A 223,719-nucleotide genomic window follows, 5' to 3' on the forward strand; every position below is an offset into this window, starting at 1 on the left:
GCCCAGCGCATGGCCGGCCTGCTCTTCTGAGGCGCTGGGCACCCCGGAAAAAAGGCCCCCACGCTACCCTTGCTGCGCAAGGTCCGCTGCCCCCCAAGGGGGCCGCTTTTTGCCTTGGGGCGGCCCGGCGGCAAAAAAAGGCCCCCACGCTGCCCTTGCTGCGCAAGGTCCGCTGCCCACCAGGGGGGCGCTTTATGCCTTGGGGCGGCCAGGCGGCAAAAAAAGGGCCTCACTCGGAGGCCCTTGTCGTCACTGGAAGCCCAGCGTATGCGGCAACCAGGTGAACAGCGCGGGGATGAAGGTCAGCAGGCACAGCACCACGAAGTGGGCCAACAGGAACAGCGGCATCTCGCGCGTGAGATCGGTGATGGACACGCGCGTGGCCACCGAGGTCACGAACAGCAGCCCGCCCACGGGCGGCGTGATCATGCCCAGCGTCAGGTTCACGATCACCACCATGGCGAAGTGCGTGGGATCGATGCCCAGGCTGAACGCAATGGGCGCCAGGATGGGCACCAGGATCATCACGCCGGGCAGCGGCTCCATGAAGATGCCGAACACCAGCAGCAGGATGTTCACCGCGATCAGGAACAGGGTGGGCGACAGCTGCCAGCTCACGATCAGCTCGGACAGGTACTGCGGAATGCCCTCCACCGTCAGCACCCAGGCAAAGGCCGCCGAAGTCGCCATTACCAGCAGCACCGAGGCCGTCAGCATGGCCGAGCGCGCCGCAATGCCCGGCAGCGCCGACCACTGCAGCGTGCGGTACACCCACTTGCCGCAGACCAGGGCGTAGAACACGGCCACCACCGAAGCCTCGGTGGGCGTGAAGATGCCGAAGCGGATGCCCACCACGATGAGCACGATCAGCATCAGCGCGGGAATCGCCTTGAAGCTGTTGATCCACATCGTGCGGCCGTCAGGGCGCGGCTCGGTGGAGCGGTAGTCGCGCTTCTTGCACACCCACCAGTTCACGGCGGCCATGGCCAGCGCGATCAGGATGCCGGGGATGAAGCCGGCCATGAACAGCCCCCCCACCGACACGTTCTCATCCTGCAGCGCGTAGATGATCATGCTCACCGACGGCGGAATGATGGGCCCCACGATGGCCGTGCTGGCCGTCAGCGCCGCCGCGTAGGAGCGCGCGTAGCCGGCCTTGTCCATCATCTTGACCATCATCGAGCCGGGGCCGGCCGCATCGGCCAGGGCCGAGCCCGAAATGCCCGAGAACAGCGTCAGCGACAGCACATTGGCATAGCCCAGGCCGCCGCGCAGATGGCCCACGAACTGCGCTGCAAAGCGCAGCAGCACATGCGTGAGCGCGCCGCCCGACATCAGCTCGGCCGCCAGGATGAAGAAGGGCACGGCCATCAGCGGAAAGCTGTCTATGCCCGTGAACATCTCCTTGAACACGATGAGCTGCGGATAGCGGCCCCCCACGAAGACGGCCAGCGCGGCGGAGATCGCCAGCGCGAAGGCCACCGGAAAGCCCAGCGTGAGCAGGACGATGATGGCGATGAAAAGCGTGATACCCATGATGTGTCTGCCTGGTGGATCAGATCGATGCGGCTGCGTCGGCATCCATCTCATCCGACTCCGCGAACGAGCCGTCTGCGATATACCCGCGCGCAATGAACAGCAGATGCACCAGCATCAGCACGAAGCCCACGGGCATGGCCGCGTAGACGAAGGAGATCGGAATGTCCGTGGCCGCCGTGGTCTGGAAGCGCGTGGCCCAGACGTACTGCGACGAGGCCACCGCCATCACCGCGCAGAACAGGCCCACGCCCAGCACCACAAGGCGGCGTAGCCACTGCGCCTTGCGCGTGCCCACCGAGCGGTGCAGGTTGTCGATGGCCACATGGCCACCGAAGCGCAGCACCAGGCCCGCGCCCAGGAAGGTGACCCAGATCATCATGTGCCGGGCCACTTCCTCGGCCCAGACAATGGAGTCGCCCGTGGTGTAGCGCAGCACCACATTGGCAAACACGATGCAGGCCATGGCCAGCAGCAGCACGATCAGCAGCCAGCGGTTGCAGGCCACAAGGGCGCGTTCGATTCGGTTGAGCATAGGAGTGGGCGAGGGCAGGAGGGCAGGGGCAAAAAGCCGCAAGAGCCGCGATAGCGGCAAGGGCCGGGCTGCCGTCGGAGGTCAGATCATCGGCGCGGGCGCCGTGCGGGGCCACAGGTGTTGCCCGCAGCGGGGCGCCCTGCATTGCGGGCCGCAGCCCGCAATGCGTCAGGGGACTACTTGGCGTTGGCGATGGTGTCCAGCGTCTTCTGGCCGAACTTCTTCGCGTATTCCTTGTAGGCCGGCTCCAGTGCCGTGCGGAAGGCGGCCTGGTCCACCTTCTCCACCACCTGCATGCCGTGGCTCTTGGCTTCTTCCACGCCCTTCTTCTCCACCGTGTCCACGAACACGCGCGAAGCGATGGCGCCCGACTTGGCGCCCTGCGTGAAGGCCGCCTTCTGGCTGTCGTTCAGCGTGCCCCAGAACGAGGGCGACACCAGCAGGGCCATGGGCGCGTACACGTGGGCCGTCAGCGTCAGGTGCTTTTGCACCTGCCACAGCTTGGCCGAGGCCAGCACCGAGATCGGGTTCTCCTGGCCGTCGATCGTGCCCTGCTGCAGCGCACCGATCACTTCGGGCCAGGACATGGGCGTGGGCGATGCGCCCAGCGTGCGGAAGGCCGTGATGTGCACGGGGTTCTCGGTCACGCGGATCTTCAGGCCCTTGAGATCGGCCACGCCGTTGACGGCGTGCTTGTTGTTGGACAGGTGGCGAAAGCCCTGCTCGCCCCAGGCCAGCGCGACCAGGCCGCGCTTGCTGAACTTGGCCAGCAGCTCCTGGCCGAAGGCGCCGTCCAGCACGGCGCGCGCATGCTGCGTGTCGCGGAACAGGAAGGGAATGTCCACCACGCCCACATCGGGCACGAAGTTGCTGATGGCGCCCGTGGAGACGATGGCCGCCTCCACCGTGCCCAGCTGCAGGCCCTCGATCAGCTCGCGTTCGCCGCCCAGGGCGGACGCGGGGAACTGCTTGAACTTGTAGGCGCCGTTCGTGCCCTTTTCCACCGCATCGGCCCAGGCCTGGGCAGCCGCGCCGTAGTGCGAATTCACGGCCAGGGCGTAGCCCACCTTGACCTCCTTGGTCTGGGCCAGTACGGCGCCAGCCGAAGCAGCCGCCATGGCGGCCACGCAGGTCGAAAGAAGGGTGCGGCGGATCATTTGCATAGCGGCAGTCTCACTTGTTGTGTGTTGAAAAATGGCCCCCACGCTCCCCTTGCAGGGCAAGGTCCGCGGTCCCCCGCAGGGGGCCGCTTTTCATCCTGGGGCGGCCCGGCGATGAAAAAAAGAGCCCCTGGATTGTAGTGACCACTCCCCTTGTGGCGACCACGTACAAAGCGCTCGTCATGTGCGTTGATGTACATCTGATTTGGCGATGTCGTGGGCAGCGACCGGCATATCAACCAATGGACAGACGCACCGGCTTTCCCACGCGGCTCAACATTTCAACCAGGGCGTCAATGGTGAACTTTGCAGTCTTTCTATTCACCACATCCGAGATGCGCGGGCGGGACACCATCAGGATCTCTGCCGCGTCTGACTGCTTCAGGTGATGCTGTGCAATCCATTGCGCCAGCTCCGCCATCAGCTGCTCCTTGAGAAGATGGGTGTCGTTGATCTGCTGGCGCGATGCAGCTTGCAGCTTCAATGCCTCGTCTTCAGGAAAGCCCAGCTCCAGAAAGAGGTTTGCCTTCGCCTTGGTCACATGGCGGATTTCTGTATCGATCTTCATTTGTTGGCCTTTCTCATGTGGACCACGGCACGGTAGCGCGCCGATGCGATGTCCTTGTCGTGCCGGCTTGTAACCTGTGATTTCTTCTGGAAGCAGTGCAATACATAGACCGCTTCCTCGAACTTGGCCACATACATCACCCGGAACGCTCCGCTGGCGTCCCTCACGCGGATCTCCCGTGTCCCGGCGCCCACGTCGTCGAAGGGTTTCCAGTCCTCCGGTTCCTGGCCTGCCTGAACCTTGCTCAACTGAAAGCCCGCATCTCGCCTGGGGCCTGCGGGAAAGTCCCGCAGATCGTCGTATGAGGATCCGACCCAGCGGATGTCTTTGTCCTGCTCCATGGAAGATCCTTGTATAAAATTTTATACAGGCATGCCGAAGGCGTAAAGCGGCTGTATGGCCTTTCGAGTGCGTGCATCAAAGCAAAAACGCCCGAGGCGCAGGCATCGGGCGTTTTGCGTCATGGCAGGGGTGCCGTCTTCGTGCGCACGGCTCAGCGTGCCCCGATCCGCTCGAACTCGTTTTCCACCGCCGCATGCGCCTTCAGGATGCTTTGCGAAGGCGCAGGGCCCATGCGGCTGACGACCACCGTGGCCAGCCAGGCCAGGATGAAGCCGGGGATGATCTCGTACAGGCCCAGCCAGCCGAACTGCTTCCACACCAGCACCGTCACGGCGCCGGTGATGATGCCGGCCAGCGCGCCGCCGCGCGTCATGCGGCTCCAGAACAGCGACAGGATGATCACCGGGCCGAAGGCGGCGCCGAAGCCGGCCCAGGCGTAGCTGACCATGCCCAGCACCTTGGAGTCGGGGTTGCTGGCGATGGCGATGGCGATCAAGGCCACCAGCAGCACCATGGCACGGCCGATCCAGACCAGTTCGATCTGGCTGGCGTTCTTGCGCAGGAAGGTGCGGTAGATGTCTTCGGTCAGCGCGCTGGAGCACACCAGCAGCTGGCACGACAGCGTGCTCATCACGGCCGCCAGGATGGCTGCCAGCAGCGCGCCCGAGATCCAGGGGTTGAACAGCTGCTTGGTGATCTCCATGAACACTGTCTCGGCATTGGCGTTCACGGCGGCCGCGCCAGCGGGGTTGGCCGCGAAGTAGGGGATGCCGATGAAGCCCACGGCCACGGCGCCGGCCAGGCACAGGATCATCCAGGTCATGCTGATGCGGCGGGCCGAGGGAATGGTCTGCACCGACGATGCCGCCATGAAGCGCACCAGGATGTGCGGCTGGCCGAAGTAGCCCAGGCCCCAGGCCAGCAGCGAGACCACGCCCACGAAGCTGGCGCCACGGAACAGGTCGAACTTCTCTGCCGCCACGATGGCGTGCAGGTCCTGGCCCGGCTGCAGATGGCCCTGCACGGCCAGCCAGGCGATCACGGGCGCCAGGATCAGGGCCGTGATCATCAACGATGCCTGGATGGTGTCCGTCCAGCTCACAGCGAGGAAGCCGCCGATGAACACATAGGCGATGGTGCACAGCGCGCCCACCCACAGGGCCGTGCTGTAGGGCATGCCGAACATGTTCTCGAACAGGCGCGCGCCCGCCACCACGCCCGAGGCGCAGTACAGCGTGAAGAACACCAGGATCACCACGGCCGTCACGATGCGCAGCACGCTGGAGTGGTCCTCGAAACGGTTGGCCAGGTAGTCGGGCAGCGTCAGCGCATTGCCGGCGCGCTCGGTGTACAGGCGCAGCCGCGCCGCCACCAGGCGCCAGTTCAGGTAGGCGCCCAGGATCAGGCCGATGGCGATCCAGCCTTCCGACAGGCCGGACAGGTAGATGGCTCCGGGCAGGCCCATCAGCAGCCAGCCGCTCATGTCCGAGGCACCGGCCGACAGCGCCGTCACGAAGCTGCCCAGGCTGCGGCCGCCCAGGATGTAGTCGGAAAGATTCTTGGTGCTGAAGTAGCCGATGGCGCCGATGCCGAGCATGGCGACCAGGTAGATGGCGAACATGATCGCCGTCGGGTCGTTCCAGTTGAATTGCATTGAAGTGTCCTGCGTTGGTCGTGTTTTTTCGGGTGGTGCGGGGCGCTTGCCAGGGGCCGGTTGTGCCGGCCCCGGCGGTTCAAGCCATGGTCATCAGTTGAGCGTTTCCGCCTGCGGCAGCGGTATTGGTGCTGATGGATTGCTCGTGGAACAGCGCGGCCAGGTCATAGCCGCGGCCCGCGTGCAGCTCGTCGCTGTTGCGGCTTTCCACGCGCACCAGGGCGCCGTCGCGCGCGGCGACCTGGGCGCAGACCTGCAGCAGGGCGTCGCCATCGCCCTCGAACAGCAAGGCCGCCATGGGCGCTGCCGAATCGCCCAGGGAGTCGGCGCTGGCGCTGTGCAGCCATGGCACACCGGCATCGCCCGCAGCGGCGCGCAGCGCCTGCCAGGTGGCGGCGCAGCCGCTGTCGGCGCCTGTTCCGTTGTCGGGCAGCACCGCATGGCAGGCATTGCCGCTGGCCAGGGCCGCTGCCACCTGGGCCACCAGGCCCAGCGGCGTGCGCGGCAGTGCCCAGACGGGTCCGCGCGGCAGCAGGCGGTAGCGGTTGGATTCGCCCGTGGGGCCGGGCAGCGGCATGGCCGCGTCCAGGCGCGATGCGGAGGCTGCCGCATCGCAGGCGGCCAGGGCCTGCACCTGCTCGTCGGCGGACATGGCATCCGGCGGCGCCTTGGACAGCGTCTCGCGCAGCAGGCCCAGCAGCTGCAGCGGCGCCTGGACGGGCGACTCCGCCCGTGCGAAGACCGACAGCGCCGCGCTGGCAGGCCCCTGCACCAAGCGGTGCAGATACAGCGGGCCGCCGGCCTTGGGGCCCGTGCCCGACAGGCCCATGCCGCCAAAGGGCTGCACGCCCACCATGGCGCCGATCACATTGCGGTTCACATAGATGTTGCCCGCATGCACGCGCTGGGTGAGGTGGGCAATGGTCTCGTCGATGCGGCTGTGCACGCCGAAGGTCAGGCCGTAGCCGGTGGCGTTGATGCCATCGACCAGCGCGTCCAGCTGCTCGCGCCTGAAGCGGATCACGTGCAGCACGGGGCCGAAGACCTCGCGCTGCAGGCGCTCCGTGCTGTCGATCTCGATGAGGGCGGGTGCCACATAGTGGCCGTTGAGCACGCCGTCCTTGCGCTCCACGCGGGTGACCTTCTGGCCCGCTGCGGCCATCTGCTCTATGTGCTCCTCGATCTGGCGGCGTGCCGCGTCGTCGATCACGGGGCCCACATCGGTGCTCAGGCGGTCGGGGTTGCCCAGCGTCCACTCCTGCAGCGCATCGCGCAGCATGGTCAGCGTGCGGTCGGCCACCTCTTCCTGCAGGCACAGCAGACGCAGGGCAGAGCAGCGCTGGCCGGCCGAATCGAAGGCCGAGGCCAGCACATCGGCCACCACCTGCTCGGCCAGGGCCGAGGAGTCCACCACCATGGCGTTCTGGCCGCCGGTCTCGGCAACCAGCGCAATGGGGCGGCCTGCGGGCGACAGGCGGCGCGACAGCTGGCGCGCAATCAGGCGTGACACCTCGGTGGAGCCCGTGAACATCACGCCGGCCACCAGCGGATGCGCCACCAGGGCGGCGCCCACGGTCTCGCCCGCACCGGGCACCAGCTGCAGCGCATCGCGTGGCACGCCGGCCTCGTGCAGCAGGGCCACCATGGCGGCGGCCGTCAGCGGGGTCTGCTCGGCGGGCTTGGCCAGCACGGTATTGCCGGCAGCCAGGGCTGCGGCCACCTGTCCGCAGAAGATGGCCAGCGGAAAATTCCAGGGGCTGATGGCCAGCACCACGCCCAGCGGGCGCTGCGTGGCGTTGTCGAAATGCGCAGCCACCTGGGCGCCGTAATAGCGCAGGAAGTCCACCGCCTCGCGGATCTCGGCCACCGCGTTGGGCAGGGTCTTGCCGGCCTCTCGCATGATCAGGCCCATCAGCGGCTGGCTGCGCTGCTCCAGCAGATCGGCGGCGCGGGCCAGCGCATCGGCGCGGGCGGCGGCAGGCGTGCCGGCCCAGATCGGCGCGGCCTGGGCGGCGCGGGTGGCGCAGGCCTCGGCCTCCGCAGCGGTGGCCTCGCGCACCCAGCCCACGATGTCGGACAGCTCGGCCGGATTGCGCATGGCCTGCCAGCCCTCGGTACGCGCCGGGTCGGCAGGCAGGTCGGCCTCTGCGGGCGCGGCCAGATAGGTCTGGCGCGTGCTGTGCAGCAGTGCGGCGGCCAATGAGGCCAGCTGCTGCTCGTGCGCCAGATTCAGGCCCTGGGAATTGGCGCGGGCCTGCGCGTCTTTCTCGCCCTGCCGTGCAAACAGGTCGGCCGGCAGTGCAATGCGCGGGTGCGGCGCACCCAGCCGGCCTTCAACGCGGGCGATCTTCATCACCTCGTCCACCGGGTCGGCCACCAGCTCGGAGACCGGCACGGAGGCGTCACCGATGCGGTTCACGAACGAGGTGTTGGCACCGTTTTCCAGCAGGCGGCGCACCAGATAGGCCAGCAGCGTCTCATGGCTGCCCACGGGCGCATAGATGCGGCAGGGGCGGGCCAGCTTGCCTTCGGAGGCCGGGCCCGTCACCTGTGCGTACAGCGGCTCGCCCATGCCGTGCAGGCACTGGAACTCGTACTGGCCGCTGTAGTAGCTGCCGCCCACAGCCTGGGCCATGTGGTAGATGCTGGCCAGCGTCTGCGCGTTGTGCGTGGCGAACTGGGGGTAGACGGCGTCGGGCGCATCCAGCAGCTTGCGCGCGCAGGCCAGGTAGCTCACGTCCGTATAGACCTTGCGCGTATAGACGGGGTAACCGGCCTGGCCGCCTTCCTGGGCGCGCTTGATCTCGCTGTCCCAATAGGCGCCCTTGACCAGCCGCACCATCAGGCGGCGGCGGCTGCGGCGGGCCAGGTCCACCAGGTGGTCCAGCACCTGCGGGCAGCGCTTTTGATAGGCCTGCACCACGAAGCCTATGCCGTTCCAGCCCTTGAGCGAGGGCGCCGCGCACAGCGACTCCAGCAGGTCCAGCGACAGCTCCAGCCGGTCGGCCTCTTCGGCGTCGATGTTCATGCCGATGTCGTACTGCTTGGCCATCTCGGCCAGCCGCAGCACGCGCGGCAGCAGCTCGGCCATCACACGCTCGTACTGCGCGCGGCTGTAGCGCGGGTGCAGGGCCGACAGCTTGATGGAGATGCCCGGCCCCTCGAAGATGCCGCGCCCGTTGGACGCCGCGCCGATCGCGTGGATGGCCTGCTCGTAGGCCTGCAGGTAGCGCTGCGCATCCGCCTCGGTGGCGGCCGCCTCGCCCAGCATGTCGTAGCTGTAGCGAAAGCCCTGCTTTTCATAGGCGCGGCTGTTGGCCAGCGCCTCGGCGATGTCCTGGCCCGTCACGAACTGCTCGCCCATCAGCTTCATGGCGCGGTGCACGCCCTGGCGGATCAGGGGCTCGCCGCCCTTGCCGATCACGCGCGTCAGCGCCGAAGACAGGTTCTTCTCGCTGCTGGTGGATGTGAGCTTGCCCGTCAGCACCAGGCCCCAGGCCGCCGCGTTCACGAACAGCGAGGGCGAGCGGCCCACATGGGCGCGCCAGTCGCCCTTGCTGATCTTGTCGCGGATCAGCGCATCGCGCGTGGCGCGGTCGGGAATGCGCAGCAGCGCCTCGGCCAGGCACATCAGCGCCACGCCTTCCTGGCTGGACAGCGAGAACTCCTGCACCAGCGCCGCCACGCCGCTGCCGGCCGGAGCATCGCGCAGGCCCTGTACCAGCCGGGTCGCCAGCTCGCGCACCCTGTCGGCCTGCTGGGCATCCTGGGCGCGTGCCAGCGGCAGCAGCACGGGCAGGCACTCGGGCTCGGGCCGGTGCCAGGCGGCCGTGATCGCGGCGCGCAGCGGCGTCTGCGGCAGGATGGATTGGGCGAATTCCAGAAAGGGTTGCACCTCTTGGCTGGCGTTGGGTTGCGCCTCTTCGATCGCGACATCGCCAGGGCTGTCGCCTGCGCCTGCAAGCCGGATGGTGGTTGCGCCGCGCTCCAGCGCATCGACGTACTGGACGACGGCCTGCTTGATCAGCCAGTGCGGTGTGCGACCCATCTGCTGGGCTGCGACGCGGATGCGCTCGCGCAAGGCGTCGTCGACTTTGATGCCTACGGTGGTGGACATAATGGATTGGAAAGGGAAAGTGGTTTTTCGATGACTGGGGTGCAACCGGATTCGGCGTGATTTCACATGGGTTGCACCTTTTTTGATAGGGGGTAAACCCTTTGTGTTTGCCCAGGTAGGCTGGGTCCCGTGGAGCCCGTCCAGGCGGGCCGCTCTCACGGCCTCTCGGGTCTTCCCCCGGATGGCTCCAGCGCCTGCGCTTACTGATAGTGGATGGTGAACTCTGCGGAAGCATTGGCGCTGCCGGGTACAACCCGTTCTTCCGTTTGAACGTAGCGCCCCTGCAGCGGAATCGAGAACGCCGTCTGCCCTTGCGGAACGTCGCCAGCCAACCATCGGCTGGTGCCGTCCGCCTCTGAGCCGAACCGCACCGGCTTGCCGTTGCTGAGGATTTGCGCGGCAATGCCGCGTGCCGTGGAGGTCCTGTTCAGCGTGAGGTTGGAGGACGTGTTGTTGCGGTCGGTCACATCGGTCAGCGTCACGTACACCTGCGTTGCGGTTCCTGTATCGCCACCCGAGCAGTCCAGCTGAATGCTCTGTTCCTCGCTGCTGGCGCTGGTGGCTCCCACGCCACCGGACGACCTCATGAGCACGGCGCCCATGTCGAACCTTATTTCTTTCATCCTGACCTTGCAGGTAGGAACGCGGGGACGAATGACGACCGGGGCCGCGAAACGAAAATCGACCAGCAATTGTCCGGCCGCATCATTGGCGCGGGATTGAGCGAAAGAGCCAGATAAGATTCCACCGCTGGTGATGGGACCCATTTTGATTAATTCGATATCATAATAAAAGCTCGCTTCATTCCAATTGCCACTTGTCTTTGGAACTGTTGAGTAGACCAAAAAAGGGAACGGAATTGTGAAGGCGCTTAATTTTAACTTGATGTTCTTGATGGTTCCAGGGGCTGCATAGAGACCATTTTCATGAGGGCCGATGCCTGTGAGGTAGTCTTCTATTCCAGGAACACATTCAAACTGTGGTTTCTTGGATTCTGGGATTTTATTGGTAAGTTTCAACGGACCGCTGTATTTGTAGATGGTGCTTCCAATGTTGTAGTCACCAGGCGCGAATTCGGGAACTGTCATGCCGGAGAGCTCGGCCGTAAAGTACGGCAAGCCGTCGCTGGTGTTCAATTTGCACAAGGCCCATGTTGAAGGGGTAGTCAAGGCCCAAGTCAATGGAATAAATGAACTTTTGAGGATGCGAAGTGCATTTTTCACGGAGTTTCCTTTCGAGCATCAGGTAAGGGCTGCCCAATGCACCCATGAACGTTGGTTCCCCAAAAGCTCAGAAGTACCAGACCGTGCTACTGATAGCTCATCGTGAATGTGGCAGCGCCATTGGCCTTGCCCGGCGTCACCTGGGCGGCGGTCTTCAGATAGCGAGCCTTCAAGGGAATATCCAGTTTGCCTTGCCCAAATACGGCGCTGCCTGCAAACCACTGGTTGGTATTGCCCGCGGCTGCGGAGTTCTGGCCGAATTTCAATGGAGTATCGAGCCTGGTGATCTGGATGGCTACGCCTGTTGCGTTGGATGCCTGGGACGCCGTTGCGCTGTTGCCCCCAGCGCGATTCAGCGAAATATTGAAGGCTTGTTCGTTGGCTGTGGTGCCCACGGGCGTGGAAGACGGAAAGAACACATTCCCCAAAGGAAGATTTATGGTGGAGGCGGATACGCGGCAGGTGGGCACCTGAGGGATGATTTGTACTGGTGTGATTGTTTGAAAATCGATCAAGAGTTGGCCAGAATTGCTGCCGGCACGGTATTGCAATATTGAACCGCTCAATTTTTCAATCTGCTGCGTGCCGCTGGCGCGTAAATGGGCGCTATCGAAAAGCTTGTCGGTTGCCGCACCATGTGGTGTTTCCTGGGCGAGCGCGAACCCTCTTTTGGGAAGAGGGCTCACCTCAGGTTCAGGTCTTGTCCGCCGCCTTCAAGGCGCTGATCTTCAGGCTGGGCTGCAGGATGGCCAGCGGACGGTCAGCCCGCAAGGTTTGCTGCGGCGGCTTGTGCTTGCCGGTGCCTGCGTCGTGCCCTGCCGCTACGGGAGTTCTGCCCGCGTTGCCGATGACTGGTGCAGTGGTGGGCAAGGCGCTGATCTTGACGCTCATGCGCAGGCCGTCCAGGTCGCGCTCCAGCTTCAGTGCCTGCTGGCTGCCGCTCGGCTGTGTGGCACGAGCGGGCAGCACTGCCGCCGCAGTGACTGCCGGGGCGCTGGCGACTGCCGTGGCCGGTGCCGTTGCTGCCATGCGTTCCTGGGTGATGCCGGCCAGAGCCACAGCCGACGCAGCGTTGGAGGCCGGGGCGCCTGCCACGGCTGTCTTGGCATTGGTGGTTGCGGTTGAGGTTGCCGCGGTCTTGCCCGGCTTGGCAGATGCCACGTCGGTGGCCGCAGGCAGCAGCTTGTTGCTGGCCACGCAGGGCAGTTCCAGGCTTTGCGGCGGCTGGTGGGTGGTGCTGCGCTTTCTTTCAGGCAGGGTATAGGAGAGGTTGCAGCCCACCATGCCGGTGTCGGTCTTCCACTGCACCTGCAGCTCGCCCTGGTCTGATAGCCCGCGCGCCAGCAGCTTGCCGGCCTGGCCGATCACGCCCAACTCCTTGCCGTCCATGTCCAGCACGCTGGCGCCAAAGGGCACAGGCATGTTGCCGGCCTGCCGCGCGCGGATCACGGCCGAGCGGCCGTAGGCCGTCTTGAAGACCAACAGCGGCACGGCACCGGCCAGCGGCGCGACGTGCTGGCTGGTTTCCTTGAGCTCAACGTCGGTGGAAAGGCCCTTGGGATCAATGGAGACCTCGTTCATCGAGAACGGTGTGAGGTAGGGCACGACGGCATAGCCCCGGCTGTCCACCTTCACTCCGGGCGCGTTGTTGATGCGCGCGCCCTCCGCGTTCTTGGCCTCCACGATGGCAAAGGTGTCAGACACCGATTGCGACAGCGTCACGCCGCCCGGGTGGGCCACGATGGCGCCACGCGCGCCTACCGAGAACTGCTGGTAGCCGCTGCTGGCGCTGACGCTGCCGCTGAGTTCGGTCTGCGATGCGCGGTAGGTGGCGTTGGCGCTGGCACTGGTGCTGCTGCCATTCATTCCACCGGTGTTGTGGTTGGCGCTGAGGCCGTAGGAGATGGCGTTGTCGTCGCCCAGCAGACCGGACAGGTTGGCCTGGGCCTGCACGCGGCCGCGCGAGTCGCGGTTGGTATTGGTGGAAAGCATCATGCCGCGCTCCATGCTGAGCGGAATCGACAGGCCCACGTGCAGGAACGTGTTGGACTGTCCCCAGGCATCACGCTGGCGCGCCGCAGAGAGGTTGTAGGAGATGTTGCGGAACGAGTTGCTGTAGCCAATGGCGTAGTCGACGTTGGAGCCCTGTCGGTTCCAGTACTTGGCAGTGGACGCCGTGAGGCTGAGGTTGCCTCCCCCAGGCCCGAACTGCTGTCCCATGACCAGGGAGGCGCGGTTGCGCGGCCGGTACAGGTCCGTGGAGGGCCGTAGCAGATTGGCCTGATCCCGTGCGCGCATGGCGTCGTTGAGGCCGAAGAATCCGTTGGTGGAGTAGCGATAGGCGGCAATGGCCACGTGGGTGCCGGTCTGGGCAAAGGATTTTGCGTAGCTGGCCCGCAGGCTCTGCCCGGAAAAGGAACCGTCGTGGGGGATGCTGGTGGAGGCGTGCGTGATGTCTGCACCGAAGGCGCCCCAGGGCGTGGTGAGCGCTGCGCCAATCATGGGCGAGATATGGCCCTTGGCCAGGGACACGCCGCCGTAGCCTGTCAGCATATTGGTGAAGCCGTGCTGCCACGTGGCCTGGGAGAACATGGGCGAGGTGTTGGGCAGGTGGCGCACCACGCCCGCAGTGAGGCTGTATCGGTTCTGCCCTTCACGCAGCGACAGCGGCACGGCCGCGTAGGGAACGGAGAAGCTGCGCACGGCGCCATTGGCCTCGGTGATGCTGACTTGCAGGTCACCACCGTAGCCCGTGGGATAGAGGTCGTTGATGACGAAGGCGCCGGGCGCCACCGTGGTTTCGTAGAGCTTGATGCCGTTCTGCGTGATGGTGACTCGGGCATTGGTGTTGGCCACGCCGCGCACCACGGGCGCGTAGCCGCGCTGGGAGTCGGGCAGCATGCGGTCATCACTGTTCAAGCGTATGCCGCGAAACGAGGTGGAGTCCATCAGGTCGCCACCCGTGTAGGTGTCGCCCAGTATGAGCTGGGAAGACCAGTCGGCAATGTCGCGCTGTGCGTAGGTGGAGATGTTCTGGTAGTTGCCCCGTCCAGTGTCCGCCCAGCTGAAGGAGCCGTTGTGCCGGAAATGCCAGCGGTCGATGTTGACGCCGCCGTTCAGGCCCAGGTAGCTCTGCGTGGTGTTTTCTGCGTTGCTGGAGCGCCCGTGGTAGGTGTTGAACTGGTAGCCGAGCAGGCCGACAGGCACGCCGGCGCTCCATTGGTCGGGACTGACATAGCCGCGCACCGAACGGCGTAGCGAGGCCTGGGGCACGCTCAGGTCCAGTCGCTGCTTGCCGAAGTCGAAACTGGTCAAGGCGCCCGCAACGATCTGGTCCAGACGGTTGCAGCCACCGTCGGCCGCCAGCTTCAAGGCGGCCTCGGGCGGCAGGCGTGAGAGGTCGATGCCCACCTTCTCCAGCAGGGCCTTGTCCAGGCAGGGCAGCGCGTCCTGTGAGCCGGACTGGGCCTTGAACTGCACTTCGCGGCGGCCAACCCAGTTGCCGTTGATGTAGATGTCGGGGCTGTAGTTGCCGGGCGTGACCACGTTGGCGCGCGAGTAGCGCGAGACGTCAATGGTCTGCTTGCCGGTGTTCAGAAAGCTGGGGTCGAAGTCGACGGCAGCCGGCGTGGGCTGCCACTGGCCGGTGGACGTGGAGGTCGTGACTTCCTTGACCTGCTGCCCCTGCTGGGCCTCGGACTGCCAGCACACCAGCACGGAGAGCAGCAGCGCATGGCCGGGCTTCAGTTGGAAATATCCGGCAGGGCCTTGGCCTGGCCCCGGCATTGTTCCTTTTCCTTGCCTTGTATGCCGGCTTTTGATTCCCTTTTCTGAATCTGGAAAGACTGGCCTGATCATTTGCTTATCTCCTAATGCTGTGCGCCCGATGCAAAGCGAACGGCCAAGGCCGATGTGCCAGTCCCGGTAAAGAGACCGATGCCGTTTCGCCGGGTATTAACGCTGGGTATCGGTGTGCTGGCCGGGCTGAAAATGCAGTGGCACTAGATAATCAGGCCGGAAAGGACGGGGGATTCGCGTGGCTTTGCTCGCATTGCCCTGTTTATTGGGCGGAATTTCCGATTCTGGCTTCGTGGTTGAGACTGGCGCCCCAATCATTGATGCTGCTGAACATCACCGTGGCACCTGCCGCGCCAGCCATATTGACACCCGCAGGTTCCTTGATTGGAAAGGTGGCCACCTGGCCGGGAAGAACGGGCCCGACGCCTGCCTCGAAGGATTTGCCGCCGAGTTGCACTTCAACGCCAGCCACATTGACCACAAAGGCGCTGGGATTGCGTGCTTTCAATACAGGCTGGTTTTTGGCGTCAACGTCTACCGACCATTGAAGCTGGGCAGGAGCTTCCTGGGCATTGCCGGGCAGGTTGCTGGGTCGGTACATGAGCTTGACACGGGTGCGAAAGGCGAACTGGAGATTGTTGGAGTCGCCTTCCATTTCCGCCTTGGGCGGGACGTCCAGCACGTTGAGCCAGAACAGGGATTCCTTGTCGGCAGGCAGTGCTTCGCCCGAATAGATGATGCGCAACGTCTGGCTCTTGCCCGCCTCGATGCGCATGATGGTGGGCGTGATGACGAAGGGAACGTCGATGTTCTCAGGCGATTCCTGGTTGTTGCCCTTGTCCAGCCAGGTCTGCACCAGGGCAGGTTTGCTGCCTTCGTTGGTGAGCTGGATGGTGGCTTCCTTCTCGCCACTGGGGAAGATGATGCGCGTGCCCGTCAATGTCACGCTGGCCTGTGCCGCCGTTCCAAGAAGAAGGGACAACAGGATGGCAGCAAGCCCATATGAACGTTTGATCGTCAGCATCGGAGAACTCTCTGGGTTTTGAGCGAAAGAATGGGGTCGGGCCCATGTCACGAAAGCAGAAGACACGGCATATCGACCACCGCAAGGCGGCCGATATGCCTGAAAGTCAGTGATTACTGATAGACCAGCGAGTAGGTCACCGAGGTGTCGGTACGGCCTGCGGTCACGGGGCCGGTGGCCACGTATTCGGAGGCGAAACGCATGATGGCCCGGCCATTGCCACCGACCTTGTTGTCGATGTCCACAAAGCGCGATTGGGCGGAACCGATCTTCAGGCGCTCGTTGTTGCTGGGATCCACGATGGCGATCTGGACACCGGAGGCCACGGCGGGCGCACCAGTACCGCTGGCCGCTGCGGGCTTGAGCATGCCGGTGACCAGGTCCACGTTGGGGCCGGCTTCGAAGAACACGGCGACCTTGGAGACGGGCGCTGTGGAGGTGGCGGTGGCCAACTCACAGCCGCTGAGTTCCAGCGAGAACGCCTGGCGGCCGACCGTGGCACCCACGGTGGCCAGCTGGTTGTTCGCCACGTTGGGCAGCTTCACGCCGTCCTTGGCGGCGCCGGCGACCGTGGTGTCCACCTTGCAGGTGGTGGTGACCACCTCGCCCGTGAAGTTGATGGTGCCGTCTGCTGCTTGAGCGGTGTTCATGGCCATCATGACCAGGCCGGCAACCGATGTCAGCAATGCGATCTTTTTCATGGGTATTCCCTCGAGTTGAAGAGATAAATGAAATTCCAGCAGCGATGAATGCGCTGATGGAATAGGAGAGTGTGTGAATGGTTGAGTGGTTAATAAATCATCAGTGTTCCATGTTCACCTCATCAATCCAATGGTTGGTAACTGTCAGCATGGTCAATGATTTGCAGGGGTTGCGATCATGCTGGAATAGGTGGTGGCGCTGACATGGAGAAATTGTTCGGATGAGGGAGCGTTGGCGAGGGATGGGCGAGGTTTGTTTCTCTGGCATGTTTGAAATTGAATTGCTCAAAGACACCAGTGCCCAATGGCGCGGACGGGGTTCAGGAGAGAATATGTCAAAGAAAAAGGCGAAAAAACCTGTTCTTTGGGTATGTGATGGATTCTAGGTGTGCGCCGCCGTTATATGAAATAGGGCGCATTCTGATTATTTGAGCCTGAATCTAGGAATAGTCCTAGATTTGCTCTGTCGAATGGGGGAAAGAGGGTGCGCAGCCCGCCTGCGCCGGGCGGTTGCCTGTGCTGAGGGTGATGGTGTCTGCGGAGGGGGCGCGGGTCCCGCAGATCGGGAGGGGTGGTCGAGGGCGAAGGCCTGCAAGGGCAGCACCGGCCCTCGGCCCTGTGGATCAGGGGCGCTGGGACAGCAAATACTGCGCCATTTCGGCAAAGCCGTCGCCGCGCTCGGCCTGCGTGACATGGCGAGGCAGGTGCTTGAGCTGGGGCACGAAGCGCGCGATGTTGGCCACGCCCAGGCTGTGGGGCATGTGCTCGAACATCAGCTGGTCGTTGGTGGAGTCGCCGATGTAGATCCAGCGGTCCAGCGTGGCGTCGAGGTCGATGTCGAACAGGGTGCGCAGGATCCATCGCGCGCCTTCGAGCTTGTTGTGCGCGCCAAACCAGCCGTTGATGTGGATGGAGCTGACGGTGGCGTTCATGCCCGCCGCCTTCATGATGGTCACGCACCGGTCAATGTCCTGCTGGGGCATCTGCGTGAATTCGCTATGGTCCACGGCAATGTCGCATTCGCGGCCCGCCGAGTCGGTGGCGCGCAGCGCGCCGGGCACGGTGGCCTCGATCTCGGCCAGCACCTGCTGCATGCGCGCGTAGTTTGCAGTGCGTGTGGCCTCGTCCTGCTGGTAGAGCTTGTCCAGCCCGCCCTGCGCATTGCGCCGCAGTGCCACGGCGCCGTTCTCGGCCACGATGGCATCCACGGGCCAGGCCTGGGCAAACGGCTCGCTCCAGCCTACGGGCCTGCCCGTGATCGGCACCACGCGCAGGCCGGACTGCTTGAGCCGGGCGATGGCATCGACGACATGGTCCGGCACCACGCCCTCGGTGGTCAGGGTGTCGTCGATGTCGGTGAGGATGCCGAGCGGCGATGCGGGAGGTGTCCAGAGGGACAGCGGCTGGAGGGTTGTAGGCACGGTCGTCAAAATGCAGAAAGCCGCCCGGGGCGGCTTGTAGAAGGGCAGCGTTTGCGCGCACGGACCGTGCGCGCAAGGGCTCCATCCTACTGCCTGGCGAACTCGACGATGGCCTTGTAGAACTTGTCGGAGCCGTCCTTGGGGTTGTCTGGGGACAGCTCCATGCGGTTGACGCCGTGTTCGGCCGCGCCCAGGCGGGCGGGAATCAGCGAGAAGTAGTAGGGACTGATGAAGGTTGCGCCGTTGTCATAGTGCGACTGCATGGCTTTCAGGTGCGCTCCTTCGCGCTTCCACTGCTGCGGGTTGAACTCTGGGACGCCGTAACTGGTGATGCCAATTTGCCTTATGTAGTTGCGCATCCACTCGCTGTTGGTGGTGCCGCCATACATGTTCACGCCGGTTCGCCAGGGTGTATCGCCACCGATCGTCTTGTCGGAGGCAAGCAATTGCGGGTTCCAGGACGAGTTCACATTCGCCACGATCTGATGCGAGTAGATTTTTTCAGCCGGCAGCCCTGCATCTACGGCCTTTTGGTGGAAGGCTTTCAGAAGACCGTACACCTGCGATTCACGGTAGGTGTTCCAGTCCTGCGCCAACGGGTTGTAGTAGAGGTCTTGCGGTCCGGCCGGCATGTCCAGCCAGGTGCGCACTCCGCGCAGCGTTGAGATCCGCTGCATCCATCCCAGTCGCTTGGGCGGCTGTGCCGATACCTTGCTCTGGTCGCGCGGAACGACCATGAACTCCACATTGGCCAGCAAGTACCGTCGTTCATGGGTTGCGGCAACGACCTGTGCTATGTGCTTTCCTGGCGGCAGGTCTCGGTAGTCCAAGTCATGCCGAAAGCCTGTGTTGGGGTCGGTGATCGCATCCACGGCACGGTAGACATCCAGCCTGCCCAGCCCGCGGGCAACAGGTGCGACGAATTTGCCATCCACGTACAGATCCAGCTTTTTCACGGCCTGCTCAGGGTCCCACAGCCAGCCTGCAATCGGCAGCGTGCCACCTGCGAAGGCGTCATAGTGCTCGCCAAAGGAGCTCAGGCGCTCCTTGCGAATGTCCTTGGATGGGGCTGGGACGGCATCAAACGAAGGATAGTCCAGTCCGGTCTGCTTTTTCAGCTGTCCCACATCCTTGTACTTGGACTGCAACCAGCGCCGAAAGCCTGCAACGGAATCCGGACTGTAGTCTGTGACCTGGATGGATTGGTAGGCGCCCATGCCGTTCTGGAAGTCAGGGAACATGTGGTGCAGTTCGCCCGGCAGCGTGTAGGCGACGATGCGCTTTTGCACCGCATCGGGAAGCGCTCGGATTCTCTTTGCAACGTACTCCAGCGCCTTGAAACGGTACAGGTTGACGGCAATGGCGGGGTCATCCGACAGCGTGTACGGCATGATCCGATAGCCGAAATAGCGAAGCTCCAATCGTTTGCCATCACGCAACTGCATCAGGTTGCGAGGATCTTGGGCAAGGTCGACGACGATGGGGCCCGTGGAGTCGAAGTGATCTGCCATGAGATAGACCACAACCGGTCGCTCCACCTTGCGGATGACATTCAAAAAGCTTTCCACACGGGATGCGTCGATCTCCCAGCCTTGAGGGGTATGCCCATACAGCGTCAGCAGGGGCAGGGTGATGGTGTAGCCCACTTGGACGGAGCCTTGAGGTCCACCCGGCTCCAGCTTGTTCAGCAATTGCTCGATGGCTGGAGCACCATCAAGGCCTCTCGTGCGGCAGAAATTGAACAATTCCTCGAGCGTTCTCAACTTCGCATTGCCAGCAGCCTCATCGCAGATGAACCATCCTTCGATGCTGGGAGCGAGGATAAGCGGCGACCGAGAAGGTGAGGCCGCTTGCGATCCGCTGGCAGAGGCGGTACATGCAAGTGCAAGCACCGCCAAGGAAAGACGAAGATGTTTTTGCATTGGACTGTGCGACGGGGTGGCGTACTGGATACGTTGATCGTTACGTATCAATTGGCCGAGTCTTCCAGAGAAAGGCTGACAGGCTCGGAGGGAACACTGTCGACGTCATAGTGCAGAAAGGCGATCAGGCACTGGATACCGATGATGATGGGCAGGGCCGCAAGCATGACGGTGCCGCTGGTCGCGGGATGGCTGCCGCTCCCAATCCAATGCCAGAGACCGAAGAGTGTGCCCAACAAGACAAGCAGCGTACCGCTCAGGCTGTATATCGTGCCTATATTGAAGTCGCGCACCAGATAGTTGTAGACGTAGCGCCGCCATAGGCGCGAAGCATGCTTGCGCAGGAACTCAGGCAGCACCTTGCCGATCTTGAGGTTGGATTCTTCATCCGCGTAGACAGAATCCATGGGCACATCCTTGACTACGGCGCGCACCGTGTTCAAGCGAAACAGCATGTCGGTCTCGAAGAAGTAGCGGTTCTCCAGCTTGTCCAGTGGCAACTCGGCCAGCACGCAGGTGCGCACGGCGGTGTAGCCGTTGGTGGGGTCCATCACGTTCCAGTAGCCGCAGCTGAGCTTGGTCATGAAGGACAGAACCGCATTGCCGAACAGGCGCACAGGCGGCATATCCTGCACGGACTCCGGCCGGTAGAAACGGTTGCCCTTGGTGTAGTCGGCCTGTTTGCGCAGCAGTGGCCGCACGAACAGCGGCAGCAATGAAGGGTCCATCTGGCCGTCGCCGTCAATCTTGACCACGATCTCCATGCCGTCGGCAATGGCTGCCTTGTAGGCTGTTACGATGGCTCCGCCGACGCCCCGGTTCTCTGGGTTGTAGAGCACACGTACGCGCGGGTCGGTGTTGTGTTCCTCAATGAAGCGTCCGCTGCCGGCGGGGCAGGCATCGTCCACGGCATAGATGGCCTCGACCTCGGGGCCGATGGCATGGATGACACCGAGCACATGTTGGGTGACCTTGTAGCAGGGGATGGCGACGGCTATGCGCATTGTCATTGGTAGTTGCTCTCTGTTGTCTCAGGGGGAAGGCTGCCGCTCCAGTCCGCGTGCTTCGGCAAGCTGAATATCTTTGAGTTGCCAAGCGGTATGTGTCGTTTGAGGGCCTCAAGGCCGGGCACTCATCTTATGTGTGGAGCCCGACAGGGCTGCTTGGTGCCCGGGTCTTATTTCCCGCCGGTAAAGCCCTTGCCATGATGGGTTTCTCCACCCAGCGGTACCAGCACATGCTGATCAGAACGATTACCACGGGCAGAGCAAGCATGAAAGTAAGCAACTCGGCGGGCGAGTTGATCTGGTATTTGAGGCGTAGCCTGCCGCTGACATCCAGCAAAAATGTATGTAGCAGATAAAGGCTGTAGGAGGCATCTCCCACGCGGACGAGCCACGAGGGCGGAGTCAAGCGTGTCTGCTCCAGCGACAGCGCCAGCACCACCACTGAGATGCCCATGACTCCGAAGCTGGTCGCGCGCATGATTTCCACGCGGTCGAAATAGGGCGAGGTCATGCCCAGTGCGAGGCTGGCACAGGCCAGGCTCACGCACATGGGAATCCATAGATGGCTGCGGCTGAAGCGCTGGCCTTGGCTGTAAATATGGGAGATCAGTGCACCGGCGAGAAATTCCAGGCCCAGTCCCGTCAGCAGATAACGCAGGGGCTGCTGGCCGACGAAAACGCTGGGGCGATCTGCAATCAGCCAACCGGCATTCCAAATAGTCAGCATCACCAAGGCGCAAACAATGCCTTTGAGCTGATGGTGCTGCGGCAGCAGCGTTATGAGTGCGATCCACAGATAAAAGTAGATCTCCATCGTCAGCGACCATGCGGGAGGAAGCCAGTTGTCCCAGATATTGGGATAAAGAAGCAGGATGCTGAACACCATCTTCTTCACATTGGGAAGACTCTCGTTGTAGATGAAAATGGTTGTCAATGCGATTAGTATCAGGACTGGCCAATAACCAAGATAGATACGGAGAAGACGTTTTTTGACAAAAACCCAGAGCCCCTCTGATGCGACTGTCCGACGTGATGATCGATAGACAACAAATCCACTGAGGGCAAAAAATATGTCTACGCCTGAGAATCCCCATTTCATGACTCCTGTCGCGGATTTAAGAGCGGGGGCAAGTTCCCAATGTGGACTCATGTGAAAAAATAGCACCATGAGTGCTGCAATTCCCCGTAATGCTTGTATCCAACTCAAGTCTTTTGTCATTTATCTTGCTGGTTCTTTGAAGTCAAAAGTCATTCAAATGTATGGAGAGCTTTTGGCGTAAGTGTCAATAAATTTTTGGAAAGTAGTCGGATGTTTTTATGGTGTGGATGCTGCTGTGGAATGGTTTTTTTATTTCGAATAGCTAGCAATTTAAAGAGAGGCAAGGGCAACGCCAGCTAGGATCAGCAGGCCGCCGGCAAACGTCTTCCAGTGCAAAGGCTCGCCTAATATGAGCCAGGCAAGCAAGGGAACAATCAGGAATGCCAATCCCATAAATGGATAGGCTAGGTGAAGTGGGACATTCTTGAGTATCCATACCCACCCTATGGTGGTCAGGCCGTAAAGAATCAGTGAAGCAATGAGCCAGCTGTTTAGCACCAAAGCTTGCCACGTCATGGGATCGGTAAAGGCTGCTGCAGCCTTCTTGAAGAGAATCTGGCCCAAGCTGATACACAGTACGCATAGCAAGGTGAGTGCAATGGTGAACTTAGACATTGTCCTGTGATGAGGTCTGTAGGAGAGGAAGCAGCACCAAGGGAGCTGTGAAGAAGGCTAAGAGATATCGATACTCTCCCGCAATGGAGAATATGAATACAGCTGCCAACTGTATTGTATAGGTGGCCGCAACTACGCCATCCCCCAGATTTCTGTTCTTGATGAAGCGATAGCTTGCCATGAAAATCAAGATTAACCCAACCCAGGGCGCCCAGAATATTCCACGGTGATTCATGGAGAATTCAAAATAATCGAGCAGAGGTTTGTCTGTGACCCATTGATGGATGTTGGGCTTGGAAATGGATTTTGTTTGTGGAAGTATGATCTTGTTGTAGGTGGGCCCAGGAAACCCGCCATTGGCAAGAGCCGAATAAAGGAAGATATTGACCCGACTTGCTGCAAAAGCAGGGAAGTTATGCCAGAGGTTGTATTTGAAAAACTCGCGAACAATGGTTCGCCGATCCTTTTTGGAAAGCGAGAGCAGGGCAGGGCCTTGTGGGAAAAATACCAGAGGATCCCAATAGTAGTGATCGTAGAATTCTTGAATGTGCTCGATGGAGCTGCCCAGCGAGGTCAGCGCCTCAAGGGTCTTGGGCGTGATGCGTGGTTGATTGTGTTCCCAGAGGCCCATAGGGCGGTGCTCAAGAAAACCAACGGTTTCGTAAAGTGCCACAGGAAAAATGGTTCCTATGCTGTAGTTGCTCTTGAAGCTGATATGCCCGTAAAGCATGACGGTACACCATGGTATGACGATTGCTAAGAGCCGCAGACGCTGGGGGCGTGCTAGCACCCAGCCGAGCACGAGCAGAGGGATGAAGTTGATAATTCCATTGGGCCTGGAGAAGATGGCAAATGGAATGGTAAGAAGGAAAATGAAGGCCGACCAAGAATCGATCTGACGTCGTCGTATGCACCTCCAGGCTTCGAACAGCATGCCACTCAATGTGACCGCATAGACTCCATCTGAGTACATGCTACTGGCATAGAAGACGACGCTCGGGGCCAGAGCGACGAAGAAAAGGCAGTAGGCGAAGCTTTTGTACAGCTGCCGTTCCAGCATCCAGAAGAGGATGCGCGCGCAGATAATCGCGCATATGAGAAGCTGGACGCCTATGGGTACCTCAGTTCGTCCAGTGGTGCCATAGAAAAGAAGATTGTACATGTACCAGAAAACAGGTTTTCCGGATTCAAATTTCCGCTGTGTATCCACCTGCAGCATGATAGCCAGGCTATCTTGGCCAAGAATGCCTGGCCAACAGGCTACTAGCCATGCCAGATAAATGATTGCAATTAGCAGAAATATGCCTGAGAATCGCAAAAAAGAATGGCGTTGGGTAATCATTGTGTTCATGACTTGCGAGGCTTGAATTTTAGCGCTTGTTTCTCAATGATATGCCAACTGGCATATGCCATCGCGACTGTTATCGCCATGGATAAAGCCATTGTGCCCAGAAATCCCGAGGCAGGCCAGGTGTAAAGAATTACGGTCTGCTGTATGGGGAATGCGAAAAGGTATATGCCGTAGGATGGATCACCCCAGCGACCGGCTTGAGAGATGACGGGCGAGACAAGATTGCCAATGAAGATGACGAGAAAAGGAAGGCCGAGAAGCATTGCCGTGTGCTTCCAGTCCACGTACCAAAAGGCGATGAATCCAGTTCCAATTATGAAAAACCAGAGCAGGGGACTCCGTTGCCAGTACGGCTGCAGCGCGCACAGTGCTACGCCGGCTAGAAAGAAAGCGCTGAGCTCCCTGCCATAATTCAGGGCCCCAGTGATATCAGGGTTACTTTTTTTGAAATACCAGGCCATGAATATAGCAATGGCCGCCAAGAGAATAGTTTTTCGCTTGAGCAAGCCCAGGGCTCCTGCGGTGCCTAGAACGATATAGCAGCGCACTTCATACGGAATAGTCCATAGGGATCCATTCACGCCCAGAGCATAGGGGTTGCGTTCGAAGACCCCCGGCAGCACGTAGTGAATTTTCATCCACAGGGTAGCAAGGTAGGCTGACGTGGCACCATGCTGCAGATACTCCCGGGCGGGAAGCGTCGTCACCCATGTACCAAGCCCATAGGCCACGAAAATTACCACGAAAGTCAGTGCTGGCCATATACGCAAGAAACGCCGCAGTCCAAAGCGGAACACATTGGGGTCTCTTTGCCAACTGGTCATGACCAGATAGCCGCTGATGATGAAAAAGATGGTGACCGCCAACCCGCCAAGGCTGTACAGGCCAAAAAACGACGGCTCCATCTGCCCGGTCAGCGCATAGTGATGGCTGACCAGGACCATGGAGGCTGCAACGATACGGATGAAGTCGAAGTTGTTGCCCGGGTGCGTGGCGGATGTGGATGCCATGGTGTTGTCGTTATGTGTTGGCCTGCAACGCCAACCCCGCATGCTCGCGCAGCGGATGGAAATGGATCTTCGGAAACCGCTCCTGCGCCAGCCGCACGTCATACGGCGACGTGCACAGATAGGCCAGCGTGTCGGCCGCATCACGCGCCATGCGCAGCGGGTAGGCGTTCTCGAATTCGCGCAGTTCGCCCGGCGTGTCGGCCGTGATCCAGCGGGCGGCCGTGTACTGGCAGCCTTCCAGACGGATGTCGCAGTCGTATTCGGTGTTCAGGCGGTGCTGCACCACTTCGAACTGCAGCTGGCCCACGGCGCCCAGCAGCATGTTGCCGCCGGCTTCGGGTTTGAAGACCTGGATGGCGCCTTCCTCGCCCAGCTGCATCAGGCCCTGCTGCAGCTGTTTGGTGCGCAGCGGGTTCTTGAGCACCACGGTCATGAACATTTCAGGGGCGAAGAAGGGCAGGCCCGTGAATTGCAGGCTCGCGCCGTCGGTGATGGTGTCGCCCAACTGCACGCCACCATGCGTGGTGAAGCCGATGATGTCGCCCGCATAGGCTTCTTCGACGGCTTCGCGGCGCTGGCTCATGAAGGTCACGACCGAGGTGGGACGCAGTTCCTTGGCGGTGCGCTGGACCTTCATCTTCATGCCGGGCGTGTACTTGCCCGAGGCCACGCGCACGAAGGCGATGCGGTCACGGTGGTTGGCATCCATGTTGGCCTGGACCTTGAAGACCACGCCGGAGAAGCCTTCGTCCTCGGGGTGGATGATCTTTTCCACAGGCTGCTTGTTGACCAGCAGCGAGCTTTTGCGGGGGCCGGGCGGGGGCGACATGTCGACCACGGCATCCAGCACTTCCATGACACCGAAGTTGTTCACGCCCGAGCCGAAGAAGACCGGCGTGAGCTTGCCGGCCAGGAAGGCCTCATGGTCCCAGGGGGCCGAGGCGCCCTGGGCCAGTTCCATGCTGTCGAGCGCGTCGTCAAAGGCCTGCCCGAAGCGCGCGCGCAGCTTGTCGGCCTCGGCCAGGGGGATGGCCTCGAAGTCCTGGGGGCGGCGTTCGCTGCCGGGCTGGAACACCGTCATGGTCTGGGTGAGCAGGTTGATGATGCCGCCGAACTGCTTGCCCTGGCCCACGGGCCAGGTGACGGGGCAGCAGGGCATGCCCAGCTCGCGTTCGACTTCGTCGAGGATGTCCAGCGGATCGCGCACTTCGCGGTCCATCTTGTTGACGAAAGTGATGATGGGGGTGTCGCGCTGGCGGCAGACCTCGATCAGGCGGCGGGTCTGCGATTCCACGCCGTTGGCGGCGTCGATGACCATCAGCGCCGAGTCCACGGCCGTGAGCACGCGGTAGGTGTCTTCCGAGAAGTCCTTGTGGCCCGGGGTGTCGAGCAGATTGACCACATGGTCGCGGTAGCTCATCTGCATGACCGAGCTGGCCACCGAGATGCCGCGCTGCTTTTCGATTTCCATCCAGTCGGAGGTGGCGTGGCGGCTGGCCTTGCGGCCCTTGACGGCGCCCGCGATCTGGATCGCGCCCGAGAACAGCAGCAGCTTCTCGGTCAGCGTGGTCTTGCCCGCGTCGGGGTGGGAAATGATGGCAAAAGTCCGGCGGCGCCGGGTTTCAGAGGCGTATGACACAGTATTGAAAGCGCAGAGGCAGGGCGGTGCCTGCCAGGAAAGGGAGACGTAATGTCTGTCGCGGGCGGCCATTGGGGTATGGAGCCAAGCGAGGCCGCAAATGGCCGCCATTCTACTTTCGCACCGGGAATATCGGCGAACAGGGATGTAAGTCGTGTCCCTGGTTTCTTGATGCCGTCTTGATACGGCACGTCGCAATCTCAATCCGCTTTTGACAGCCCCGGCCCTAGAGTTTTCCCCATCGCAACAACAGGTGCCGCCATGCGGCGCCGATGCGGGAGAAATCCCTATGACCCTGACCGAAATCACCGGATGGCTGGGCGCCCTGGGCGCCCTGGCTGTGTTTGTCTACCTCGGATACGCATTGCTGCGGCCCGAACAGTTCTGAGGTGGCGCAGATGCAAGACCTGATCTTTATCGCCCTGAGCCTGGGCTGCTTCGGGGGCCTGCTGGCCTTCGTGGCGGCGCTGGGCCGGATTTGACTGCCTGAAAGGAGACCTCCATGTGGTTGACCTGGATGGAATATGCACTGGTGCTGCTGCTGATGACGGCGCTGGCCGTGCCCATGGGGCAGTGGCTGGCACGCTGCTTCACGAGTGAGCACCATGCCTGGATCGAGCGGCTGAGCTTTCGCGCCCTGGGCGTGAACCCGGCCGAGCGCATGGGCTGGCAGCGCTACGGGCTGGCGCTGCTGCTGTCCAACGGCGCCATGCTGCTGCTGGGCTATGCGCTGCTGCGCCTGCAGGGCTGGATGCCGCTCAATGCGCTGAGCAATGCGGCGCAGACACCGGACCTGGCCTTCAACACGGCCGTGTCCTTTGTGACCAATACCAACTGGCAGGCGTATTCGGGCGAGAGCAGCCTGTCCAACGCCACGCAGATGGTGGCCATCACCTTCATGATGTTCGCTGGCGCGACCACGGGCGTGGTCGCCGCGGCGGGTGTCATCCGCGGCCTGGCGCGCTCCAGTGCCTCGGACCTGGGCAACTACTGGGTGGACTATGTGCGCATGCTCTGGCGCGTGATGCTGCCGCTGAGCTTTGTGGTGGCCCTGGTCTATGTGTGGCAGGGTGTGCCTCAGACGCTGGATGGCCAGGTCTGGGCGACGACGCTGGAAGGCGCTCGCCAGCAGATTCTTCTCGGCCCCGTGGCCAGCCTGGAGAGCATCAAGCACATCGGCACCAACGGTGGCGGCTTCTTCGGCATGAATGCGGCCCATCCGTTCGAGAACCCCACGCCGCTGACCAACGCATTCCACATCCTGGGCATGCTGCTGATCCCGTCGGCGCTGACCTATGCGCTTGGCTCCATGCTGCTGCGCCGTCGCCAGGGCTGGGTGCTGTTCGGCGCCTGCCTGGTGATGTTCGTTGGCTTTCTGGCGCTGGTGTTCACGGCCGAGCAGGCCGGCAATCCGCTGCTCACGGCCGCAGGTGCCGACCAGCAGATCAGCGCCACCCAGCCGGGCGGCAACATGGAGGGCAAGGAGCTGCGCTTCGGCATCGCCGATACGGCGCTGTTCGTGACCACGACCACGGCCGCGACCACGGGCTCGGTCAATGCCATGCATGACTCGCTGACGCCCCTGGGCGGGCTGGTACCGCTGGCGCAGATGATGCTCAACTGTGTGTTCGGCGGCGACGGCGTGGGCCTGATCAACCTGCTGCAGTACGCCATCCTCACGGTCTTCCTGGCCGGCATGATGATCGGCCGCACGCCCGAGTTCCTGGGCAAGAAGATCGAGGCGCGCGAGATCAAGCTGGTGATGCTGGCCGTGATGGCGCACCCGATCTCCATCCTGGGCTTCACGGCGTTGGCTGCGGTCTGGCCCGACACCATGGCCAGTCTGACCAACCGGGGGCCGCACGGCTTCTCGGAGGTGCTCTATGCCTATGCCTCGGGCACGGCCAACAACGGTTCGGCCTTTGCGGGCCTGAATGCGAACACGCCGTTCTTCAACACCACCATCGGCCTGGCCATGCTGGCTGGCCGCTATCTGACACTGCTGCCCATGCTGGCCCTGGCCGGCAGCCTGGCGGCCAAGCCCACCGTGCCTGCGGGGCCGGGCACCTTCCCGACGGCCACGCCGCTGTTCATGGGCTTGCTGGTCTTCGTGGTGGTAGTGGTCGGTGGACTGACCTTCCTGCCTTCGCTGGCCCTGGGCCCTGTGGTCGAGCAACTGCAGATGCTGTCAGGACAGGTCTATCCCTGAACACCCCTGAGCCCGTTTTTTTCCTGGCCGCCTGCTGTGCCTGACACAGCAGCGCGGCGGAGGTTTCCGAAATGCAAGTTCAAACACACACTTCCGGCCCGTTGCCGGTGCTGCGCACCGATGCGCAGGTTCCATCCCAGACCGATGCCGGCGGGCTGCGCTCGCTGTTCGGCCCCAGCCTGCGGTCGGCGCTGTTCGTCGCCGTGGTCACGGGCCTGGCGTATCCGCTGGTCACCACGCTCGTGGCCCAGGCCGCGTTTCCCAAGGCCGCCAATGGCAGCCTGATCACGCGCCAGGGCTCGGTCGTGGGCTCGGCCCTGATCGGGCAGGAGTTCGCTTCGCCCCGTTATTTCCAGGGTCGGCCCAGCGCCACCACGGCGCCGGATCCCGACAAGGCCGATGCCACGGTGGCCGCGCCCTACAACGCCGCGCTGTCGGCTGCCACCAACCAGGGGTCGACCCACGCGGCGCTCAAGGAGTCCGTGGCGGCGCGCGTGGCGGCCTACCGCGAACTCAATGGTCTTGCGGCAGATGCCGCTGTGCCTGTGGATGCCGTGACGGCCTCGGCCTCCGGCCTGGATCCGCACATCTCTGTGGCCAATGCCGAGCTGCAGCTGCCGCGCGTGGCACGCGAGCGCCAGCTGCCTGTGGCCAAGGTCCAGGAACTGCTGCGCCAGCAGATGCAGCCGCGCGTTCTGGGCCTGCTGGGTGAGCCGCGCGTGAACGTGCTGCAGTTGAATCTGGCGCTGGACGATCTCTCGGCCGCGACGCTGCAGCCTGCGGCAGCCAATGCCGCCAAGGAGTAAGCCATGTCGCGCAAAACTGCTTTGTCCCTGTTCGATCCTTCGCTGGTGCGCCAGGCGCTGGGTGACTCCATCCGCAAGCTGGCACCGAGCGCGCAATGGCGCAACCCGGTGATGTTCGTGGTCTATCTGGGCGCCATCTTCACCAGCCTGCTCTGGGCCCAGGCCCTGGCGGGCGAGGGCGAGGCGCCTGCGGGCTTCATCCTGGCCATTGCGCTGTGGCTGTGGTTCACCGTGCTGTTCGCCAATTTTGCGGAGGCGCTGGCCGAGGGGCGCAGCCGCGCCCAGGCCGCGAGCCTGCGCAGCATGAAGCGCAGCACGGTCGCCAAGAAGCTGGAGCAGGCCAGCTACCAAAGCCGCTGGCATCCCGTGGGTGCGGAAGAACTGCGCTCGGGCATGTGGGTGCTGGTCGAGGCCGGCGACACCATACCGCTGGACGGCACGGTGATCGAGGGCGTGGCCTCGGTGGACGAAAGCGCCATCACCGGCGAATCGGCCCCCGTGATCCGCGAGGCCGGCGGCGACTTCTCTTCGGTCACCGGCGGCACGCGCGTGCTGTCGGACTGGCTGGTGGTGCAGATCACCGTGAACCCCGGCGAGTCCTTCCTGGACCGCATGATCTCCATGGTGGAGTCGGCCCGCCGCCACAAGACGCCCAACGAACTGGCGCTGACCATCTTGCTGGTCGGACTGACGCTGCTGTTCCTGCTGGTCATCGTCACGCTGCGGCCCTATTCGGCCTTTGCGGTGGAGCTGACGGGCAGCGGGCAGGTCGTGGGACTGACGGTGCTGGTCGCCCTGCTGGTGTGCCTGATCCCGACCACCATCGGCGGCCTGCTGTCGGCCATTGGCGTGGCAGGCATGAGCCGCATGATGCAGGCCAACGTGATCGCCACTTCGGGCCGCGCCGTGGAGGCGGCCGGCGACGTGGACGTGCTGCTGCTGGACAAGACCGGCACCATCACGCTGGGCAACCGCCAGGCCAGCGAATTCCTGCCCGCTCCCGGCGTGACGGCCGCGCAGCTGGTCGATGCGGCGCAGCTGGCATCACTGGCCGACGAGACACCCGAGGGCCGCAGCGTGGTCGTGCTGGCCAAGGAAATGCATGGCCTGCGCGAGCGTGACCTGGCAACCCTGCATGCCGTCTTCGTGCCCTTCACGGCCCAGACGCGCATGAGCGGCGTGGACATGCCGCAGCCCGACGGCGGCACGCGCAGCCTGCGCAAGGGCGCGGCCGACGCCGTGCGCCGCCACGTCGAAGCCATGGGCGGCAAGTTCCCGCCCGCCATGCTCAAGGTGGTGGAGGATGTCTCGCGGCGCGGCAGCACGCCGCTGGTGGTGGCCGATGGCGCCCGCGTGCTGGGCGTGATCGAGCTCAAGGACGTGGTCAAGCACGGCATACGCGAACGCTTTGCCGAGCTGCGCCGCATGGGCATCAAGACCGTGATGATCACGGGCGACAATCCGCTCACGGCCGCCGCCATTGCGGCCGAGGCCGGCGTGGACGACTACCTTGCCGAAGCCACGCCCGAGGACAAGCTGCGCCTGATCCGCGAACACCAGGCCGCAGGCCGGCTGGTGGCCATGACCGGCGACGGCACCAATGACGCACCCGCCCTGGCCCAGGCCGACGTGGCCGTGGCCATGAACAGCGGCACCCAGGCGGCCAAGGAAGCCGGCAACATGGTGGACCTGGACAGCAACCCGACCAAGCTCATCGAGGTCGTGGAGACCGGCAAGCAGATGCTGATGACGCGCGGCGCGCTGACCACCTTCAGCGTGGCCAACGACGTGGCCAAGTACTTCGCCATCATCCCGGCCGCCTTCGTGGGCACGTATCCGCAGCTGTCGGCGCTCAATGTCATGGGACTGGCCAGCCCGGGCTCGGCCATCCTGAGCGCCGTGATCTTCAACGCGCTGATCATCATCGTCCTGATACCGCTGGCCTTGCGTGGCGTGCCCTACCACGCCATCGGCGCCTCGGCCCTGCTGCGGCGCAACCTGCTGGTCTACGGGCTGGGGGGCCTGGTCGTCCCCTTCATCGGCATCAAGCTGATCGACATGCTGCTGGTGGCTTTCGGCCTGGCCTGATCTTTGGCGGCAAGCCTGCCCGCCCGGGCAGGCACCGCCTTGCTTTCTCTGTACAAAAACCAAGATGAAATCCGCTTCTTCCATGACGGCCGCTTGTGCCGTCCCCCGCTTCTTCCCCCGTGCCTCACTGGCTGCACTGCTGTCGCTGGCGGCTGCGTCCTGCCATGCCCAGGCCGAAACCTCTCCCGTCAACGCTGCCAGTGCCGATGCCCAGCAATCGCCCGCACCCGCCTACGCGCTCACCGGCAGCGTGGCGCTGCTCAGCGACTACCGTTTCCGTGGCATCTCGCAAAGCTGGATGGGGCCGGCGCTGCAAGGCGGGCTGGAGCTGTCGCTGCCGCGCGGCGCCTACCTGGGCGTGTCCGGCTCCAGCGTGTCGCGCCACAGCTATCTGGACGGCCGCGCGCTGGAGCTGGACCTGTACGGCGGCTGGCGCACCGAGCTGCTGCCGGGCTGGACGGGCGACATCGGCCTGCTGCACTACAACTACCCCGGCGCGCGCGTGCCCCGCGGGGATGGCAGCGGCGGCGTGCGCTACGACACCACCGAGGCCTATCTGGGCGTCACCCACGGCGGCTTCAGCGCCAAATGGTCGCTGGCGCTGACGCCTTACTTCGGCCTGCGCGACAGCACGGCGGCCACGGCCTTTGCCGAGGCACTTCCCGGCAGCGGCAGCTCACGCGGCAGCAGCTATCTGGACCTGAACTACCAGCATCCGTTGGGCGACTGGGCGGTGCTGGGCCTGCATGCCGGCCACACGCAGGTGCGCAACTACAGCGAACTGTCGTACGCCGACTGGCGCGTCTCGCTGGCCCGCAGCTGGGGGCCATGGACGGCCACGCTGGCCTGGGCCGGCACCTCGGCCGACACGCGCTACTACCGCGCGGCCAATGCGGCAGGCCAGATGCAAAGCCTGGGCCGCAGCGGCTGGGTGCTGTCGCTGTCGGCAGCGTTCTAGTGTGGGGGCACGCTCTGGTGCTAGGCTGAGAACCATGCCCATTTCGTCCTCTGCCGAGCCGGCGCCGCCCGGTCTGCCGCGCCCCGATCCCGACGCCCTGGTCGCGCGCCTGCGCCATGAGCGGGCGCAGGAGGGGCGGGGCAAGCTGCGCATCTACTTCGGATCGAATGCAGGCGTGGGCAAGACCTACGCCATGCTGGCCGCCGCCCAGCGCGAACGCCAGGGGGGCCGCGAGGTTCTGGTGGGACTCGTGGAAACCCATGGCCGCAAGGAAACGGCGCAGCAGCTGCATGGCCTGGAGCAACTGCCGCTGCGCGAGCTGCCGCACCAGGGACGGACGCTGCGCGAGTTCGACCTGGATGCGGCGCTCGCGCGGCGTCCGCGCGTGCTGCTGCTCGATGAACTGGCGCACAGCAATGCGCCAGGCTCACGCCATCCCAAGCGCTGGCAGGACGTGCAGGAGCTGCTGGACGCAGGCATCGATGTCTGGACCACGATCAACGTGCAGCACCTGGAAAGCCTGAACGACGTGGTGGGCGGCATCGTCGGCATCACGGTGCGCGAGACCGTGCCCGACCAGATCTTCGACGATGCCGACGAGGTCATCGTCGTCGACATCTCGCCCGACGAGCTGCTGCGCCGCTTGAAGGACGGCAAGGTCTACATGATGGAGCAGGCCGAGCGGGCCTCGCGCAACTTCTTCAGGCGCGGCAACCTGCTGGCGCTGCGCGAGCTGGCACTGCGCCGCACGGCCGACCGCGTGGACGAGGACATGCGCGACTACCGGCGCGAGCGCTCCATAGGCACGGTCTGGCCTGCGCGTGAGCGCCTGCTGGTGGCCGTGGCAGGGCACGCGGGCGACGACGCCCTGGTGCGCCAGGTGGCGCGCATGGCACGCCGGCTGGATGCTGGCTGGATGGTGGTGTACGTGGACGCGCCCCAGCGCCAGCACCGCCCACGCAGCGTGCAGGCCGCCGTGCTCAAGACCCTGGCCCTGGCCGCGCGCCTGGGGGCCGAGACGGCCACGCTGCCGGGCGCCGATGTGGCCGAGGCCCTGGTTGCCTTCGCGCGCGAGCGCAACGCCAGCCGCCTGGTGCTGGCCCAGCCGCCGCGCCCGGCATGGTCGCCCTGGCGCTGGTGGGGCCGCAGCCTGCCCGACCGCATCGTCCAGCTGCATCCCGACATCGACGTGCTGGTGCTCTCCGGGGGCTCCAGCGCGGCCCGGACCGAGGCCGCGCCTGCCGCACCGCTGCGGCGCAGGCCGCTGCCCTGGAAGGGCTATGCCGGCGTGACCCTGGCCTGCTTGACCGCCACGGTGCTGGCCGAGCAGCTGCTGCGCATCTTCGACCCGGCCAACGTGGTGATGCTGTTCCTGCTCATCGTCGTGCTGTCTTCGTTGCGCTGGGGGCGTGGCCCGGGCGCCTGGGCGGCGCTGCTGTCGGTACTGTGCTTCGACTTTTTCTTCGTGCCCCCGCGCGGATCCTTCCATGTCAACGACACGCAGTACCTGTTCACCTTCGTGCTGATGCTGGGCGTGGCCCTGGTCTGCGGCCAGCTCATGGCGCGGCTGCGCCACGAGGCGCGCGTGGCGGCCGAGCGCGAGCGGCGCGCGGGCGCCCTGGCGCGGCTGGCGCGCGACCTTTCGGGCGCGCTCACGCAGGAGCAGGTGGTGGAGATTGCGCTGAGCACGGTCTCGGGCGTGTTCGACGCCCAGGCCGGGCTGCTGTTGCCCGATGCCGACGAGCGCCTGCGCCCCGCCGGCGGCGGCTCCTGCCCCATGGACGACAGCATTGCGCGCTGGGCCATGGACCACGGCCAGCAGGCCGGCCAGGGCACGGACACGCTGCCGGCCGCGCCGGCCCGCTACGTGCCGCTGGCGGCGCCCGTGCGCATGCGGGGCGTACTGGTGCTGCAGCTGCGTGCGCCCCAGCGCCTGGAGGTGCCCGAGGAGCAGCGCCTGCTGGAGGCCTGTGCCAGCCAGGTGGCGCTGGCGCTGGAGCGTCAGCACTTCGTGGCCGTGGCCCAGCAGACCCAGATCGCCATGGAGGGCGAGCGCATGCGCAACACCTTGCTGTCGGCCGTCTCGCACGACCTGCGCACGCCGCTGACCACCATCCTGGGCGCGGCCGAGGCCGCGCAGCGCCATGTGCCGCCGGGCGGCGCAGCCGACATGCTGGAGCAGGTCCGCATCCAGGCCCAGGCCATGCAGCGACTGGTGGAGAACCTGCTGGACATGGCGCGCCTGCAGCAAGGCGGCGTGCACCTGCAGCGCGAATGGCTGCCGCTGGATGAAGTGGTCGGCAGCGCGCTGCGCCAGATGCGCGCGCGCCTGCACGAGCATCCCGTGAGTACCGACGTGCCCGCCAGCCTGCCGCTGCTGCAGCTCGATGCCGTGCTCATGGAGCGCGTGCTGGTCAACCTGCTGGACAACGCCGCCAAGTACACGCCGGCCGGCACGCCGCTGACCATCCACGCACGCGAACAGGACGGCGAGGTGCTTGTGGCCGTGCAGGATGGCGGGCCCGGCCTGCCGCCACACCTGCCCGTGGAGACGCTGTTCGAGCCCTTCACGCGCGGCACGGCCGAGTCCACCGTCTCGGGCATAGGCCTGGGGCTGGCGCTGGTGCGCAGCATTGTCGAGGCCCATGGCGGGCGCATCGAGGCCGCTGCCGCGCGCCCAGGCCCCGGCACCGTGTTCACGCTGCGCTTTCCGGTGCCGGAGCAGCCATTGCTCGATTAGAGTCTTGCGCCATGAGCACGCCCACCAACCGCATCCTGATGATCGAGGACGACCCCGGCATCCGCCGCTTCGTGCGCCTGGTGCTGGAGGACGAGGGCTGGCAGGTCTTCGAGGCTGACAGCGCGCGCCGGGGCCTGATCGAGGCGGCGAGCCGCCAGCCCGATCTGGTCATCCTCGACCTGGGCCTGCCGGATGCCGACGGCAAGCAGGTTCTCACCGAGCTGCGCGGATGGTCCTCCGTGCCCGTGCTCGTGCTCTCCGCGCGCGAGCGCGAGGACGAGAAGGTGGCCGCCCTGGACGCCGGCGCAGACGATTACCTGGTCAAGCCTTTCGGTGTGCCCGAGCTGCTGGCCCGGCTGCGCGTGATGCTGCGCCGCCGCCAGCAACTGGGGGCCGCAGGCGGCGCAGTTGCATCCAGCCAGGTGCACTTCGGCCAGGTGCAGGTGGACCTGGCCACGTACGAGGTGCGGCGTGCGGGCCAGCCGGTGCACCTCACGCCCATCGAATTCCGCCTGCTGGCGGCGCTGATCGCCGCCCAGGGCCGTGTGATGACCCACCGCCAGCTGCTGCTGCAGGTCTGGGGACCCGAATACCTGGGCCGTGCCCATTACCTGCGCGTGCACATGGCCAATCTGCGCCAGAAGATCGAGGACGAGCCGGCCCAGCCGCGCCACCTGGTGACCGAGCTGCAGGTGGGCTACCGGCTTGTGGGGCTGGGCGGTGAGGCATCCCCGGGATCGGTATAATCAGCGCCTCTCCGAGGAGCGTTGCAGCAGGCCCATTCACCAGATGCGGTCTGCGAGGCTCGGAGTCATACCTGCAACGACGCTCGCCCACGCTTTCTGTGCGGTGAGCTTTTTTTCGTCTCCCGCAGAACGTGGTTTTTCATTCATCTTTTGGAGAAAACCATGAACGCTGCTGTTCGTCCCGTTTCCGCCGACACGGCCATCGCTGACATTTCCCTCGCCGCCTGGGGCCGCAAGGAAATCCTGATCGCCGAAACCGAAATGCCCGGCCTGATGGCCACGCGCGAGGAATTCGCCGCGGCACAGCCCCTCAAGGGCGCGCGCATCGCCGGCTCGCTGCACATGACCATCCAGACGGCCGTGCTGATCGAGACGCTCAAGGCCCTGGGCGCCGACGTGCGCTGGGCCTCGTGCAACATTTTCTCGACGCAGGACCATGCCGCCGCCGCCATCGCCGCCACGGGCACGCCCGTGTTCGCCATCAAGGGTGAATCGCTGGCCGACTACTGGGACTACACCCACCGCATCTTTGAATTCGGCGCCGCCGGTACCGAAGGCGAAGGCCCCAACATGATCCTGGACGACGGCGGCGATGCCACCATGCTGCTGCACCTGGGCATGCGCGCCGAAAAGGACCTGTCCGTGCTGGACAACCCCGCCTCCGAGGAAGAGAAGATCGCCTTCGCCGCCATCCGCGCCAAGCTGGCCCAGGACCCCACCTGGTATACGCGCAAGAGCGCCCACATCATCGGCGTGACCGAAGAGACCACCACCGGCGTGCACCGCCTCAACGAGATGTCGGCCAAGGGCACGCTGAAGTTCCGCGCCATCAACGTCAACGACTCCGTCACCAAGAGCAAGTTCGACAACCTCTACGGCTGCCGCGAATCGCTGGTGGACGGCATCAAGCGCGCCACCGACGTGATGATCGCCGGCAAGGTCGCCGTGGTGGCCGGCTACGGCGACGTGGGCAAGGGCTGCGCCCAGGCGCTGCGCGCGCTGTCGGCCCAGGTCTGGGTCACCGAGATCGATCCCATCAACGCCCTGCAGGCCGCCATGGAAGGCTACAAGGTCGTGACCATGGAGTGGGCGGCAGACAAGGCCGACATCTTCGTGACCACTACCGGCAACCGCGACATCATCCGCCACGAGCACATGGTGGCCATGAAGAACGAAGCCATCGTCTGCAACATCGGCCACTTCGACAACGAGATCGACGTCGCCTCCATCGAGCAGTACCAGTGGGAAGAGATCAAGCCCCAGGTGGACCACATCACCTTCCCTGACGGCAAGAAGATCATCCTGCTGGCCAAGGGCCGCCTGGTGAACCTGGGCTGCGCCACCGGCCACCCCAGCTTCGTGATGAGCGCCTCGTTCGCCAACCAGACCATCGCCCAGATCGAGCTGTTCACCAAGCCCGATGCCTACGAGGTCGGCAAGGTCTACGTGCTGCCCAAGATCCTGGACGAGAAGGTTGCCCGCCTGCACCTGAAGAAGGTCGGCGCCATGCTGACCGAGCTGACGGACGGCCAGGCTGCCTATATCGGCGTGAGCAAGCAGGGTCCCTATAAGCCCGAAACTTATAGGTATTAAGCACCCCCTGAGGCGCTGACGCGCCTTCCCCCTCTCTACCCGCTTCGCGGGGGAGGGGGACGACGCCCTCGCTGCGGGGCGGCCCTTGCTTGGCGTCCCTGAGTTGGGTCGCGCCGGTTTCGGGCATTAGTCAACTGAGATTTCCTGGAGCGACGCTATGCGCGCAGATGTATTTTTGGTGGAAGCCGGCCATGCGGCCACGCGCTCGCAGGCGCAGCGGCTGATTGCGGGTGGCGTGCAGTGGCGCATGACGCCGTTGACGCCGTGGAAGAAGGTCGCCAAGAACGGTGACGAGATTCCCGCAGGTGCCGAGCTGCAGTTGCTGGACGGGGCCGAGGCCCGGTTCATCTCGCGCGGCGGGCTGAAGCTGGAAGGCGCGCTGGCGGCCACCAAGCTGTCGGTGGACGGCCTGCGCTGCCTGGACGTGGGCCAGAGCACGGGCGGTTTCACCGACTGCCTGCTGCAGGCAGGCGCCGCCCAGGTCATCGGCGTGGACGTGGGCCATGGCCAGCTGCATGACCGGCTGCGCTCGGATGCGCGCGTGATCTGCGTCGAAGGCGTCAATGCCCGCGCGGTGACGGCCGAGGGCTTGCAGGAGGCCTGCGAGGAAGTGCTGTCCGAACGCTGGGAGGAAGATCCCGACGACAACGACACCCAGCCCGTGGCGCCCTATGCCTGGATGCGCAACGGCGGCGTGGTTGACGAAGACTACGACGACAGCGACGACGCCAAGGAAAACGAGATCGAGGCCTTCAAGGCCGAGCGCGCGGCCAAGGGCAAGGCGCGCGATGAGGGCACGGTGGCCACGCAGCGCCGCCGCCGCGCCGAGTTTGCCGACGTGGACATCACGCCGCAGTTCGACTTCGTCACGGGCGATCTGTCCTTCATCTCTCTGACCCTGGTGCTGCCGGCCGTCACGCGCCTGCTCAAGCCGCATGGCCAGCTGCTGATGCTGGTCAAGCCGCAGTTCGAGCTGCAGCCGGGCCAGGTCGGCAAGGGCGGCATCGTGCGCGATGCGGCCCTGTTCACCGAGGTGGAGCAGCGCATCCGCACCTGCCTGGGCGAGCTGGGCTTGGAGGTCAAGGGCTGGATGGAGTCGGCCATCGAAGGCGGCGACGGCAACCGCGAATTCTTCGTGCATGCCCAGCAGGCGGCCGTGGTGAAGGAGCCAGAGCAGCCTGAAACGCAGGACGACGACGAGCCCCGCTCGGCCGTGAAGGCCGCTCCTAAGCCGGCCGCGCCTAAGCGCGTGTCCCGCACCGTGCTGCGCGAGCAGCGCAACGAGCGTGTGATCGACACCAGTACCGAGTTCGGCGTGCCCGGTCCGGGCCGCGCCAAGCTGCGCAAACGCAACGAATGAAACACTGAGCAGCGAGTCTTACATGAGCTTTCCGATCAGCTTCGAGTTCTTCCCGACCAAGACGCCCGAGGGCGCGACCAAGCATGTGCAGGTGCGCAAGAACCTCTATGCGCGCAAGCCCCAGTTCTGCTCCGTCACCTATGGCGCGGGCGGCTCCACGCAGACGGGCACCTTCGCCATGGTGCGTGACATCCAGAACGAAGGCGTCAGCGCGGCATCGCATTTCTCCTGCGTGGGCGCCACGCACGACAAGGTGCGCGCCGAACTGCAGGAGCTGAAGGCCATGGGCGTGCGCCGCATCGTCGCGCTGCGCGGCGACCTGCCCAGCGGCTATGGCCTGGGTGGCGAATTCCAGTACGCCAGCGATCTCGTGGAATTCATCCGCCGCGAGTTCGGCGACTGGTTCCACATCGAGGTGGCTGCCTACCCGGAGGTCCATCCGCAGGCGAAATCCCCACAGTCCGATCTGGATGCGTTTGCGGCTAAAGTGCGCGCTGGCGCGGATTCCGCGATCACCCAATATTTCTACAATGCCGACGCCTACTGCCGTTTCGTTGATGCGGCGCGCGGCATGGGGCTTGATGCACCGGTTGTTCCCGGCATCATGCCCATCACCAGCTCTACGCAGCTGATGCGCTTCTCGGACGCCTGCGGCGCCGAGATCCCGCGCTGGATCCGCCTGCGTCTGCAGGCTTACGGAGATGACACGGCGTCCATTCGCGCCTTCGGCCTTGATGTCGTGTCCCGTCTATGCGAGCAGTTGCGCAGCCAGGGCGCTCCCGGGCTGCACTTCTATACGATGAACCAGAGCGTCGCCACGCTGGAAATCTGCGATCGATTGGGCCTTTGAGCGCGCAGCCACTGCGCCGGCCCCGGGCGACCCTCTAGAACTTGGGAACGGTCAGGCGTTCCCTGGAGGTTTTTGCCCATGGATCGTGGTTTTCGACGCCTGCACTGGCGCTGGCTGGCCATGTGCGCCATCACCGCCACCCTGGCCGGCTGCGCGCCGGCTCCCGTGGCACAAAGCGATGCCGAGTCCGGCGCCCTGACCGCAGGTGCGGCGGCAATGGATGAAGGCCAGACGCCAGCGGCCGTGCCCTCGGCCGGCAAGCGCGGTGGCCGCACATCGCGGGCCGCGCAGCCGGCCAGCAAATCCCCGGATGCCAAGCCCTCCGAGTCGGCCTCGCCCGAAGGCAGTGCCGAGGCGCCCTCCAATCCCGACTTCGCCCTCGTGCCCTCGCGCGACAGCGACCAGCAAGGCCTGGCCTCCTGGTATGGCCCGGGCCTGCATGGCCGGCTGACCGCCAGCGGCGAGCGTTTCGACAAGGAAGAATTGACGGCCGCGCACCGCAGCTTTGCCTTCGGCAGCCGCGTCTGCGTGCGCAGCGCCGCCACGGGCAAGACAGTGGTGGTGCGCATCAACGACCGCGGGCCGTTTGCGCCTGGCCGCGTGATCGATCTGAGCCAGGCCGCAGCGCAGGAGCTGGGCATGGTCGGCCTGGGCATCAAGCCCGTGGAGCTGTGGCAGCTCGACGATGGTGAGCAGGAATGCCCCGAAACCCTGGTCACGGCCAGGAAGGCCAAGTCCATCGAGAAGACGCAGCAGGCCAAGGCACAGGCACAGACAACACAGGCACGGACCCGGGTTCAGGCCAAGGCGCCGGTGCGTCCGCGTGTCCAGGCCAAGGCGCCTGCCCCCAGGCCCAATGCACGCACGGCCGTGGCCAGCCGTGCCGTCCCTGCCGCCAAGCCGGTGGCGAAGGCTGCGGCGCCCGCCGCTGCCTCGTCCACCGCAGTGGCCTCTGCGGCCTCGAACGCGCGCTGAACGGGCTCAGCCGCCGGATTCGAGCGTGAAGGCCGCGTTCTCGTCCTGACCGAGCAGCTTGACCAGCTGCGGCATGGCCGGCTTGAGCTGTTCCTTGAGATTGAACGGTGGATTGATCAGGAACATGCCGCTGGCCGGCAGGCCGCCGCGCTCCGAGGTCTTGTTGCTCTTGACCGTGAGCTCCACATGCAGCCAGCTCCTGCCGGCCTTGGTGGTCATGGTCTTCAGGCGGCGCGGCAGATCGTGCGCCTCGGGGCGCGGGATGATCGGATACCAGAACGCATACGTGCCTGTGGCAAAGCGCTTGAGGCTGTCGGACGCCATGTCCAGCACCTTGGCGTAGTCGCTCTTGAGCTCGTAGCTGGGGTCGCACAGCACCAGGGCTCGGCGCGACGGCGGCGGCAGGAATTTCTTGATGCCCTCGAAGCCGTCCTCGTGCAGCACGGCCACCTGGCGGCCGGCTTCGAGCTGGGCAATGTTGCCGGCCAGCGAGCGCATGTCGGTGGGATGCAGCTCGAAGACCTTGAGCTTGTCGCGCTCCTGCACGCGCAGCAGGGACTGGATGATGAACGGCGAGCCTGGGTAGTTGCGCAGCTGCGCGCCCTGGTTGAAGGAGCGCACCGTGGCCAGGTAGGCCTGCAGCACCGGGGCCAGCTCGGCCTCCTTGGCCTGGGCCAGGCGCAGTATGCCGTCTGCGGCCTCGCCGCTCTTGTTGGCATAGTCGCCATCCAGACGGTACAGGCCGGCGCCGGCGTGCGTGTCCAGCACCGTGAGGGCGGCCTCCTTCTGGAGGAGGTATTGCAGGGTGGCGATCAGCACGGTGTGCTTGAGCACATCGGCATGGTTGCCTGCATGGAAGGCGTGGCGGTAACTGAACATAGGCGTGATGGTAACCAGCCGCGCTGGCGGGTGGACACCCATGGCGGCTGCAAGGTTGCCCGGCGCTGGCGCCTCGCGGCGAGGGCTGCCGGGGACTTGCGGATCGGGGGGATGGTGCGGTTGCGCCAGTTTTGTATAATGGCGGGCTTCGCAGCGATTTTATGGGTCCCGCGGCGAAGTTTACATCCCCGCCTAAGAGGCTTCCTTTTTGAAGAAGCACCGACCGCGGAAAAGGGCCCGCCAAACCTTTCTTGAAAGAGAAAACTCATGTCTACATTCAGCGCAAAGCCCGCTGAGGTGCAACACGAGTGGTTTGTGATTGACGCCACCGATAAGGTGCTCGGACGTGTCGCCAGCGAAGTGGCACTCCGTCTGCGCGGCAAGCACAAGGCCATTTACACACCTCACGTTGACACCGGCGACTTCATCGTCATCATCAACGCCTCCAAGCTCAAGGTCACCGGCACCAAGAACCTGGACAAGGTGTACTACCGCCACTCTGGTTTCCCCGGCGGCATCACTGCCACCAACTTCCGCGACATGCAGGCCAAGTTCCCCGGCCGCGCTCTGGAAAAGGCCGTCAAGGGCATGCTGCCCAAGGGTCCCCTGGGCTACGCAATGATCAAGAAGCTCAAGGTGTACGGCGGTGCTGAGCATCCCCACACCGCCCAGCAGCCCAAGGCTCTGGAAATCTAAGGAGACCTAGATGATTGGTGATTGGAACAATGGCACCGGCCGTCGCAAATCCAGCGTCGCACGCGTGTTCCTGAAGAAGGGCTCCGGCAAGATTACCGTGAATGGCAAGGACATTCAGGAATACTTCGGCCGCGAAACCTCGATCATGATCGCAAAGCAGCCCCTGGCTCTGACGAGCAACCTGGAAGCTTTCGACATTCAAGTGAACGTCCACGGTGGTGGTGAATCCGGCCAGGCCGGCGCTACCCGCCACGGCATCACCCGCGCCCTGATCGACTATGACGCAGCGCTCAAGCCCGTCCTGAGCCAAGCCGGCTTCGTGACGCGTGACGCTCGTGAAGTCGAACGTAAGAAGGTCGGCCTGCGCTCCGCACGCCGCGCCAAGCAGTTCTCCAAGCGTTAATCCGCTGGCACTGCAGGAAAGTCCCCCGGGGCTTTCCCCAGAAAAAAACCGCCTTTGCCGGCGGTTTTTTTCTGGGCGATGCAAACCTTTCTCGTTCAGTGGGCAATGCCCCCACTTGCACTGTCGTCAAGCCGGCAGCCCCGGGAATTCCCGAGCCCTTTGCTGTACCATTCGGGCCAATTGAGAACTTCGGAGTATCCCCATGAGCGCCGTCGCAGAAATCACCGAAACCACCACCGCCGAAATGCCCACCCCGATCGTCTTCACCGACAGCGCAGCTGCCAAGGTGGCCGATCTGATCGCCGAGGAAGGCAACCCTGACCTGAAGCTGCGCGTGTTCGTGCAAGGTGGCGGCTGCTCGGGCTTCCAGTACGGCTTCACGTTCGACGAGATCACCAACGACGACGACACGACCATGACCAAGAATGGCGTGTCGCTGCTGATCGACGCCATGAGCTACCAGTACCTGGTGGGTGCCGAGATCGACTACAAGGAAGACCTGCAGGGCGCGCAGTTCGTGATCAAGAACCCCAACGCCTCCACCACCTGCGGCTGCGGATCGAGCTTCTCGGTGTAAGCCTTGTCGGCCGCGCTGCAGTGAAGCCCGCAGCAGCCCGCCGCACAACACGCCACCAACCGCCGCGCAGCAATGCGCAGGCGGTTTTTTAACGCCTGCGCCCTTCCTGCCTTGCCATGATTCCTGAAGACAAAAGCGCTTCCGCCTCCTCCACATCCTCCTCGCGTTCGGTGCTGCTATGGCTTGTGGCCATCGGCTTTTTCATGCAGACGCTGGACGGCACCATCGTCAATACCGCGCTGCCCACCATGGCCGAGGCCCTGGGCGAGAGCCCGCTGCGCATGCAGTCCGTCATCGTCGCCTATTCGCTGACCATGGCCATGCTGATCCCGGCATCGGGCTGGATGGCCGACCGCTTCGGCACGCGGCGCGTCTACCTGTGGGCGATTGCGCTGTTCGTGCTGGGATCGGTGCTGTGCGCGATTGCTCCCAACCTGCAACTGATGGTGGCCGCACGCGTGCTGCAGGGCATGGGCGGTGCGCTGCTCATGCCCGTGGGCCGGCTGGCCGTGCTGCGCGCCTTCCCGCGCGAGCAGTTCCTCAAGGCCATGAGCTTCGTGGCCATTCCCGGCCTGGTCGGGCCGCTGATCGGCCCCACGCTGGGAGGCTGGATGGTGGAGTACGTGAGCTGGCACTGGATCTTCCTGGTCAACGTGCCCGTGGGCCTGATCGGCCTGGCCGCTACCCTGCGCTTCATGCCCGTGGGCGACCGCTTCGCCGTCAAGCGCTTCGACGGCGTGGGCTATGCGCTGCTGGCCTTCGGCATGGTGGCCGTGTCGCTGGCGCTGGACAGCATGTCGGGCAAGGGCATCCACGGCGCCATGGTCTTCGTGCTGCTGATCTTCGGCCTGGCCAGCCTGGCCGCCTACTGGCTGCATGCGCTGCGCCGGCCCGACCCGCTGTTCGCCCCCGAGCTGTTCGCCGTGCGCAGCCTGCGCGTGGGCCTGCTGGGCAATCTGTTCTCGCGCCTGGGCAGCTCCTGCATGCCCTTCCTGATCCCGCTGGTGCTGCAGGTCTGCCTGGGCTTTTCGCCGCTGCAGGCCGGCATGATGATGCTGCCCACGGTGCTGGCCAGCATGGCCATGAAGCGCCAGACCACCACGCTGATCCAGCGCATCGGCTACCGCCGCGTGCTCATGGGCAACACCCTGGTGCTGTCGCTGATGATCGCCAGCTTCGGCACGGTCTCCACGGCGCTGCCGCTGTGGGTGGTCATCGTCCAGCTGCTGATCTTCGGCGCCACCAACTCCATGCAGTTCACGGCCATGAACACCGTCACGCTCAAGGACCTGGATGCCGGCAACGCCAGCAGCGGCAACAGCCTGCTGTCCATGGTGCAGATGCTGGCCATGGGCATGGGCGTGGCCGCCGCAGGTGCGGTGCTGGCCGGTTTCAGCGAATGGTTCGGCGGCGATACGCCGCAGCACACCCTCAATGCCTTCCGCGCCACCTTCGTCTGCATGGGCGCGGTGACGCTGGCCTCGACCATGATCTTCTCGCAGCTCGGCGACGATGAGGATGTGCGGCCCAAGCCTTTGGAGCCGGCCGAGCACGAGTGAGGGCTGTGCATAGCTTTTGAACCCTGAACCGCTGCAATCCGCACTTTTGTTGCGGGTTTACCCTTGTTTTTGGCAAGGATATATGGCAGCCCGCATAGGAAATATCGAGGCCGTCTTATGCGTTTGGGCGGGGCTGGACTTAATCTCGGGTACATCCGCAGGACTTACGCAAGCAAGAACGCAAACACGCCATCGCCACAGGGCCAGCGGCTTTCTTCCTCGGAATTTGCGTAAGTCGTGATCCGAACAGTCCACGCACCAGCAGTTGCCCCCACGAGCATGAGCCAGAGCCCCAGTTCCCAACCCATCCGCTTCTATCACCGCGGCCAGATCGTCGAGGTACAGGGGCCGCATCCCACGCGCTCGGTGCTCGACTGGCTGCGCGGCGACGCGCGCTGCACCGGTACCAAGGAGGGCTGCAACGAAGGTGACTGCGGCGCCTGCACCGTGGTCATCGCCGAGCTGGCCGAAGACGGCGCGCCCGACGCCGTGGGCGGCCTGCAGCTGCAGACGGTCAATGCCTGCATCCAGTTCCTGCCCACGCTGCACGGCAAGGCGCTGTTCACGGTGGAGGACGTCAAGGGCCAGTGCGCCGGCAAGCAGGGCTGTGCCACGGGCAAGCCCGCAGGCGGTGCCGAACTGCACCCCGTGCAGCAGGCGCTGGTGGACTGTCACGGCTCGCAGTGCGGCTTTTGCACGCCGGGCTTCGTGATGTCGCTGTGGTCGGCCTATGAGCACCACCAGCAGGCCGGCACGCGTCCCTCGCGCCAGCAGCTGGCCGACGAGCTGTCGGGCAATCTGTGCCGCTGCACGGGCTACCGTCCCATCCTGGATGCAGGCCAGCGCATGTTCGACCTGCCCGCCACGCGCATGGCCACCGACCCCGTGGTGCAGGCACTGCAGGGCCTGCGCGCGCAGGATGCCGGCTTGGACTACACCGCGCCCAACACTGCCCAGGGCGGCCGTGTGGACAGCTTCCACGCTCCGCGCACGCTGGATGAGCTGGGCGCCGTTTGCGAGGCCAAGCCCCGCGCGCGCCTGCTGGCAGGCTCCACCGATGTGGGGCTGTGGGTGACCAAGCAGTTCCGCGACCTGGGCGACATCGTCTATGTGGGCGACGTGGCCGAGATGAAGCGCGTCGAGGAACGTCGCGGCGCGGGCAGCCTGGACGGCGGCGAGCTGTACATCGGCGCCGGTGCCTCGCTGGAATCGGCCTGGTCGGCGCTGTCGCAGCGCTTCGAGGGGCTGACCGATGTCTGGCTGCGCTTTGCCTCCGTGCCCATCCGCCATGCGGGCACCATGGGCGGCAACGTGGCCAATGGCTCGCCCATTGGGGACTCGCCGCCCGTGCTGATGGCGCTGGACGCGCAGATCGAGCTGCGCAAGGGGGCACGCGTGCGCCGCATGCCGCTGCATGACTTCTATCTGGACTACATGAAGAACCAGCTGGAGCCGGGCGAGTTCGTGCAGGCATTGGCCGTGCCGCTGGACGCTGCACGGCGCCAGACCCGTGCCTACAAGATCAGCAAGCGCTTTGACTGCGACATCTCGGCGCTGTGCGCGGGGCTGGCCATCGAGCTCGATGGCGAGGTGGTGAAGTCCGCCCGCCTGGCCTTTGGCGGCATGGCTGCCGTGGTCAAGCGTGCGGCCCTGGCGGAGGCGGCCATCGTGGGCCAGCCCTGGGACCAGGCCGCAGTGAAGGCCGCCCAGGCCGCGCTGGCCCAGGACTTCAAGCCCATGTCCGACATGCGCGCCAGCGCCGACTACCGGCTCAGGGTGGCGCAGAACCTGCTGCAGCGCCTGTGGCTGGAGACACGTGCGCAGCAGCCGCTGCCGCTGCAGGCCACCAGCGTCTGGAGCGTGATGCCCCACGCAGTGCACCAAGGAGCCTGAAATGAACCGCCCCATCGACCCTTCCCTGCTGCACTCGTCCGAGGCCTTTGCGCATTACCTTAAGAACACCGCCTTCCGCGTGGACGAGCGTGCCGAGGCCGGCGCCCACATCCAGGGCCAGCGCGTGGGCATCAGCCGCCCGCATGAATCGGCCCATCTGCATGTGGCCGGCGAGGCCGCCTACATCGATGACCTGCCCGAGCTGGACGGCACGCTGCACTGTGCGCTGGGCCTGTCGCCCGTGGCCAATGGCCGGCTCAATGCGCTCAGGCTGGATGCCATCCGCGCCATGCCCGGCGTGGTGGCCGTGCTCACGGGCGAGGACATTCCCTGCGTCAACGACTGCGGCTCCATCATCCACGACGACCCCATCCTGTGCAGCGGCGAGATCCGCTACCTGGGCCAGCCGCTGTTCGCCGTGATCGCCGAAAGCCGCGAGGCGGCGCGCCTGGCTGCGGCCCAGGCCAAGGCGGCGGCCGACATCACGGCCGAGCCGCCCGTGCTCACGCCCCAGCAGGCGCATGAGCTGGGCCAGTACGTGCTGCCGCCCATGCACCTGGCGCGCAGCACGAATGAAGGCGGCTCGCGCCGCGCCATGGACGAGGCGCCGCACCGCCTGAAGTCCTCGTTCTACGTGGGCGGCCAGGAGCAGTTCTACCTGGAAGGCCAGATCAGCTACGCCATCCCCAAGGAGGACGGCGCCGTCCACCTGTACTGCTCCACCCAGCACCCCAGCGAGATGCAGCACCTGGTGGCGCATGCGCTGGGCGTGGCCTCGCACGCCGTGCATGTGGAGTGCCGCCGCATGGGCGGCGGCTTCGGCGGCAAGGAGTCGCAGTCGGCCCTGTTCGCCTGCGTGGCCTCGGTGGCCGCGACGCGGCTGCGCCGCCCCGTCAAGCTGCGCCTGGACCGCGATGACGACTTCATGATCACGGGCCGCCGCCACTGCTTCTGGTACGAGTACGAGGTGGGCTACGACGACGAGGGCCGCATCCTCGGCGCCGAGATCTCCATGGTCTCGCGCGCCGGCCACTCGGCCGACCTGTCCGGCCCCGTGATGACGCGCGCGCTGTGCCACTTCGACAACACGTACTGGCTGCCCGATGTGTCCATGCACGGCTACTCCGGCAAGACCAATACGCAGAGCAATACGGCGTTCCGCGGCTTCGGCGGCCCGCAGGGCGCGATCGCCATCGAGAACATCATGGAGACGGTGGCGCGCGAGCTGGGGCGCGACGCGCTCGATGTGCGCCGCGTCAACTTCTACGGCAAGACCGAGCGCAACGTCACGCCCTACAGCCAGGTCGTGACCGACAACATCATCCACGAGCTGGTGGCCGAGCTGGAGACCTGCAGCGACTACCGCGCGCGCCGCGATGCCATCGCCGAGTTCAACGCGGCCAGCCCCGTGCTCAAGCGCGGCCTGTCGCTGACGCCGCTCAAGTTCGGCATCTCCTTCAACGTCAAGCACTTCAACCAGGCCGGCGCCCTGGTCCATGTCTACAACGACGGCTCCATCCTCGTGAACCACGGCGGCACCGAGATGGGCCAGGGCCTGAACACCAAGGTGGCCCAGGTCGTGGCGCACGAGCTGGGCGTGGGCTTCGGTCGCGTGCGCGTCACGGCCACCGACACCACCAAGGTGGCCAACACCTCGGCCACGGCGGCATCGACGGGGGCCGACCTCAACGGCAAGGCCGCGCAGGACGCGGCGCGCCAGATCCGCGAGCGCCTGGCCGCCTGCGCCGCAGAGCGCCATGGCGGCCGCGCGGAGGACGTGCGCTTCGCCAACGACCAGGTCCACGTCAACGGCAAGGTGCTGGATTTCAAGGCCGTGGTGGGCGAGGCCTACATCGAGCGCGTGCAGCTGTGGTCCGACGGCTTCTATGCCACGCCCGGCCTCTCGTGGAACAAGGACACCATGCAGGGCCGGCCCTTCTTCTACTACGCCTACGGTGCCGCCGTGAGCGAGGTGGTGGTGGACACGCTGACCGGCGAGTTCAAGCTGCTGCGCGCCGACGTGCTGCACGATGTGGGCCGCTCGCTGAACCCCGCCGTGGACGTGGGCCAGGTCGAGGGCGCCTTCATCCAGGGCATGGGCTGGCTGACCACGGAGGAGCTGGTCTGGCATCCGCAAAGCGGCAAGCTCACCACGCACGCCCCGAGCACCTACAAGATCCCGACGGCCAACGACTGCCCGCCCGTGTTCAACGTGCGGCTGTTCGAGGGCGACAACTTCGAGGACTCCATCCACCGTAGCAAGGCCGTGGGCGAGCCGCCGCTGCTGCTGCCGTTCTCGGTGTTCTTCGCCATCCGCGATGCCGTCTCGGCCGCGGGCGGGCACCGCAGCAACCCGCCGCTGCAATCGCCGGCCACGCCGGAATCCATCCTGCGCGCCATCGAGGCCGTGCAGGCCGCCGGGAGCTGAGCGGACCGGCGCTGCCGCCCCCTCATTCCTTGAATCCGCGCGCAGCGATGCGCGCAACCAGGTCCATGGCCGCCCGGCAGGGTGCCATGCCTTGTGCCGGCCTGGACAGCCGGTGCTCAACCCTGGGCGCTTTCACAACCGTTGCGCCCCGCATGCGAAAACAACACGGAGACAATGCGATGAACTGGATGGAACGGGTGTTCAAGCTCAGTGAGCACGGCACCAATGTAAGAACCGAGCTGGTCGCGGGCCTGACGACCTTTCTGACGATGGCCTACATCATCTTCGTCAATCCCTCGATCCTGGGGGATGCGGGGATGCCCAAGGGGGCCGTCTTCGTGGCCACCTGCCTGATCGCGGCGCTGGGCACGACCATCATGGCGCTGTACGCCAACTATCCCATCGCGCTGGCGCCGGGCATGGGCCTGAACGCCTATTTCGCCTACGTGGTGGTGCTGCACATGGGCTTCACCTGGCAGGCCGCGCTGGGCGCGGTCTTCGTCTCGGGCTGCCTGTTCCTGCTGGTGACGCTGTTCGGCCTGCGGGAGCTGATCATCAAGGGCATACCGCAGTCCATACGCATAGCGATCACCGTGGGCATCGGCCTGTTCCTGGCGCTGATCGCGCTCAAGAGCGCGGGCATCGTCGCCGCATCGCCGGCCACCTTCGTGACCCTGGGCGACCTGCACAAGCCCGAAGTCATCCTGGCCTCGCTGGGCTTTCTGATCATCGTGGTGCTGGACCGCCTGAAGGTGCCGGGCGCCATCCTGATCGGTATCGTCGTGGTCACCGTGGCCTCGTTCTTCTTCGCGGGCAACGAGTTCCACGGCGTGTTCTCGGCGCCGCCCTCCATTGCACCCACCTTCCTGCAGCTGGACATCAAGTCCGCGCTGACCGGCGGCATCCTCAACGTGGTGCTGGTGTTCTTCCTGGTCGAGCTGTTCGATGCCACGGGCACGCTGATGGGCGTGGCCAAGCGCGCGGGCCTGCTGGTGCCCAGCCGCATGGGACGATTCAACCGTTCGCTGCTGGCCGACAGCGGCGCCATCTTCGCGGGCTCGCTGCTGGGCACCTCCAGCACCACGGCCTACGTGGAAAGCGCGGCCGGTGTGCAGGCTGGCGGCCGCACGGGCCTGACGGCGCTGACCGTGGCCGCGCTCTTCCTGTGCTGCCTGTTCCTGTCGCCCCTGGCCGGCGTGGTGCCCGGCTACGCCACGGCGCCCGCGCTGTTCTTCGTGGCCTGCCTGATGCTCAAGGAGCTGACCGAGATCGAATGGGGCGAGACCACCGAGGCCATCCCCGCCGCCGTCACGGCCCTGCTCATGCCCTTCACCTACTCGGTGGCCAATGGCCTGGCCTTCGGTTTCATCACCTATGCCGTGCTCAAGCTGTTCACGGGCCGTTCCAAGGAAGTGCACTGGATGGTGTGGCTGATCGGCGGCGTCTTCCTCTTCAAGTTCGTCTATATAGGCGGATAGCACCCCCTGAGGCGCTTGCGCGCCTTCCCCCGTATGCACGGCGCCCTCTCTCGCTTCGCGGGAGGGGGACGACGCCCTCGCCGCGAGGCGGCTCTTGCTCGGCGTCCCTGCTTTTGGGCCGCGCCAGTTTCATAGGCTTTGGGCTCAGGCAAGATGTTTGGTGGGCCCATGCTTGGCGGATGCCTTGCACGGTTTTTTTATGCGGGGTGGATGGCGCCCAGGATGCGCGGGCCGCGTGCGCCTGTGACGGCCGGCAGGTTGCCGGGCAGGCCCAGCAGGGCCTGGCGCGCCAGCCAGGCGAAGGCGGCGGCCTCCACCTGCTGCGGCGGCAGGCCGCGCGCGGCCGTGGTGTCCACGGCCACGCCGGGCAGCAGGGCGGCGATGCGCTGCATCAGCTGCGTGTTGAAGGCGCCTCCGCCGCAGACCAGCAGCTCGCCGCCGCCACGCCCGAAGCGCTGCACGGCACTGGCGCAGGCCCGGGCCGTGAATTCGGTGAGCGTGGCCTGCACGTCGGCGGGGCGGGCATCGGCGGCGCTGGTTGCACTGGCGGACAGATGGCCGGCCAGCCAGTCCGCGTGGAACAGGTCGCGCCCCGTGCTCTTGGGTGGCGGCTGCTGCAGGAAAGGCTCGGCCAGCAGGCGGTCGAGCAGGGCGGGCAGCACCTGGCCCGTGGCCGCCCACTGGCCGCCGTCGTCATAGGGCTGGCCCGTGTGCGTCTGGCACCAGCCGTCCATCAGCGCATTGCCGGGGCCGCAGTCGAAGCCCAGCACCGTGCCATCGCCCGCCAGCACGCTGAGATTGGCAATGCCGCCGATGTTGAGCACCAGTACCGTCTCGCCGGGCCGGCCGAACACGCCCTGGTGGAAGGCGGGCACCAGTGGCGCACCCTGGCCGCCAGCGGCCACGTCGCGGCTGCGCAGGTCGGCCACCACGGCAACGCCGCTGAGCTCGGCCAGCAGGGCCGGGCTGTTGAGCTGCAGCGTGTAGCCCGTGCCGTCGAACATCTGCGGCCGGTGGCGCACGGTCTGGCCGTGGGCGCCGATGGCTGCGATCTGGCCGGGCGCCAGGCCCGTGGCCTGCAGCAGTTCCCGCACCACCTCGGCATAGCTGCGCGCCAGCGCATTGGCCGCCAGCGCCGCGCGGTGCAGCTCGTCGCGGCCCTCGGGGGTGTTCAGGGCCAGCAGCTCGGCGCGCAGCGCGGCATCAAAGCCCCGGCTGGCATGCCACAGCACCTGCGTGCCTTCGGCAAAGTCCACGAGAACGCCGTCCACCCCGTCGAGCGAGGTGCCGGACATCAGGCCGATGCAGTAGCGGTGGGCGATGGGGGAGGGGGCTGGCTGGTTCATGCCGGCAATGGTAGCCCTGCGGGACCCCGGGGCTGGCGATCACAAAAGGATGCGCCTGAAACAACAAAGGCTGCCAGGGCAGCCTTTGCGTGATCGCAGCGATGGTTCAGCGTTCGCTGGCCAAGGCCAGCGCCTCGTTCGATGCCTGCAGCTCGATGCGCATCTGCGCGGCCATCTTGTCGAAGGCGGCGCGGCCGGCCTTGGAGACGGGGCGGGCGGCATCGGTGGCCTGGACGATGGTCATGGGGTCGCGGTGCTCGCCATTGACGCGGAACTCGAAGTGCAGGTGCGGGCCCGTGGCCCAGCCCGTGGAGCCCACGTTGCCGATGATGTCGCCCTGTTCCACGCGCTGGCCGCGCGTGACGCCGATGTGGCTCAGGTGGGCATAGACCGTGGTGTGGTTGTTGGCGTGGTCCACGAAGATCACGTTGCCGTAGCCGTTCTGCACTCCCGCGAAGGAGACGGTGCCGTCGCCCACGGTGCGTACCTTGGTGCCCGTGGGCGCCGCGAAGTCCGTTCCCAGGTGGGCTCGCCAGGTCTTGTGGATGGGGTGCATGCGCATGGCAAAGCCGCTGCTGATGCGCGAGAACTCCACGGGCGAGGTCAGGTAGGCCTGGCGGCGGCTCTTGCCGTCCATGGTGTAGTAGTCGCCCTTGGCCTTGCCTTCGTCCTGGAACCACAGGGCCTGCACGACCTTGCCGTTGTTGTGGAACTCGGCGCTGAGCACGCGGCCCGCGCGCAGCGGCTCGCCATCGGCTTCCAGCGATTCGTAGACCACCGAGAAGCGGTCGCCCTTGCGCAGGCCGCGGCGGAAGTCCACGTCGCCCTGGAAGATGTCGGCCATCTGCATGGCCACGGCGTCGGGAATGGAGGCCGCATCGGTGGCGGCGAACAGCGAGCTGCGGATGATGCCGCCGGCCAGGCGCGGCGAGGCGGTCAGCTTGCCCGTCTCGATGCGTGTGCTCAGTTCATTGTTCTTGCGCTCGACCACGAGGCGGCGGAAGCTGCCGTCCTCGTCGGGTGCCCAGCGCACGGTCAGCAGGGACAGCTGGTGGTCGGGCGTGGTCTCGGCCGTCACCAGGCGGCCGGCGCGGCCCAGCACATGCTGGCGCACCTGGTCGTTGCCGCGCATGAAGGCGGCGGCGGCCGGATCGGCCACGCCCAGGCGCTGCAGCAGGGTTTCGGCCGTGTCGCTGCCACGCGTGTATTCGGAACGGTACAGGGACATGCCCTGCACACTGTCGGTCAGCTCGGCCAGGGTCTGGCCTTCTGCCAGCGATTCCACGGGCGTGGAGAGCATGCGCACCGGCAGGTCGGCCGGATCGGGTCCCAGGTTGGCCACGGCGAAGGCGCCGCCGCCGCCCGTGAGCAAGATGGCTGCCAGTGCTGCGGTGACACGCTGGGGGTGTTGCTGGATCACGGAGGTCAGCCGCGCAACAAGAGCACCGCTGGCATGGTTCAAGCCATATTTCACAACATCAGATCCTTGGGTTGCGCGCATCCGGCCTGGGGGCCGGACAGCATCGCAGCGGCGGGATACGCTCTCCAGACGGGCAACAAGTCCGCGCTCTGTGGTGCGGAAAGGCGGGCGTCTAGAATTCGCCGCAGCGGGAAAATCCCCGGAGTATACCGACGCGGTCCTACGCGGCCTGGCGAAAAACCCTTATGAATCAATCTGCTGTTACAACATACCCGGTCACTGAAGGTGTAGGCCAAGCGCTTGAAATCACCCTGCGCGGCGTGGATGAACTGCTGCCCCAGGCCGACTGGGTGCAGAAACTGGCCCGCTCCGAGGCCACGGGCGTGCCGCTGCGCATCAAGCTGGGCCTGGATCCGACGGCGCCCGACATCCACCTGGGCCACACCGTGGTGCTCAACAAGATGCGCCAGCTGCAGGACCTGGGCCACCAGGTGATCTTCCTGATCGGCGATTTCACCACCCTGATCGGCGACCCTTCGGGCCGCAACAGCACGCGCCCGCCGCTGACGGCCGAGCAGATCAAGGTCAACGCCGAGACCTACTACACCCAGGCCGCCAAGGTGCTGGACCCGGCGCGCACCGAGGTGCGCTACAACAGCGAGTGGTGCGACAAGCTGGGCGCGCGCGGCATGATCGAGCTGTCGGCCAAGTACACGGTGGCCCGCATGATGGAGCGCAACGACTTCCACCAGCGCTTCACCGAGGGCAGCTCCATCAGCCTGCATGAATTCCTCTACCCGCTGCTGCAGGGCTATGACTCGGTGGCGCTGCGCGCCGACCTGGAAATGGGCGGCACGGACCAGAAGTTCAACCTGCTCATGGGCCGCCACCTGCAGCAGGAATACGGGCAGGACACGCAGTGCGTGCTCACCATGCCGCTGCTGGTGGGCCTGGACGGCGAGCACAAGATGTCCAAGTCCAAGAACAACTACATCGGCATCACCGAGGACGCCAACACCATGTTCGCCAAGGTGCTGAGCATCTCGGACACGCTGATGTGGAACTGGTACACCCTGCTGTCGTTCAAGAGCCTGGCCGAGATCGCCGCGCTCAAGGCCGAGGTGGAAGGCGGGCGCAATCCCAAGGACGCCAAGGTGCTGCTGGCCAAGGAGATCACGGCGCGCTTTCACAGCGCGGCGCTGGCCGATGCGGCCGAGCAGGATTTCAACAACCGCAGCAAGGGCGGCATTCCCGACCAGATCGACGAGGTCAGCCTGTCGGGCGCGCCGCTGGGCATCGGTGCCCTGCTCAAGCAGGCCAACCTGGCGCCCTCGACCAGCGAGGCCAACCGCCTGATCGACGGCGGCGGCGTGCGCGTGGATGGCTCGGCCATCAGCGACCGGGGCCTCAAGCTCGAAGCCGGCACTTATGTGGTGCAAGTGGGCAAGCGCAAGTTTGCGCGCGTGACGCTGGGCTGATGCCCGCGCCGGGCCATGCGCCCGGCTGCACAGGAATGAAGGACGCCGGCATGCCCGCGTCCTTTTTTCATCGCCGGGCCGCCCCAAGATGAAAACGGCCCCCTCGGGGAGCGTGGGGGGGCATTTTTCAAGCCGGGGGCGATTCGACGGTTTCGCGCGTGACCTCGGCCTGCTCCTGCAGCCACCGGCAGAAGGCGGCCACCTCGGGACGCGCGGCGCTGCGCGGGCCCACGATCAGCCAGTAGGCCAGCGGCGATTCCAGCCGGTGCGCGGGCAGCACCTCGACCAGGTCGCCAGCCGCCAGCGCATCGGCCACCAGCGGCAGGCGTGCAATGGCCAGGCCCTGGCCGGCCAGGGCGGCCTGCACGATCTGGTGGGCGTAGTTGAAGTACAGCCAGCGCGGCGGCTGCAGCTGGTCGCAGCCCTGCACGCCGAACCAGCGCTGCCAGCCCAGCCACTCCAGCTGGGGCATGCGGTGGGCGTCGCCGGTCTCGATCAGCGTGTAGCGGGCCGCGTCGGCCGGTGTCCTGAGCGGCGGGCCGCCGGCCAGCAGGCGCGGGCTGGCCACCACGGCCAGCTGCTCGCCGAACAGGCGCTGCGCCTGGGGCCAGCCGTCGCCCGCGCGGCCGTAGCGCAGTGCCAGGTCCACGTCGGTGGTGTCCAGGTCCATCACGGTGTCGCTGGTGTCGATGCGGATGTCGATATCGGGCCAGGCGCGCTGGAAGGACTCCAGGCGCGGGATCAGCCACATGGCGGCAAAGCTGGCCCAGGTGGTGATGGCCACGCTCTTGCGGCCCACGGTCTGGCGGATCTGGCGCACCGAGGCGTCGATCTGCTCCAGCGCGGGCGCCACCGAGCGCAGCAGCTGGGCGCCGGCCCCGGTCAGCTCCACGGCGCGCGTGTGGCGCAGGAACAGCGGCACGCCGACTTCATCCTCCAGCGACTGGATCTGGCGGCTCACGGCCGACTGCGTCAGCGACAGCTCGTCGGCGGCCGCGCGGAAATTCAGGTGCCGGGCCACGGCCAGGAAGGCACGCAGATGGCCGGCTCCGATGGCGCGTGTGCGCAGCAGGGGAACGGGTGCAGTGGTGGCATGGGGCATGGCGCCGCCAGCATACGTCAATCGTGTGACCGGCCGCAGCCCTTGGCGGGCAGATAATCGGCGGCGTTGCCGGCACAGGTTCTGGCGTTTTGGATGAATCACCTATGACAGCACCTCTGGATCTCGTCATCATGGCCGCGGGCAAGGGCACGCGCATGAAAAGCCGCCTGCCCAAAGTCCTTCAGCGCCTGGCGGGGCGCCCGCTGCTGGGCCATGTGCTGTCCACGGCGGCGCAGCTGGATGCGCGCTCGGCCGTGGTGGTCACGGGCCACGGCGCGGACCAGGTGGAGCCCGCCATGGCGGCGGCCTGCCAGGGCGGCTCCATGGCGCTGAAGTTCGTGCGCCAGGAGCCGCAGCTGGGCACGGGCCATGCGGTGCAGCAGGCCGTGCCTGCGCTGGCGGGCGACGGCATGGTCATCGTGCTCTCGGGCGATGTGCCGCTGACGCAGGCCGACACACTGCGCGCCCTGGTCGATGCGGCCGATGGCCAGCGGCTGGCGCTGCTGACCGTGCGCCTGCCCGATCCCACGGGCTACGGCCGCATCGTGCGCGGCGAAGACGGCACGGTGCAGCGCATCGTCGAGCAAAAGGATGCCAATGACGCCCAGCGCGCCATCCAGGAAATCTACAGCGGCATCATGGCCGTGCCGGCCCGCCACCTGGCCGGCTGGCTGGCCCGCCTGACCAATGACAACGCCCAGGGCGAGTACTACCTGACCGACGTGGTCGCCATGGCCGTGGCCGACGGCGTGCCCGTGGTCGCGCACTGCATTGCCGACCCCGTGCAGGTGGCCGGCGTCAACAGCCCGCTGCAGCTGGCCGAGCTGGAGCGCGCCCACCAGGGCGCCCAGGCCCGCACGCTGATGGAGCAGGGCGTGCGCCTGGCCGACCCCGCGCGCTTTGACCTGCGCGATGACCCGCGCACCGGCCGCGCGGCACGCCTGGTCTGCGGGCAGGATGTGGAGATCGACGTGGGCTGCATCTTCAGCGGCCATGTGGAGATTGGCGAAGGCGCGCGCATCGGCGCCTATTGCAGCATTGCCAACGCCACGATTGCGGCGGGCGCCGTCATCCATCCGTACACGCATGTCGATGGCGAGAAGGCCGGCGTCAGCGTGGGCGAGGGCGCCCTGGTGGGCCCGTTTGCGCGCCTGCGCCCCGGGGCGCAGCTGGGCCGCGAAGTGCACATCGGCAACTTCGTCGAGGTCAAGAACTCCGTGCTGGCCGATGGCGCCAAGGCCAACCACCTGGCCTACCTGGGCGATGCCACGGTGGGCGAGCGCGTCAACTACGGCGCCGGCTCCATCACGGCCAACTACGACGGCGTGAACAAGCACCGCACGGTGATCGAGGCCGACGTGCAAATCGGCAGCAACTGCGTGCTGGTGGCGCCCGTCACCATTGGCGCGGGCGGCACGGTGGGCGGCGGCTCCACGGTCACCAAGAGCACCGAGCCTGGCGTGCTCACGGTATCGCGGGGCAGGCAGGTGAGCATCACCAGCTGGAAGCGCCCGGTCAAACTGCCCAAGTCCTGAGACTTCCGAGACACGTGGGCTCGAGGGCCCGCATCGCCGGCGGGTCCCGTACGGGGCAAGCCGATTTTCCGAATCTCCTGACCCTGTCCATGCCATGACGGAACCTTTCGCCCACCCTCCGCCTGACCCTGCCGCCGACCTGCAAGGCCCGCCCCGCACGCTGCAGGACGCGCTGGAGCGCCTGGCCCAGCGCGAGCAGGAGCTGCAGGCCCTGCGCGCCGCGCAGCAGGAATGGCTGCACGCGGTGTCGCACGACCTGCGCGCGCCGCTGCGCCATGTGCTGTCCTTCGGCCCCCTGGTGGACGAGCTGCTGTCGCAGGCCGCGCCTTCGCCGCAGGAACTGCAGGAGGCACGCGGCTTCCTGCAGACCATGGACCAGTCCGCCCGACGCATGGGCGGCATGCTCGACGGCCTGCTGGCCCTGGCGCGCGCCGCCCGCACGCCCATGCAGTGGCAGCCCATTGCCTTGCAGGAACTGCTGGAGCAGGCGCGCACGGCGGTGCTGGCGCAGCCGCGCTGGGCGGCCTGCGGCGCGGCGGCGCGGCTGCAATGGAGCCTTCCGCAGCAAAGTCCCGCCGTGCGTGCCGACGCGGCCCTGCTGCGCCAGGTGCTGGAGGCGCTGCTGGACAACGCCGTTAAGTTCACCCAGCCCGTGGCCCAGCCGCGCATTGCCATCGATGTGGAGCGCCATGCCGACGGCGGCATCACGCTCAGCGTGACGGACAACGGCGTGGGGTTCGACCCCTCGCGTGCGGGCGCGCTGTTCGGCATCTTCCAGCGCATGCACCGTGAGTCGGAGTTTCCGGGCCTGGGCACGGGCCTGGCCCTGGTGCGCGGCGTCATGCGCCGCCACGGCGGCGAGGCCTCCATCCGCGCCACGCCGGCGGGCGGCTGCAGCGTATGCCTGAACTGGCCCGGCGGCGAAGTGCGGCGCACGGATCGCGGGCTCTGAGTCTGCCTGCCGCTGGCGCCAGCCCTCAGATCAGCGTGTCGTCCGGCTCGGGCTGGTGTGCCTGGCGCGAGGCCTCGCTGCCCGCGTCCGTGCCCGACCTGGTGGGCGCGCTGCCGGCCATCAGCGGCGCAGCAGGTATCACCTGGTCGCGCCCGGCGTCCTTGGCGCTGTAGAGCGCGCTGTCGGCCGCATTGATCCAGTCCTTGACCGACAGAAAGCTGGGGTCCGCCGCCGCCACGCCAATGCTGGCGCTGACGCGCAGATGCGGGTGCTCGCGCACGCGCAGCTGGCTCAGCTGGTTGCGTATGCGCAGGGCCACCGCATAGGCATCGTCCAGATGGGTGTGCATGCACAGCACGGCGAATTCATCGCCTCCGTAGCGGCCGGCCGCGTCATGCGATCGCAGGCAGTGCCGGATGGTCAGGCCGATGGCCTGCAGCACCTCGTCACCCACGGTGTGCCCAAAGCTGTCGTTGATGCGCTTGAAGTGGTCTATGTCCACGATCAGCAGGCAGGCCGAGGTCTGCGTCTGCCGGTAGTCGCGCAGCGCGGCGCGCGCCTTCTGCCACCAGTAGTCGCGGCTGTACAGCGTGGTCAGGGGGTCGATGCGGCTGAGCACCTGCAGCTTCACGTTCTGTCGTGCCAGCTTGCGCACCAGCTGGCGCGTGGACCAGCTGGAGAACACGCTGTGCAGCAGGAGCAGGGGCAGCATGCTCAGCTGCACTGCCAGGCTGGCCTCCCACTCGGGCGCGGGCCGCAGCAGCAGGGCCCCCGCGGCGGCGGCCAGGAAGGTGGCGAACAGCGATTGCAGCCAGCCATCGCGCGTGGCCGTGTGGTTGCGGTCTGCAATGCTGATGGCCAGCAGCGCAATGCTGGGCAATGCACAGAAATGCATGACGGGAATCCAGCTGCCGATGATCAGCGCATCTATCTTCAGATTGGCGTGTTCGGCGCGGTGGCTGTCACGGCTGTGGCGGGCGTGGAGAAAGGCGATGTGCGGCCAGACCAGGGCGCTCACCAGCACAAAGCCCCAGACAGCCGTGCTGGCGCCCAGCTCGGTCATGGTCGTGCCCACGACGAGGCCACCCAAAGCCATGCTGGAGACGCGCAAGGGATAGGTGCGGCGATGGATGCGCTGGCGCAAGGACATGGCGGTGCGAGCCGAGTGCGCGCCGATTGCCTAGCGCGTCAGAAAGTGTTGTTGCATCAATTTGTATCATTGTCCCCGTGCGTGCGCAACGCCTTAAAGTCCAACGTTGCCCAAAGTTGGCGTTCGGGACACATTGCAGGCTTGCTGTCCTACGCAGTCCCGCCGCCGCGCAGTTTCCTGATGCGCACAATTACTCGCAAAATCAAGCGTCCTGGCCTCATTGGGCGCCTGTTCCGGGATTTGCCGGCGGCAGCGGCATGGCGGTGGAGAACTTGGCGCGCCTGACGCTGAAAAAACTCTTGACATTGCGCACGTTGGCGTCGCCCGTGAATAGCGCCCGGCTCAACTCCAGGTAGGCCGGCATGTCGGGCGCGGCCACCACGAGGATGAAATCAGGCCCCGCCGATACGCGCCAGCACTGCTGCACGGCGTCCAGCGCCACGGCGCGGCGCTCGAATCCGTCCAGCGCGTCACTGTCCTGGCGGTCCAGCGAGACCTCCACAATGGCCTGCAGCCCATGGCCCAGGGCGGCGGCCAGGCGTTCGGGCTGCAGGATGGCCACCTGCCGCTCGATCAGCCCGGACTCCTGCAGCCGCCGCACGCGGCGCAGGCAGGTGGGCGGCGACAGCTGCAGCAGCGCGGCCAGGGCCTGGTTGCTGCGGCTGCAGTCTTCTTGCAGCAGCTGCAGCAACTGCAGGTCGGTAGCGTCCAGCTGAATGGAATTTTGGTTCATTTTGTTATTTATATTGAAATAATATTTCTTGAATGCCTGATGATGAAATATTAGTTCAATAGATAAGGAAATCTGGAGAGAAATTTCTTTTCAACCTGCGTAGCATCCGTCGTCATCTCGAAACAAGGAGCTTGTCCATGTGTGGCATCGTCGCAGCGGTTTCCTTCCGCGATATCGTCCCCGTTCTCGTCCAGGGCCTGCAGCGCCTGGAATATCGCGGCTATGACTCCTGCGGCGTGGCCGTGCAGGCGCTGGACGCACAGGGCGTGCACAGCCAGGGCCTGCGGCGCGCCCGCTCCACGGCGCGCGTGGCCGAACTCATGGACCAGGTGCAACAGGACAAGGTCATCGGCCACACCGGCATTGCCCACACGCGCTGGGCCACGCATGGCGAGCCGGCGGTGCGCAACGCCCATCCGCATTTCAGCCACGGCCCTGGCGTCTCGCCCGTGGCCGACACCGACCAGCCGGCCCGCGTGGCCCTGGTGCACAACGGCATCATCGAAAACTACGAAGCCCTGCGCGCCGAGCTGCAGTCCAAGGGCTATGTCTTCGCCAGCCAGACGGACACCGAGGTCATCGCCCACCTGGTGGACAGCCTCTACGGCGGCGACCTGTTCGAGGCCGTGCAGGCCGCCACGCAGCGCCTGCATGGCGCCTTTGCCATCGCCGTCATGCACAAGGACGAACCGCAGCGCGTGGTGGGCTCGCGCGCCGGCTCGCCGCTGATCCTGGGCGTGGGCCAGGACGGTGCCGAACACTTCCTGGCCAGCGACGCCATGGCCCTGGCCGGCGTGACCGACCAGATCGTCTACCTGGAAGAGGGCGACATCGTGGACCTGCAGCCTGGCCGCTACTGGCTGGTGGGCAAGGGCGGCGAGCGGCTGGCGCCCGAGCAGCGCCCCGTGCGCACCGTGCACGCCCACAGCGGCGCGGCCGAGCTGGGTCCCTACCGCCACTACATGCAAAAGGAAATCTTCGAGCAGCCGCGCGCCATTGCCGACACGCTGGAAGGCGTGCAGGCCATCGTGCCCGAGCTGTTCGACGGCGTGGCCTCGGACGGCAAGGCCGGCACTTCGGCCTGGCGCGTGTTCAAGGAGATCGACCGCGTGCTCATCCTGGCCTGCGGCACCAGCTACTACAGCGGCTGCACTGCCAAGTACTGGATCGAGTCGCTGGCCGGCCTGCCCTGCAGCGTGGAAGTGGCCAGCGAATACCGCTACCGCACCAGCGTTCCCCATCCCAAGACCCTGGTCGTCACCATCAGCCAGTCGGGCGAGACCGCCGACACCCTGGCCGCGCTGCGCCATGCCCAGAACCTGGGCATGAAGCACACGCTGACCGTCTGCAACGTGGCCACCAGCGCCATGGTGCGCGAATGCGAGCTGGCCTACATCACGCGCGCCGGCGTGGAGATCGGCGTGGCCTCCACCAAGGCCTTCACCACCCAGCTGGCAGGCCTGTTCCTGCTGACCCTGGCCCTGGCCCAGTCGCAAGGGCGGCTGAGCGAGGAAAAGGAGCAGCAATACCTGGCCGCCATGCGCCACCTGCCCGTGGCCCTGCAATCCGTGCTGGCGCTGGAGCCCCAGGTCATCAGCTGGTCCGAGGACTTCGCCAAGCGCGAGAACGCGCTCTTCCTGGGCCGTGGCATCCACTACCCGATTGCGCTGGAAGGCGCGCTCAAGCTCAAGGAAATCAGCTACATCCACGCCGAGGCCTATCCGGCCGGCGAGCTCAAGCACGGCCCGCTGGCCCTGGTGGACAGCGCCATGCCCGTGGTCACGGTGGCGCCCAATGACGAGCTGCTGGAAAAGCTCAAGAGCAACATGCAGGAAGTGCGTGCGCGCGGCGGCGTGCTCTATGTGCTGGCCGATGCCAAGACCAACATCGAAAGCAGCGAAGGCATGCACGTCATCCGCATGCCCGAGAACTACGGCGCGCTCAGCCCCATCCTGCACGTGGTCCCGCTGCAGCTGCTGGCCTACCACACGGCCTGCGCACGCGGCACCGATGTGGACAAGCCGCGCAACCTGGCCAAGAGCGTGACGGTGGAGTGAGGCGGGGGCCGGGGTAGGGCGCAGGCCGTGGCCTGCCCTGGTCCTTCGTTGCCCCCTGTGCGAAATGTCCGTCGGACACCCGGCGGCTGGCCTACCTGCGGTGTCGCAACATGGGGCTGCGCACGCTCTGGCCGGTCCTACGGCTGAGCCGCATGTCCGGGCCCACACTGGTTACCAGCGCAGTGCATATCTGCGCTGCAGTCGGGCGCTTCGTTTGACGCGCCTCTTTGACCACCATGTGAAGGAGATACCCATGGCTCAGCAAAACGACCAGCAACAGCAGCAAAACAACCCGCAGCAGCAGAACCCGAACCAGCAAAACCCGGGACAGCAGCAGCAGGACAACCCCCAGCACAAGCAGCCTGGCCAGAACCAGCCAGGCCAGCAGCAGCCCAATCAGCCCCGCTGACAGGCTGGGCGGCGTTCCGTTTGACGTGAGGATGGAACCATGAAACAGCTTCTTCCCACGAGAGGCCCGCAGCATCCGGCCTATGTTCCCATGCAGATGGGGCAACCCATCACGGACAGGAACTACAGCCAGATGCAGTGCAAGGCGAACGTCCGCCAACAAGGGCAGCCTTTGCGCCAGCCACAGCAACGCTGATTGATCGCAGCCAGCGCTGGTGCAGCGCTCCCTGGAACCGGCCGCCTTCGGGCGGCTTTTCCGTGTCGAGGGCCTGCCCTGGCCGGGGCCGCCGGAGATCTCCCCGCACAATGACGCCTTTCCAGCATCAACCTCCAAGGATTTCAACGATGACACTGCAGCGCCCCTGCTTCGTTTTGCCGACCCTGGTGCTCGCCCTGGGATTGTCGGGGTGTGCCGCGCCGCCTTCCAGCGGGCAGCTCGAGAAGGAGGAAGCGGAGCAGGCGAAGACGCTGTGGGTGATCAGCGAGGCCTTGAAGGCCAACATGGCCGTGGTGCTGGTGGCTGACCTGACGCCGCACAAGTCGCTGGCCGACGCCGAAGGCATGTCCAAATGGACCTCGAACGTGCTGTGGACCCACCAGGACAGGCCGGAGATCGTGTTCGGCCGCAAGTTCCAGAACAACGCGCTGCAGCGCGATCCCAAGACCACCTACCTCTTCAAGGCCTTCGAGGTCCATGTCCTGCCCCCCGGCAAGTACCTGCTGACGGGCGGCGATGACTACTGGCTCAATGCCCGGCTCGACCAGCTGGGGGCCAAGGCGGGCGCTGCGGGCGCAGGCCGCGGCGCCAGCGGCACGGTGTCCCTGGCGCCCGAGACCTACCGAGAGTTCTATACCGAGATGAACTGGAAGGAGGCCACCACGCACACGCAGACCCGCACCGAGAAGTACTGCACCACGGTGCACCGTGCCTCGGGCCATTGCGTGGCCTGGGGCGAGCGGCAGGTCACGGACAGTACGCCGGGCATGGGTGCGGGCTATTACCAGGACACGGACTCGCGCGACATCCCCGCGCTCAAGGTCCAGGTGCGCGTGCCGCCCCGGCAGGCCCTGGCCAGTTTCACGCTGGAAGGCGGGCAGCTGGTGCTGAGCCAGCGCTCGTATCTGAAGACGCCCAGCTACCAGTTCCGCCAGGCGGGCTGCCGCAAGGTGGCGGCCGAGAAGGTCGAATGCCCGCTGGAGGACTTCACCGTCCACACGCTGCCGGTGCCCATGGAATTCACGCGCACCTATCTGGCCTCCCGCGCCAACCTGACCTCTGACCAGGAAAAACTCATGGCGCGGCTGGTGCCCATGCAGGTCACCACCCTGGGCCGCCAGGGCGCCGTCGATCCGATCTGGGGCACGCCGATCTCGCTGCGCAAGGGGCCTTGAGGTCCGGGCGCAGCCGATGGCCGATGGCCGATGGTCGTTGATCGGCTGCGTCGGGTGGCTGCCCTTTCCGTGCCTGGCCGATTGTTGGCGGGCTGCGGCGACCGGTGCCTGCCTATGGGGTCACCAGGTGTGCGCGTAGCTGATCTTCAGCACCGTGCCGGCCGCTGGCAGGCGGCTGGTGTTGTTGTTGCTGCGCAGCAGCTGGCTGTAGAGCGGGAAGTACTGGCGGTTGAACAGGTTTTCCACGCCCAGGGACACACGGTTCTTGGGGTCGATCTTCCACTGGCTGATCAGGTCCACCGTGGTGTAGCCCCGTGTGTCATAGCGGCCGAAGCCGGTCTTGCCGTCCAGGCGGTAGTCCTTGGAGGCATAGGCGGTGGCCTGGAGGCGGTGGCTCCAGCGCGTGTCGGGCCGGTACTCCACATAGGCGGTGAGCTTGAGCGGAGGGATGCGAAAGCCCGTCATGTCCTGGTAGCCGCTGGCGGCCTGGGGCAGCTCGCGGCCCTTCATCCAGGTGAAGCTGCCGCCCACGCTCCAGTGGTCGTCGTCGCTGAAGTAGTCCAGGCCGCCTTCGATGCCATGGATCTTCTCGCGGGTGCGCAGCAGGGTCAGGCCATTGTTGAAGCTCTGCACGGCGCCCAGGTTGGAGCGCGACTGGAAGACGCCGAGGTTGGCCATCACGTTGGAGAACTTGCCGCGCCAGCCCATTTCATAGGTGTTGGTCTTGACCGCCTGCAGGTTGGAGTTGCCCAGGTTGAAGGCCGGCGTGGCATTGCGCACCACCACACCGATGTCCGGCAGCTCGAAGCCCTGGCTGTACGAGGCATAGAGCTCCTGGCCGGGGACCGGCGTGAAGACCGTGCCCAGGTTGTAGGTCCAGGCGTTGTACCTGACGGTGCCGCCGTTCACGGACTGGGGGCTGGGGGCGCGTGACTGCGACAGCGGCGTGAAGTCATTGAAGCTGGCCTGGGCGCGGTCGTAGCGCAGGCCGCCTTCCGCCGACCATTGCGCATTGAACCGGTGCTGCAGCTGGGCGAAGGCGCCAATGCTGCGTGTGGTGACGGGCGGCATGTAGATCAGCTGTCCCGTCTTGTGAAAGACCAGGCCGCCGCTGGCGTCATAGGCCCGGGGATCGAAGATGTCGATGGGCATGTCGGTGCGCTCCTGGTTGAAGTCCGCACCCCAGATCAGCAGGCTCTTCTTGCCGGCGCCCAGCGGCGTCTTCAGGGTCAGGCGCCCGCCAAAGACCTCGGAGTTCTGCATGGACTGGTCGACATTGGCGCCCCGCACCGGCACGGCGCGTGCGTCGAAGGGCGCAAACCGCGTGAAGAAGTCCCGGTAGTAGAGCTGGGCGGCCAGCGTGCTGCCTGCGATGTCCCGGTTCTCGTAGTCCAGGCCCAGCATGGTGTTCTTGATCTGGTTCTGGTCGGCCAGCACCAGGCCCTTGATGGGGCGGGCCGCCGCCGTTCCGGCCGGCAGCCGCGCCACCGACGGGTCGGAGGCGTAGTCCGTGTCCTGGGCCGCGTTGTAGTGGCTGGCGGTCAATTGCAGGCGCTGGTCGGCATCGAGCTTGAAGCCGATCTTGGCCGAGGCGTTGTAGATGTTGGAGTCGAACAGGTCGCCCTGGCTGGGCTCGGGTGCAATGCGGTTGCCCCTGGCGTCGAAGGCGCCGCCCATGTGCCTGGCGCCCAGGCTCACCGAATAGTCGACCACCTCGCCACCGCCGGACAGGTAGTGCTGCACCTCGCCGCCCAGTCCTGCGCCGCGCAGGCGGGACAGCGGGGCCGAGCCGGTGACGATGGTCTCGGCCCGCGTCTCGCCCGAGGGCCGCTTGGTGCGGATGGAGACAATGCCGCCCGCCGCACCGCTGCCGTAGATGGCGCTGCTGCCGCGCAGCACCTCGATCTGCTCGATGTCGGCCGGGTTGATGTTGGCCAGGTTCCTGGACGAGTCGCGGTTGGTGTTCAGCGGAACGCCGTCCACCAGCACCAGCATGTTGCGGCCGCGCAGCGTCTGGCCGTAGTCGGTGATGGTGTGGCTGGAGTCCGCCATGCCGGGGACCACCTTGCTGAGCATGGTGGCCAGGCTGTCCGAGCCCTGGCGCAGCTGCTCCACCTCCTGGCCTTCCAGAATCGTGACCTGCCGCGAGGGCGCGACCAGGTTGTTCTGCGTGCGTGCGGTCACCGTGATGGCGGCAAGCTCCGTGGCCTGTGCCGCGGTTGGGGCTGAGGGTGAGGGCACGGCCGCTGCGGCAGACGGCGCCTGGAGGGCCGCCGCAGGCAGCTTCTCCAGCGCGTAGTTGCCCGCACCCACGCGGCGCGCTGTCCAGCCTGACGTGTTCAGCAGCTGCGCAAAGCCGTCTTCCACGGAGAACGTGCCGGACAGGCCGCGTGTCTCCATGCCGACGAGCTGCTGCAGGTCCATGCCCAGGTTCACGCCTGCCTGCGCGGCAAAGGCCATCAGCGCCGGGCCCAGCGGACCCGGCTGGATCTGGTAGCTCCTGGCAGCGGCGCTGGCGGCCGGCTCGGCCGCCTGGACTGGCAGCGCGTGCAGCAGCAGCGAGGTGCTGACGGCCAGGGCCGCCAAGGCGGTGGCGCGCAGGCTGGCGCGTGGTCCGGCGGTGGAAGAAGGGGAGTGCATGGTGTTCTGTCCTCTGGGCTGTCGATGAAAGTGGTCTTCGCAAGCCTTGACAGGCGAGAGCGAAAAACCGGACAGCCACGGCAGAAAAAAAACGGATCAGCGCCGCGCCACCGTCACCCAGTACCGGCTGCGCTCGTGCACGCGCACCGGCAGGGTCTGGGCCAGCAGGGCCAGGATGCGGTCGGTGTCATGCAGCTGGTAGGTGCCGGAGACGCGCAGGTCGGCGACATCGTCGTCGCACCGCACAAGGCCTTCGCGGTAGCGCGACAGCTCGGCCAGGAAGTCCTGCAGCCGCAGGTTCTCGGCATAGAGCACGCCCAGCGTCCAGGCCGAGTCCCGCGGCGCCACCGGGCGGGTGGCGCTGGCGCCTTGTCCATCGAATTGCAGTTGCTCGCCCGCATGCACCACCACGGCCGTGGCCGATGCTGCCGGCGTGACGCGCACCGCGCCCTCCAGCACGGCCAGCGTCGTGCCACGCTCCAGCTTGCGCACGATGAAGCGCGTGCCCAGGGCCTGCATCTGGCCGTCGTCTGTCTGCACCATGAAAGGCTGGGAGGCGTAGGGCGCCGCATGCGCGGTCTCGACCAGGATTTCCCCGGCATGCTGGCGGATGCGCCGCGCCGTGCCATCCATGCGCACGCTGATGGCCGAGGCCGTGTTCAGCTGCACGCGGCTGCCATCGGCCAGCGTGACCGCGCGGCGCTCGCCCCTGGCCGTGCGGTAGTCGGCCGTCCAGTCCTGCCAGGGCAGATGGCGCCAGGCCAGCCAGCCCAGCGCAGGCGTGGCCAGGGCCAGCACGGCCGAGCGCAGCAACTGGCGCCGTGCCGCCGAGGGGCGCGCGCGGTTGAGCGTGGCCATGCCGACGGCGGCGGGCACGGTGTTGAAGCGGCCCTTGAGCTGCTCGGCGCATTGCCAGATCTGTTCATGCCGGCTGCTCTGGCTGCGCCAGCGCGCCAGTTCGGCCTGCTCGGCCGCGCTGAAGTCCGAGGCGTGCCTGCGGGCCAGCCAGCGGGCGGCCTCGTCCAGGATGCGTGCGTCTGCGGCCTGCATGCTCAGCGCTCCAGCATCACCAGCAGGCATTGCCGAAAGCCCTGGGCCATGTAGCGCGTCACGGTGCGCACGCTCAGCTGCATCCGGTCGGCAATGTCCTCGTAGGACAGGCCTTCCAGCTGGGACATGAGAAAGGCCGTGCGCACCCTGGCGGGCAGGGCGTCCAGCAGCGCATCGAGCTCCTGCAGCGTCTCCAGCAGGATGGCCCGCGCCTCCACGGACGGCACGGTGGCCTGGGGCAGGAGGTGCAGGGAGGCCAGGTAGGCCTGCTCCAGCGAGCGGCGTTCGAGGTGATTGACCAGCAGCCGCCGGGCCACTGTCGTCAGATAGGCCCGAGGCTCCCGGATGTCCTCGATGGCCTGCGTCCTGGCGCTGACCCAGATGCGCGTGAACGTGTCCTGGGCCAGGTCGGCCGCATCGCAGCGGTTGCCCAGCCTGCGTTGCAGCCACGCGACCAGCCAAGGGTTGTGCTGCGCGTACATGCTGCCCAGAGCCTGGCTGGCGCCACTGTCGGTGGATGGATGCACGTGCCGGGCCTTTCCTCTTGTGCGTCAAGAAACTGCCGGCATTTTATCCAGTTGATATGAATTCTCATTTGCATTGGGATCGGTGCGATCCCGCGCACCGGATCAGCCCGCCGCCGCCAGCCCGTCGAAGGTCGTGCTGGTCACCCAGTCGATGATCTGCGCGTGCGTGTACTGGCCCGACTCCTTGAGCAGGGCCACCACCGGATCGCAGGCCCGCGCGAACAGCGTGTAGAGCACCAGTTCGGCCGGCAGCGTGGCCTGCATCTGGCCGCTGGTCTGGGCCTCGGTGATCCAGATGCTCAGGCGGTTGCTCAGCGCGATCAGCCGGTCCATGTAGTCGTCGTTGGATTGCAGCGAGGCGCTGAGGTTGGAGTTCTGCGCGGGCAGGGAGGGCATCTCGCCTTCCAGCTGGGTCTGCATGGCCCAGCGCGTCACGGCCTTGAGCTGGTCCAGCGGGAGCGTGGGCGTGCCGGCCTCGGCCGCCAGGCTGGCTTCGTCGCGCAGGCCGTCCACGAAGGCCAGGGCGCGGTCCAGCACGCCCACCATGGCGGCCCCTGCCAGTTCTTCCTTGGAGGTGAACAGCTTGTACAGGCTGGCCTTGGCCATGCCGGCCTCGGCCGCCACCTCGTCCACCGTCATGGCGTCGTAGCCCTTGGTGGCCAGCAGCCGGTTGACGGCCGCCACGATGGCCTGCTCGCGCACGCGCTGTATCTGTTCTTTGATGGAGGAGCGGCTTGTCATAGCCATATTTTAGACCCGACAGGTCATATCCGATACCAAATAGTGCAAAGCGGATACGTTTGGTATATAGTTTGAACTCATCAGTTCACAGTTTGATCTTCATGGTCTGACTGATCGATTCAACCAGGAAGGACGCTCCCATGCATCGCATTGCAGTCATCGGGTCGGGGATTGCGGGGCTGGCCGCAGCACGGCGGCTGGCCGGCGCGCCGGGCGGGCATGGCGTGACCCTGCTGGAGGCAGGCAGCCATTTCGGCGGCCATGCCAACACGGTCGATCTGGCGCTGGGCGGCGTGAGCCAGGGGGTGGACACGGGCTTTCTGGTGTTCAACCACCGCACCTATCCGCTGCTGACCCGTTTGTTCGAAGAGCTGCAGGTGCCCACGGCGGAGGCCGAGATGTCGTTTTCCGTGCAGGTGCCGCAGGCCGGCGGCCGGGCGGGCCTGGAGTGGAGCGGCAGTTCGCTGGGCGGTGTGTTCGCCCAGCGCAGCAATCTGCTGCGGCCCCGTTTCCTGAAGATGCTGGCCGAGATCCTGCGCTTCAACCGCCTGACCACGCGCATCGCCGAGGAAGGCGATGAAGCGCGGCTGCGCAGCTGCATCGAAGATTTCCTGGACGACCACGGCTTCGGGCCGGCCTTTCGCCAGGACTATCTGCTGCCCATGATGGGCTGCATCTGGTCCTGCCCCACCGACCAGATGCTGCGCTTTCCCGTGGCCACGCTGATCCGCTTTTGCCACAACCACGGCCTGATCCAGGTCACGGACCGGCCGCAGTGGCGCACCGTGCGCGGTGGTTCGCGCCAGTATGTGCGGCGCATGGTGGCCGCGCTGCAAAAGGATGGCCACCACGAGGTCCGGCTGAACGCGCCCGTGCTGGGCCTGCGCCGCGCCGCGCACGGCGTGCTGCTGCAGATGGCGCACGGCACGGAGCGGTTCGACGCCGTGGTGCTGGCCTGCCACAGCGACCAGGCCCTGCGCCTGCTGGGCTCCGATGCCACGCCGCTCGAGCGCAGCGTGCTGGGCGCCATCCGCTACCAGCCCAACCAGGCCGTGCTGCACACCGATGCCGGCGTGCTGCCGCGCCGCCCGGCGGCCTGGGCCGCCTGGAACTACGAACGCGCCGCCGATCCCGGAAAAGACCGGGCCGGCGTCTGCCTGCACTACCTGCTCAACCGCCTGCAGCCCCTGCCGTGGCAGCAGCCCGTGATGGTGTCGCTGAACCCGGTGCGCCCCATCGATGACAGCCAGGTCCACGCGCGCATCGAGTACAGCCACCCGGTGTTCGACCTGGCCGCCATCGAGGCCCAGGGCCGGGTGGATGCCCTGCAAGGCCAGCGCAGGACCTGGTTCTGCGGCGCATGGTGCGGCTACGGCTTCCACGAGGACGGCCTGCGCTCGGGCCTGGTCGCGGCCGACGGCCTGCTGCATGCCCTGCCGACCTTGCCCGTCCTGCCCGCCAGCGCGGCCTTCGAGGGGGTTGCATGACGGCCCGGCCGCTCATCGGCTTCGGCCATGTCTGGCACCGCCGCCTGCGGCCGGTGGAGCATGCCTTCCGCTACCCGGGCTATTTCCTCATGCTGCCCATGCGCAGCCTGCGCACGCAGCCGGACGCCGCGCTCAGGCGCAACCGCCGTGGCTGGCTGAGCTTCCATGACGGCGACCACGGCGAGGGCGGCTGCGACGCACTGGCCTGGTTCGAGCAGCTGCTGCACAGCGAAGGCATAGCCGACGCCGATGGCGAAGTCTGGCTGCACACCTTTCCGCGCGTGCTGGGCTACGTGTTCAAGCCCGTGAGCTTTTGGTATGCGCACCGCGCCGACGGGTCGCTGGCCGCCGTGCTGGCCGAGGTCAACAACACCTTTGGCGAGCGCCATGCCTATCTGCTGGCGGGGCCGGACCTGGCCTGGGGCCGGGAGCAGGTGGCGCGCAAGCAATTCCACGTCTCGCCGTTCTGCGAGGTGCGCGGCGAGTACCGCTTCCGCTTCGAACGCAGCGAAGACCGCACCCTGGCGCGCGTGGACCTGCATGACGAGGACGGCCCGCTGCTGCAGACCAGCGTGGGCGGCGTGCTGCAGGCGCTGGATGCCGCCGCCGTGCGCCGCGCCTTCTTCGGCACCCCTTTGATGACGCTGGGCGTGGTCGCCCGCATCCACTGGCACGCGCTGCGCCTTTGGGCCAAGCGCGTGCCTTTCCATGGCAAACCCTCCGCGCCCAAGCGCTTCGTCACAAGATGAACACTACCGCCGCCCCCCTGCTGAGCCCCACCGCCGCAGCGCCGCGCCGCACGCCTGCGCGGGCACGCCGTGTGCTGAACCTGCTCGAACGTCTGCCCCACGGGCAGCTGGACCTGGAGCAGCCCGATGGCCGCCTGCTGCACCTGCCCCGTCCGCCGTCGGGGGCTGCCGACGCGCATTGCGTGCTGCACGACTGGCGGGCGCTGGAGCGCACCCTGAAATCGGGCGACATCGGCCTGGCCGAGGGCTATATCGCCGGAGAATGGGACAGCCCCGACCTGGCCGCCCTGCTGCGCCTGTGCATGGCCAACCGCGACCATGTGCAAAGCCTGGTCTACGGCAGCTGGTGGGGCCGGCTGGGCTACCGCCTGCGCCACCTGCTGCAGCGCAATACGCGGGCCGGCAGCGCCAGGAACATCCATGCCCACTACGACCTGGGCAACGATTTCTACCGCCTGTGGCTGGACCCCGGCATGAGCTACAGCGCCGCCTGGTTCCAGGGGCGCACGGGTGAATCGCTGCGCCACGCCGACCTGCAGGACGCCCAGCAGGCCAAGCTCAGGCGCACGCTGGACGAGGTGCGGCTGCAGCCCGGCCAGCGCCTGCTGGAGATCGGCTGCGGCTGGGGCGGGCTGGCCGAGGCGGCGGCGCAGGAGTTCGGCGCCCGGGTCACGGGCGTGACGCTGTCGCGCGAGCAACTGGCCTGGGGACAGCAGCGCATGCGGCAGGCCGGCCTGGCCGACGCCGTGGAGCTGCGCTACCAGGACTACCGCGACCTGCCCGCGCGCCATGCGGGCGAGCCCTTCGACGCCATCGTCTCCATCGAGATGTTCGAGGCCGTGGGCCGCGAGTACTGGCGCAGCTACTTCCAGACGTTGCGCGACTGCCTCAAGCCCGGGGGCCTGGCCTGCATACAGACCATCACGCTGCGCGAGGACCTGTTCGCGCGCTATCTGCGCTCCACCGACTTCATCCAGCAGTACATCTTCCCGGGCGGGCTGCTGCCCAGCATTCCTGCCTTCGAGCAGGAGGCACGGCGCGCCGGCCTGGTGGTGGAGCGCCGCATGGCCTTCGGCCGCGACTATGCGGAGACGCTGCGGCGCTGGCGCCAGGCCTTCGATCACCACCTCGACGCCGTGCGGGCCCAGGGCTTTGACGAACGCTTCGTGCGCATCTGGACCTTCTATCTCGCCTACTGCGAGGCGGCCTTCGACACCGGCAACACCGATGTCGTCCAGTTCACGCTGCGCAGGCCCCTGCCATGAAATCGCCACCACGTCACATGCCGCGCCGCCAGGCGCTGGCCTGGGGCGCCGCCTGCGCCCTTGTCCCTTCACTGATCGCCATGCCCAACGAACTCCACGCCAAGACTCCGACTGCCGACCTTCCGGCCGAACTGCGCAGCGCCCTGCCGGCCGCGCGCCTGGTGGGCACGGGCGTGCTGCGCTTTTTCGGCCTGCGCGTGTACGAGGCACGGCTGTGGGCCGCACCGGGCTTTGTGCCCGAAGACTACGCCCGCCACCCGTTCGCGCTGGAGCTGGTCTATGACCGCAAGCTCGAAGGCGCGGCCATCGCCGAGCGTTCCATCGCCGAAATGCGCAGGGTCGACGGCTTCACCGAGGAGCAGTCCCGCCAATGGCTGGCGCTGATGAAGCAGGCATTTCCCGATGTGGCGGCCCAGGACCGGCTGCTGGGCCTGAACGACGGCCAGGGCGAGGTGCGCTTCTTCCACAACGGCCGCCAGACTGCACAGCTGCGCGATGCCGACTATGCGCGCCTGTTCTTCGGCATCTGGCTCGCGCCCCAGACCTCGGCACCTGCCATGCGCAGCTCGCTGCTGGGCCAATCCTGAGCGCCCGGGACCACGCCATGGCCTCGCACCCTGCCGCCGCCCCCTTGCTGCCCTGGCGCACAGGGCTGGCCTATGGCGGCCTGGCCGCGCCGCTGGCGTTCGTGTCCCTGCCGCTGTATGTGAACCTGCCCTACCACTACGCCAGCGTGGCCGGTGCGCCGCTGGCGGGGCTGGGCGCGGTGCTGCTGGCCACGCGTGCCTTCGATGCCCTGGTGGACCCCGCCATCGGCCGCCAGGCCGACCGGCTGCTGCGCCGGGGCATGCGGCCAGCGTGGTGGGCGGCTGCACTGGCCAGCCTGCTGATGGTCCTGGGCTTCTGGGCGCTGTGGCATCCGCCGCGCGGTGCCCAGGCCGCCATGCTGGGCTGGCTGGCCTGCAGCCTGCTGGTGTGCACGCTGGCCTACAGCTTCGTCACCATCGTCCACCAGGCCTGGGGCACGCGCTGGGGCGGGCAGCCCGCCTGGCGGGCCCGCGTCACGGCCTGGCGCGAGGGCGCTACGCTGGGCGGTGTGCTGCTGGCCAGCGTGTTGCCGGCCTGGCTGGGCTTGGACGCCACCAGCGCCGTGCTGGCGCTGGGCCTGGCGCTGGGGCTGGTGGGGCTGTACCGGCTCAAGGCTCCGGTGACGCTGCCGCAGCAGGCCACGGCGGACACCTCTCGGATCTCACCATGGGCGGATGCCGGCTTTCGCCGGCTGCTGGCCGTCTTCATGGTCAACGGCGTGGCCGCGGCCATTCCGGCCACCTTGCTGCCCTTCTTCGTGGCCGACAGATTGCAGGTGCCCGGGATGCAGCCCCTGCTGCTGCTGTGCTTTTTTGGCGCGGCGGCCCTGGGCCTGCCGCTGTGGGTGAAGGCCGTCTCGCGCTGGGGCCTGGCGCCCAGCTGGCGCGCGGGCATGCTGGCCAGCGTGCTGGCCTTCGGCTTCACGCCCTGGCTGGGCACGGGTGACGGCCTGGCCTTCGCCGTGATCTGCCTGGCCAGCGGGCTGGCCCTGGGCGCGGACCTGGCCCTGCCGGGCGCACTGCTCACGGGCGTGATCCACGAGTCCGGCCAGGGCGGCCAGGGCGAGGGCCGCTACCTGGGGTGGTGGACCTGCGCCACCAAGCTCAACCTGGCCCTGGCCGCGGGCCTGGCCCTGCCCCTGCTGTCCGTTGCGGGCTACCGCAGCGGCAGCACCGATCCGGCCGGCCTGCAGACCCTGGCCTGGGCCTATGGCGGGCTGCCCTGCCTGCTCAAACTGGCGGCGGCCGGGCTGCTCTGGCGCGCCGAGCGACTGCATTCTTCCTGGAGGCACACATGAGCCACATCACCCACTGCGCTTCGTTTTCACCACTGCGGCGCGCCTGCCTGGGGGCGGCATTGGCGCTGTCTCTGGCGGGCTGCGCCGGTCCTTCCGTGCAGGACTACGCCAAGGAGCAGCCGACGCTGGACCTGCGCCAGTACTTCAACGGGCCGCTGACGGCCCACGGCATGTTCACGGACCGCTCGGGCAAGGTGGTCAAGCGATTCACCGTGCGCATGACGGGCCGCTGGAATGGCGACGAGGGCACGCTCGATGAGCACTTCGTCTACAGCGACGGCAGCACGCAGCAGCGCATCTGGCATATCCGCCACCTGGGCGAGGGCCGCTACAGCGGCCGGGCCGACGACGTGGTGGGCGAGGCCCAGGGCCAGAGCGCGGGCAATGCCATCCGCTGGAGCTATGTGCTGGCCCTGCCCGTGGACGGAAGGGTCTGGAACGTCAGCATGGACGACTGGATGTACCTGATGGACGGGCGCACCCTGCTCAACCGCACGGCCATGAGCAAGCTCGGCCTGCACCTGGGCGACGTGACGCTGGCCATCATCAAGGAGTGATGGCCATGCCACTGTTATCCCGCCGGCTGAACCCGCCGCTGCGCGACTGGAAGGGCCGCTCGGCATGGCTTCTGGGCGCCTCCTCGGGCATAGGGCGCGCCACGGCCGAAGCGCTGCACGGCCAGGGCGCGCGCGTGATTGTCTCTGCGCGGCATGGCGGTGCGCTGCAGGATTTCGTGCGCGGCCGCGAAGGCTGCCTGGCCCTGCCGCTGGACGTGACCGATGCCCAGGCCGTGGCACAGGCAGCCCGTGCCGTGCGGGCCCATGTGGGCAGGGCGCCCGACCTGGTGGTGTACTGTGCCGGCCACTACCGGCCCCAGCGCGCCACCGAGTTCGACCTGGCCGAGATGCAGCGCCACCTGGCCGTGAACTATGGCGGCGCGCTGCACCTGCTCGATGCGGTGCTGCCCATGCTGCTGGAGGCCGGCCAGGGGCATCTGGCCCTGGTCGGCTCGGTGGCAGGCTATCGCGGGCTGCCCATGTCCCTGGCCTACGGTCCTACCAAGGCGGCGCTCAACAACCTGGCAGAAAACCTCTACCTGGACCTGCACGGCCCGGGCCTGGGCGTGTCCATCATCAACCCCGGCTTTGTCGATACGCCGCTGACGGCGCAAAACAGCTTCAGCATGCCGGCCCTGATCGGTGCCGACGAGGCCGCCCGGCACATGCTGCAGGGCTGGGCACAGGGGCGCTTCGAGATGAATTTTCCGCGCCGCTTCACACGCTGGGTGCGGCTGCTGCGCTGCCTGCCCGATGCCTGGTATTTCTCGGCGGTTCGCCGCATCACAGGAGCCTGAAACCGATGAGCACTGCCCTCGGCGATCCCCGACTGGACCGGCTGGCCCAGGCCTATGAGGCGCTGCGCCGCGACAACCTGCCGGCGCTGCTGGCCCTCTATGCGGAACAGGCCCGGTTCAAGGACCCGTTCAACGATGTGCGCGGCCACGCAGCGATACAGCGCGTGTTCGCCCACATGTTCGAGCAACTGGACCGGCCCCGCTTCGCCGTCAGCCAGGGCGCGGTGCAGGGGGACAGCGGCTTTTTGCTGTGGGAGCTGGGCTTTGTCAGGGCATCGGGCCAGCCCATGCACATCTGCGGCACCAGCTACCTGGAGTTCGATGCGCAGGGACTGGTGGCAGTGCACCGCGACTTCTGGGACCCGGTGGAGGAAATCTTCGCCAAGGTGCCCGTGCTGGGCGCCGTGGCCAGGGCGCTGCAGAACAAGCTCAGGGCTCCGCAGTAAGCAGCCTGGCCAATTGCGCCAGGGCGCCGTCCAGGTCGTCCAGGCCTGGGGCGCCCAGGCAGATGCGCAGCCCGCTGGCATGGTCGTGCGGCTCCACCATCAGCGAGCCCGGATCGGTCAGCGTCACGCCCAGCGCCGCTGCGGCCGACACCAGGCGGTCGGCGGCCTCGCGCTCCATGGGCAGCCAGGCGTTGTAGGCCTCGGGGTGCAGCACCAGGCGGCTGTCGCCCAGGTGTGGGGCAAGGTGCGATGCGGCCAGCCGCACGCGCCGCTGTGCCTCATGGCGCAGGTCGGCCTGCAGGGAGGCGACCACGCCCTGGGACAGCCATTCATCGACCACGGCGCATGACAGGGCCGAAGGCGCCATGGACAGCTCCTGCAGCGTCGCCAGCGCGGCGCCGCACAGCGCTGGCGGCAGCACCAGCGTGCCCACCTGCAGCCCCGGGCCCAGCGACTTGGACAGCCCGTTCACATGCAGGGTGATCTCGGGCGCCAGGGTCGCCAGGTGCGCAAGGCGCGCGTGATCGGGCAAGCAGGCGGCGTACACGCCGTCTTCGATGATCCAGGCGCCTGCGTTCCGGCAGATATCCACGATCGCCCGCCTGCGCTCCGCGCCCATGGTGGCCGTGGTCGGGTTGTGCAGCGTGGGGGTGAGGTAGAGCACCTTGCCTTCGGCGGCGGGAATGCCGTCCAGCGCCTCGGCCAGCGCCTGCGGCAGCAGGCCCTGCGCGTCCATGGCCAGGCCCTGCAGGGCGCAGCCCTTGCGCCGGGCCAGGGCAATGGCACCGGGGTAGGTGATGCGCTCGGTCAGCAGCCGGCCCCGGGGCTGGCAGACCAGGTCCAGGGCCAGGGACAGCGCCTGGCGTGCGCTGCTGGTCAGCACCATGTGGCCGGGTTCCACGTTCAGGCCCAGCGTCTGCAGCCAGCGCGCGAGCACGCGGCGATGCTCCGCATGTCCGCCCGGCGGCGCGTAGGAATTGAAGTGATCGGCATCGATGCGGCGCGCAATCGCGGTCAGCGTGCGCGCCAGCAGGCGTTCGCTGATGGCGGCCGGCGGCGCGTTGGAGGACAGGTCGATGGCCTCGCCGCCCTGCGTCCGCCGGGCGGCCACGAAGGTGCCCCGGCCCTTGACGCTGCGCGTCAGCCCCCGGCGCTCCAGCAGCGCATAGGCCCTGGTCACCGAGCCCAGGCCGATCTGCAGCCTGTCGGCCAGGTCTCTGTGGGCGGGAAGGCGGTCGCCGCCGGCCAGCCGGCCTTCGACGATGTCGTCGGCCAGGGCGCGCGCCAGCCGCTCGGCGGCACTGGCTTCAATGCGCGCAAGACGGGGTGTCCAGGGGGAGGGCAGGAGCATGGTCGGGGCAAGGAAAAAAAGAGTGTGCCGTGACACTATTTCATTTCTCGATAGTGTAACGTTCACCCCATGTTCAGCCACATCACCGTCGGCGCCCGTGATCTCGAGCGGGCCGGCCGCTTCTATGACGCGGTGCTTTCCCCGCTGGGACTGCAGCGCCGCGCCGTCCAGCCCGATGGCGGGCCGGCCGCGCTGTGCTGGGTGGCGCCGCAGGCTTCCTTGCCGCGCTTTTATGTCTACAGCCCCTTCAACGGCGAGCCGGCCACGGCGGGCAACGGCAGCATGGCGGCCTTTCTGGCGCCATCGCCCGAGGCGGTGGATGCGGCCCATGCCGCCGGGCTGGCCCGGGGCGGCAGCGACGAAGGCCCGCCCGGCCCGCGACCGCATTACGGCGATGGCTACTACGGTGCCTACCTGCGCGATCCCGACGGCAACAAGGTCCATGTGGTGCATCGCGCCGATGTGCGGCCGTAGCGCAGATCGGGACCGCCGCCCGTTTCCCCTTCTTTTCCTTCCCATGCAACAAGGACTGTCTTCATGAGCATTGCCGTTCATATGGTCGACGTTTTCGCCAGCGGCCCGCTGTCCGGCAATCCGCTGGCCGTGATCACCGGTGGGCAGGCGCTGACCACCGCACAGATGCAGCAGCTGACACGCTGGTTCAACCTCTCCGAAACCGCGTTCCTGCTTCCGCCCACGCAGGCGCAGGCCGACTACCGCGTGAGGATTTTCACGCTGGACCGGGAGATGCCTTTTGCCGGCCATCCCACGCTGGGCAGCTGCCATGCCTGGCTGTCCCAGCGCGGTGCGCCCAGGAACGCAGGCCACATCGTCCAGGAGTGCGGGGCGGGCCTGGTGCAGATACGGCAGGAGCATGGGCGGCTGGCATTCGCCGCGCCGCCCATGCTGCGCTTTGGCGCGCCCACCGCCGACGAGCTGGATGCCGCGCTGCGCATGCTGGGCATCACCGCCGAAGAGGTGCAGGCCGCCTCGTGGATAGACAACGGCCCCGGCTGGCTGGGCATCCGCCTGGCCTCGGCCGAGCAGGTGCTGGCGCTGAACCCGGCCCGGCAGTGGCCCACGCGCATGGACGTGGGCGTGGTGGGGCCCTATGCCAGGGGTGTCGGCGGTGCCAGCCCTGCCGCCTGCGAGGTGCGCGCCTTTTTCTCCGATCACCAGGGCGCCATCGTCGAAGACCCCGTCACCGGCAGCCTCAACGCCTCGCTGGCGCAGTGGCTGTTTGCGACGGGGGTGATGGACAGCGACTACGTTGCCGCCCAGGGCCGCTGCCTGGGCCGTGACGGCCGCATCTTCCTGACCCGTGACGGCACGGGCCAGGTCTGGGTGGGCGGCACGGCGCGCACCCATGTCGAAGGCGCACTGAGCGGCCTTTGATCCACACCGAAGGAACCCACGAATGACAGCGATCCAGGAGAGCCTGCGCGCTCCCGTCTCATCGGCCAGGGCCAACCTGAAAATGCTGGTGCGCTACAAGGCCTGGGCCAACGGCCTGACCTTCAAGAGCGTGATGGAGCTGCCCGAAGGCGAGGCCTTGAAGCAGCGCCCCACGAGCTTCGGCAACATGGTGCGCACGCTGAACCACGTCCTTGTGGTGGAGGACATCTTCAGGCACCACCTGCAGGGCCGCAAACATGGCTACACCATGCGCAACACCGACCACACGCCCACGCTGCAGGCGCTGTGGGAATCCGTGCAGGCAATGGACCGCTGGTATGTGGAGTTCGTCGACGCATGCCCGGACGAGGAACTGGCGAAGGTCGTGCACTTCGAGTTCGTGGGCGGCGGGCAGGGTGCCATGACGCGCGAGCAGATCGTGCTGCACGTGGTGAACCACGGCAGCTACCACCGTGGCTTTGTCAGCGACATGATGTACCAGGTGCCCTTCGTGCCGCCGGCCAACGACCTGCCGGTGTTCCTCAGGGACTGCTACCGCGTGGACGAGCCGGCCTGCGGTTGAGGCAGGGCCAGGGCCTGCTGCGCCAGGGCGCCCTGGCGCACGGGCAGCGCAGGCGGCGCGTCGCCGGGCAGGGCCCATCCCTGGCGCAGCGCACCGGCAAAGCCGTCGGCCACGCGCGAGTAGGCGCGGCCGCTGGTCATCACCCGGGGCCGGGCCGACCAGGCGATGCGGGCGCCGCCGGCCGCCAGGCGGTCCACCAGGTCCTGGTCCTCGCCGCAGGTGCGTGCGTCGAACCCGCCGGCCTGGCGGTAGTGCCAGGCCGAGATGCCCAGGTTGGCACCATGCACGTGGCGGTGGCCGTCGCGGTCCGTGTAGGTGGTCTCGAAGTGCCGCCGCGCCGTGTCCGCCTGGACGCCGTGGGCCGACCAGTCGGCCACCTGCACCGTGCCGCAGACCACGTCGGACTGAAGCGCCAGCTGGTCGGCCAGCCAGCTCGGCGAGACTGTGGTGTCGGCGTCCGTGAAGGCCAGCCAGCGGGCGCCCAGCAGCAGCAGGTACTCCGACCCCAGGGCCCGCGCCTTGCCCACGTTGCGCGCGGCAATGGACAACGGGATGGCGGGCCAGCGGCGCACGGCCGATTCGGTGGCGTCCTGGCAGCTGTCCAGCACCACCACGACGGCCACGGTCTCGCCTTGCAGGTCGGCATGGGCGGCCGCGCAAAACACGCTGTCCAGGCAGCGGCCTATGAAGTCTTCCTCGTCATGGGCTGGGATGCACACGCCGATCATCTGTCCGTCCTTTCAGGGGTTTTCTGCCAGATGTCCAGCTGGAAATCCGGTTCGCTGTGGCTCAGCAGCAAGTGCAGCTGCGCATGGGCCGACACGCTGTCATGCAGGGCGCGGGTGCTCTGCAGGTGATCGTGCGCCCCATGCCGCCAGTGGCACATGAGCCAGTGGCCGCCGCCCTGCAGCGAGGCCAGGCACTGGCGGTTGAAATGCGCCAGTGCCGCGTCGTCGAAGTAGTAGGCAAGCTCCGAGACCACGATGAGATCGAAGCCTTGCTGCGGCACCTGGGGCACCTGTGGCCATTGCCAGGGCAGGGGCAGGGCCTGCAGGTCCAGGCGGGCGCGGTCCTGCGGCGCAATCCGCTGCCGGCACAGATCCACGGCCCTGTCCGAGAAATCGACGGCGCACAGCCGGTCGCAGCGCTGCAGCAGGCGCTGCGTGGCCTCGCCATTGCCGCAGCCGGGCTCGAAGCCGTGGGCATAGCGCTCGCGCGGCAGGGCGGCCAGCAGCAGGTCGCGCTTGCGCCGTTCGTACCAGCGTGATGCGACCTGCCAGGGGTCGGGGTCGGCCTGGTACATCTGCTCGAAGTGCTGCCGGGCGCCGTTCATAGAAACACCACTTCAAACGGACGCAGCAGGCGCTGCGTGGCCCAGGACGGCAGGATGGCGTCGCGGCCCGTGGACGGGTCCGGCAGCAGCTGGCTGCGAAAGCACGACAGGGCCTGGCGCTTGAGCGCCAGCTCCTGCGGCGCCAGCGCAATGGCGGCGGCACGGTGCCAGGGCACGCGCGCGTCGCCGGGCTCGGCCCAGTGCCAGGCCCAGATCGGCAGCTCGAAGAGCCGGCAGCCCGCGTGCCGGGCTGCCGTGGCGCAGGCCTGGCCCGTGGCCTCGTGGTCCGGGTGCCCGTCTTCGCGCCAGGTGCACAGCAGCGCATCCGAGGGCTGCAGCAACGGCTCCAGCCGTTGCAGCAACTGCGCTGCATGCTCGGCGATATGGCCGTCGGGCAGGCCCAGCCGCAGCACCTGCGCCTGCGGCGCAAGCAGGGCCAGGGCCTGGGTGCTCTCCTGCACGCGCTCGCGCACCAGACGCTGCGGCGGCCACAGCGTCGAGTCGGGGTGGCTGGCTCCGCCATCGGTCACGGAGACGATGAGGCAGGGCATGCCCCGCTCGGCACAGCGGCGCAGCAGGCCGGCGCAGCCCAGGATCTCGTCATCGGGGTGCGGCGCGACGATGACGGCGCGGCGCCGGCCGTCCAGCAGATCGTCCATGGATACCTGCGCTGGCCGGCGCTGCGCAAACCAGGCCTGCCAGCGCGATTCCGGCGTGCCCCGGCCCTCGATGAGGCGCGGCTTCACAGCATCCATGCCGCGCCTCCCGGTGCCTGCGAGGCCTGTGCCTTGTCGGCCAGCAGGCGGCCCAGCGCGGCCTGGTCGCGCTCGGCATGGCTTTGGCGGATGAAGACGGGCAGGTCGGCCATCAGCTGCGCCAGGCCCCTGTTCTTGCACAGCGGGCCCGGTCCGATGGCGCGCGGCACGCGCCGCAGCACCTCTTCGGCGGCGGCTTCCACAGCCAGGCGGGCGCGGTTCACGGCCAGCAGGCAGGGGTCCGAGGGCGTGGCATCGATGCGGGCTGCAGCGTCGCGCAGCAGGCCGGCCGCGCCGGCCAGGGCCACGTCCAGCGCGCCCAGGTGGGCCTGGCGGTGCGGGTCCTCGCCTTGACCGACGGCCTGCTGCAGATGGCTGGCGATGCGCGCTGCCGCGCCATGCCAGCAGGCAGCAACGCCCGCGCCGCCATGGTGAAAGCCGGGGCGGCCCAGGTACTGGCCCGGTTCACCGACCAGCACGCCGGTGGCGCCGTCGAAGTGCACGTCGGCGCTGGCGCTGGCGGCCATGCCCACGGCCTGCCAGTGGCTGTCGTCCCTGCGGATGCCGGGCTGGTCCATGGTGACGGCGATCAGGCAGCGCCGGCCGTCGGCCAGCCAGCCGCTGACCAGGGCACGGTCCACCGCGCGCGCGCCCGAACACCAGGGCTTGTGGCCGGACAGCTGCACGGCCATGCCGGCATGTGCCGCAGCATGGGGGGCCGTGGGCGTGGCCTGCACGCGCTCGCCCGGCGGCTCGGCGCACCAGACGGCCCAGCGCAGGCCTTCGGTGGCCAGGTCGGCCTGCAGCTCGGACAGGATGGCCAGGGCATCGGTATGGCCTTCATAGAGCTTGGCCAGGCTCAGGCTGTGGGCGGCCACCTCGGCCAGTGCGCGCCAGCGCTGCAGCGTGTGGCCATGGCCCGGCAGCGGCAGGCGGTCGGCGCCCTGCGCCACCAGCAGGGCCAACTGGTCCGCTGGCGACAGGTCCGTGTGGCCGCGCAAGGCCTGCGCCAGCGTGTCGCTGCATGTCCACGCATGGGCGTGCTCGTTGTCGTGCTGGGCCATCGCCGCTTGCCTTCCTTTTGTGTGTCGTGCGCAGCCCGGGAAATGGGGGTGGGGCCGGGCGATGCCATGGTGCCGGGAGGATGAACGCGGCGCCGCAGGAGCAGGAAGGCATTACCTGTCGGAGACCACCGACCGGCAGGCGTCCCGTTCCACGCCGTCGGCAGGGCAGGCGGCCAGCTCCAGGCGCAGCGGTGCCTGCTCCTGCCTGATCGAGGGAACGGGGATGCCGAAGGCTTCCCTTTCCCTGTGCTCCAGCGGCCTGGCCTCTTTCAAGGCAGACAGAAAGGCCTTGCGCCACCAGTGCACGTCCTGCTCGGCGATGCGCTGCAGCAGCCGCTGGTGCCGCTGGCGCCTTTCCTGCAGGGGCATCTGCAGGGCCTGCTGCACCACGGCGGCCGTGCCGTGCACGTCGTAGGGATTGACCAGCAGCGCCTCCTGCAGCTGCTCGGCCGCGCCGGCAAACCGCGACAGCACCAGCACGCCCGGGTCGGCCGGGTCCTGGGCCGCCACATATTCCTTGGCCACGAGGTTCATGCCGTCGCGCAGCGGCGTGACCAGGCCCACGGCCGCCGCGCGGCACAGGCCCGGAATGCCATCGCGCGGCAGGGTCTGGTGGATGTAGCGCACGGGCATCCAGTCCAGCTCGCCGTAGTCGCCGTTGACGGCGCCGCACAGCGATTCAAGCTCCCGCCGTATGTCGGCATACGCGTCCAGGCCCTCGCGCGTGGGCGAGCCGATCTGGATCAGCGTGGCGCGCCGGCGCTGCTCGGGATGGCGGGCCAGCAGCTCCCGAAAGGCACGCAGGCGCTGCGGCAGGCCCTTGGAGTAGTCCAGCCGGTCTATGCCCAGCAGCAGGCGACGCTGTGCGTACTCGTGCTTCATGCGCTCGTACATGTCCCGCGAGGCGCCGCCCTGTGCAAGCGCCATGAAACCATCCACATCGATGCCTATGGGGAAGGCGCGGCAGACCAGGCGCTGCCCATGGGCACGCAAGGCGCCATCGCCCAGCGACTGGCCCCCGGCCTCGTCGCAGACATAGCGCTCGAAATGCTGCACGTCCTGGCGGGTCTGCAGGCCCACAAGGTCGTAGGCAAACAGGCAGCGCATCAGCCATGCATGCTCGGGAATGGCCGCCAGCAGGGTCGGCGGGGGCAATGGGATGTGCAGGAAAAAGCCGATGCGCTGGCGGCAGCCCAGGGCGCGCAGCTCGGCCGCCAGCGGGATCAGGTGGTAGTCATGCACCCAGAGGATGTCGTCCTGCGCCAGCAGGGGCAGCAGCCTGCGCGCAAGCAGCTGGTTCACGCGGCGGTAGCCGGCCGCATGGCCCGTGTCGAAGCTCGCCAGGTCCAGCCGTCCGTGAAAGACGGGCCACAGCACGCCGTTGCTGTAGCCCGCGTAGTAGCTGTCATGGTCCGCGCGGTCCAGGTCCACCGTGGCCAGCGTGACGTTGCCTGCCTGGGTGCGGTGCACATGGCCGGCCGGCGCGGCCTGGGCACCGTCGTCGGTGACGGCCCCGCTCCAGCCGAACCACAGGCCGCCCGTCTGCCGCAGCGCATCGCCCATGGCCACGGCAAGGCCCCCGGCCGCGGCCCTGCGCGGATCGGCCACGCGGTTGGAGATCACCACCAGCCGGCTCATGGCAGCACCTCCGCGCAGGGCTGCGCAGCCAGGTGCATGCATGCGGACTTCAGCCAGGCATGCGCGGCCTGCGGGCTGCCCAGCCGGTGGCGGGCCCTGCTTGCGCCTTCGCCCACCTTGATCGCCATGCCGCCGTGTGCCTGCACCACGGCAAAGCCGCTCTCGTCCGTGACATCGTCACCGGCAAAAACCGGGGTGCGGCCGGCGAACGGCGCTTCGCGCAGGAAGGCCGCAATGGCGTGGCCCTTGTCCACGCCTGCGGGCCTGACCTCCAGCACGCATTTGCCGTGCAGCAGCTCCAGACCGGGCTGGTGCCGCAGTGCGCGGACCAACATGTCCAGGCACAGCGCCGCCAGCTCTGGCGCACGCCGGTAGTGCAGTGCGACCGAGGAGCGCTTGCGCTCCACCAGCAGGCGCGGATGATCGGCCGCCAAGGCATTGCACATCTGCAGCACGGTCTCTGGCATGGCCGATGCCTGCATGTGCAGGCGGCCTGCGGCATCCCGCCGCTGCAGGCCGTGCTCGCAGGCGGCGGGCAGATGCAGCGGCGCCAGAAAGCGGTCCAGCATCTCGACCTGCCGACCCGTGACGATGGCCAGCGCACCGCCCAACAGACCCTGCAGCCTGGTCAGCATGGGGATCAGGCCGGGGTCTGGCGCAATGGCGTCCGGGGTCTCGGCCAGCGGCACGAGCGTGCCGTCGAAGTCGAGGAACAGGGCGGATCTGCAGGTGGGGAATGGGGGTGTTTCCATGGAGGCGCCAGGGTATGGGTTGCCGGTTTCGTGGATCGACATCAGGAAAGCGTCTGCTGCCATGGCCTGCTCACCGCTCGGCCTTGATGGAGCCGCGGATGTTGGTGATGGCCAGGCAGAACTGCAGGCTCACCAGCGCCCAGGCCGCCGTGGACCAGCCCCACAGCGCCCACAGCGCATTGCTGAGCATCAGGACCCAGAAGCCCAGGTTGCGCCTTTGCGCAGAACGCGAGCCCACACACCAGGCGCCGGCGATGGAGGCCAGAAAGGCAGGCCACTGGAGCCAGTCGGGAATGTCGGGCATGGGGTTGCTCCTGTATGAAGTGAAGCGCGGGCACCTCAGTTGCCGGGCCGTGCCGGGTCGTCTTCGTCGATGGAGTGGCATTCCTTGCAGGCTCCGCTTTCGTGCGCGCGGGCGGCCAGATTGACGTGGAAGGCCGCCCCTTGCTGCAACTGCTCCCCGTCCAGAGCCCTTCGATGCCGGTCATGCGGTTGCTGGCGATCTTGTTGGCTGCCAGCAGCTCGTTGCGCTTCAGGTGCAAGCTTCAGGTGCAATCAAGGCTGCTTGCGCACCATCTTCTTGCGCCGTTCGGCATCCAGGCCCGGCGTCTGGCGCATGTCGGTATCGACCTGGCCGGAGGCGAGGTCGTCATGGGCCTGGCGCATCACCGGATCGGGCGCATCGCTGGTAGCGTCCAGGCTCTGGTCGCGCTCGTGCGGAAGGCGCAGGCCCTGTTCGGATGCGTCGGATGCATCGGATTCACCGGGCGCATGGGGCGCCTTGCCGACCTGTCCGGGCAGCTTGGTCTGGCCATCGCCCGACGGCTTCGCCTGTGTGGGTGCAGAGGACTTGGATGCGGATGGGGTCTTGTCTTTCATGGCGTCTTCCTTTCATTCGCGGGCCTGCGCAGGCGGCGCTTGGGCCATGGTCTCTTGGCCCTTTCGCAGCCGCCGTGGGACCACGCCGAAAGCGCAGGAACGAAAAGATGCCTCGCGCAAGAACGCCGTTCTCAGGCACGCCGATTGCCCTGTGCCGGGGTGCGAAAAATGGCCACAGGCCACTGGCGCGATGTCCGCAAGGCCCGGTCGCCGCGTTCCTACGGCACATGGCCGCAAGCGCGCACGCCGGCGGCGCGCCAAGGCGATCACGATAGACATCACTTTCAACTGCCAAGGAGCACATTCCATGACGCAATCGAATCCCGCAAACCGTGACCCGCTGTCCGACGCGCCCGGCGCACATCCCGTGGGCACCGGCATAGGCGCTGCAGGCGGTGCCGTGACCGGCGCTGCATTCGGCGCAATGGGCGGCCCCATCGGTGCTGCCGTGGGCGGTGTGGCCGGTGCCGTGGTCGGCGGGCTGGCCGGCAAGGGCGCGGCCGAAGCCGTCAATCCCACGGTCGAGGACGCCTACTGGCGCGACGCCTACCAGAACGAGCCCTACTACGTGGCAGGCCGCAGCTACGAGGAATACCGCCCCGCCTACGAGCTGGGCTGGAACGCGGCCGCCACGCGCCGCGATGCCGATTTCGATGCCTTCGACGCCGAATGGGAGCGCGAATGGACCACGCGCCGTGGCGCCAGCCATCTGGACTGGGACCAGGCCCGGCCCGCAGCGCGCGCAGCCTGGGAGCGCGCAGGCGTTCGCGATGTCCGTGATGAAACGGGGACCATCGTGGCACCGGCCTACACCGGCGACATCGACAACGACGATGTGGCCGACGTGCTCAACGACCTGCTCGAATCCTGCCGCGATGGCGAGTACGGCTTTCGCACCTCGGCCGAGAACGCCGACTCGCCGGACCTCAAGACCCTGTTCCTGCGCCATAGCGCCGAGTGCGGCGCCGCCGCGCTGGAGCTGGAGGCCGAGATCCGCAAGCTGGGCCGCGAGCCCGCATCGGGCGGCACGGTGGCCGGCGCGCTGCACCGGGGCTGGGTGTCGGTGAAGACGGCGCTGACCTCGCAGGACGACAAGGCCGTGCTGGAGGAGTGCGAGCGCGGCGAGGATTCCGCCGTGGCCCAGTACCGCAAGGCGCTCAAGCAGCCGCTGCCTCCGGCCATCCGCGTGATGGTGGAGCGCCAGGCCCAGGGCGCGCAGCGCAACCACGACGAAGTGCGCGATCTGCGCGACCGCATGCGCGCGGCCTCCTGACCCGGCACAGCATGCCTGGGGGTTGCTAGCCGCCTACGCCGTACGGCGCAAAGCGGCTGGCGTTCTCATCCACATGCAGCGCCTTTCCCACATAGGGAAAGGCGCGCTGCGTGCACTGGTCACGCTCGCAGACCTTGCAGCCCATGCCGATGGGCGTGGCCGATTCCGGATCGCCCAGGTCCAGCCCCTTGGCATAGACCAGGCGCGCGGCATGGCGTATGTCGCAGCCCAGGCCGATGGAGAAGGTCTTGCGCGGCGAACCATAGCCGCGCTGACCGTGCGAGACCGAGCGTGCAATCCACAGGTAGCGCCGCCCGTCGGGCATGCTGGCGAGCTGGCGCAGCACCTGGTCGGGCTGGCCGAAGGCCTCGTACACCGTCCACAGCGGGCAGGTGCCGCCGGTGCGGCTGAAGTGGAAATGCGTGGCCGACTGGCGCTTGGAGATATTGCCCGCGCGGTCCACGCGCACAAAGAAGAAGGGCACGCCGGGCGCGCCGGGCCGCTGCAGCGTGCTCAGCCGGTGGCAGACGGTTTCAAAGCCCACGCCAAAGCGCTGGCCCAGCAGGTCGATGTCATAGCGCAGCTGCTCGGCCGATTCCAGGAACAGGTCGTAGGGCAGCAGCAGCGCGCCCGCAAAGTAGTTGGCCAGGCCCACGCGGGCGAGCTTGCTTGAGGCCGGGTCGCCCTGGAAGGCGGCGGTGGCGATCAGCCGGTCCAGCGTGTCGCCCATCTCCAGCAAGGCCAGCTGCGTGCCCAGCTGGAAGGCCTGTTGCGCAGGCTCCAGCGCCGAGGACAGCCACAGCGAGCGCGTGGCCGGGTCGAACCGGCGCTGGCTTTGCCGGGAGTCTTCCAGGCGATGCACCTGCACGCCGTGGCGCTGCTGCAGCCGCCGGACCAGCCAGTCCGCCAGATGGCCCGGGTCCGCAAGCGCCTCGCCGGCCAGGGCCTGGGCCGCGCGGTCCACTTCATCGAAGTAGTTCTGGTGCGCAAAGAAGAAATCGCGCACGGCCTCGAACGGCATGGTGCGCGCCACCGGCATGTCCGAGCGGTCATCGCCCAGCCTGAGCGACATGCTCTCGATGCGCTCCAGGGCTTCCAGATGGCGGCGGTGCAGCGCCATCACCGCACGTCCCAGGGCGGGCATCTGCGCGGCGACTTCCTGCAGCTCGGGCAGGGCAATGGATTCGGGCGCCTCGGCAAGGGCCTCGCGCAGGCCGGCGACCAGGCGCGCTTCCTCGTCCTCCGAGAACTGCTGGATATCGACGCCCAGCGCGCGGTTGAGCTTGAGCAGCACCGACACCGTCAGCGGCCGCTGGTTCTGCTCCAGCTGGTTCAGGTAGCTGGGCGACAGGCCCAGCGCGTGGGCCAGGGCGATCTGGGACAGGCCGTGCTCCGCGCGCAGTTTGCGCAGCTTGACGCCCATGAACGTCTTCTTCATGGCTGTTTCCTCGGGTGGCAGTTATTCGCAGAATTTGCAAATTCGCGGACTTCGTTTCGCAAGAATTCGCCTTTTCAGCACTATGGCAGGGGCGCTATTTTGCGTAAATTGCGAAACATGACAACACCCACCGGAACCGCCGAGCTGCATGAACTGGTATTGCCCGCGCTGGCCAACCACCACGGCACGCTGTTCGCGGGCCAGGGCCTGCAGCTCATGGCCAAGGCGGCCTTTCTCGCTGCGCGCAGCCTGGCACAGCGCGAGGTCGTGATGGCCGCCGTCACCGGCGTGGACTTCCTGGCGCCCGTGCCCGTGGGCCACGAGATCGTCCTGCGCGGCTGGGTCAGCCGCGTGGGGCGCAGCTCCATGACGGTCTGCGTCACCGCGTCGGCCCAGGCTCCGGGCATTGCCTGCGAGGACGTGCTCAAGGGCCTGTTCGAGATGGTGGCTGTCGACCACAACGGCCTTCCTGCGGCCATTGCCCATTCCTATCTGAACCAGGAGACCCTTCCATGAGTACCACGACCATCGACGCGCCATCTGCGTCCGCATTCAAGCCCAAGAAATCCGTCGCGCTGTCGGGCGTGACCGCCGGCAACACCGCGCTGTGCACCGTGGGCCGCTCGGGCAACGACCTGCACTATCGCGGCTACGACATCCTGGACATTGCCGAGGTCTGCGAGTTCGAGGAGATCGCCCATCTGCTGGTGCACGGCAAGCTGCCCACGCGCCCCGAACTGCAGGCCTACAAGACCAAATTGCAGGCGCTGCGCGGCCTGCCGGCCAGCGTCAGGCAGGCGCTGGAGCAGCTGCCTGCCGGCGCCCATCCGATGGACGTGATGCGCACCGGCGTCTCGGCCCTGGGCTGCGTGCTGCCGGAAAAGGACGACCACAACCTGGCGGGTGCCCGCGACATTGCCGACCGGCTCATGGCCAGCCTGGGCTCCATGCTGCTGTACTGGTACCACTGGAGCAATTCGGGCCGGCGCATCGAGGTGGAGACCGACGACGACTCCATCGGCGGCCACTTCCTGCATCTGCTGCACGGCCACCGGCCGTCCGAAGGCTGGGTGCGCGCCATGCACACCTCGCTCAACCTCTATGCAGAGCATGAGTTCAACGCCTCCACCTTCACGGCGCGCGTGATCGCGGGCACGGGCAGCGATATGTATTCCTCCATCGCGGGCGCCATCGGCGCGCTGCGCGGGCCTAAGCATGGCGGCGCCAACGAGGTGGCCTTCGAGATCCAGAAGCGCTACGACACGCCCGACGAGGCCGAGGCCGACATCCGCCGCCGCGTCGATGCCAAGGAAGTGGTGATCGGCTTCGGCCACCCGGTCTACACCGTCAGCGACCCGCGCAACGTGGTCATCAAGGGCGTGGCCAAGCGCCTGTCCGACGAGGCCGGAACCACCCGCATGTACGACATTGCCGACCGGCTGGAATCGGTGATGTGGGAGGTCAAGAAGATGTTCCCCAACCTGGACTGGTTCAGCGCCGTCAGCTACCACATGATGGGCGTGCCCACGGCCATGTTCACGCCGCTGTTCGTGATCGCGCGCACCAGCGGCTGGGCCGCGCACGTGATCGAGCAGCGCCAGGACAACAAGATCATCCGCCCCAGCGCCAACTACACGGGGCCGGATGACCAGACGTTCGTGCCCCTCGATGCGCGCGCCTGAGCCGCCGCTGTCCTGAACCTGGCGGGCGGGCTGCAGGCCTGCCCGCATTGCATCCGCCCCATGAACCACACCCACAAGAAACCCCTGCCCGGCACCACGGTGCACTACATCGATGCCCGCGCCGCCGTCGATGCGCTCTCGCCCGGCGCCTGGGCACGCCTGCCCTACACCGCCCGCGTCCACGCCGAGAACCTCGTGCGCCGCGCCGATCCCGCGCAGCTGCACGGCTACCTGCTGCAGCTCATCGAGCGCCGGCGTGACATCGACTTTCCCTGGTACCCCGTGCGCGTGGTCTGCCATGACATCCTGGGCCAGACCGCCCTGGTGGACCTGGCCGGCCTGCGCGACGCCATCGCGGCCGAAGGCGGCGACCCGGCCCAGGTCAACCCCGTCGTGCCCGTGCAGCTCATCGTGGACCACTCGCTGGCCGTGGAGTGCGGCGGCTTCGATCCCGATGCCTTCGTGAAGAACCGCGCCATCGAGGACCGCCGCAACGAGGACCGCTTCCACTTCATCGAGTGGACAAAAAAAGCCTTTGCCAACGTGGACGTGATCCCCGCAGGGAACGGGATCATGCACCAGATCAATCTGGAGAAGATGTCCCCCGTGGTGACAGTGCAGGATGGCCTGGCCTTCCCGGACACCTGTGTCGGCACCGACTCGCACACGCCCCATGTCGATGCCCTGGGCGTGATCGCCGTGGGCGTGGGCGGCCTTGAGGCCGAGAACGTCATGCTGGGCCGCGCCTCCTGGATGCGCATGCCCGAGATCGTGGGCGTGCGCCTCACGGGTCGGCGCCAGGGCGGCATCACCGCCACCGACATCGTGCTGGCCCTGACCGAATTCCTGCGCCAGCAAAAGGTGGTGGGCGCCTATGTGGAATTCTTTGGCGAGGGCGCCGACAGCCTGAGCATCGGCGACCGCGCCACCATCTCCAACATGTGCCCCGAATACGGCGCCACGGCGGCCATGTTCTCCATTGACGATCAGACCCTGGCCTACCTGCGCCTGACCGGCCGCGACGAGGCCCAGGTGCGCCTGGTCGAGGCCTATGCGCGCACCGCAGGTTTCTGGAGCGACAGCCTGGCCGATGCCCAGTACGAGCGCGTGCTGCAGTTCGACCTGTCCACCGTGGTGCGCAACATGGCCGGCCCCTCGAATCCGCACCGGCGCCTGCCCACCTCGGCCCTGGCCGAGCGCGGCATTGCCGATGCGGCCAAGCTGCAGGCCGCCCGCGCCCAGGAGGCGCAAGGCCTGATGCCCGATGGGGCCGTCATCATCGCGGCCATCACCAGCTGCACCAACACCAGCAACCCGCGCAATGTCATCGCCGCCGCCTTGCTGGCGCGCAATGCCAATCGCCTGGGTCTCACGCGCAAGCCCTGGGTCAAATCCTCGCTGGCGCCGGGCTCCAAGGCCGTGGAGCTGTACCTGAAGGAGGCCGGCCTGCTCACCGAGCTGGAGCAACTGGGCTTTGGCATCGTCGCCTTTGCCTGCACCACCTGCAACGGCATGAGCGGCGCGCTGGACCCCAGGATCCAGCAGGAAATCGTCGAGCGCGACCTCTACGCCACGGCCGTGCTCTCGGGCAACCGCAACTTCGACGGGCGCATCCATCCGTATGCCAAACAGGCCTTCCTGGCCTCGCCGCCGCTGGTCGTGGCCTATGCGCTGGCGGGCACCATCCGCTTCGACATAGAGCAGGACGTGCTGGCCGTGGTGGACGGCCGCGAGATCCGCCTCAAGGACCTGTGGCCCACCGACGAGGAGATCGACGCCATCGTCGAGCAAGCGGTCAAACCTGCGCAATTCCGCGCCGTCTACGAACCCATGTTCGCCATCCGCAAGGACGATGGCGACAAGGCACGGCCCCAGTACGACTGGCGCCCCCAGTCCACCTACATCCGCCGCCCGCCCTACTGGGATACCGAAGGCGTGGGCGCGCTGGCGGCCTTCCCGCGCACGCTGCGCAACATGCGGCCGCTGGCCCTGCTGCCCGACAACATCACCACCGACCACCTGTCGCCCTCCAACGCCATCCTGGCCGACAGCGCGGCGGGCGAATACCTGGCGCGCATGGGCCTGCCCGAGGAGGACTTCAACTCCTACGCCACCCACCGCGGCGACCACCTCACCGCCATGCGGGCCACCTTCGCCAACCCGCAGCTGGTCAATGAAATGGCCGTCATCGACGGCGTGCAGCACAAGGGATCGCTGGCGCGCATCGAGCCCGAAGGCCGCGTGGTGCGCATGTGGGAGGCCATGGAAACCTACCTGAACCGCCGCCAGCCGCTGATCATCATCGCGGGCGCCGACTACGGCCAGGGCAGCTCGCGCGACTGGGCGGCCAAGGGAGTGCGGCTGGCCGGAGTCGAGGCCGTGGTGGCCGAAGGCTTCGAGCGCATCCACCGCACCAACCTCATCGGCATGGGCGTGCTGCCGCTGCAGTTCCTGCCGGGCACCGACCGCAAGACCCTGGCCCTGGACGGCACGGAGGTCTATGGCGTGGAAGGCGAGCGCACGCCGGGCACCCAACTCACGCTGGTGGTCGAGCGCAGAAACGGCCAGACGCTGCGCGTGCCCGTGACCTGCCGGCTGGACACGGCCGAGGAGGTATCGGTCTACGAGGCGGGCGGCGTGCTGCAGCGCTTCGCGCAGGACTTCCTGGCGCAGGCTCAGGCAGCCTGAGCAGGGCGCGTGCCGGCGGCCAGCGGCTGGCGCGCCAGCTCGATGAAGGCCTGCAGATAGTCGGTCTGCAGGTCCGCCACGCGCGCACCCAGGAAGATCTGCTTGGCAATGCCCTGGGCGCCCAGGCGCACGGGAACCACGTCCAGCTTGCCCGCGTACTCCTGCACCAGCCAGCGCGGCAGGGCCGCCACGCCCCGGCCGCTGGCCACCATCTGCATCATGATGTCCGTGGTCTCTATGGCCTTCTGGCGGCGCGGCGTGATGCCGGCCGGCATGAGGAACTGGTTGTAGATGTCCAGCCGGTCCATGGGCACGGGATAGGTGATCAGCACCTCGGGCGCGAGCTGGGCGGCCTCCACGAAATCGGCCCCTGCCAGCGCATGCGCGCTGGAGACCACCAGCACCTGCTCGTAGTCGAACACAGGCACGAACTCCAGGCCCGCCTTGAACAGCGGATCGGGCGTGACCAGCAGGTCGATCTCGTAGCCGAACAGCGCGCCGATGCCGCCGAACTGGAATTTCTGCTTCACATCCACATCCACATCGGGCCAGCTCGCCAGATAGGGCGCGACGATCTTGAGCAGCCACTGGTAGCAGGGATGGCACTCCATGCCGATGCGCAGCGCGCCGCGCTCGCCCTGGGCGAACTGGCGCAGCCGCTCCTCGGCCAGGTCCAGCTGGGGCAGCACGCGCTGGGCCACGGCCAGCAGGTACTGGCCGGCCTGCGTCAGGCGCAGGCTGCGGCCTTCGCGCAGCCAGATGTCCGTGCCCAGCTGCTGCTCCAGCTTCTTCATGCTGTGGCTCAGCGCCGACTGCGTCACGCACAGCACGCCGGCCGCCGCCGTCAGCGAGCCTTGTTTTTCGACTTCACGGACGATGGCGAGGTGGGTGCGTTCGAGCATATTGGTGAGAAAAATTCATGGATTTTTGAACTAGAAAAATTCTAGTTCATTGATGTGGATCCATTCCATGGCTGCCTTCATCGATTGAAAGCAGTGCATGACCATCATTCATCACCTCGGTTTCCCCCATCGGCGCCCGGCGTGCTACGCAGCCGGTGCGCCGGGCTGCAGGGCGCCGTGCAGGAAGGACTGCTCCATCACGGCCGCCACGCTGGCCCGCGCAACACGGCCGCGCCGCTCCGCATCCAGCAGCCCCACGACCATGGACAGCCACAGCTCGGTCATGGCCGCAGCCGTGATGTCGATGCGGAACACGCCGGCCTGCTGGCCGCGCAGGAAAAAGGCATCCATGGCCGCCACCCATTCGCTCTCTATCTGGCCGACCACCGAGATGTCGGAGCGCCAGAAATACATCAGGAACAGCAGCAGCGTCTGGTGGTCCTGGCAGTGGGCGGTGAGGCGGCGCAGCGCCTCCAGCGGCGCGTGGCGCTCCAGCTCGGCCGCGCGCATGGCGCGCGACAGGGTGTCGGCCGCATGCCCGATGAGCCGGTCGATGAGCTGGTCGCGCGTGGGGCAGAAGCGGTAGAGCGTGGCCTTGCTGATGCCGATGGCGCGTGCCAGCTCCTGCAGATTGGCCTTGGGATCGTCCAGCAGCGCCAGTGCCAGTGCGCCCAGCAGCTTGCCTTCGTCCTCTTGCTTGGTGCTCGTCATCGCTTGTCATGCCTCCTTGGAAAGTGCGGGGATTTTATCTGTTGATGTTTTAAAGTATCAAATGAATCTATGTTGACTCATTTGATTCTGATATGTACCATCGCGGCCTTCGTATCGAACTCAATCAGGTTGTGAACATGAGCATGCGTCTGAACAAGCGACGTGGCCTGCCGCTGGCGGCCCTGGTGCTGGCCGCCCTGGCAGCGGGCTGCGGCCGCAACGAGGCTCCGGCCGCAGCGGGTGACGCGCTGCCCGTGGTGCAGGCCGTCACCGTGCAGCCCGCGCCTCTGGCCCTGTCCAGCGAGCTGCCGGGCCGTATCGAGCCCGTGCGCGTGGCCGAGGTGCGTGCGCGGGTGGCCGGCATCGTGCTGCGCCGCCATTTCGAGGAAGGCGCCGACGTCCGGGCCGGCCAGGTGCTGTTCCAGATCGACCCGGCGCCCCTGCGCGCCGCCCTGTCCCGCGCCCAGGGCCAGCTGGCCAGCGCCGAGGCGGCCCTGATCGAAGCGCGTGCCGTGGTCGGCCGCAACGCGCCGCTGGTGGCGCAGGAGGCAGTCAGCCGCCAGGACTTCGAAGCCATGCAGGCCCGCCTGCAGGCGGCCCAGGCCGCGCGGCAGTCCGCCCAGGCCGAGGTGCAGGCGGCCGCGCTGAACCTGGAATACGCCACGGTCAGGGCGCCTATCGCGGGCCGCATCGGCCGTGCACTGGTCACCGAGGGCGCCCTGGTGGGCCAGGGCGAGGCCACGCCCATGGCGCTGGTCCAGCAGCTCGACCCGGTCTATGCCGACTTCCAGCAGCCCGTGGCCGAAGCCCAGCGCCTGCGCGCGGCCCTGGCCGAGGGCCGCCTGGCACAGACGGAGGGCAAGGACGGCATGCCGGTCTCCCTGAAGGTGGACGGCACGGGCCTGCAGCGCACGGGGAGGCTGCTGTTCTCGGATGTGACGGTGGACCGCGGCACGGGCCAGATGGCGCTGCGCGGGCGCTTCGACAACCGCGACGGCATGCTGCTGCCCGGCATGTATGTGCGCGTGACCGTGGGCCAGGGCGTGGACCCTGCCGCCATCCTGGTGCCGCAGCGGGCCGTGCAGCGCAGCACCGACGGGCAGGCCCACGTGCTGGTGGTGGATGGCCAGGACACGCTGCAGATGCGCCCCGTGCAGACTGCGGCCATGCATGGCGCGCAGTGGCAGATCAGCGCAGGCCTCAAGGGCGGCGAGCGCGTGGTGGTGGGCCGCATGGCGGGCCTGCAGCCCGGGGCGCGGGTTCAGGTCACGGCCCTTTCCGATGCCGCGGCCTCCCCTACGGCGGGGCTGTCCGGCACCTTCAGCGCCTCCGGCAGCTCCGCCACGTCCAGCGACTGAGCCGGCGCCTGCCCAAGGAATAGACCATGTCCAAGTTCTTCATCAACCGCCCCAACTTCGCCTGGGTGGTGGCCATCTTCATCATGCTCGCCGGGCTGCTGGCCATACCGGCGCTGCCTGTCTCCCAGTTTCCCAACGTGGCGCCGCCGCAGATCTCGATCACCGCCAACTACCCGGGCGCCTCCGCCACCACGGTGATGGAGTCGGTGACCAGCGTCATCGAGGAGGAGCTCAACGGCACCAAGGGGCTGCTGTACTTCGACTCCTCCAGCGGCTCCACGGGCTTGGCCGAGATCACGGCCACCTTCGCCCCGGGCACCGAGCCCGCGCTGGCCCAGGTGGAGGTGCAAAACCGCATCAAGAAGGCCGAGGCGCGCCTGCCCGCGTCCGTGATGCAGATGGGCCTGCAGGTCGAGCAGGCCAGCGCCAACTTCCTGATGATCTACTCGCTGACCTACAAGGACGGCAGCGGCAGCGGCAGCGAGGTGGCCCTGTCCGACTACGCCGTGCGCAACATCAACAACGAGATCCGCCGCGTGCCCGGCGTGGGCAAGGTGCAGTTCTTCGCGGCCGATGTGGCCATGCGCGTCTGGGTCGATCCGGGCAAGCTGCTGGGCTACGGCCTGTCGGTGGCGGACGTGAACGCGGCCATCGCCGCCCAGAACGCGCAGGTGCCGGCCGGCAGCTTTGGCGCCTCGCCCGCAGGGCCCGGCCAGGAGCTGAGCGCCACCATTGCCGTCAAGGGCACGCTGGCCTCGCCCGAGGAGTTCGGCCAGATCGTGCTGCGTGCCAGGGCCGATGGCTCGGCCGTGCGCCTGGCCGATGTGGCGCGGCTGGAGGTCGGCCAGCTGGACTACAGCTTTTCCTCGCGCGAGGACGGCCGCCAGGGCGTGGCCGCCGCCGTGCAGCTGGCGCCCGGGGCCAACGCCATGCAGACGGCCAAGGCCGTCAAGGCGCGCCTGGCCGAGCTGTCGCAGAACTTCCCTGCCGGCATCCAGTACGCCGTGCCCTATGACACCTCGCGCTTCGTGGAAGTGGCCATCGGCAAGGTCATCCAGACCCTGGTGGAGGCCGTGGCGCTGGTGTTCCTGGTGATGTGGCTGTTCCTGCAGAACCTGCGCTACACGCTGATTCCCACCATCGTCGTGCCCGTGTGCCTGGCCGGCACCCTGGGCGTGATGTATGCGCTGGGCTTTTCGGTGAACATGATGACCATGTTCGGCATGGTGCTGGCCATCGGCATCCTGGTGGACGACGCCATCGTGGTGGTGGAGAACGTGGAGCGCCTCATGGCCGAGGAGGGGCTGTCGCCGCTGGCCGCCACGGTCAAGGCCATGCAGCAGGTCTCGGGCGCCATCGTCGGCATCACCCTGGTGCTGGTGGCGGTGTTCCTGCCGCTGGCCTTCATGAGCGGCTCGGTGGGCGTGATCTACCGGCAGTTCTCGCTGTCGCTGGCCGTGTCCATCCTGTTCCTCGGGCCTGCTGGCGCTGACCTTCACGCCGGCGCTGTGCGCCACGCTGCTCAAGCCCGTTGCCAAGGGCCACCACGCCGAGCGCAAGGGCTTCTTCGGCTGGTTCAACCGCCGCTTCGCGGCCCTGACCGAGCGCTTCGACCTGCTCAACCAGCGGCTGGTGCGCCGCGCCGGGCGCTGCATGCTGGTGTATGCCGCCATCGTGGCCGGGCTGGGCGTGGCGTACACGCGCATGCCCGAATCCTTCGTGCCCTACGAGGACATGGGCTACTACATCGTCGGCGTGCAACTGCCGCCGGGCGCCACCACGGAGCGCACCAAGGCCATGGTCAAGGACATGGAGGACTACATCCAGAGCCGCCCCGCCACGGCCCAGGCCGAGTTCCTGATGGGCTACAGCTTCTCGGGCATGGGGCAGAACGCGGCCCTGGCCTTCGTCACGCTCAAGGACTGGTCGGTGCGCGGCGCCGGGCAGGCGTCGTGGGACGAGGTGCAGGCCTTCAACCAGCGCTTTGCCAGCCTGTCCGACGGCACCGTCATGGCCGTGGACCCGCCGCCCATCGACGGCCTGGGCAACTCCGGCGGCTTTGCGCTGCGCCTGCAGGACCGCGCCAGCCTGGGCCGCGAGGCGCTGATCGCCGCGCGCGACCAGCTGCTGGCCAAGGCCAATGCCTCGCCCATCATTGCCTACGCCATGATGGAAAACCTGGAGGATGCGCCCCAGCTGCGGCTGGACATCGACCGGCGCAAGGCGCAGGCCCAGGGCGTGGATTTCAGCGCCATCAACACGGCCCTGTCCACCGCCTACGGCTCGGCCGTGATCAACGAGTTCCCCAACGCGGGCCGCCTGCAGCGCGTGGTGGTGCAGGCCGATGCCCAGGCCCGCGCGCGGCCCGAGGACATCCTGCGCCTGCACGTGCCCAACGCCGGCGGGCAGCAGGTGCCGCTGTCGGCCTTTGCGTCGGTGCGCTGGGAAAGCGGGCCGGTGCAGATCTCGCGCTACAACGGCTATCCGGCCTTCCGCATCTCGGGCGACGCCAGGCCCGGCCACACCACGGGCGAGGCCATGGCCGAGCTGGAACGCATCATGGCCGAGATGCCGCGCGGCATAGGCTACGAGTGGACGGCCCTGTCCTTCCAGGAGAAAGCCGCCGGTGCCCAGGCGCCCAAGCTGTTCGCGCTGGCCATCGTGGTGGTGTTCCTGCTGCTGGTGGCCCTGTACGAGAGCTGGAGCATTCCCGCCGCCGTGATGCTGATCGTGCCCATCGGCGCGCTGGGATCGGTGCTTGCCACCTCGGCCGTGGGCCTGTCCAACGACGTGTACTTCAAGGTGGGCCTGATCACCATCATCGGCCTGGCGGCCAAGAACGCCATCCTGATCGTGGAGTTCGCCAGGGACCTGCATGCGCAGGGGCACAGCCTGGCGCAGGCCGCGCTGCAGGCGGCGCGGCTGCGCTTTCGGCCCATCGTCATGACCTCGCTGGCCTTCATCCTGGGCGTGGTGCCGCTGGCGCTGGCCTCGGGCGCGGGCGCCTCCAGCCAGGCCGCCATCGGCTTTGGCGTGATCGGCGGCATGCTGTCGGCCACGCTGCTGGGGGTGGTCTTCGTTCCCGTCTTCTTCGTCTGGGTGCTGTCCCTGTTCCGGCGCAAGGCGCCGGCCGGCACCCCGCCTGCCCTGCAGGCCCCGGCAACCCCCATCGAGTAAGCGCCATGTCCATGCACTTCTTCCCACGCGCCCTGTGTGCGCTGGCCGCCAGCCTGGTGCTGGCGGGCTGCTCCCTCGCCCCGGTCCACCAGCGTCCGCAGGCGCCCATTCCCACGCAATGGCCGCAGCAGGATGCGGCGCCCGTGCTGTCCTCGTCGGCGGCCACGCTGGACTGGAACAGCTTCATCGCCGACCGCCAGCTGCGCCAGCTGGTGGACCTGGCCCAGGCCCACAACCGCGACCTGCGCCAGACCCTGCTCAACGTGGAGGCGGCACGCGCTCTGTACCAGGTGCAGCGCGCCGACCGCCTGCCCGGCGTGGGCCTGCAGGGCGGCGGCACGCGCCAGCGCCTGCCGGGCGACATGAATGCCACGGGCCAGCCGCAGGTGCAGGGCAGCTGGCAGGCCGGCCTGGGGCTGGCCGCCTTCGAGCTGGACCTGTTCGGCCGCGTGCGCAATCTGTCCGAAGCCGCCCTGGGCGAGTACCTGGCCACCGAAGAGGCCGCGCGCGCGGCCCGCATCAGCCTGGGCGCCGAGGTGGTGCAGGCCTACCTGTCCCGCGACGGGGCCCTGCGCCGCCTGCAACTGGCGCAGCGCACGCTGCAAAGCCGTGAATCCTCGCTGCGCCTGACCGCGCAGCGGCGCCAGGCGGGCACGGCCACCGCCCTGGATCACCAGGATGCCCTGGGCCTGGCCGCCCAGGCCCGCGCCGACGTGGAGCGCAGCGAACGCGAACTGCGCCAGGCCGGCAACGCCCTGCTGCTGCTGACGGGCGTGGAGGATCTGGGGCCGTACCTGTCCGCAGGGTCTGCACAGTCGGCAAAGTCGCCCGACGTGCCCATGCTGCTGCAGGATCTGTCGGCCGGCACGCCTTCCGAACTGCTCATCCACCGCCCGGACATCCAGGCGGCCGAGCACCGGCTGCGCGCGCGCAGCGCGGACATTGGTGCGGCGCGCGCGGCCTTCTTCCCGCGCATCTCGCTCACCGGCTTCCTGGGATCGTCCAGCGCCGATCTGTCCGACCTGTTCCGCTCGGGCCAGCGCGCCTGGTCGTTCACTCCCCAGGTCACGCTGCCCCTCTTCGACGGGGGGCGCAACCGCGCCAACCTCGACCTGGCCGTGCTGCGCAAGGACATGGCCGTGGCAGCCTACGAGCAGGCCATCCAGACCGCCTTCCGCGAAGTGGCCGACGCCCTGGCCGCCACCGACACGCTGCGCCGCGAGGAAGCCGCGCGCCTGGCGCTGCGCGACAGCAGCCGCGAAAGCCTGCGGCTGGCGCAGGCCCGTTACCAGGCGGGGGTGGACGACCATCTGCGCTACCTGGACGCACAGCGCAACGCCTTCGCCAATGAAAGTGCCTACATCGATACCGTGACCCAGCGGCAGTTGGCGCTGGCCCAGCTGTTCCGCGTGCTGGGCGGCAGCTGGACGGCGCCGCCGCCACCACCACCGCAGTCCCAGCCTGTGGTGGCCGTCCAGCAGCCCTGAGCACCGAGCAGCCCTGGGCCCCGGCTACGCCGCCTCCACCCGCGCGTTGTAGGCCGCCAGGGTCCGCTGCCAGGCGGGCCGGGCCAGGCATCTGTCGCGGTAGGCCACCACGGCGGGGCAGGGCGCGGTCAGCGTGCTGTCCGGGATGCAGGCGAGCACATGCGCCATCAGGATGTCGGCCACCGTGAATTCGTCGGTGGCAATGAAGCGGCGCCCGTCCAGCCAGCGCTCCAGGTTGCCCAGCATGCGATGCGCCCAGCTCACCAGGAATTCGCGGTGCTTGCCGCAGCTTCTATCGGCCGTCCAGTCCAGCACCATCAGGCTGAGCAGCGGCGGCTCCACCGTGTTCATGGCTGCAAAGCACCAGCGCAGCACCTGGGCCTCGCCGTTTGCATTGGAGGGCATCAGCCGGCCGCACTTCCTGGCCAGATGCAGCACGATGGCGGCCGACTCCGAAATCACCTGCCCGTCATCGTCCAGCGCCGGAATCTGCTCGAAGGGGCTGAGCCGGCGGTAGGCCTCGGTGTTCAGGTCGTGCGCGGGATGGTCCATGCCCGCGATCTCGAAGGGCAGCTGCATCTCTTCGAGTGCCCACAGCACGCGCAGATCGCGCGTGCGGCCGCGTGCGCCGGCATTGACCCTGGAAAAACCGTAGAGCTTGAGCATGGTGGCGTTCTCCGCAGTGGTGATCCTGCCGGCCATGCTACTCGTGGCTGCCGAGGTGTGGGCATCACCTGGCGTCCCGTGCACGGCAGCGCGTTCACAGCGCCCCGAACACCTCGGGCAGGGCCGCATCGCGCGGCATGCCGCCATAGCTCTTGGTTCCGCCCTGGCTGTCGATCACCACGATGCCCGGCGTGCCACGGAAGCCCAGGGACATCATCAGCTTGCGGTGGGCCTCCAGCGTCTTGCGCACGTCGGGGCTGACGCTGAAGGCGGGCGCTATGCCGCCCTGGGCGGACTTCTTCTCGTGCTCCATCAGTGCGGCCGCGCGGTCCGGGGCCTGCAGGATGGCGGCGGCCTTGGCCGGGCTGTCGTCCCGGATCACGCCCACCAGGATGTGGCGCAGCTGCACCTTGCCTGCGTCCACCCAGGGACGCGCGGCCTCCCAGAACTTGTGGCAGTACTTGCAGTTGGGGTCGGTGAAGGTATAGATCACGCGCGGCGCATCGGCCTTGCCATCGGGCACCCAGGTGGAGGCCTCCAGCTGCGCCTGCACGGTGTCGCCCGCCGGCTTGGCGGCCTGGACCTGGGCCTGTGGCGCCTGGGCCGTGGCAGGGCCTTCTGCGGCCGTGGCCCATCCCGCCGCCAGAAAGAGGCTGGCAGCCATGCCTGCAAAAAGGACGGTGCGTTGAAGATGCATGGGAACTCCTTGAAACGGTTGAATAGGGGGCAGCGGGTTTCGCAGGGTGGCTAGTCTATTGCCCGCACGTCCTGCCCGCCGCATCCCCCTGGCCGACCGTCAGAACGAGCCACGCAGCGTCAGCATCACATTGCGCGGATCGCCGTAGTGACTGCTGTTGAGCAGATTGCCCACGGAGACGTAGTAGGTCTTGTCGAACATGTTGTTGAAGTTCAGCGACGCTTCCCACTGGCGGTTGATGCGATAGCGCACATAGCTGCTCCAGACCGCGCGGCCGGGCACATGCACGGCCACGGCGCCGACTTGGCGGTAGTTGGAGCTTTGGGCATTGACGCCGCCACCTATGGTGAAGGCATTCCACTCACCGGGCAGCTGGTAGGTGGTCCAGGCGCGCAGCAGGTGGCGCGGCGTGTAGGTGTTGAAGCTCTTGCCCTGGTTGTTCAGGTCCTGGGCGTACTTGTTGCTGTTGTAGGTGTAGCCCGTGAACAGCTTCCAGCCGCGCGCCAGCTCGCCGCTGACCTCGGCATCCAGCCCCTGGCTGGTGACCTTGCCGGTGTCGGTGTAGCAGTAGTAGCCGTCGCGGCAGGTGGGGCTGGTGCTCAGGTCCTCCTGGGCGCGGTGGTTCTGGTTCACGCGGTACAGCGCAAGCGACGTGTTCAGCCTGCCGTCCATCAGCTCGCCCTTGATGCCGACCTCGTAGGTGTCGCCCATGATGGGCTTGAGGTTCTCGCCGGCCGCGTTCAGCAGCGTCTGGGGCTTGAAGATGCTGGCGTAGCTGGCATAGGCGTTCCACTGCGGATTGATGGCGTAGATGGCGCCCGCGAACGGCATGAACCGGGTATTGCCCTGATGGGTGCTGTTGAAGCTGGGCACGCCGGTGCTGCGCAGGTAGGTGTCCCAGTCGCTCTTGTAGTTGCTCAGCCGTCCGCCCACCACCAGCTTGAGCGGATCGCTGACCTGCAGGCGCAGCGCGCCGTAGACGCCGGCCTGCTGCACCATGGCCCTGCGTTGTTCGTTGAACACGGCTGCCAGGGCGGCATCGCTGGGTTCGGGAATGTGGGCGTTGGGCGCCGTCACATCGATGGGGTTGGCCGCCGTCAATGCGTTGTAGGTGGGGTTGGCGTGCGAGCGGCTGTAGGTGGCGCCCAGCACCAGCTCGTGCTGGCGGCCGAAGGCATCGATGTCGCCGGTCACGTGGGCATCCAGGCCGGAGGCGTTCATGCGCGCCTGGGTCATGGCCGCGATGTTGCCCCCCAGCATGGTGGAGGGATTGACCGCGCGCAGCGAGGCCGCGTACTTCATGTCCAGCTCCTCGCGCACGTGGATGGCCGAGACCTTGGCGCGCCAGCGGTCGTTGAACTGGTGAGACAGGTCTGCGTACAAGGCCTTGTTGCTGTTGTCCTGGCGGTTCCAGTCGGCGCCCAGGAAGGTGGAGCGCGGCAGGCCGATGTCGGCGCCCGTGGAGTAGCGCGGCAGGCCCGAGATGAAGGGCCGGCCCTTCATGCTCTCGATGCTGGCGCCCACGCTGACCTGCGTGTCGGCCGACAGCCGGTAGTCCAGCGTGCCGTACAGCGTGGTGTTCTTGCTGTTCACGTAGTCGATGAAGGAGTGCTCGTCCTGTCGGTCCAGCACGGCGCGGCCGCGCAGCGTGCCGTCCTGGTTGAGGGAGCCGCTGGCATCGATCTGCGCGCCATAGCGGTCCCAGGAGCCGGCCTTGGCCATGACGCTGACGCCTGGCTCGGTCAGGGGGCGCTTGCGCACCAGGTTGACGGCGCCGCTGGGGTCGCCGCCGCCCTGCACCAGGCCCGTGGCGCCGCGCAGCACTTCCACGCGGTCATAGATGACCGAGCTGCCTGCGTAGTTGCTGGCGCGGCCGTACAGGCGCTCCACGGGAATGCCGTCGTACTGCATGCCCGTCACGTCCAGGCCGCGCGAATAGATGTACTTGCCGCCCTGCGGGCTTTGCAGCAGCGTGATGCCCGTGGTGCTGGCCAGGGCCTCGTAGACCGAGGTGATGTTCTGCTCCCTCATCAACTGGTCGGTGACCACGCTGACGGATTGGGGCGTGTCCTTGAGCGCCTGCTCGCTCTTGCCGATGCTCACGGCCCGCGCCGCATAGGCGCCCGTGCCTTCGGTGGCCGTGCTGCGCAGGGCCTGCGCGGTCACGTGGACCTCGCCCAGCGTCAGCGCGCCGGCCGCGGGCCGGGGTGCGGGCTTGAGCGTGAAGCCGCCGCTGCGCTCCGTGGCCACGGCCATGCCCGAGCCGCCCAGCAGCTGCTCCAGCGCCTGGCGTGGCGTGAACCGGCCCTTGACGGCCTGGGCGCTGCGCCCGGCCAGATCGGCCTCGTCGAACAGCACCTGCTGCCCGGACTGCTTGCCGAACGCACCCAGCGCCGTGGCCAGCGGCTGGGCCGCAATGTCGAACGGCAACTGCTGCGCACGCGCCTCCTGTGCCGGTACCTGCGCTTGCGATGGAACAGGCAGCGCCATCGCTGCCACCGCGCCGGCCACCAGCAGCGCCATGGCGCCCTGGCGTGCCGTGCACATCTGTGCTCCCGCCTGGTCGTGGCGCGTCTGCGCCGTCAGTCCCTGGCCCCCCAGGGCCCCTCTCAGTTGTCTTGCACGCTTCACGTTTGAATCCTGCGTCATGTCTGCACGGCGCCCATGCGCCCCCATCGCACCGTGCGCGCAGGCCCGGGCCCTTGCCCGGCATACCCACCAGTCCATGCCGGCCCGGCCACCAGGCCCAGCCCGCCGGTCTGCGCGCGCGGCGCACCGCGTTTGCGGCCGTTGGCTGGGGGGCGAAGTCCTGCTTCGGCCCTGCTGGCTGGCAGCCGAGGGAGTGCCGGAAAAATCCGGTCCCTATCTGTTCAAGACGAGGTTTTGGCGAAGACCACGAACCTGTGTTGCCGTGGTTGTTTGAAACAATTTGTAAACAGAGTGGTTTCGCCGGTCGGCTCAGCGCCTGGCAATCAGCCAGCCGCCCGAGGCCTGCCTGCGCACGCGCACGGGAATCAGGTCCGGCAGCAGCTCGATGAAGGGCTCGGGCGAGGCCGTGGAGAAAAAAGCCGAGACCGGCAGGCTGCCCAGCTCCTCGGAAGCCAGTACCACGGGCTGGCCCAGGTAGCGCGACAGCTCCCGGGCCACCTCGTCCAGCGGCGTGCGCCTGAACCGCAGCTGCCCGGTGCGCCAGTCGCCCACCGTGTCCGCAGGCGCGGCCACCGTGTCATGGCCGCCCGTCACGGGGTCGATGGACACGCCGCTTGCCGGGCCCAGCAGCATCACCGGCCCGTCTGCGGCATCGCGGTCGGCGCGCACCTCGACCTTGCCGCGCAGCACCTTCACCACCAGGCGCGGCGGCGCAGCCCGCACGTTGAAGGCCGTGCCCACCACCTTCACGCGGCTGCGGCCCGAGTCCACGGTGAAGGGCCGCGATGCATCCGGCGCCACCTCGAAGAAGGCCTCGCCGCTGTCCAGCACCACCTCGCGGCGGCGCGGGTAGTAGCGCACCTGCAGCGTGCTGCTGAAATTCACAGTCACATGGCTGCCATCGGGCATGTCCACCTCGCGCGTTTCGCCCGGCCCGGTCGCCATCTGCAGCGTGTAGCGCGCCGTGTTGTCCCAGGCATGCCAGCCGCCCACCAGCAGGGCGCAGCACAGGGCAACGCCTGCCGTGGCGAAGGCGGCCCGCCAGCGGCCAGGCCAGGTCTGCATGGCAGACGGCGCTGTGCGCCGACGCGCAGGCTCATGGGCCGGCGGGCGCTGTGCCTTTACCTGCTTCTGTGCCTGTGCCTGTGCCTGTGCCTGCACGCGCTCCTGCTGCAGCTGGCCGAACAGCTGGCGCGTGCGGCCCATGCTGTCGAAGATCTCGCGGTGAAAGGGGTCCGCCTGCAGCCAGGCGTCCAGCGCGCGCTCGTCCGCGCCCGTCCAGCCCGCCGTCTGGCGGCGCGTGAACCACTGGGCGGCGGCTTCGTGCAGGTCCACCAGCGTGTCTGGCGCCATTCCTGGGGGCGGTGTCTTGTTCATGGCGTGGGGCCGCGTCCTGGGGCGTGTTCGGAAGGGGCTGCGGCATTGGTGCGCAGGCGCTGCATCTGTTCCAGGCTCCCGTATTGCAACCGCAGTTCGCAGTAGGCGTAGGCCCGGCTCACATGCCTGGACACCATGCGCAGCGAGATGTCCATGCGCTGCGCCACTTCCTCCTGCGTGAATCCTTCCATGATGTGCAGCGTGAAGGCCTCGCGCTGGCGCTCGGGCAGCTCGCCCAGCGCATCGTCCAGGCGGGCCAGGTACTGGCAGTTCTGGGCCTGGCGCACGGGGTCATGGCTGTCATCGGCCGCCAGGCCCTGCAGTTCATCACCGCAGTTGTCGGCCGACACCGTGGCCAGGGCCTGGGCCCCGCCCTGCCGGCGCCACTGGTCCACGGCGAGATTGCTGGCGGCGCGGCTCAGGTAGGCCTGCTCCTTGCCCTCTTCGGGCAGGCGGCCCGAGGCCGCCATCTGCGTGAACACCTGCTGGGCCGTGTCCTCGGCCTGCGCGCGGCTGCCCAGGCGCCCCTGCAGCAGCCGCACCAGCGGCTGGCGCCAGCGCGCATACAGCGCGGCCAGTGCGGAGGGTGGTGCCATGCCGCCCTGCGTGGCGAAGGGGTCCCGTTTCACGGCCGCCGCCCCGCATCAGGCAGCCATGGCGCGGCCACCCGGGGCAGGGCGCGGGCGGCGGTCAGGCAGGCGGTGGTCGGGGAGGGCAGGGGCACGGCGCGCGGCAGCTTGCCAGCGGTCCGGAGCGGCTGCCGGGCCTGGGCTGGCTGAAAACAGCGGCGATTGTACTGAGATTGATTCTCATTGGCGCGGGTGCGGGGGCGCTTTACATGGGTGGGACGGCACCGTGCCGTGGCTCCGGCTCCAGAACCACGGCGTCCAGCCCGCTGTCCTGGAACCAGCAGCCATCCTGCGCAACCACTTCATGCGGCCCGCGCAGTTGAGGCCCCCGTGCATGCAGGCGTACCCGGGCGGTATGGCCGGTGGCCCAGGGCATGTCCTGGCCGAAGGGAACGATCAGCAGGGCTCGCGGGGACAGGTGCCCGGCTTGCAGGCTGCCTGGCGCAGTGGTCAGCCCCTGAAGGGATTGGCGCGCCTGGACCTCCACCCCAACCACCCATGCCCAAAGAATGCTGGGCGCGCTCCTGGCCCAGACATGCAACTGCAGCAGCGCGCTGCCGCCGTTCTCAAGCGCGTGGGTACAGACCTGCACGCTGGCCGGCGCAGCGCTCCAGCCCGGCAGCCATTGCTGCAGGACATGCGCCATCTGGCGGGCATCCGGCTGCGCAGGCAGGCCGGGCGGCAGTTGCATGGACCGCCATGGCCGCTGCGCCAAAACAGCGGCGCACCGCTGCGCACACCACCAGGCGCCATGGGGATCGGCCTGCGCACAGGCGTCGGAGACCATGGGCAGCCGCGCCCAGCGCACCCTGCCCGTGGAGCCGCGTGCCTGGTAGTACCAGAACGAGTGGAAGCGCAGGCCGGGGATGAAGTGATGGGACACGGTCTTGTACATGTTTCCTCGCTCATTCAGAGCCTGTGCCGCCGGAGTGCCCAAGCTCTGGCCAGAGCAGTTGCCAGTCATCCGGCCGCAATTCGCGGCGTGTTACGGCACCTCTTGTCAGCGCTTCTATACGGGGGCAGTGCTTCACAGGAACCTGGCGTCCACCGGCCATCCATTGCCAGACGGCGGCCTTGGAGACTCCCAAGGCGAGGCCAAGGGCGCTTAGCGAGCCCAGGATGGTGGCCGCTTTTTCAACTGGATGCTTCATGCCCAAAGACTAGCATTTCTAGCCTAAAAGTAAAGTATTTATAGACTCGCAAGGCTAGAAAATCTTTACGATTCCTAGCGATGAAACTCAAGGATTGGATCAAGGCCGCGCGCCTGCACCAGAAATGGACGCAAGAGGAACTTGGCGAGGCCATTGGACGGAGCAAAGCCAATGTCGGCCATTGGGAAAATGGCGTGCATGAACCCAAGTTCGACCAGCTTGTTGCCATAGCCAGTGCAACAGGCTTCCCGCCCCCGGCTCTGCGGTTGCCCTCGGGCAAGGCCGAAAATCGCAAAGGCATGCGGCAGTACCCCGTCCTTTCGCATACCCAGGCTGCAGCCCTTGCCGAGGTCGGTGCACTTCCCGAACTCACTGAAAGCATTGAATTCGGCAAGGACGATGCGTCCGCCAGGGCCTTCTTCTTGGAGCTGGAGGGAAATGCCATGTCGCCCGAATTCCGCGAAGGTGACCGCGTGCTGATTGATCCCCAGGCCAGTCCTCAGCCTGGTGACTTTGTGGTTGCCAGTAGCGGAAAGCGGCAGGTGCTGCTCAGAAAGTACCGTGTGCGAGAGGTCGATGAAAAAGGCGTTGCGGTTTTCGAACTAGTGCCTCTCAACGAGGACCATGCCTTACTGTGTAGCGACAAGAATCGGCTTGTCCTGATCGGCACCATGATCGGACTCTGGCGCAGGTTTCCGAGACCACCAAGCAATTTGTAGGATTGCCGCATGAAAGCCTGGACCACCGAGCAAGAGGCGGCGAACCTCAAGCGCCTGCTCTCTACTGTGAAAAGCAAGGCCGAGTTCGCAGAGAAGGCCGGCATTCCTGGCGGCTCCTCCATGGTCTCCCAGCACCAGAGCGGCAACCGGCCCATCAGCCTGGAGGCGGGCATTGCGTATGCCAAGGGCTTGAAGGTTTCGCTTTTCGAAATCAGTCCCAGGCTGGTGAAGATGGTTTCCGATTTGCCGGCCCTGCTTCCAGATGGGGACACGCCCGGCACCAATCTGCCCGAGTTTCCCAAAGGATTGCGGCAATATCCCGTTCTCTCGCATGCCCAGGCTGCAGCCCTGGCAGATGACGGCGCATTCCCCGAGTCCGCTGAAACCCTGGACATCGAATTCGGCAAGGACAACGCATCGCCCGGTGCGTTTTTTCTTGCGCTGGAGGGCGATGCCATGTCGCCCGAATTGCGCGAGGGCGACCGTGTGCTGATCGATCCGCAGGCCAGCCCCCGGCCCGGCGACCATGTGCTGGCCAGGAATGGCAAGCGGCAGGTGCTGCTCAGAAAGTACCGCGTGCGCGGTGTGGGAGAGGACGGCATCGAGGTCTTTGATCTGGTACCGCTCAACGAAGACCATGCCGTGCTGCGCAGCGACAGGAACCGACTGGTTCTGCTGGGCACGGTGATCGAACACCGGCGCCGGCTGCGGGGGCGCTGACGGCAGGGCGGCAGGCCGCTGGCGCGGAGTTTTTGGGTATCAGGGCGCGGCGGCAGTCTCGCCCTGGCCCTCGGACTGGCGGTCAGAGCCCGGGCTGGCCTGGCTGCCATCGGGCAGCGTGACGGTCTTGGCCTGCCCGTGTGCAGTCAAGGGGTTGCCGGTAGGCGCAGGCCGCTGCGGCCAGCCCATGGCCAGGGCCACCGTGCAGCACAGGGCCGTCAGCGCCGGGCGCGGCAGCAGGTGCGGCCAGCGCCGTCCCCAGCCCTGGCCGCAGCCCTTGTCCCTTTCAGGGCAGGGGCGTTGTGCTGCAGGAAGGCCCCGGTCCAGGTGATGCAGGTGGCCCAGGTGGCGCAAGGCTGCCTCGTGCGCCGTGCTGGCTTGCAGCCATTGCGTGAATTCGGCTTCCTCGGCAGCGGTCAGGCCTTGTTGCCGGCGCATGTGCCAGTCGGCCGCAGCCACGTCGATGGGGTTGCGCCCGCGAAGGAACTCTTCCAGTTCGCGCACCTGCGCAGCCTTGTCCAGGGGCGCGGTGCAGGAGCGGTGGCGGCGCATGCGTGCGGCTTGCCGGCTTCAGAAGCTGGTCCAGTCCTGCGATTCGGCGGACGGCTTGGCCGCAGCCAGGCGTGCAGGGCTTGCAGGGCTTGCAGGGCGCGCGCCAGCTGCGGGTCGTGCCGGTGCCGGCCTGGCCGGCGCCAGCGCAGATGCCGTGGCCGCGCGCGTGGGCACGGACGCCGGCAGCGGCGCCTGCAAACGCGGCTGTTGCGCCGCGCGACCCTGGTCGCCCAGGCGGAAGATGGCCACGGCCTGCACCAGGCGCTGGGCCTGGGACTTGAGGCTGGAGGCCGCCGCCGCGCTTTCTTCCACCAGCGAGGCGTTTTGCTGCGTGACCTGGTCCATCTGGCTCATGGCCTGTCCGACCTGGGCCACGCCGGCGCTTTGCTCGTCGCTGGCATTGCTGATCTCGCCCATGAGGTCGGTCACGCGCTGTATGGATTGCAGCACCTCGGCCATGGTGGCGCCGGCCTGGTCGGCCAGCTCCGCGCCCTGGCTGACGCGCGTGGCGCTGTCAGTGATGAGCTGCTTGATCTCGCGGGCGGCCTGCGCGCTGCGCTGGGCCAGGGTGCGGACCTCGGCGGCCACCACGGCAAAGCCCTTGCCCTGTTCACCGGCGCGAGCGGCTTCGACGGCGGCATTGAGGGCGAGGATGTTGGTCTGGAAGGCGATGGAGTCGATCACGCCCACGATGTCGCCGATCTGGCGCGAGCTGGCATGGATGTCCTGCATGGCGCCGACGACTTCCTGCACCACGGTGCCGCCCTTGACCGCCACCTGGCTGGCGCCGAGCGCGAGCTGGTTGACCTGGCGCGCGTTGTCCGCGTTCTGCTGCACGGTGGAGGACAGCTCGTCCATGGAGGCCGCCGTCTGCTGCAGCGCGCTGGCCTGCTGCTCGGTGCGGCGGCTCAGGTCGGCATTGCCCTTGGCGATCTGCTCGCTGGCCACGGCCACGCTGTCGGCGTTGTTGCGCACGTCGCTGACCACGCTGGCCAGGCTCTGGTGCATGGCGTTGAGCGAGGCCTGCACGCTGCCGGCGGGCGCTTCGCTGCGCAGCAGTCCGGGGTCGAGGTTGCCGTCGGCGATCTGGCGGGCGACCTCGCCCAGCTGGGCCGGCTCGGCGCCCAGCGCGCGTGTCAGGCCGCGTGCGATCAGCCGGCCCATGAGCAGGGCCAGCACGAAGGCGACCGCGCTCATGCCGATCTGCATGTTGCGTTGCTGCACATAGGACTGCGTGGCCTGCGCCACCATGTCCTGGGCGTGCTGGCGCGTGAGCCGGCTGTACTCGTCGGTGGCCGCGATCAGCTGGGCCAGCAGCGGCCGGCACTCGCTGTTCATCTTGGCAATGGCCTCGTCCCGTTGCTGGCGCAGCGCCAGCGCGACGATGTCCAGCGCCACCGGGCCGTAGCGCTGCTCTATCTGGTCGATGCGGGCGACCAGGGCGCGTGCCTCCTCACCCACCCCGGGCGCGGCCACCAGGGCCTTGAGCTGGTCCAGCCGGGTCTTGACCTCGGCATGGGCGGCGTACACGGCCGCTTTTTCCAGCTCCAGGTCGGCTGGCGTGTTCACCAGCACCAGGTTGCGCGCCGCGATGGCACGGCTGTCCACGGCTGCGCGCACCTGTTCGGCCAGTTGGGCACGGGCGTTCACGCCATCGACGAACCGGGTCAGGTTGCGGTTGGCATCGTCCAGCGCCTGCAGAGCGGATACGGAAACCAGCGCGACCAGCAGAGCCAGGGCGGTGAAGGCGGCGTAGAGCTTGGTCTTAACGGTCCAGGTGCGGAGATTCATGGCGCTTTCCAAGTAGATGGTGCAAGTATCAGTTTTTATCAAAGAATAAGTGATTAATTTGATAAAAGCCCTTTGAAAATTGTTAAATTTCCATGAGAAGTGACAAATTCAGACGAGGCATCGGTTCAGCGTCACCGCTGCGCTTCCCATGCAGGCTGGATCAACAAAGCCCGCATTTCTTGAACGCCTGCGGGTGCTGCCCCTGCGGGACAGGCTGCGTCGGCGCTACAGTCGGTCCCCATCCCATGCATACCCCTCCCCACATACAAGGCTGGTGCCCCGGCGCCTGGCAGCCCATGGCCTCCGGCGATGGGCTGGTGGTGCGCGTGCGCCCGCCGCTGGGGCGCCTGACGGTGGTCCAGGCGCGGCGCCTGGCGCGCCTGGCCCTGGTGCATGGCAGTGGCGTGCTGGAGCTGTCCAGCCGCGCCAATGTGCAGCTGCGCGGCATTGCACCCGGTCGGCACGCCGCCGTGCTGCGCGCCCTGGCGGCCGTGGGCCTGCTGGACGCCGACGCGGGCCGCGAGCGCCGCCGCAACCTGGTGATCGACCCGCTGTGCCGGCCGCAGGAGGCTGTCCATGCGCTGGGCCAGGCCCTGCAGCAGGCACTGGATGCGGCCGATGACCTGGTGGGCCTGCCCGCCAAGTTCGGCTGGTCGGTGGAAGGCGCGCCGGGCCGGCTGGCCGGCGTGTCCGCCGATATCCGCCTGCAGCGCACCTCCACCGGCTGGCAGGTGCAGCCTGACGGACGCAACCACGCGCTGGCCGTGGCCGATGCAGGCCAGGCCGTGGCCGCAGGCCTGGCGTTGGCGCGCTGGTTTGCCGGTCAGGCCGTCCTTCGCCGCGCCCAGGGCTTGCGGCCCGGGCGCATGGCCGCAGTGGCGGCGCAACTGCAGCCGCCCCCCGGACTGGACTGGGTGGAGACAGAAACCCCGGCCTACGGCGAAGGACCGGCGCCCGGTGCCGTGCCCGGCGTGGGCTGGCTGCTGGGCGCGCCGCTGGGCCGCTTGCCGGCCGTGGCGCTGGCGCGGCTGCTGCGCGCCTTGCCTGAGCAGGCCTTTTTGCGTGTGACACCCTGGCGCATGCTGCTGGTGGAAGACGCCGGAGCCGGCGCGGCGCTGCCCCGCTGGTGGGCGGCTGCAGGGCTGGACAGCGCCGCTGACTGGATCACCCACGCCCATGACCCGCGCCTGCGCGTATCCGCCTGTACCGGCGCGCCGGGCTGCACCCAGGCCCTGGGTCCCACGCAGACATTGGCGCTGGAGCTGGCGCCGCAGGTGCCCCACGGCGCGCACCTGCATGTGACCGGATGCGCCAAGGGCTGCGCGCGGCAGGCGCCGGCCACCGTGGTGCTGCGTGCCGAAGGTGAAGACGAGGGCGAAGGCCCTTTCTATTCCGTAGTGCGCCATGGCCGTGCCGGGGATAGGGCGCAGGAGCAGCGGACCCTGGCCTCGGTGCGAGACAATCCGGGATTGCTGTTTTCAAAAGAATAATGCTGCACCGCTACGAAACCGATGGCGCCGAGATCTACCGGCAGTCCTTTGCCACCATCCGCCGCGAGGCGGCGCTGGAACGCTTCACGCCTGTCGAGGAACGCGTGGTGGTGCGCATGATCCACGCCGCTGGCTTGGTGGAGCTGGCCCCGCACGTGGCCTTCTCGCCCGGCATGGCCGAGGCCGCCGCACAGGCCCTGCAAAACGGCGCGCCCGTGCTGTGCGACGTGCGCATGGTCAGCGAGGGCATCACGCGCTCGCGCCTGCCCGCCGCCAACCCCATCATCTGCACGCTGCAGGACGAGCGCGTGCCCGCGCTGGCCCGTGACATGGGCAACACGCGCAGCGCCGCCGCGCTGGAGCTGTGGCGCCCGCACCTGGCCGGGGCCGTGGTGGCCATCGGCAATGCGCCCACGGCCCTGTTCCACCTGCTCAACATGCTGCAGGACCCGGCCTGCCCCCGGCCGGCCGCCATCATCGGCTGCCCCGTGGGCTTTGTGGGCGCCATGGAATCCAAGCAGGCGCTGATGCAGGACCTGCCCGTGCCCTGCATGGCCGTGCACGGCCGTCTGGGCGGCTCGGCCATCACCGTGGCCGCCATCAATGCACTGGCCAGCCATGTCGAGTAGGCAGCCGCGTCCCGGCCAGGGCGGGCCCGGCATTGTCTGCGTGGGCCTGGGCCCGGGCGACCCCGAACTCATGAGCGTCAAGGCCGACCGCCTGGTGCGCGGCGCGCGCCAGGTGGCGTTCTTCCGCAAGAAGGGCCGGCCCGGCAAGGCCCGCCAGCTGGTGGACGGCCTGCTGGCCCAAGGCGCTGCCGAGCACGCCATGGAGTACCCGGTGACCACCGAGCTGCCTGTGGACAGCCCCGCCTATGTGGACCTGCTGGCGCGCTTCTACGACGACTGGTGCCTGCGCCTGGAAGCGCTGGCGCAGACCGGGCAGGTGGTGGTGCTGTGCGAGGGCGACCCCTTCCTCTACGGCTCCTTCATGCATCTCTACACCCGGCTGCGCGAACGCGGCCAGGTGCCGCTGGACGTGGTGCCCGGCATCCCCGGCATGGTGGGCTGCTGGCACGCCACGGGCGAGCCCATCACCTGGGGCGACGACGTGCTCAGCGTGATGACCGGCACCCTGTCCGAAGACGAGCTGGTGCGCCGCATGCAGTCCGCCGAGGCCCTGGTCGTCATGAAGGTCGGCCGCAACCTGCCGCGCATCCGCCGCGCCCTGCAGCGCACCGGCCGGCTGGACGCCGCCTGGCTGGTACAGAACGGCACCACGGACAGCGAGCAGGTCGCGCGCCTGGGCGATGTGTCCGACGACGCCTGCCCCTATTTCGCCATCGTGCTCGTGCACGGCCAGGGCCGCCGCCCGGAGGCCGCATGGTGAGCGCCGGCCGCCTGACGGTGGTGGGGCTGGGCCCGGGCGCACTGGACCAGATCACGCCCGAAGCCGCAGCCGCTTTGCACGCGGCCGACGATGTGGTCGGCTACCTGCCCTATGTGTCCCGCGCGCAGGCCCTGCTGGCGCAGGCGGGTCAGGGCCAGGCCGTGGCCTGGCATGCCTCGGACAACCGTGTGGAGCTGGAGCGCGCGCGCCAGGCGCTGGCGCTGGCCGCGCAGGGGCGGCAGGTGGTCGTGGTGTCCTCGGGCGACCCGGGCGTGTTCGCCATGGCGTCGGCCGTTTTCGAGGCCATGGAATCGGCCGATGCGGCGCAGGCCGCCGCCTGGCAGGCGCTCGATATCCAGGTGCTGCCCGGCATCACCGCCATGCTGGCCGCCGCCGCGCGGGCCGGCGCGCCGCTGGGCCATGACTTTTGCTGCATCAATCTCTCGGACAACCTCAAGCCCTGGCCGGTGATCGCGCGGCGCGTGGAACTGGCGGCCCAGGCCGACTTCGCCATGGCCTTCTACAACCCGCGCTCCAAGAGCCGGCCCGAAGGCTTTGTGCGCCTGCTGCAGCTGCTGCGCACCCGCTGCGAGCCGCAGCGCCTGCTGGTGTTCGCGCGCGCCGTGTCCACGCCCGAGGAACACTTGCACGTATGCACGCTGGCCGAGGCCACGCCCGAGATGGCCGACATGCGCACCGTGGTCCTGGTGGGCAACAGCGCCACGCGCCGCGTGGGCCGCTGGGTCTACACGCCACGCCACTACGGCATGGATGGCGGCGCGGACGGTGCTGCCGGCGCCGTCGGCGCTGTCGGCAGCACGCCATGAGCAATCCAGTGCAGCACCGCAGCCACCGACCCGGTGCGCTGGCGCTGCGGCAGCGCCGGGCGCTGCACCATCACCACGGGCAGGCCCAGGGCGCGTGCGGCATCGAGCTTGCCGCGCGTGGCCTCGCCGCCTGCGTTCTTGGCCACCAGCCATTCGATGCCGTGCGTGCGCAGCAAGGCCTCGTCATCGTCCGCGCTGAAAGGCCCGCGCCCCAGAACCACCGTGGTGTGGGGCAGGGGCAGGCTGCCGGGCTCGGGCGCATCGACCAGGCGCAGCAGATAGTGGTGCTGCGGCTGGCCCGCAAAGGCCGCAAGCTGCTTGCGGCCCACGGCCAGAAACACCCGGGCGGCTGCCTGGGGCAGGGCGGCAGCGGCGGCTTGCATGTCGGGCACGTCGATCCAGGCGTCGCCGGCACTGGCCTGCCAGGGCTCGCGCTCCAGCGCCAGCAGCGGCGTGCCGGTGGCGGCGCAGGCCTCGCAGGCATTGCGGCTCATCTGCGCGGCGAACGGATGGGTGGCATCGACCACATGGCTGATGGCCTGCCCGCGCAGGAATTGCGCCAGGCCCTGGGCACCGCCAAAGCCTCCCACGCGCGTGGGCAGGGGCTGGGCCACGGGCGACTGCGTGACGCCCGCATACGAGAACACGGCGGCAATGCCGGCGCGGTACAGGGCCTGGGCCAGCTGGCTGGCGCCGCTGGTGCCGCCCAGCAGGAGAACATGGGGCATGACTGATCCCTGGTTGACATTGGTGGGCCTGAACGAAGACGGCCTGGACGGCCTCTCGCCCGCCGCGCTGCGCGCGCTGGACGCGGCCGAGACCGTTTTTGGCGGGCCGCGCCACCTGGCGCTGGCCGGTGCCGGCGAGCGTGGACGGCCTTGGCCCGTGCCCTTTGACGTGGCGCCCGTGCTGGCTTGCCGTGGCCGGCCCACGGTGGTGCTGGCGTCGGGCGATCCGTTCTGGTTCGGGGCGGGCGGCAGCCTGGCGGCGCATCTGGCGCCGCAGGAGTGGCGCTGCCACGCCCAACCTTCGACATTTTCGCTGCTGGCGTCCCGCCTGGGCTGGAAGCTGGAAGACACGGTCTGCCTGGGCCTGCACGCCGGCCACGTGGAGCAGCTGCTGCCGCACCTGTCGCCAGGCCGCCAGTCGCTGGTGCTGCTGCGCGATGGCGCCGCCGTGGCCGCACTGGCGGACTGGCTGGTGCAGGAAGGCTGGGGCGACAGCCGCCTGGAGGTCATGGAATCCGTGGGCGGCCCGCGCGAGCGCCGCCGCGCATGGCGCGCCGCCGAAGCCGCCCAGGCCCTGGCCGCCGACCCTGCCTGCGCGCCCGTGGCCGTGGCCGTGCTCGCCCAGGGCGGCGCGGCCCTGCCGCTGGTGCCGGGCCGGCCCAATCACTGGTACGCCAACGACGGCCAGATCACCAAGGCCCCGGCCCGCGCGCTGACCCTGGCGGCTCTTGCGCCGCGCCACGGCGAATGCCTGTGGGATGTGGGCGGCGGCTCGGGCTCGGTGGCCGTGGAGTGGTGCCTGGCCGGTGGCTCGGCCATCAGCCTGGAGCAGCATGCGGCGCGTGCGGACAACATCCGCCTCAACGCCCGGCGCTTCGGACTGCAGGCGCGCCTGCGCGTGGTGCAGGGCGTGGCGCCCGAGGCGCTGGCCGAACTGCAGGCGCTGACCCGGCCCCAGGCCGTGTTCGTGGGCGGGGGCTTTGACGCCGAATTGTTCGATCGCCTGCAGGCCCTCATGCCCGCAGGCTGCCGCCTGGTGGTCAATGCCGTGACGCTGGAGACCGAGGCCCTGCTGGTGCAACTGCAGGCCCAGCACGGCGGCCAGCTGCTGCGGCTGGAGATCTCCAGCGCCGAGCCGCTGGGCCGCATGCGCAGCTGGAAGGCTGCGCGGCCGCTGGTGCAGTGGAGCTGGCAGCGGTGAACCCGGACCAAGCCATCCCCCACCGCTGCGGCGTGCTGGGCCTGGGCCTGCACACGGACGCACTGCCCGATGCGCTGCAGGCGCTGTGGCAGCGGGCCCAGGCGCACCTGCTGCAGCAAGCCTGCGCGCCGCAGCCCGTCTGCGCCGTGGCCGTGCTGGACACCAAGGCCGGCCATCCGGCGCTGGAGGCCTGGATGTCGGCGGTCGTGCCCTCGGCCGTCCTGGTCCGTGTGCCGTCCGCGCAATTGCCGGGCCAGCCGGTGGTCACCCAATCGCCGCGCATGCTGGCGCGCTACGGCACCGGCAGCGTGGCCGAGGCGGCGGCGTTGGCCGCCGCAGGCCCGCACTCCGCCCTGAGCGTGACCCGTCTGGTGGCGGACGACGGCAGCGCCACCCTGGCCCTGGCCGTGGGCCAGGGCGGACCTCTGAACTGTTGCCTGGCCCACGCCAGCCAGGCCAAGAAACAAGGAGCAACGGCATGACCGTGCATTTCATCGGCGCCGGCCCCGGCGCCGCCGACCTGATCACCGTGCGCGGGCGCGACCTCATGGCAGCCTGCCCGGTCTGCCTGTATGCGGGCTCGCTCATTCCCTCGGAACTGCTGGCGCACTGCCCGCCGGGCGCGCGCATCGTCAACACCGCATCCATGAGCCTGGACGATATCGTGGCCGAGATCCAGGCCGCCGAGGCGCGTGGCGAAGACGTGGCGCGCCTGCACTCGGGCGACCTGTCCGTGTGGTCGGCCATGGGCGAGCAGCTGCGCCGCCTGCGCGAGGCCGGCATTGCCTACACCGTCACGCCCGGCGTGCCCTCGTTCGCGGCCGCCGCCGCCACGCTGGGCGCGGAGCTGACCCTGCCCGGCCTGTGCCAGTCCGTGGTGCTGACGCGCACCTCTGGCCGCGCCACGGCCATGCCCGAGGGTGAGAACCTGGCCGCCTTCGCGGCCACGGGCGCCGTGCTGGCCATCCATCTGTCCATCCATGTGGCCGCCAAGGTGCAGTCCGAGCTGCTGCCGCACTACGGCGCCGACTGCCCCGTGGCCATCGTCTGGCGTGCCAGCTGGCCTGACGAAACCGTGGTGCGCACCACGGTGGGCAGCCTGGCCGAGGCCGTGGCCACCCACATGGAGCGCACGGCCCTGATCCTGGTGGGCCGCAGCCTGCAGGCCGAGGACTTCGGCGAAAGCCGCCTCTACGCGGCCGACTACGACCGCCGCTACCGCCCGCTGGGCGCCGAGCCGCGCTTTCCCGCCACCGATGTGCGCGGCGGCGCCGCGCTGGATACCGCGAGGGATACCTTGAGGGACACCGGGAGCGACACCGTGATCGACGTGCCCCTCGGGAACCCCGTCCCATGAGCGCGGCCCTGCCGCCCGTGGCGCTGAGCTTGATCGGCATCGGCACGGGCAACCCCGACCACCTCACGCGCGAAGCCCAGGCCGCCATGCAGGCCGCCGACCTGATCCTGCTGCCGCACAAGGGCGAGGACAAGGCCGAACTCGCCGCCCTGCGCCGCGACCTGTGCGATGCCGTGCTCACTGCGCCCGGCCCGCGCATCGAAGGCTTCGACATGCCCGTGCGCCGCAGCGTGGGCGACGACTACCTGGCCCAGGTCGATGAATGGCATGCGGCCATCACGCGCTGCTGGCAGGCGGCCATCACCCGGTCCCTGGACGAGGGGCTGCAGCCGCGCACCCCCGGCCAGCCCTTGCAGGTCGCCCTGCTGGTCTGGGGGGACCCGGCGCTGTACGACAGCACGCTGCGCATCGCGGCGCGCATGCAGCCGGCGCCGCACAGCGTGCGCGTGGTGGCGGGCATCAGCTCCATGCAGGTGCTGTGCGCCGCGCATGCGATTGCGCTCAACGGCATAGGCCAGCCCTTCGTGGTGACCACGGGCCGCCAGCTGCGCGAGCAGGGCTGGCCGCCCGGCGTGGACACGGCCGTGGTCATGCTGGACGGGCAATGCAGCTTCACCGAGCTGCCCTCCCACGGCCTGCACATCTGGTGGGGTGCCTACCTGGGCATGGACCGCCAGATGCTGGACAGCGGCCCGCTGGCCGAGGCCGCCCCGCGCATCGCGCAGGCCCGAGCCGCAGCGCGCGAGCGGCATGGCTGGATCATGGACATCTACCTGCTGCGGCGCGGGGACTGAGGCCGAGGCTGCTGCCGACGCCGGCCCTCTAGCTGCACACCCCCTTCATCAAGGAATCCCGCCATGCAGATGGACAACATCCCCTTCAACACCACCGACTGGGCCGCCGTGGCGCCCACCGAGCATTCGGCCGAGGCCGGCCAGGCGTTCTGGCGCACGCAGAACTTCGGCAACATCCGCGTGCGCACGGTGGAGTACACGCCCGGCTATGTCTCCGACCACTGGTGCACCAAGGGCCATGTGCTGCTGTGCCTGGAAGGGGAGCTGGAGACCGAACTGGCGGACGGCCGCCGCTTCACGCTGACGCCCGGCATGAGCTACCAGGTGGCGGACAACGCCGAGCCGCACCGCTCGCGCTCGCCCAAGGGCGCCAGGCTCTTCGTGGTGGACTGAACCTGCAGGCACGATCGGCACGGCAGCGCGCTGCAGGTCTGCGACAGGTTCGCGCCGGCGCGGGCGAGAGCTGCGCAAACGTGCCGTCATTGAGTGGCGTACGGCACGGGTTGCCAGGGTGCCCATGCCGGGGGGTGGAATGCCTGACGGACGGCTCTCCAGGTACACAGTCATCGGCCATCAACTCAGCGGCGAAGTAGGCATTGCCGATGGCGACAGCCCTTGTGGCCGGGCTTGTGCACAATGAAGAGCTTTCGCCCAGCCTCTTCACGCGATGCAGCAAGAACCCGACTTCCTCCACAACCTGAACCAGGAATTCCGGGACGGCAGGCGCTGGCTGGACCGCACCATCGTGCTGGCCTATGCCGCCGCCGCCGGGCTGTGCGTGGTGGCCTTCACGCTGATGGCGGACGCGGGCTTCGAATTCTTCGAGAGCATCTACCACTGGCAGGGCGGCTGGGCCGTGCTGCTGTGGATGCCTGCCGTCACGGCGGGCGCCGTGTGGCTCACGCGGCGCTGGGCGCCGGGTGCGGCGGGATCGGGCATTCCGCAGGTGATCGCCACGCTGGACCCGGCGCTGGACTCCACGCAGCGCGGGCGCTTCGTGTCGCTGTGGCTGTCCTTCGCCAAGATGGCGCTGGCCAGCGCAGGCTTTGCGGCGGGGCTGTCCATCGGGCGCGAGGGGCCGTCGGTGCAGGTGGCCGCCGGTGTCATGCACCATGCGCGGCGCTGGTTCGGCCCTCATTCGGGTATCAGCCACCATGCGCTGCTGGTGGCCGGCGGCGCGGCCGGCATTGCGGCGGCCTTCAACGCGCCGCTGGCCGGCGTGGTCTTCGCCATCGAGGAGCTGTCGCGCAAGCTGGAGTCGCGCTCCAGCGGCCTGATCATCGCGGCCATCGTGCTGGCCGGCCTGATGGGCGTGTCGGCCTTCGGCAACCTCAGCTATTTCGGGCGCATCCAGGTGCCCCACCTGACCTGGGACGCGCTGCTGCCGGGCCTGTGCGTGACCCTGGCCTGCGGCGTGCTGGGAGGCCTGTTCGCCAAGCTGCTGGCCGCCTCGCTGACCCGCGCGCCCGAGCGGCTCAACCAGCTGCGCGCGCGCTTTCCCATCCGCTTCGCGGCGGCGGTCGCGCTGGTGATCGCCGTCATCGGCATGGTCACGGGCGGCGCCACCTTCGGCGCGGGCTCGGAAGCCGTCAAGCACATGCTGGCGGGCCAGGCCGACGTGCCTTCGTTCTACGTCACCCTGAAGTTCATCGCCACCTGGCTGTCGGCCTGGGTGGGCGTGCCGGGCGGCATCTTCGCGCCGTCGCTGTCCATTGGCGCGGGCGTGGGCCACAACGTGGCCGGCCTCATGGGCGCAGACATCGCGCCCGCCCTCATCGCCATGGGCATGGCCGCCTTCCTGGCCGCCGTGACGCAGGCGCCGCTGACGGCCTTCATCATCGTGATGGAGATGGTGGACGGCCACTCCATGGTGCTCAGCCTCATGGCCGCTGCCATGCTGGCCAGCCTGGTCTCGCGCATGCTGGCCCGGCCGCTGTACGAGACGCTGGCCCAGCACATGCTGAGCATGGTGGTCGCACCTGCTCCTGCTCCTGCTCCTGCGTCGGCACCCGCACCGGTGCCCGAGCAGGCCTCTCCCCCGAAGGACCAGGACAAGCCCGCAGGCGCCTGAAGCGGGCGCGCTTGGCTGACAGCCAATGGCGAATGCCGATGGCCTGGGTGTGCTGCACGCCACGCCATGCTCCCTTCCTGAGTCCGGACGCAAACCCAAGGAAAGGAACGCGCCATGTGGGAGGAAGTGGCCAACACCCTGGTCGAGGAATTTTCCAGCCTGCCCGATGCGGCCGAGGTCACGCGCGTCATGGTGCGCCTGCTGCTGGCGGCGCTGCTGGGCGGCATCGTCGGCTACGAGCGCGAGCACAAGGGCAAGGCCGCAGGCCTGCGCACCCACATGCTGGTGGCCATGGGCGCGGCGCTGTTCGTGCTGGTGCCCGAGCGCGGCGGCATGGACATTGCCGACATGAGCCGCGTGATCCAGGGCGTGGTGGCCGGCGTGGGCTTCCTGGGCGCGGGCGCCATCATCAAGCGCCACTCAGAGGAACAGGTGCAGGGCCTGACCACGGCCGCCGGCATCTGGATGACGGCCGCCATCGGCGTGGCCTGCGGCCTGGGGCGCGAAGCCATCGCGCTGCTGGCCACGCTGCTGGCCATCGTCATCCTCGTGATGCTGCCGCACGTGGTCAGTGCGCCGCCGCCGCACGATGACGCGGAGCCGGACACCAAGCCGCGCGAGACCTGAGGGCGGGCTGCGGCTCAGGCGTGCGGCTGTGAGTCGGGTGGCGGGGACTTCGCCTGTGCCAGCAAACTGTCCCAATCGCCAGGAGGGTGCCCGTTGGCGAGCATTTTTCGGAACACCCTGTAGGCATCGTCGCTGCCCTCATAGGCTCGCTTGGTGTCCTCATCGTTGACCCAGGCGAACACGATGATTTTGCTGGGGGCGTGAAAGCGGAAGAACAGGCGGTACTGCTGGAAGAACCTGGCCCGAAACCAGTGCTTGTGCTCCTCGCCCAGGGTATGGCCCTGGCGGTAGTCTGGCCGCGTCGGATCCTGCGGGATGACATCGAATGCCAGCTTGCGGATCGCCGCCAATCGCTTGGTCGCGTTCTTGCGTGTGTACCCGCCAGGGTCCTTCGTTTTCAGACCCTCCACTTCGTGGCTCAACGCCTGTAGCTGGGCCAGGAAAAGCGGGTGCATGAATACCGTCCAGCCGTGGATGCGCAAGGGGGCGGGCGGTACGGCGCTCATTCGTCGTCTGCCGAAAGCGGTGCATCCAGATCGACCTCGATGCCTTCGGTCAGCGCCTGGATCTGCTGCGCCAGACGGGCATCCATGGTCTGCAGGCGCTCGGGGTGGGCTGCCATGTCCTGTGCCAGAAAGCCGAGAAACTGGCCCAGCACGGGATCGGCATCCTCGGTGGAGTCGGCGCGACTGAGCACGACCTCCCCGCCGGGCAGGATGGTGTAGTGGATCCTGTCGCGCTTGCTCAGGTGCAATGCGCGGCGAACGGCTTCGGGAATGGTGGTCTGGTAGCGGTCAGTGAGCGTGGATTCGGCTTCAAGCGTCGAAAACATGATGGCATCTCCTGATAGGCTGCCATGCATGGTAATGCAGGTGCATTACCATGCCCGGGCGAAAGGTTCCTTCCCGGAAAGCACGTGCCTCGCGCCTCAGAAATCCACACTCGCACTCAGCGAGAACGTGCGCGGACCGCCCACCGTCAGGTAGCCCGAACCCGGGTAGCCGCCCACGGAGGCCCAGTAGTTGCGGTCCGTCGCGTTGTCCACGCGCAGGCGCAGCGTGAGCAGCTTGCCCTGCACTTCGGTCATGTAGCGCACGCCCAGGTCCAGGCGGTTCCATCCGGCCACGCGCAGGGTGTTGACGTCGTTGGCGTAGCTGGCGCCGGTGTGCACCAGGCGGCCGTCCAGCGCCAGGCCGTTGATGCCCGGCACATCCCACTCCACGCCCGCCGTGGCCTGGAAGCGCGGCACGCCGATGACGCGCTTGCCGTCGGTGGTGGCGCGGCCCGTGCTTTGCTGCCTGGCGTCCAGCCAGGTGGCCCCGCCCAGCAGGCGCAGGCCGCGCATGGGTTCGCCGAAGACGTTGAATTCCACGCCCTGGTGACGGTCCTTGCCGGCCGAGGTGAACAGGTTGCCGTCGATCAGCGAGCGCGGCTTGTCGGTGGAGAAGAAGGCCAGGCCGCCGCCCAGCTTGCCGCCGTCGTACTTGACGCCCACTTCCTTTTGCTTGGTCACGTAGGGCGACATCTGCTGGCCCGCGTTGGCGATGATGGTGTCGCCCGACTTGGCCGGCGCCGTGTCGCCCTGGGCCAGTCCCTCGATGTAGTTGCCGTACAGCGATACCTGGGGCGTGAGCTTGAACACCGCGCCCAGCACCGGGCTGGTGCGGCTCTGGTCGTAGGCCGTGCGCACGCCGCCCTGGCTGGTGACGGCGCCGTTGCTGACGATGCGGTAGCTCACCGAGTCGGTCTCTATCGTCTGGCGGCGCACGCCTGCCGTCACCAGCATGCGGCCGTCCATCAGCGACAGCGTGTCGCCCAGCGCAAAGCTGTTCAGGCGCGTGCCCCGGTTGTAGGCGGGGTTGGACAGGTCGTTGCCCAGGTAGTTGAGCGGCGTGATCGCGTAGTAGCTGGGGTTGTAGAGGTTGGTGTTCAGCACATTGCCCTGGACCGCAGACGTGCTCATGCCATAGGCGTTGTAGACCTTGAGGTCGAAGGCCGAGTAGCTGGCCACGATCTCATGGCCCACGCTGCCCGTGTTCAGGCGTGCGCGCACGCCCAGCTCGCCCGTGCTCACGCGGTCCTTGCGCGCGTTGTCGAAGCGGCTGGTGGTGGCCGCGCCATTGCCGGCCGCCGCCAGCGTGATGTTGGCCAGCGAGTTGTTCTCTGAACTGCGGCGCAGGCCGTAGGCGGCCCAGGCCGTCACGTTGCTGTTGATGTCCCATTCGCCGCGCAGCGTGCCGAACAGGTCGCGCTCGTCGGAATAGGTCCAGGGCTGGGCCCAGTTGGTGGAAGCATCGGGCGCCGCAGGAATGGCGGCCAGCCCTGCGCCCGGCGTGACATTGGTGCGCGTGCGCTTGAGGCGGTTGTCCTGCCAGCCGATGTCGCCCGACAGGCGCACATTGCGGCTGCGCCAGTCCATGCCCACGGACAACAGATCGAGCTTGGAGCTTTCCTGGTCGATGGCGGTATCGCCGCCCCGGTGCGCGGCGTTCAGGCGGATGCCCGTGGCCTGGTCGGGGCCGAAGCGCCGGCTCACGTCGGCCGCCACGAAGGCCTGGCCGCCGCTGGCAATGCCTGCCGTCACGCGCGACAGCGGATCGCTGCCCGCGCGCTTGGGCAGCAGGTTGATGTTGCCGCCCAGGCCGCCGCCATTGGGGCTGGCGCCCATCAGAAAGGCCGATGCGCCGCGCAGCAGCTCCACGCGCTCGAACAGCTCGGTGGCGATGTACTGGCGCGGCAGCAGGGCATACAGGCCGTTGTAGGCCACGTCGTCCGAGCCCAGCACGAAGCCGCGCACAAAGTAGGACTCCTGGAAATTGCCGAAGCCGCGCGCCACGCGCACGGAAGGATCGTTCTGCAGCACATCGCCCACGCTCTTGGCCTGGCGGTCCTGGATCAGCTCGTTGGTGTAGCTGGTGATGGAGAACGGCGTCTCCATGTTGTCGCGCGTGCCCAGAATCCCGGCCCGCCCGCCGCGCGCCACCTGGCCACCCGCGTAGGGCTTGGACAGCCCTTCAGCCGACGCATCGGCGCTGGCCTCCACGGTGACGGTGCCCAGCTCGGGCGCGGCCGTTGCCGTGGAAGGGGCAGGCTGGGCCCATGCGGCGCCAGCAGACAAAAGAAGGGCCAGGGCCCCGGCGATCGGGGTCAGCGTGTGGAGGGGGTAGTGCATGGAGAAAACGGGATGAGAATGCGGGATGAGAATGATTCCCAATAATTTTATCGATGCGACTCCCCCGTATGGAGCTTGTAGGGAGATGTGTCTGTTTGTGCCCACATTCCGCCTGGCCTGCGTTCACGCCTGTCCAAGCAGCTCCCACGAGCAGACCTGCGCCTCATCCTCCCCCTGCACGAACGCAACCCGTATGCCCAGCGCCTTGCCCATGCCTTGCACGGCCAGGCGCAGGGCGGCGGGCACGGCGCGGTCGCCCGTGATGACGACCATGCCCCGGCACAGCTGGCGCATGCGCTCGCGGTTGCGCTTGAAGAACAGGGCGCGCTGCTTGCGTTCTTCGTGGCTTTCCTCGGGGTGGTCGCCGGGCAGGTGGTCGGTGAGCAGCACGAAGTGCCGGCCCTGGTCGAGCAGGAATTCGATCTGGGCTTCGGCCGATGCGTCATTGCCGTTGCCTGCGTCTGCAGGTGCCTGCGCTTCGGGTTCGCGCAGGTAGACCAGGGGAAAGCGGGAGGTATCGATCAGCATGTCATGGTTCCTGGGAAAAAGCAGGGCATCAGTACAGGTCGTTCCTGACCGCATGGGCGTAGTGGGCGTTGGCCTGTTCCTGTTGGGCGGCATCCATGGCGGGCGCCGTGGCATCGGCCAACTGCGTGAGGGAGGCCATCATCTGGCCCACGGTGGGCAGGGCGGTGCGGTCCAGCTGGCTTGACGGGTTCCAGAGGCCGGAGCGGTGGATGGCCTTGCCGCAGTGCAGCAGTACCTCGTCGACCAGCACCACGGTGGCGGTCTTGGGCGTGCCCCGGCCTTCGCTCAGCTCCTGCAGCAGATGGGGGTCGGTGGAGATGCGTCCGCGCCCGTTGATGCGCAGGAAGATGTCCAGCCCCGGGAACAGGAAGAGCATGGCCAGGCGGTCATCGGCCTGCAGGTTGCGCAGGGATTCGATGCGGTTGTTGCCGGGCCAGTCGGCAAAGGCCACGGTGCGCTCGTCCAGCACCTGCACAAAGCCGGGTGGCCCGCCGCGCGGCGAGGCATCCAGGCCGCGTTCGCCGGCCGTGGCCAGGCAAAAGAAGCTGGCCTGGCGCAGATAGGCCTCGTGGAAGTCGGACAGGCGGTCGCGCACGGCCTTCTGGATTCTTTCTGCCGGGGCGGCGTAGAGCGAATCCAGGTCGATGGCCGGGCCTGGCGGGTCTGCAAGGGCGGTGTTGTCTGTGTGCATGGCACAAGCGTAAGAACAAAGGCGTTGGCGGCTGTAGACTGGATCAGCCAACAAATAGCTCAAAGACGCCATGCCCGATGCCATTCTTGAACTGGTCAGCCATGTGAACCGTGCCGATGGCCCCGTGCTGATCGCGGCCGTGGGCAACCAGGACGAGGAGCTGGCCTCCGAGCCGCACCGCCACGCGCGCGGCCAGCTGTTCGGCTCGCTGCGCGGGCTGCTGTCGGTGGGCGTGGAAGACGCGGTCTGGGTGGTGCCCGCCATCCATGCCGTGTGGCTGCCGCCGCACCAGCTGCATTCGGGCCGCTCCCATGGTCCCTTCCACGGCTGGAGCGTCTACGTGGCGGAGCCGGCCTGCGCCGACCTGCCGCAGCGGCCCTGCGCCATCCGCACCTCGGGCCTGCTGCGCGAGGCCGTGCTGCGCGCCGCCGGCTGGGGATGGCAGCAAGGCGTGCCCACAACGCAGCCCGTGCAACCAGGCCCTTCGGCGGACCGAGCCCGCGCCCATGTGATGGCGGTGATCCTGGACGAGATCCGCACCCTGCCCGTGGAGCCCCTGGGCCTGCCCCTGCCCGCCGACCCGCGCCTGCAGCGCATCGCCCGCGCACTGATCGCCGACCCGGCCGATGCCCGCGACCTGGAGGCCTGGGCGCGCTGGGCCGCAGTCAGCTCGCGCACGCTGAGCCGGCGCTTTGTGTCGGAGACGGGCTTCAGCTTCACCGCCTGGCGCCAGCGCGCGCGGCTGATGCGCTCGCTGGAGATGCTGGCCGCCGGCGCGCCTGTAACGAACATCGCGCTGGACCTGGGCTACGCCACGGCCAGCGCCTTCATCGGCTTGTTCCGGCGCACGTTCGGGGAGACGCCTGCGGCGTACCGGGGGAGGTTGGGGGCGGCTCGGGGCTGAGGGGCTGCACTGCCCGCCCAGCTAAGGACTTCGCCTACAACCGCTGCAACTGCGCATTCAGATACGCATCGCGCGAGGGCAGCAGGTGCTCGGCGCACAGGCGGACCAGGGCGTCGCGGTCCCGGGCGCGCAGGGCTTCGATCATTTGCCAGTGTTCCTGGCGTGCGCGCTCGCGGTAGTCGGCCGAGACCAGGGAGGCGAAGCGGATGGGGTGCGTCTGGCGCGCGTATTCGGTGATGGCCTTGTGCAGCGTGTCGTTGCCCGCCAGCGCAAACAGTTCCTGGTGAAAGGCCAGGTTGATGCGGAACACCAGGCGCGCGTTGCCTTCGGCCACGGCGGCGTCGTGCTGCTGCTGGATGGAGGTCAGGCGTTCGAGCCTCTCGGCCGGCACGGGCAGGGGGATCTTGCGGGCAGCCTCCACTTCGAGCATGCCGCGCAGCTCGTACAGTTCCTGCACTTCCTGGGTGGAGAAGGAGCGCACCAGGGCGCCCACGTTCTTGCGGCGCTCGATGAGGCCCATGCGGTCCAGCGCGGCCAGGGCCTCGCGGGCCACATGGCGCTTGACGTCGAAGCGGGCCATGAGGTCGTCCTCCACCAGGCGTTCGCGCGGGTGCAGCCGGCCGAAGACCACGTCCTCTTCCAGCGCGGCCACCATGGCGCCCAGGGCGTCCGGTGCCGGCGCGGGTTCTGCATCCAGGGAAATCGGCAATGGGGCGGCAACGACCATCAAGACAAGCGGTTGGGACAAAGACGCCATTTTGTCCGAATTGACCGCCTGCGCCGACTATTCGCGCCGGCCGGGAATGGTGCCGCGCTCGGTGGCGCAGCGCAGGAAGTCGAAGTCCACGCCCTGGTCGGCCTGGTTCACGGTGGTGAGAAAGAGCTTGCGGTAGCCGCGTTCGGTCGTGGGCACGGCCACCGGCTGCTCGCGGGCGCGGCGGGCCAGTTCCTCGTCGCCGACCTGTAGCGTCAGCTCGCGGCGCGCCACCGATAGCGTGATGCGGTCGCCATTCCTCACATGGGCCAGCGGCCCTCCCACGGCCGATTCGGGCGTGACGTGCAGCACGATGGTGCCGAAGGCCGTGCCGCTCATGCGCCCGTCGGAGATGCGCACGATGTCCTTGACGCCGGCCCGCGCCAGCTTGCGCGGGATGGGGATGTAGCCGGCCTCGGGCATGCCGGGCGCGCCCTTGGGGCCGATGTTCTTGAGCACGAGGATGTCGTCGGCCGTCACGTCCAGGTCGTCGCTGTCGATGCGGTGGGCCAGGTCGGCCGCGTTCTCGAAGACCACGGCGCGGCCTTCGTGCTCCATGAGCCGGGGATGGGCGGCCGACTGCTTGATGATGGCGCCGCCCGGCGCGAGGTTGCCGCGCAGCACGGCGATGCCGCCCTGCGGGTAGATGGGGTTGGAGCGCGGGCGCACCACGTCCTGCGCAAAGCCGGGGCCGGCGCGATCGATCTCTTCGCCCAGCGTGCGGCCGGTGACGGTGAGGGCGTCCAGGTTCAGCAGGGGCTTGAGCTCGCGCAGCAGCGTGGCCATGCCGCCTGCGTGGTGGAAGTCCTCCATGTAGTGGTCGCCCGAGGGCTTGAGGTCCAGCAGCACGGGCGTGTCGCGGCCCATGCGGTCCAGGGCCTGCAGGTCGATGTCATAGCCCATGCGCCCCGCGATGGCGGCCAGGTGCACGAGCCCGTTGGTGGAGCCGCCGATGGCCAGCAGCACGCGCATGGCGTTTTCGAAGGCGGCGGGCGTGAGGATTTTGTCGATGGTCAGGCCCCCGCGCGCCATGCGCACGGCCTCGGTGCCGGTCTGCTCGGCGATGCGGATGCGGTCGGCCGTGACGGCGGGGGGCGAGGCGCCGCCGGGCACGGTCATGCCCAGCGCCTCGGCAATGCAGGCCATGGTGCTGGCCGTGCCCATGACCGAGCAGGTACCCACGCTGGCCACCAGCTGGTTGTTCACGTCGGCGATCTCTTCGGCGTCGATCTCTTCGGCGCGGAACTTGCCCCAGTAGCGGCGGCAGTCCGTGCAGGCGCCCACGCGCTCGCTGCGGTGCGAGCCGGTGAGCATCGACCCGGTGATCAGCTGGATGGCCGGGATGCCGGCCGAGGCCGCGCCCATCAACTGGGCCGGCACCGTCTTGTCGCAGCCGCCGATGAGCACGACGGCATCCATGGGCTGGGCGCGGATCATCTCCTCGGTGTCCATGGACATGAGGTTGCGCAGGTACATGCTGGTCGGCGCCGAGAAGCTTTCGTGCACCGAGATGGTGGGGAAGTCCATGGGCAGGCCGCCCGCCATGAGGATGCCGCGCTTGACTGCCTCGATGAGCTGGGGCGCATTGCCGTGGCAGGGGTTGTAGCTGCTGCCCGTGTTGGTGATGCCTATGACGGGCCGCTGCAGCGCCGAGTCCGTGTAGCCCGCGCCCTTGATGAAGGCCTTGCGCAGAAACAGCGAAAAGCCGCGGTCGCCGTAGTTGGTCAGGCCCTTGGAGATGCCCGTGGCCGCATCGGCGGGGGCGATGTCATGGCCTGGAGCGCCAGCGGGAGTCTTGGGGTCGGTCATGGGTGGGGTGCTTTGCAGAGGGTCTTGGCGGGGTCGGAAGGCAGGCGCTGCCTTGTCGTGGGGCAGGATAGCGGCGGATGCCGCAGATTATTATCGTCGTTATCACCTATATTATTAATAATCTATCTGGCCAACCATGCAGCCGTGCCCGGCGTGCGTGCCGGGCATGTTTTTCCGACACAAGACAAAAGGAGGAGACACCCATGGTTGTTGCTGCATCCCGCATCCGTCGCATTCATGCGCCCAACCGGCGCGCCGCCCTGGCTGCGGCGCTGCTGGCCGCGCTGGCGCTGGCGCTGGCGCTGGGCCCAGGCCTGGCCACGCCCGCACTGGCCGACGGCGCCTATCCGGCCCGGCCCATCAAGCTGGTCGTTCCGTACACGCCCGGGGGTGCCACCGACGTGATCGGCCGCGTGGTGGGGCAAAGGCTCTCGCTGGCGCTGGGCCAGCCCGTGGTGGTGGAGAACCGGGCCGGCGCGGCCGGCAACCTGGGCGCCGCGGCCGTGGCCAAGGAAAGGCCCGATGGCTATATGCTGCTGCTGGGCGCGCTGACCAGCCATTCCATCAACAGCGTGCTCATGCCTGCCACGGCGGGCTTCACCATGGACAAGAGCTTCGCGCCCATAGCCGTGGTGGGCCGCGTGCCGCTGGTGATCACCGTGGGGCCGTCGGTGACGTCGGCCAATCTGGCGGAGTTCATCGCGCTGGCCAAAGCGAAGCCGGGCGGGCTGAACTACGGCTCCTCGGGCAATGGCTCACCCCAGCATCTGGCGGCCGAGCTGTTCAAGCGGCAGGCCGGCGTGCCGCTGACGCACGTGCCCTACAAGGGCAGCACGCCCGCGCTCAACGACCTCATGGGCGGCCAGGTGGATGTGGTGTTCGACACCCTGCCCGCCACGCAGGGCTTCATCAAGGGCGGGCGGCTGCGCGGCCTGGCCGTGACCACGGCGCAGCGCGTGCCCTCCATTGCCGACATTCCCACCACGGCCGAGGCCGGGCTGTCAGGCTTCGAGGTGACGTCGATGTTCGGCCTGCTGGCGCCTGCGGGCACGCCCGCGCCCATCGTCGCCCGGCTCAGCGGCGCGCTCAAGGAGGTGATGGGGCAGCAGGAAGTGAAGGACGCCCTGGTCGCCCAGGGCGCCATGCCCACCTTCACCACGCCTGCCGAGGCGCGCATGCAGATCGCCAAGGAGGTGGGCCGCTGGTCGGCCGTGATCAAGGAGTCGGATATCAAGCCGGACTGAGGCCGGGTGCGGAGCGGGGCCGGGTGGGGCCGCGCTGATATCGGGAAGGGCACAAGCATATGCCCAAAGATTCGTTCCCCCGCGCCTGCATCGTGGCGATACTGGCCGGCCGGATTCCCTCCACCGCCTCAGCTTTTTCACCGCCGCACCGTGCTACCCGACCCAGTCCCCGACAGCGCGGCCGAAGCGCAGGTCGATCGCGTCATCGACGGCCTGCTCAACGGCCTGCAATGGCGCGCCAGCGTGTTCCATGTGGGGCAGTACTGCGGGCGCTGGCGGGCCTCCACGGCGGGGCGCGCGCGGGCCAGCTTTCACCTCATCCTGGACGGGCGCTGCTGGCTGCACCTGCCGGGCCAGCCCTCGGTGGAGCTGCAGCCGCGCGACGGCGTGTTCCTCTCGCGCGACGTGCCGCATTTCATCTCGCCCTATGCCGACCCGGACATGGCATGCGCCCCGCAGGCCATGCGTCCCGCCACTGGCGATGCCGGCATCGGAGAGACGGCGCTGGCCTGCGGCTTCTTTACCTTCGAGGGGCCCATGCGCGGCCTGCTGGTCGATGCCTTCCCCGACCACCTGGTGCTGCGCGGCGACGACCATGCGATGAGCGGCGCCTCCATGCTGTTCGACCTGATGCGCGCCGAGGCGCTGCGCACGGGCACCGAGCCCTCGGCCGTGATGGACCGGCTGGTGGGCCTGCTGTTCTTCTACGGCCTGCGCCAGCTCGCGCATGGCGATGCGCGGGCGCGCGGCATCTGGAGCCTGCTGCGCCGGCCGGGCTTTGCGCCGCTGGTGGCCGAGCTGCTGCGCGAGCCGGCCCGCAACTGGAGCGTGGCCGACATGGCCGCGCGCGTGTGCCTGTCGCGCGCCACGTTCTTTCGGCAGTTCGCCGAGGCCTGCGGCCAGCCGCCCCAGCAATTCCTGCTGCTGCTGCGCATGCAGCTGGCCGCGCGCCGCCTGGCCCAGGGCGAGGCGATAGGCCAGGTGGCCGAGGCCGTGGGCTACGAGTCCTATGCGGCTTTCTCGCGCGCCTTCAAGCGCGTGATGGGCGAGCAGCCCGGCGCCTGGCAGCGTGCGCAGGCACGCTGCTGCTGAGCCGCCATCCGGGCCCGCCGCATCTGCCTGCGGGTTGACACGTTCGGGCATAAATCCGCGACGCGGCGGCATTGATGGCAAGTGGGGCGCGGCCGATCATGAAGGCATTCCTTCATTCCTGCAAAGCACCATGGCACGCCTGACCCTGCACACCCCGCAAACCGCCCCTGAAGCCAGCCGCCCCTTCGTGGAGCGCGCCCTGGCCGGCAACGGATTCCTGCCCAACCTGATCGCCATCCTGGCCAACTCGCCCCAGGCACTGGAGACCTATGTGACCGTGGGCCAGATCAACGCGCGTGCCCAGCTCACGCTGGCCGAGCGCGAGGTGGTGCAGATCACGGCGGCGCGCATCCATGGCTGCGACTTCTGCGTGGCCGGCCACACCAAGCTGGCCTTCAAGCAGGCCGGCCTGACCCAGGCCGAGGTGGTGGCGCTGCAGGATGGCCGCGACACGGGCCAGCCCCGCCTGGACGCCGTGCGCCGCTTTGCCGAAGCCGTGATCGCCACGCGCGGCGCCGTCGCCGACGAGGCCCTGGCCGCCTTCCATGCAGCAGGCCTGAGCGAGCAGCAGGCGCTGGAGGTGGTGCTGGGCATCAGCCTGGCCACGCTGTGCAACTTTGCCAACAGCCTGGCGCAAAGCCCCGTCAACCCGCAGCTGCAGCCCTATCTGCCCGAACAGTTCCGACAACCGCAGGAGAACGCACATGCTGGCTGATTCGCTGCGGCAGTGGCTGGACGCCCATGCCGACTCCCTGGACGAAGGCCCCGCGCATGCGCACGAAGTGCTGCCCCGGCTGGCGCAGCACGGCCTGTTCGGCCTGGGCGTGCCCGTGGCCGAGGGCGGGCAGGGCGGCAGCCTGGGCGATGCGCTGGAGGCCATTGCCGGCGTGGCCGGGCATTCGCTGACGGCGGGCTTCGTGTTCTGGGCGCAGCGCGCCTTTGTCGAATACCTGCTGCAGTCGCCCAACGCGGCGCTGCGCCAGCGCTGGCTGCCGGGCCTGCTGCAGGGCACGCAGGCGGGCGCCACGGGCCTGTCCAACGCCATGAAGTACCTGGGCGGCATCGAGGCCCTGCAGGTCGAGGCCACGCCCGTCGGCTCCGGCAACGCCGACGGCCTTGCACTGCGCGGGCGCGTGCCCTGGGCCACCAACCTGGTGCCGCCGGGTCGCTTCGTGGTGGCCGTTGCCGTCTCGCGCAGCGACGGTGCAAAGCCCTTCGTGGCCGCGCTGCCCGGCGATGCGGCGGGCCTGCAGCGCAGCGCCGACCTGGACCTGATCGCGCTGCGCGGCAGCCATACGGCGGCGCTGTCCATCGAGGGGCTGCAGATCGGTCCGGCCGATGTGATCCATGCCGACGCCAACCATTTCCTGCCGCGCGTGCGGCCCGCCTTCATGGGCCTGCAGCTGGGGCTGTGCATCGGCCTGGCGCGCGCCTCGCTGGCGGCGGCCTCGGCCCGTGCCGGCGCCGGGCGCGATGTGCTGGGCGGCCCGCTGCAGCAGCAGCGCCACGCGCTGGAACTGGCCACGGCCACACTGCATGCGGGCCTGTCCGATGGGCGTTTTCTTGACCGACCTCAAGCCCTGTTCCGCCTGCGCCTGGAATTGAACGACATCGTGCAGCAGTCCCTGCAGCTGGAGCTGCACGCCAGCGGCGGGCGCGCTTATCATCGCGACCAGCCGCTGGGATTTGCGCGCCGTTGGCGCGAGGCGGCCTTCATCCCCATCGTGACGCCCAGCGTCACGCAGCTACAGGGCGCGCTGGCTGGCGCAGCCCTGGCAACCACCAGTTCATGACCCAGACGGAAGCTTTCTCCCCTGACGCTCCCGCGCCCGTGCTGCAGGCACGCGGCGCGGGCTTTGGCTATGCGCCCGGCAAGGCCGTGTTCGAGGACATCTCCCTGAGCATTGCCCCGCGCGAGATCGTCTGCCTGCTCGGCGGCAGCGGCTGCGGCAAGTCCTCGCTGCTGCGCGTGCTCGGCGGCCTGGAGTCGCCGGACGGCGGCGCCTGGAGCCGGGGCGAGCTCCAGTTCCTCGGACAGCCGCTGACCGCGCCGCACCCGCGCGCGGGCTTCGTGTTCCAGCAGCCCAGCCTGCTGCCCTGGCTGGACGCGCGGCGCAACGTGGGCTTCGGCCTGGACTTTGAGCGCCAGCCGAAGCTGGAGGCCGAGGCCCGCCGCCAGCGTGTGGAGCAGGCGCTGCAGGCCGTGGGCCTGGGCGGCAGCGGCGCGCTCTATCCCTCGCAGCTGTCGGGCGGCATGGCCCAGCGCGTGGCCCTGGCGCGCGCCCTGGCGCGCGAGCCGCAGCTGCTGCTGGCCGACGAGCCGTTCTCGGCCCTGGACGCCATCACGCGCGCCGAGATGCAGGAGCTGATGGTGGACGTGGTCCACCGCTGGCACACGGCGGCGCTGCTGGTCACGCATGACATCGACGAGGCCATCCTCGTGGGCGACCGCATCCTGCTGATGGGCGGGCGGCCCGGCCACATCGTGCGCGAATGGCGCGTGGACATTGCGCGCCCGCGCGAGGACCAGGCCGCCGCCGTGACCGCGCTGCGGCTGGACATCCTCTCGGCCCTGCACGGCGTGCGCCATGCGGCCCAGGCCTGATCCGGCTCGCCTGCCTGCCGATCCGCCTGCAGATCCGCCATTTCTTCGACTTCAACCATGCTCTTCTGAAAGGTCTTTCGCATGAGCTTCCAGGACCACCCTTCCTACACCCACATCTGCGCCTCGTCGGACTGCGGCTGCGGCCTTACGCGGCGCGACATGCTGCGCCTGGGCGCACTGGCCACGGCCTCGGTGGCCGCGCCGCTGCTGGCCGCAGGCGATGCGCGCGCCCAGGCCTTCAAGGGCGATGACCAGCCCGTGAAGATCGGCTACCTGCCCATCACCGACGCCACGCCGCTGCTGGTGGCCCACGGCAACGGCCTGTTCGAGGCCGAAGGCCTCAAGGCCGAGGCTCCGCGCCTGTTCCGCTCCTGGGCCCAGATCGTCGAGGCCTTTGTCTCGGGCCAGGTCAACGTCATCCACCTGCTCACGCCCTCCACGCTGTGGGTGCGCTACGGCGCCAAGTTCCCCGCCAAGATCGTGGCCTGGAACCACGTCAACGGCTCGGGCCTGACCGTGCTGCCCGAGATCCAGAAGGTGCAGGACCTGGGCGGCAAGACCGTGGCGATCCCGTTCTGGTACTCCATCCACAACATCCTGCTGCAGGACGTGCTGCGCAAGGCCGGCCTCACGGCCGTGACGCGGGCGCGCGGCGGCGCCATTGCGGCCAACGAGGTCAACCTCGTCGTGCTGGCACCGGCCGAAATGGTCTCGGCCCTGGCCGGCAAGTCGATCGCGGGCTTCATCGTGGCCGAACCCTTCAACGCCGCCGCCGAGATCGCGGGCGTGGGCAAGATGCTGCGCTTCTCGGGCGATGTCTGGAAGGACCACGCCTGCTGCGTCACCTTCCTGGCCGAGCGCGATATCGCCGACAAGCCCGAATGGGCTCAGCGCGTGACCAATGCCGTGGTCAAGGCCCAGCTGTGGACGCGCGACAACCGCCTGGCCGCCGCGCGCCTGCTGTCGAGCACAGGCGAGCGCCGCTACACGCCGCATCCGCAGCAGACGCTGTCCAAGGTGCTGGCCGCCACCGACTACGCCAGCTACGAGGCCAGCGGCGTGGTAGTCAACAAGGGCTGGCACCAGCGGCGCATCGACTTCCAGCCCTATCCCTATCCCTCGTACACCGAGCAGCTGGTGCGCGCCATCAAGGCCACCAAGGTCGAGGGCGACACGCGCTTCCTCGACAAGCTGGAGCCCAGGTTCGCGGCCACCGACCTGGTGGACGACCGCTTCGTGCGCAAGGCCATCCAGGCCGTGGGCGGCCCGCAGGTCTTCGGCATTCCGGCCGATTTCTCGCGCCGTGAAACCATCGTGGTGTGATCCAGGTGTTGCGACGTATTGGATTGCCGCTGCTGGGCGCGGCCCTGGTCCTGGCCCTGTGGTGGGTGGGCGGCGCGCTGCTGGCGCGTAGCGCGCCCGTGGCTGCGGCCTTCGCGCCCTGGCCTTCGCTGCAGGCGCTGGGCCAGCTGCTGACGGGCGCCGACATCTGGATGCACACCCTGCTGAGCCTGCAGCGCGTGGCCGTGGGCCTGCTGCTGGCCTTCGTGGTCGGCGTGCCGCTGGGCGTGCTGGTGGGCCTGTCGCGCGGGTTCTCGCAGGCGTTCTCGCCCGTGTTCCAGTTCCTGCGCATGATCTCGCCGCTGTCGTGGATGCCCATTGCCGTGATGGTGCTGGGCGTGGGCGACGCGCCCGTGTACTTCCTGCTGGCCTTCGCCGCCGTCTGGCCCATCCTGCTGAGCACGGCGGCCGGCGTGGCCCAGCTGGACCGCAACTGGCTGCTGCTGGCGCGCAGCCTGTCGGCCACGCGCACCGAGACCGTGCTGCGCGTGGTGCTGCCCGGCATCACGGCCCAGATCCTCACGGGCGTGCGCCTGGCCATCGGCATCATCTGGATCGTGCTGGTGCCCGCGGAAATGCTGGGCGTATCGGCCGGCCTGGGCTACTTCATCCTCGACACGCGCGACCGCCTGGCGTATTCGGAGCTGATGGCTGCCGTGGTGCTGATCGGCGCCCTGGGCTATGCGCTGGACCATGCGGCGCGCTGGCTGCACCAGCGCTGGATGCATTCGGCCTGAGGCCTGCGGGCAGGCGGTGGCATCAGGTGCTGCATCAGGTGCCGTGCACGCCGCGCAGCCGCAGTCCTGCCCATCCCGTCAGCACGGCGCACAGCAGCACTCCCCAGGGGCCCAGCGCGGGCACGGGGGTGGCTGTGGCCGGGGCCGGGGCTGCGGGCTCCACGGTCTGGGCCCATGCGCCGCTGTCCGCGGCGAGATAGTTCGCATCGCCGCCGTACCGGGCCACGATGGCATGCGGGCCGGCCGCCGTCAGTTGGGTGGTGGCGATGATGGCCCTGGCATTGGACAAACCTGCCGTGCCCAGCGACAGGCCGCCAGCCAGGATTTCGACCGTTCCCGTGGGGACGGCGGCGGTGCCCAGGGAGACATCGGGTGCGACCACCACGGAGAAGGACAGCGACTGCCCGGAGCGCGAGGGATTGGCGCTGGAGGTCAGCGTGACACGGGAGGGGCCCTGTCCCACCGCCGCCATCTGCACCGCCTGCGGAGCCGCGTCATGGTCCGCATCGCCGAGCTGGCTGGCGTTGATCGTGCATGTCCCTGCGGCCTGGAAGCGGATGGTGCTGCCGGAGGCGCTGCAGATCGCCGCGGTCAATGCATCCACGGCGAACATGACGGGGTTTCCCGAGGCGCCTCCGACGGCGGCCACGTCATAGGTATCCCCCACCCGTGCGCCGGCCGGTGGTGCCGTGGTGAAGGTGATGGCCTGCGGCGCTTTGGCGATGGCACCTGCCGCCGCCGGGCAACTGGTATCGCTGGCCGGCCAGTAGCGATTGCCCGTCCCCGTGAACGTTTCGCCGCCACAGTTGTTGCCGGGCGCGTTGTTCGTGATCTGGTTGCCGTGGAGTGTGCGGGGGCGGGTGAGCGTGAACGAGACGCCGGCACCCGAGCCCGGAGACACCAGCACGTTGCCGGTGACGGTGCTGTCGGTCATGGTGGTCGGCACCCCGCTGCGCAGGCCCCCGCCCAGCGTGCGGGCCGTGTTGCCGGACAGGCGGCTGCGCTCCACCGTCAGCGAGCCGCTGCCCGTGCTGTAGATGGCACCGCCCTGTCCCCCTGCCTGGTTGCCGCTGAACACACTGTCCACGATGGTCACCGTGCTGTCGCGGCTGTACAGTCCCCCGCCGTTGATGCCGGCCGTGCTGTCCTGCACCACGCTGCGCTCCAGGCGCAGGGTGACGCCGTTGTCCAGGTAGATGGCGCCGCCGTCTTCACCGGCGGCAGTCTGCCCGCCGCGCAGTGTCAGGCCGCGCAGCGTGAGCTGGACACCGCTGCCCTGGGCCGACACCAGGCGGGAGGCATTGCCCCCATCGAGCGCCACCCGCTGGTCCCCGTCGATCGTGATGTCCGAGGTGGTGAAGTTGAGGTCGATGGAATGGCCTGCCAATGCAATGGCGGTGAGGCTGCCTGCCGGAAAGACGGCCGGGTCGAACACGATGGTGTCCGCGCCATTGCCCGATATGCATGCGCCGTTGCCCCAACTGCCGTCATCCATCTGGGCACTGGTCAATGCCTCATTCAGACTGCAGTCCGCTGCACCGGGCGTGTTGTCCGTGGTATTGACCACGATGGTCGCGGCCTGGCCATTGAGTGCCAGCAGGCTGCACAGCGCGCCAGGCACTGCCAGAAGCCGGAGGCGTCGAAGGGGTCTGTGAAGAAAAGCGTGCACGGTTCCTCCCGTTGCGCTGCGTGTCCCGGGCAGACCCGCGCGCTGTTGTTGCGGACCGCGTGACCTTAGCTTTCTGCGAAGATCGTGAAAATGTGCCGTCGGCACATCGCAGGCCTGAAAATGCGGCCTCAGCCGGCCCACCTATCGCCAGCACCTCGAGCACGCCATTGGATTTCGCGACATGACCCTGTCAACGCAGCAACTGGGGCAACTCAATCAGGCCATCCTCGCGGTGCACGGCGCGCCCGATCTGCACGCGCTGGCCACGCATTTGCTGCACGCGCTGCGCCTGGTGGTGCCGGGTGACATTAGGGTGGTGGATTTCTCCGGCATTGCGGAAGTCCGTGGCTGCACGGCCTACGATCCGGTGCGGGCCATTTCCTCCGAAGTCAACGCTGCGGTGCACCGGCATCTGGCCGACAATCCCTTGTATCGGCAGCGCCAGACGCAGGCCGCCAGCATTTCCGACCTGCTGACTCGCGGGCAATGGCAACGGACCGCGCTCTATGCCCAGGCCTACTCCCAGGTGGGCCAGCAGGACGGACTCGCGCTGGACGTGGAACTGGGCCACGGAGCGATGCTGACCCTCAATGTCACACGCGCCTCGCGCGGCTACACCGCGGCGGAGCGCATGGCGCTGACCTTGCTGGGGCCGCATGCGCAGGCGCAGTGGCGGCGCCTGAGCCAGCAGCAGCGAATCAGCCAGGCGGCATGGCATGCGCTCTCACCGGGCTCGCCGGCTGCCGACGTGCTGAGCCCGCGCGAACGTGAAGTGCTGCAATGGGTCGCCAACGGCAACACCAACGCAGAAATCGCCACCATGCTGGAGTTGCGTGCAGGCACGGTGAAGCGGCACCTGGAAAACATCTACCGCAAGCTGGGAGCCGCCAATCGGCAAGATGCCTTGTCGACGATGCGCAGGCCGGATTTCTAGCGCGTGTCGCGCGCTTGTGCGAACCCGCGCGGGCGCCGTGCGCGGGGCCAGCTCTTCGAGAAGCAGGGAAACCGGCCCTACGGCAAGACGCTCCGGCAGGCAATGCCAAACCGCTGGGCCAGCGCGTGCAGGCGCCTGTCTCGCGACCACAGGCTGGCACCTGAAGACATGAGTGCCGAGGCCAGGAGCGTGATGTCCACCAGACCGCAGCCCAGACCAAAGAGTTGCTCGCGCTCTATCAAGGCCAGCACTTCGCGCATGCTGGCCTGTCGGGCAGGCTTGAGCCGCTGAAGGTCCGCGAGCGTGCGTGCGCGCGCCGGTGGCGTGCCGCAAGCCAGTTCACCCAGCACCAGGGGATGCATGAGCGCCATGTCTTGCTGCAGCAACTGCGCCAGGTGAGGATTGCCCTGCCTGAAGTGATCGATCCAGACCGAGGTATCGACCAGAACGGGATTCATGGCTCGATGCCCTGTGGGCGACGGGGAATCTCCCGCATGTCCGGTGCGGAGCCTCCCAGCGCGGCCAGACGCTTGGCCGCCTGAACTCTCACGAAAGTCTTGATGGCTTCGCGAAACAGGTCGGCCTTGTCCATTTCTGGCTCCGCCAGCTCCAGCGCTTCCTCGTACAAGGCGTCGTCGATGGTGACCGTGGTTCTCATGGCAGGCCTCATTGCATCAATGTTGAAGCAAGTTTGCATCCAATGGCGCATCCCTGCAAGTGAGCCGCGCGGGATGGCACCGGCTTTGCCTGCATGGTGTTTTTAGTCTATTGGTTGTATCATGCAACTAAATTGCGAAGGAACATCGCCATGGACATGCAGCAGCGTCAGTTGGAACTGGCCGGCCCCCTGCCGGCCCTTGCACCATCGGGGCGGCTCCGGGGGCGTGTCTGCCTGGTGGTGGGCGCCACCAGCGGGATAGGCCGGGCCACCGCCCTGCGCATGGCCGAGGAGGGCGCCGCCGCCGTGGTGGTCACGGGGCGCCGCCGTGAGCTGGGCCTGGAGCTGGAGCAGGAAATCCGGCAGCGGGGGGCAGACGGCCTTTTCCTGGCCTGCGATGCAACGCGGCAGGAGGACATGGCGGCGGTGGTGGAGCAGGCCGTGGCGCGCTTCGGGCGGCTGGACGCGGCCTTCAACAATGCGGGCTTCCAGGAGCGGCGCGCCGCGCTGGCCGAGCAGGATGATGCGGTCTTCTCCCAGGTCTTCGATACGAATGTGCGTGCGGTCTTCCACGCCATGCGCCATGAACTGGCGGCCATGCTGACCGCGGGCGGCGGCACCATCGTGAACAACACCAGCGTCAGCGGCATACGCAATCCCAACCCGGGCCTGTCGCTGTACGGCGCCTCCAAGGCTGCGGCCCTGTCGCTGACCCGCGCCGCCGCCATGGAGTACGCGCCGCACGGCATCCGCATCAACGCCGTTGCCCCTGGCCGCGTGGTCACGGACATGATGCTGGGCTCGGGCATTGCCGACATGCATGCCGTGGCGGCGGGCCTGCCGCTGCGGCGCATGGGCCATCCGCAGGAGGTGGCCACGGCCGTGGTCTGGCTGATGTCGGACGAGGCGGCCTTTGTGGTCGGGCACTGCCTGGCGACCGATGGCGGCTTCCTGGCCGGATGAGCCTGCCCGGGGCAAGTCCGTTGCGCGAAGTAAGCACTACGGGGTTTGATATGATGACTGTATAAAGATACAGCTTCGAGCGGCCTGGCTGCCCGATCTGCAGGCCCATGCTCCCTCCCCACCGCTTCTACTACCTGCACAACTTCCAGCGCGCGCTGGACTGGATTGGCCAGCGTTACGGCGATCTGCTGGACGCGCCCGAGCAGGCATTCCTCACCCGTTTCACGCAGCTGCCCCAGCCCTCGCAGGCGCTGATGGTGCGTTTGCTGATGCGGCGCGGGCCCTGGTTTCGGGCCGGCAAGCTGGTGTACGAAGAGATTCCCGGCATTGCCGACGCGGCCGCGCCCCTGCTGGAGATGGGCTGGCTGGACGCGGACCACCCCATGGCGCTGGAGGAGCTGTTTGCGCTGCACACCAAGCCCGAGCTGCTGCAGCTGTTCGCAGGCGCACCCGTTCACTCAGGCCTGCGCAAGGCCGAGCTTTTGCAGGCCCTGCAGCCTCTGCATGAGGCGCCCAGGCCCTATGCGCAATGGCACCAGGGCGTCGGAGCCGGCGAAGCCGCCTGGCGCGTGATGGTGGGTGCGCTGTGCGAGCGCTTTCGGCTGATGTTCTTCGGCAACCTCTACCAGGACTGGTCGGAATTCGTGCTGGCCGACCTGGGCGTGTTCCGCTACGAGGCCGTGGCCTTCGATGCGGCGTCACGGGCCTTCCAGTCGCGTGCCGATGTCGATGGCTACCTGGCCCTGCAGGCCTGCCGCGCGGCGCTGGATGAGGGCGTGGAGATCGATGCGCTGCTGCAGCAGGTGGCCGGCTGCGCCAGCGGCAATGCCTGGCTGGAGCAGCGCCGCGCCAAGGTGCTGCTGCGCATAGGCCAGGCCTGCGAGCGCATGCAGGACTGGGAGCGTGCCGAGCAGGCCTATGCGCAAAGCCGCTACCCCGGCGCCCGCCACCGGCGCATGCGTGTGTACGAGCGCATGGAGCGCTTTGCCGATGCCATGGCGCTGGCCCAGGCCGCCCAGGCCCAGCCCGAGAGCGACGAGGAACTGCAGCGCGTGGCGCGCATGCTGCCGCGCCTGCGCCGCAGCCTGGGGCAGGGCGCACGCGGGCGTGCGGCGGCGCTGGCGCCCGTGGTGGCGCAGATGCGCATGGACGTGGAGCTGGACCTGCCGGCGCGGCCCGCATCGGTCGAATACGTGCTGCGCGACCACTGGCACAGCGACGCCGCGCCCGTGTTCTACGTGGAGAACGCGCTCATCAACTCGCTGTTCGGCCTGCTGTGCTGGCCGGCCATCTTCGCGCCGCTGCCGGGCGCTTTCTTCCACCCGTTCCAGAGCGGCCCGGCCGACCTGTCCGCGCCCGACTTCGTGCAGCGGCGCGCAGCCTTGTTCGAGGAATGCCTGGCGCATCTGGACGATGGCAGCTGGCGCGAGGTCATCGTGCAGCGCCATGCCGACAAGCAGGGCCTGCAGTCGCCCTTCGTGTTCTGGGGCACGCTGAGCGCGCCCCTGCTGGCGCTGGCGCTGGACTGCATTCCGGCCGCCCACCTCAAGCTGTTCTTTGCGCGGCTGCTGCGCGACGTGCAGGCCAACCGCACGGGCTTTCCCGATCTGGTGCGTTTCTGGCCGGCCGAGCGCCGTTACGAACTGGTCGAGGCCAAGGCCCCCGGCGACAAGCTGCAGGACAATCAGATCCGCTGGCTGCAGTACTGTGCCGAGCACGGCATTCCCGTGCGCGTGTGCCATGTGCAGTGGCGCGGCCAGCCGCTGGGAGAGGCCGCGTGAGCTACACCGTGGCCGTGCGCGCGCTGTGCGAGTTCACGGCGCGCGCGGGCGACCTGGACCTGCGCTTCACGTCCGCGCCCAGCGCGCTGGAGGGCATGGCCGGCCACAGCCTGGTGCAGTCGCGCAGGGGCAAGGACTACGAGACCGAAATCAGCCTGGCCGGTGAGTACGGCGACCTGCGCGTGCGCGGCCGCGCCGACGGCTTCGACGCCGGGGCTGGCCAGCTCGAGGAAATCAAGACCTACCGCGGCCAGATCGAGGGCGTGCGCGCCCACCACCGCGCCCTGCACTGGGCCCAGGCGCGCATCTATGCCCATCTGCTGTGCCAGGCGCGCGGCCTGCAGCGGCTGCGCGTGGCGCTGGTGTATTTCAACGTGGGCAACTCGGAGGAAACCGTGCTGGTGCAGGAGGAAGACGCGGCCACGCTGCGCGCCTTCTTCGAGCAGCAATGCGCGCTGTTCCTGGACTGGGCGCGCAGCGAGGCCGCCCACCGCGCGGCGCGCGAGGCGGCGCTGGCCGCGCTGCGCTTTCCCATGCAGGGCTTTCGCGCGGGCCAGCGCGAGCTGGCCGTGGCCGTCTACCGCGTGGCGCGCGCGCAGCAGGGCGGCCAGTGCCTGATGGCGCAGGCGCCCACGGGCATCGGCAAGACGCTGGGCACCATCTTCCCCATGCTCAAGGCCATGCCGGACCAGGGCCTGGACCGGCTGTTCTTCCTCACGGCCAAGGGCACGGGCCATGGCCTGGCGCTGCAGGCGCTGGCCAGCGTGAACCGGCAGATCGCCGAGCAGCACCAGCCACCGCCGCAGGAACCGGCTGCGCCGCAACCGCTGCCCGCGCCACCCGCAAGGCTGCGCGTGCTCGCCATCCTGGCTCGCGACAAGGCCTGCGAGCATCCCGACAAGGCCTGCCACGGCGACTCCTGCCCGCTGGCGCGCGGCTTTTTCGACCGCCTGCCCGCCGCGCGCGCCGCCGCGCTGCAGCAGGCGCCCTGGGACCCGCCTGCCGTGCGTGCCGTGGCGCTGGCGCACGACATCTGCCCCTACTACCTGGCCCAGGAACTGGTGCGCTGGAGCGATGTGGTCGTGGCCGACTACCACTACTTCTACGACAGCGCCGCCATGCTGTACGCGCTCACCCAGGCCCAGCAATGGAAGGTGGGCGTGCTGGTGGACGAAGCCCACAACCTGCTCGAGCGCGCGCGCCGCATGTACACGGCCGAGCTGTCGCAGTTCGCACTGGCGGCCGCCCGCAAGTCGGCCACCGGTGCCGTGCGCAAGGCGCTGGACCGGTTCAGCCGAAGCTGGAGTGCGCTGAACAGGGAGCAGACCGCCAGCTACCAGGCCCATGAGGAAGTGCCCGCAGGCCTGCTGGGCGCCGCGCAGCGCGCCGTGGCCGCCATCGCCGACGCCAATGCCGACAGCCCCATGCTGCCCGGCGACCCCGTGCTGGACTTCTACTGGGAGGCGCTGCAGTTCATGGCGCTGGCCGAGCAGTTCGGCGGCCATGCGCTGTTCGATGTCCACCTGCTGCCCGGGCGCCCAGGCCCCCGTCGCACGCCGGCATCCACGCTGTGCATACGCTGCGTGGTGCCCGCGCCCCACCTGGCGGCACGCCATGCGGCGGCCCATGCCTCGGTGCTGTTCTCGGGCACGCTGAGCCCGCCGCACTTCTACCGCGACATCCTGGGCCTGCCCGAAGGCACGCACTGGCTGGAGGCCGAATCGCCCTTCCAGGCCGACCAGCTCGATGTGCAGGTGGCCGGCCACATCTCCACGCGCTACCGCGACCGCGACCGTTCGCTGCGGCCCATCGCCGACCTCGTGGCCGCGCAGTACGCGCGCCGGCCCGGCAACTACCTGTGCTTTTTCAGCAGCTTCGACTACCTGCAGCGCGTGGCCGAATGCCTGCAGCGCGCCCATCCCGATCTGCCGGTCTGGCTGCAGACCCCGTCCATGGACGAGGAGGGTCGCGCGGCCTTCCTGGCCCGCTTCACCGAAGCCGGGCAGGGCGTGGGCTTCGCCGTGCTGGGCGGGGCGTTCTCCGAGGGCGTGGACCTGCCCGGCGAGCGCCTCATCGGCGCCTTCGTGGCCACGCTGGGCCTGCCCCAGGTCAATCCCGTGAACGAAGAGATGAAGCGCGCCATGGACCGCCAGTTCGGCGCGGACAAGGGCTATGACTACAGCTACCTCTACCCGGGGCTGCGCAAGGTGGTCCAGGCCGCAGGCCGCGTCATCCGCAGCGAGCGCGACCGCGGCGTGGTCTTTCTCATCGACGACCGCTATCGGCGCGGCGAGGTGCAGGCGCTGCTGCCGCGCTGGTGGCGGGTGGAGGGCATGCGATGATCCGGGCCCGCACCAGTCCACGACTGGCATCCCGTCCCCCATCCCGTTCCCATCCAGGAGCCTTCCGAATGCCCCGCATGCGCTGCGCCATCCTTGCATTGACCCTGGGCCTGCTGGCCGGCGGCCCGGCTGCGGCAGGCGTGGTGCAGCCTGTGCCCGACAGGCAGGCCAGCGAGAACAAGATGCCGGCCTATCCCAAGGAAGCCAGGCGGCTGGAGCAGGAAGGCCAGGTGGTGCTGCGGGTTCTGGTGGGCGCCAGCGGAAAGGCACTGGCCGTGGATGTGGCAGACAGCAGCGGCTATCCTCTGCTCGACCAGGAGGCGCTGGACGCCGTGCGGACGTGGCGCTTTGTCCCCGGCACGCGCGACGGCGTGCCGGACAGCATGTGGACGCGCGTGCCCGTCACCTTCCTGCTGAAATAGCGGCATGCCGGTGGTGGCAGGTGTGTACCCGGTGCGTGCCCTGCGCAGCGACACAAGGAGCATTCCATGAAGATCGTCATCACCAGCGTGCTCGTCGATGACCAGGACAAGGCCCTGGCCTTCTACCGCGACGTGCTCGGCTTCGTTCTCAAGCACGACATTCCCATGGGCGGCGATGCGCGCTGGCTCACCCTGACATCGCCCGGCGATGCCGATGGCGTGGAACTGCTGCTGGAGCCCGACATGCACCCGGCCGCCAGGCCGTTCAAGACCGCCCTGCATGCCGACGGCGTGCCGGCCACCTTCTTCGGCGTGGACGACGTGCAGGCCGAGTACGAGCGCCTGAGCGCGGCCGGCGTGCGCTTCACCAGGCCGCCGACGCATCTGGGGCCGGTCACGATTGCGGTGTTCGACGACACCTGCGGCAATCTCATACAGATCAACCAGCGGCATTGAGCGGGGCCTGCGGCCCCTGCGGCCCTTTCGCGCTCAGTCCCTGGCGGTGGGCTTGTCGTGCCGGGGCGGATCGATGCGCTCGATGTTGCCCAGCAGCAGGGCGCGCCCCGCAAAGGTGCCGCCGGCGGTCTCCAGCGCAAAGCGCTCGGTGTCGCGGCCGCGCACTTCTGCCTCCAGCGTCCGGGCCTCGTCCTCGGTGGCGCCCAGGGCCAGCACGGCGTGGCGGCCCATGAGCAGGGCGGACTCGAAGCTCTCGCGCACGACATGGTCGGCGTCCTTCTGGATGAGCTCCAGCGCGTGCTCGCGGTCATAGGCGCGCACGATGAGGCGGGCGTGCGGGCATTCGTGGCGCACGTTCTCCACGATGCGCGTGGCGGCGGCCTTGCTGTCCACGCAGACCAGGATGGCGCTGGCATGGCTGGCGCCGGCCGCATGCAGGATGTCGGCGCGCGCGCCGTCGCCGAAGTAGACCTTGAAGCCGTAGGGCTCGGCGTTGCGGATCACGTCGGGGTCGTTGTCGATGATGGACAGCCTGGCCCCATGCGCCAGCGGCCCCTGGCTGGCGATCTGGCCCACGCGGCCGAAGCCGATGACCAGCACGTTGCCGCGCAGGTCCTGCGGCGCCTCCACGCCGTCCAGCGACACGGCCTGGCCGCCGGCCAGGCGCTTGTGCAGCAGCACCACCAGCGGCGTGATGGCCATGGACATCACGACGATGGCCGTCATGTTGGCATGCACCTCGGGGCTGAGCACCTTGAGCTTGAGCGCCTCGGCAAACAGCACGAAGGCGAACTCCCCGCCCTGGGCCATGAGGATGGCGCGGTCCAGCGCATCGGCATGGCTGCTGCGCGCCACGCGGGCCACGGCGTAGATGCACAGCGCCTTGCCCAGCATCAGCGCCACCACGCCCATGCCCACGATGCGCCAGTTCAGCGCCACCACCTCCAGGTTCAGCGCCATGCCCACGCCCAGGAAGAACAGGCCCAGCAGCAGGCCGCGGAAGGGCTCCACATCGGCCTCCAGCCGGTGGCGGAACGAGGATTCGGACAGCAGCACGCCCGCCACGAAGGCGCCCATGGCCATGGACAGGCCGCCCATCTCCATCAGCAGGGCGGCGCCCAGCACCACCAGCAGCGCGGCGGCCGTCATCACCTCGCGCGCCTTGGCCTTGGCCAGGATGCGGAACAGCGGGTTCAGCAGCCACAGGCCCGCGCCCACCAGCGCGCCCAGCGACAGCAGGGCCACGCCCGCGCGTTGCCACAGGGGCGAGGTGGCCACGGGCGCCGCATCGGCCGGCGCCAGAAAGGCCACGGCGGCCAGCAGCGGCACGATGAGCAGGTCCTCGAACAGCAGGATGGAGACGATGCGCTGGCCGCGCGGCGCCAGGATGTCGCCACGCTCGGCCAGCACCTGCATGACGATGGCCGTGGAGGTCAGCACGAAGCCCGCCCCGCTCACGAAGGCCACCTGCCACGGAAAGCCGAAGGCCATGCCCACGCCCGTGAGCAGCAGCGCGCACACCACCACCTGCAGGCTGCCCAGCCCGAAGATCTGGCCGCGCAGGTCCCACAGGTGCGAAGGCTTCATCTCCAGCCCGATGACGAAGAGAAACATCACCACGCCCAGCTCGGCCACGTGCAGGATGGTCTGCGCGTCCGTCACCAGGCCCAGCCCGTAGGGGCCTATGGCCAGCCCGGCGGCCAGGTAGCCGAGCACGGCGCCCAGGCCCAGCCGCTTGAACAGCGGCACGGCCACCACGGCGGCCCCCAGCAGCGTGACGATTCCTACGAGCTGGCTTGCATTGCCTTCAGCGGCCATGTTGTGTTTCCTTTGTGCGTGCGTGCGTGCGTGCGGCAAGGCGGATTTCCATCCGCGAATTTGCGCGCAGGATAGCAAAGCCCGGTCCTGTGTAGAATCGCGCCCCCTCTGTGCCCCCTCTGCGCTTACCTCACCGCCCAGCGCCATGCCCCAGATCCTCGTCCACGACCTCCGCAAGACCTACCGCATCCATGAGCGCGACCCCGGCGTGATGGGTGCGCTGCGCGCGCTGGTGCATCCGCGCCATCGCACGGTGCAGGCGCTGGATGGCGTGTCGTTCGCACTGGAGCGCGGCGAGCTGCTGGGCTTCATCGGCCCCAACGGCGCGGGCAAGTCCACCACCATCAAGATCCTGTCGGGCATCCTGCGGCCCGATGGCGGGCGCGTGGAGGTGGACGGGCGCGACCCCTTCGCCGACCGCCAGCGCCATGTGGGCCGCATCGGCGTGGTCTTCGGGCAGCGCTCGCAGCTGTGGTGGGACCTGCCCGTGGGCGATGGCTTCAACCTGCTGCGCGACCTGTACCGCGTCGATCCCGCACGCTACGGGCGCACGCGCGACGAGCTGGTGGCGCTGCTGAACCTGGAGCGCGTGCTGGACCAGCCCGTGCGCCAGCTGTCCCTGGGCCAGCGCATGCGCGCCGAGATCGCCGCGGCCCTGCTGCACGAGCCCGAGATCCTGTTCCTGGACGAGCCCACCATCGGCCTGGACGCACCCTCCAAGCTGGCCGTGCGCGAGTTCGTGCTGCGCGCCAACCGCGAGCGCGGCACCACGGTGCTGCTGACCACGCATGACATGCACGACATCGAGGCGCTGGCGCGGCGCGTGATCGTCATCGGCCATGGCCGCGTGCTGGCCGACTGCGCGGTCGATGCGCTGCGCGCCCAGGTGGTGGCAGCGCAGGGCGAGGATCGTGGAGGTGGTGATGGCGAAGGCAATGGAGAAGACATGGCCATCGAGGCCGTGATCGCCCGCTTCTACGCCATGCACGGAGCGGCCGAAGGCTGAGCCGGCATGACGCTGCGTGAACTCCTGCGCCCCTATGTGGCGGCCTTTGCATCGCGGTTCCTGGTGATGCTGCAGTACCGCACGGCCGCCTACGCGGGCTTTGCCACGCAGTGCTGGTGGGGCGCCATCAAGACCATGGTGCTGGCGGCGTTCTACGGCAGTGCCTCGGCATCGGCCGGCGCGCCCATCTCGCTGGAGCACGCCATCACCTACACCTGGCTGGCGCAGGGCCTGTTCGCGCTGCTGCCCTGGAGCGGCGACCCCGACGTGGCATTGGCCGTGCGCACGGGCGCCATCGCCTATGACCGGCTGCGGCCCGTGGATGCCTATGCGCTGTGGTTCGTGCGCTCGGCTGGCTGGATCGCCGCGCGCGTGCTGCCGCGCGTGGCGCTGATGGTGGCGTTTGCAGGGCTGGCCCTGCCGCTGACGGGGCTGGGCGCCTGGGGCTGGCAGCCGCCGGCCGGCTGGGCCGCAGGCCTGGGCTTTGCCGCCTCCATGCTGCTGGCGTTGCTGCTGTCCACGGCACTGGTCATGCTGCTGAACGTTGCCGCTGCCGCCGCGCTCAATGAAAAAGGCATCAACACGCTGGCCGCGCCCGTGGTCATCGTGCTGTCGGGCAACCTGCTGCCGCTGGCGCTGATGCCCGACGCCTGGCAGGCCGCGCTGCTGCTGCAGCCGCTGGCGGGCGTGATGGACATCCCTGCGCGCATCTATTTCGGCCAGATGGCCGGCGCGCAGATGCTGGCCTGCCTGGCGCTGCAGGTGTTGTGGATTGCCGTGATCGTGGCCCTGGGCCGCGTGGCCATGGCGCGCACCATGCGCGGCCTCGAAGTGCAGGGCGGGTGAGCGCCATGGCCAAGCAAAAAGGATCGCTGTCCATGTTCCTGCGCCTGGCGCTGGCCTCGCTGGGCGGGCAGGCGCGCTACCCGGCCTCGGCGCTGATGCTGACCCTGGGCCAGTTCCTGGTCACGGGCATCGAGGTCATCGCCGTCTGGGCGCTGTTCCACCGTTTTGGCGAGGTGCAGGGCTGGCGCATCGGCGAAGTGGCCGTGTTCTATGGCCTGGTGAACTGCATGTTCGCCCTGGCCGATGCGCTGGGCCGGGGCTTCGACGTGCTGGGCACGCAGTTCCTGCGCACCGGCGCCTTCGACCGCCTGCTGCTGCGTCCGCGCCCCGTGTGGCTGCAGCTCATGGGCCATGACGTGCGCATCAGCCGCCTGGGCCGCCTGCTGCAGGGCCTGATGGTGCTGGGCTTTGCCACGGCCCAGGGCGCCGTGGCGTGGACGCCCCAGGCCGTCGCTGTGGCGCTGTTCGCCGTGGCGGGCGGCGTGGCGCTGTTCCTGGGCATCCTGGTGCTGCAGGGGGCGCTCTCGTTCTGGACCGTGGAAAGCCTGGAGGCCGCCAATGTGCTGAGCTACGGCAGCGTCGAGGCCGCCCAGTACCCGCTGGCCCTGTACGCGCAGTGGTTTCGCCGCCTGCTGACCTTCGCCGTGCCGCTGGCCTGCGTGGCCTACTATCCGGCGCTGGCCGTGCTGGGCAAGCCCGACCCGCTGGGCGCGCCGGCCTGGCTGGGCTGGGTCTCGCCGCTGGCCGGCTTTGCCTTCCTCTGGCTGGCCTCGGGCGCCTGGCGCATGGGGGTGAGGCATTACGCGTCCACGGGCAGTTGAAGCCGCCGCAGGCGCCGGTGCACCACACGCTCTAGACTGCGCGCTTGCCCTACTCCGGACACCAGACCATGACAGCAGATGAACGCTTCGCCCAGGCCGCCCTTGAGCTCGGCCACCGCTTCGATGGCGAGATCAAGATAGGCGGCAACTACAGCCCCGTCGTGCGCGACGGCCAGCAGCTGTTCGTCAGCGGGCAGATTCCCCGCGTGGGCGATGAAGTGCTCTACGTGGGGACGGTCGGCGCCGGGATCGACCTGGCATCGGCCAGAACGGCCGCCGCCATCTGCGCCATGCGGGCCCTGGCCTTCGTGCAGCGCGCGGCCGGCTCGCTCGATGCCGTGCGCGCCGTTGCACGCATCACCGTCTATGTGCGCTCGGCGCCCGATTTCACCCAGCAAAGCGAGGTGGCCGATGGCGCCTCCGACCTCATCGCCCGGGTGCTGGGCCCCGTGGGTGCCCACACGCGCACTTCGGTGGGCGTGCTGCAGCTGCCCAAGGGTGCGGCCGTGGAGCTGGACCTGATCGCCCGCGTGGACTGATCGCGCTACCCCTATCCCTATTCCTATCCCTGGCCCGCCGGCGTTTCGTTGCGCGCCTTCCAGGCTCGCAGCGCCTGGCGGTACTCGTCCATGGCCAGGTCATAGCTGTCGAAGATGCAGGGGTCGCAGCCATTGCCGCAGCAGGCGTCCAGGTCGGGCTGCTCGGGCGGCTGGGGCATGGGGTCGGCGGAGGCGGCGGGATCTGCGGAAACGGGAGTCGGCGCGGTGGTCATGGGGGCGATTGTCTCGCGCCAAGGGGCTTTCTGTAGAGCACCAAAAGCAAACCCGCGCTGCCGACATGCAGCAGCGCGGGTTGCTTGTTGACGCGTCTTAACGTCCGGCGCGCTGCCTGCGTGCCATGCCCACGAAGCCGGCGGCTCCCGCCATCAGCGACAGCAGCAGCAGGCCCCAGCGGTCCAGCGTGGGGATGCTCTGCGCTCCTGCGGGGGCTCCAGGCAGGGCCAGGATGACGGGATCGACGAACTCGCCGTTGACCGTCTTGTCGTCATCGCGCAGGCCGCCGTCCACGATGGTGTAGCTGACCTGGTTGCCACTGATGGTGGGCGTGAAGGGCTGCCACTTGGGCGTTGCGGTGGCGTCGTACTTCATCAGCTGCGCGTTGGCGGGCACGGGGGACGTGAAGGTGAGGGTCACGGTCAGCGTGCTGCTGGGGGCGCACTGCTTGGCCGTGAAGTCCACGGCGGCCTGCGGGTAGGTGAAGGCCGCCGGCAGCGGGCCCAGCGAGCCGGCCACGGCAGAAGGCGAGGTGAAGTTGGCCGCAGTCAGCGTGCAGGTGGGGCTGCTGTTGGCAATGCCCAGATCCACACCCGAGCCCGAGGCGCTTTGCCTGGCCTCGCGCGTCACTGTCACCACATAGGTTTTCTTGGTCGTGCCGTCCTGCGCCGTGACTTCGATGGACACGGTATTGCTGCCCACATTCAGCGCCACCGGGGTGGAGGCCGCTGCGCCGTTGACCAGGATCGTGGCGCCCGCATCGGCTGCGGTGGCTGTCACCGTGACGGTGCTGCTGGTGTTGGGCACGGTGGCCGTGTAGGCCAGGGTGCCTGCGCCAAAGCCCGGTGCGAGCGTGCCGCTGCTCAGTGCCAGGGCGCTGAGGTCGGCGTTGGTGGAGTTCACCACCAGGGTGTAGCTGGTGCTGCCCGAGGTGAACGGAGCACCCGTGCCCGTGGAGGAGTCCGTGGCCGTGATGGTGAAGGTGAAGCTTCCCGCCGCGGTGGGCGTGCCGCTCAGAACACCGGTGCTGGCGTTGAACGTCATTCCCGGCGGCAGCGTGCCGCTGCTGGCGTAGGTGTAGGGCGCCGTGCCTCCGCTGGCAGTGAAGGTCTGTCCTGCATAGGCCGTGTTCAGCGTGGCGGCCGGCAGCGTGGAAGCTGCAGGCGTCAGCACCACCGTGGCTGCCGCCACGCTGCCACTGTAGGTGCGCTGGCCGCTGATGCTGCTGCTGTCGGTCGCCTGCACCGTGAAGCTGAAGGCCCCGGCCGCCGTGGGCGTGCCGCTGATCACCCCGGCGGGCGACAGCGACAGGCCTGTGGGCAGCGTGCTGCCGCCGGCCATTGCAAAGGTGTAGGGCGTTGCGCCGCCGCTGGCGGTCAGGGTCTCGCTGAACGAGACGCCTACCTTGGGCGTGCCGGCCAGCGTCGCGGGCGTCACCGTGATGGCCACATAGGTGAACTGGTCGGCCGCGCTGGTGGCGCTGGTGCCGCCGGTCGTTGTGACGCGCACATCGACCGTGCCCGCCGATCCTGCAGGCACTGTGGCCGTGATCTGCGTGGCGCTGTTGACCGTGAAGCCCGTGGCGGCCGTGGCGCCGAATGTCACGGCCGTGGCGCCGGTGAAGTTCGTGCCGGTCAGGGTGACCGTGGTGCCACCAATCGAAGAACCGCTTGCGGGCGAGACGGAAGTCACCGTGGGCGCAGGCACATAGGTGAACTGGTCGGCCGCGCTGGTGGCGCTGGTACCGCCTGCGGTGGTGATGCGCACATCGACCGTGCCCGTGCCGGCAGGCGCGGTGGCCGTGATCTGCGTGGCGCTGTTGACCGTGAAGCCCGTGGCGGCCGTGGCGCCGAAGGTCACGGCCGTGGCGCCGGACAGGTTGGTGCCGGTCAGGGTCACCGTGGTGCCGCCCGCTTGTGGGCCGCTGGTGGGCGAGATGGAGGTCACCGTGGGCGTGGCCACGTAGGTGAACTGGTCTGCCGCGCCGGTGGCGCTGGTGCCGCCAGTCGTGGTGACGCGCACATCGACCGTGCCCGGCGACCCTGCAGGCGCGGTGGCCGTGATCTGCGTGGCGCTGTTGACCGTGAAGCCCGTGGCGGCCGTGGCGCCGAAGGTCACGGCCGTGGCGCCGCCCAGGTTGGTGCCGGTAAGAATCACCGTGGTGCCGCCTGCCTGCGGGCCGCTGGAGGGCGAGATGGAGGTCACCGTGGGCGTGGCCACGTAGGTGAACTGGTCTGCCGCGCCGGTGGCGCTGGTGCCGCCAGTCGTGGTGACGCGCACATCGACCGTGCCCGGCGACCCTGCAGGCGCGGTGGCCGTGATCTGCGTGGCGCTGTTGACCGTGAAGCCCGTGGCGGCCGTGGCGCCGAAGGTCACGGCCGTGGCGCCGGAGAGGTTGGTACCGGTGATGACCACCGAGGTTCCTCCTGCGGTGGGCCCTGCCGTGGGCGAGACGGAAGTCACCGTGGGTGCGGCCACGTAGGTGAACTGGTCGGCCGCACTGGTGGCGCTGGTGCCGCCCACGGTGGTGATGCGCACGTCTACCGTGCCCGTGCCGGCAGGCGCTGTGGCCGTGATCTGCGTGGCGCTGTTGACCGTGAAGCCTGTGGCGGCCGTGGCGCCGAATGTCACGGCCGTGGCGCCGGAGAAGTTGGTGCCGGTGATGGTCACCGTGGTGCCCCCACTGGTCGGGCCGCTGGTGGGCGAGATGGAAGTCACCGTGGGCGCGGGCACATAGGTGAACTGGTCGGCTGCGCTGGTGGCACTGGTGCCGCCCACCGTGGTCACCGTCACATCGACCGTGCCGGCGCTGCCTGCGGGCGCGGTGGCGGTGATCTGGGTGTTGCTGTTGACGGTGTAGGTGGCGGTCGCGGCGCCGAAGCGCACGGCGCCGGTGCCAGGTGCTGCGGCGAAGCCGGTACCGGTGATGGTCACCGTGGTGCCGCCGCCGGTGGGACCTGCCGTGGGCGAGATGGAGGTGACCGACGGTGCCGCCACATAAGTGAACTGGTCAGCGGCAACGGCGGGACTGGTGCCGACGGAGTTGCTGACGCGGATGTCCACCGTGCCCGTTCCGGGCGGCGCCGTGGCCGTGATGCTGGTGGCGCTGTTGACCGTGAAGCCGGTCGCTGCCGAGGCGCCGAAGTTCACGCCCGTGGTGCCGATGAAGTTCGTGCCCGTGATGGTGACCATCGTTCCACCCGCCTGCGGGCCTGCCGTGGGCGTGATGCTGGTGATCGTGGGCGTTGCCAGGTAGCTGAATTGATCGGCCCCGCTGATGGCGCTGGTGCCGCCCGTCGTTGTGACGCGCACATCGACAGTGCCTGTACCCGCAGGCGAGGTGGCGGTGATCTGGGTGGCGCTGTTGACGACATAGCTGGCGGTTGTCGCGCCGAATAGCACGGCGGTGGCGCCGGACAGGTTGGCGCCGGTGATGACCACGCTGGTGCCGCCAGCCTGCGGGCCAAAGTTGGGCGAGACGGATGTCACCGTGGGCGCGGGCAGATAGGTGAACTGATTGGCTGCGGTAGTGACGCTGGTGCCGCCTGCCGTCGTGACGGTCACGTTCACCGTGCCCGATCCTGCCGGTGCCGTGGCCGTGATCTGGGTGGCGCTGTCGACCGTGAAGCTGGTCGCCGGCGTGCCGCCGAAGCTCACGGCGGTCACGATGGGGCTGTCGATCACGTTGGTGAAGTTGGCACCGGTGATGGTGACCGGATATCCGCCAGCGGCCAGGCCGCTCGCGGGCGACAGCGCCGTCGCCGTGGGTGTGGCTGGGGGATAGACATCGACGGCCAGATCATCGAAGGCGAAGTTGAATGGTTCCGTGGCGCCGTTGTTGGACACGCGCACTTCATCCACGTCCACCAATGCGCCGAGGCTGACCGTGACGAATTGCGTGGTCATTTCGGGCGTCCTGGGGACGTTCACGACTGCGCCAGGTGCAGGGCTGCCGCTCCGATAGCCGGTGAACGTGAATGAAGTCATGTCACCGTACGCAAAGATGCGCACCTGGGCGAGGCTGAAGCGGTCCGTGCCATTGACTGCCATGATGCGGGCTTTGCCGTCCAGGGCGGTGGCTGTGATCGCATCGCCAGAGGTGACGATCCCCGGAGTGCCTGTTGTCAGGTCCACTTCAGCGAAATAGGACCAGTCGCTGATGAAGTCCAGCCCGTTGTAGTTCGAGGTGACCGCAGGGTAGCCAGAGGCGGCGCCGGTCCCGAAGCCGATGATCCCCGAAGTCACTGCGGCATGGGCCGGAGCCGCCAGTGCCATCACCAACCCTATGAACCACGCAAACCACATGGACAGCATGCGTGAAGCGGACTTGGGCCTGGGGGTGTGGTTGGTGGGCATGGCGGGCAATGGCTGGAGGTGGAAGAACGTCAGGGCCTGACGGGGAATTCGCCGTACAGGCAGATGCAGAAATTCAGCGCCAGAACGGGTTGCATATTGCTGTGGGCCTGGTTGCCGCCGACGGGCAGCAGCGCTGTCGGCGCCATGGCCGAAGTGGCCGGTCCCGCTGCATAGGTGGGCCTGGCGCTGCCCCGGGGCGGTACGCCTTGCATGCCCTGCGCCAGCAAGTTGCCGCTGGGGGTGGCCGCCGTGGCGCCGGCGCCCTGGGCGCTGATGCCGTGGCTGTGCGCCGGTATCTGCGCAAGGGTCAGCGTTTCGGTGGCTGTGCCCATGGTTTCACCGATGTCGCGGAAGCTCAGTCCAGGTCCCGTGCCGGCGCCCATGGCGGCCTTGCCCTGCAGATTGGGCAGCATGAAATTGGTGGTTCCGTTACCGCCGAACCGGCTTCCGATGACCGCAAAAAGCGCTGTATTCTGCTGTACCTGTATGGTCTGGCCTGCGCAAAAGGCCCAGTTGACAGGAGCGAAGGAGAAGCCGAATGCGCGGACCTCGCCGTAGAAGGGATCTGCCATATGGATGTTTCCTTGGGGGGAGGCTTGTTCAGTTGCGGGGCGGGAAGATCCCGGAGCTGGCGATGCACCAGTTGATGACCAGCGAGGGCTGCATGTTCTGGTGAGGCTGGCTGCCGCCGCTGATGTCCACGGCGGTGGCAGCCATGAAGGAATTGGTGGGCGCGCCATAGGCAGACAGGCCATTGGTGGCCTCGGCCATCACATTGCCGCCGGGGACATTGGTGGTGGCCACCGCAGCGCTGGACAGCAGCTGGTGGGTGTGCTGGGGCATCTGGCTGGGGGTCAGCGTGACGTTTTCCGTACCGTCGATCAAGCCGAGCACAACGCCGCCACCGTATCCAATGGGCGTGCGACCACGCAGATCGGGCAGGCCGAAGTTCGTCGAGCCATTGCCGCCGTATCGGTTGCCCAGCAGCGCAAACAAGGCCTGGTTCGTACTGATCGGCAGAATCGCTCCGTTGCACAGCAGCCAGCCCCTTGGGACCTGGCCAAAGGCGAATGCGCGGATCTCTCCGAGAAAAGGGTCCATGAAATGCTCCTGTCCGTGCTATGTGAAGCTGGGGAAGATGCCCAAGAGGCAGATGATGTAGCTCAGCACCAGGCTGGGCATGACGTTGTTGTGCGGCTGCCCGCCGCCGACGATCTGCACCGAGCTGGGTCCCAGGGTGGCGGCAGTCGTTGCGGGTGAGGGGGCGTAGAGGTTGAACCCCGTGACGGCTGCCGGTACCTGCTGTTGTGGCTTGCTGGTGCTGGCGGCGCCGGCCGCCGAGAACTGGTGGGTGTGCCCGGGCAACTGGTTGATGTTCAGCGTTACGACTTCCGCACCCATCTGCTGGCCCAGAATGCGGTTGCTCCCGCCCGGCAACTGGCCTTGGCCAATAGGAAGCCGGCCCTGCAGGTTGGGCAGTGCGAAGTTGGTGACGCCATCGCCGCCATAGGTGGTACCCAGCAGCACGAAGAGTGCTTCGTTCTCGCTGATGGCAATCAGCCTGCCGTCGCACAGTGCCCAGTTCTGGGGGGCAAAGTTGCCCGCAAAAAGACGGATTTCTCCAATGTATGCCTCGCTCATGGCGTCTCCTCCTCCTTGATCGACGTGTTCATGCGTGTGATGAGTGCCTGGTAGCTGGTTTGCCCCGGCTCCGCATCCACGACGGGCCCCAGGAACAGAGCAAAGCGTCCCAGGCGTTCGTGGGAAAGCAGGTAGGTGTCGTGGGTCGGGCGGCCGATGTCAGGCCCCTTGAAGCGCAGCGAGCAGCGCGAGGCCAGCAATCCCTGCGTGACCGTGGCCGTTTCCAGGCGCAGCGCCACGGGCGCGGCACCGGGGAGATGCAACGCGAAATCGGTGCCGACCAGGCCGGTGAAATCCTCAAGGCCGGGCATGCGCGCAGGCTGCGGCGCGCGGCGCATATACCAGTACACGCCGCGATCGGCCTCGGTGGCAAAGCCCAGGCGCTGGTAGTGACCGAGGATGGGGTTGTTCTTCTCCACATGCAGGCCCAGGTCAATGCCCAGGGCATCTGACTCATCCGTCAAAGCCTGCAGCAACTGCCGCCCCACGCCCTGGCGACGGTGCCTGGGAAGCAGGGCGATATCCACCACGCGGATTTCCTGCGGGCTGCGGTCCACATACAGCCGGCCCGCTATCTCGCCATCGCGCAGCACCAGATCGAAACTGGGGTTGGCGTAGGCCGTCGAATACTGGGTGTGCTGCGCCATGAACTGCTGGCGAATGAAGGCATTCCATTGCTCCTCGGGCCAGCCGAATTGTTCGCGCTCCTGCTCGCGTGTGGAGGCGAAGATGGCCAGGAGAGCGGCTTCGTCGCCGGAACCAATGGGTTGAAGCGCCAGCGCACCGCAGGATTCGGCGTGAGGGCTGCGGAGACTGGTATGTGCAGGCGCAGTGCTCATGAATGGAAATCGACTGGAGACGCAGGAGTTCCAGACGGGAATAATTGAAAAGAGTTGTTAAATCATAGGCAGGTTTTGCAAAGGATTGTCAAATTTCTTTGAGAAAGGATTTTCAGTATGCCAAGAAATTCATGCGGAGGATGAGTGTTCCCATAGGGAAGTAACTGAATCGATTGATATTTGAAATTGACAATGCCCTATCAATGCATTGATGTTGCTTATTATTGATATTGATTCTTCATTTAAATACTACAGGATTGCTATTTTGAATATCCCTGAAATCAGTGATATTCAACTCAAACAGCGCGGCGCCGGGAAATCGATCACGCTGCGGATGATCTCGCGCATTTCCGTGATCAGCGGCCGGGCATCGTCGCGGCGCCATTGCACGGTGTAGGTCAGCGGGGCCAGCGCGCTGTGCTTTGCGGCCTCGGCGCTGCCGTCCAGCACGCGCAGGCGGCCGCGTTGCTGCAGGGCCAGGGCCCATTGCTCGGGCATGTAGGTGAAGCCCAGGCCGTCCACCACCATGCCCACCACGGCGCCCCAGCTGTTGCAGGAAAGACGCCGCTCCACGGCCAGGCCGTGGCGGCCCAGCCAGTCGTCCAGCGTGCGCGTGGCGCCCGAGCCGGTGGGCAGGGCGATCAGCAGTTGCTCGCGCACGAGGCGCCGGGGCAGGCCGGTGCCGGCGCGGGCGATGAAGTCGTCGCTGGCGGCCCAGACGAAGCGCACCTGGGCGACCTGCTCGAAGGCCAGGCTGCTGCGCGACGATGGCCCGGCGATGACCACGCAGTCCAGCTCGCCATCGACGATGCGCTGCTCCAGCACCTGGCCGATGTCGGTGTGGGGCTCCAGCTGCAGGTCGGGGTGCAGCTCGGCCACCTTCTGCACCAGCCGGGGCAGCCAGGTCAGGCCGCTGAGTTCGCCAAAGCCGATGCGGCAGCGGCCCTGCAGGCCCACGCTGCGGCCCGCCGCCTCGCGCAGCTGGGCGGCGCCGTGCAGCAGCTCGCGGATGCGCGGCAGCAGCTGCTCGCCCTGGGGCGTGAGTTCGGCGGCGCGGCCGCTGCGGTCGAACAACTGCACGCCCAGTGAGGCCTCCAGCTCCGCAATGCGCTTGGACAGCGATGAGACCGACAGGTGCACGCGGTCGGCGGCCACGCTGAAGTTCAGGCAGGTGGCGGCCCAGTAGAAGGCTTCGAGCTGTTTGAGGGTCATGGTGACATTCTTCCAAAATCGAAATATCGATTCCTATTTATTTCGCTTTTCTTTGCAGGTTGGCGCTTCTACATTGGCCGGCAATGCCTGCCAACACCGTCCCCTCCACCACCGCTCCTGCAGCCGCTGCACCAGCCCCTGCCCGGCCGCCGCGCCGCCTGCGCCAGGTGCTGTCGCTCGATGATTTCGAGCGGCTGGCGCGGCGCCATCTGCCGCGCCCCATCCATGCCTACATCAGCGGCGCGGTGGAGGACAACGCCTCGCTGGCGGACAACCGCCGCGCCTTTGCCGAGCTGGCCTTCGTGCCGCGCGCGCTGGTGGGCGTGGCGCAGCGCGACCCCTCCTTCGAGCTGTTCGGGCGCCGCTACGGCGCGCCCTTCGGCGTGGCGCCCATGGGCATTGCCGCGCTTTCGGCCTACCGGGGCGACCTGGTGCTGGCCCAGGCCGCACAGCACGCGGGCGTGCCGGCCATCATGAGCGGCTCCTCGCTGATCCGGCTGGAGGAGGTGATGGCGGCCGCGCCCCACACTTGGTTCCAGGCCTACCTGCCGGGTGACCAGGGCCAGATCGATGCGCTGCTGGACCGCGTGGCCGCCGCCGGCGTGCAGACCCTGGTGATCACGGTGGACACGCCCGTGGCCGCCAACCGCGAGAACAATGTGCGCGCCGGTTTCTCCACGCCGCTGCGGCCCGGGCCGGGCCTGGCCTGGCAGGGCATCAGCCATCCGCGCTGGCTGTTCGGCAGCTTTCTCAAGACCCTGTGGCGCCACGGCATGCCGCATTTCGAGAACAACTATGCGCACCGGGGCGCGCCCATCCTGTCGGCCAGCGTGATGCGCGACTTCTCGGACCGCTCCCACCTGGCCTGGCCGCATCTGGCCGCCATCCGCCAGCGCTGGCAGGGGCAGCTCGTGGTCAAGGGCATTCTTTCGGCCGCAGACGCCGTGCTGGCGCGCGATCACGGCGCCGACGGCCTCATCGTCTCCAACCACGGCGGGCGCCAGCTCGACGGCGCCGTGGCACCGCTGCGCGTGCTGCCCGGCATCGTGCGCGCCGTGCCCGGCCTGCCGGTGATGCTGGACAGCGGCGTGCGCCGGGGCACCGATGTGCTCAAGGCCCTGGCCCTGGGCGCGCGCTGCGTGTTCGTGGGCCGGCCCTTCAACTACGCGGCCTCGGTGGCCGGGCCGGCGGGCGTGGCCCACGCCATGGCCCTGCTGCGCGAGGAGGTGCTGCGCGACATGGCCATGCTGGGTGCCACGCGCCTGGACCAGGTCACGCCGGCCTGCGTGCGCCACGCGCAGGCCTGGGATGCGTTCTGAGCGGCAAGACAGCGGTATCGACACAGACAACAGACACAGACACGGACACGGACACAGACGGAGACACAGCAGTGAGCAAGATTCCCGGATTCCATATCCACGCCCGGCCCGAGGCCGCCCTTGGCGATGCGCTGCTGCAGCGCTATCGCGGCTTTCCGGTCGCCAATGTCAGCGACGCCATGAGCCGCACCACGGGCACCTCGGCGCTGCGGCCCTTTCACCGCCGCCAGGGGCCGCTGGTGGGCCGTGCGCTGACCGTGCGCACGCGGCCCGGCGACAACCTCATGGTGCACCAGGCCATCGACATCTGCGGCCCCGGCGACGTGATCGTGGTGGACGCGGGCGGCGCCGGGCCCAACGCCATCATTGGCGAGATCATGCTGGCGCTGATGATGGCGCGCGGCGCGGCCGGCATCGTCATCGACGGGCTGATCCGCGACAGCGACACCATCGGCCAGCATGAGCTGCCCGTGTATGCGCGCGGCGTCTCGCACCGCGGCCCCTACAAGGACGGCCCCGGCGAGCTGCATGTGCCCGTCAGCATCGACGGCATGGTCGTCCACCCGGGCGACCTGGTGCTGGGCGATGGCGACGGCCTGCTGGCCGTGCCCGCCGCCGAGGCCGCCGCCATTGCCGACCGCGTGGAGGCCATACAGCGCGACGAGGCCGACGTGCTTGCCGCCATTGCCGCAGGCCGCGCCGACCGCTCCTGGGTGGCGCGCACCCTGGCCGCCAAGGGGGTGCTGTGATGGACCGCCGCGTTGTCCGTTTCGACTACTGGCTGGATGCGGCCTTCGACCGCATCGTCTCGGCCGCGCCTGGCGTGCAACTGATCACCTGCCGGCGCGAGGGCGACGATGCCGCCGCCTGGCAGGCCCTGGCCGGCGCACAGGTCTACCAGATCACGGCAGCCAAGGACGAGCTGCCGCGCCACTGGTTCGCCACGGCGGACCTGCTGGCGCGCTGCCCCGATCTGCTGGCCGTGTCCTCCAGCGGCTCGGGCTGCGACACCATCGATATCGAGGCCTGCACGCGCGCCGGCGTGGCCGTGATGAACCAGTCGGGCGGCAATGCGGACTCGGTGGCCGAGATGGCCATCGGGCTGATGCTGTCCGTGCTGCGCCGCATCAACGAATCCGACCGCCTGCTGCGCGCCCCTGCCCGGGGCTTCAGCCGCGAGGACGTGATGGGCCACGAGCTGCGAGGCCGCACCCTGGGCCTGGTCGGCGTGGGCGAGGCCGGCAGCCGCGTCGCGGCCCTGGGCCGGGCCTTCGGCATGCAGGTGATCGGCTGCGACCCGGCCTACGACGCAGCCGGCCTGGCGGCGCGCGGGGCCGAGGCCGTCGGCTTCGACGAACTGCTGCAGCGCGCTGACATCGTCTCCCTGCACTGCCCGCGCGATGCCTCCACGCTGGGGCTCATGAACGCCGCTGCCTTTGCGGCCATGAAGCCGGGCGCCGTTTTCGTGAGCACGGCGCGCGGCGGCATCCATGACGAGGCCGCCCTGCACGCCGCCCTGGCCAGCGGCCACCTGGCCGGCGCCGGGCTCGATGTCTGGGACCAGGAGCCGCCGCCCGCCTCCCATCCGCTGCTGGCCCTGCCCCAGGTGGTGGCCACCTTCCACACCGCCGGTGTCACGCACGAGGCCCGGCGCAACAACGCCGAGCTGGCCGCCACCCAGATCGTGCAGTTGCTGGCCGACGGCCAGCGGCCCGCGCGCCTGGTCAATCCCGAGGTCTGGCCGCATGCGCGCGAGCGCATCGCCCGGGCCTTGGACCCGTCCCGTTCCCCGTCCCGTTAGCCGCTTCCCTCACCATGACTACAAAGCCTCTCAGACCACTGCAAGAGGCGACCCAGGAGACAAAGATGACACAGCAAGCAAGGCGCGCATTGTGCGCAGGCCTGGCCGCCGCCTGCATGGCGCTGCCGGCCCTGGCCCAGGCTCAGACCCAGACTCAGGGCGAGGTCCCCTATCCCTCGCGCAACATCGAGATGATCGTGGCCTACGGGCCCGGCGGCGGCACCGACCTGGTGGCGCGGCTGCTGGCCCGCCATCTGGAAAAGAAGCTGGGCGGCAGCGTGGTCGTGCTCAACCGCCCCGGCGCGGGCGGCGGCATCGGCTTTGGCGAACTGGCGCGGGCCAAGCCGGACGGCTACACCATCGGCTTCATCAACACGCCCAACGTGCTGACCATCCCCATCGAGCGCAAGAGCAGCTTCCACTGGAGCCAGTACGACCTGCTGGGCAACCTGGTGGACGACCCGGGCGGCTTCGCCATCCACAACAGCAACGCCATCACCACGCTGGCCGGCCTGGCCGCCTACGCCCGGGCCAACCCCGGCGCCGTGACCGTGGGCACCACGGGCACGGGCTCGGACGACCACCTGGCCATGCTGCTGTTCGCCAAGGCCACCGGCACGCAGCTCACCCATGTGCCCTACAAGGGCGCGGGCGAGGTGCGCGCCGCCGCCACGGGCCAGCAGATCACCATCGGCGCCATCAACGTGGGCGAGGTGCTGGCCTACCAGAAGGGCGGCACTCCCATCCGCCTGCTGGGCCAGATGTCGGCCGCGCGCAGCTCGCTGGCGCCCCAGGTGCCTACGTTCAAGGAGCAGGGCATCGATATCGAGCTGGCCTCCCTGCGCGGCCTGGCCGCGCCCAAGGGCTTGCCCGAAGGCGTGCGCAAAAAGCTGGTCGATGCCGTGGCCACCATCGCGGCCGACCCGCAGTTCAGGCAGCAGGCCGAGGCCATGTACGCGCCGCTGCGCTATCTGGCGCCGCCCGCCTACGCGGCCGAACTGGAGCGCACCGAGGCCGGCTTTCGCAAGCTCTGGACCGAGATGCCCTGGCAGGACGGCAAGCCCTGAAGGCCCTGGCCATGCAAACCTTTGAATGGACAAGGACAACTGCCATGACCCCTCTGTCGCGCCGCAGCCTGGCTGCGCTCACCCTGTGCACACTTGCCCTGCCCGCGCTGGCGCAAGGCCCCATCACCCTCATCGTGGGCTGGCCTGCGGGCGGCCCTTCCGACAACGTGGCGCGGCTGGCGGCCACGCGCATGAGCGAGGCCCTGGGCCAGCCCATCACCATCGACAACCGGGCCGGCGCGGGCGGCAACCTGGGCAGCGACGCGGCAGCCCGCGCAAGGCCCGATGGCAACACCATCATGCTGGCCACCGTGGCCTCGCACGGCCTGAACTCCGCGCTCTACGCCAAGCTCAACCACGACCCGCTCAAGGACTTCGCGCCCATCGGCATGATCACCACCTCGCCCAGCGTGCTGCTGGTGCCCGTGGCCTCGCCGCTGCGCTCGGTCAACGATCTGCTGGAGGCGGCGCGTGCCAGGCCGGGCCAGCTCAACTACGGCTCGGGCGGCGTGGGCTCCAGCCAGCACCTGGCAGGCGCCAGCTTCAAGCAGCTCACGGGCGTGGATGTCACCCACATCCCCTACAAGGGCACGGCCCCGGCCATGACCGACCTGATGGCGGGCCGCGTGGACTTCGTGCTCACCACGGGCGCCATCCCCTTCATCCGCTCGGGCAAGCTGCGCGCCCTGGCCGTGGCCTCACGCCAGCGCCTGCCGGCCCTGCCCGATGTGCCCACCTTCGAGGAAGCAGGCGTCAAGGGCTTCTACACCGACTCCTGGTACGGGCTGGTTGCCCCGGCCGGCACGCCGCGTGCGGCGCTGGAGCGCCTGAACGGCGCACTGGCCACGGCGCTGCGCAATCCCGAGGTGCAAAAGCAGTTCATCGACCAAGGCTCGCTGCCCGTCAAGCCCATGGGCGTGGACGCGTTCTGGCGCTTCGTGCGCGAGCAGATGCCCGTGGCGGCCGAGCAGGTGCGGGTGTCGGGCGCCAGGGCCGAGTGAGCGCAGCCGGGTGCGGCAGCGCAGGATCGGCACGGGCGCCTGCACAGCCGCAATGCAGCCAGCGTGTCACTGGCAGGTCACTGGCAGGTCACTGGTAGTTGAGCGTGAAGGTGGCCCGTCCGTTGGCCAGGCCTGTGGTGACGGAGGGCTGGGTCTGGACATAGCGCGCCGTCAATGGAATCACGTGGTTGCTGGTGTTTGGGGTGATGGTGCCCGCCTGCCACTGGTTGGGATTGCCGAAGTTGGCGGAGTCCTCGCCGTAGCTGATGACCTTGTCGCTGCTGCGGATCTGGATGCCGATGCCGGCAGCCCCTCCGGTCACCGTCAGCACATCGGAGCGGTTGGCGGCATCGTTGGCATCCGTGAGCGTGACGAACGGGCGCAGGGTGGAATTGGCTTCGCCCCCGGTGCATATCAGTTCCAGATCGAATGGCTGGGGCGCGGAGGTAGCGCCTATCCCGTTGAACAGTGACCTGTTGATTCGCTGAAGGTTCACGGCGATGTTGCTCGTCTTCACCCGGCAACTGGCGCCTGTGCGCACCACGGTGCTGCCGGTCGCCTTCACGATCCAGTTATTGCAAAGGCTATTGCAGTCAAACCGGGCGGATGAATAGCTGCTGACGCTGAAAGTGCCCGATTGAACGGCGCCTGTCTTGATGAGTTGCATCCATATGGTTTGCTCATGTACATCATTCCTTAGCCATCCCGTGGCTCCTGCATTGTTGGACGTAGTGGTGATGGACATGGTTTTGCCATTGGGGAAATTCCTGGCTTTCCATATGGCACGCCAACGGATTCCTATTCCGCGCAAAGATGTGGAGTAGATATCGCCGTCCAGCGTAGTGGCGTTCATGATTTGGGGCCATATTTCTGAAGATGGCCCCGAAAGCACACTGTAGGAAATTGTGTCGAGGGTGGATTTGACCATGGGCGATTCCCATAGCACTGATCCATTCATGATATTTCCTGCGGGAACGTTGATGATTTCCGGTAATTGGATGGTGGACGACGCCGGGGTAAATATGCCTCCATAAATGGAGCTTACAGAAAAGCAAAGCGTTGCCGTAATGAGAAAATATCTGATTTTTTTCATATGAATGAAACCGGAAACGATGCAGGAGAGTTTGATGGGCGCGCTCCAAAGTCTATTCCTATGATTGATGGAAATCCATAGGATCATTCTGATATTGGCAATGCTTTTTCATGACTCCAATGCCGTGTTCCGTCCGCTGCCGTGGCGCGGCATGGCCACCGGGTCCGGCCTGCGGCACACCGGGCGCAAGCGGCGCCAACGACGTGGGCGGCCGCCTGGGCACGGCCGCCTGGGCATGGCCGCCTGGGCATGGCCGCCTGGGCATGGCCGCCTGGGCATGGGCGCCACGGGCGACGCCTTTGCAAGACGCCTGGGCTGAGCCGGTGGCTCAACCCCGCCTGCGCGCCGCCAGCCCCTGCACCACGGCCGCCAGCCGGTCGATTTCCTCGGTGGTGTTGTAGAAGGCCAGCGAGGGCCGCACGGTGGTCTCCACGCCGAAGCGCCGCAGGATGGGCTGGGCGCAGTGGTGGCCGGTGCGCACGGCGATGCCTTCGGCGTTGAGCGCCTCGCCCACCTCGGCCGTGGTCCAGCCCTTGAGCACGAAGGACAGTACGCTGGCCTTGTCGGCCGCCGTGCCGATCAGGCGCAGGCCGGGGATGGGCGCCAGCGCCTGCGTGCCGTACTGCAGCAGATCGTGCTCGTAGCGCGCGATGCGCTCCATGCCCAGGGCCTGCACGTAGTCGATGGCGGCGCCCAGGCCCACGGCGTCGGCAATGTTGCCGGTGCCGGCCTCGAAGGTGTTGGGCAGGGGCTGGTAGACGGTTTTCTCGAAGGTCACGTCGGCAATCATGTTGCCGCCGCCCTGCCAGGGCGGCATGTCCTCCAGCACCTCGCGCCGTCCCCAGACCACGCCGATGCCCGTGGGGCCGAAGACCTTGTGGCCCGAGAACACGAAGAAGTCCGCACCGATGGCCTGCACGTCCACGGCCATGTGCGAGACCGACTGCGCGCCATCGACCAGGGCCCGGGCGCCCGCCTGGTGGGCCAGCTCCACGATCTGCTGCACGGGCACGACCGTGCCCAGCGCGTTGGAGACCTGGGTGACGGAGACGATCTTGGTGCGCGGGTTCAGCAGCCTGCGGTATTCATCGATGAGCACCTGGCCCGAGTCGTCCACCGGGATCACGCGGATCTTCGCGCCCTTGGCGGCCGCCAGCTGCTGCCAGGGCACGATGTTGGCGTGGTGCTCCAGGTGGGAGACGATGATCTCGTCGCCCTCGCCCACATGCTGCCAGCCCCAGCTCTTGGCCACGAGGTTGATGGCCTCGGTGGTGCCGCGCACGAAGATGACCTCGTTCACGTCGGGCGCGTTGATGAAGCGGCGCACGCTCTCGCGCGCGCCCTCGTAGGCGTCGGTGGCGCGGGCAGCGAGTTCATGGGCTGCGCGGTGGATGTTGGAATTCTCGTGTTCGTAGAAGTGGCGAATGCGCTCTATCACCGCGCGCGGCTTGTGCGTGGTGGCCGCGTTGTCCAGCCAGGCCAGGGGCCGGCCGTTGACGCGCTCGGACAGGATGGGAAAGTCCCGGCGCACGGCATGCACGTCGAAGGGCGCCTGCACGCCGGCCGCTCCATGCCTTGCCCCGTGCGAAGCCTGCTGGCGCTGCAGCGGATGGGCCGGCGTGGTGTAGCCGGCGGGCAGCACCACGGGATCGACAAAGTAAAAGCGCGGCTCGGCCGAAGGCACGGCGGACGCAATGCCGGGCCCTTCGGTGGGCACGCCGATGCGCGGCACGGCGGGTGACGCAGGTGCCGCAGGTGCAGCAGGTGCCGTGAACGGGAGCGCGGCCAGCGCATCCAGCGGATCGCCCCGGCGCTGGGGCACGCCCAGCACCTGCGATCCCAGGCGCGGCTCGTAGGCGGGCAGGGCGCTCACGACATGGTCGGGCACGCCGTTGCCGGCCTGGGCATGGGGCAGCAGCGCGGGCGCGCGGTGGGCCAGCGAAGCCAGCGGCGCGGGCGAGGCCGGCAGCAGGTTGCTGCCCGGCGCCAGGCCCTGCGGGATGGGCGTGCCCGGCACGCCGGGGCCCAGGCCCGCGGGGCTGGCCAGCGGCGAGCCGGGCGGCGCCACGTTCACGGGGGCCTGCACGCCAGCAGGCAGGCCGGGAAGACCCGGAAGACCCTGCAGGGCAGGAGCCGATCCCGGTGCGGCGGAGAACAGGGCGTTGGCCATGCGCGCCAGCGCCTCGGGGTCGAAGGGCGCCTGGGGCGCCACGGAGGTGATTGCAGACACGGTCAACGCCCGGCCTCTTTACTTGTAGGTGTCGGGATAGTCGTGGTACTTGCCGATCTCGACATCGTCGAGCACGGCCAGCGCGTCGGGCGTGAGCACGGCCAGCGAGCAGTACAGCGAGATCAGGTAGGACGCGATGGCATGGTTGTTGATGCCCATGAAGCGCACCGACAGGCCCGGGCTTTGCTCGCCCGGCAGGCCGGGCTGGTACAGGCCGACCACGCCCTGGCGCTTGTCGCCCACGCGCAGCAGCAGGATCTTGCTCTTGCCATCGGCCACGGGCACCTTGTCCGAGGGGATCAGCGGAATGCCGCGCCAGGTGATGAACTGCGAGCCGAACAGGCTGACCGTGGGCGGCGGCGTGCCGCGGCGCGTGGCCTCGCGGCCGAAGGCGGCAATGGCCAGCGGATGGGTCAGGAAGAAGGCGGGCTCCTTCCAGACCTTGGTCAGCAGCTCGTCCAGGTCGTCGGGCGTGGGCGCGCCGGTCAGCGGGAAGATGCGCTGCTCGTCCGTGACCTGGGCCAGCAGGCCGTAGTCGGGGTTGTTGATCAGCTCGCTTTCCTGGTTCTCCTTGATGGTCTCGATGGTCAGGCGCAGCTGTTCCTTGATCTGGTCATGCGGGCTGCTGTAGAGGTCGGAGATGCGCGTGTGCACATCCAGGATGGTGGAGACGGCGTTGAGGAAGTACTCGCGCGGCTGCTCCTCGTAGTCCACATAGGTGCGCGGCAGCTGGTTGTCTTCCTGCTTGGCCGTGCAGGTGACCTTGATGGCCTCCGGGTTCTTGACGCGGTTGAGGCGGTAGATGCCCGCCTCCACCGGCGACCATTGCAGCAGGGGCGTCAGCCAGCGCGGGCTGATGGTCGAAAGCTGGGGAACGGTTTTGGTTGCGTTGGCCAGTTGCCGCGCGGCGTTGTCGCCTAGCGCGGTCGTGCCGCCCACTGTTGCCGACATGTGCAGACTCCGTGATCAGTTCAGGAAAAAGGGAAGGGGAAGGAGGGAAAACAGGGCCAGTGTCCCGGCCCGCGCACATGTCTTCAACATGCTATAGCCGCCAAGCGCAGGCCGCGCACCAGCTGGTCGTGGGCCACGGTCTCGCCGCGCATGACCAGGGCCGAGGGCTGCACGCCCAGCGAGACGGCCAGCTTCTCCACGGTCAGCAGCGAGGCGATGACGCGGCCGCGCTCTATCTCTCCCACGTAGGAGCGGTTCAGGTCCGAGTGCTCGGCCAGCCGCTCCTGCGACCAGCCATGGGCCTCGCGCGCCTGGCGCACGGCAATGCCGAAGCTGGTGACAAGACGGGTGCTCATAGGGCCACCTCCCGGGGCTGCTGCGCGTGCTCGCGCGCATGGGCCTGGGTGACATGGGCGCCGGGCGGCACGTCCTCGGTCACCCAGACATTGCCGCCGATGACGGCGCCGCGCCCCAGCGTGACGCGGCCCAGGATGGTGGCGCCCGCGTAGATGACCACGTCGTCCTCCACCACCGGATGGCGCGCCAGGCCCTTGCGCAGGTGGCCGTGCTCATCGGTGGGAAAGCGCTTGGCGCCCAGGGTGACGGCCTGGTACAGCCGCACGCGCTCGCCGATCACGGCGGTCTCGCCGATCACCACGCCCGTGCCGTGGTCCATGAAAAAGCCCCGCCCGATCTTCGCGCCCGGGTGGATGTCGATGCCCGTCTGCGCATGCGACAGCTCGGCCACGATGCGCGCCAGCAGCGGCTGCTCCAGCAGGTACAGCTGGTGGGCCAGGCGGTGGTGGATCATGGCCAGCACGCCCGGATAGCACAGCAGCACCTCGTCCACGCTGCGCGCGGCGGGATCGCCCTGGAAGGCGGCCAGCACGTCGCTGTCGAGCAGGCGGCGGATCTGGGGCAGGGACTCGGCAAAGGCGCGGGCGATGTCCAGCGCCATGGCATCGGCGCCCGCTGCCGTGTGGGGCGCGGACAGCCGCAGCTCCAGCCGTATCTGGCCCAGCAGCGCATGCAGGGCCGAGTCCAGCTGGTGCGCCACGAAGATGTCCTCGCTTTCCTGGCGCAGGTCGTGCGGGCCCAGGCGCATGGGAAACAGGGCTGCCTTGAGCTGGTCGATGAGGGTGGAAAGCGCGTCGCGCGAGGGAAACTCGCGCGCCCCGGGCTCCTGGGTGCGGCCGTGCGCCTCGCGCCATTCGCGGCGCGCCGCATGCAGGTTCTGGGTGAGTCCGGCAATGTCGAAACTGGCCATCTGCGTGCTCCTTCAGTCTTGAATCCAGGGCAGGCCGTGGAAGCGCCAGCCGTCGTTTTTGCCGCGCTGCTGACGCGCGTCGATCTCGCCCTCGAAGCCTTCGAGCACGTTGAACACATGGGCGAACCCGGCCTGGGCGGCCGCCTGGGCCGCCAGCACCGAGCGCTTGCCGCTGCGGCACAGCAGCAGGGCCACGGCCTCCTTGCCGCCGTGCGGGGCCAGGCGCGCTTCCAGCTCGCGGGCAAAGCGCGGGTTGCGCGTCAGCGCCGTGCCCGTGGCCCAGGGCACGTGCAGGGTGCCGGGCACCTGGCCGACGAACTTGCGTTCCTCGGCCGTGCGCACATCGACCAGCACGGCCTGGCCGGCCTGCACCAGCGCCCAGGCCACGGGCGGGCGCACGCCGCCTGCGTGGCCCAGCCCCTGTGCGCGGGCGTGGTCCTGTGCCTCCTGCAGCGCCCGGGGCAAGGCGGTTTCCAAAGTGAGGGCTGTCATGTCGTCGTCCTTGCGGAGAGTTCGCGGGTTGGTGGCTATGGGCACCAATCTAAGAACTTCGCGGCAAGCCACCAACGAACAAGAGCGGCGTTTGATAGAAGCAAAACGTCTATGAAGGCGCCGCGCGGCGCCATGCCCGGTTCGGGTGATCAGGCCGTCAGCACCCGCTGCAGCATCCACAGGTTCAGCGACACCACCAGGGCCGCGCAGCCCCACAGCACTGCCGACATCCTTGGGCCAAAGGCCAGCTCGCCCAGCGTCTTGCGCCGCGTGGTGAACAGCAGCAGCGGCACGATGGCAAACGGCAATTGCAGGCTCAGCACCACCTGGCTGAACACCAGCAGGGCGCTGGCGCCGGTGCTGCCGAACCAGGCGGTGGCCACCACGGCGGGCACGATGGCGATGCAGCGCGTCAGCAGGGCGCGCAGCGCGGGCGACAGGCGGATCTGCAAGAAGCCTTCCATCACGATCTGCCCGGCCAGCGTGCCCGTGACCGAAGAACTCAGCCCCGAGGCCAGCAGCGCCACGCCGAACACCGCGCTGGCGATGCCCACGCCCAGCAGCGGCGACAGCAGGTGGTAGGCGTCCGACAGCTCGGTCACCGGCGCCTGGCCGGGCCGGTTGAACGCGCCGGCCGCCACCACCAGGATGGCGGCGTTCACGAACAGCGCCAGCCCCAGCGCCACCGTGGAGTCCAGCGTGGCCAGGCGGATGGCCTGGCGCGTGCCCTGGAGCGTGGTGTCATGCCGGCGTGTCTGCACGATGGACGAATGCAGGTAGAGGTTGTGCGGCATCACCGTGGCCCCCACGATGCCCACGGCCAGGTACAGCATCTGCGGATCGGCCACGATCTCCATGCCCGGCAGCAGCCCGCGCAGCACGGCCGCCACGGGCGGCTGCAGCCACACCAGCTGGGCGGCAAAGCACAGGCCGATCAATGCCACCAGGGCGATCACCACCGATTCCAGGCAGCGAAAGCCCCGGCTTTGCAGCGCCAGGATCAGCATCACATCCACCACCGTGATGCACACGCCGGCCAGCAGCGGCAGGCCGAACAGCAGGTTCAGGCCGATGGCCATGCCCAGCACCTCGGCCAGGTTGCAGGCCACGATGGCGATCTCGCAGAAGAACCACAGCACCAGGTTGATGCGCGGTGAAAACTGCGCGCGGCAGGCCTGGGCCAGGTCCCGCCCGCTGGCCAGGCCCAGGCGCACGGCCGCCGCCTGGAACAGCATGGCCATCAGGTTGGAGGCAAAGATCACCGCCAGCAGCGAGTAGCCGAACTGCGAGCCGCCCGCGATGGAGGTGGCCCAGTTGCCCGGGTCCATGTAGCCCACGGCCACCATGTAGCCGGGCCCGGCAAACGCCAGCACGCGGCGCGCGTTGTCCGAGCGGCTGTCGCCGCGCGGCACGGCAATGCTGCGATGCACCTGCGGCAGGCTGGGCGTGCCCGGGTGGCCGTTGTCCGGCTCGATGGCGCCGAAGCGGCCCTGTTCAGCCGCAAGCACGGTGTCGTTCATGGGGGCCTTTCCGCCGGCTGGGGCACACGGTTGCAGGGGGGATGCCTATCGAGCGGTCGGCACCAGGCCGCTGGCGGGCGCAATGGCTGCGGCGGCGGGTGCGGCATCGGTGCCTGCGCCGCGCCACAGCGCCACGAGATCTGCGGTCACGATGACCGCGCCGGCCAGCAGAATCAGGCTGCCCACGCAGCGGCGCGCCACGGTGGCAGGTTTCAGGCGCCGCGGCGTGCGGCCCGGCGTGCTGGCCGGCGTGCGGGGGGCGGATGAGGAAGGCAGAAGGGACATCATGGCAACTCCTTGGCAGGGGAACGCTTGTCTCGGGCCAGCCCCGGGGAAGCCCGCCTGCCCCGGCCGGTGCGGGGCAGGCGGGCGGTCCGCGTCAGGCGTAGGCGCTGCTCATCACCAGCGAGCCGTTCACGCCGGACGGGAAGAACCCGCCCTTGGTCGCCGTGTCCTTGGTCAGGTACACGATGTTCAGCACGTCGCCCGGCGAGCGGCTGTAGGCGATGCCGTTGGCATCCAGCGGCACGATGTTGGACGTGGTGGCGTCCCCCGTGATGCCCTGGTCCACGTCGGTGGAGCCATCCAGGCTGTCGCGCGCATCCGAGATGGCGCCGGCCGCCGTGCGCAGCGCGGGCGTGGCCAGTCCCTTGGCGTAAAGCACCGTGCGCACCAGACCTGCGTGGTAGGCCTCGGCGGCCAGGATGCCGGCGGCTGCCTCCAGATAGGTCTTGTTGGTGATCAGCGGCGATGCGCCCTTGTAGGCGGTGACGCCCACGTCCTCGAAGATGAAGGCCCCCAGCAGGAAGTTCTCGTCACTCGCATAGGGATCGAAGGCCGTGCCCGCGCCCACCAGCCCGGCCGCTCGCGCGGCCACCGAGAAGGCGCCGTTCGGGTCGGTTCCGCCGATGTCGATCTGCGGCTGCGCCACTGCGGCCGAACCCAGCGCCGCGCGCAGGAAGGCCACGTGGGCGATCTCGTCCTGGGCGATCTCCTTGGCGTACTGCGCCACCACGGGGTCCTTGAAGGCCACGGCACGGCCACCCGTGATGGCGCCCTGCGTGCCCACGCCCGACTGCAGGTTGGCGGGCAGGCCGGTGCCGAACACCGCGTAGTGATAGAACTGCGACTCCAGATACTCCAGGTTGAGGGCGAAGTTCAGGATCTCCGCATCTGTGGGTCCGTTGGCCTGCGCATTCGCATCGCCCCCGCCACCGCCGCAGGCGGACAGGATCACCCCGCCCGCCATGCCCACGGCCACGCCGCTGGTCTTGCGGAAGAACTGGCGCCTGTCCTCCAGCTTCTTGGCACGTTTTTGCAAAACCCCTATCAACACTGATTCGTCGGACATGATGGTTCCTCTCGGTTCGCGGCAGGCGCGAACGGTCAACGTGAAGAATGCGCCTCCGGCCGAAAGCACACGGGTGTGGCGAAAGCGCGTTCCACTGAAGAGGTGGCCACCTGCTCCAGGGGAATGGGATGCGTCCCCGCTATCCGGCAGTACGCAGGCCGCGCAGGTCTGGATGTGCCGCAATTGAAAGTGGTTGTAACTTTTTGTGTTTGACGTCGATCGCCGTTTTTTTTGAATCCAGACCCCGCTGCGCTGCGTATCCAGATCAGCCGGAATCGTTCGGCTTGTCATCAACCCGCTAGGAGCATTCCATGGTCTCGATTCAAAACACCCGCAAGCTGGCCTCGTTCGGCCTGGCCATCGTGATGTCGGCAGCCTCCGTGGCCGCCATGGCCGATGTGATGGTGGGCGGTGCACCCATGCTGCCGTCCAAGGACATCATCGACAACGCCGTCAACTCCAAGGACCACACCACCCTGGTCGCAGCCGTCAAGGCGGCGGGCCTGGTCGATACGCTCAAGGGCCCGGGTCCGTTCACCGTGTTCGCGCCCACCAATGCCGCCTTCGAGGCCCTGCCCGCAGGCACGGTGGACACCCTGCTCAAGCCCGAGAACAAGGGCACGCTGACCACGGTGCTGACCTACCACGTGGTGTCCGGCAAGTGGGATGCAGCGGCGCTGTCCAAGATGATCAAGGACGGCAAGGGCATGGCCAGCATCAAGACCGTCAGCGGCGGCACGCTGGTGGCCAAGTCCAGCGGCTCCAAGATCATGCTGACCGATGAAAAGGGCGGCATGGCCACGGTGACCATCCCCGACGTCTACCAGTCCAACGGCGTGATCCACGTGATCGACAAGGTGCTGCTGCCCAAGTGAGCGGCACAGGCAGCGAGCGGGCCGGCCACTGACCTCCGTGGTCAGTGGCCCGAGCCTTGCGCCTTCGCCATGCGCCTTGCGGGCGCAACGCCGCAAGCCGCTGCCGGCGTCCTGGCCTGCGCGGCCAGCTTGGACAGCCGCCAGCGCGTCAGGTCGTCCGCGCCGGGGCCGGCCTCCACGCGCAGCTCGGAAAAGGGCACGCTCTGGCCCGACTCCTCCTCCACCAGCGCCAGCCGCAGGGGCGTGCCCGACTGCGCACGCACAAAGCGCATGGGCGGCTGCGCTTCTTGCTGCAGGCGCCACCGGTCGCCGACCTGGGCCAGCGCCTGGATCACCAGGGACAGGTCGCGGCCCTTGGGCGTGAGCAGGTACTCGTAGCGGTCCGGGCCGCTTTGGTAGAGGCGGCGCTCGACCAGGCCGGACTGCTCCAGCTGGCGCAGGCGGTCGGTCAGCGTGGCGTTGGTGATGTCCGTGGACTTTCTCAGGTCGTCATAGCGGCTCAGGCCCAGCATCAGGTCGCGCAGCACCAGCATGGCCCAGCGGTCGCCTACGGCCTCCAGCGTGGTGGCGATCGAGCAGGCCATGCCCTCGAAGCTCTTGGATCGCATGGAATTCCTCGTTGTCTGTTCGCGTTGTCGCAGGCCTGGAGTGTCTCAGCAAAACGCAAGCCCGGTCCGCAAAGGTGGATTGCGTGCTTGTAGCTCTAATGATTGAAGTTTATAGTTGAAGTCACTTTCAACCACCGCTTGATCCAAGCAAGGACTTCTCCCATGAGCACGCATCAAGGCACTGCCATCGTCACTGGCGCCTCCTCCGGCATCGGCGCCGTCTATGCCGATCGCCTGGCCGCACGCGGACATGACCTGATCCTGGTCGCGCGCCGCCTGGACCGGCTGCAGGCGCTGGCACAGCGCCTGCGCGACGACCATGGCCGCCAGGTCGAGGTGGTGGCCGCCGACCTGGCCGACGCCGCCGGCCTGCAGCGTGTGGAGGCCCTGTTCGATGGGCAGCGCGACATAGCCATGCTGGTCAACTGCGCCGGCCTGGGCGCCCTGGGTCCGGCGGCCCAGGTGGATGCGCGCGAAGTCGACCGCCTGGTCATGGTCAACATCCATGCGCTGACGCGGCTGTCGCTGGCGGCAGCGCGGCTGTTCGCCACGCGCGGCCGGGGCACGCTGATCAACATCGGCTCCATCCTGGCCCTGATGCCCTTGCCGGGCGCCTCCAGCTACAGCGCCTCCAAGGCCTATGTGCTGAGCTTCACGCGCTCGCTGCAGGCCGAGCTGGCACCCAGCGGCGTCACCGTGCAGGCCGTGATGCCCAGCCTGGTGCGCTCGGAGTTCTTCGGGGGCAAGCCTTCTCCTTTTCCCGAGCACCTGTTCATGTCGCCCGAGACCCTGGTGGACACGGCCCTGGCGGCGCTGGACCAGGGCGAGGCCATCTGCTTTCCCACGCTGGGCAGCACGACCGCCTGGCTGGACTTTGACCAATCGCGCGCCAATCTCGTCAAGGCGTTGACGCTCAGCGGCGTGCCGGCGGCGCGCTACCAGGCTGCGGATGCAGGCCAGCCGGCCTGACGGCCGCGCTGCGTCGCCACCCCGGATTCCCGTACTCCTCTTTTTGCCCCCGGAGAAAGCCATGCCCCTGTGGAAGATCTACCACCCCGAAAACGCCTTCAGCGATGAAGACAAACAGGCCATCGCCCAGCGCATCACGGCCGTCTACGGCGACCTGCCGCGCTTTTACGTGGGCGTGGTGTTCGAGGCCGTGGCGCGCACCTCGTTCTTCATCGGCGGCGAGCCTGCCGACGATTTCGTGCGCATCTCCGTGGACCACATCGCGCGGCAGATCCGCGACGAGGAGACCAAGACACGGTTCCTCGAAGGCGTGCGGCGGCAGCTGTCCCCCTTCATTGCCGACCGTGGCCTGCGCTGGGAGATGCATGTGGACGAGACGCCCTTCAGCCTGTGGAGCATCCAGGGCCTGCGCCCGCCCGTGCCGGGCACGCCCGAGGGGGAGAAGTGGCGCCTGGACAATCGGCCCTCTCCCCTCTGAGGACCTGCCTGCACCTCAGCGCAGCGACAGCCCCGCCGACTGGATCGCGCGGGCGTAGCGCGGGCGCTCGCTTTGCAGGCTCTGGCCCAGGTCGGCTGGGGAGCCGCCCGCCACCTTGAAGCCCATGTGCTCCAGCTGCGCGCGCACATCGGGCGCCTGCAGCACGGTCTGCAGGTCGCGGTTGATCTTGGCGACGATGGGCGCGGGCGTGCCGGCCGGCGCGAAGTAGCCCTGCCAGCTTTCCACCGAGAAGCCGGGCACGCCGGCCTCGGCCATGGTGGGCACCTGGGGCAGGGCGTCGGAGCGGTAGGGCGTGGTCACCGCCAGGGCGCGCAGCTTGCCGGCGCGCACGTACTCGGTCACGGCGGCCAGCGTGATCAGCGTGGCGTCGGTATGGCCGCCCAGCACGTCCAGCGCGGCCGGGCCACCGCCCGGGTAGGGGATGTAGTTGACCTTGGCGCCCGTCTCCTGCGTGAGGATTTCATGCGCCACATGGGCAATGCCGCCATTGCCGGGCAGGCCCAGGCTGATGCTCTGCGGCTTGGCCTTGGCGCGGGCCAGGTAGTCGCCCAGCGTGTTCAGGCCCGTGCCGGGGTTGACCACCAGCACCTGCGGATTGACCACGGCCTTGATGATGGGCGTGAAGGCCTTTTGCGTGTCGTAGGGCAACTGGGCAAACAGCAGGCCGTTGAGCGTGAGGCCCTCGCCCTGCTGCAGCAGGGTGTAGCCGTCGGGCGCCGCCTTGGCCACCTTGGCCGCGCCGATGGTGCCGCTGGCCCCGGCCACGTTTTCCACCACCACCGACTGGCCCCACAGCGCGGCCAGCTTGTCGGCCAGCGTGCGCGTGAGCTTGTCGGCGCTGCCCCCGGGCGCCACGGGCACGATGATGCGCACCGGCTTGTTCGGAAAGCTGTCGGCCGAGGCCAGGGCCGCCGGCGCGTGCAGGGCCAGGGCGGAGAACAGGGGAAGCAGCAGTGCGCGCAGCGCAGACGGGGTGCGGATCATGGGAGTGCCGGAGTGCAGAGAGTCGATGCCCGCAGTCTGGGAGGCTCCTGGCGCGGCGTGAACTAAGCATTGCGGCTATGCATATGCGGCTGCCGCACAACGTGCGTCACGCTTGCGCGCGCAGTGCCCAAAGCTCATATCCATATCTGCAATGCGTCGTTGGCGCCAGGGCGGGAGAGGCCTAACTTCGTGTCCTCCCGCGAACGTCCTCCCAGGCACTCCCATGACACAGACCCATCTCTCCATCGACTTCAGCGGCAGCGACGTGGCCAGCCGCCGCGCAGCCGCCATCACCGGCTTCATCGCCACGGCCCGGCGCCTGCTCCCCGATCCCGAGCGGGCCACGCCCGAGCAACTGCAGGCCGTGGCCCGCGAGCTGGAGGCGCTGGGCCTGCAGCGCGAACTGTTCCCGCACGCGCACTTCCCCGTCTCGGCCAGCAACCCGGCCCAGGTCTACCGGCTCAGCGAAGACCTGGGCGGGCGCTATGCGCTGTACCTTTCCACCGGCCTGCCGGGCAAGTCCCAGCCGCCGCATGACCACACCACCTGGGCCATCATCGCGGGCGTCGAAGGCGTGGAGCGCAACGTGTTCTTCACACGCGGCAAGACCGACGACCCGCTGCGCGACACCCTGGCGGTGGGCCGCAGCGTCGATGTGGGCAGCGGAACCTCGGTGGTGCTCACGCCCACCGACGTGCACACCATCGAGCTGATCGGCGAGGAACCCGGCCTGCACCTGCACTTCTACGGGCGCGGCCTGGAGCGCATGCCCGAGCGCGTGGTCTTCGAGAGCCTGGAGGGCGGCAGCTTCCGCACCTTCGGCCCGCCCAAGTCCATTCGCCATGCGCTGGTCACGCCCGCCGCGCTCCGGCAGGCCCTGGCCGACGGCGAGGAAATCGCCGTGCTCGACGTGCGCGAGGCCGGTGTCTTCGCACACCGCCATATCCTGTTCGCGGCGCCCGCCCCGGCCTGGCGGCTGGAGCAGCTCATCGACCGCCTGGTCCCGCGCCGCGGCACGCGCATCGTGCTGGTGGATGGCGACGGCTCCCTGGCCCATGAGGCTGCGGCCAAGCTCGTGCGCCTGGGCTGGCCCAATGTCTCCGTGCTCGAAGGCGGCACCGAAGGCTGGGCGGCCGAGGGGCTGGAAATCTTCAGCGGCACCAACGTGCCCAGCAAGGCCTTCGGCGAAATCATCGAGCATGAAAAGCACACGCCCTGGATCACCTCGGACGAGCTGGGCGCGCGCGTGCAGCGCGGCGACAACATCGTCGTCGTCGACAGCCGCACGCCCGAGGAATTCGCGGCCTTCAGCCTGCCCTTTGCGCTCAGCGTGCCGGGGGCCGAACTGGTCTACCGCATCGGCGAAATCGCCCCGGACCCGCAAACCCTGGTCGTCGTCAACTGCGCGGGCCGCACGCGCTCCATCGTGGGCGCACAGACCCTGATCGACGCCGGCATCCCCAACCAGGTCGTCTCGCTGCGCAACGGCACCATGGACTGGCTGCTCACCGGCCGCAGGCTGGCCCATGGCCGCCGCACCCCGCTGCCCGAGCCCGGCGCCGTCGCCCTGGCCACCGCCCGCGAGCGCGCAGCCAGCGTGGCACAGCGCGCGGGCGTGCAATCCATTGATGCGGCCGAACTGGCCCGCTTCGAGTCCGAAGCCACCGAACGCACGCTCTACCGCTTCGACGTGCGCACCCGCGAGGAATACCAGGCCGGTCACCTGCCCGGCTGGCGCTGGGCGCCGGGCGGCCAGCTCGTGCAGGCCACCGACGAATACGCGGCCACGCGCGGCGCACGCATCGTGCTGGCCGACTGGGACGGCGTGCGCGCCCTCACCACCGGCGCCTGGCTGGCCCAACTGGGCTGGGAAGTCTTCACCTACGTTCCGCCCACGCTGGCCACCCTGGAAACCGGCGCCGAACCCGTGCGCGTGCTCGCCTCCCACGCGCCTGCGCCCCAGCTGTCCGTGCAGCAGGCGCAGGAGCTGCTGGGCGAAGGCCGTGCCATCGTCTTCGACGTGGACAGCCGGCCCGCCTTCGAGAAGCAGCACATCGCCGGTGCGCGCTTTGCCGTGCCTGATCGTCTGCCCTCCTTCGTGCAGGCCCTGCCGCCAGCGCAGGTGGTGGTGCTCACCTCGCCGGACGGCGTGCTGGCGCGCAGCGTGGCGGCCGAACTGGCGGCGCGCACCGGGCGCGATGTGCGCTCCGTCGTTGGCGGCACTTCTGCCTGGGCTGCTGCCGGGCTGCCGCTGGGGCAGGGGGATGCGGATGTGCTGACGGGGGATGATGATCAGTGGTACAGCCCTTATGCGCATCGGGATCTGGGGTTGAGGGATGCGGGGTTTCGGGCTTATCTGGATTGGGAGTTGGGGTTGGTTGAGCAGTTGGAGAGGGATGGGTGGGCTTCTGAGATTCGGCTGGTGCCTGTCTGAGTTGCTTTTTTTGTCCCTGCCGGGTGGTTGTTTTTCGAGGCCGGGTCTCGGCCCGGCAGCCGACTCCCTTTCTTATCGCGCGATAAGAAAGGAAGCAAAGAAGCGCGCCCCGCACTGCCCACGACCCCTTCGCTTCGCTACGGGGCGACCTGCGTTGGGCGGGATGCGGGGTGCGCCGTGAAACTCGTTACGCGCTGCGCGCTTCACTCAAACATCACGGCGAGCTAGACAACGAAGCAAGCCTGTCCTTCGGCAGGCTTGCCACCCCGCATCCCGCCCAACGCAGGCGTGGACAGAAGGGGGGGAGGCTGGGGAACAGCCAACAGCCAACAGCCAACAGCCAACAGCCAACAGCCGGCGCCATCACTGCGTTCGGCTTCAAACCAGGGGCCGAGCGAAGCGAAGGCCCGGGCAAACTCCCCGTATGTCAGCGCCTGCGGCGTGGTGGTTGCGGGGTGGCAGTCCTGCCGAAGGACAGGACTGCTTCGTGATCTGACTTGCCGTGATGTTTGAACGTAGCGCGCAGCGCGAAGAGAGTTTCACGGCGAACCCCGCAACCGCCACGACGCAGGTTGCCCCGCAGCGAAGCGAAGGGGTCGCGGACATTCGGGTCGCCTTCTTTGATCTGACCTTTCTTGGCGAATCAAGAAAGGGCAGTCGGCTGCCGGGCCGAGACCCGGCCTCTGTCGCCAGAGGCGCGACAGAGTCAAAAAGGAAGCTCAGGCAGCCAACCTGAACCGCTCCACCACCCCCCCAAACCCCCTCTCCAGATCCGCAATCAGATCCAAAGGATCCTCCAGCCCCACATGCAGCCGCACCACAGGCGCAGTCCCCGTCCACACACTGTGCTCCCGCAACCGCTCAGGCTGCGCCACCAGGGCCAGGCTCTCGTACCCACCCCAGGAAGCCCCCTGTGCAAACTGCCGCAACGAGTCAACGAACACGGCGCCGGCACCGGCGTCCACCCCTTCGGCAAACGCGAATGACACCAGCCCGCTGGCCCCGCTGAAGTCCCGCTTCCACAGCGCATGGCCGGGATCGGAGGGCAGGGCCGGGTAGAAGACGCGGCCGACCTGGGGCTGCTGCTCCAGCCACTGGGCGATTTCGGTGGCGTGGCGCTGGTGCTGGGCCAGGCGCACGGGCAGGGTGCGAAGGCCGCGCAGGGCCAGGTAGGCGTCGTCGGCGCCTATGGTCAGGCCCAGGGCCTCGTAGGCGGTGGATATCTTCTTCGACAGCGCGGGGCCGTCGGTGATGACGATGCCCTGCATCACGTCGGAGTGGCCGGCGATGTACTTGGTCGCGGCCTGGATGGAGAGGTTGGCGCCGTGCTCCAGGGGCTGGTAGAACCAGCCGCCGCTCCAGGTGTTGTCGGTGGCCACGGCAATGCCGTGCTGGCGCGCCACGGCGGCCAGGGCGGGCAGGTCCAGCACCTCGTAGAGCAGGGAGCTGGGCGATTCCAGGTAGACCAGGCGGGTGTTGGGGCGGATCTTGCCGGCCAGATCGTCGCGCGAGGGCGAGAAGTACTCCAGCGTGATGCCCAGGCGCTGCAGCAAGGTGGCGTCCACGCGGCGCACGGGAGAGTAGACGCTGTCGGCCACCAGGGCATGGTCGCCGGGCGAGAGCAGGGCGATGAGCACCAGGGTGATGGCGGACAGGCCCGAGGGCGTGAGAAAGGCGCGGTGCCCGCCCTCCAGCGCGACCACGGCGTCTTCCAGCGCGCGGTGCGTGTCCAGGCCGTGGCGGCCGTAGGAGGCCACGCGCTCGCCGGCCTCGCGGCGGTGGTGCAGGTCGGCGTAGGCGGCGCTGTCGGCAAAGCGCACGGTGCTGGTGCGCACCACGGGCACGTTGACGGGGCCGGAGCCGCCCTGCAGCGGCGGCGTGCCTGCGTGCAGCAGGCGGGTCGACGGGCCCAGGGGCCGTTGCTTGTCTTGGGGGATGCTCATGCCACGGCCTCGCTGGGACGGAAGTAGGCGGCGTTGTAGTTCTTGACTTCGCCGGTGTCGGGGTCGATGGCCACGCGGCCGCTCAAGGTTTCCAGCGGTTGGCCGTAGAGATGGAAGTGCAGCGTGGGCTGCTCGCCCACGACGGCAATGCTGTGGATGTCATCGGGCAGGAAGGCGATGGAGGCGCCCGGCTGCACGGTGAATTCGCGCTCCAGGTGGATGCTGGCGCGTGCGGGGTCGCTGCGGTCGTCCGTGCGCTCGTAGAGGAGGTTGAGCTCCTGGCCTTCGACGGCAACGATCACGGCCCAGGTCGTGTGGTTGTGCGGCGCCGTGGTCTTGCCGGGGTTGATGGAGTTCAGGTACAGGGCCAGGCCCGCATCGCCATCGGCCGGGTTGAGGCGGTAGCGCGTGGAGGCGCCCACGCCTTCGGTCTGAGCGGGCGGGGGGAAGTCCGCGCGGCTGAACAAGGCCTTGTGCGCGGCCAGCTGCTCCAGGCGTGCGGTGATGGCCGACAGGGTGCTGCGGTCGGGCGCGCCGGCCTGCAGCAGCTGGCGCACGTCGGCCAGGGCGGCGTCCACGGCCTGGCGGCGCAGTGTGGTGGCGTCTGTATGGGTGCCTGTATCTGCGCTTGTGCCGGCCGGGGTTTCAGTCGTTGTTTCTGCGGTCATGGGGATGTGCTCCTGGAGGTGGGGGGTCAAAGGGCAAAGCGCAGGCTGTTGAAGGGCAGCGGCGTTGTGGCCGGGGCGGCTGGCGCAGGCCTGGACCGTGCACCATCGCCCAGGGCGCGCTGCAGGAATTCGCGCGTGCGCTCGCTGCGCGGGCTGCCGAAGATCTGGGCGGCCGGGCCGTGCTCGACGATGCGGCCGGCCTCGGTGAAATAGACCTGGTCGCTGACCTCTTCGGCAAAGCGCATTTCGTGCGTGACCAGCACGCAGGTCATGCCGTCCCTGACCAGGTCGCGGATCACGGTCAGCACCTCGCCCACGGTCTCGGGGTCCAGGGCCGAGGTCACTTCGTCGAACAAAATCAGCTCGGGCCGCATGGCCAGGGCGCGCGCAATGGCCACGCGCTGCTGCTGGCCGCCGGACAGCTCGCCGGGGTAGGCGGATTCCTTGTGGTCCAGGCGCACCTTCTGCAGCAGGGCGCGGGCCTCGCGCTCGGCCGTGGCGCGGTCGCGGCCGACCACGCGCGTGGGGGCGATGACCAGGTTCTCCAGCACCGACAGATGGGGGAACAGGTTGTACTGCTGGAAGACGAAGCCCACGCGCTTGCGCAGGGCGATCAGCTCGGCCTCGGTGCGCAACTGGTCCACGCGCGTGCCCGCCACCGAGATGGCGCCGCGCTGGGGCCGCAGCAGGCCGGTGATGCAGCGCAGGATGGTGGACTTGCCCGAGCCCGAGGGCCCGATGATGGTCACCGCCTCGCCGCGCCGCACCTGCACGTCGATGCCTTGGAGCACCTGGTTGTCGCCAAAGGACAGGTGCACATCCTGCAGGTGGACCAGTGCGGGCGCCGTGCCGGACTCTGCCGAGGCGGCACTATGCACCGCTTGGGTGACGTGCTGTGTGCCAGCGCTGCCCGACTCAGGGACACCAAGCAAGGGCCGCCCCGCAGCGAAGGTGTCGTCCCCCTCCCGCGAAGCGAGAGAGGGGGAAGCGGCGAAGCCGCTCAGGGGGAGCGTTTCAGTGATTTTCATGGCGTCGCTCCAATGCCCGGGTTGCCCGGGCGATGGGATAGCAATAGGCAAAGAAAAGCGCGAGCAGCGTGAAGTACACAAGGATGGTGAAGTCCGTGCGTGCCACGGTGTTGCTGGCGATCTGGGCGGTGTCCACCACGTCGTGCACGCCCACCAGCGAGGCCAGCGAGGTGCTCATGGTGATGCTGGCGTAGAGGTTCATCCACGGCGGCAGCATGCGGCGCACGCACTGCGGCAGCACGATGAGGCGGAAGATCTCGCTGCGGCGAAAGGCCAGCGACTGGGCTGCCTCCCACTGCGCGCTGGGAATGGACTGGATGGCGCCCCGGAAGATCTCGGCCACGTTGGCGCTGGTGGGCAGGGCCAGGCCCAGCACCACCTTGACCCAGTCGGGGAACGGAAAGGTCCAGCCCACCAGCTTCAGCTCGAACGGGAACACATAGGTGGTGAAGTAGATGAGCACCAGGATGGGCGCATTGCGAAACAGCTGCACATACCAGCGCACGCCCGTGCGCACGGCCGGCGTGGGCGACAGCGACAGGGCGCCCAGCACCAGGCCGGCCACGGTGCCGATGGCCACGGCCAGTACGCTGATCTCGATGTTGACCAGGAGGCCGCGCAGCAGCGCGGGCAGCCATTTCCACAGGTGCACGAAGGCGGGCGGGGCGCTGTCCGTGGCGGCCCAGCAGGCGCACAGGGCCAGCAGTGCGGCGCCCGCGATCAGCCAGGGGCTGCGCGCCGCGCGCAGCAGGGCGGCGGGCAGCAGGCGGGGCGCGGCGCCGGTGTTCAGGGTGGCTTCATTGGCCATAGCCGGGCATCCTCAGGTGTTGTTCCAGCCAGCGGCCCGCCAGGCTGACCAGCCAGGTCAGCAGGCCGAACCACAGCAGGATGAGCAGCAGCAGCTCCAGCACGTTGTCGCGCTGCGACCAGATCATGATGGACTCGTAGGTCACGTCGCCCACGGCAATGGCCGAGGCCACGGCCGTCATCTTCACCAGGTCCACCAGGTTGTTGGTCAGCGAGGGCAGGGCAAAGCGCACGGCCAGCGGCAGCTGCACGCGCACCAGCAGCTGGCGCTGCGAAAAGCCCAGCGAGCGCGCGGCCTCCAGCGTGGTGGCGGGCACGGCCTCGATGCCGGCGCGCAGCGCCTCGGCATGGAACACGCCCTTGTGCAGCGAGACCACGATCACCACCCAGACAAAGGGCGTGAGCGGGTTGTTGCCCGCGCCCCAGTCGCGCAGCTGCTGGGTGATCAGCATGTTGAGCACCAGGAAGGCGCAGTACAGCTGCACCAGCGTGGGCGTGTTGCGCGTGACCTCCACAAAGGCGCGCGCAGGCCGCGCCAGCCAGGCGCGGCCCGAGGTCAGGGCCGCCGCCAGCGCCACGCCGGCCGCCAGGCTGCCGGCAATGGTCAGCAGGGCCAGCTGCACGGTCACGAACATGCCGCGCACAAAGGCCTGGCGCTCGGCCACGTCCAGCACGAAGGCGTAGTTCAGGCCCAGGCCCTTGAGCGCTTGCACGCCCTGGGCAAGCAGGCTGTCGTTCATGGCACGGCCTCCAGGGCGGCCGGCTGTGCATGCGCTTGCGCTTGCGCAGCGGGGTCTTTCAGCGCGGCCACGGCGCGTGCGATGCGGACCGTGGCCTCGGCCAGCACCTCGTCGCTGGCGGCGGTGGAGATGCGGAAGTACGGCGACAGGCCGTAGGCCCCGCCATCCACGGCGGCCACGCCTTCGGACTCCAGCAGCCATTCGGTCAGGTCGGTGTCGCTGGCGATGGGCTGGCCGTCCGGGCGCAGGTGGCCTATCAGCGCGCCGCAGTGCACAAAGGCAAAGAACGATCCGCCCGGCGGCAGCAGGGCCAGGCCCGGCACCTGGTCCAGCGCCTGGGTGACCCGTTGCGCGCGCCGCGCATAGGCGTTACGGGCCTGCTGCACAAAGCTCTGGTCGGGCGACTGCAGCGCCGCCGTGGCTGCGGCCTGGGCCACGGAATTGGGGCCTGACGAGGCCTGCGACTGGATCACCACCATGGCCTGCACCAGCGCGGCCGGGCCTGCGCCCCAGCCGATGCGCCAGCCGGTCATGGCATAGGTCTTGGAGACGCCGTTGACCAGCAGCGTGCGCTCGCGCAGGTCGGGGGCCACGGCCAGCCAGTGCGCGGGGGCCTGGGGCGTGAACCAGATGTGCTCGTACAGCTCGTCGAGCAGCACCAGAACCTGCGGGTGCTGGCGCAGCACCTGGGCCAGGGCGGCCAGTTCCTCGCGGCTGTAGACGGCGCCCGAGGGGTTGCCCGGCGTGTTCAGCACCAGCCAGCGCGTGCGCGGCGTGATGGCGGCCTGCAGCGCGGCCGGCGTGAGCTTGAAGCCCTGCTCAATGCCGCAGTCCACGATGACCGGCGTGCCGTCGTTCACGCGCACGATGTCGGGAAACGAAGGCCAGTACGGCGCGGGCACGATGACCTCGTCGCCCGCGTCCAGCGTGGCCGCCAGCGCGTTGTAGATCACCTGCTTGCCGCCGTTGCTGACGATGATCTGCCCGGCGTCGAAGTCCAGGCCGTTCTCGCGCCGGTACTTGGCGCTGATGGCCTGGCGCAGCGCGGCCGTGCCGGGCGTGGGCGTGTACTTGGTTTCGCCATGGGCCAGGGCCGCGATGGCGGCCTGCTTGATGGGCTCGGGCGTGTCGAAATCGGGCTCGCCCGTGGTCAGCGCAATGATGTCGCGGCCCTGGCGGGCCAGGGCCGTGGCCCGCGCGCTGGCTGCGGCATTGGGCGAGAGCCTGACGCGCTGCACGCGCTGCGAAAGGGGAAAGGGCGTGGTCATGGCGTGGGGCCTTCCTGGAATGCGGCGGCTGGCGTTGGAGAAACCTGCGGCAAGTCGTGCGGCAAGTCATGCGGCAAATCGTCCGGCAGGGCTTGCAGCACCTTGCCGGGATTGAGCAGGCCCAGCGGGTCGAAGGCCTGCTTGAGACGCCGCATGAGCTGCAGCTCCACGGCGCTCTTGTAGCGGGGCAGCAGGTCGCGCTTGGTCTGGCCCACGCCGTGCTCGGCGCTGATGGAGCCGCCATGGGCGTGCACGCTGTCGTGCACCACCTCGTGGATGGCGTCTTCCTGGGCAAACAGTTGCGCGGGCGTGCTGTCCGGCGCGTGCGACACGTTGTAGTGCAGGTTGCCGTCGCCCAGGTGCCCGAAGGCCACGGGCCGCACGGCGCCAAAGCGCGCCTGCAGCAGCGCGGCCGTGGCCGCAAGAAAGTCGGGGATGCGCGAGATGGGCACCGACACGTCGTGCTTGATGTTGCGGCCGTCGCGCCGCTGGGCCTCGCCGAGGGCCTGGTCGCGCAGCCGCCACAGGGCCTGGCTTTGCTGCAGGCTCTCGGCAATGGCGGCATCGGTGACCAGGCCGTCCTCGAAGGCCTGGCCCACCACGCACTCGAAGCGCTGGCGCGCATGGTCCTCGCCCTCGCTGTCGGACAGCTCGATCAGCGCAAACCAGGGCGCGTTGAGCGCCAGCGGTATCGGCTGCTCGGGCACATGGCGGGCTATCAGGCCCAGTGCCGTGTCCGACATCAGCTCGAACGCCGTCAGGCTGGCGCCGAAGCCCGCCCGCGCCTGGCTGAGGAAGGCCACCGCATCGCGTATGCAGCCAAAGGCCAGCAGGGCCGTGTGCTGGGCGCGGGGCAGCGGATGCAGGCGCAGCGTGGCCGCCGTGATGATGCCCAGCGTGCCTTCGCTGCCCACGTACAGGTCGCGCAGCGCATAGCCGGTGTTGTCCTTGCGCAGCCCGCGCAGGCCGTTCCAGATGTCGCCCTCGGCCGTCACCACTTCCAGGCCCAGCACCAGCTCGCGCGCGTTGCCGTAGCGCAGCACCTGGGTGCCGCCCGCGTTGGTGGACAGGTTGCCGCCAATGGTGCAGCTGCCCTCGGAGCCCAGGCTGAGGGGAAACAGCCGGTCCGCATCGCGCGCTGCCTGCTGCACATGGGCCAGCACGGCGCCGGCTTCCACGGTCAGGGTGTCGTTGTCGGTGTCTATGGCGCGCACGCGGTTCAGGCGCGCCAGCGACAGCAGCACGGCGTGGCCCGAGGCGTCGGGCGTGGCGCCGCCCATCAGCCCGGTGTTGCCGCCCTGGGCCACGATGGGCGTGCGGTGGGCGCGGCACAGGCGCACCAGCTGCGCCACCTGGGCCGTGTCGGCAGGCCGTGCCACGGCCAGGGCCTGGCCCGTGAGGCGGCCATGCTGGTCGGTCAGGTAGCCGGCCGCATCGGCACCCGTGAGCACATGGGCATCGCCCAGGGCGTGGCGCAGCGCGGTGACCAGGTCGGCGGGGCCGGTGATGTGGCCGCTGGTGCTGGTGTTGGTGCTGGTGTGGGTGCTCATGCGGGCGCCTTCCTGAACTTGTCGTGCAGCTGGTGCAGCAGCGGCGTGGGCGTCATGCCGTTGCGCTGCTCCACCTCGATCAGCCAGCCCGTGCGGTGCCAGTCCTGCACGATGCGGTCGATGGCCGCCTGCGTGTCGGACTCGCCCTTGCGCAGCCAGATCACCGAGGGCGAGGGAATGATGTCCGCGGGCGAGACGATCTCGTAGTCCTTCCAGTCCGCATTGCTGGCCACGAGTTCGCGCAGCGTGGGGCTGACATGCACGGCGGCCGCGCAGTTGCCGCCCTTGAGGGCCAGCAGCGACTCGGGCTGGCCCCGGAAGGCCTTGATCTGGGCGCCGTATTGATCGGCCAGCGGCTTGGTGAAATTGCTGCCCTGCGACACGCACACGGGCTTGCCGCGCAGGTCGTCCCACTGGCGCACGCCGCTGCTCTTCTTGGCGATGGCGGCGCCGCCGACTTCCTCGAACGGCGTGGGCACGAAGGACAGGATCTCGCTGCGCTCCTGTGTCCACTGCATGTTGGCGATCAGGATGTCCACCTTGCCCTGCTGCAGGAACTGCACGCGGTTGGACGGCTGGACCTGCACGGTCTCCACCCCCACGCCCAGGCCCTTGGCCACGCCTTCGGACAGCTGCACGTTGTAGCCCACGTGCCTTTGCGTGACGGGGTCGATGGTGCCGAACGGCGGCCCCGAAAGCATCACCCCCACCACGATCTTGCCGCGCTGCTTGATGCGGTCCAGCGTGGCGTCGGCATGGGCTGCCAGGGCCGTGAGGGCGAGCAGGGCCGCCAGTGCGGTGCGGGTCGGCTTCATGGCTTGGCTCCCTTGGCGGCGGGCTGGGTTGCCTGCGTCGCCTGCACTTGTGCCTGCGCTGCCGCATACACCGCGAAGTCGTAGGGCGCGCGGTCGAACTGGCCCTTCAGCGCGCGTTCGTGGCGCTCGGCGATCCAGGTGTCGGGCACGCCGCTGGCGCGGGCCACCTTGAGCAGAAAGCCCGTGCGGTGCCAGTCCTGGATGGCCTTGTCCACGAAGGCCTGGGTGTCGGCCTCGCCGCGGCGCGTCCACACCACGGTGGGCGAGGGAATCAACTGGTCCTGCGTGCCCAGCTCGAAGTCCTTCCACTCGGCTGCATTCGGGCCGGTGAGCTTTTCATAAAGGGCGGGCTGGATATGGACCGAAGCCGCGCAGGTGCCGCCCTTGAGCGCCAGCAGCGACTCGGGAATGCCGCGCAGGCCCTTGACCACGGCGCCATAGCTCTCGGCCAGGGGCTTGGCGAAGTTGCTGCCCTGCGACACGCAGGCCACCTTGCCGCGCAGGTCTTCCCAGCGCTTGATGCCGCTGGCCTTGGCCACCAGGGCGCCGCCGCCGATCAGGTCATAGGGCGTGGGCGCGAACGAGAGGATCTCGCTGCGCTCCTGCGTCCACTGGATGTTGGCGATCAACAGGTCCACCTTGCCGCTTTGCAGGAACTGCACGCGCGTGGAGGCCGTCACGGGAACCGTCTCCAGCGGCACGCCCAGGCGGCGCGCGATGTCGGCGGCCAGCTCGGTCTGGTAGCCGCCGGTCTTGCCGGTGGCGGGGTCCAGCACGCCGAACGGCGGGCTGGCGCCGTCGATGCCCACGGACAGCTTGCCGCGTTGCTTGATCTTGTCCAGCGTGGCATCGGCGTGGGCGGCACCGGCGCCCAGCAGCAGGGCCAGGGCGGCGGCAAGGGGAGGAAGAAGGCGGGGCATGCGTGAATCCATCAGGGAACGGAAGGCCCGGCCCCGTCTTGCGGGGCCTGGGCCTGGGTGGTCGGAAAAAAAGCAGGGGTGGACCGCCGTGGCGGCCGGCAGTCAGCTGGCGGACTTGAACTTGGCCTGCAGCTCGGGCAGCAGCGGGTTGGCCGGCTCGATGCCCACGCGCTTTTCGGCGGCGATCAGCCAGCCCGTGCGGTGCCAGTCCTGCACCACCTTGTCCACGGCGGCGATGGTGTCGGCCTCGCCCTTGCGGGTCCAGACCACGGAAGGCGCGGGCAGCACCTCGCTGGCGATGGGGGCCGAGTACTGCGCCCATTCGGGGTTGCTGCGCAGCAGCGGGTAGATCAGCGTGCTGTCATGCACGGCGGCCACGCAGTTGCCGCCCTTGAGCGCCAGCAGCGAGTCCGACGAGCTCTTGTAGCCATGCACCTGGGCGCCGTACTCGCTGGCCAGCGGCTTGGCAAAGCTGCTGCCCTGGGACACGCACACGGGCTTGCCGCGCAGGTCTTCCCACTTGGCGATGCCGCTGCCCTTGCGCACGGCGGTAATGCCGCCCACGCGGTAGAAGGGCGTGGGCGCGTAGCCCAGGGTCTCGGCACGGTCGGGGTTCAGCTCCATGGAGGCGATCAGCAGATCCACCTTGCCGGCCTGCAGAAACTGCACGCGCGTGGCGGTCTGCACCTGGACCAGCTCGGCCTCCACGCCCAGGCCCTTGGCCAGGGCGCGTGCCAGCTCGGGGTTCCAGCCCACCAGCTGCTGGGTGGACGGGTCGATGGAGCCGAAGGGCCCGCCATTGACCAGCACGCCAATGGTGACCTTGCCGCGCTGCTTGATCTTGTCCAGCGTGGCATCGGCCCGGGCCTGGGTGCAGGCCAGGGCCAGCGCGGCGGCGATGAAGGTCAGGGATGCGGAAAGGGTGGCGCGGGGCTGGCGGCGCAGGGTGGGGCTTGTGTGCATGGCGGGAGCGGGGGAGCGGGGAATAACAGGGCCAACGAAAGATGCGTACGCCTGCATCTTCTGGCCGCCCTTGACCCACGGCAACAAAGCTTTGGGAGCATGTTTATGCACTTTGCGTCGCTGCATCAGGGTGATCACCAGGGAAATGTGGGCCCGAGGCAGGGCGGGTCGATGGTGTAATCGCGACGGCCGGGGTGCTGCGCCCACCGGCACCTCCCAGCGAGCCCTCTTCCATGCACCAAGCCCTAGCGTCCCTACTCGCCCCTCTCGCCTGCGCTGCCCTGTTGTGTGCCAGCCCCGTGGCCCGGGCCGCCAACCCCACGAGTTCTGGCAATTGCGAGGAAAGCTCCACCAACATGTCCGAGGTGCGCGCCTGCCTGCAGGAGCAGAACGTGGCCCTGGTCAATGCCGCCTACGTCTCGCTGTCGCTCAAGCTCAAGGCGCGCATGCCCCAGGCGTCGGAAGAGCTGGAAGTGGCGCAGAGGAACTGGGTGCAGTACGCGCGCAGTGCCTGCGAGTTCCTCTCTGAATTCAACTCGGCCAGCTTTGCCAAGGACGATGCGCGCACCAACTGCTGGAGCGACTTCGCCCGCGCCCGCGCCAAGCAGCTCAAGTCCTGGGAAATGCAGCTGGACAAGAAGCCCTGAGGGCGGCGACGCTGCTCACTGGTAGTTCAGCGTGAAGGTGGCCCTGCCGTTGGCCTGCCCCGTCGTGACTGCCGCAGCGGTCTGCACGTATTTGGCAGTCAGCGGGATCTTGAACTGGGCAACGCCCTGAACGATGGTTCCCGCACTCCATTGGTTGGTGTTGCCAGGCACGTTGGAGTCGGGGCCGTATGCGAGTGCGGTGCCATCCTTCAGTATCTGTATGCCTATTCCGGTGGCAACCGGTTTGCCGCCTGACGTGGCCTGGCTCAAGGTCAGGACGGTGCTCCGATTGCTGGTGTCGTTGGCATCGGTGAGCGTGACGTGGGGGTGCAGAACGCTTGCGGGCGCGCCGCCCTTGCATTCCAGCGTGATGTCGAAGTGCTGGGGGATGGAGGTGGATTGGAGGCCCGTGAATCGCAGGATGGGCACAGCGCCCATGGGTACGGAGATGGCCGAGGCGGCCACCGAGCAGGAGGGACCGACCACCACCCTGGTACGGCCGGACAGGTTGACGTATCCTGCGGTGCAGCCGGGGCACTGGAATCGCATCTCGACGTTCATCCCGGAGCCCGTTAGCGTGCCAGCGGAAACGTTGCCGGTTTTCACCAGCTCGATCCAGACATCCTGGCGGGATGAAGCATTCCAGAAATAACCCAGCGCGCCCGAATTATTTTCTGATTCGGTGGTAATGGGCACGGTTCTGCCACTGGGAGCGCCGGGGCCGCGCCATGTGGCCCACCAGCGGATTCCAATGCCGGGAATATTGGTGCTGTAGACATTATTGTATCCGGGCGTCTTGCTTCCGGATTGGACATTGGCAGCTACAACGGCTTTTTCAACATCGTACTCGAATGCCGTGTTCAGCACTGCTCGCAGATTAAATACGGTTACCGTAGACTTCCATAGCGTCGATCCGTTGGCGTAATTTCCGGGTACTGTTATTTCCTCGGGCAGTGAAATGTTGGAGCTGGTGGGGGAGAATACGCCGCCGGCAAAGGCATTGGTGTTCATCGTTGCCGCTGAAAAGGCAATGAGGAATGGAAGAGCGATCAATGCAAGCCGGCGTACTTGCGAGGGAAATGAGGGAATGAAAGAAAAATGCATGATACTGATTCGGTCCATTGTTGAAGTATGATTCTCGAAAATATCACGCAATAGTTTTATCGAACTTTTGAGTGACTAAGGAGGGGTGGAAATGAAAGCATCGAATCATTCGATGTGTGGCCTCTTAGGTATTTCACACTCTACGCCGAAGATATGAGTTGATGCAATCAGATTGTTCTGAAAATGGAGCGTGGCTCAGTCAAAAGCCGCCCATGCACGCCATTCGTAAAGAGCAAGGCCCGCGTGTCACGCAGCTCGGGCGTGTGGGTTGTCGCGCAGACAAGCCTGGTTCAGTCCGCTCGCGGCCCCGGCGACTGTCGTGAGCGCGCCAGGCCGCTCAGGTGCTGAGACGTGCGGTCGGAGAAGCGTCCCTGGCACCTCTGGCGGCTTGCCAGAGCGCATCGGCCAGGGCTGTGATCTCAGGGGCCAGGTGCAGGCGTTCCAGCCAGCGGCCCGCAATGCCGCTGGCGCCGTGGAAGGCTCCGGCCAACTGGCCCGTGATGGCTGCCGTGGTGTCGGCGTCATCGCCCAGGTTGGCGGCCTGCAGTACCGCGCCTTCAAAGCTGTCATGCCTCGCAAAGCACCACAGGGCCGCCTCCAGGCTGTCCACCACGTAGCCGCTGCCGCGAATCTGTGCGGCCGGCTTGTCGCGATAGTCGCCACGGGCAATCTCCCGCAGGCGCGGGCTGGCGCCGTCTTGCAGAACGCCGCCCAGGTCCAGAACCTGCGACCGGGGCAGTCCCTGCAGCGCCCGGCACAGCGCCACGGCGAACAGGCGGCAGGCCTGCAGGCATTCAGGTGCGGCGTGGGTGGTGCGTGAGCTGAGTTCAGCCATGCGCTGCACCAGGTCCTCGTCGGGGCCGAAGAACATGGGCACGGGCGCCAGCCGCATCAGGGAGCCGTTGCCGGCCTGGTCCGGGTCGGGCGATCCGGCCAGCGGATCGCCGGTGGCCAGGAAGCGCTGGATGGCCGCCCTGGTGGCCATGCCGATGTCAAAGCAGTTGCCGGTGGAACTCCAGTACCCCCATTCGTACCAGTTGGCATAGCGCGTCATCTGGTCCTGCGGGTCGCAGCCGCCGCGCTGGAGCAGGCTTTCGGCCAGGCACAGGGCCATGGAGGTGTCGTCGGTCCACTTGCCTGCGGGCAGCGAGAACGGGCCGCCGCCGACCATGTCGGTCAGCGGCGCAAAGCTGCCGCGCGGCTGGAATTCCAGCGTCGTTCCCACGGCGTCGCCGCAGGCCAGGCCCAGCAGGGCACCACGGTATCGGTCCAGCGTGTCCATGGCCATGCCTGTGCTCTTGATCATGGTCGGTCAGGGAGCGGTGCTGCGCAGCCGCGCCCGCACCTGCATGAGGGCAAAGCCCAGCAGGTTCAGGCCCTGCCAGCGCGCGGGGTCGGTGGCGCGCACATCGTCGGCAGCCAGGCCGATGCCCCAGATGGCGTCCACGGGGCTGGCCTCTACCAGAACCCGGTCGCCCGTGTTCAGCAGATAGCGGGCCAGGGCCGGGTTCTGGGAGAACTTGGCCTGGTTGGCGCGCACCACGATGCCCATGCGCGCGGCCACCCAGGCCGCTTCATCGAAGCCCTGGATGCCACGCCCCAGCTTCTTGGCCTCGCCCGGCGTGCGGCAGCGCACGATGGCCGCGTGCGCCGCCTCGTCGCCAAACAGCCGCGCCTTGCCCGCCATCATGAAATGCTCGGCCGTGGGGTAGTGCTGGCCATCGACCTCGAAGCCCGCCTCGAACCACTGGCTCATGCAGGTCTTGCCGATGGAGCCATCGGCCGCAGGCTGGTGGCCCCAGAACGGCAGGAAGCGCGGGGTGAGACCCTGGGCCATGGCGTGCTGGAGGTCTTGCAGGGAGGCGATGTGGTCTGTCGTAGTCATGGGCTGTCTCGTTGCCGTGTGTGCCGTTTCAGGAATGCGATGGAGCTTGCTGCAGCCACCACTGGCTGAAGGCCATCAGGTCTGCGTGCTGCGAGTGGGCGTGGACCAGGTCCGGCCCGGTGTTGGGCGTGCCGTTCGGGCCGCGGCACACCAGGGCCGCGTGAATGCCCGGGCCAATGTCCCGGAGGTAGGGCAGATAGTCGTCCACGAAGGCGACCGGGCCGAGCTGCTGCAGGGCGTCTGCCTTGGGGCTGCGCAGGCCGGTGGTCCGGCCCGTGGCGATCACGCGGTCGATGGGAAAGCCGAGGTCGCGCAGGTTGCCCAGGCGGGCCTGTTCGAAGCGCGCCGCCAGGGCCGTCACGCAGACCAGTTCGTAGCCGGCGCCCTGCAGGTCGTGGCAGGCCTGCAAGGCATTGCCCAGCGCGGGAATGCTGCGCCAGAAGTCGTCGTCCATGCAGGCCCTGAACTGTTGCAGGCGCTCGCCGTCCAGCGCCTGCACGGCCCAGCGGTCCATGGCCCAGTAGGCGTGGGGGTCGGCCTCGGCGGGGCGCTGGCCGAACGCGCGCTCCCAGGCATCGGCATAGGCGTGGTTGTAGTCCAGCAGCACGCCATCGGCGTCAAGGGCAATGATGGGTTTCATCGTGTTCCTCTTCGGCCAGCACGCGCAGGTAGTGCGGTGCCACGCTGTCCGTGAGCCAGACGCCGTTGTCCGAGCGGTAGAACAGGCAGGCATCGGCATGCATGCGCGCCGCATCGATCTCCAGCAGCACCACCCGGCCATAGCGCTGGCCCACGGAGCGGGCCGTGGCCAGGTTGTCGGTCAGGTGCACGTGGTGGCGGTTGCGCCGGTCCAGGCCGGTGCGCAGGATGGAGTCCAGAAAGCGCGTGGCCGAGCCATGGTAGAGGCGCTGCGGCGGCACGCTGGCCTGCAGGCCCAGGTCGATCTGCACGGAATGCCCCTGGCTGGCGCGGATGCGCAGGCCGTCGGCGCTGATGGCAAAGCGCTGCTTGGGGCAGCTTTGCACCACCTGCATCAGCAGTGCGGGTGAGATGTTGCGGCCGGCCGCCTGGGCGCCGCGCAGCAATGCGTCTATGGAGACCCAGCCCTGGGCGTCGAGGGCGAGTCCGGCGCGGCCGGGGTTGTGGCGCAGGACCAGGCTCATGAATTTGCTGGTCGATGTCAGTGTGTTCTTGTTGTTCATACGGTCCACTTCCATGGATTTTCTTGTTGTGTCGATGATTGTCCGTGCTTCGGGCTTCACACCACCAGGCAGCCCTGCCGATCCGACAGGCCGATGGTGGCCTGCATGCCCGCCGTGAACTGCAGGTAGTCGGCCTCCATGCCGTCCGAGAAGATGACGCCATGGTCGGGCATGCGCGAGCGCAGGGTCAGCGGCTGGCCGGCGGTGACCTGGCCGTAGACCAGCTCGGCCGTGGAGGAGCGGCTGGGAAAGGGCTCGCGCACGGCGAAGTCCAGGCGTGGCGCATCCCAGGCGAAGGGCTGGTAGTCGAAGTCGGTGGACGCGCCGCGCACGGCGCGGGCAATGCCCATCGATCCCGTGACGATGCTCTTGATCCAGGCCGACGAGCCCAGCCCCGTGGCGACGATGAGGCCGGAGGACGACTGGGATTCGCGCCGCTCGCCCAGCGCGATGTCGTACAGGGCGGAGGTGTGGCTGCGCGGGCCGATGAACAGGTCGTTGGCGGCGCGCAGCACCTGGCCGTCGCTCAGGCGCGCTTCGGCCAGGGTGACGGCGCGCGTGGGGCGGCGGTTGGCGGCCACGTCGCCCAGCAGGGCGGCCAGGTCGGCGGGGGCGAAGGGCAGCAGCAGGCCGTCCCAGCGTGCGGGCTCGGGGTTGACGCCGATGAGCGGCTGGCCGTCCAGGTATTTCATGGTGTTGGCCACCATGCCGTCCTGGCCCAGCGCCACCACGATGTCGTCGGCGCCGAAGACGAAGTTGGGCACCAGGGCTCGGTCCACGATCTGGTAGCGGCCGCGCGCCTCCAGCGCCTGCACCACGGCCTGCAGGGCGGTGGCGTAGGCGGCGCTTTCGCGCAGGTAGTCGCCGAAGTCTGCACCCAGGTGCTCGATGTAGAAGCGCGCCTGGGACAGCGTGTGGTACCTGGCCACCAGCTCATCGAGCCGCGTGCGCCGCACCACCAGCACGGTCTTGCGTTCATTGACGTTCACGGCGGCTCCTTGCGGGTTCGGGATCGGCCACGGCAGCTGCATGGCCTGCACCGGCGCCCATGAGCGACTGCAGCAGCTCGGGCGAGACGTTGAGCTGGCCGATGCGCTCGGCCTTCTCGGCAATGCCGCCAAAGGCCTGGGCGATGAGCTGGCCCGGCTGCATGCCCACGGCGGCCAGCGATTGCACGATGCGCGGGTCGGCCTTTTCCAGGGCCTGCATGACGGCGCCCACGCGGTAGGCCTCGGCCTCGGCCAGGGTGCGGCTGTTGGCGGCCTGGCCTTCGACGAAGTCGCGGCGGCTGGTCTCCAGCGCCACGTCGGCAGACATCTGTTCGGCGCGCAGCTCGTTTTCCTTGCGCATCTGGGCGGCCTTGGCTTCCAGCTGGGCCTCGCGGATCTGGCGCTTTTTCTTTTCCACGGCCACATCGGTATCGAGCTCGTTCTGGCGGATGGCGCGCTCGTTTTCCACGGCAGCCATGCGGCGGGCATAGACGGCGTCGTCCGCGGCCTTGAGGTTGGACTCGCGCGCCTCGGCTTCCAGGGCGCGGGCGATGTCGGGCGTGGGTTTGACGGCCATGACCGAGACACCCAGGATCTCCAGCCCCAGCGCCTCGATCTCGGGCTGGGCGGCCAGCTCCTGCTGGGCCGTGCGCGCAATGAGCGCCGAGGAGCGCAGCGCCTGCTTGAGCTCCAGCGCCTGCACGGCCTGCTGGATGATGACCTCGGCCTGCATGGTCACGCGGTCGCCCAGGCGCTGCGGGTCTTCGGACAGGTATTTCTGGCCGTCGCGCGCCAGGGAGAAGTCCATCAGCGTGGCGGTCTGGCGCGGTGTGCTGATGCGGTAGGTGACCTGGCCCTGCACGGTGACGCTCTGGAAGTCGGCCGTCACCAGCTCCAGCATGAAGTGGCAGTCCTGGCTGCCCACGGGCACCGCGACCAGGGTGGTGGTGGGCGCGTAGTAGAAGAAGGACTGGCCCGCACCCTCGCGCACCACCTTGCCGGCGCGGAACTGCATGAGGTGGACCGTGGGTTGGGCCTTGATGAAACGGATGCCGAACATGGTGCTTCTCCTTTTAAGTTGTTCTGTACAACTCGTATGGGTTGCATAGTGCAACTTAAAAACAGGCACGTCAAGCACAATCCATCCCATGGCTGAAAAAAATTCCCCATCCCCGCAGGGCGCGCTGGACTTCCCGCGCCCGTTCACCACGGTGGACGTGGTCATCTTCACGGTGGCAGACGATGCCCTGCAGGTGCTGCTGGTGCAGCGCCCCACGGCGGGCAGCGAGCCGTTCCCGGGGCTGTGGGCGCTGCCCGGCGGCTTTGTGGATGTGCGCCAGGACGCGGACCTGCTGGCCTGCGCGCGGCGCAAGCTGCTGGACAAGACGGGTGTGGACAGCCCCTACCTGGAGCAGCTGGGAAGCTGGGGCGGCGCGGCGCGCGACCCGCGTGGCTGGTCGGCCACGCATGTGTATTTCGCGCTGATCCCGGGGCATGACCTGATCCTGGCCAAGGGCGCGAATGCGGCCGATGTGTCGTGGTTTGCCGTCGATGAACTGCTGCGCGCGCCTGCGCTGGCCTTCGACCACGGCGAGATCCTGCGCGCAGCGGTGGAGCGGCTGCGGGGCAAGGTGGAATACACCTCGCTGCCGGCCTTTCTGCTGCCCGAGCCTTTCACGCTGCCGCAGCTGCAGCAGGCCTACGAAGTGGTGCTGGGCCGCCCCGTGGACAAGAGCGGTTTTCGCACCCGCATGATGGCGGCCGGCTTTCTGGTGGAGGCCGGCCAGGTGGAGGGCACGTCACGCCGCCCCGCCATGGGTTACCGCCTGGCCGACCGCAGCGCGCCCGTGGTGTTTCCGCGCACCTTCAGCCCGCGCGGGTGAGGGCGGCCTTCGATCAGGGCCAGGATCAGGATCAGGCGCCCAGCAGGCTGCAAAAGCGCTGCATGTCCACGTTGCCGCCGCTCAGGATGATGCCCACGCGCCGGCCGCGCAGCTCCTCGCCTTTCTGGCGCGCGGCGGCCAGGCCCAGGCAGCCGGTGGGCTCGATCACGAGCTTCATGCGCGTGGCCAGGAAGCCCATGGCATCGACCAGCTCGGCATCGCTGGCGGTGAGGATGTCGGTCACGTCGCGCTGGATGATGGGGAAGGTGATGCCGCCCAGGTGCTGGGTCTGGGCGCCGTCGGCAATGGTCTTGGGGGTGTCTATGTGGACGATGCGGCCTGCGCGCAGCGACTGCTGGCCGTCGTTGCCGGCCTCGGGCTCCACGCCGTAGAGCGCACACTCGGGGCTGAGCGCACGCGTGGACAGGGCGGTGCCCGACAGCAGGCCGCCGCCGCCCAGCGGCACGAAGAGGGCGTCGAGCGGGCCGGTTTCCTCCAACAGTTCCTTGGCGGCCGTGCCCTGGCCGGCCAGCACGTCGGCATGGTCGTAGGGCGGGATCAGGGTCAGGCCATGGCGCTCGGCCAGGTCGCGGCCGATCTGCTCGCGGTCTTCGGTATAGCGGTCGTAGACCACCACCTGGCCGCCATAGCCCTTGGTGGCCGCCACTTTGGCGGCGGGCGCGTCATGCGGCATGACGATGGTGGCGGGAATCTCCAGCAGCCTGGCAGCCAGTGCAATGGCCTGGGCGTGGTTGCCCGAGGAAAACGCCACCACGCCGGCCTTGCGCTGCGCGGCGCTGAAGCGAGACAGGGCGTTGAACGCGCCGCGGAACTTGAAGGCGCCCATGCGCTGCAGGTTCTCGCACTTGAGAAAGACGCGGGCGCCCAGCGCATCGTCCAGCGTGCGCGAGGTGAGCACGGGCGTGCGGTGGGCATGGCCCTGGATGCGTTGGGCCGCTGCGGCCACGTCGTCATAGGTGGGAAGGCTTGTCATCGGTACGGGAGAGAAGGGGTTGCAGACCGGCGGGGTGCCGGGAGCTATTTGGCGTAGCTGTAGACCGTGGCGCGCGACACGCCCAGGTGGGCGGCAATGGTCTCCATGGAGCGGCGCACATCGAGCAGGCCGGCGCCCTTGAGCTCGCGGACCAGGGCGCGGCGCTCCTCGGGCTTGAGGGCGCGCGGCGTGGTCGCCAGGCGGGCCGCGAACTGGTCGATGCGGGCACGCACCGTGTCGGCGCCTGCGCCGGCGCCCGTGGGGTCCAGCATTTCGCGCGCGGGGGTGTCGCCGCTGACGGCGGCAAAGCGGTTGAGCATGCCCTGGAAGCCCTGGAACATCGTCAGGTCCACATTCATGCACAGCGCGGCGATGTAGCGGCCCTCGGAGTCGCGGATGCCGATGGACGTGCTCTTGGCCTGGCGGCCATCGGCGAACTGGTTGGGGTAGTTGGCGATGACCTGCTCGTAGCCGGGGTCGAGGATGCGGGCCAGGCCCAGCTCCGTCGCGCCCTGGCCCACTTCGCGGCCCGACAGGTTGTTGTGGATGGCCAGCACCGCATGGGACGGGTCGAGCAGGTCATGCACCACCACCTCGCAGAACGGGGCAAAGGTCTGGCCCAGGCCTTCGGCGATCTGGGCCAGCTGGTCCAGAAGCTGGCGCTGTTCAGGGGTTCGTTGGGTCATATTGGACATTTTGTTTTGAATTGGACAAAATGTCAAAACCCAGGCGACCTGCCTTCTTGTCCGTTTCTTGTGCTCCCTGCCATGTTCGACACCCTTGTTCACCTGCTGCAATCCCAGGACGCGCGCTTTCGCGTGATCGAGCACCCTGCCGAGGGCCGCTCCGACCTCGTCGCCGAAATCCGGGGCACGGCACCCGGCCAGGGCGCCAAGGCCATGCTCTGCAAGAGCCGCGATGCGGCCGGTGCGGGCGATCCCCAGCTGTTCCTGGCCGTGCTGCCCGGCGACCGCAAGCTGGACTTCAAGCGCCTGGCCCAGGCCGTGGGCGTGCGCAAGGCCACGCTGGCCTCGCCCGAGGAGGCCCAGGCCGCCACGGGCTGCGTGATGGGATCGGTGCCGCCGTTCTCCTTCAACCCGCAGGTGCGCCTGGTGGTGGACCCGGCCCTGGTCGAGCGCTTTGGCGAGATCGCCTTCAACGCAGGCCGGCTGGACCGCTCCATCGTGCTGGACTCGGCCGACTATGTGCGCATTGCCCGGCCCGCGCTGCACAGCCTGAGCGGGGATGGCGCCGATTGACCCGGGGGCCGGGCGGTGCCCACAATCGCAGCAACGCCCGCACATCCTCTCCTGACCATGACCACCCCTGCCAGGCAGTTCCCCGACCGGCCCGATGCGGCCGGCTTTGTGCGTGCGACGCTGGCTGCCGCACTGGCCCAGGTGCAGTCGCATATGGATGCCGTGGATGCCGTGGATGCCGTGGATGCCGTGGACGCCGGCAGCGGCGAGGCCGAACGCATCCACCAGCTGCGCGTGGCCCTGCGGCGCCTGCGCACCCTGCTGCGCGAATGCGCAGGGCTGGCGCCCGGCATGCGCGCCGAATGGGATGCCCCGCTGGCCCTGGCCTTTGCGCGCCTGGGCACGCTGCGCGATGCCGGCACCCTGGCCGACGTGGTGCGGCCGCTGCTGCAGGACGCCGATGCGCCCTTGTGCGATTGGGCCGTGCCGGATGCCGGGCAGGCCGACGCGGACGCGGCCGCTGCGGTGCGCGAGCCGCAGTTCCTGCAAACGCTGGCCGAGATCCATGCGCTGGCGCAGGCGCCTGCAGGCAAGCGGCAGCCCGGCCTGGTCAGCCTGTCCGCCGCAGGCACGCGCAAGTACCTGGCACGGCGGCTGGCGCGCCTGCACCGCCAGGTGCTGCGCGACGGCCGGCACTTCGACCGCCTGCCGCTGGCGCAGCAGCACCGCGTGCGCAAGCGGCTCAAGCGCCTGCGCTACCTGGCGGACTTCGCGCGGGAATTCGCGCCCGGAATGTGGCCCGGCAAAAAGGGCCGGCGCTTTGCCGAGGCGCTGGTGCCCGCCCAGGACGCGCTGGGCCTGCACAACGACATGGCCGTGGCGGCCGCGCTTTTTCGTGACGAGGCCGGCACGGATCCGCGCGCCTGGTTTGCCGCCGGCTACCTGCAGGCCCGCCTGGCCACCAGCGCGCGCAGCAGCCGCCGCGCGCTGCGTGCGCTGGCCCGCGTGCCGGGCTTCTGGGCCTAGACCGCATCAGCGATAATCCGCCGCTGGCGCACCGCCGCAGCCCCTGGGCCGTGGCGGTGCGCTGTTGCTGAAGGTGCCCCATGCCGCTTGCCGGCCAGGGGTTCAACGGGAAGCAGGTGCGCGATGCCATCGAGGTGGCCGCTCGCAATGCCTGCGCTGCCCCCGCAACGGTCAGCGGAATACAACTCCCCACGCTGGCGCGCCACCCACCGGTTGCGCGCCGCAAGCCACTGTGTCTGGACGGACATGGGAAGGCGGGGATGCCTGCTGCAGCGCGCCCACGATGCGCGCCGCAGCGTTCCGCAAGCCCGGATACCGGCCTTCTGCATTGCTTTCGGACGCCGCGGGAGTGCGCCTGTCCGGTCCGGCCCCAGCCTGCGCTGGCGTGGCCGGCTCCGGCGTGCGCGCCGTGCGGCGTGGTTCAGACGATAGGCCCCACGGGTGACTGGGGCAGTTGGATTCAACGCATGCGCTTCGCTTCTTTGGCCGCCGATTGTTCCGGCCCCTTTCCCCTTCCTCCCTTCCTGCGCCCGGCCACCGCTGCGGCCGTGCTGGCCTGCTGCGCCGCGGCGGCCGGCGCCGCACAGGAACCGGCGGCCGGTAAAGCCGGTGCATCCGCCGACGATGCGCTGGACGCCGTCTTCGTGACCGCCACGGCGCGGCCCGAGGCGCGCAGCCGCATCGCGGGCACCACGCAGACCATCGACCGCGAGGCCATAGAGCGCTCCAGCGCGCGCTCGGTCACCGACCTGCTGGCCGAGAACGCCGTGGGCTTTCTCAGCGAATGGACGGCGGCCCAGACCTCGATGAACCTGCGCGGCGCCTCCACCGACGGCCAGGGGCGCGACTTCCGCAGCCAGGTGCTGGTGCTGGTCAACGGCCGGCGCGCGGGCACGGCCAACCTGTCCAAGCTCAGCCCCTCGGATGTGGAGCGCATCGAGATCGTGCGCGGCCCGTCCTCGGTGATCTACGGCAGCCAGGCCATGGGCGGGGTGGTCAACATCATCATGAAGACGGGAGCGACAGCGCCCGGCACGCGCGCCCAGGTCCAGGCCGGTTCATGGGACCTGTGGCGTACCGATGCGCAGACGGCCGGCGCCAATGACCGCTTCGACTGGTACTTCGGCGTGAGCGCAGGCGGGCGCGGCGACTACGAGTCGGGCGATGGCGGCACGCGCATGGAGAACACGGGCTGGAAGCGGCGCGGCGCCAGCGGCGCCCTGGGCTGGCAGCTGCACGAGCTGCACCGCGTGGAGCTGCAGCTGCGCACGGACGGCATCTACAACGCGGGCTTTCGCGGATCGGGCGCCAACATCTACAGCCGCGACAACCGCAGCAACCGCTCGCTGGACCTGACCTACGAAGGCGCACTGCCGGGCCAGCGCCTGAGCTGGACGACCCACCTCTACAGCCTGGTCGATACCGATGAGTTCAACTGGGCATCGCCCGTGATCCGCTCGGGCAACAGCGCCGTGCCCGGCACGGCGCGCGACTACAACCACCGCCAGCTGGACGCCACGGGCCTGCGCTTTCAGCCGCGCCTGCGTGTCAGCCAGACCAATGACCTGCTGATGGGCTTTGACTGGGAGCGCAGCAAGCTGCGCTCCGACCGCCTGCGCGTGGCCATGCCGGGCGGCCCGGCGGGCCAGGTTGCGCCCTACGACAACAACCAGACCGAGCAGGTGCACGCGCTGTACTTCGAGGACGCGCAGACCCTGTTCGACGACCGCCTGACCCTGCGTGCCGGCCTGCGCAAGACCTGGGGCACGACGCGTTTCGACGATACGCCCAACCTGGCCCTGGCCCAGGCCAGCACGCGCGACTACGACAACCACACCTGGTCGGCCGGCGCCACCTGGAAGGCCACGGACCAGCTTACGCTGCGCGCTGCGGCCTCCACGGGTTTCCGCGCGCCCACGGCCACGGAGCTGGCCTCGGACTTCACGGCCGTCGGCGGTGGCCGTACCTTCGGCAACCCCAACCTCAAGCCCGAGACCAGCCGCCAGATCGAGGTCGGCGCTGCGCTGCAGCAGCCCGGCTGGCGCGTGGATGCGGCCCTGTTCCAGAACACCATCAGCGACCGCATCATCACCGTCTCGCGCGGGGCCACGACCAATACCTCGGACTACGCCAACAACGCGGCCGACATCGTGGCGCGCGGCCTGGAAATGCAGGCCGACATGGACCTGGCGCGGGCGCTGAACCTGACGGGCCACCAGCTCAAGGCCTGGGCTGGCGGCTACTACCACTTCAGCATGCGGGACAAGGGATCGCCAGCGTCGGCCAATACCGACAAGGTGCAGCGCATGTACCGCTACGAGGCCTCGGCCGGCGTGCGCTACGGGCGCGGCAGCGGGCGCCTGCAGGGCGACTGGAGCCTGCAGCTGTCCACGCTGCTGCGCGGTCCCATGTGGTACGACACGGAAGAGGCGCTGCTCATCCCGCAGGGCGAGCCCCGCAGCACCTTCATCCACCGCAAGGGCGCCTTCACCATCTGGAACCTGCGGGCCGACTACCGCGTGTCGCCGGGCGTCAAGCTGTTCGCAGCCGTGAACAACCTGTTCGACCTGAACCGCCATCCCATCTTCATCGCGCTGGACCGTGCGCCCTGCATCGCCAACCCGGCGTACCAGAACGGCGGCTGCGGAACGTCGATGGCCGGGCGCGAACTCATGGTCGGCCTCCAGGCAGAGTTTTGAGGACCATGGCATGAGGCAAGCCAGCACCACGCGCCGCCAGTTGCTGCGCCAGGGCGCGGCGGCGGCCCTGGCCTGCGGCCTGCCCGCGGCCTGGGCCGACACCGTCGCTGCAGGCGGGCCGGTGGTGCTGCAGGATGCGCTGGGCCGGCGCGTGGAGATTGCCGCCCCGCCGCAGCGCATCGTCTCCATCTTTGCCTCCAACACCGAGCTGGTGGCCGCGCTGGGCCTGCTGGACCGCGTGGTGGGCGTGGAGGATTTCACGCGCTTTCCGCCCGGCGTGGAGCGCATTCCCAAGGTGGGCGGGCGGCTGGGGTTCTCGGTGGACGCCGTGGTGGCGCGCCAGCCGGACCTGGTCATCGTCACGCCCGCGCGCCAGGCGGCGCACCAGCTGGTCGATCCCATGGAGCGCATCGGCGTGCCGGTGATGGTGCTGCTCAGCCGCTCGCTGGCCGAGGTGATGGACAACCTGCGCCTGGTGGCCCGCGCCACGGGCGTGCAGGCGCGCGGCCAGGCGTTGGCCCTGGCGCAGGAGGCGCGGCTGCTGCGCGTGGACCGGCAGGTGGCCGGCCAGCCCCGGCCGCGCGCGCTCATGGTCACGGGCCGGCTGGGCAACGGCATGCTGCTGGCGGCCCGGCCGGGCACCTATACGGGAGAGGCCATGGTGCGCGCGGGCGCTTCGTTCGCGCTGGACGGCCTGGGCACCGTGCCCCAGGTCTCGCCCGAGGCCGTGCTGGCCGCCGACCCCGACGTGCTGCTGTTCGCGGGCACGCAGGAGGCCATGCAGGACCTGATCGGCCAGCGCGGCTGGCGCGACCTGCGTGCCGTGCGCGCGGGCCGGGCCACCACGGTGGCGCGTGCCGAGTTCCTGATTCCCGGGCCGCGCACCTTCGGCGGCGTGGAAAAGCTCTCGCGCTGGCTGCACCCTGCGGCCTGGGCCGGGGAGGCCGCATGAATTCCCTTTCACATCCACCTGCGTGGCGCCCCTGGGCCGGTGCGGTCCTGCTGCTGCTGGCCAGCCTGCTGATCGCCGCCTGCGCGGGCCACCAGTGGGCCAGCCCGGCCGACCTGCTGGCCGCGCTGGGCGGCGAAGACAGCCTGCGCAGCCGGCTGCTGCTGCAGTGGCGCGTGCCGCGCGTGCTGGCAGCCGCCCTGGTGGGCGCGCTGCTGGGGCTGTCGGGCGCCATCTTCCAGGGCGTGTTCCGCAATCCGCTGGCCGAGCCCTATCTGCTGGGCGCCTCGGGCGGCGCGGCGCTGGGGGCGACTGTCGCCCTGCTGGTTCCCATGCATCTATTGTTCGGCCTGCCCCAGGCATGGACGCTGCCCGTGCTGGCCTTTGCGGGCGCCTGGGGTTCGACCGTGCTGGTGCTGGCCGTCTCGCGCGTGGCCGGTGCCACCGATGCGGCCGGCATGCTGCTGGCCGGCGTGGCGCTGGCGGCCGTGCTGGGCGCGCTGCGCTCGTTCCTGATGCTGGCGCTGTCCGATGAGACGGTGAGCCTGCAGGTGGTGCTCAGCTGGGTGCTGGGCGGAATACAGACGCCGTCCTGGAGCGGCCTGGGCCTGCTGGCCGGTGCCTCCCTGGCCTGCCTGGCCGGGGCCATGGCGCTGGCGCGCGGGCTGGACCTGCTGGGCCTGGGGCAGGATGCGGCCCAGGGCTTCGGCCTGGACGTGGCGCGCTTCACGCCGCTGGCCGTGCTGGCCGGCTCGCTGGTGGTGGCCGTGGCCGTGGCCTATGGCGGGCTGGTGGCCTTCGTGGGCCTGGCTGCGCCGCACATCGCGCGCTGGATGGCGGGACCGCTGCACCGCGCAGCCCTGCCGGCGTCGGCGCTCACGGGCGCCATCATCGTCACGCTGGCCGATGCGATTGCGCGCAGCGTGCTGCCGCCGGCCGAAATCCCGTTGGGTCTGGTCACGGCCGTGGCCGGCGGGCCCTTCTTCATCGTGCTGCTGGCGCGCAGGCTGAGGTCCGCATGAACGATCAAGCCATGGACGACGCCGTGCCACGCCTGCAAGCCCGGTCCCTCACGCTGCGCCATCGTGGCCGCAGCGTGCTCGATGCGGTCTCTGTGCAGCTGCCCCCGCGCGGCGCCGTGGCCCTGGTCGGACCCAATGGCGCAGGCAAGTCCAGCCTGCTGTCCCTGCTGGCGGGGCTGCAGGCGCCTGCATCCGGCAGCGTGCTGCTGGACGGGCAAGACATCGCAACCCTGCCCGTGGCCGAGCGCGCACGCCGCGTGGGCTACATGCCGCAGCGCTTTGCGCCGCACTGGGACCTGACGCTGGCCGAGCTCATGCACATGCGGCTGGCGGGCCGGGGTGGTGTCGAGGCGGCCGTTGCCGGCGCCGGGCTGCAGGATTTCGCGCGCAGGCGCTGGTCCACGCTGTCCGGCGGCGAGCAGGCGCGTGCCCTGCTGGCCACCGTGCTGGCCACCGACCCGCCCGTGCTGCTGGCCGACGAGCCCGGCGCCGCGCTGGACGTGCGCCACCGCCTGGCCCTGGTGCAGGCGCTGGCGCAGCGCGGGCGCGAGCGGCTGGTGCTGGTGGTCATGCATGACCTGGACCTGGCGCTGGCGCACTTCGGGCGCGTCATCGTGCTGGACCAGGGGCGCATTGCGCTCGATGGGGCCCCTGCCGAGCTGCTGCATGCGCCGGGGCTGGATGCCGTGTTCGGCGTGGATTTCGAGCGCATCGACGCACCCCCGCAAACCTTGCTGCGCGCGCGGCTGAAACAGGAGAACTGACCCCATGCGCATCGATCTGGCCGGCTGGACGCGCGACGCCACGCGCGGCGACCACCGTGAATTCCTGGCGCTGTTCGAGCGCGCCGAGCGCCTGGGTTTCCAGGGCGTGTGGTTCAACGAATTCCGCGTGCCCGATACCGCCTGGCCCTATCCCTCGCCCCTGCTGCTGGCCGCCGCCGTGCTGGCGCGCACCGAGCGGCTGCGCGTGGGCACCTCGGTGCTGGTGCTGCCGCTGCACCATCCGCTGATGCTGGCCGAGGAGATTGCCCAGCTGGACCTGCAAAGCGCCGGCCGCATCGACGTGGGCGTGGGCCGGGGCACGGAGCCGGCCGCGCTGCGCGCCCTGCAGATCGATGCGGACAGCACGCGCGAGCGCTTCGAGCAGTCCTGCCGCATCCTGGTGGAGGCGCTGTCCGGCAAGCCCATCGCAGCGGGGCAGGGGCCGTGGCGCTTCGAGGACCGGCCCGCCCTGCCTTCGACCGTGCAGCGTCCGCATCCTCCCTTGTATGTGGCCGGCTCCACGGCTGAGACCCTGGGCTTTGCCGTCGATCAGAATCTGCCCCTGCTGCTGAGCCTGGAGCCGCCCGAAGGCATGCAGCTGGAGCGCCTGGAGGCCGCTGCCCGGGAGCGCGGGCGCGGTGCCGCCGCGCTGCGTGCGCGTTCATCGCTGGCGCGCTATGTCTGCATCGGTGCCGACGAGGCCGCCGTGCAGGCCCAGCTGGCCACGCTGTGGCCGCAGCTGTACCAGCGGCGCGTGTACTTTGCGGGCAAGCGCGGCGTGCCGGCCGACCAGGTGCTGCCCATCGATGTGACGCGCGTGCTGGCCGAGCAATTCATCCATGGCACGCCCGAGCAGTGCCATGCGCAGATCGCCGCCTTGCGCGAGCGCACGGGCATGGGCCAGCTGCGCTGCGTCTTCAACGCCAACGGCCTGTGGAGCGATGCCCAGGCCCTCGCCGGCATGGAACTGTTTGCGCAGGAGGTTCTTCCTTCATTGCGCAGCGCCGTGCCTTTCGCCACCGTCTGACTTCCTCTTTTTTCTGGAGAACCTTCCATGCAAACCGCCAAGATTCCCGCCACCATCGTCACCGGCTTTCTGGGCAGCGGCAAGACCACGCTGCTGCGCCACATCCTGGACAACGCGGGCGGCCGGCGCATTGCCGTCATCGTCAACGAGTTCGGCGAGCTGGGCATCGACGGCGAGATCCTCAAGGGCTGCGGCATCGGCTGCGACGACGAGGGCAACGAGCGCGAAGGCGCGCTGTACGAGCTGGCCAACGGCTGCATGTGCTGCACGGTGCAGGAAGAGTTCTTCCCCGTGATGCGCGCGCTGGCCGAGCGCCGCGACCAGATCGACGCCGTGATCATCGAGACCTCGGGCCTGGCCCTGCCCAAGCCCCTGGTCCAGGCCTTCCAGTGGCCCGAGATCGCCAACGTGTTCACCGTGGACGCGGTGGTCACCGTGGTGGATACGCCGGCGGCCGCCAGCGGCCAGTTCGCCGCCAATCCCCAGGCCGTGGACGAGCTGCGCCGCGCCGACCCCAACCTGGACCACGAATCGCCGCTGCACGAACTCTTCGAGGACCAGCTGGGCGCGGCCGACCTGGTGGTGCTCAACAAGACCGACCTGGCCGATGCTGAGGCCCTGGCGCGCGTGACCGCCCTGGTGCGCGAGGAGCTGCCGCCCGAGGTCAAGATCGTGCAATCGTCCCAGGGCCGCCTGCCGCTGGACGTGGTGCTGGGCCTGGCCAAGGCGGCCGAGACCACCATCGACCAGCGCGTGAGCCACCACGACCACGACGAGGACCATGACCACGACGACTTCGACTCCTACGTGATCGACCTGCCCGCCGTGGACCGCGACCGCCTGCTGGCTGCGCTGGAGACGCTGGTGGAGCAGCACAGCATCCTGCGCGTCAAGGGCTTTGCCGAGATCCCGGGCAAGCCCATGCGCTGGCTGCTGCAGGGCGTGGGCCGCCGCTTCGACCACCATTTCGACCGCGCCTGGCGCGAGGGCGAGGCACGCGGCACGCGCCTGGTGTTCATCGGGCAAGACCTTGACGAAGCAGCGCTGCGCAAGGGCCTGGAGAATGTGGCCGCCTGACCTTCCGATTCCGTACTGAAACCTGTTCCATGCACCTGCTGTCCACGCGCCCCGGCGGCTTCGTCGAGGATGAGAGCATCGTCACCCGCCTCGACCAGACGCCGGCCGACATCGTCATCCTGAGCTCGGCCGACACCACGCTGGCCCTGCTGTCCTCGGCCGTGGCCGCGCTGGCCGGGGCGTCGGCGGACTTTCCCTCGGTGCGGCTGGCCAATCTGCTGTACCTGCGCCAGCCGGCCTCGCTGGACCTGTATGTGGACGAGGTGCTGCGCCATGCGCGCGTGGTCATCGTGGACCACCTGGGCTCGGAATCGGCCTGGCCCTACGGCATCGAGCAGATCGGCTCTCTGGCGCGCCGCAAGGGGCAGCGCCTGGCCATGTTCTCGGGTGACCTGCAGGAAGACCCGCACCTGCTGGCGCGCAGCACGCTGCCGGCCGCCGCCTGCCGCCAGCTGTGGCAGTACCTGCGCTCGGGCGGCGCGGCCAATGCGCGCGAATTCATCAAGGCCACCGTCTACCACGGGCTGGACCGGGGCGATGCGCCGCTGCCGCCGCGCACCCTGCCGCAGGCGGCTGTCCACGTTCCCCCGGCGCTCTTCGCTGCCCGGAGCCATGCCCAGGTCCAGGCCCATGACGTGGCCGGCATCGACGACCTGCAGCGCGCCTGGACGCCGGGCGCGCCCACCGTGGCCCTGGTGTTCTACCGCTCCCACCTGCTGGCGGGCAATACGGCGGCCTTCGACGCCATGGCCCTGTCGCTGCAGCAGCGCGGCATGAACCCGCTGCCCGTGGCGCTGGACTCGCTCAAGGACCCGCTGTGCCTGGCCACGCTGCGCCAGCTCTGCGAAGACCATGCCGTGCAGCTGGTGCTCAACACCACGGCGTTCTCGGCGCTGGAATCGGGCACGGCCCTGGCCGGCGATGCGCCCGTGCTGCAAGTCATTGCCAGCGGCGGCAACCGCGAGGACTGGTGGGCCGACAGCCAGGGCCTGCGCCCGCGCGACATCGCCATGCAGGTGGTGCTGCCCGAGATGGATGGCCGCATCATCACGCGCGCCATCAGCTTCAAGGGCCTGTCCCACCGCTGCGCCTTCACCCAGGCCGACGTGGTGGCCTACCAGCCCGAGCCCGACCGCGTGGACTTCGTGGCCGACCTGGCCTGGCGCTGGTGCCGCCTGCGCAGCCTGCCCGCGCGCGACAAGCGCCTGGCCCTGGTGCTGGCCAACTATCCGGGCAGCGAAGGCCGCATCGGCAGCGGCGTGGGGCTGGATACGCCAGCCTCGGTGATCGCCATCCTGCAGCACCTGGCTGCCGAAGGACACGAGCTGGGCGACCCCGCGCAGCTGCCCGCCGATGGCGAGGCGCTGATGCACACCCTGCAGCAGGGCATTGCCAACGACCCGGCCCAGTGGCCGCTGCGCCCGGCCTGGCAAAGCTATGCGCTGGACGAGTACCTGGCGCGCCTGGCCGCGCTGCCGGACGGCATGGCCGACGCCATCACGGCGCGCTGGGGCGCGCCCGAGGCCGACCCGCTGCTGCGCCAGGGCCGCTTCATGATCGCGGGCCTGCGCCTGGGCCATGTCTTTGTCGGCATACAGCCGGCGCGTGCATTGGTCGGTAAAGGCATGGGCGCGCAGGACTATGCGAGCTACCACGATGCCGAACTGGTGCCGCCCCACAGCTACCTGGCCTTCTACTTCTGGCTGCGCGACCGCTTTGCCGTGGACGCCATGGTCCACGTGGGCAAGCATGGCAACCTCGAATGGCTGCCGGGCAAGAGCCTGGCGCTGTCGGGCGCGTGCTGGCCCGATGCCGTCCTGGGCCCGCTGCCGCACCTGTACCCCTTCATCGTCAACGATCCCGGCGAAGGCGCCCAGGCCAAGCGCCGCAGCCAGGCCGTGATCATCGACCACCTGATGCCGCCGCTGACGCGCGCCGAAAACCACGGCCCGCTGCAGGACCTGGAGCGCCTGGTGGATGAGTACTACGACGCGTTGCTGGTCGATGCGCGGCGTGGCGCGCTGCTGCGCCGCCAGATCCTGGACATCGTGCGCCGCCAGCACCTGGACCAGGAGCTGGACCTGGCGCCCGGTGCCGCGCAGGACGACGATGCCGTGCTCGAACGCATAGACGCCTACCTGTGCGAGCTCAAGGAAACCCAGATCCGCGATGGCCTGCATGTCTTCGGTGCGTCGCCGCAGGGGCGCCAGCGCCGCGACACGCTGCTGGCGCTGGCGCGCTTCCCGTCGGACGAAGGCCAGGGCCTGATACAGGCGCTGGCCGCCGACCTGCTGGACAGCCCCGGGTTCGACCCGCTGCGCATGGAGCCTGCACGCCCCTGGACCGGCGCGCGCCCCGCCGCCCTGCAGGCCGTGAGCGACGAGCCCTGGCGCCATGAGGGAGACACGCGCGAGCGCCTGGAGCTGCTGGCGCAGCAGTTGCTGGAAGGTGAGGCCCCGGCCGGGGACTGGCCGCAGACACGCGCCGCACTGGAACAGGTGCATGCCGTGCTGGCGCCCGCGCTGGATGCCTGCGGCGGCGAGGAACTGCGCCAGCTGCTGCGCGGCCTGCAGGGCCGCTTCGTGCCGCCCGGGCCCAGCGGATCGCCCTCGCGCGGGCGGCCCGACGTGCTGCCCACGGGGCGCAATTTCTACACGCTGGACACGCGCGCCATTCCCACCCAGGCCGCCTGGGAGCTGGGCCAGCAGGCCACGCTCAGGCTGCTGGAGCGCTATCTGCAGGAGCATGGCGAGTACCCGCGCACCCTGGGCCTGTCGGTCTGGGGCACGGCCACCATGCGCACGGGCGGCGATGACATCGCCCAGGCCTTTGCGCTGATCGGGGTGCGCCCCAAATGGGCGCCCGGCAGCCAGCGCGTGGTGGACTTCGAGGTGGTGCCGCGCGTGGGCATGGGCCGGCCGCGCGTGGATGTGACGCTGCGCATCTCGGGCTTCTTCCGCGATGCCTTCCCCGGCGCCGTGCAGATGTTCGACGCGGCCGTGCAGGCCGTGGCCGCGCTGGACGAGGACGCCGAGGACAACCCCATACGCGCGCGCATCCTGGCCGAGGCCGAGCAGCTGCAGGCGCAGGGCATGGACGCCGTGCAGGCCCGCCTGCAGGCCGGCTGGCGCGTGTTCGGTGCGCCGCCCGGCCACTATGGATCGGGCCTGGGCGGACTGTTCCAGAGCGGCGACTGGCAGGGCGATGCCGACCTGGCCCAGGCCTACCTGGGCTGGAGCCAGCATGCCTACGGCCAGGACGCCGAGGGCGTGCCCGCAGGCGATGCGCTGCGCCGCCGCCTGGGCGAGCTCGACGTGGTGGCCCACAACCAGGACAGTCGCGAGCACGACATCCTCGACTCGGGCGACTACTTCCAGTTCCAGGGCGGCATGGCCTCTGCCGTGCGCCACCTCTCGGGCCGCCAGCCCGCGCTCTACCACGGCGACCATGCCAACCCGGCCCAGCCGCGCGTGCGCTCGCTCAAGGAGGAGATTGCGCGCGTGGTGCGCTCGCGCGTCACCAATCCCAAGTGGATGGACGGCGCCAAACGCCATGGCTACAAGGGGGCCTTCGAGATGGCGGCCACGGTGGACTATCTCTTCGGCTTCGACGCCACCACGCAGCAGGTGGGCGACCACCAGTACGCCCTGGTGGCCGACGCCTATGTGCTGGACGCGGCCACGCGCGACTTTCTCGTGCAGCACAATCCGCAGGCCCTGCGCGACATGCTGGAGCGCCTGCTCGAAGCCATGCAGCGCGGCCTGTGGGAGCAGCCCGGCGACTATCGCCAGCAGCTGGAAGACCTGCTGCTGGAACATGAAAACCACCTCGAAGGACTGCGCGGATGACCGCCTCCCCTGACCTGGGCAGCGGCGCCCAGCCCGCGCTGCCGCCGCTGTTTCCCTTTGCCGCCATCGCGGGCCAGCCCCTGCTGTGCCAGGCGCTGCTGCTGGCCGCCATCGACCCGCAACTGGGCGGCGTGCTGATCGAGGGGCCGCGCGGCACGGCCAAGTCCACGGCCGCGCGCGCGCTGGCCGAGCTCATCGATGCCGCGCCCTTCGTCACGCTGCCGCTGGGCGCCTCGCTGGAGCATCTGGCCGGCTCGCTGGACCTGGGCCAGGCCATGGCCGGCCATGCACTCAAGTTCGCGCCCGGCCTGCTGGCGCGCGCCCATGGCGGCGTGCTCTATGTGGACGAGATCAACCTGCTGCCCGATGCCCTGGTCGATGTGCTGCTGGATGCCGCCGCCAGCGGCGTCAACGTGGTCGAGCGCGACGGCATCTCGCACCGCCACGTGGCGCGCTTCGTGCTGGTGGGCACCATGAACCCCGAGGAAGGCCAGCTGCGCCCGCAGTTGCTGGACCGCCTGGGCCTGTGCGTGCGCCTGGCCAATGTGCAGGATGCGGCCCAGCGCCAGGCCATCGTGCGCGCGCGGCTGCTGTTCGATGCCGACCCCGCAGCCTTCCGCGCCCGCCATGCAGACGCCCAGGCCGCGCTGGCCGCGCAGCTGCGCACGGCACGCGAGCGCCTGCAGCCGGCCGGCGCGCTGCCCTGGTCCGACGCGGTGCTGCAGGCCGCAGGCGCGCTGTGCATTGCCGCCCAGGTGGACGGCCTGCGCGCCGACCTGGTGCTGCTGCGTGCTGCACGCGCCTGGGCCGCCTGGCTGGGCGATGCCGAGGTCACGCCCGACCATGTGCAGGCCGTGGCCGAGCTGGTGCTGGTGCACCGCCGCAAGCCGGGGGCGCCGCAGCCGCAGCAGCCACAGCCGCAGCAGCCATCCCCACAGCAGGCGCCATCGAATCCGCCTTCGCAGTCGCCGGCACAAAGCCGGCCGCCTGCCCAGGCCACGGCCAACGGCGAAAGCGGCAGCCAACCCTCCGAGTCCGACTGGGGCGCCATGCCGCCCGAGCCCGTGGGCCTGCTGCGTGTCGCCGTGCCTTCGTTGCTGGCCCGCGAGGCCGCAAAGCCCGGAGCGCCCGCCGCAAAAAAAGCCTGAGCCCTCGCGGCCCCGCGCCACAGGCAAGGGATGCGAGGGCGGGCCAGCAGGCGGCCGGCCAGCCCCGGCTGGCCCAGGCGCAAGGCGGGCCGCCTACCGGCAGCTGGGACTGGCCGCGCACGCTGGCCGCGCGCGGCGCCCAGGCGCTGGCGCCCGAACATCTGCAGCGCCGCCGCGAGCCGCCGCAGGCCACGCGGCTGCATTGCTTTGTGCTCGATTGCTCGGCCTCCATGGCCGCCAGCGGCGCACTGGCGCGGGCCAAGGGCGTGCTGCTGTCGCTGATGGAAGAGGCCTACCGCCGCCGCGAGCAGGTGGCGCTGATCTGCTTTGCGGGCACGCGCGTGGAATTGCGCCTGCCGCCGCGCAAGGCTGCGGCCTGGAATGACGACTGGATCGCGCCCATCGGCGGGGGCGGCGGCACGCCGCTGCAGGCGGCCGTGGAGCAGGCGGGCCAGTTGCTGCAGCGCCATTGCGGCGCAGAGGCCTCCTGCCAGGGCTGGCTGTGGCTGCTCACCGACGGCCGCACGCGCGAGCGGCCCGCGCGGCCTGCGGCGGCGCAGGAGGCAGGCATCGTTGACTTCGAATCAGGCCGCGTGCGCCTGGGCCGGGCTGCAGCGCTGGCCGCTGCCTGGGACGCACGCCATGTGCGGGCCGATGATTTCGCAGGCTGATCTGCGGCTCTGACGAGGTCAGGCCGGCCAGCTCAGCTCGAACAGCGCGCCGCCGCGCTCGCCCGGCAGGCATTGCGCCCGCCCGCCATGGGCCTGGGCAATGGCCTGGACCACGGCCAGGCCCAGTCCGCTGCCCTTGCTGGCCCCCACGCCGGCGTTTTTGCGGCTGCGGGCGCCTTCGCCGCGCTGGAAGGCGTCGAAGATGCGCGGCGCAAGGTCCGCCGCCACGCCGGGGCCGCTGTCTTCCACGCGCACGGTGCACAGGCCCTGGCGCACCCGGGCCGCCACCAGCAGGGGGCCGGGCTGCGCATACAGCATGGCGTTCTCCAGCAGGGCCAGCAGGGCCTGGCGTATGCGCACGGGGTCGCAGACCACGGGCTGCTCGTCCAGCTCCAGCGCCAGTTGCAGGCCCGCCTGCTCCAGCGCCGGCCCCACGGCCAGGGTCACCGATCGCACCTCGCCGGCCAGGCAGGTCTGGCGCAGCTCCAGATGCAGGTGGCCGTTGTCCTGCAGGCCCAGCAGGCGCAGATCGTCGATCAGGCGCGTCAGCCCCTCGACCTGGGTCATCAGGCTGGCCAGCATGTCCTTGCTGGGCAGGAAGACGCCGTCGGACAGGCCTTGCAGCCGTCCGCTGAGGATGGTCACGGGCGTGCGCAGCTCATGGGCGATGGCCGCGCTCCAGAAGGCGCGCTCCTGCGCCATGCCTTCCAGGCGCTGGGCCAGGCTGTTGAAGTCGTGCACCAGCTGGGCGGCCTCGTGCAGCGCGCTGTCGTCGGTGTGCGCGCGCGCCGAGAGGTCGCCCTGGGCCAGCTGGCGCAGGCTGATGGCCACCGAGTCCAGCGAGGGCAGGATGCGCCGCGACAGCCGCGTGGCCACGAAGATGGCGATCAGCAGGGCGATGACCAGGGTCAGCAGCACCCAGGCCAGCTCCACGCTGGAGGGCATCCAGCCGTCGGAGACGCTGGCCGGGTGAAAGGTCAGCAGCAGTGCATAGAAGGCGTACGAACCCAGCACGCACAGCACGACCACGGCCAGCGTGACGGCCGACATGGTCAGCACCACCTGCCGGCGCAGGCCCGGCACTGCGCTCATGGATCCATCCCCAGCCGGTAGCCCACGCTGCGCACGCTGTCGGGCATGCCCTGCAGGCCCAGGCCTTCGAGCTTCTTGCGCAGCTTGCTGATGTGGCTGTCCACGGTGCGTTCCAGCGTGTGGCCTTCGGGCAGGCAACTGAGCAGCAGCTCGGCGCGGCTGAACACGCGCCGGGGCGAACGCACCAGGCTGGCCAGCAGGTTGAATTCGGTCACGGTGAGTTCGGGCACATGCGTGGCGCCCTGCACCTGCACGCTGACCTCGCGGCTGTCCAGATCCACGCGAAAGGGGCCGGCCTGCAGCAGCTTGGTATCGCGGAGCCGGCCCTGGCCGCAGCGGCGCAGCACGGCCTGCACGCGCGCCACGACCTCGGCCGCATTGAAAGGCTTGCCCACGTAGTCGTCCGCGCCAATGCGCAGGCCGATGAGCTTGTCCACGTCCTGGTTGAGGGCGGTGAGCATGATGACGGGCGTGTCGCCGCGCCGGCGGATTTCGGACAGCACCTGCCAGCCGTCGAGGCGTGGCATCTGCACGTCGAGAAGAACGAGATCGGGTTTCAAGTGGTGGTGCAGTTCAAGGGCCTGCTGGCCATCGGCGGCATGGACGGTGCGCAGGTCGCTGCGGGCCAGGTAGGCGCACAGGATGTCTGCGATCTCGGGCTCGTCCTCGGCAACGAGGATGAGCGATGTCGATGGCTGGAAAGGCAAGGGCTGGGCAATGATAGAAGCCATTTTGGGTCGCGGCGGCGGCTGTGTTCATCTCCATCGTTCTTCCACATTTCCCGGGCCGAAATGCCATCGAAAGAACGCAAGCTGTTTCCCTGTGCCGCCGCCATTGGCCGGCATGCGAAACAAAGCGATGAATATGAAGTCACAGCGGCAGTGCCGTATGAGCGGGTGGAGCGGTCAGCTTTTGCAGCGGCTCCCTGAGTGAATGGCCCTTGCGGCAACACGCCGCAGGCCGAAGCCGCACCGGCAGGAGTTTCCTTCATCCCCATGCCTCCTGGCAATCTGGATTTGCATCCGGATGGCCCCTCAGATGATTCGGCGCCAGGCGCCGTATTTTTTCCGCAGCGCGCCCTGGCGCGCATTGAAAACCAGACCTCGCGTCCATGCCACAGTTCTTCATTCACCGGCCCGTCTTTGCCTGGGTCATCGCGCTGTTCATCGTGCTGCTGGGCGTGCTCGCCATCCCGCAATTGCCGATATCGCGCTATCCCACGGTGGCGCCGCCCACGGTGAGCCTGTATGCCACCTACCCGGGCGCCACGCCCAAGACGCTCAATGATTCCGTGGTCTCGCTGATCGAGCGCGAGCTGTCCAGCGTCCGCCACCTGCTGTACTTCGAGTCCTCGGTGGACACCTCGGGCTCGGCCGAGATCAAGGCCACCTTCAAGCCCGGCACCAACCCGGAGCTGGCCCAGGTGGATGTGCAAAACCGCATCAAGGCCGTGGAGCCGCGCCTGCCGCAGGCCGTGCGCCAGAACGGGCTGCAGGTGGAGTCGGCCACGTCGAGCTTTCTGCTGCTGGTGGGCCTGATCTCGCCGGGCGGCGAGTTCGACGAGCTGGCACTCAATGACTACATGGCGCGCAACATCGTGGAGGAGCTGCGTCGCATCGAGGGCGTGGGCCGCGTGCAGCTGTTCGGTACCGAGCAGGCCATGCGCGTCTGGGTCGATCCGGCCAAGCTGATTTCCTACGGGCTGTCCATGGGCGACCTCACCCAGGCCATACAGCAGCAGAACATGCAGATCGCCCCGGGCCGCGTGGGCGATGCGCCGACCGCGCCGGGCCAGCGCGTGACCACGCCGCTGACGGTGCAGGGCCAGCTGACCTCGCCCGCGCAGTTCGCGGCCATCGTGCTGCGCGCCCATGCCGACGGCTCCCGCCTGGTGCTGGGCGACGTGGCGCGCGTGGAGCTGGGCGCGCAGTCCTATGCCTTCTCCAACCGCGAGGACGGCAAGCCCGCCACCAGCGCCGCCGTGCAGCTGTCGCCGGGTGCCAATGCCGTGCGCACGGCCGCCGCCGTGCAAAAGCGCATGGCCGAGCTGGCCTCCATCCTGCCGCAGGGCATGCAGCACACCATCTCGTTCAACACCGCGCCCTTCGTCAAGATCTCCATCGAGAAGGTGGTGCAGACCCTGGTCGAGGCCATGGTGCTGGTCTTCCTGGTGATGTACCTGTTCCTGCAGAACCTGCGCTACACGCTGATCCCGGCCATCGTGGCGCCCGTGGCGCTGCTGGGCACCTTCGCCGTGATGCTGGTGGCGGGCTTTTCCATCAACGTGCTGACCATGTTCGGCATGGTGCTGGCCATCGGCATCATCGTGGACGACGCCATCGTCGTGGTCGAGAACGTGGAGCGCCTCATGGCCGAGGATGGCCTGTCGCCGCGCGATGCCACGCTCAAGGCCATGAAGGAGATCACGGGCGCCATCATCGGCATCACCCTGGTGCTGACGGCGGTGTTCATTCCCATGGCGTTCGCCAGCGGCTCGGTGGGCGTGATCTACCAGCAGTTCACGCTGTCCATGGCCGTGTCCATCCTGTTCTCGGCCTTCCTGGCCCTGAGCCTGACGCCGGCGCTGTGCGCCACCTTGCTCAAGCCGGTGGCGGCAGGCCACCATGAGAAGAAAGGCTTCTTCGGCTGGTTCAACCGCGGCTTCGAGCGGCTGACGAACCGCTACGAGGCCCATGTCACGGGCCTGGTGCGGCGCACGGGCCGCATGATGCTGCTGTTCGCGGCCATCGTGGCCATCCTGGTGTTTGCGCTGCGCCAGCTGCCCTCGGCCTTCCTGCCCGAGGAAGACCAGGGCTACTTCATGACCTCCATCCAGCTGCCGGCCGATGCCACGGCCGAGCGCACGCTGGACGTGGTCAAGCGCTATGAGGAGCATGTGGCGCAGCGCCCCGGCATCGCCTCCAGCATCTCGGTGCTGGGCTTCAGCTTCGCGGGCTCGGGCCCGAACGCGGCCATGGCCTTCACCACGCTCAAGGACTGGGACCAGCGCAACGGCGCCACGGCCGGCGAGGAAGTCTCGCTCGCGCAAAAGGCCATGGAACACGCGCCCGAGGGCGCCATCATGGTGCTGCAGCCCCCGGCCATCGACGAGCTGGGCACTTCCTCGGGCTTCACCATGTACCTGCAGGACCGCACGGGCCAGGGCCATGCCGCGCTCAAGTCGGCCACCGACCAGTTGCTGGCGCTGGCCGGCAGCAGCAGCGTGCTGGGCTCGGCCTACCAGGACAGCCTGCCTTCGGGCACCAGCGTGCGGCTGGAGATCGACCGCCAGAAGGCCCAGGCCCTGGGCGTGGGCTTTGCCGCCATCAGCGAGACGCTGTCCACGGCCATGGGCTCGCTGTACGTCAACGACTTCCCCAACGCCGGACGCATGCAGCAGGTCATCGTGCAGGCCGACGCGCCCGCGCGCATGCAGATCGATGATGTGCTCCGGCTGAACGTGCGCAACGCTGCGGGCGGCATGGTGCCGCTGGCCGAGTTCGCCACGCCCGTGTGGTCCGAGACGCCGCTGCAGCTGGTGCGCTACCAGGGCTTCCTGGCGTCGCGCATCTCGGGCACGCCTGCGCCCGGCGCCTCCAGCGGCGCGGCCATGGCCGAGATGGAGCGGCTGGTGGCCCAGCTGCCGCCCGGCTTTGCCGTGGCCTGGACCGGCCAGTCGCTGCAGGAGCGCCAGTCGGCCGCGCAGGCTCCCCTGCTCATGGCCCTGTCCATGCTGGTGGTCTTCCTGGTGCTGGCCGCGCTCTACGAGAGCTGGTCCATCCCGCTGTCGGTGATGCTGGTCGTGCCCCTGGGCCTGCTGGGCGCGGTGGCGGCCGTGCTGCTGCGCGGCATGCCCAACGACGTGTTCTTCAAGGTGGGCCTGATCACCATCATCGGCCTGTCGGCCAAGAACGCCATCCTGATCGTGGAATTCGCCAAGCAGCTGCGCGAGGAAGGCCAGGACCTGCGCGAGGCCGCCATCAAGGCCGCACGCCTGCGGCTGCGGCCCATCCTCATGACCTCGCTGGCCTTTGCGCTGGGCGTGGTGCCGCTGATGCTGGCATCAGGCGCCAGCGCCGAGACCCAGCACGCCATCGGCACGGGCGTGTTCGGCGGCATGGTCAGCGGCACGGTGCTGGCGGTGTTCTTCGTGCCCGTCTTCTTCGTCTTCGTCCTTGAATGGCAGCGGCGCATCGCCGGGCCGCGCGGCAGCGCGCGCCGGCCGCCGCCTGCTGCCGACCCTGGAACCTGAACCATGCCCCTCTGGATCGCGCTCAACGCCCTGTGCTTTCAGGGCCGCCCGCCGGCACAGTCTTCGAACCCTTGCGCGCCATCGGCGCCTGCAGCCCCCGCGCGGCAGGCCGGGCCCACCGGACCCGAGCCGCCGCGTGCAAACGCAGGTGCGCATGCCGGCCCCCTTGGCCCCGACGGCGCCGATGGCGCCCCCTTCGGCACGGCCAGCACGTCCGTCCCATGATTTCTATAATGGCGGCTTCGTTCGCCATTGCAGGAGGTATTCGTCCCATGCGCCATTGATGCTGCCGCTATCCCAGCGGCCCGCTTTTCCCGACCCTGCCCACGGCATGCGCAATGCATGCAAAGCGGCAAGGAACTGCGTTGGCATCCATGAACCGCGATATGACGAATACCACGATCACGCTCGACGGCGTTTCCTGCGTGCTGCCCGATGGCAGCCCCCTTTTCTCCGATCTTTCCGAAACCCTGGACCACCGCCGCACCGGCCTGGTGGGGCGCAACGGCGTGGGCAAGTCGCGGCTGGCGCGCATCCTGGCCGGGCTGGATGCGCCCTCGCAGGGCCGCTGCCTGCGCTCGGGGCAGGTGCTGTACCTGGCCCAGCGCACGGACTGGCACGACCAGCCTTCGGTGGCGGCGCTGGCCGGGCTGCAGCCCGCGCTGGAGGCGCTGGCGCGCATCGAGGGCGGCAGTTGCGAGCCCCGCGACTTCGAGCTGCTGGCCGACCGCTGGGACCTGCGCCAGCGCCTGCAGGCCCAGCTGGAGCTGGCGGGCCTGGGCCATCTGCGTGCCGATACGCCGGGCCACGCCCTCAGCGGCGGCGAGGCCATGCGCGCGGCCCTGGCGGGCGCGCTGCTGTCGGGCGCCGACCACCTGGTGCTGGACGAGCCCAGCAACCACCTGGACCGCGAAAGCCGCCAGGCCCTGGCCGCGCAGCTGCAGCGCTGGCCCGGTGGCCTGGTCGTGGTCAGCCATGACCGCAGTCTGCTGCAGGGCATGGAACGCATAGTGGAGCTGTCGCCGCAGGGGCTTCGCAGCTACGGCGGCGGCTACGCCTTCTATGCCGAAGCCAAGGCACGCGAGATGGCCTCGGCGGTGCAACTGCTGGAGCAGCGCAAGCTGGAGCGGCGCCGCGAAACGCAGCAGCTGCGCGAGCAGCAGGAGCGCCAGCAGCGCCGCGAGGCGCGCGGCCGCCGCCAGGGCCAGGAGGCCAACCAGGCGCGCATTCTGCTGGACCGGCAAAAGGAGCGCAGCCAGGTGTCGGCCGGCCGCCTGCGCCGCCAGCAGGCGGACATGCGCGAGGCGCTGGACCAGCGCGTGCGCGAGGCGGCGCGCCAGATCGACCTGCAGGCCGGCATCCGCTTGCAGGCGCCGCCACCGGTAGGCGCTGCCTGCGACGTGGTGGCGCTGCTGGACGATGTGCTGCTGCCGTTTTCGTTGTCCACGGGGCCGCGCCTGAACCTGTCTCTGTACGGCGGCCAGCGTCTGGCCGTGACCGGTCCCAACGGCTGCGGCAAGACGCGCCTGCTCGATGTGCTGTCAGGCCGCCTTGCGCCCCAGGCAGGCGAGGTGCGCCGCATGCAGGCCTGTGCCTACCTGGACCAGCGCCTGTCCCTGTTGCAGCCCGGGCGCACGGTGATGGAGCAGTTGCAGGACGCCTGCCCCGGCACCCCCGTGGATGTGCTGCGCACGCGCCTGGCCTGGCTCGGACTGGCGGCCCGGCAGGTGGAGCAGCCCGCGGGCCGGCTCAGCGGCGGCGAGCAGCTCAAGGCCGCCCTGGCCTGCGCGCTGCATGCCGAGCCGCCCGCGCCCCTGCTCCTGCTGGACGAGCCCTGCAACCACCTGGACCTGCCTTCCCTGCAGGCGCTGGAGGCCATGCTGCGCGGCTACGCCGGCACGCTGGTTGTGGTCTCGCATGACGAGGATTTTCTGCAGGCCATCGGGCTGACCGACCGCCTGGTGTGGTCGCCGCAGGGCTGGCGAATGGAGCCCGCCTAGCTTTCCTGCGCTATCAGCGCCTGCAGTGCGTTCACGTCGGTCACCAGCAGCGCCTGGCGCCCCTCCTTGCGCAGCAGGCCGCGCCGGGTGAGGGCTCCCAGCTCGCGCGTGACCTGCTCGCGGTTGGTGCTGATCTTGCTCGCCAGCACCGAGTGCGAAGGCACGGGGCTGATGAGGGCCGTGTGCTCGGGCGAGACGCCCGCCTCCCGGGCCAGGCGCAGCAGCTCCCTGTGCAGGCGCGTGGGCACGCCCAGGGTGCTCAGCTCCATGACGCGGTCGGTCAGCCGGCGCACCAGGCCGGCCAGGCCCTCCATCATGCGCAAGGCGATGGCAGGCTCGCGCGCCAGCAGGGCCAGGAAGTCCTGGCGCGAGAGGCTGGCCAGCAGCGAGGATTCCAGGGTGACCACATCGGTGGAGCGGGCCTGGCCGTCGATGGCCGCCAGGTCGCCGAAGTGCTCGCCGGGCCCGTAGTCGCGGAAGCTGACCTCGCGCCCGCCCGGCGAATAGGTGGTGATGCGCACGCGCCCGCTGACCAGGAAGAACACGTCGCTGCCCGTGGAGCAGCGGCTGAACACGGGCTGGCGGGCCTGCAGCGGGCGCCATTCGCAGTCGGCCGCGATGCGGTCCAGGCTGGCGCTGCCCAGGCCCTCGAACAGGGCGATGCCGCGCAGGGCGAAGCTGGAAGGCGGGGTAGGGTGGGCCATGGAACCAATAGCGGGCGGAATGTACAAAGATTCTGGATCGGGCTGCGCTGTCCCAAGTTCCTTCAAGCCGCCATTGTTCCTGTCTTGTCCTGCCGTCGGGCGCATCACCCGTTTCCATGGCCCGTGTCCTTCCTCCGTCCCTGCCGTCCCTGCGCAGTCTCCACTGGTCCACCGGCCTGGTGCTGTGGACCTATGCGGCGCTGCACCTGTCCAACCATGCCCTGGGCCTGGTCTCGCTGGCCACGGCCGAGGCCGTGCGCGAGCTGGTCCACGGCGTGTGGCGATCCCTGCCCGGCAGCCTGCTGCTCTACGGCGCGCTGGCCGTGCACATGGGGCTGGCGCTGCAGGCGCTGGCGCGGCGGCGCAGCCTGCGCATGCCGGC

Annotated in this window: 203 protein-coding genes, 1 pseudogene and 2 riboswitches (2 of these 206 only partly in view); of the genes and pseudogenes, 100 read left to right on the top strand and 104 right to left on the bottom strand. The window is 68.3% G+C overall.

The annotated features are described in order from the left end of the window. Positions 1-30, top strand: partial view of an IclR family transcriptional regulator gene (locus U6958_RS05330; RefSeq protein ID WP_012207743.1) — the 3' end only. The gene continues 771 nt to the left of window position 1, outside the view; the window shows 30 of its 801 coding nt (coding positions 772-801); its start codon lies beyond the left edge, outside the window; the stop codon is at positions 28-30. A 219-nt stretch (positions 31-249) separates the two neighbouring features. On the opposite strand, the gene U6958_RS05335 is transcribed toward U6958_RS05330, so the two are convergent. The 20 genes from U6958_RS05335 to U6958_RS05430 all read right to left on the bottom strand — a co-directional run bounded on the left by U6958_RS05335 (position 250) and on the right by U6958_RS05430 (position 26,722). Next, positions 250-1,536 carry a TRAP transporter large permease gene (locus U6958_RS05335; RefSeq protein WP_074922501.1) on the bottom strand — a complete coding sequence of 429 codons (1,287 nt, stop codon included), beginning with the start codon at positions 1,534-1,536 and terminating at the stop codon, positions 250-252. A gap of 19 nt (positions 1,537-1,555) precedes the next feature. Next, positions 1,556-2,071: a TRAP transporter small permease gene (locus U6958_RS05340; protein ID WP_013800419.1), complete on the bottom strand. Its 516-nt coding sequence runs from the start codon at positions 2,069-2,071 to the stop codon at positions 1,556-1,558. 176 nt (positions 2,072-2,247) lie between these two features. Continuing rightward, entirely contained in the window at positions 2,248-3,234 is a 987-nt protein-coding gene (locus U6958_RS05345; protein ID WP_016450058.1) for a TRAP transporter substrate-binding protein, read from the bottom strand. 232 nt (positions 3,235-3,466) lie between these two features. After that, positions 3,467-3,799 carry a helix-turn-helix domain-containing protein gene (locus tag U6958_RS05350; protein ID WP_013800421.1) on the bottom strand — a complete coding sequence of 111 codons (333 nt, stop codon included), beginning with the start codon at positions 3,797-3,799 and terminating at the stop codon, positions 3,467-3,469. Further along, positions 3,796-4,140, bottom strand: a complete 345-nt coding sequence (locus U6958_RS05355) for a type II toxin-antitoxin system RelE/ParE family toxin (protein ID WP_013800422.1) — start codon at positions 4,138-4,140, stop codon at positions 3,796-3,798. Before U6958_RS05355 ends, U6958_RS05350 begins: the two co-directional genes overlap by 4 nt. A gap of 152 nt (positions 4,141-4,292) precedes the next feature. Next, positions 4,293-5,795, bottom strand: coding sequence for a sodium/proline symporter PutP (putP, locus tag U6958_RS05360; protein WP_043790450.1), 1,503 nt, complete (start codon positions 5,793-5,795; stop codon positions 4,293-4,295). 79 nt (positions 5,796-5,874) lie between these two features. Continuing rightward, on the bottom strand, positions 5,875-9,912 hold the full coding sequence (gene putA, locus U6958_RS05365; RefSeq protein ID WP_074922500.1) for a trifunctional transcriptional regulator/proline dehydrogenase/L-glutamate gamma-semialdehyde dehydrogenase: 4,038 nt from the start codon (positions 9,910-9,912) through the stop codon (positions 5,875-5,877). 200 nt (positions 9,913-10,112) lie between these two features. Beyond that, positions 10,113-11,135, bottom strand: a complete 1,023-nt coding sequence (locus U6958_RS05370; protein ID WP_083393620.1) for a fimbrial protein — start codon at positions 11,133-11,135, stop codon at positions 10,113-10,115. Positions 11,136-11,221: 86 nt separating this feature from the next. Continuing rightward, entirely contained in the window at positions 11,222-11,821 is a 600-nt protein-coding gene (locus tag U6958_RS05375) for a fimbrial protein (RefSeq protein ID WP_244160488.1), read from the bottom strand. Positions 11,822-11,828: 7 nt separating this feature from the next. Further along, positions 11,829-14,921: a fimbria/pilus outer membrane usher protein gene (locus U6958_RS05380; RefSeq protein ID WP_074922499.1), complete on the bottom strand. Its 3,093-nt coding sequence runs from the start codon at positions 14,919-14,921 to the stop codon at positions 11,829-11,831. 274 nt (positions 14,922-15,195) lie between these two features. Next, positions 15,196-15,957, bottom strand: coding sequence for a molecular chaperone (locus tag U6958_RS05385; protein WP_016452763.1), 762 nt, complete (start codon positions 15,955-15,957; stop codon positions 15,196-15,198). Between the two features lie 113 nt (positions 15,958-16,070). Further along, complete coding sequence (locus U6958_RS05390; protein WP_034363243.1) at positions 16,071-16,658, bottom strand: fimbrial protein; 588 nt, start codon at positions 16,656-16,658, stop codon at positions 16,071-16,073. Between the two features lie 623 nt (positions 16,659-17,281). Next, on the bottom strand, positions 17,282-18,079 hold the full coding sequence (locus U6958_RS05395; RefSeq protein WP_074922554.1) for an HAD family hydrolase: 798 nt from the start codon (positions 18,077-18,079) through the stop codon (positions 17,282-17,284). Positions 18,080-18,165: 86 nt separating this feature from the next. Continuing rightward, on the bottom strand, positions 18,166-20,001 hold the full coding sequence (locus U6958_RS05400; protein WP_074922497.1) for a hypothetical protein: 1,836 nt from the start codon (positions 19,999-20,001) through the stop codon (positions 18,166-18,168). A 47-nt stretch (positions 20,002-20,048) separates the two neighbouring features. Further along, positions 20,049-21,005: a glycosyltransferase family 2 protein gene (locus tag U6958_RS05405; RefSeq protein ID WP_074922495.1), complete on the bottom strand. Its 957-nt coding sequence runs from the start codon at positions 21,003-21,005 to the stop codon at positions 20,049-20,051. A gap of 133 nt (positions 21,006-21,138) precedes the next feature. Next, complete coding sequence (locus tag U6958_RS05410; protein WP_074922494.1) at positions 21,139-22,227, bottom strand: acyltransferase; 1,089 nt, start codon at positions 22,225-22,227, stop codon at positions 21,139-21,141. Between the two features lie 150 nt (positions 22,228-22,377). Continuing rightward, entirely contained in the window at positions 22,378-22,722 is a 345-nt protein-coding gene (locus U6958_RS05415) for an EamA family transporter (RefSeq protein ID WP_074922492.1), read from the bottom strand. Then, on the bottom strand, positions 22,715-24,073 hold the full coding sequence (locus tag U6958_RS05420) for a hypothetical protein (RefSeq protein ID WP_143044602.1): 1,359 nt from the start codon (positions 24,071-24,073) through the stop codon (positions 22,715-22,717). The genes U6958_RS05415 and U6958_RS05420 overlap by 8 nt, the downstream gene beginning before the upstream one ends. Continuing rightward, a complete protein-coding gene (locus U6958_RS05425; RefSeq protein WP_074922489.1) occupies positions 24,070-25,083 on the bottom strand; it encodes an acyltransferase in 1,014 nt (337 codons plus the stop codon). The genes U6958_RS05420 and U6958_RS05425 overlap by 4 nt, the downstream gene beginning before the upstream one ends. 10 nt (positions 25,084-25,093) lie before the next feature. Beyond that, positions 25,094-26,722, bottom strand: a complete 1,629-nt coding sequence (locus U6958_RS05430; protein ID WP_074922487.1) for a peptide chain release factor 3 — start codon at positions 26,720-26,722, stop codon at positions 25,094-25,096. Positions 26,723-27,011: 289 nt separating this feature from the next. On the opposite strand from U6958_RS05430, the gene U6958_RS05435 reads away from it, so the two are divergent. The 11 genes from U6958_RS05435 to U6958_RS05485 all read left to right on the top strand — a co-directional run bounded on the left by U6958_RS05435 (position 27,012) and on the right by U6958_RS05485 (position 41,047). After that, positions 27,012-27,110: a potassium-transporting ATPase subunit F gene (locus U6958_RS05435; RefSeq protein ID WP_013800438.1), complete on the top strand. Its 99-nt coding sequence runs from the start codon at positions 27,012-27,014 to the stop codon at positions 27,108-27,110. A 114-nt stretch (positions 27,111-27,224) separates the two neighbouring features. After that, positions 27,225-28,931 carry a potassium-transporting ATPase subunit KdpA gene (gene kdpA, locus U6958_RS05440; protein ID WP_016448469.1) on the top strand — a complete coding sequence of 569 codons (1,707 nt, stop codon included), beginning with the start codon at positions 27,225-27,227 and terminating at the stop codon, positions 28,929-28,931. A gap of 71 nt (positions 28,932-29,002) precedes the next feature. Continuing rightward, positions 29,003-29,737, top strand: a complete 735-nt coding sequence (gene kdpC / locus U6958_RS05445; protein ID WP_016448468.1) for a potassium-transporting ATPase subunit KdpC — start codon at positions 29,003-29,005, stop codon at positions 29,735-29,737. A gap of 3 nt (positions 29,738-29,740) precedes the next feature. After that, positions 29,741-31,825 carry a potassium-transporting ATPase subunit KdpB gene (gene kdpB, locus U6958_RS05450; RefSeq protein WP_016452759.1) on the top strand — a complete coding sequence of 695 codons (2,085 nt, stop codon included), beginning with the start codon at positions 29,741-29,743 and terminating at the stop codon, positions 31,823-31,825. Between the two features lie 82 nt (positions 31,826-31,907). Continuing rightward, positions 31,908-32,783, top strand: a complete 876-nt coding sequence (locus tag U6958_RS05455) for a TorF family putative porin (protein ID WP_016448466.1) — start codon at positions 31,908-31,910, stop codon at positions 32,781-32,783. Positions 32,784-32,817: 34 nt separating this feature from the next. Continuing rightward, positions 32,818-35,523 carry a sensor histidine kinase KdpD gene (locus tag U6958_RS05460; RefSeq protein WP_016448465.1) on the top strand — a complete coding sequence of 902 codons (2,706 nt, stop codon included), beginning with the start codon at positions 32,818-32,820 and terminating at the stop codon, positions 35,521-35,523. 11 nt (positions 35,524-35,534) lie between these two features. Further along, entirely contained in the window at positions 35,535-36,269 is a 735-nt protein-coding gene (locus tag U6958_RS05465; protein WP_074922485.1) for a response regulator, read from the top strand. A gap of 7 nt (positions 36,270-36,276) precedes the next feature. Continuing rightward, a riboswitch (S-adenosyl-L-homocysteine riboswitch) is annotated at positions 36,277-36,361 on the top strand. Positions 36,362-36,431: 70 nt separating this feature from the next. After that, positions 36,432-37,862 carry an adenosylhomocysteinase gene (gene ahcY, locus U6958_RS05470; protein ID WP_016448463.1) on the top strand — a complete coding sequence of 477 codons (1,431 nt, stop codon included), beginning with the start codon at positions 36,432-36,434 and terminating at the stop codon, positions 37,860-37,862. A 157-nt stretch (positions 37,863-38,019) separates the two neighbouring features. Continuing rightward, entirely contained in the window at positions 38,020-39,222 is a 1,203-nt protein-coding gene (locus U6958_RS05475; RefSeq protein WP_016452756.1) for a TlyA family RNA methyltransferase, read from the top strand. Positions 39,223-39,244: 22 nt separating this feature from the next. After that, entirely contained in the window at positions 39,245-40,072 is an 828-nt protein-coding gene (gene metF, locus U6958_RS05480; protein ID WP_016448461.1) for a methylenetetrahydrofolate reductase [NAD(P)H], read from the top strand. Positions 40,073-40,150: 78 nt separating this feature from the next. Then, entirely contained in the window at positions 40,151-41,047 is an 897-nt protein-coding gene (locus U6958_RS05485; RefSeq protein WP_074922482.1) for a septal ring lytic transglycosylase RlpA family protein, read from the top strand. Positions 41,048-41,053: 6 nt separating this feature from the next. Here U6958_RS05485 and U6958_RS05490 read toward each other — a convergent pair whose 3' ends face one another. Next, positions 41,054-41,926, bottom strand: coding sequence for a 23S rRNA (adenine(2030)-N(6))-methyltransferase RlmJ (locus U6958_RS05490; protein WP_074922480.1), 873 nt, complete (start codon positions 41,924-41,926; stop codon positions 41,054-41,056). A 267-nt stretch (positions 41,927-42,193) separates the two neighbouring features. Here U6958_RS05490 and rplM point away from each other — a divergent pair, with 267 nt between their 5' ends. The 7 genes from rplM (at position 42,194) to U6958_RS05525 (ending at position 50,960) form a co-directional block, all read left to right on the top strand. Then, the gene (gene rplM, locus U6958_RS05495) at positions 42,194-42,622 is read left to right on the top strand and encodes a 50S ribosomal protein L13 (RefSeq protein WP_012207711.1); all 429 of its coding nucleotides are present in this window, start codon (positions 42,194-42,196) and stop codon (positions 42,620-42,622) included. Between the two features lie 10 nt (positions 42,623-42,632). Then, the gene (gene rpsI, locus U6958_RS05500; RefSeq protein ID WP_012207710.1) at positions 42,633-43,025 is read left to right on the top strand and encodes a 30S ribosomal protein S9; all 393 of its coding nucleotides are present in this window, start codon (positions 42,633-42,635) and stop codon (positions 43,023-43,025) included. A gap of 202 nt (positions 43,026-43,227) precedes the next feature. Further along, positions 43,228-43,602, top strand: a complete 375-nt coding sequence (gene erpA / locus U6958_RS05505) for an iron-sulfur cluster insertion protein ErpA (protein WP_013800449.1) — start codon at positions 43,228-43,230, stop codon at positions 43,600-43,602. Between the two features lie 116 nt (positions 43,603-43,718). Next, a complete protein-coding gene (gene mdtD / locus U6958_RS05510) occupies positions 43,719-45,161 on the top strand; it encodes a multidrug transporter subunit MdtD (protein WP_074922478.1) in 1,443 nt (480 codons plus the stop codon). Between the two features lie 279 nt (positions 45,162-45,440). Continuing rightward, positions 45,441-47,054 carry a xanthine dehydrogenase small subunit gene (gene xdhA, locus U6958_RS05515; RefSeq protein WP_074922477.1) on the top strand — a complete coding sequence of 538 codons (1,614 nt, stop codon included), beginning with the start codon at positions 45,441-45,443 and terminating at the stop codon, positions 47,052-47,054. Between the two features lies 1 nt (position 47,055). Beyond that, positions 47,056-49,482 (top strand): xanthine dehydrogenase molybdopterin binding subunit, encoded by a 2,427-nt coding sequence (gene xdhB / locus U6958_RS05520; RefSeq protein WP_074922469.1) that lies wholly within the window; start codon positions 47,056-47,058, stop codon positions 49,480-49,482. A 179-nt stretch (positions 49,483-49,661) separates the two neighbouring features. Next, positions 49,662-50,960, top strand: a complete 1,299-nt coding sequence (locus tag U6958_RS05525) for an NCS2 family permease (protein WP_016448452.1) — start codon at positions 49,662-49,664, stop codon at positions 50,958-50,960. Between the two features lie 197 nt (positions 50,961-51,157). On the opposite strand, the gene U6958_RS05530 is transcribed toward U6958_RS05525, so the two are convergent. Next, entirely contained in the window at positions 51,158-52,306 is a 1,149-nt protein-coding gene (locus tag U6958_RS05530; RefSeq protein ID WP_074922467.1) for an anhydro-N-acetylmuramic acid kinase, read from the bottom strand. 106 nt (positions 52,307-52,412) lie between these two features. Continuing rightward, positions 52,413-53,780 (bottom strand): peptidoglycan DD-metalloendopeptidase family protein, encoded by a 1,368-nt coding sequence (locus U6958_RS05535; RefSeq protein ID WP_404997199.1) that lies wholly within the window; start codon positions 53,778-53,780, stop codon positions 52,413-52,415. A 191-nt stretch (positions 53,781-53,971) separates the two neighbouring features. Here U6958_RS05535 and tyrS point away from each other — a divergent pair, with 191 nt between their 5' ends. Then, positions 53,972-55,204: a tyrosine--tRNA ligase gene (gene tyrS, locus U6958_RS05540; protein ID WP_026062926.1), complete on the top strand. Its 1,233-nt coding sequence runs from the start codon at positions 53,972-53,974 to the stop codon at positions 55,202-55,204. Positions 55,205-55,331: 127 nt separating this feature from the next. Here tyrS and U6958_RS05545 read toward each other — a convergent pair whose 3' ends face one another. Then, positions 55,332-56,306, bottom strand: a complete 975-nt coding sequence (locus tag U6958_RS05545) for a LysR substrate-binding domain-containing protein (protein ID WP_012207701.1) — start codon at positions 56,304-56,306, stop codon at positions 55,332-55,334. Between the two features lie 104 nt (positions 56,307-56,410). Here U6958_RS05545 and glmU point away from each other — a divergent pair, with 104 nt between their 5' ends. Both glmU and U6958_RS05555 read left to right on the top strand, forming a co-directional pair. Next, complete coding sequence (gene glmU / locus U6958_RS05550; RefSeq protein ID WP_074922463.1) at positions 56,411-57,841, top strand: bifunctional UDP-N-acetylglucosamine diphosphorylase/glucosamine-1-phosphate N-acetyltransferase GlmU; 1,431 nt, start codon at positions 56,411-56,413, stop codon at positions 57,839-57,841. 94 nt (positions 57,842-57,935) lie between these two features. After that, positions 57,936-58,793 (top strand): ATP-binding protein, encoded by an 858-nt coding sequence (locus U6958_RS05555; RefSeq protein ID WP_074922461.1) that lies wholly within the window; start codon positions 57,936-57,938, stop codon positions 58,791-58,793. Positions 58,794-58,818: 25 nt separating this feature from the next. On the opposite strand, the gene U6958_RS05560 is transcribed toward U6958_RS05555, so the two are convergent. Together U6958_RS05560 and U6958_RS05565 are read right to left on the bottom strand one after the other, a co-directional pair. Further along, positions 58,819-59,943, bottom strand: coding sequence for a diguanylate cyclase (locus tag U6958_RS05560; protein WP_016448446.1), 1,125 nt, complete (start codon positions 59,941-59,943; stop codon positions 58,819-58,821). 217 nt (positions 59,944-60,160) lie between these two features. Then, complete coding sequence (locus tag U6958_RS05565; protein ID WP_016448445.1) at positions 60,161-60,676, bottom strand: Lrp/AsnC family transcriptional regulator; 516 nt, start codon at positions 60,674-60,676, stop codon at positions 60,161-60,163. 137 nt (positions 60,677-60,813) lie between these two features. Between U6958_RS05565 and glmS the strand changes: the two genes are divergently transcribed. The 3 genes from glmS to U6958_RS05580 all read left to right on the top strand — a co-directional run bounded on the left by glmS (position 60,814) and on the right by U6958_RS05580 (position 64,533). Then, on the top strand, positions 60,814-62,733 hold the full coding sequence (gene glmS, locus U6958_RS05570) for a glutamine--fructose-6-phosphate transaminase (isomerizing) (protein ID WP_046238518.1): 1,920 nt from the start codon (positions 60,814-60,816) through the stop codon (positions 62,731-62,733). Positions 62,734-62,986: 253 nt separating this feature from the next. Further along, complete coding sequence (locus U6958_RS05575; RefSeq protein WP_164474684.1) at positions 62,987-63,142, top strand: hypothetical protein; 156 nt, start codon at positions 62,987-62,989, stop codon at positions 63,140-63,142. 344 nt (positions 63,143-63,486) lie between these two features. After that, complete coding sequence (locus tag U6958_RS05580; RefSeq protein WP_047327905.1) at positions 63,487-64,533, top strand: hypothetical protein; 1,047 nt, start codon at positions 63,487-63,489, stop codon at positions 64,531-64,533. Positions 64,534-64,653: 120 nt separating this feature from the next. Here U6958_RS05580 and U6958_RS05585 read toward each other — a convergent pair whose 3' ends face one another. The 4 genes from U6958_RS05585 to U6958_RS05600 form a co-directional block, all read right to left on the bottom strand. After that, on the bottom strand, positions 64,654-67,173 hold the full coding sequence (locus U6958_RS05585; protein WP_074922460.1) for a TonB-dependent receptor: 2,520 nt from the start codon (positions 67,171-67,173) through the stop codon (positions 64,654-64,656). A gap of 96 nt (positions 67,174-67,269) precedes the next feature. Then, positions 67,270-68,223 (bottom strand): FecR domain-containing protein, encoded by a 954-nt coding sequence (locus U6958_RS05590; RefSeq protein WP_061288791.1) that lies wholly within the window; start codon positions 68,221-68,223, stop codon positions 67,270-67,272. A gap of 2 nt (positions 68,224-68,225) precedes the next feature. Next, positions 68,226-68,705 carry a sigma-70 family RNA polymerase sigma factor gene (locus tag U6958_RS05595; protein WP_070081029.1) on the bottom strand — a complete coding sequence of 160 codons (480 nt, stop codon included), beginning with the start codon at positions 68,703-68,705 and terminating at the stop codon, positions 68,226-68,228. Positions 68,706-68,852: 147 nt separating this feature from the next. After that, positions 68,853-69,491 (bottom strand): TetR/AcrR family transcriptional regulator, encoded by a 639-nt coding sequence (locus tag U6958_RS05600; protein WP_193726191.1) that lies wholly within the window; start codon positions 69,489-69,491, stop codon positions 68,853-68,855. Between the two features lie 140 nt (positions 69,492-69,631). On the opposite strand from U6958_RS05600, the gene U6958_RS05605 reads away from it, so the two are divergent. Genes U6958_RS05605 through U6958_RS05640 form a run of 8 tightly spaced genes read left to right on the top strand, consistent with a single transcriptional unit; the run spans position 69,632 to position 76,677 of the window. Beyond that, entirely contained in the window at positions 69,632-70,978 is a 1,347-nt protein-coding gene (locus U6958_RS05605; RefSeq protein ID WP_074922456.1) for an NAD(P)/FAD-dependent oxidoreductase, read from the top strand. Further along, positions 70,975-71,727, top strand: coding sequence for a DUF1365 domain-containing protein (locus U6958_RS05610; protein WP_074922454.1), 753 nt, complete (start codon positions 70,975-70,977; stop codon positions 71,725-71,727). Before U6958_RS05605 ends, U6958_RS05610 begins: the two co-directional genes overlap by 4 nt. Beyond that, complete coding sequence (locus U6958_RS05615) at positions 71,724-72,992, top strand: cyclopropane-fatty-acyl-phospholipid synthase family protein (protein WP_074922452.1); 1,269 nt, start codon at positions 71,724-71,726, stop codon at positions 72,990-72,992. Before U6958_RS05610 ends, U6958_RS05615 begins: the two co-directional genes overlap by 4 nt. Positions 72,993-73,009: 17 nt before the next feature. Beyond that, positions 73,010-73,579, top strand: a complete 570-nt coding sequence (locus U6958_RS05620) for a chalcone isomerase family protein (protein WP_016448427.1) — start codon at positions 73,010-73,012, stop codon at positions 73,577-73,579. Positions 73,580-73,596: 17 nt separating this feature from the next. Further along, on the top strand, positions 73,597-74,877 hold the full coding sequence (locus tag U6958_RS05625; protein WP_074922450.1) for an MFS transporter: 1,281 nt from the start codon (positions 73,597-73,599) through the stop codon (positions 74,875-74,877). Then, complete coding sequence (locus tag U6958_RS05630; protein WP_016448425.1) at positions 74,874-75,434, top strand: DUF3833 domain-containing protein; 561 nt, start codon at positions 74,874-74,876, stop codon at positions 75,432-75,434. Before U6958_RS05625 ends, U6958_RS05630 begins: the two co-directional genes overlap by 4 nt. Positions 75,435-75,439: 5 nt before the next feature. After that, entirely contained in the window at positions 75,440-76,231 is a 792-nt protein-coding gene (locus U6958_RS05635; protein ID WP_016448424.1) for an SDR family oxidoreductase, read from the top strand. Between the two features lie 5 nt (positions 76,232-76,236). Next, positions 76,237-76,677, top strand: a complete 441-nt coding sequence (locus U6958_RS05640; protein ID WP_016448423.1) for a nuclear transport factor 2 family protein — start codon at positions 76,237-76,239, stop codon at positions 76,675-76,677. On the opposite strand, the gene U6958_RS05645 is transcribed toward U6958_RS05640, so the two are convergent. Then, complete coding sequence (locus U6958_RS05645) at positions 76,661-78,028, bottom strand: PLP-dependent aminotransferase family protein (protein ID WP_074922449.1); 1,368 nt, start codon at positions 78,026-78,028, stop codon at positions 76,661-76,663. The genes U6958_RS05640 and U6958_RS05645 overlap by 17 nt on opposite strands. A 69-nt stretch (positions 78,029-78,097) precedes the next feature. Here U6958_RS05645 and U6958_RS05650 point away from each other — a divergent pair, with 69 nt between their 5' ends. The 3 genes from U6958_RS05650 (at position 78,098) to U6958_RS05660 (ending at position 80,006) form a co-directional block, all read left to right on the top strand. Continuing rightward, complete coding sequence (locus tag U6958_RS05650) at positions 78,098-78,502, top strand: VOC family protein (protein WP_016448421.1); 405 nt, start codon at positions 78,098-78,100, stop codon at positions 78,500-78,502. A 63-nt stretch (positions 78,503-78,565) separates the two neighbouring features. Next, positions 78,566-79,423, top strand: coding sequence for a PhzF family phenazine biosynthesis protein (locus tag U6958_RS05655; protein ID WP_034363277.1), 858 nt, complete (start codon positions 78,566-78,568; stop codon positions 79,421-79,423). A 22-nt stretch (positions 79,424-79,445) separates the two neighbouring features. Continuing rightward, on the top strand, positions 79,446-80,006 hold the full coding sequence (locus tag U6958_RS05660) for a DinB family protein (protein WP_017407113.1): 561 nt from the start codon (positions 79,446-79,448) through the stop codon (positions 80,004-80,006). Here U6958_RS05660 and U6958_RS05665 read toward each other — a convergent pair. The 9 genes from U6958_RS05665 to U6958_RS05705 all read right to left on the bottom strand — a co-directional run bounded on the left by U6958_RS05665 (position 79,976) and on the right by U6958_RS05705 (position 86,427). Further along, positions 79,976-80,734 (bottom strand): glycosyltransferase family 2 protein, encoded by a 759-nt coding sequence (locus tag U6958_RS05665; RefSeq protein WP_074922448.1) that lies wholly within the window; start codon positions 80,732-80,734, stop codon positions 79,976-79,978. The genes U6958_RS05660 and U6958_RS05665 overlap by 31 nt on opposite strands. Then, positions 80,731-81,339 carry a class I SAM-dependent methyltransferase gene (locus U6958_RS05670; protein ID WP_017407111.1) on the bottom strand — a complete coding sequence of 203 codons (609 nt, stop codon included), beginning with the start codon at positions 81,337-81,339 and terminating at the stop codon, positions 80,731-80,733. The genes U6958_RS05665 and U6958_RS05670 overlap by 4 nt, the downstream gene beginning before the upstream one ends. Then, positions 81,336-82,094 (bottom strand): PIG-L deacetylase family protein, encoded by a 759-nt coding sequence (locus tag U6958_RS05675; protein ID WP_074922447.1) that lies wholly within the window; start codon positions 82,092-82,094, stop codon positions 81,336-81,338. Before U6958_RS05675 ends, U6958_RS05670 begins: the two co-directional genes overlap by 4 nt. Continuing rightward, positions 82,082-83,158, bottom strand: coding sequence for an acyl-CoA dehydrogenase family protein (locus U6958_RS05680; protein WP_074922446.1), 1,077 nt, complete (start codon positions 83,156-83,158; stop codon positions 82,082-82,084). Before U6958_RS05680 ends, U6958_RS05675 begins: the two co-directional genes overlap by 13 nt. Positions 83,159-83,269: 111 nt before the next feature. Continuing rightward, positions 83,270-84,796 carry a trehalose-6-phosphate synthase gene (locus U6958_RS05685; protein WP_074922445.1) on the bottom strand — a complete coding sequence of 509 codons (1,527 nt, stop codon included), beginning with the start codon at positions 84,794-84,796 and terminating at the stop codon, positions 83,270-83,272. Further along, positions 84,793-85,611 carry a trehalose-phosphatase gene (gene otsB / locus U6958_RS05690; protein WP_074922444.1) on the bottom strand — a complete coding sequence of 273 codons (819 nt, stop codon included), beginning with the start codon at positions 85,609-85,611 and terminating at the stop codon, positions 84,793-84,795. The genes U6958_RS05685 and otsB overlap by 4 nt, the downstream gene beginning before the upstream one ends. A 7-nt stretch (positions 85,612-85,618) precedes the next feature. Further along, entirely contained in the window at positions 85,619-85,852 is a 234-nt protein-coding gene (locus U6958_RS05695) for a hypothetical protein (RefSeq protein WP_016448412.1), read from the bottom strand. Positions 85,853-85,887: 35 nt separating this feature from the next. Beyond that, complete coding sequence (locus U6958_RS05700; RefSeq protein ID WP_244160487.1) at positions 85,888-86,103, bottom strand: hypothetical protein; 216 nt, start codon at positions 86,101-86,103, stop codon at positions 85,888-85,890. Next, entirely contained in the window at positions 86,104-86,427 is a 324-nt protein-coding gene (locus U6958_RS05705) for a hypothetical protein (RefSeq protein ID WP_016448411.1), read from the bottom strand. Between the two features lie 307 nt (positions 86,428-86,734). Between U6958_RS05705 and U6958_RS05710 the strand changes: the two genes are divergently transcribed. Continuing rightward, positions 86,735-87,700, top strand: coding sequence for a PA2169 family four-helix-bundle protein (locus U6958_RS05710; protein WP_074922443.1), 966 nt, complete (start codon positions 86,735-86,737; stop codon positions 87,698-87,700). 25 nt (positions 87,701-87,725) lie between these two features. Here U6958_RS05710 and U6958_RS05715 read toward each other — a convergent pair whose 3' ends face one another. Continuing rightward, positions 87,726-89,138: a short-chain fatty acyl-CoA regulator family protein gene (locus U6958_RS05715; protein WP_074922442.1), complete on the bottom strand. Its 1,413-nt coding sequence runs from the start codon at positions 89,136-89,138 to the stop codon at positions 87,726-87,728. Between the two features lie 117 nt (positions 89,139-89,255). Here U6958_RS05715 and U6958_RS05720 point away from each other — a divergent pair, with 117 nt between their 5' ends. From U6958_RS05720 to acnD, 3 genes are read left to right on the top strand one after another with little or no spacing between them, the layout of a single operon-like run. Then, positions 89,256-89,654 (top strand): acyl-CoA thioesterase, encoded by a 399-nt coding sequence (locus tag U6958_RS05720; RefSeq protein ID WP_074922441.1) that lies wholly within the window; start codon positions 89,256-89,258, stop codon positions 89,652-89,654. Next, a complete protein-coding gene (gene prpC / locus U6958_RS05725) occupies positions 89,651-90,820 on the top strand; it encodes a 2-methylcitrate synthase (RefSeq protein WP_016452714.1) in 1,170 nt (389 codons plus the stop codon). The genes U6958_RS05720 and prpC overlap by 4 nt, the downstream gene beginning before the upstream one ends. Positions 90,821-90,880: 60 nt before the next feature. Then, positions 90,881-93,508, top strand: a complete 2,628-nt coding sequence (gene acnD, locus U6958_RS05730) for a Fe/S-dependent 2-methylisocitrate dehydratase AcnD (RefSeq protein ID WP_074922440.1) — start codon at positions 90,881-90,883, stop codon at positions 93,506-93,508. On the opposite strand, the gene U6958_RS05735 is transcribed toward acnD, so the two are convergent. Continuing rightward, complete coding sequence (locus U6958_RS05735; protein ID WP_074922439.1) at positions 93,496-94,410, bottom strand: LysR family transcriptional regulator; 915 nt, start codon at positions 94,408-94,410, stop codon at positions 93,496-93,498. The two genes, acnD and U6958_RS05735, sit on opposite strands and share 13 nt — an antisense overlap. A gap of 144 nt (positions 94,411-94,554) precedes the next feature. Further along, entirely contained in the window at positions 94,555-95,121 is a 567-nt protein-coding gene (locus U6958_RS05740) for a TetR/AcrR family transcriptional regulator (RefSeq protein ID WP_016448405.1), read from the bottom strand. A 137-nt stretch (positions 95,122-95,258) separates the two neighbouring features. Here U6958_RS05740 and U6958_RS05745 point away from each other — a divergent pair, with 137 nt between their 5' ends. The 3 genes and pseudogenes from U6958_RS05745 to U6958_RS05755 all read left to right on the top strand — a co-directional run bounded on the left by U6958_RS05745 (position 95,259) and on the right by U6958_RS05755 (position 101,143). Beyond that, positions 95,259-96,479 carry an efflux RND transporter periplasmic adaptor subunit gene (locus U6958_RS05745; protein WP_074922438.1) on the top strand — a complete coding sequence of 407 codons (1,221 nt, stop codon included), beginning with the start codon at positions 95,259-95,261 and terminating at the stop codon, positions 96,477-96,479. Positions 96,480-96,505: 26 nt separating this feature from the next. Then, positions 96,506-99,656: pseudogene (locus U6958_RS05750) on the top strand (multidrug efflux RND transporter permease subunit). 5 nt (positions 99,657-99,661) lie between these two features. Next, positions 99,662-101,143, top strand: a complete 1,482-nt coding sequence (locus U6958_RS05755) for an efflux transporter outer membrane subunit (protein ID WP_074922436.1) — start codon at positions 99,662-99,664, stop codon at positions 101,141-101,143. Positions 101,144-101,167: 24 nt separating this feature from the next. Here U6958_RS05755 and U6958_RS05760 read toward each other — a convergent pair whose 3' ends face one another. From U6958_RS05760 to U6958_RS05790, 7 genes are all read right to left on the bottom strand, one after another. Continuing rightward, positions 101,168-101,845, bottom strand: a complete 678-nt coding sequence (locus U6958_RS05760) for a glutathione S-transferase family protein (RefSeq protein ID WP_244160486.1) — start codon at positions 101,843-101,845, stop codon at positions 101,168-101,170. Positions 101,846-101,903: 58 nt separating this feature from the next. Further along, entirely contained in the window at positions 101,904-102,506 is a 603-nt protein-coding gene (gene dsbG / locus U6958_RS05765) for a thiol:disulfide interchange protein DsbG (protein ID WP_074922435.1), read from the bottom strand. A gap of 99 nt (positions 102,507-102,605) precedes the next feature. After that, positions 102,606-105,137, bottom strand: coding sequence for a TonB-dependent siderophore receptor (locus U6958_RS05770; protein WP_244160485.1), 2,532 nt, complete (start codon positions 105,135-105,137; stop codon positions 102,606-102,608). A gap of 327 nt (positions 105,138-105,464) precedes the next feature. Further along, the gene (locus tag U6958_RS05775) at positions 105,465-106,532 is read right to left on the bottom strand and encodes a FecR domain-containing protein (protein WP_074922433.1); all 1,068 of its coding nucleotides are present in this window, start codon (positions 106,530-106,532) and stop codon (positions 105,465-105,467) included. Next, entirely contained in the window at positions 106,529-107,128 is a 600-nt protein-coding gene (locus U6958_RS05780) for an RNA polymerase sigma factor (RefSeq protein ID WP_074922550.1), read from the bottom strand. The genes U6958_RS05775 and U6958_RS05780 overlap by 4 nt, the downstream gene beginning before the upstream one ends. A gap of 238 nt (positions 107,129-107,366) precedes the next feature. Then, positions 107,367-108,056 carry a hypothetical protein gene (locus U6958_RS05785; protein ID WP_074922432.1) on the bottom strand — a complete coding sequence of 230 codons (690 nt, stop codon included), beginning with the start codon at positions 108,054-108,056 and terminating at the stop codon, positions 107,367-107,369. 10 nt (positions 108,057-108,066) lie between these two features. Next, on the bottom strand, positions 108,067-108,312 hold the full coding sequence (locus tag U6958_RS05790) for a helix-turn-helix domain-containing protein (RefSeq protein ID WP_074922431.1): 246 nt from the start codon (positions 108,310-108,312) through the stop codon (positions 108,067-108,069). 80 nt (positions 108,313-108,392) lie between these two features. On the opposite strand from U6958_RS05790, the gene U6958_RS05795 reads away from it, so the two are divergent. Continuing rightward, complete coding sequence (locus tag U6958_RS05795) at positions 108,393-109,031, top strand: LexA family transcriptional regulator (protein WP_083393618.1); 639 nt, start codon at positions 108,393-108,395, stop codon at positions 109,029-109,031. 9 nt (positions 109,032-109,040) lie between these two features. Continuing rightward, on the top strand, positions 109,041-109,751 hold the full coding sequence (locus U6958_RS05800) for a LexA family transcriptional regulator (RefSeq protein ID WP_083393617.1): 711 nt from the start codon (positions 109,041-109,043) through the stop codon (positions 109,749-109,751). Positions 109,752-109,790: 39 nt separating this feature from the next. Here U6958_RS05800 and U6958_RS05805 read toward each other — a convergent pair whose 3' ends face one another. Continuing rightward, positions 109,791-110,303: a DUF4880 domain-containing protein gene (locus U6958_RS05805; RefSeq protein ID WP_074922430.1), complete on the bottom strand. Its 513-nt coding sequence runs from the start codon at positions 110,301-110,303 to the stop codon at positions 109,791-109,793. Positions 110,304-110,321: 18 nt separating this feature from the next. Then, positions 110,322-112,094 carry a methyl-accepting chemotaxis protein gene (locus U6958_RS05810; RefSeq protein ID WP_074922544.1) on the bottom strand — a complete coding sequence of 591 codons (1,773 nt, stop codon included), beginning with the start codon at positions 112,092-112,094 and terminating at the stop codon, positions 110,322-110,324. 245 nt (positions 112,095-112,339) lie between these two features. Between U6958_RS05810 and cobG the strand changes: the two genes are divergently transcribed. Genes cobG through cobJ form a run of 4 tightly spaced genes read left to right on the top strand, consistent with a single transcriptional unit; the run spans position 112,340 to position 115,800 of the window. Then, positions 112,340-113,584, top strand: a complete 1,245-nt coding sequence (gene cobG / locus U6958_RS05815; protein WP_074922429.1) for a precorrin-3B synthase — start codon at positions 112,340-112,342, stop codon at positions 113,582-113,584. After that, entirely contained in the window at positions 113,584-114,213 is a 630-nt protein-coding gene (locus tag U6958_RS05820) for a precorrin-8X methylmutase (RefSeq protein ID WP_013800507.1), read from the top strand. Before cobG ends, U6958_RS05820 begins: the two co-directional genes overlap by 1 nt. Continuing rightward, a complete protein-coding gene (gene cobI / locus U6958_RS05825) occupies positions 114,203-114,973 on the top strand; it encodes a precorrin-2 C(20)-methyltransferase (protein WP_074922428.1) in 771 nt (256 codons plus the stop codon). The genes U6958_RS05820 and cobI overlap by 11 nt, the downstream gene beginning before the upstream one ends. Continuing rightward, on the top strand, positions 114,967-115,800 hold the full coding sequence (cobJ, locus tag U6958_RS05830) for a precorrin-3B C(17)-methyltransferase (RefSeq protein WP_074922427.1): 834 nt from the start codon (positions 114,967-114,969) through the stop codon (positions 115,798-115,800). Before cobI ends, cobJ begins: the two co-directional genes overlap by 7 nt. Here cobJ and U6958_RS05835 read toward each other — a convergent pair. Continuing rightward, positions 115,734-116,528, bottom strand: a complete 795-nt coding sequence (locus tag U6958_RS05835) for a cobalt-precorrin-6A reductase (RefSeq protein WP_074922426.1) — start codon at positions 116,526-116,528, stop codon at positions 115,734-115,736. The genes cobJ and U6958_RS05835 overlap by 67 nt on opposite strands. Here U6958_RS05835 and cbiE point away from each other — a divergent pair. The 7 genes from cbiE (at position 116,527) to U6958_RS05870 (ending at position 122,578) form a co-directional block, all read left to right on the top strand. Further along, entirely contained in the window at positions 116,527-117,729 is a 1,203-nt protein-coding gene (gene cbiE, locus U6958_RS05840) for a precorrin-6y C5,15-methyltransferase (decarboxylating) subunit CbiE (RefSeq protein WP_074922425.1), read from the top strand. The genes U6958_RS05835 and cbiE overlap by 2 nt on opposite strands. Then, positions 117,726-118,211 (top strand): cobalamin biosynthesis protein, encoded by a 486-nt coding sequence (locus U6958_RS05845; protein WP_016452700.1) that lies wholly within the window; start codon positions 117,726-117,728, stop codon positions 118,209-118,211. Before cbiE ends, U6958_RS05845 begins: the two co-directional genes overlap by 4 nt. Further along, positions 118,208-119,086 carry a precorrin-4 C(11)-methyltransferase gene (gene cobM / locus U6958_RS05850; RefSeq protein WP_074922424.1) on the top strand — a complete coding sequence of 293 codons (879 nt, stop codon included), beginning with the start codon at positions 118,208-118,210 and terminating at the stop codon, positions 119,084-119,086. The genes U6958_RS05845 and cobM overlap by 4 nt, the downstream gene beginning before the upstream one ends. Then, positions 119,083-119,880: a precorrin-6A synthase (deacetylating) gene (gene cobF, locus U6958_RS05855; protein ID WP_074922423.1), complete on the top strand. Its 798-nt coding sequence runs from the start codon at positions 119,083-119,085 to the stop codon at positions 119,878-119,880. Before cobM ends, cobF begins: the two co-directional genes overlap by 4 nt. Before the next feature lie 63 nt (positions 119,881-119,943). Further along, complete coding sequence (locus tag U6958_RS05860) at positions 119,944-120,273, top strand: DHCW motif cupin fold protein (protein WP_013800515.1); 330 nt, start codon at positions 119,944-119,946, stop codon at positions 120,271-120,273. A gap of 274 nt (positions 120,274-120,547) precedes the next feature. Then, a complete protein-coding gene (locus tag U6958_RS05865) occupies positions 120,548-121,951 on the top strand; it encodes a chloride channel protein (RefSeq protein ID WP_047219181.1) in 1,404 nt (467 codons plus the stop codon). A 114-nt stretch (positions 121,952-122,065) separates the two neighbouring features. Next, complete coding sequence (locus tag U6958_RS05870) at positions 122,066-122,578, top strand: MgtC/SapB family protein (protein ID WP_016448386.1); 513 nt, start codon at positions 122,066-122,068, stop codon at positions 122,576-122,578. 14 nt (positions 122,579-122,592) lie between these two features. Here U6958_RS05870 and U6958_RS05875 read toward each other — a convergent pair whose 3' ends face one another. From U6958_RS05875 to U6958_RS05895, 5 genes are all read right to left on the bottom strand, one after another. Continuing rightward, positions 122,593-123,084, bottom strand: a complete 492-nt coding sequence (locus U6958_RS05875) for a type II toxin-antitoxin system YhaV family toxin (protein WP_074922422.1) — start codon at positions 123,082-123,084, stop codon at positions 122,593-122,595. After that, positions 123,081-123,410 carry a type II toxin-antitoxin system PrlF family antitoxin gene (locus tag U6958_RS05880; RefSeq protein WP_043790977.1) on the bottom strand — a complete coding sequence of 110 codons (330 nt, stop codon included), beginning with the start codon at positions 123,408-123,410 and terminating at the stop codon, positions 123,081-123,083. Before U6958_RS05880 ends, U6958_RS05875 begins: the two co-directional genes overlap by 4 nt. A 96-nt stretch (positions 123,411-123,506) precedes the next feature. Further along, entirely contained in the window at positions 123,507-125,750 is a 2,244-nt protein-coding gene (locus U6958_RS05885; protein ID WP_074922421.1) for a TonB-dependent siderophore receptor, read from the bottom strand. A gap of 123 nt (positions 125,751-125,873) precedes the next feature. Then, complete coding sequence (locus U6958_RS05890; RefSeq protein ID WP_074922420.1) at positions 125,874-126,278, bottom strand: hypothetical protein; 405 nt, start codon at positions 126,276-126,278, stop codon at positions 125,874-125,876. A 28-nt stretch (positions 126,279-126,306) separates the two neighbouring features. Then, positions 126,307-126,969 (bottom strand): MSMEG_1061 family FMN-dependent PPOX-type flavoprotein, encoded by a 663-nt coding sequence (locus U6958_RS05895; protein ID WP_074922419.1) that lies wholly within the window; start codon positions 126,967-126,969, stop codon positions 126,307-126,309. A gap of 70 nt (positions 126,970-127,039) precedes the next feature. On the opposite strand from U6958_RS05895, the gene U6958_RS05900 reads away from it, so the two are divergent. Continuing rightward, positions 127,040-127,873 carry a helix-turn-helix domain-containing protein gene (locus U6958_RS05900; RefSeq protein WP_074922418.1) on the top strand — a complete coding sequence of 278 codons (834 nt, stop codon included), beginning with the start codon at positions 127,040-127,042 and terminating at the stop codon, positions 127,871-127,873. 34 nt (positions 127,874-127,907) lie between these two features. On the opposite strand, the gene U6958_RS05905 is transcribed toward U6958_RS05900, so the two are convergent. Both U6958_RS05905 and U6958_RS05910 read right to left on the bottom strand, forming a co-directional pair. Beyond that, positions 127,908-128,600 carry a GntR family transcriptional regulator gene (locus tag U6958_RS05905; protein ID WP_074922417.1) on the bottom strand — a complete coding sequence of 231 codons (693 nt, stop codon included), beginning with the start codon at positions 128,598-128,600 and terminating at the stop codon, positions 127,908-127,910. Positions 128,601-128,657: 57 nt separating this feature from the next. After that, positions 128,658-130,436, bottom strand: coding sequence for an IlvD/Edd family dehydratase (locus U6958_RS05910; RefSeq protein WP_074922416.1), 1,779 nt, complete (start codon positions 130,434-130,436; stop codon positions 128,658-128,660). A 203-nt stretch (positions 130,437-130,639) separates the two neighbouring features. Here U6958_RS05910 and U6958_RS05915 point away from each other — a divergent pair, with 203 nt between their 5' ends. The 7 genes from U6958_RS05915 to U6958_RS05945 all read left to right on the top strand — a co-directional run bounded on the left by U6958_RS05915 (position 130,640) and on the right by U6958_RS05945 (position 137,455). Continuing rightward, complete coding sequence (locus tag U6958_RS05915; protein ID WP_074922415.1) at positions 130,640-131,680, top strand: tripartite tricarboxylate transporter substrate binding protein; 1,041 nt, start codon at positions 130,640-130,642, stop codon at positions 131,678-131,680. Positions 131,681-131,830: 150 nt separating this feature from the next. Further along, a complete protein-coding gene (locus tag U6958_RS05920) occupies positions 131,831-132,772 on the top strand; it encodes an AraC family transcriptional regulator (protein WP_016448374.1) in 942 nt (313 codons plus the stop codon). 130 nt (positions 132,773-132,902) lie between these two features. After that, a complete protein-coding gene (locus tag U6958_RS05925) occupies positions 132,903-133,487 on the top strand; it encodes a carboxymuconolactone decarboxylase family protein (protein WP_016448373.1) in 585 nt (194 codons plus the stop codon). Then, positions 133,477-134,565 carry an acyl-CoA dehydrogenase family protein gene (locus tag U6958_RS05930; protein ID WP_016452686.1) on the top strand — a complete coding sequence of 363 codons (1,089 nt, stop codon included), beginning with the start codon at positions 133,477-133,479 and terminating at the stop codon, positions 134,563-134,565. Before U6958_RS05925 ends, U6958_RS05930 begins: the two co-directional genes overlap by 11 nt. Continuing rightward, positions 134,562-135,377: an ABC transporter ATP-binding protein gene (locus tag U6958_RS05935; protein WP_013800535.1), complete on the top strand. Its 816-nt coding sequence runs from the start codon at positions 134,562-134,564 to the stop codon at positions 135,375-135,377. The genes U6958_RS05930 and U6958_RS05935 overlap by 4 nt, the downstream gene beginning before the upstream one ends. An 81-nt stretch (positions 135,378-135,458) precedes the next feature. Next, on the top strand, positions 135,459-136,700 hold the full coding sequence (locus U6958_RS05940; RefSeq protein WP_016448371.1) for an ABC transporter substrate-binding protein: 1,242 nt from the start codon (positions 135,459-135,461) through the stop codon (positions 136,698-136,700). Continuing rightward, positions 136,697-137,455 carry an ABC transporter permease gene (locus tag U6958_RS05945; RefSeq protein WP_208607061.1) on the top strand — a complete coding sequence of 253 codons (759 nt, stop codon included), beginning with the start codon at positions 136,697-136,699 and terminating at the stop codon, positions 137,453-137,455. Before U6958_RS05940 ends, U6958_RS05945 begins: the two co-directional genes overlap by 4 nt. Positions 137,456-137,489: 34 nt before the next feature. On the opposite strand, the gene U6958_RS05950 is transcribed toward U6958_RS05945, so the two are convergent. After that, a complete protein-coding gene (locus tag U6958_RS05950) occupies positions 137,490-139,076 on the bottom strand; it encodes an Ig-like domain repeat protein (RefSeq protein WP_074922414.1) in 1,587 nt (528 codons plus the stop codon). A 229-nt stretch (positions 139,077-139,305) separates the two neighbouring features. On the opposite strand from U6958_RS05950, the gene U6958_RS05955 reads away from it, so the two are divergent. Further along, the gene (locus U6958_RS05955) at positions 139,306-140,058 is read left to right on the top strand and encodes a helix-turn-helix transcriptional regulator (RefSeq protein WP_074922413.1); all 753 of its coding nucleotides are present in this window, start codon (positions 139,306-139,308) and stop codon (positions 140,056-140,058) included. A 77-nt stretch (positions 140,059-140,135) separates the two neighbouring features. Here U6958_RS05955 and U6958_RS05960 read toward each other — a convergent pair whose 3' ends face one another. Together U6958_RS05960 and U6958_RS05965 are read right to left on the bottom strand one after the other, a co-directional pair. Next, complete coding sequence (locus U6958_RS05960) at positions 140,136-140,516, bottom strand: type II toxin-antitoxin system VapC family toxin (protein WP_074922412.1); 381 nt, start codon at positions 140,514-140,516, stop codon at positions 140,136-140,138. Next, on the bottom strand, positions 140,513-140,716 hold the full coding sequence (locus tag U6958_RS05965) for a type II toxin-antitoxin system VapB family antitoxin (RefSeq protein WP_016448366.1): 204 nt from the start codon (positions 140,714-140,716) through the stop codon (positions 140,513-140,515). The genes U6958_RS05960 and U6958_RS05965 overlap by 4 nt, the downstream gene beginning before the upstream one ends. Before the next feature lie 150 nt (positions 140,717-140,866). Here U6958_RS05965 and U6958_RS05970 point away from each other — a divergent pair, with 150 nt between their 5' ends. The 5 genes from U6958_RS05970 (at position 140,867) to U6958_RS05990 (ending at position 146,680) form a co-directional block, all read left to right on the top strand. Next, the gene (locus U6958_RS05970; protein ID WP_083393616.1) at positions 140,867-141,679 is read left to right on the top strand and encodes an SDR family NAD(P)-dependent oxidoreductase; all 813 of its coding nucleotides are present in this window, start codon (positions 140,867-140,869) and stop codon (positions 141,677-141,679) included. A gap of 107 nt (positions 141,680-141,786) precedes the next feature. After that, positions 141,787-143,460: a VRR-NUC domain-containing protein gene (locus U6958_RS05975; protein WP_074922411.1), complete on the top strand. Its 1,674-nt coding sequence runs from the start codon at positions 141,787-141,789 to the stop codon at positions 143,458-143,460. After that, positions 143,457-145,802 carry an ATP-dependent DNA helicase gene (locus tag U6958_RS05980; RefSeq protein WP_074922410.1) on the top strand — a complete coding sequence of 782 codons (2,346 nt, stop codon included), beginning with the start codon at positions 143,457-143,459 and terminating at the stop codon, positions 145,800-145,802. The genes U6958_RS05975 and U6958_RS05980 overlap by 4 nt, the downstream gene beginning before the upstream one ends. A gap of 68 nt (positions 145,803-145,870) precedes the next feature. Beyond that, positions 145,871-146,224, top strand: a complete 354-nt coding sequence (locus U6958_RS05985; RefSeq protein ID WP_016452677.1) for an energy transducer TonB — start codon at positions 145,871-145,873, stop codon at positions 146,222-146,224. Between the two features lie 66 nt (positions 146,225-146,290). Beyond that, complete coding sequence (locus tag U6958_RS05990; RefSeq protein ID WP_012207608.1) at positions 146,291-146,680, top strand: VOC family protein; 390 nt, start codon at positions 146,291-146,293, stop codon at positions 146,678-146,680. A 33-nt stretch (positions 146,681-146,713) separates the two neighbouring features. Here the strand turns inward: U6958_RS05990 and U6958_RS05995 are convergent, their stop codons facing one another. Next, on the bottom strand, positions 146,714-148,498 hold the full coding sequence (locus U6958_RS05995; protein ID WP_074922409.1) for a monovalent cation:proton antiporter-2 (CPA2) family protein: 1,785 nt from the start codon (positions 148,496-148,498) through the stop codon (positions 146,714-146,716). A gap of 145 nt (positions 148,499-148,643) precedes the next feature. Here U6958_RS05995 and U6958_RS06000 point away from each other — a divergent pair, with 145 nt between their 5' ends. The 4 genes from U6958_RS06000 (at position 148,644) to U6958_RS06015 (ending at position 151,710) form a co-directional block, all read left to right on the top strand. Next, entirely contained in the window at positions 148,644-149,504 is an 861-nt protein-coding gene (locus tag U6958_RS06000; protein ID WP_074922408.1) for an ATP-binding cassette domain-containing protein, read from the top strand. A 6-nt stretch (positions 149,505-149,510) separates the two neighbouring features. After that, positions 149,511-150,350: an ABC transporter permease gene (locus U6958_RS06005; protein WP_074922407.1), complete on the top strand. Its 840-nt coding sequence runs from the start codon at positions 149,511-149,513 to the stop codon at positions 150,348-150,350. A gap of 5 nt (positions 150,351-150,355) precedes the next feature. Then, positions 150,356-151,171 (top strand): ABC transporter permease, encoded by an 816-nt coding sequence (locus tag U6958_RS06010; RefSeq protein WP_065347664.1) that lies wholly within the window; start codon positions 150,356-150,358, stop codon positions 151,169-151,171. A 68-nt stretch (positions 151,172-151,239) separates the two neighbouring features. After that, positions 151,240-151,710, top strand: a complete 471-nt coding sequence (locus U6958_RS06015) for a RidA family protein (protein WP_012207603.1) — start codon at positions 151,240-151,242, stop codon at positions 151,708-151,710. Between the two features lie 23 nt (positions 151,711-151,733). On the opposite strand, the gene U6958_RS06020 is transcribed toward U6958_RS06015, so the two are convergent. From U6958_RS06020 to U6958_RS06050, 7 genes are all read right to left on the bottom strand, one after another. Further along, on the bottom strand, positions 151,734-151,943 hold the full coding sequence (locus U6958_RS06020; protein ID WP_017405213.1) for an oxidoreductase-like domain-containing protein: 210 nt from the start codon (positions 151,941-151,943) through the stop codon (positions 151,734-151,736). Positions 151,944-152,040: 97 nt separating this feature from the next. Continuing rightward, positions 152,041-156,300 (bottom strand): IPTL-CTERM sorting domain-containing protein, encoded by a 4,260-nt coding sequence (locus U6958_RS06025; protein ID WP_074922406.1) that lies wholly within the window; start codon positions 156,298-156,300, stop codon positions 152,041-152,043. Positions 156,301-156,329: 29 nt separating this feature from the next. Then, complete coding sequence (locus U6958_RS06030; RefSeq protein ID WP_046241789.1) at positions 156,330-156,872, bottom strand: phage tail protein; 543 nt, start codon at positions 156,870-156,872, stop codon at positions 156,330-156,332. A gap of 28 nt (positions 156,873-156,900) precedes the next feature. Then, a complete protein-coding gene (locus U6958_RS06035; protein WP_074922405.1) occupies positions 156,901-157,401 on the bottom strand; it encodes a phage tail protein in 501 nt (166 codons plus the stop codon). Positions 157,402-157,419: 18 nt separating this feature from the next. Further along, the gene (locus U6958_RS06040) at positions 157,420-157,941 is read right to left on the bottom strand and encodes a phage tail protein (protein ID WP_074922404.1); all 522 of its coding nucleotides are present in this window, start codon (positions 157,939-157,941) and stop codon (positions 157,420-157,422) included. Next, positions 157,938-158,780: an N-acetyltransferase gene (locus tag U6958_RS06045; RefSeq protein WP_047327859.1), complete on the bottom strand. Its 843-nt coding sequence runs from the start codon at positions 158,778-158,780 to the stop codon at positions 157,938-157,940. The genes U6958_RS06040 and U6958_RS06045 overlap by 4 nt, the downstream gene beginning before the upstream one ends. A 291-nt stretch (positions 158,781-159,071) precedes the next feature. Next, positions 159,072-159,992, bottom strand: a complete 921-nt coding sequence (locus tag U6958_RS06050; protein ID WP_016452669.1) for a LysR family transcriptional regulator — start codon at positions 159,990-159,992, stop codon at positions 159,072-159,074. Positions 159,993-160,075: 83 nt separating this feature from the next. On the opposite strand from U6958_RS06050, the gene U6958_RS06055 reads away from it, so the two are divergent. The 5 genes from U6958_RS06055 (at position 160,076) to U6958_RS06075 (ending at position 165,180) form a co-directional block, all read left to right on the top strand. Further along, positions 160,076-161,311 (top strand): alpha-hydroxy acid oxidase, encoded by a 1,236-nt coding sequence (locus tag U6958_RS06055; protein WP_074922403.1) that lies wholly within the window; start codon positions 160,076-160,078, stop codon positions 161,309-161,311. A 71-nt stretch (positions 161,312-161,382) separates the two neighbouring features. Then, positions 161,383-162,060 carry an RraA family protein gene (locus tag U6958_RS06060; RefSeq protein WP_034400240.1) on the top strand — a complete coding sequence of 226 codons (678 nt, stop codon included), beginning with the start codon at positions 161,383-161,385 and terminating at the stop codon, positions 162,058-162,060. Then, positions 162,060-163,112: a hydroxyacid dehydrogenase gene (locus tag U6958_RS06065; RefSeq protein ID WP_074922402.1), complete on the top strand. Its 1,053-nt coding sequence runs from the start codon at positions 162,060-162,062 to the stop codon at positions 163,110-163,112. Before U6958_RS06060 ends, U6958_RS06065 begins: the two co-directional genes overlap by 1 nt. 65 nt (positions 163,113-163,177) lie before the next feature. Next, on the top strand, positions 163,178-164,179 hold the full coding sequence (locus tag U6958_RS06070; RefSeq protein ID WP_074922401.1) for a tripartite tricarboxylate transporter substrate binding protein: 1,002 nt from the start codon (positions 163,178-163,180) through the stop codon (positions 164,177-164,179). A 44-nt stretch (positions 164,180-164,223) separates the two neighbouring features. Continuing rightward, a complete protein-coding gene (locus U6958_RS06075) occupies positions 164,224-165,180 on the top strand; it encodes a tripartite tricarboxylate transporter substrate binding protein (RefSeq protein WP_063328434.1) in 957 nt (318 codons plus the stop codon). Positions 165,181-165,268: 88 nt separating this feature from the next. Here the strand turns inward: U6958_RS06075 and U6958_RS06080 are convergent, their stop codons facing one another. Beyond that, positions 165,269-166,273, bottom strand: a complete 1,005-nt coding sequence (locus U6958_RS06080; protein ID WP_223275305.1) for a fimbrial protein — start codon at positions 166,271-166,273, stop codon at positions 165,269-165,271. A 100-nt stretch (positions 166,274-166,373) separates the two neighbouring features. Here U6958_RS06080 and U6958_RS06085 point away from each other — a divergent pair, with 100 nt between their 5' ends. After that, positions 166,374-166,592 (top strand): hypothetical protein, encoded by a 219-nt coding sequence (locus tag U6958_RS06085; protein ID WP_074922400.1) that lies wholly within the window; start codon positions 166,374-166,376, stop codon positions 166,590-166,592. Positions 166,593-166,601: 9 nt separating this feature from the next. Here the strand turns inward: U6958_RS06085 and U6958_RS06090 are convergent, their stop codons facing one another. The 8 genes from U6958_RS06090 to U6958_RS06125 form a co-directional block, all read right to left on the bottom strand. Next, positions 166,602-168,509: a family 2A encapsulin nanocompartment cargo protein cysteine desulfurase gene (locus tag U6958_RS06090; protein ID WP_074922399.1), complete on the bottom strand. Its 1,908-nt coding sequence runs from the start codon at positions 168,507-168,509 to the stop codon at positions 166,602-166,604. Positions 168,510-168,521: 12 nt separating this feature from the next. Then, a complete protein-coding gene (locus tag U6958_RS06095) occupies positions 168,522-169,454 on the bottom strand; it encodes a family 2A encapsulin nanocompartment shell protein (protein ID WP_074922398.1) in 933 nt (310 codons plus the stop codon). An 83-nt stretch (positions 169,455-169,537) separates the two neighbouring features. Further along, on the bottom strand, positions 169,538-169,810 hold the full coding sequence (locus U6958_RS06100; RefSeq protein ID WP_012207587.1) for a helix-turn-helix transcriptional regulator: 273 nt from the start codon (positions 169,808-169,810) through the stop codon (positions 169,538-169,540). Next, complete coding sequence (epsC, locus tag U6958_RS06105) at positions 169,807-170,721, bottom strand: serine O-acetyltransferase EpsC (RefSeq protein WP_013800567.1); 915 nt, start codon at positions 170,719-170,721, stop codon at positions 169,807-169,809. The genes U6958_RS06100 and epsC overlap by 4 nt, the downstream gene beginning before the upstream one ends. 12 nt (positions 170,722-170,733) lie before the next feature. Beyond that, complete coding sequence (locus U6958_RS06110; protein ID WP_034363355.1) at positions 170,734-171,213, bottom strand: rhodanese-like domain-containing protein; 480 nt, start codon at positions 171,211-171,213, stop codon at positions 170,734-170,736. A 149-nt stretch (positions 171,214-171,362) separates the two neighbouring features. Then, positions 171,363-172,733, bottom strand: coding sequence for an Nramp family divalent metal transporter (locus U6958_RS06115; RefSeq protein WP_074922397.1), 1,371 nt, complete (start codon positions 172,731-172,733; stop codon positions 171,363-171,365). 45 nt (positions 172,734-172,778) lie between these two features. Then, entirely contained in the window at positions 172,779-173,021 is a 243-nt protein-coding gene (locus U6958_RS06120; protein WP_074922396.1) for a hypothetical protein, read from the bottom strand. 91 nt (positions 173,022-173,112) lie between these two features. Beyond that, positions 173,113-174,084: a ferritin-like domain-containing protein gene (locus U6958_RS06125; protein ID WP_016450780.1), complete on the bottom strand. Its 972-nt coding sequence runs from the start codon at positions 174,082-174,084 to the stop codon at positions 173,113-173,115. A 311-nt stretch (positions 174,085-174,395) separates the two neighbouring features. Here U6958_RS06125 and U6958_RS06130 point away from each other — a divergent pair, with 311 nt between their 5' ends. Then, the gene (locus U6958_RS06130; RefSeq protein WP_043791000.1) at positions 174,396-174,959 is read left to right on the top strand and encodes a fasciclin domain-containing protein; all 564 of its coding nucleotides are present in this window, start codon (positions 174,396-174,398) and stop codon (positions 174,957-174,959) included. Positions 174,960-175,000: 41 nt separating this feature from the next. On the opposite strand, the gene U6958_RS06135 is transcribed toward U6958_RS06130, so the two are convergent. Continuing rightward, a complete protein-coding gene (locus tag U6958_RS06135; RefSeq protein WP_074922395.1) occupies positions 175,001-175,567 on the bottom strand; it encodes a helix-turn-helix domain-containing protein in 567 nt (188 codons plus the stop codon). Between the two features lie 162 nt (positions 175,568-175,729). Here U6958_RS06135 and U6958_RS06140 point away from each other — a divergent pair, with 162 nt between their 5' ends. Both U6958_RS06140 and U6958_RS06145 read left to right on the top strand, forming a co-directional pair. After that, positions 175,730-176,536, top strand: a complete 807-nt coding sequence (locus U6958_RS06140; protein WP_074922394.1) for an SDR family oxidoreductase — start codon at positions 175,730-175,732, stop codon at positions 176,534-176,536. A 61-nt stretch (positions 176,537-176,597) separates the two neighbouring features. Beyond that, entirely contained in the window at positions 176,598-177,014 is a 417-nt protein-coding gene (locus U6958_RS06145; protein ID WP_013800576.1) for a tautomerase family protein, read from the top strand. A 15-nt stretch (positions 177,015-177,029) separates the two neighbouring features. Here the strand turns inward: U6958_RS06145 and U6958_RS06150 are convergent, their stop codons facing one another. Further along, entirely contained in the window at positions 177,030-178,019 is a 990-nt protein-coding gene (locus tag U6958_RS06150; protein ID WP_016450776.1) for a tripartite tricarboxylate transporter substrate binding protein, read from the bottom strand. 223 nt (positions 178,020-178,242) lie between these two features. Between U6958_RS06150 and U6958_RS06155 the strand changes: the two genes are divergently transcribed. Next, the gene (locus U6958_RS06155) at positions 178,243-180,453 is read left to right on the top strand and encodes a rhodanese-like domain-containing protein (RefSeq protein ID WP_074922393.1); all 2,211 of its coding nucleotides are present in this window, start codon (positions 178,243-178,245) and stop codon (positions 180,451-180,453) included. Between the two features lie 719 nt (positions 180,454-181,172). Here the strand turns inward: U6958_RS06155 and metC are convergent. The 10 genes from metC to U6958_RS06205 form a co-directional block, all read right to left on the bottom strand. After that, positions 181,173-182,396, bottom strand: coding sequence for a cystathionine beta-lyase (gene metC, locus U6958_RS06160; protein WP_016454426.1), 1,224 nt, complete (start codon positions 182,394-182,396; stop codon positions 181,173-181,175). Next, the gene (locus tag U6958_RS06165) at positions 182,393-183,064 is read right to left on the bottom strand and encodes a cysteine dioxygenase family protein (protein ID WP_074923796.1); all 672 of its coding nucleotides are present in this window, start codon (positions 183,062-183,064) and stop codon (positions 182,393-182,395) included. Before U6958_RS06165 ends, metC begins: the two co-directional genes overlap by 4 nt. 26 nt (positions 183,065-183,090) lie before the next feature. After that, a complete protein-coding gene (locus U6958_RS06170) occupies positions 183,091-184,092 on the bottom strand; it encodes an amino acid ABC transporter ATP-binding protein (RefSeq protein WP_279627049.1) in 1,002 nt (333 codons plus the stop codon). Then, entirely contained in the window at positions 184,079-184,900 is an 822-nt protein-coding gene (locus U6958_RS06175) for an amino acid ABC transporter permease (protein WP_074923791.1), read from the bottom strand. Before U6958_RS06175 ends, U6958_RS06170 begins: the two co-directional genes overlap by 14 nt. Continuing rightward, complete coding sequence (locus U6958_RS06180; protein ID WP_013800583.1) at positions 184,890-185,639, bottom strand: amino acid ABC transporter permease; 750 nt, start codon at positions 185,637-185,639, stop codon at positions 184,890-184,892. The genes U6958_RS06175 and U6958_RS06180 overlap by 11 nt, the downstream gene beginning before the upstream one ends. Continuing rightward, entirely contained in the window at positions 185,636-186,907 is a 1,272-nt protein-coding gene (locus U6958_RS06185; protein WP_074923788.1) for an aminotransferase class I/II-fold pyridoxal phosphate-dependent enzyme, read from the bottom strand. Before U6958_RS06185 ends, U6958_RS06180 begins: the two co-directional genes overlap by 4 nt. After that, a complete protein-coding gene (locus tag U6958_RS06190) occupies positions 186,904-188,457 on the bottom strand; it encodes an FAD-binding oxidoreductase (protein ID WP_074923785.1) in 1,554 nt (517 codons plus the stop codon). The genes U6958_RS06185 and U6958_RS06190 overlap by 4 nt, the downstream gene beginning before the upstream one ends. After that, positions 188,454-189,272 (bottom strand): transporter substrate-binding domain-containing protein, encoded by an 819-nt coding sequence (locus U6958_RS06195; RefSeq protein WP_012207564.1) that lies wholly within the window; start codon positions 189,270-189,272, stop codon positions 188,454-188,456. Before U6958_RS06195 ends, U6958_RS06190 begins: the two co-directional genes overlap by 4 nt. Then, positions 189,269-190,192 (bottom strand): transporter substrate-binding domain-containing protein, encoded by a 924-nt coding sequence (locus U6958_RS06200; protein WP_016448803.1) that lies wholly within the window; start codon positions 190,190-190,192, stop codon positions 189,269-189,271. Before U6958_RS06200 ends, U6958_RS06195 begins: the two co-directional genes overlap by 4 nt. A gap of 102 nt (positions 190,193-190,294) precedes the next feature. After that, positions 190,295-191,155 (bottom strand): transporter substrate-binding domain-containing protein, encoded by an 861-nt coding sequence (locus U6958_RS06205; RefSeq protein ID WP_074923782.1) that lies wholly within the window; start codon positions 191,153-191,155, stop codon positions 190,295-190,297. Between the two features lie 233 nt (positions 191,156-191,388). Between U6958_RS06205 and U6958_RS06210 the strand changes: the two genes are divergently transcribed. Beyond that, positions 191,389-191,802, top strand: coding sequence for a lysozyme inhibitor LprI family protein (locus U6958_RS06210; RefSeq protein WP_016448801.1), 414 nt, complete (start codon positions 191,389-191,391; stop codon positions 191,800-191,802). Between the two features lie 15 nt (positions 191,803-191,817). Here U6958_RS06210 and U6958_RS06215 read toward each other — a convergent pair whose 3' ends face one another. The 7 genes from U6958_RS06215 to U6958_RS06245 form a co-directional block, all read right to left on the bottom strand. After that, positions 191,818-192,924 carry a fimbrial protein gene (locus U6958_RS06215; RefSeq protein ID WP_279627048.1) on the bottom strand — a complete coding sequence of 369 codons (1,107 nt, stop codon included), beginning with the start codon at positions 192,922-192,924 and terminating at the stop codon, positions 191,818-191,820. A gap of 319 nt (positions 192,925-193,243) precedes the next feature. Next, positions 193,244-194,212: an ADP-ribosylglycohydrolase family protein gene (locus tag U6958_RS06220; protein ID WP_244160574.1), complete on the bottom strand. Its 969-nt coding sequence runs from the start codon at positions 194,210-194,212 to the stop codon at positions 193,244-193,246. 6 nt (positions 194,213-194,218) lie between these two features. Then, the gene (locus U6958_RS06225) at positions 194,219-194,791 is read right to left on the bottom strand and encodes an NADAR family protein (RefSeq protein ID WP_016454416.1); all 573 of its coding nucleotides are present in this window, start codon (positions 194,789-194,791) and stop codon (positions 194,219-194,221) included. Between the two features lie 28 nt (positions 194,792-194,819). Further along, positions 194,820-195,431 (bottom strand): HAD family hydrolase, encoded by a 612-nt coding sequence (locus U6958_RS06230; RefSeq protein ID WP_074923780.1) that lies wholly within the window; start codon positions 195,429-195,431, stop codon positions 194,820-194,822. Further along, on the bottom strand, positions 195,409-196,008 hold the full coding sequence (locus tag U6958_RS06235) for an RNA 2'-phosphotransferase (protein ID WP_376753375.1): 600 nt from the start codon (positions 196,006-196,008) through the stop codon (positions 195,409-195,411). Before U6958_RS06235 ends, U6958_RS06230 begins: the two co-directional genes overlap by 23 nt. A 41-nt stretch (positions 196,009-196,049) precedes the next feature. Beyond that, entirely contained in the window at positions 196,050-196,982 is a 933-nt protein-coding gene (locus U6958_RS06240; protein ID WP_074923775.1) for a sugar kinase, read from the bottom strand. Next, positions 196,969-198,042, bottom strand: coding sequence for an SPFH domain-containing protein (locus U6958_RS06245; RefSeq protein WP_074923774.1), 1,074 nt, complete (start codon positions 198,040-198,042; stop codon positions 196,969-196,971). Before U6958_RS06245 ends, U6958_RS06240 begins: the two co-directional genes overlap by 14 nt. Positions 198,043-198,130: 88 nt before the next feature. Between U6958_RS06245 and U6958_RS06250 the strand changes: the two genes are divergently transcribed. Then, positions 198,131-198,865 (top strand): NrtR DNA-binding winged helix domain-containing protein, encoded by a 735-nt coding sequence (locus tag U6958_RS06250; RefSeq protein ID WP_016448794.1) that lies wholly within the window; start codon positions 198,131-198,133, stop codon positions 198,863-198,865. Between the two features lie 31 nt (positions 198,866-198,896). On the opposite strand, the gene U6958_RS06255 is transcribed toward U6958_RS06250, so the two are convergent. Further along, on the bottom strand, positions 198,897-199,859 hold the full coding sequence (locus U6958_RS06255) for a threo-3-hydroxy-L-aspartate ammonia-lyase (RefSeq protein ID WP_074923773.1): 963 nt from the start codon (positions 199,857-199,859) through the stop codon (positions 198,897-198,899). A 44-nt stretch (positions 199,860-199,903) separates the two neighbouring features. Beyond that, the gene (locus U6958_RS06260; RefSeq protein WP_013800599.1) at positions 199,904-200,545 is read right to left on the bottom strand and encodes a transcriptional regulator; all 642 of its coding nucleotides are present in this window, start codon (positions 200,543-200,545) and stop codon (positions 199,904-199,906) included. 81 nt (positions 200,546-200,626) lie between these two features. Between U6958_RS06260 and U6958_RS06265 the strand changes: the two genes are divergently transcribed. From U6958_RS06265 to U6958_RS06315, 11 genes are all read left to right on the top strand, one after another. Then, the gene (locus tag U6958_RS06265) at positions 200,627-201,118 is read left to right on the top strand and encodes a YbaK/prolyl-tRNA synthetase associated domain-containing protein (protein ID WP_074923806.1); all 492 of its coding nucleotides are present in this window, start codon (positions 200,627-200,629) and stop codon (positions 201,116-201,118) included. Between the two features lie 57 nt (positions 201,119-201,175). Beyond that, complete coding sequence (locus tag U6958_RS06270; protein ID WP_074923772.1) at positions 201,176-202,084, top strand: CHAD domain-containing protein; 909 nt, start codon at positions 201,176-201,178, stop codon at positions 202,082-202,084. Between the two features lie 54 nt (positions 202,085-202,138). After that, positions 202,139-202,423: riboswitch (cobalamin riboswitch) on the top strand. Positions 202,424-202,551: 128 nt separating this feature from the next. After that, a complete protein-coding gene (locus tag U6958_RS06275) occupies positions 202,552-204,783 on the top strand; it encodes a TonB-dependent receptor (RefSeq protein WP_074923771.1) in 2,232 nt (743 codons plus the stop codon). A 10-nt stretch (positions 204,784-204,793) separates the two neighbouring features. Then, entirely contained in the window at positions 204,794-205,735 is a 942-nt protein-coding gene (locus U6958_RS06280; RefSeq protein WP_074923770.1) for an ABC transporter substrate-binding protein, read from the top strand. Next, positions 205,732-206,754, top strand: coding sequence for an iron ABC transporter permease (locus tag U6958_RS06285; protein WP_074923769.1), 1,023 nt, complete (start codon positions 205,732-205,734; stop codon positions 206,752-206,754). The genes U6958_RS06280 and U6958_RS06285 overlap by 4 nt, the downstream gene beginning before the upstream one ends. Then, on the top strand, positions 206,751-207,518 hold the full coding sequence (locus U6958_RS06290) for an ABC transporter ATP-binding protein (RefSeq protein ID WP_074923768.1): 768 nt from the start codon (positions 206,751-206,753) through the stop codon (positions 207,516-207,518). The genes U6958_RS06285 and U6958_RS06290 overlap by 4 nt, the downstream gene beginning before the upstream one ends. 4 nt (positions 207,519-207,522) lie before the next feature. Further along, positions 207,523-208,545, top strand: coding sequence for an LLM class flavin-dependent oxidoreductase (locus U6958_RS06295; RefSeq protein ID WP_074923767.1), 1,023 nt, complete (start codon positions 207,523-207,525; stop codon positions 208,543-208,545). Between the two features lie 27 nt (positions 208,546-208,572). Then, positions 208,573-209,622 (top strand): cobalamin biosynthesis protein CobW, encoded by a 1,050-nt coding sequence (gene cobW / locus U6958_RS06300; protein WP_061289518.1) that lies wholly within the window; start codon positions 208,573-208,575, stop codon positions 209,620-209,622. 29 nt (positions 209,623-209,651) lie between these two features. Next, complete coding sequence (gene cobN / locus U6958_RS06305; protein WP_074923766.1) at positions 209,652-213,470, top strand: cobaltochelatase subunit CobN; 3,819 nt, start codon at positions 209,652-209,654, stop codon at positions 213,468-213,470. After that, entirely contained in the window at positions 213,467-214,618 is a 1,152-nt protein-coding gene (locus tag U6958_RS06310) for an ATP-binding protein (RefSeq protein WP_074923765.1), read from the top strand. The genes cobN and U6958_RS06310 overlap by 4 nt, the downstream gene beginning before the upstream one ends. 209 nt (positions 214,619-214,827) lie before the next feature. Continuing rightward, complete coding sequence (locus U6958_RS06315; protein WP_084027467.1) at positions 214,828-215,289, top strand: VWA domain-containing protein; 462 nt, start codon at positions 214,828-214,830, stop codon at positions 215,287-215,289. An 18-nt stretch (positions 215,290-215,307) separates the two neighbouring features. Here the strand turns inward: U6958_RS06315 and U6958_RS06320 are convergent, their stop codons facing one another. Both U6958_RS06320 and U6958_RS06325 read right to left on the bottom strand, forming a co-directional pair. Continuing rightward, complete coding sequence (locus tag U6958_RS06320) at positions 215,308-216,381, bottom strand: ATP-binding protein (RefSeq protein WP_016448780.1); 1,074 nt, start codon at positions 216,379-216,381, stop codon at positions 215,308-215,310. After that, a complete protein-coding gene (locus tag U6958_RS06325; RefSeq protein WP_016448779.1) occupies positions 216,378-217,112 on the bottom strand; it encodes a response regulator in 735 nt (244 codons plus the stop codon). Before U6958_RS06325 ends, U6958_RS06320 begins: the two co-directional genes overlap by 4 nt. 380 nt (positions 217,113-217,492) lie before the next feature. Between U6958_RS06325 and U6958_RS06330 the strand changes: the two genes are divergently transcribed. Both U6958_RS06330 and U6958_RS06335 read left to right on the top strand, forming a co-directional pair. Beyond that, positions 217,493-220,633, top strand: a complete 3,141-nt coding sequence (locus U6958_RS06330; protein ID WP_074923764.1) for an efflux RND transporter permease subunit — start codon at positions 217,493-217,495, stop codon at positions 220,631-220,633. A 374-nt stretch (positions 220,634-221,007) separates the two neighbouring features. Then, the gene (locus U6958_RS06335; protein WP_074923763.1) at positions 221,008-222,633 is read left to right on the top strand and encodes an ABC-F family ATP-binding cassette domain-containing protein; all 1,626 of its coding nucleotides are present in this window, start codon (positions 221,008-221,010) and stop codon (positions 222,631-222,633) included. On the opposite strand, the gene U6958_RS06340 is transcribed toward U6958_RS06335, so the two are convergent. Beyond that, complete coding sequence (locus U6958_RS06340) at positions 222,630-223,337, bottom strand: Crp/Fnr family transcriptional regulator (RefSeq protein ID WP_074923801.1); 708 nt, start codon at positions 223,335-223,337, stop codon at positions 222,630-222,632. The two genes, U6958_RS06335 and U6958_RS06340, sit on opposite strands and share 4 nt — an antisense overlap. A 116-nt stretch (positions 223,338-223,453) precedes the next feature. On the opposite strand from U6958_RS06340, the gene U6958_RS06345 reads away from it, so the two are divergent. Continuing rightward, a protein-coding gene (locus U6958_RS06345; RefSeq protein WP_074923762.1) for an adenylate/guanylate cyclase domain-containing protein crosses the window boundary here: on the top strand, positions 223,454-223,719 show its start. The gene runs 1,387 nt beyond the window's last position; 266 of the gene's 1,653 nt are visible here — the first part of the coding sequence; its start codon is at positions 223,454-223,456; its stop codon lies beyond the right edge, outside the window.

Source organism: Delftia lacustris (assembly GCF_040267515.1).
Lineage (GTDB): Bacteria > Pseudomonadota > Gammaproteobacteria > Burkholderiales > Burkholderiaceae_C > Comamonas > Comamonas tsuruhatensis.

Excerpts from the sequence above, each read along its gene's own strand:
- U6958_RS05335 (WP_074922501.1), bottom strand. The coding sequence starts at position 1,536 with ATGGGTATCACGCTTTTCATCGCCATCATCGTCCTGCTCACGCTGGGC.
- U6958_RS05340 (WP_013800419.1), bottom strand. The coding sequence starts at position 2,071 with ATGCTCAACCGAATCGAACGCGCCCTTGTGGCCTGCAACCGCTGGCTG.
- U6958_RS05345 (WP_016450058.1), bottom strand. The coding sequence starts at position 3,234 with ATGCAAATGATCCGCCGCACCCTTCTTTCGACCTGCGTGGCCGCCATG.
- U6958_RS05350 (WP_013800421.1), bottom strand. The coding sequence starts at position 3,799 with ATGAAGATCGATACAGAAATCCGCCATGTGACCAAGGCGAAGGCAAAC.
- U6958_RS05355 (WP_013800422.1), bottom strand. The coding sequence starts at position 4,140 with ATGGAGCAGGACAAAGACATCCGCTGGGTCGGATCCTCATACGACGAT.
- putP (WP_043790450.1), bottom strand. The coding sequence starts at position 5,795 with ATGCAATTCAACTGGAACGACCCGACGGCGATCATGTTCGCCATCTAC.
- putA (WP_074922500.1), bottom strand. The coding sequence starts at position 9,912 with ATGTCCACCACCGTAGGCATCAAAGTCGACGACGCCTTGCGCGAGCGC.
- U6958_RS05380 (WP_074922499.1), bottom strand. The coding sequence starts at position 14,921 with ATGCCGGGGCCAGGCCAAGGCCCTGCCGGATATTTCCAACTGAAGCCC.
- U6958_RS05385 (WP_016452763.1), bottom strand. The coding sequence starts at position 15,957 with ATGCTGACGATCAAACGTTCATATGGGCTTGCTGCCATCCTGTTGTCC.
- U6958_RS05390 (WP_034363243.1), bottom strand. The coding sequence starts at position 16,658 with ATGAAAAAGATCGCATTGCTGACATCGGTTGCCGGCCTGGTCATGATG.
- U6958_RS05400 (WP_074922497.1), bottom strand. The coding sequence starts at position 20,001 with ATGCAAAAACATCTTCGTCTTTCCTTGGCGGTGCTTGCACTTGCATGT.
- U6958_RS05405 (WP_074922495.1), bottom strand. The coding sequence starts at position 21,005 with ATGCGCATAGCCGTCGCCATCCCCTGCTACAAGGTCACCCAACATGTG.
- U6958_RS05410 (WP_074922494.1), bottom strand. The coding sequence starts at position 22,227 with ATGACAAAAGACTTGAGTTGGATACAAGCATTACGGGGAATTGCAGCA.
- U6958_RS05415 (WP_074922492.1), bottom strand. The coding sequence starts at position 22,722 with ATGTCTAAGTTCACCATTGCACTCACCTTGCTATGCGTACTGTGTATC.
- U6958_RS05420 (WP_143044602.1), bottom strand. The coding sequence starts at position 24,073 with ATGAACACAATGATTACCCAACGCCATTCTTTTTTGCGATTCTCAGGC.
- U6958_RS05425 (WP_074922489.1), bottom strand. The coding sequence starts at position 25,083 with ATGGCATCCACATCCGCCACGCACCCGGGCAACAACTTCGACTTCATC.
- U6958_RS05435 (WP_013800438.1), top strand. The coding sequence starts at position 27,012 with ATGACCCTGACCGAAATCACCGGATGGCTGGGCGCCCTGGGCGCCCTG.
- kdpA (WP_016448469.1), top strand. The coding sequence starts at position 27,225 with ATGTGGTTGACCTGGATGGAATATGCACTGGTGCTGCTGCTGATGACG.
- kdpC (WP_016448468.1), top strand. The coding sequence starts at position 29,003 with ATGCAAGTTCAAACACACACTTCCGGCCCGTTGCCGGTGCTGCGCACC.
- kdpB (WP_016452759.1), top strand. The coding sequence starts at position 29,741 with ATGTCGCGCAAAACTGCTTTGTCCCTGTTCGATCCTTCGCTGGTGCGC.
- U6958_RS05455 (WP_016448466.1), top strand. The coding sequence starts at position 31,908 with ATGACGGCCGCTTGTGCCGTCCCCCGCTTCTTCCCCCGTGCCTCACTG.
- U6958_RS05460 (WP_016448465.1), top strand. The coding sequence starts at position 32,818 with ATGCCCATTTCGTCCTCTGCCGAGCCGGCGCCGCCCGGTCTGCCGCGC.
- U6958_RS05465 (WP_074922485.1), top strand. The coding sequence starts at position 35,535 with ATGAGCACGCCCACCAACCGCATCCTGATGATCGAGGACGACCCCGGC.
- ahcY (WP_016448463.1), top strand. The coding sequence starts at position 36,432 with ATGAACGCTGCTGTTCGTCCCGTTTCCGCCGACACGGCCATCGCTGAC.
- U6958_RS05475 (WP_016452756.1), top strand. The coding sequence starts at position 38,020 with ATGCGCGCAGATGTATTTTTGGTGGAAGCCGGCCATGCGGCCACGCGC.
- metF (WP_016448461.1), top strand. The coding sequence starts at position 39,245 with ATGAGCTTTCCGATCAGCTTCGAGTTCTTCCCGACCAAGACGCCCGAG.
- U6958_RS05485 (WP_074922482.1), top strand. The coding sequence starts at position 40,151 with ATGGATCGTGGTTTTCGACGCCTGCACTGGCGCTGGCTGGCCATGTGC.
- U6958_RS05490 (WP_074922480.1), bottom strand. The coding sequence starts at position 41,926 with ATGTTCAGTTACCGCCACGCCTTCCATGCAGGCAACCATGCCGATGTG.
- rplM (WP_012207711.1), top strand. The coding sequence starts at position 42,194 with ATGTCTACATTCAGCGCAAAGCCCGCTGAGGTGCAACACGAGTGGTTT.
- rpsI (WP_012207710.1), top strand. The coding sequence starts at position 42,633 with ATGATTGGTGATTGGAACAATGGCACCGGCCGTCGCAAATCCAGCGTC.
- erpA (WP_013800449.1), top strand. The coding sequence starts at position 43,228 with ATGAGCGCCGTCGCAGAAATCACCGAAACCACCACCGCCGAAATGCCC.
- mdtD (WP_074922478.1), top strand. The coding sequence starts at position 43,719 with ATGATTCCTGAAGACAAAAGCGCTTCCGCCTCCTCCACATCCTCCTCG.
- xdhA (WP_074922477.1), top strand. The coding sequence starts at position 45,441 with ATGAGCCAGAGCCCCAGTTCCCAACCCATCCGCTTCTATCACCGCGGC.
- xdhB (WP_074922469.1), top strand. The coding sequence starts at position 47,056 with ATGAACCGCCCCATCGACCCTTCCCTGCTGCACTCGTCCGAGGCCTTT.
- U6958_RS05525 (WP_016448452.1), top strand. The coding sequence starts at position 49,662 with ATGAACTGGATGGAACGGGTGTTCAAGCTCAGTGAGCACGGCACCAAT.
- U6958_RS05530 (WP_074922467.1), bottom strand. The coding sequence starts at position 52,306 with ATGAACCAGCCAGCCCCCTCCCCCATCGCCCACCGCTACTGCATCGGC.
- tyrS (WP_026062926.1), top strand. The coding sequence starts at position 53,972 with ATGAATCAATCTGCTGTTACAACATACCCGGTCACTGAAGGTGTAGGC.
- U6958_RS05545 (WP_012207701.1), bottom strand. The coding sequence starts at position 56,306 with ATGCCCCATGCCACCACTGCACCCGTTCCCCTGCTGCGCACACGCGCC.
- glmU (WP_074922463.1), top strand. The coding sequence starts at position 56,411 with ATGACAGCACCTCTGGATCTCGTCATCATGGCCGCGGGCAAGGGCACG.
- U6958_RS05555 (WP_074922461.1), top strand. The coding sequence starts at position 57,936 with ATGACGGAACCTTTCGCCCACCCTCCGCCTGACCCTGCCGCCGACCTG.
- U6958_RS05560 (WP_016448446.1), bottom strand. The coding sequence starts at position 59,943 with ATGTCCTTGCGCCAGCGCATCCATCGCCGCACCTATCCCTTGCGCGTC.
- U6958_RS05565 (WP_016448445.1), bottom strand. The coding sequence starts at position 60,676 with ATGAACCAAAATTCCATTCAGCTGGACGCTACCGACCTGCAGTTGCTG.
- glmS (WP_046238518.1), top strand. The coding sequence starts at position 60,814 with ATGTGTGGCATCGTCGCAGCGGTTTCCTTCCGCGATATCGTCCCCGTT.
- U6958_RS05575 (WP_164474684.1), top strand. The coding sequence starts at position 62,987 with ATGGCTCAGCAAAACGACCAGCAACAGCAGCAAAACAACCCGCAGCAG.
- U6958_RS05580 (WP_047327905.1), top strand. The coding sequence starts at position 63,487 with ATGACACTGCAGCGCCCCTGCTTCGTTTTGCCGACCCTGGTGCTCGCC.
- U6958_RS05585 (WP_074922460.1), bottom strand. The coding sequence starts at position 67,173 with ATGCACTCCCCTTCTTCCACCGCCGGACCACGCGCCAGCCTGCGCGCC.
- U6958_RS05590 (WP_061288791.1), bottom strand. The coding sequence starts at position 68,223 with ATGCAGGCCGCAGACGCACGCATCCTGGACGAGGCCGCCCGCTGGCTG.
- U6958_RS05595 (WP_070081029.1), bottom strand. The coding sequence starts at position 68,705 with ATGTACGCGCAGCACAACCCTTGGCTGGTCGCGTGGCTGCAACGCAGG.
- U6958_RS05600 (WP_193726191.1), bottom strand. The coding sequence starts at position 69,491 with ATGACAAGCCGCTCCTCCATCAAAGAACAGATACAGCGCGTGCGCGAG.
- U6958_RS05605 (WP_074922456.1), top strand. The coding sequence starts at position 69,632 with ATGCATCGCATTGCAGTCATCGGGTCGGGGATTGCGGGGCTGGCCGCA.
- U6958_RS05610 (WP_074922454.1), top strand. The coding sequence starts at position 70,975 with ATGACGGCCCGGCCGCTCATCGGCTTCGGCCATGTCTGGCACCGCCGC.
- U6958_RS05615 (WP_074922452.1), top strand. The coding sequence starts at position 71,724 with ATGAACACTACCGCCGCCCCCCTGCTGAGCCCCACCGCCGCAGCGCCG.
- U6958_RS05620 (WP_016448427.1), top strand. The coding sequence starts at position 73,010 with ATGCCGCGCCGCCAGGCGCTGGCCTGGGGCGCCGCCTGCGCCCTTGTC.
- U6958_RS05625 (WP_074922450.1), top strand. The coding sequence starts at position 73,597 with ATGGCCTCGCACCCTGCCGCCGCCCCCTTGCTGCCCTGGCGCACAGGG.
- U6958_RS05630 (WP_016448425.1), top strand. The coding sequence starts at position 74,874 with ATGAGCCACATCACCCACTGCGCTTCGTTTTCACCACTGCGGCGCGCC.
- U6958_RS05635 (WP_016448424.1), top strand. The coding sequence starts at position 75,440 with ATGCCACTGTTATCCCGCCGGCTGAACCCGCCGCTGCGCGACTGGAAG.
- U6958_RS05640 (WP_016448423.1), top strand. The coding sequence starts at position 76,237 with ATGAGCACTGCCCTCGGCGATCCCCGACTGGACCGGCTGGCCCAGGCC.
- U6958_RS05645 (WP_074922449.1), bottom strand. The coding sequence starts at position 78,028 with ATGCTCCTGCCCTCCCCCTGGACACCCCGTCTTGCGCGCATTGAAGCC.
- U6958_RS05650 (WP_016448421.1), top strand. The coding sequence starts at position 78,098 with ATGTTCAGCCACATCACCGTCGGCGCCCGTGATCTCGAGCGGGCCGGC.
- U6958_RS05655 (WP_034363277.1), top strand. The coding sequence starts at position 78,566 with ATGAGCATTGCCGTTCATATGGTCGACGTTTTCGCCAGCGGCCCGCTG.
- U6958_RS05660 (WP_017407113.1), top strand. The coding sequence starts at position 79,446 with ATGACAGCGATCCAGGAGAGCCTGCGCGCTCCCGTCTCATCGGCCAGG.
- U6958_RS05665 (WP_074922448.1), bottom strand. The coding sequence starts at position 80,734 with ATGATCGGCGTGTGCATCCCAGCCCATGACGAGGAAGACTTCATAGGC.
- U6958_RS05670 (WP_017407111.1), bottom strand. The coding sequence starts at position 81,339 with ATGAACGGCGCCCGGCAGCACTTCGAGCAGATGTACCAGGCCGACCCC.
- U6958_RS05675 (WP_074922447.1), bottom strand. The coding sequence starts at position 82,094 with ATGGATGCTGTGAAGCCGCGCCTCATCGAGGGCCGGGGCACGCCGGAA.
- U6958_RS05680 (WP_074922446.1), bottom strand. The coding sequence starts at position 83,158 with ATGGCCCAGCACGACAACGAGCACGCCCATGCGTGGACATGCAGCGAC.
- U6958_RS05685 (WP_074922445.1), bottom strand. The coding sequence starts at position 84,796 with ATGAGCCGGCTGGTGGTGATCTCCAACCGCGTGGCCGATCCGCGCAGG.
- otsB (WP_074922444.1), bottom strand. The coding sequence starts at position 85,611 with ATGGCAGCAGACGCTTTCCTGATGTCGATCCACGAAACCGGCAACCCA.
- U6958_RS05695 (WP_016448412.1), bottom strand. The coding sequence starts at position 85,852 with ATGCCCGACATTCCCGACTGGCTCCAGTGGCCTGCCTTTCTGGCCTCC.
- U6958_RS05705 (WP_016448411.1), bottom strand. The coding sequence starts at position 86,427 with ATGAAAGACAAGACCCCATCCGCATCCAAGTCCTCTGCACCCACACAG.
- U6958_RS05710 (WP_074922443.1), top strand. The coding sequence starts at position 86,735 with ATGACGCAATCGAATCCCGCAAACCGTGACCCGCTGTCCGACGCGCCC.
- U6958_RS05715 (WP_074922442.1), bottom strand. The coding sequence starts at position 89,138 with ATGAAGAAGACGTTCATGGGCGTCAAGCTGCGCAAACTGCGCGCGGAG.
- U6958_RS05720 (WP_074922441.1), top strand. The coding sequence starts at position 89,256 with ATGACAACACCCACCGGAACCGCCGAGCTGCATGAACTGGTATTGCCC.
- prpC (WP_016452714.1), top strand. The coding sequence starts at position 89,651 with ATGAGTACCACGACCATCGACGCGCCATCTGCGTCCGCATTCAAGCCC.
- acnD (WP_074922440.1), top strand. The coding sequence starts at position 90,881 with ATGAACCACACCCACAAGAAACCCCTGCCCGGCACCACGGTGCACTAC.
- U6958_RS05735 (WP_074922439.1), bottom strand. The coding sequence starts at position 94,410 with ATGCTCGAACGCACCCACCTCGCCATCGTCCGTGAAGTCGAAAAACAA.
- U6958_RS05740 (WP_016448405.1), bottom strand. The coding sequence starts at position 95,121 with ATGACGAGCACCAAGCAAGAGGACGAAGGCAAGCTGCTGGGCGCACTG.
- U6958_RS05745 (WP_074922438.1), top strand. The coding sequence starts at position 95,259 with ATGAGCATGCGTCTGAACAAGCGACGTGGCCTGCCGCTGGCGGCCCTG.
- U6958_RS05755 (WP_074922436.1), top strand. The coding sequence starts at position 99,662 with ATGTCCATGCACTTCTTCCCACGCGCCCTGTGTGCGCTGGCCGCCAGC.
- U6958_RS05760 (WP_244160486.1), bottom strand. The coding sequence starts at position 101,845 with ATGGCCGGCAGGATCACCACTGCGGAGAACGCCACCATGCTCAAGCTC.
- dsbG (WP_074922435.1), bottom strand. The coding sequence starts at position 102,506 with ATGCATCTTCAACGCACCGTCCTTTTTGCAGGCATGGCTGCCAGCCTC.
- U6958_RS05775 (WP_074922433.1), bottom strand. The coding sequence starts at position 106,532 with ATGAACAAGACACCGCCCCCAGGAATGGCGCCAGACACGCTGGTGGAC.
- U6958_RS05780 (WP_074922550.1), bottom strand. The coding sequence starts at position 107,128 with ATGGCACCACCCTCCGCACTGGCCGCGCTGTATGCGCGCTGGCGCCAG.
- U6958_RS05785 (WP_074922432.1), bottom strand. The coding sequence starts at position 108,056 with ATGTACAAGACCGTGTCCCATCACTTCATCCCCGGCCTGCGCTTCCAC.
- U6958_RS05790 (WP_074922431.1), bottom strand. The coding sequence starts at position 108,312 with ATGAAGCATCCAGTTGAAAAAGCGGCCACCATCCTGGGCTCGCTAAGC.
- U6958_RS05795 (WP_083393618.1), top strand. The coding sequence starts at position 108,393 with ATGAAACTCAAGGATTGGATCAAGGCCGCGCGCCTGCACCAGAAATGG.
- U6958_RS05800 (WP_083393617.1), top strand. The coding sequence starts at position 109,041 with ATGAAAGCCTGGACCACCGAGCAAGAGGCGGCGAACCTCAAGCGCCTG.
- U6958_RS05805 (WP_074922430.1), bottom strand. The coding sequence starts at position 110,303 with ATGCGCCGCCACCGCTCCTGCACCGCGCCCCTGGACAAGGCTGCGCAG.
- U6958_RS05810 (WP_074922544.1), bottom strand. The coding sequence starts at position 112,094 with ATGAATCTCCGCACCTGGACCGTTAAGACCAAGCTCTACGCCGCCTTC.
- cobG (WP_074922429.1), top strand. The coding sequence starts at position 112,340 with ATGCATACCCCTCCCCACATACAAGGCTGGTGCCCCGGCGCCTGGCAG.
- U6958_RS05820 (WP_013800507.1), top strand. The coding sequence starts at position 113,584 with ATGCTGCACCGCTACGAAACCGATGGCGCCGAGATCTACCGGCAGTCC.
- cobI (WP_074922428.1), top strand. The coding sequence starts at position 114,203 with ATGTCGAGTAGGCAGCCGCGTCCCGGCCAGGGCGGGCCCGGCATTGTC.
- cobJ (WP_074922427.1), top strand. The coding sequence starts at position 114,967 with ATGGTGAGCGCCGGCCGCCTGACGGTGGTGGGGCTGGGCCCGGGCGCA.
- cbiE (WP_074922425.1), top strand. The coding sequence starts at position 116,527 with ATGACTGATCCCTGGTTGACATTGGTGGGCCTGAACGAAGACGGCCTG.
- U6958_RS05835 (WP_074922426.1), bottom strand. The coding sequence starts at position 116,528 with ATGCCCCATGTTCTCCTGCTGGGCGGCACCAGCGGCGCCAGCCAGCTG.
- cobM (WP_074922424.1), top strand. The coding sequence starts at position 118,208 with ATGACCGTGCATTTCATCGGCGCCGGCCCCGGCGCCGCCGACCTGATC.
- cobF (WP_074922423.1), top strand. The coding sequence starts at position 119,083 with ATGAGCGCGGCCCTGCCGCCCGTGGCGCTGAGCTTGATCGGCATCGGC.
- U6958_RS05860 (WP_013800515.1), top strand. The coding sequence starts at position 119,944 with ATGCAGATGGACAACATCCCCTTCAACACCACCGACTGGGCCGCCGTG.
- U6958_RS05865 (WP_047219181.1), top strand. The coding sequence starts at position 120,548 with ATGCAGCAAGAACCCGACTTCCTCCACAACCTGAACCAGGAATTCCGG.
- U6958_RS05870 (WP_016448386.1), top strand. The coding sequence starts at position 122,066 with ATGTGGGAGGAAGTGGCCAACACCCTGGTCGAGGAATTTTCCAGCCTG.
- U6958_RS05875 (WP_074922422.1), bottom strand. The coding sequence starts at position 123,084 with ATGAGCGCCGTACCGCCCGCCCCCTTGCGCATCCACGGCTGGACGGTA.
- U6958_RS05880 (WP_043790977.1), bottom strand. The coding sequence starts at position 123,410 with ATGTTTTCGACGCTTGAAGCCGAATCCACGCTCACTGACCGCTACCAG.
- U6958_RS05885 (WP_074922421.1), bottom strand. The coding sequence starts at position 125,750 with ATGCACTACCCCCTCCACACGCTGACCCCGATCGCCGGGGCCCTGGCC.
- U6958_RS05890 (WP_074922420.1), bottom strand. The coding sequence starts at position 126,278 with ATGCTGATCGATACCTCCCGCTTTCCCCTGGTCTACCTGCGCGAACCC.
- U6958_RS05895 (WP_074922419.1), bottom strand. The coding sequence starts at position 126,969 with ATGCACACAGACAACACCGCCCTTGCAGACCCGCCAGGCCCGGCCATC.
- U6958_RS05900 (WP_074922418.1), top strand. The coding sequence starts at position 127,040 with ATGCCCGATGCCATTCTTGAACTGGTCAGCCATGTGAACCGTGCCGAT.
- U6958_RS05905 (WP_074922417.1), bottom strand. The coding sequence starts at position 128,600 with ATGGTCGTTGCCGCCCCATTGCCGATTTCCCTGGATGCAGAACCCGCG.
- U6958_RS05910 (WP_074922416.1), bottom strand. The coding sequence starts at position 130,436 with ATGACCGACCCCAAGACTCCCGCTGGCGCTCCAGGCCATGACATCGCC.
- U6958_RS05915 (WP_074922415.1), top strand. The coding sequence starts at position 130,640 with ATGGTTGTTGCTGCATCCCGCATCCGTCGCATTCATGCGCCCAACCGG.
- U6958_RS05925 (WP_016448373.1), top strand. The coding sequence starts at position 132,903 with ATGGCACGCCTGACCCTGCACACCCCGCAAACCGCCCCTGAAGCCAGC.
- U6958_RS05930 (WP_016452686.1), top strand. The coding sequence starts at position 133,477 with ATGCTGGCTGATTCGCTGCGGCAGTGGCTGGACGCCCATGCCGACTCC.
- U6958_RS05935 (WP_013800535.1), top strand. The coding sequence starts at position 134,562 with ATGACCCAGACGGAAGCTTTCTCCCCTGACGCTCCCGCGCCCGTGCTG.
- U6958_RS05940 (WP_016448371.1), top strand. The coding sequence starts at position 135,459 with ATGAGCTTCCAGGACCACCCTTCCTACACCCACATCTGCGCCTCGTCG.
- U6958_RS05955 (WP_074922413.1), top strand. The coding sequence starts at position 139,306 with ATGACCCTGTCAACGCAGCAACTGGGGCAACTCAATCAGGCCATCCTC.
- U6958_RS05960 (WP_074922412.1), bottom strand. The coding sequence starts at position 140,516 with ATGAATCCCGTTCTGGTCGATACCTCGGTCTGGATCGATCACTTCAGG.
- U6958_RS05965 (WP_016448366.1), bottom strand. The coding sequence starts at position 140,716 with ATGAGAACCACGGTCACCATCGACGACGCCTTGTACGAGGAAGCGCTG.
- U6958_RS05970 (WP_083393616.1), top strand. The coding sequence starts at position 140,867 with ATGGACATGCAGCAGCGTCAGTTGGAACTGGCCGGCCCCCTGCCGGCC.
- U6958_RS05975 (WP_074922411.1), top strand. The coding sequence starts at position 141,787 with ATGCTCCCTCCCCACCGCTTCTACTACCTGCACAACTTCCAGCGCGCG.
- U6958_RS05985 (WP_016452677.1), top strand. The coding sequence starts at position 145,871 with ATGCCCCGCATGCGCTGCGCCATCCTTGCATTGACCCTGGGCCTGCTG.
- U6958_RS05990 (WP_012207608.1), top strand. The coding sequence starts at position 146,291 with ATGAAGATCGTCATCACCAGCGTGCTCGTCGATGACCAGGACAAGGCC.
- U6958_RS05995 (WP_074922409.1), bottom strand. The coding sequence starts at position 148,498 with ATGGCCGCTGAAGGCAATGCAAGCCAGCTCGTAGGAATCGTCACGCTG.
- U6958_RS06000 (WP_074922408.1), top strand. The coding sequence starts at position 148,644 with ATGCCCCAGATCCTCGTCCACGACCTCCGCAAGACCTACCGCATCCAT.
- U6958_RS06005 (WP_074922407.1), top strand. The coding sequence starts at position 149,511 with ATGACGCTGCGTGAACTCCTGCGCCCCTATGTGGCGGCCTTTGCATCG.
- U6958_RS06010 (WP_065347664.1), top strand. The coding sequence starts at position 150,356 with ATGGCCAAGCAAAAAGGATCGCTGTCCATGTTCCTGCGCCTGGCGCTG.
- U6958_RS06015 (WP_012207603.1), top strand. The coding sequence starts at position 151,240 with ATGACAGCAGATGAACGCTTCGCCCAGGCCGCCCTTGAGCTCGGCCAC.
- U6958_RS06020 (WP_017405213.1), bottom strand. The coding sequence starts at position 151,943 with ATGACCACCGCGCCGACTCCCGTTTCCGCAGATCCCGCCGCCTCCGCC.
- U6958_RS06025 (WP_074922406.1), bottom strand. The coding sequence starts at position 156,300 with ATGCCCACCAACCACACCCCCAGGCCCAAGTCCGCTTCACGCATGCTG.
- U6958_RS06030 (WP_046241789.1), bottom strand. The coding sequence starts at position 156,872 with ATGGCAGATCCCTTCTACGGCGAGGTCCGCGCATTCGGCTTCTCCTTC.
- U6958_RS06035 (WP_074922405.1), bottom strand. The coding sequence starts at position 157,401 with ATGGACCCTTTTCTCGGAGAGATCCGCGCATTCGCCTTTGGCCAGGTC.
- U6958_RS06040 (WP_074922404.1), bottom strand. The coding sequence starts at position 157,941 with ATGAGCGAGGCATACATTGGAGAAATCCGTCTTTTTGCGGGCAACTTT.
- U6958_RS06045 (WP_047327859.1), bottom strand. The coding sequence starts at position 158,780 with ATGAGCACTGCGCCTGCACATACCAGTCTCCGCAGCCCTCACGCCGAA.
- U6958_RS06050 (WP_016452669.1), bottom strand. The coding sequence starts at position 159,992 with ATGACCCTCAAACAGCTCGAAGCCTTCTACTGGGCCGCCACCTGCCTG.
- U6958_RS06055 (WP_074922403.1), top strand. The coding sequence starts at position 160,076 with ATGCCTGCCAACACCGTCCCCTCCACCACCGCTCCTGCAGCCGCTGCA.
- U6958_RS06065 (WP_074922402.1), top strand. The coding sequence starts at position 162,060 with ATGGACCGCCGCGTTGTCCGTTTCGACTACTGGCTGGATGCGGCCTTC.
- U6958_RS06070 (WP_074922401.1), top strand. The coding sequence starts at position 163,178 with ATGACACAGCAAGCAAGGCGCGCATTGTGCGCAGGCCTGGCCGCCGCC.
- U6958_RS06075 (WP_063328434.1), top strand. The coding sequence starts at position 164,224 with ATGACCCCTCTGTCGCGCCGCAGCCTGGCTGCGCTCACCCTGTGCACA.
- U6958_RS06080 (WP_223275305.1), bottom strand. The coding sequence starts at position 166,273 with ATGAAAAAAATCAGATATTTTCTCATTACGGCAACGCTTTGCTTTTCT.
- U6958_RS06085 (WP_074922400.1), top strand. The coding sequence starts at position 166,374 with ATGCTTTTTCATGACTCCAATGCCGTGTTCCGTCCGCTGCCGTGGCGC.
- U6958_RS06095 (WP_074922398.1), bottom strand. The coding sequence starts at position 169,454 with ATGTCGGCAACAGTGGGCGGCACGACCGCGCTAGGCGACAACGCCGCG.
- U6958_RS06100 (WP_012207587.1), bottom strand. The coding sequence starts at position 169,810 with ATGAGCACCCGTCTTGTCACCAGCTTCGGCATTGCCGTGCGCCAGGCG.
- epsC (WP_013800567.1), bottom strand. The coding sequence starts at position 170,721 with ATGGCCAGTTTCGACATTGCCGGACTCACCCAGAACCTGCATGCGGCG.
- U6958_RS06110 (WP_034363355.1), bottom strand. The coding sequence starts at position 171,213 with ATGACAGCCCTCACTTTGGAAACCGCCTTGCCCCGGGCGCTGCAGGAG.
- U6958_RS06115 (WP_074922397.1), bottom strand. The coding sequence starts at position 172,733 with ATGAACGACACCGTGCTTGCGGCTGAACAGGGCCGCTTCGGCGCCATC.
- U6958_RS06120 (WP_074922396.1), bottom strand. The coding sequence starts at position 173,021 with ATGATGTCCCTTCTGCCTTCCTCATCCGCCCCCCGCACGCCGGCCAGC.
- U6958_RS06125 (WP_016450780.1), bottom strand. The coding sequence starts at position 174,084 with ATGTCCGACGAATCAGTGTTGATAGGGGTTTTGCAAAAACGTGCCAAG.
- U6958_RS06130 (WP_043791000.1), top strand. The coding sequence starts at position 174,396 with ATGGTCTCGATTCAAAACACCCGCAAGCTGGCCTCGTTCGGCCTGGCC.
- U6958_RS06135 (WP_074922395.1), bottom strand. The coding sequence starts at position 175,567 with ATGCGATCCAAGAGCTTCGAGGGCATGGCCTGCTCGATCGCCACCACG.
- U6958_RS06140 (WP_074922394.1), top strand. The coding sequence starts at position 175,730 with ATGAGCACGCATCAAGGCACTGCCATCGTCACTGGCGCCTCCTCCGGC.
- U6958_RS06145 (WP_013800576.1), top strand. The coding sequence starts at position 176,598 with ATGCCCCTGTGGAAGATCTACCACCCCGAAAACGCCTTCAGCGATGAA.
- U6958_RS06150 (WP_016450776.1), bottom strand. The coding sequence starts at position 178,019 with ATGATCCGCACCCCGTCTGCGCTGCGCGCACTGCTGCTTCCCCTGTTC.
- U6958_RS06155 (WP_074922393.1), top strand. The coding sequence starts at position 178,243 with ATGACACAGACCCATCTCTCCATCGACTTCAGCGGCAGCGACGTGGCC.
- metC (WP_016454426.1), bottom strand. The coding sequence starts at position 182,396 with ATGAGCATCCCCCAAGACAAGCAACGGCCCCTGGGCCCGTCGACCCGC.
- U6958_RS06165 (WP_074923796.1), bottom strand. The coding sequence starts at position 183,064 with ATGACCGCAGAAACAACGACTGAAACCCCGGCCGGCACAAGCGCAGAT.
- U6958_RS06170 (WP_279627049.1), bottom strand. The coding sequence starts at position 184,092 with ATGAAAATCACTGAAACGCTCCCCCTGAGCGGCTTCGCCGCTTCCCCC.
- U6958_RS06175 (WP_074923791.1), bottom strand. The coding sequence starts at position 184,900 with ATGGCCAATGAAGCCACCCTGAACACCGGCGCCGCGCCCCGCCTGCTG.
- U6958_RS06180 (WP_013800583.1), bottom strand. The coding sequence starts at position 185,639 with ATGAACGACAGCCTGCTTGCCCAGGGCGTGCAAGCGCTCAAGGGCCTG.
- U6958_RS06185 (WP_074923788.1), bottom strand. The coding sequence starts at position 186,907 with ATGACCACGCCCTTTCCCCTTTCGCAGCGCGTGCAGCGCGTCAGGCTC.
- U6958_RS06190 (WP_074923785.1), bottom strand. The coding sequence starts at position 188,457 with ATGAGCACCCACACCAGCACCAACACCAGCACCAGCGGCCACATCACC.
- U6958_RS06195 (WP_012207564.1), bottom strand. The coding sequence starts at position 189,272 with ATGAAGCCGACCCGCACCGCACTGGCGGCCCTGCTCGCCCTCACGGCC.
- U6958_RS06200 (WP_016448803.1), bottom strand. The coding sequence starts at position 190,192 with ATGCCCCGCCTTCTTCCTCCCCTTGCCGCCGCCCTGGCCCTGCTGCTG.
- U6958_RS06205 (WP_074923782.1), bottom strand. The coding sequence starts at position 191,155 with ATGCACACAAGCCCCACCCTGCGCCGCCAGCCCCGCGCCACCCTTTCC.
- U6958_RS06210 (WP_016448801.1), top strand. The coding sequence starts at position 191,389 with ATGCACCAAGCCCTAGCGTCCCTACTCGCCCCTCTCGCCTGCGCTGCC.
- U6958_RS06215 (WP_279627048.1), bottom strand. The coding sequence starts at position 192,924 with ATGGACCGAATCAGTATCATGCATTTTTCTTTCATTCCCTCATTTCCC.
- U6958_RS06220 (WP_244160574.1), bottom strand. The coding sequence starts at position 194,212 with ATGATCAAGAGCACAGGCATGGCCATGGACACGCTGGACCGATACCGT.
- U6958_RS06225 (WP_016454416.1), bottom strand. The coding sequence starts at position 194,791 with ATGACTACGACAGACCACATCGCCTCCCTGCAAGACCTCCAGCACGCC.
- U6958_RS06230 (WP_074923780.1), bottom strand. The coding sequence starts at position 195,431 with ATGAAACCCATCATTGCCCTTGACGCCGATGGCGTGCTGCTGGACTAC.
- U6958_RS06235 (WP_376753375.1), bottom strand. The coding sequence starts at position 196,008 with ATGGAAGTGGACCGTATGAACAACAAGAACACACTGACATCGACCAGC.
- U6958_RS06245 (WP_074923774.1), bottom strand. The coding sequence starts at position 198,042 with ATGTTCGGCATCCGTTTCATCAAGGCCCAACCCACGGTCCACCTCATG.
- U6958_RS06250 (WP_016448794.1), top strand. The coding sequence starts at position 198,131 with ATGGCTGAAAAAAATTCCCCATCCCCGCAGGGCGCGCTGGACTTCCCG.
- U6958_RS06255 (WP_074923773.1), bottom strand. The coding sequence starts at position 199,859 with ATGACAAGCCTTCCCACCTATGACGACGTGGCCGCAGCGGCCCAACGC.
- U6958_RS06260 (WP_013800599.1), bottom strand. The coding sequence starts at position 200,545 with ATGACCCAACGAACCCCTGAACAGCGCCAGCTTCTGGACCAGCTGGCC.
- U6958_RS06265 (WP_074923806.1), top strand. The coding sequence starts at position 200,627 with ATGTTCGACACCCTTGTTCACCTGCTGCAATCCCAGGACGCGCGCTTT.
- U6958_RS06270 (WP_074923772.1), top strand. The coding sequence starts at position 201,176 with ATGACCACCCCTGCCAGGCAGTTCCCCGACCGGCCCGATGCGGCCGGC.
- U6958_RS06275 (WP_074923771.1), top strand. The coding sequence starts at position 202,552 with ATGCGCTTCGCTTCTTTGGCCGCCGATTGTTCCGGCCCCTTTCCCCTT.
- U6958_RS06280 (WP_074923770.1), top strand. The coding sequence starts at position 204,794 with ATGAGGCAAGCCAGCACCACGCGCCGCCAGTTGCTGCGCCAGGGCGCG.
- U6958_RS06285 (WP_074923769.1), top strand. The coding sequence starts at position 205,732 with ATGAATTCCCTTTCACATCCACCTGCGTGGCGCCCCTGGGCCGGTGCG.
- U6958_RS06290 (WP_074923768.1), top strand. The coding sequence starts at position 206,751 with ATGAACGATCAAGCCATGGACGACGCCGTGCCACGCCTGCAAGCCCGG.
- U6958_RS06295 (WP_074923767.1), top strand. The coding sequence starts at position 207,523 with ATGCGCATCGATCTGGCCGGCTGGACGCGCGACGCCACGCGCGGCGAC.
- cobW (WP_061289518.1), top strand. The coding sequence starts at position 208,573 with ATGCAAACCGCCAAGATTCCCGCCACCATCGTCACCGGCTTTCTGGGC.
- cobN (WP_074923766.1), top strand. The coding sequence starts at position 209,652 with ATGCACCTGCTGTCCACGCGCCCCGGCGGCTTCGTCGAGGATGAGAGC.
- U6958_RS06310 (WP_074923765.1), top strand. The coding sequence starts at position 213,467 with ATGACCGCCTCCCCTGACCTGGGCAGCGGCGCCCAGCCCGCGCTGCCG.
- U6958_RS06320 (WP_016448780.1), bottom strand. The coding sequence starts at position 216,381 with ATGAGCGCAGTGCCGGGCCTGCGCCGGCAGGTGGTGCTGACCATGTCG.
- U6958_RS06325 (WP_016448779.1), bottom strand. The coding sequence starts at position 217,112 with ATGGCTTCTATCATTGCCCAGCCCTTGCCTTTCCAGCCATCGACATCG.
- U6958_RS06330 (WP_074923764.1), top strand. The coding sequence starts at position 217,493 with ATGCCACAGTTCTTCATTCACCGGCCCGTCTTTGCCTGGGTCATCGCG.
- U6958_RS06335 (WP_074923763.1), top strand. The coding sequence starts at position 221,008 with ATGAACCGCGATATGACGAATACCACGATCACGCTCGACGGCGTTTCC.
- U6958_RS06340 (WP_074923801.1), bottom strand. The coding sequence starts at position 223,337 with ATGGCCCACCCTACCCCGCCTTCCAGCTTCGCCCTGCGCGGCATCGCC.